This window comes from Verrucosispora sp. WMMA2121, from assembly GCF_027460185.1.
GTDB lineage: Bacteria > Actinomycetota > Actinomycetes > Mycobacteriales > Micromonosporaceae > Micromonospora > Micromonospora palythoicola.
The window spans coordinates 2588740-2819425 of sequence record NZ_JAPZBH010000006.1; the positions used below are offsets into that span (position 1 = coordinate 2588740).

Below are 230686 nucleotides of genomic sequence, written 5' to 3' on the forward strand. Positions count from 1 at the left end.
CCACCGGTCGGATGCCCCAGATCAGGCTCGCGGCAAACGCCGCGATCGCCCTTACATCCATTCCGCTCTACGCCCGCAGCATCCACCGCGCGGACGGATCCGATCATGCCTCATTCCTGGTCCAGGCGGCGACGACGTTGGCCCGATCCAGCCAAGACCCGCGTGTGGCCGACGCCGTGCTTTGGTTCCTCGCCCTCCAGTCCACCTTGAACTACACAATCTCGGGCTGGGCCAAGATGGTGAGTCCCACATGGCGGTCGGGCCAGTCGCTTCCTGGCGTACTACGCACTGTGACGTACGGCGACAAGGACGCCTGGTCGCCTGCCGCCCGTCATCCGCGCCTTAGTCGAGTAGTCGGCAACTCCGTGCTGGGCCTGGAATGCGCATTTTCGCTCACCTTCGCCTGGACACTACCCGGGCACCCGCCGGCCGGCACACGCTGTGGACGTATGCGCATGCCCCACGGTTCGAACACCGACGCCAGCGGAGCGGTCGTCGCGCAGATCAAACGGTTCGCTCCGGGCTTCCGCGAGGTGATCATGGCAAAGAATGTCATCCGCGCAAGCTCGCAGCGTAGTCACAACGCCAACTACATCGGTGGTGATATCACCGGTGGCGCGATGACGATGTGGCAGACCGTCATGCGGCCGGTGCCGCGATGGAACCCGTACCGGACACCGGTCCCCGGGGTGTATCTGTGCTCGGCGTCGACACCGCCCGGCCCTGGTGTACACGGGATGGCCGGTCTGGCTGTCGCCGCCCAGGTTTTGCGGCGCGAATTCGGGATAGCTGCGGATCCGCTGCAACTACAGCGCTAATCCAGTGCCCAATCGGATTCATGACCAAAGGAGATTGTCTCATGTCCCAGCGTCCAACTGCGGTGTCCTTTCTCGTCGTGTGCCTGACCGCCCTTGTCGCGCTCGTTGTGGGCACGCCCGGGCCTGCTAGCGCGGCGATCACGACACCGTCTCCGTGGTCTGCTGAGTACGGCGATGCGACAGCTAGCGGCACCTTCACCCGCACCGTACGCACTGTCACGGACCTCTTAACCATTACGACGGTGCAGGTAGAGGGCGAGTTGATCAATCGGTCGAGTACCTGCTACACGTTTCAGTGGCAGCTTAGCGGCCTCAACCCCGGGTGGAGCGACGGCCCCACGCTGTGCGGATCCGGTCAGACGCCTATCTTCGTCTCAGGGAGCGCCACGGGCTTCGGCACGGCACAACTTCAGTTCCGCATTTGCCGATCGGACGGGCCGTGCGGACACGCGACGCGGTACTGAATCCCGCGATGATCGATCGTCTGGATGGACTAGTGCCTCGTCATGCGGCCTTGAACGGGTAATCCGGGTGGCGGATCTTGGATCCGGGGGCAAATCCGGATTTCGGTCGGGCGCGTTGGTTGCGCCAGCTGATGTAGTCACCGATGACGGTGTCCTGTTCGATGTGGCTGCGGTGGTCGGTGCCGTTGAGGTCGAAGTCCCGCACCGCGGCGAACTCGGCCTCGATCCAGTTCAGCCGACGCGTGGGTCGTAGGAACGCCAGGTCGACGTGGGGGTTGCAGGTTCAACGGCCACTGAACCTGCAACCCCGTCCCGGCCGGGCCTGGCGACCTCACCGACAGCCGGTGCAGCTAAGGGCCACTTACACCCGTGACCAGGGTGTACGGCACATGATCGCCGCCCTGGATCTGACCACCGGCCGCCTGCACTACCGCATCCGGGACCGCAAACGCTGGCGCGAGTTGCTCGACTTCCTCAAGACCTGCGCCGTCGATGGCCCGCCCAACGCCTCTACCTGATCGTGGACAACTTCTCCCCGCACAAGCACCCCGAGGTCCGCGCCTGGTGCACTGCCAACCAGGTGGAGCTGGTGTTCCTGCCGACCTACGCGTCGTGGCTGAACTGGATCGAAGCCGAGTTAGCCGCAGTGCGGTACTTCGCTCTCAACGGCACCGACCACCGCAGCCACGCCGAACAGGATGCCGCCATCGGCCACTACATCCGCTGGCGCAACCAGCGCGCCAAACCAAAATCCGGATTCTCCGCCCCTTCCAAGATCCGCCATCCGGATCACCCGTTCAAGGCTGCATGACGGGGCACTAGTTGTAGTGCGCAGGTGCGTTGTTGACGCGGCTGATGGGTGGTTTGCCGTCAAGTGAGGTGTTGGTTGCGATGGTAGTTGTAGCCAACGGCCTGCGCTGCTCATTCCCTCAGATCGAGGATGTGCAGCCGGTAGGCTTTTACTACTGCATGTGTGCGGTTTCGGGCGGACAGCTTTCGCAACAAGCTTAGAACATGCGTGTTTACCGTGGCCCGCGTAATTAGAAGGCGTTCTGCGATTTCCTGGTTGGACAGCCCTTCCGCAAGCAGGCGGAGAATATCATTTTCGCGCTCCGTTATTGATGCTTTTCCCCCGTCGGAAATCATCTCCCTTTATACCACGATATTGTACGTTCGTCGACCCGAGTCGATGAACCTATTCTGACCGGTCGCGGCTCGGGTCTTAGAGGGTGTTTGAGAAGTTCTCGTGATGGATGGCGTGTCGCGCCGTCGGTTACTGTAGGGTGTTGCGACGACCGGTTGAAACCGCCTTCGCTGCCACTGTCGCTTTGGAAGATCACCCCTTGACGGCGCCGCAGCGGGTGACGGCGGCCATGTTCAGCGCGGCGACGATCAGCCCGGCGTCGTGGTGCACGCCCATGGCGTAGCCGAGGATGCGCCGGGAGTACAGGTCGATGACGGTGGCCAGGTAGAGCTTGCCTCAATGAGCCGTCCGGCCCCCCGGCGTGGCGCGACCTGCCCAACTACCACCTCGTCGCGATGCAGGACCGCAACATCCCCGCCGAAGCTTCTGACGTTCATGGCCGAGCGCGCGCCAACGGCACCGCGGTGCAGGCGCCGGGCGCCTCCCACGCCGTACTCGTCTCACAACCCGACACCACCGCCGACCTCATCGTCCGCGCCGCGACGGAGACGACCCGGTAGGGCCGGATCGCCCTGGCCGCAGCGGCCGTCACACACCGGGATGGCGACCGCCCGCACCATGATGGCCGGCTATCGCGTGCCGGTCCCGCGGCTGAACAGGAGGCGGTGGAACCAGGTGGAGCGGAAGCCGGTCGGCTGGTAGGGCAGCTCGACCGCCTCGGTGAAGGCGCCCCGTGCGGTACGCACCGTCACCAGCGCGGCGTAGTCAGGATGGATGCCGTCCATGCTCAACGTCCGTGAGAAGTCGACCTCCACAATGTCGCCGTGTGCCACCTCGACGGGTACGGCGAAGATCGGCACGTACACCGGGATCCACGTGGTCTCCCGCGTCAGGGTGTCGACCGGCGGGGCGCCCGGATAGGTCCACAGCCGCAGCCAGAGCAGCAGGCCGTCGATACGTGCGTCGTCGGCGACCACCAGCACCACCGCCTCGTTGCCCTCGGTGCGGGTACCGGATGCGAAGTCCAGGTCCTCCACGATGCCGGTCGAGCTGACCAGATGCCGGTACGTGACACCGCTCAGGCACATCCGCGCGTCGAACGGCGTGTCCCGGAGCCGGAAAAGCTCGTCCAGGTAGGGCGGAGCCAGCGGGGAGAGCCGCATCCCTGGGGCGATGTCCCGGGCACAGACCGCCGAGGCCATGGTGCACGCACGGACCGGGATCATGGCGGCGCCGGGCCGGGTCAACCGGCTGCGGGCGTCATTGAGGATGGCGGCCGCGCCCGCGGATCCGGCGATGGCGCCGATGGTCGTGGAGACGCACACGTCGGCGGGCTCCCGTAGCAGCAGGTCGGTCGACTGGCCGTCGAAGCGGGCGATCCGGTCCCGCCCGGGATGCCGGCGTGGTGCGAGCCGGGACGGGGGACCACCCGTGACGGCCACGACGGAGGAGGCGCCACGGTCTGCGGCGTACCGGGCCCAGATGGCGTCCCGACTGGTGTCGATCTCCAGAACGCGACGGCCGCGGGCGACCTGGTCGAGTGCGGTCCGGAACGCGCCGGTGCGGATCCGGTCGGTGGCGCGTACGGCGTGGGCGAACTCGTCGATCACCGGATATTCGCTGATGGACGGGAAGAACACCGGCTCGGTACGCCGACCGCGCTCCACCCGTCCCTCGATGTCCGGCCACGACGGCAGGGCCAGCCCTCCGGGATCCATCGCGATCCCCATCAGCGCGCCGGCGCAGCCGGCCACCCCCTGTGCCCGGGCGAGTCGCCGCAGGGCCGTCATGACTGTCCACACTGGCGCGGGTCTCCTTCGGTTCTCGGCCGGGCGGTAACGGCGCGGTGGGTAGGTCAGACGGCGGTGCCGGGCCCGCAGGTGACGACCCCGCCGTGCGCCGGCCGGCACGGGCGGGTGCGGAAGTTCGTCGGGTCCCGGCTGCCCGGGGCGCTGCCGACGAGGGAGGTGGCCGCCGTGCCGCTGTAATGGGCCAGCGTGACGAGGTGGACGGCCAGGTCCCTGGTTGACGACGCGCTGCACCCGGTGGCACTGCCCGGCGTGCGAGCCGGACACCTCGCCGGCAACGGTGACTTGTTTCGTGAACAGAGTCGGATGGCTGCACTGCGAAGTGCCGGAGACGCCGGGTACCCCCGGGGGTGGTGGAGGTGGCGACGGCGCCGCCGCGGCCTCATCCGAAGTGCTCCACGTCGTGGCCGGCGGGCCGTGAGGTGAGTGGCGAGTGTGCCGGCCGTCGCCACCAGCAGGCCGACCCGAAGCACTCTGAACACGTTATGGGTTCGCATGGTTCTCCTCTTTAAATTGATGTGAACACGGTGTTGAGAAATGGCGGAACCAGCTCAACCGCATGTCAACGGGACCCAACCATGACTAACTGACCGCGGGTATTCGATCATGAGCCCGACGTGAGAATCGTTCGAAAGTAGGATTTCGGCCCGGACGTTTCCGACCCTCCCGGGGTCGCCCGCTGGGCGGCGGGTCCGGCGGGACGCCGTCGCCGACGCCGGGAAGAGAGCGCACGCCGAGCCAATACGCCCACTATGGACAGTATTGCGCAAGGCCTTGCCGATGATCCGCGTCGCTTCGGCGTCGACCCTCTCCCCGGAACCGCACTTGCGCCCAGATCGACGTTTTGTTGTCATCCAAGTCGAGATCGTGGCTGCTGACGGAGCGGCAGGAAGCTAGGCGTCGGCATTGACGTTCGTTATACTCGGCGCGGCGCATAACGGTCATTCGTGAAGCGTGGGCATCTACGACCGGAGCGCGGTACTTCTGGTAAGAGGCAACACGGGGGAGTGCGTTGTTAATCGACAAATCTCGTATCACGTCGGCCGCGGCGATCCCGCGCCCGGCAGTTCATCCGACCATTGCACCCGGCGCCCGGCAGGAGCGCGCCAAGCAGAGTTACGAACGGGTGCCCATCGGGAGCCTGCTGCCCGCCGACTCGCCCCGGCTCGACGGCGAGAACGAGGAACACATCCGCCGGCTCGCCGAGTGTGCCGAGCCGCTGCCACCCATCGTGGTCGACCGCCGCACCATGAAAATCGTCGACGGCATGCACCGTTATCGCAGCGCCCAGCTCACGGGCGCTGAGCAGGTGACCGTCCGCTACTTCGACGGCAGCGTGGACGACGCCTTCGTACTGACCGTCAGCCTCAACACCAAGCACGGCCTTCCGCTGACCCGGCAGGACCGGCTGGCGGCCACCGCCCGGATCCTGCGGACGCATGCCCATCTGTCGGACGCCGCGCTGGCCGGCATCTGCGGTGTCTCGGACAAGACGGTGGCCAAGATCCGTCGTCAGCTGTTCGACCCCGAAAAGTCCGGGGTCGAACAACGGGTCGGCCGGGACGGACGCCGGCGGGCGGTCGAGTCCGGCGCCGCGCGGGTGCGGGCGGCCGAGATCATACGGCGTAACCCGGTGGCGAGCCTACGTCAGGTCGCCGCCGCCGTGCGGCTCTCGCCCAGCACGGTCAAGGACGTCCGGGACCGACTCGCCCGGGGCGAACCACCGGTGCCGGGCCGGGTCGCCGGTCCGGCACCGGCCCCGGAGCAGGTACGGCCTGCCGACGAGGCATTGGTCCGAGCCTGCCTGGCGAACCTGCAGAGCGACCCGCGCGTGCAGCAGAACCACGTCGGCCGATTCCTCCTGCGACTGATCCGCGGCAACGCCATAGACCCCACCCGGTGGGAGGAACTGGCCGACACCGTGCCGCGGCAATGGGCCCGTCCGCTGTCCGAGGTCGCCGGGATTTATGCCGCGGCGTGGACCCGGTTCTCCAGGCGGCTGGCCGCCCGCAGCGCGGATCCGGTCTCCCGCTCGTCACTCTGACAGATTGGCCGTCGGCCGATCGCCCTACTTCGGAGCCCAAATGAAACTCTGTCCTGCCGGTGTCGGGGCGGCCCTGGTGCTGGCGCTCACGGCGCCGGTCATCCCCGCGTCCCCCGCCACGGCCACTGCCGTGTCCGGGGTCGCCTGGACCGCCTGCGATCCCGAGGTCCTCCATCCGGTACCGGTTTCCGAACGCGCCTCGTTGAGCTGCGGATCGGTCGCGGTGCCGGTCGATCACGACGTGCCGTCCGCCGGCACCCTTCCGCTCGCTCTGATGCGGCGCCGAGCCGGCGATCCGAATCAGCGGATCGGCACCCTCTTCGTCAACATCGGCGGTCCCGGCGGGTCCGGTTTCCTCTACACCCGTCTGGTCCACGAACGCTTCGCGCCGTCCGTGCTGGCCCGCTTCGACATCGTCGGCTTCGATCCGCGCGGTGTCGGCCGCAGCGGCCCGGTGCGCTGCTTCACCTCCCAGGAGCAGGTGTACGGTCTGCTGTCGCGCAGCTTCGCCGCTCCGGTCCAACCGGCGGAGATCGCCTCCAGCATCGACGCGGCCGACGAGTACTCGCGGCTGTGCGCCGCCAACGCGGGCCCGCTGCTCGAGCACCTGTCCACCCGGGACGTGGCGCGTGACCTCGACCTGCTGCGTGCGGCGGTGGGTGACGACAGGCTGAGCTACGTCGGCCTCTCCTACGGCACGTTGCTCGGCGCGACCTACGCCGCGCTCTTCCCCCAGCGGGTGCGCTCGATCGTGCTGGACGGAAGCGTCGATCCGCAGCTGCGTACCGCCGACGGCGCGCAGTATGTCTACCAGCGCTCGCAGGGCTTCGAACTGGCGCTGAACGCGATGCTGACCCAATGCGAGGGCAGCGGGACCCGCTGTGCCCTCGCGCCCGGCGCCCGTGCCAAGTTCACCGCGCTGCGGGAGCATCTGCGCACGTCCTCGTTGAAGCGCGCGGACGGCTCGACCGTGACGTTCAGTTCGTTCGTCAGCGAGCTGGTGTCGCTGCTCCAGCAACCCGCCCTCTTCGACGAGCTGGCCGCCTCGCTGCAGGCGGACTACGAGGTGATGCGTACCGGCAAGGCCCGGAGCCCCGCAACCACCGGGACGGCCGGGGAGACGGCGTACCACGGGGACGACTCCTATTTTGGGGTCAACTGCACCGACATGCCGTTCCCCGACGCGCTCGACCCGGCCGCCACGGCGACCGCCTGGGAGAAGGTGTCGCCGACCTTCGGCCGGTATCACGCCTTCCTCGAGCCGGCTCAGTGCCCGAGCTGGCCGTCCACCGGCGCCGATCGCTACAGCGGGCCGTGGGCCAACAGGTCCGGCCGCACGATCCTGGTGTACGGCAATGTCTTCGACCCGGCCACCCAGTACCGCTTCGCCCAGCGGATGGTGAGCCAGCTGGGCGACGCCCGCCTGGTGACGGTCGGCGCCTTCGGTCACACCATCCTGGGTGACTCCGCCTGCACCGACCAGATCACCGCGGCCTACCTGGTCGACGGCCAGGTCCCGCCGGCTGGGCGAATCTGTCAGCCGGACCTGACCCCGTTCAGCTGAGCGGCTCACCCACGGTTCGGTGTCACGGCCGTGGACACCCTGTGCAGCAGCCATTCCAGGGGTCCACGGCCGATGAACCGGCGCCAGAGCGGGAGCGCCAGCAGCGTCACCGCCACCGTGACAGCCAGGGGCACCGAGGAGCCGGCCAGGATCGCCGAGCTGAAGCCCGGTGCGAACCCGAGCTGGAGCGCCGCGATCAGCACGATGTGCCCGGCGTACGCCGTGAGCGGCAGCGCACCCACCGACGCCAGCGGATAGAGCAGCACGGGTACGCCGCGGGCGAGGACCAGGCAGAGACCGATCACCGCGAGGGCCAGACCGGTGACCGCGAAGATCTCCATCGGGGAACCGCTGTGCCCGGCCGTGTCGAGCAGCATCAGCGGGTGCCCGGTGGACACCGCGCCCAGCCCGGTCGCATTGAGCGTCCGCGCCTCGCCGACTGGGATCCCCATGCTCGCCGATACCGCGCGCCATCCGCCGAGCGGCTCCATCACCGTCCACGACAGCGCGTATGCGCCCGCCGCCAGCGCGGCGCCGCCGCCCAGCAACGCGTACTGCACGCGGCCGGCACCGAGGTCGAGCCGCCCGACCGCCATCCCGGCGAGCACTAACGGCAGCCAGGTCAGCACCGGGTAGGGCCCGGTGATCAGGATTCCCTCCAGCGCGGCCGCCCAGCCGTCCGCCGATACCAGGGTGGCCGCCTGCGGCACGTGACCGCCCTCGTAACCGTTCAGCACGGTGGAGCGCAGGAGGAAGGACAGCAGCGGCCCGGTGATCGCGAGATTCGCGGCGAGGACCGCCAGGGTGCCGGCCGGCAGTTTGACGAGTGGGATCGCGACGAGGAACAGCACCGCGTAGACGGTCAGGATCTCCTTGATCGTGGTGCCGAGCAGCGTCAGCCCGAGGCCGAGCAGGAAGAGCAGCGCGGCGCGGACCGCCAGCTGCACGCACCGCAGTGCCAGCGGCCCCCCGGTGCGGGGCTGGGAGCCACCGGTGACGAGCGCGACCGAGACGCCGGCCAGGAGCGCGAACAGCCCGGCGGCCCGTCCGTTGAAGGCCTGGTACGTCCAACCGGTGGCGGTTTGCGGCCCCAGGTGGGTGGCGAACATGCCTAGGACCGCGCATCCACGGGCCACATCGATGCCGATGTGCCGGGCCGCCCGACGGACGGACGTGAGCGATTCACCAGGTGGGAAGCCCGCGACCTCCGGCGGCTTGTCGGAGACTCTGAGTGATGAGTCGGTTGCCCCGTGTGCAACGTCCATGAGGCAAGTATGTGGAAAGTACGGAACTTCCGACTCCTACGTGAGACGGAGAGCGGGGATGAGATTCCTGGTCGTCCCCGCCGTCGATGTCCGCGCCTTCCTTCCTTCGGAGGATTTTCGGGGGCCGGAGGTCGCGGATGAGGCCCCCGAGGTGGCCCGGCGGTCTCTTCGCCGCAGGTCGACAGGGATCATCGTCGTGTCAATGCGGGGCTGGAAGAAATTTCGCGGGTGGCCTCGAACATGAGAGACCGGGTAGCTTCACTTTCGACGTACCGGCCACGCTATTCGGCCGTCACACTCATTCGCCGACGACGATAATCATGCGCCCTCTGGCGGCGGAGAGGGAATGTCACTGCAGTCATGGGGGATTCGTTGTGACGTCCAATTTTGTTGAGCAACCCACCTTCGCCGTGGTTCCGGGCGTTCAGGTGCGGGCGGTGATCGAGGGAAGCGCCTCCACCGTCATTTCGATAATCGAGGATGCCTACCGGGCGCACGGAGGCGGCCGGACCGTCAATCCCGATTCCTACTTCCTGCGGTTCCCGGACCGTCCGGAATCGCGCATCATCGCACTGCCGGCCTCCCTCGGCGGCGACACCGGTGCGGTGGACGGCATCAAATGGATCTCCAGTTTCCCCGGCAACATCGCCTCCGGCCTTCCGCGGGCCTCGGCCGTGCTGGTGCTCAACGACCCGGCGACCGGATACCCGTACGCGTGCCTGGAATCCTCCATCATCAGCGCGGCCCGCACCGCAGGGTCGGCCGCCCTGGCCGCCCGGGAGCTCAGCCGGGACCGCGGCCGACCGGTCCGGCTCGGCATCGTCGGCACCGGCCTGATCGCCCGGCACGTCTATCACCACCTGCGCGCCCTCGACTGGGACTTCGACCAGGTCGAGCTGTTCGACCTGGTCGGCGGCTACGCGGCCGCGCTCGCTGAGCACATCGACAAGGCGGCCGGCCGTGCGGTCGCGAGGGTTCGGGACTCCGCCGAGGGCGTGATCCGCGACAGTGACCTGGTCGTGCTGACCACCACCGCAGGTGAGCCGCACCTGACCGAGCCCGGCTGGTTCGATCACCACCCGCTGGTGCTGCACCTGTCGCTGCGCGACCTGTCACCCGAGGTGATCGCCGGCGTGGTCAACGTGGTGGACGACGTCAACCATTGCCTGAAGGCCAACACCTCGGTGCACCTGCTGGAGCAGCGGACCCACAGCCGGGACTTCATCGCCGGAACGCTCTGCGACGTGCTCACCGGCAAGCTCGCGGTGCCGGCCGACCGTACCGTCGTGTTCTCGCCGTTCGGCCTCGGAGTCCTAGATCTGGCAGTCGGCCGGCATGTCTACGCGGAAATCGCCAAAGCCGGTCAGCTCATTGATGTCGAAGGATTCTTTGCGGAGCTGGACCGCCACGCCTGACCGTCGGCCGGCGACTTCGATTTACAGCAAGAGGGGGTAGGATGCCCATTATCGCTCGCGCTGACGAGTTCAATACCAGCGACCTTTTCGTCGACCTCGCCGAAGGCTTCGGAATTCCTCTCTACCTCAAGTGCGAGGGTTTCAACTTCGCGGGATCGATCAAGCTGAAGGCTGCGCAGGAGATGGTGGAATCGGCCGAGCGTCGCGGCCTGCTCCGGCCCGGCGACACCATCGTCGAATCATCGTCGGGAAATGTCGGTGTCGCGCTGAGCACCATCGCGGCAGGCCGTGGATACCGTTTCGTCTGCATCATCGACCCGCACTGCAACGAGACCATCCGACGGCAGATGATCGCCCTCGGCGCCGAGGTGCACCTGGTCACCGAGCCGGACGGCCCGCGCGGGCTGGTGGGTGCCCGGATCGCCCACGCCCGGGCCCTGTGCGCGCGACACGACGACTACGTCTGGCTCAACCAGTACGACAACCCGGACAACTGGGCGGCGCACGCGCAGTCCACCGGCCCGGAGATCGTCAAACAGTTCCCGGACGTGGACGTCCTGTTCATCGGCGCTGGCACCACCGGCACCGTGATGGGGTGCGCGCGCTATTTCCGCGAGTACCGGCCGCAGACGCGGATCGTGGCGGTGGACGCGGCGGGGTCCTCACTCTTCGGCGGCGAGCCCAAACTGCGCCGCATTCCCGGGCTGGGCAACCGCATCAAGCCGGGCATCCTCGACACCTCGTTCATCGACGAGGTGGTCGTGGTGGAGGAGGCGGAGACGGTACGGATGTGCCGCCGTCTCGCCCGGCGCGGCTTCCTGCTCGGCGGCTCCACCGGAACGGTGGTCAGCGGCGCCGCGCGTTGGCTCGCCGGATACGTCGGCGGCCCGCTGATCTCGGTGGCGGTGTCCCCCGACCTCGGCAGCCACTACCTCGAAACGATCTATCGCGACGAATGGGTGCACCAGTACTTCGCCTGAAGAGGAACGGGAGCCGTAGGATGCTCGTTGACGAACGTGACCAGGAGATCCCCCTGGCCCGGGTCACCGCGCGGTGTCACGACCTGGTCGCGGAACTGCGGCACTGTGGGGTGACCGAGAACGACCGTGTCGTCTTCTCCGCCGCCAATTCGGCCGAGTTCGTTGTCGGCCTGTTCGCGCTGATGGAACTGGGCGTGTCGATCGCCCTGGTGGACCGCGGCGCCACCCAGTCCGACTGCGCCGCCCTGGTCGGTGAGTCGGGCGCACGCTGGTTCCTCTCCGACCACCCGTCGCTGGACGCGGCGTTCGATCGGGTCCGGGTCGGCTGGCTGCAACTGGGCGAGCTGACCGCCGAGCGGGTCGAGCCGGTCGCCACGGGCACGTCCGGCCTGTCCTTCGACCGCTGGCGCAACCGCCGGGACGCGTTGATCGTCTGGACGTCCGGCAGTTCCGGGGCGCCTAAGGGCATCGTCCGCTCCGGCGCGTCGGTGCTCGACAACGTCGAGCGCACCCAGGCCCGGATGGGCTACCACGCCGACGACGTGCTGCTGCCCCTGCTGCCCTTCACCCACCAGTACGGGCTGTCCATGCTGCTGCTGTGGCGGCAGGTCGGCGCCACCCTCACCGTGCTTCCCAGCACCCGGGTCGATCGGGCGCTCGAGGTCATCGAGCGCCGGAACGTGACAGCGGTGGACGCCGTCCCGGCCGCATACCGGGCGATGCTGCGTCTGACCGACGGGAACCGGCTCGCCGGTCGCCGATTCTCCTCGGTCCGGCTGTGGTGCGTCGGCGGTGAGCCGCTGCGCGACGACCTGCGCCGGCAGTTCGCGGAATGGGCCGGACAGCCGCTGCTCGACGGGTACGGCAGCAGCGAGGCCGGCAACATCGCGCTGGCCACCGTCGAGCTACCGGAGCACAGCGGGCCGCCCCTGGACGGGGTCACCGTGGAGATCCTCGACGAGGCCGGCGCCCGGGTCGAGCCCGGCACCGTCGGCGAGGTCGTCGTGCGCACCCCGGACATCATGGTGGGCCTGCTCGAACCGGGCGGGCGGGTCCGGCCGGTGCATCGGCCGGCGCACCACACCCAGGACGTCGGCTTCGTCGACGAGAGGGGCAACATCCGGGTCCTCGGGCGCAAGTCCGCGGTGCACCGCTTCGGGCACACCCTCTATCCCGACGTCATCGCCGACAAGGTCAGCGATTGTGGCGTACCGGTCCGGGTCGTGCCTGTGGAGGACCCGGCGCGCGACACCCAGCTGGTCTTCGTCGTCGCCGACACCGAGGGCCGCCCGGCGGCGCACTGGCGGCGGGTGCTCGGTCGCCGCCTGGCCGAGTACGAACGGCCCAACCGGGTGGTCGTGCTGGACGCCTTCCCGCTTCTGAACAACGGGAAGGTCGACGCCCAGGCCCTCACCGACGTCGCGGCCTCGGCGGTCGCCCTCAACGGCGTCAAGGGCGTGCTGCCGGTCGGCCACCCGAACGAGGCCGCGACCGACGTGTCCACCATCCCGTTTCCCGATCGCGCCGCCCGGCTGGCCGATCTGGCCGCGATGCTGCGCCGCCGCCGCTCCGAGGTGATCGACCTGCTCACCGAGGTCAGCAACTACAAGACCGCGTACGGCGAGGTGGACGCGGCGATCGCAGCGCTGGAGGGCGCGGTCGACGAGGTGACCCGGTACGCGCCCGGCCCGGTCAAGCAGATCGGCGTGCTCATGCCGTCGAACATCCCGCTCTACAGCTACATCCTCTACCTGGTCATTCCGTCGCTCTACAGCGAGCGGGTGGTCTTCCGGCCGTCCCGACGGATCGAGGACCAGGTCCGCAAGCTGCACTCGATGATGGCCGACGAGCACCGGCTGCCGATCGTGCTGGACGAGGCCGACCAGCGGGAGTTCCTCGAGAACGAGGGCGGCCGCTCGGACGTGCTGGTGTTCACCGGCACCTACAACAACGCCGAGAAAATCCGCTCCGGCCTGCGTAAGGACCAGCTCTTCCTCTACTTCGGCCAGGGCGTCAACCCGTTCATCGTCGGCCCGGACGCGAACATCCCGGAGGCGGTCGACGGTCTGCTACGGGTGCGGATGCTCAACTCGGGGCAGGACTGCTTCGGGCCCGACGTGGTCTTCGTGCACACGTCGATCAGCGCGCAGTTCTGCAACCTGCTGTGCCGCCGGGTGTCCGCGCTGCGGTTCGGCCGCTACGACGACCCCACCGCCGAGTACGGCGCGATGTTCTACCCGGACGCGTTCGACGCCTCGCTGTCGTACCTGCTCAAGAACCGGGAGTACCTGGCCGCCGGCGGCCAGGTGAACCTGGCCGACAACCACCTGCACGCGACGGTGCTGATCCGGCCCGCCGACACCGCCCTGAACCCGCCGGAGTTGTTCGCCCCGATCTTCAGCGTGGTGCCGTTCACCTCCGCCGACTGGCTGCACAAGGCCATCGACCACCCCTACTTCGAGGAGCGTGCGATGGCAGCCACGGTCTACGGATCGATGCCGGAGACGGTGGAGATCCTGCGGCGCCGGCACACGGTGAGCGTCAATGAGACGCTCATCGAGGTCGACAACGGCAACGCTCCGTTCGGCGGCACCGGCATCCGGGCCAACTACGCCGCGATCGGCAGGAAGCGCACCGCCGAACCGCTGCTGCTCAGCAAGGCCGTCGCCGACCACCTGGGCGGCCGTGACCGGCGAGGTGACGTGTGAGCGCGGAATCGGTCACCGGCTGCTGGCAGGCCGCGGTCCAGACCCTCGCCGCCGCCGGAGTGGAGACGGTGTTCGGCCTGCCCGGTGACGACCTGGAGGCGCTGGCCGCGGTCACCGCCGCCGGGCTGGGGTTCACCCTCTGCCGGGACCAGCGCAACGCGGCCTTCATGGCCACCGGGTACGCGCTCCAGTCCGGCCGGCCCGGCGTCGCCGTCGTCGGCAAGGGCCCGGCCGTGACCAACACCGTCACCGGTCTGCTGGAGGCCCGGTCGTCCGCGGCACCGGTACTGCTGCTGGCCGGCGGGACCGCGCTGGAGCAGCGGACCGCCGGGGCGTTCCAGGAGCTGGACCAGCTCAGCGTGGTGCGGCCGCTGGTCAAGTGGGCCGAGCGCGTCGACCACCCGGACCGGCTGGCGCCGCTGCTGCGTCGGGCACTGTTCACCGCGGTGGACGGCGTTCCCGGTCCGGTCTACCTGGAGCTGCCGGACCACCTGCTCACCACGGACTTCACCCTGCCCGCGCCGGCGGTGACCGCTCCGGAACAGACCGCAGGGCTGGTCGTCCGTCCCGACTCCGCGACGCTCACTGCGGTGCGTGCCGCGCGGCGCCCGATCATCCTGGTCGGCGGCGGCATGCGGCACCGCAACGCCGACCGCCGGGTGGAACGCCTGGCCGAGGCGCTGGGGGCTGCGGTGGCCGTCACCGCCAGCGGCCGTGGGGCGGTCGACGAGTCGACCCCACTGTTCGCCGGCGTGGCCGGCCTCTACACACCGGAAGCCGCCAGAGTCCTGTGGGCGGACACCGACTGCGTCGTCAGCCTCGGCAGCCGGCTGGAGGAGACGGTCCGGTTCGGGTGGCCGGACGCGCTCGGCGTCACGGTGCCGGTGATCCAGGTCAACGTGAGTGCCGCCGAACTGCGTACCGAGCTCGCCGGTCCCGCCGTGATCGCCGACGCCGGCGCGCTGCTCGACGCGTGGCTGGAGCGGCTCGCCGGGCACACGCCCGCCGCCGACTGGGCGGGCCGGGTCGCCGAGGTGCACACCAGCCTGCGGTCCGCGCCCCGGGCCGCCGCCGGCAGCGGGCCGGAACCGCGGATCGCCGACGTGCTCGACGCCCTGACCCGGGTACTTCCCGGCGACCTGGTCCTGGTGCAGGAGAACGGCCTACAGGACATGTGGTCGTACCTGTTCCCGCTCTACGCCTGCGACGGCGGTGCCGGCTCCATCGTGCCGTCCGAGCAGACCAGCCTCGGCTTCGGCGCGGCCGCGGCGGTCGGCGTACGTCGCGCCGCCCCGGACCGCGCGGTGGTCGCGCTCGTCGGGGACGGTGCGTTCGACCTCTTCGCCGCCGACCTGCCGACCGCCGTGGCGGAGGGCGGCATCCTCTACGTGGTCCTGCGCAACGGCGGCTACGGCTGGCTGCAGACCCAGCTCGACCAGCGCACCGCACCGATCCCCGGCCGTGCCTTCGTCGATCCCGGCGCCGTCGGCATGCGGGCGCCGGACGTACCCGGCCTGCACCAGATCACCGTGACCGGCCGGGACGCCCTCGACGGCAACGTGACCGAGGCGTGGAAACGCTGCCAGGCCGGCCAGGTGGTGGTGCTCAACGTCCCGGTGAGCCTGACTGACGCCCTGTTCGCCGGGCACACGGCCGGCGGCGACTTCCCCGAACCGCCCGAGAGGAGCTGAGGATGCCCGACACCGTGCAAGGCCGCCGGAGAGTGGTGGTGACCGGGTGGGGCGCCGTCACCCCGCTCGCCCTCACCGTCGACGAGACCTGGCAGGCGATGCTGGCCGGCCGCAGCGGAATCGGCCCGATCACCTGCATCGACGCCTCCGACCTGCCGACCAGCATCGCCGGTGAGGTGACCGGGTTCGACCCGAAGGCCTACCTTGATCACCGGCGGGTTCGCCGGATGGATCCCTACTCGCAGTACGCCTACGCCGCCGCCGTCCAGGCCGCGCAGATGGCGAAACTCGACACCGACGGCGACCTCGGCCCGCGCGCCGGGGTGCTGATCGGCAGCGGGTACGGCCCGATGACCTCGCTGGCCGAGCACGTCGTCGCGATGGGCGAGCGGGGCCCGCGCGCGGTCAGCCCGTTCGCCCCGGTCACCGGCGCCATCGACAGCGCGGCGGGGGAGATCAGCCTGGCCTTCGGCGCGCAGGGCCCGAGCCGGGCGATGAGCAGTGCCTGCGCCTCCGGTACCGACGCCATCGGCGAGGCCGCCCGGTGGATCCGGCACGGGGTGGCCGATGTGGTGGTCGCCGGCGGTGCGGAGAACATCCTCACGCGGGTCGACATGGCGGGCAGCGGCAACGCCAAGGCGCTGTCCACCCGGGTCGACACGCCCAGCGAGGCGTCCCGGCCGTTCGACGCCGACCGGGACGGATTCGTGATGAGCGCCGGCGCCGGGGTGCTGATCATGGAGTCGGAGGAGCACGCGCTGGCCCGTGGCGCCCCGATCCTGACCGAGGTCGCCGGGCACGCGTCCACGTCGGACGCCTACCACTGGACCGCGCCGCATCCGGAGGGGCGCGGGGTCCGCGCGGCGATGTCCGGCGCGCTGGCCGACGCCGGGCTGACCCCGAACCAGGTCGACTACATCAACGCGCACGGCACCAGCACGCTGCTCAACGACGTGGCCGAACTCGCCTCGATCCGGGCGGTCTTCGGCGACCGGGCCGAACAGATCCCGATCAGTTCCACCAAGTCGATGACCGGCCACATGATCGGTGCGGCCGGCGCGTTCGAGGCGATCGTCTCGGCGCTGGCCATCAACACCGGCGTGGTGCCGCCGACGATCAACTGCCATCGGCCGATCGATTCGAGGATCAACTTCGTCGCCCACACCGCCCAGGAGCACGTCGTTGACGTCGCGATGAGCAACTCGTTCGGGTTCGGCGGCCACAACGCCGTCGTCGTACTGCGCCGCTGGCAGCCCTGACCCGGGCACGGACCAGCTACGAAGCTCCAAGGAAACGGGGACCCCATGCAGGAAGCCGCCATCCGCCGCCGGCCGCTGTCGGTGGCGCAGCAGGGGATTTGGTACGCCCAGCAGCTCAACCCGGACAACGTCTCGGTGATGTCGGAGTACCTGGAGATCCACGGTGCGATCGACGTCGACCTGTTCCGCGAGGCGCTGCGGCGTACCGTCGCCGAGGCCGAAACCGTCCAGGTGCGGTTCGAGACCGACGAAAGCGGCGTCTGGCAGTACCCGCTGCCCGAGGTCACGCTGCGGTTCATCGACCTGGCGGACCGGCCGGACCCGCTTGCCGCCGCCGAGGAGTGGATGCGTGGCGACCTGCACAGCGGGTTCGACCTGCACGGCGGCACCCTGTCGGTGGACGTGCTGTTCCGGGTCGGCGCCGACAAGTTCCTCTACTACCAGCGCAACCATCACCTGATCGCGGACGGGGTCAGCGGCCGGCTGTTCACCGACCGGCTCGCCGAGATCTACACCGCCCTGGTGGCCGGCACCGAGTACCGCCCCGCGTACTTCGGCACGCTCGACGACTGCCTCGCCGACGAGGAGGCGTACCGCTCCTCGCCGGCGTTCCAGCGGGACCGGGACTACTGGACCCGGCGGCTGGCTGCCCGGCCCGCGCCGGTCGGCCTGACCGCGAAGACCGCCCCGGCCAGTGCCCGGCCAGTCCGGCGGACGGTCATCGTCGACCCGACGGTGATGGACCGGCTGCGTGCGGTGGCCCGCCGGAACAGGAGCACCTGGACCGTCGGGCTGCCGGCCGCGGTGGCCGTCTACCTGCACTTGACCACCGGCGCGCGCACGGTGCCGATCGGTCTGCCGGTGGCCGCCCGGCGCACCAAGGTGATGCGGGAGACGCCGGTGATGGCGAGCAACATCCTCGCGCTGATCATCGACATCGACCCGGCCATGACCTTCACCGAGGTGCTGCGCCGCACCACTGAGGAGATGCGCGACGTCATCAAGCACCAGCGGTACCGGCAGGAGGACATCCGGCGCGACCTCAAGCTCGGTGGCGCCGGCCAGCTGGCCGATGTGGTCATGAACATCATGCCGTTCGACTACGACGTCACCTTCGCCGGTCACCCGGTGACGGCGCACAACCTGTCCAACGGGGTGATCGACGACATCGAGATCACCGCCTACGACCGGCTGGACGGCGGGCCGGTGCGGCTCGACGTCGACGGCAACCACGAGCTGTACTCGGCTGACGAGGTGGCATACCACCAGGACACGCTGTTGCGGCTGCTGAAGCGCCTGGTCGAGACGCCGGACGTGCCGTTGGCCAGGATCGATCTGATCACCGACGAGGAACGGGAACGCGTCCTGGTCGAGTGGAACCGCACCGCTGACGACGAGGAGCGGACCGGAGTCGTGGAGCGGGTGCGGTCCTTCGCCCGCGACACCCCCGACGCGGTCGCGGTTCAGGACGACGAGCACCTTCTGACGTACGCCGCACTCGCGGGCCGTGCCGGCGCCCTGACCACCCGCCTCCGAGCCGCCGGCATCGGCCCCGGCGACCTGGTGGCGTTGCCCACCGACTCCGGTGCCGGATTCGTCACCGCGGTGCTCGGCGTGCTCGGGGCCGGCGCCGCCTACGTGCCGCTCGACCTGGACGCGCCGGTCGCCCGGAACGCCGGGGTGCTGCGCGACTGCGCCGCCCGCCTGCTGGTCTGCCGGCCGGCGCTGGCCGGTCCGGCCCTCGAACTGATCGACGCCGCCGGAGTCCCGGCCGAGGTCCTCGCGCTCGACGACAGGGTCGAGGCCGTCGACGACCTGACCGGGCCGTACGGCACCGAACTGGACCTCGCATACGTCCTGTTCACCTCCGGCTCCACCGGCAAACCCAAGGGTGCCATGGTGCACCGCCGCGGCATGGTCAACCACCTGCTCGCCAAGGTCGCCGACTGCGGCCTGGACGCGGACACCACGGTCGTCCAGAACGCCCCGCTAACGTTCGACATCTCGATCTGGCAGATGCTCGCGCCGCTGATGGCCGGTGGCCGTACCCGGATCGTGCGCCGGGACACCGCCACCGACCCGGCCGCCCTGTTCGGACTGATCGAGCGGGAGCGGATCGGGGTGCTCGAGGTGGTGCCGTCGCTGCTGCGCACCGCGCTGGACTCCTGGCAGGAGCAGCCCGCTACGGCGCCCCAGCTCAGCACCCTGCGGTGGCTGCTGGTCACCGGCGAGGCCCTGCCCGCCGACGTGGGTGCCCGATGGCTCGAACGGTATCCGGCCGTGCCGCTGATGAACGCGTACGGCCCGACCGAGTGCTCCGACGATGTCACGCACGCGGTGCTGCGGACCGCGGCAGACCTCGGCGACGGACCGGTGCCGATCGGATCCGCGCTGCGTAACACCACCCTCTACGTCCTGGACGACCGGTTGCGGCCGGTGCCCGTCGGCCGGCCGGGAGAGCTCTACGTCGGCGGTCTCGGGGTCGGCCGCGGCTACCTGAACGACTCCCGGCGCACCGCCGCCGTCTTCGTCGCCGATCCGTACACGCCCGGTCCCGGCGCCCGGATGTACCGCACCGGCGACTACGTACGGTCCCGGCCGGACGGCAGCCTGGTCTTCCTGGAGCGCCGCGATCACCAGGTGAAGGTCCGCGGCCACCGGATCGAACTGGGCGAGATCGAGACGGTGCTGAGCCGGCACCCCGGCGTCGGGCCGCTGGCCGTGGTGGTGCGCGAGGACCGGCCGGGGGACCGCCGGCTGGTGGGATACGTGGTGCCCGCCGCCGGCGCCGGAGCGGTGGACCTGCGCGCCTACGCCGAGGCGGAACTGCCCGCGTACATGGTGCCGGCCGCGTTCGTGGAGCTGGACGCGCTGCCGCTGACCGTCAACGGCAAGCTCGACCGGCACCGGCTACCGGCACCCGAGTACACCACCGGGTACGAGACGCCGTGCACGATCACCGAGGAGCGGGTGGCGGCCATCTTCGCCGACGTCCTCGGGGTCGGCCGGGTGGGTGCCGGCGACGACTTCTTCGAACTGGGCGGCGACTCGCTGCTCGCCACCCGGCTGGTCGGCCGGGTACGTTCCGTGCTCGGTGTCGAGCTGACCATCCGCTCGGTGTTCGAGTCGCCGACGGTCGCGGCGCTGGCCCGGGTGGTGGACACCGCCGGGCGGGCCCGTCGTGCGATCACGCCCCGCGAGCGTCCCGAGATCGTGCCGCTGTCGTACGCCCAGCAGCGCCTGTGGTTCCTCAACAAGCTGGGGGAGTCCGGCGGCCTCTACAACATCCCGCTTCCGCTGCGGCTCACCGGGCCGCTGGACAAGGCCGCCGTGATCGCCGCCCTCGGTGACGTGGTGCTCCGGCACGAGCCGCTGCGCACCGTGTTCGCCGAGGTGGACGGCGAGCCCCGACAGCGGCTGCTGGACGAGGCCGAGACCGCGGCCCAGATCGCCGGCGCGTTCGAGGTTCGGCCGGTGACCGCGGCCGAGTTGCCGGCCCGGCTGACCGAGGCGAGTGGGCACCACTTCGACCTGGAGTCCGCTATCCCGATCCGGGCGTCGCTGTTCGAGCTGGGCCCGGAAGAGCATGTGCTGCTTGTGGTGGTGCATCACGTGGCGGGTGATGGGTGGTCGTTGGGTCCGTTGTTCAGGGATTTTGGGGTGGCTTATCGGGCTCGGGTTGTGGGTGTGGTGCCGGTGTTTGGTGTGTTGCCGGTGTCGTATGTGGATTTTGGGTTGTGGCAGCGGGAGTTGTTGGCGTCTGTGGGTGGGCGTCAGGTGGAGTTTTGGCGTGAGGCGTTGGCGGGTGCGCCGGTGGTGGTGGATTTGCCGGTGGATCGGGTGCGTCCGGTGGTGGCGTCGTATGTGGGTGCTCGGGTGGATGTGGTGTTGCCGGTGGGGGTGCATGCGCGTGTGGTGGAGGTGGCCCGGGCGCGTGGGGTGAGTGTGTTCATGGTGTTGCAGGCGGCGGTGTCGGTGTTGTTGGCGCGGTTGGGTGCGGGCACGGATGTGGTGGTGGGCACGGCGGTGGCGGGGCGTGTCGATGAGGTGGTGGAGGACCTTGTCGGGTTTTTCGTGAACACGTTGGCGTTGCGGGTGGATGTGTCGGGGGATCCGTCGTTCGCGCAGTTGTTGGAGCGGGTTCGTAGGGCGGATGTGGCGGCGTTCGGGCATCAGGATGTGCCGTTCGAGCGGTTGGTGGAGGAGTTGAATCCGCAGCGGTCGTTGGGTTGGCATCCGTTGTTTCAGGTGATGTTGGTGTTGCAGAACACTCCGCAACCGGATCTGGACCTGCCCGGCATCGAGGTCGCGGTGGAGCGGATTCCGACCACCACCGCCAAGTTCGACCTGCTCTTCGACCTGGAGGAGACCTTCGACCCGGACGGCCAGCCGGCGGGGATCGTCGGGGGTATCGACTACGCCACCGATCTGTTCGACCACGCCAGCGTGGCTTCGTTCGCCGAGCGGTTCCAGCTTCTCCTGGATGCCCTGCTCGCCGACCCGGAGCGACGCGTGGGCGAAGCCAGCCTGCTGAGCCCCACCGAACGGCACCGCGTCCTCGAGTCCTGGAACGACACGGATCTGCCGTTGGACGAGACGTCACTGATCGAAGTCCTGGAGTCGGCGGGGCGGCGGTTTGGCGATCGGGTTGCGGTGGTGTGTGGGTCGGAGTCGGTGACGTATGGGGAGTTGCACGAGCGGGCGGGTCGTTTGGCTGGTGTTTTGGTCGGGCGGGGTGTGGGTTCGGAGTCGGTGGTGGCGGTGGCGTTGCCGCGGTCGGTGGATGCGGTGGTGGCGTTGTTGGCGGTGTGGAAGGCCGGTGGTGCGTATTTGCCGGTGGATGTGTCGCTTCCGGTGGAGCGTATTCGTTTCATGGTTGCTGACGCGGGTGTGGTGTGTGCGATTGCTGATGATTCTTTGGCGGGTGTGTTTCCGCGGGTGGTGGGGGTTGGTGAGCGGGCGGATGAGGTGTTGTCCGGGGTGGTGGTTCCGGATGATTCTTTGGCTTATGTGATTTACACGTCGGGGTCGACGGGGCGTCCGAAGGGTGTGGCGGTGGCCCGGTCCGGGGTGGTGAATTTGCTGCGTTGGGCGGGGGACTTTTTCGGTGTTGATGGTTTGTCGTCGGTGTTGTTGTCGACGTCGTTGAGTTTCGATGTGTCGGTGTTCGAGTTGTTCGCGCCGTTGGCGGTTGGTGGTCGGGTGGAGGTGGTGCGGGATTTGACGGTGTTGGTGGAGCGGGGTGGGTGGTCGGGCAGTTTGGTTTCGGGTGTGCCGTCGGTGTTCGCGCAGATCGTGGCTTCGGGTGTGGATTTGGATGTGGCGCGGGTGGTGTTGGCCGGTGAGGGGTTGCCGGCGTCGGTGTTCAACGCGATCGACGCGCCGGAGATCGTGAATATTTATGGTCCGACTGAGGCGACGGTGTATTGCCTGGCGTGGCGTTCGGCGGGTGGGCGGGTGTTGTCGCGGCCGGCGTTGACCGGGCGTCCGGTGGCGAACACGCGGGTGTATGTGTTGGACGCCGGGTTGAATCCGGTGCCGCCGGGTGTGGCTGGTGAGTTGTATGTCGCGGGTGCTGGTGTCGCGCGTGGTTATCTCGGGCGGGCGGGGCTGAGCGCGCAGCGGTTCGTCGCTGATCGGTTTGGTCCGCCTGGTGCGCGGATGTATCGCACGGGGGATCTGGTGCGGTGGACCGCTGGTGGGGACATCGACTATCTGGGCCGGGTCGACAACCAGGTGAAGGTCCGGGGGTTCCGGATCGAGTTGGGTGAGGTCGAGGCGGTTCTGGCTGGTGTTGACGGGGTCGAGTCGGCGGTGGTCGTGGCCCGTGGTGATCATCTGGCCGGGTATGTGACCGGTGGGGTGGACGCGGCGGTGGTGCGTGAGCAGGCGGTGCGGGTGCTGCCGGGTTACATGGTGCCGTCGGTGATCACCGTGTTGGACGCGATGCCGATGAACGCCAACGGCAAGTTGGACCGGGCGGCTCTGCCGGATCCGGTGTTCACCGCCGGCGGTGGTGCTCGGGCTGCCGGGTCTGTCACCGAGGAGCTTTTGTGTGAGGTGTTCGCCGAGGTTCTGCGCGTGGAGTCGGTCGGTGTCGATGACGTGTTCTTCGACCTGGGTGGGCATTCGCTGTTGGCGACTCGGCTGGTGTCACGGGCGCGGGCGGTTCTCGGGGTGGAGTTACCGATCCGTGCCGTGTTCGAGGCACCCACCCCGGCCGGGTTGGCGGTGCTCGCCGCGGACGCCCCGCCGGCCCGGCCCGCGATCACGGTGCGTCCGCGTCCGGCGCGGTTGCCGTTGTCGTTCGCCCAGCAGCGGTTGTGGTTCCTCAACCGGCTCGACACCGGCGGTCTCTACAACATCCCGATCGCGATCCGTCTCACCGGTGACCTCGACACTCAAGCGCTGATCACCGCGATCGGCGCGGTCGTGACCCGACACGAAACCCTGCGCACCATCTTCCCCGACCAGGACGGACAACCCCGCCAGGAAATCCTCACCCCAACCGAAGCCCAAGCCCGGCTCCGGGTGAGCACCAGGGCCGTCGACCTGCGCGAGGCGGCGAACGTGACGTTCGACCTCGCCACCGACCTGCCGATCAAGGTGTCGCTCAGCACCCGGGCGCCCGGCGAGCACCTCCTGGTGATCGTGCTGCACCACATCGCCGGGGACGGTTGGTCGCTGGCGCCACTGCTGCGGGACCTCGCCGACGCGTATCGAAGCCCCGGAACCCCGCTGCCGGAACTGCCGATCGGCTACGCCGACTACGCCCTCTGGGAGCAGGAGCAGAGCGGCGCGCACGCCCGGCACCTGAACTTCTGGCGGCGATACCTGGAGGGCGCACCGGACGTCGTGGAGATCCCCGGCGACCTGCCGCGTCCGGCCGTGTCGACGCATCGGGCCGGGGTCGTCGAGTACCGCCTGGACGCGGACCTGCACCGGCGACTCACCATCCTGGCCCGCGAGCACAACGCCAGCCTCTTCATGGTGCTGCACACCGCGCTCAGCGCCCTGCTCACCCGCCTCGGCGCCGGCACCGACATCGTCATCGGCACCCCCGTCGCCGGCCGCACCGACACCGCCCTCGACGACCTCGTCGGCCTCTTCGTCAACACCCTCGTACTACGCACCGACACCAGCGCCAACCCCACCTACACCGACCTGCTCCACCAGGTACGCCACACCAACCTGGCCGCGCTCGCCCACCAGGACCTGCCCTTCGACCGCCTGGTCGACGACCTCAAACCCGAACGCTCACTATCCCGACACCCCCTCTTCCAAATCATGTTCGCCCTGCAGAACAACACCGACCCCGACCTACCACTCGACGACATCCACGTCGAAGCAGTCGACCTCGGCACCGGCCCAGCCAAATTCGACCTCACCATCGAGGTCAAGGAAACCTTCGACGGCGACGGTGCCCCGGCCGGTCTGACCGGGCATTTCGTGTACGCCGAGGATCTCTACCAGCACGGCACGGCCGAGCGCCTCGCGCGGCAGTTCACCAGGATCCTCGAGGTCCTGACCGAACGACCCGGCGAGCGCATCGGCGACGCCGTGCTGCTCGACGATGGCGACTGGCTCACCGCGGGCAGCCCGGTCGAGCACCCGGCGCTGCTCGATCGGTTCGCGGCCCGGACCGAAGCGACCCCGGACTCGACCGCGCTTGTCACGGCGACCGAGCGGCTCACCTACCGGCAGCTCGACGACCGGGCGGACCGGCTCGCTCATCGACTGCTCGCCGCGGGCGCCGGCGCGGAACAGGTTGTCGCGGTCGCCCTGCCGCGCACCGCCGACCTCGTCACCGCCGTGCTGGCGGTGCTCAAGGCGGGCGCGGTGCTGCTGCCGATCGATCCCGACCTGCCGGCCGAGCGGATCGCCTTCCTCGTCCGCGACGCCGGGGCCGGCCTCTTCGTAACCGCGGGCGGCACATCCGTGCCCGAGGGGGTACGGGTCATCGACACCCGCGACGAATCCGGCGCGGTGCCGGACGGCCCGGCCGACGTACGGGTGGACCCGCGGGCCGCCGCCTACCTGATCTACACCTCGGGCTCCACCGGACAGCCCAAGGGTGTCGTGGTTCCCTACCGGGGTCTCGCGGCCCTCGCCGCGGAGCACGCCGACCGGTGGGCCGTGAGCGCCGGGCGCCTACGGGTGGGTCTGACCGCCGTGTTCTCCTTCGACACCGCCTGGGAGGGCACGCTGCTGATGGCCGCCGGCCACGAGTTGCACCTGGTCGACGAGCAGACCCGGCTCGACGCGGAGGCCTTCGTCGCCCTGGTCGACCGGGAGCGGCTCGATTTCCTCAACGTCACGCCCACCCATCTGCGGGCGCTGATGGCCGCCGGGCTGTTCGGCGCCGACCGGCATCACCCGCGCGTCCTCGTGGTCGGTGGTGAGGCGATCGACCGGGGCCTGTGGGCGGACATCGCGGCGCTGCCAGGCACCTCCGGCGTCAACTTCTACGGCCCCACCGAGACCACGGTGGACGCCTTCGGCCAGGACATCGTCGCGGGCACCGAACCGGCGATCGGTCGGCCGCTCACGGGAATGGCCGGGTACGTGCTCGACGAGCGGCTGCGGCTCGCGGTGCCCGGTGCGGTCGGTGAGCTCTACCTGGCCGGCCCGCAGCTCGCCCGGGGCTATCTGGGCCGGCCCGGACTCACCGCGGAACGGTTCGTCGCCGACCCGTTCGGTGCTCCCGGCGAGCGCATGTACCGCACCGGTGACCTGGTGCGGCTGCGGCACGACCGTGTCCTGGTCTTCCACGGGCGATCCGACGGCCAGCTCAAGATCCGTGGGTTCCGCATCGAACCGGGGGAGATCGAGGCGGCGCTGACGGCGCTCCCGGGGGTGGCGCAGGCGGCGGTCGTGGCCCGTACCGACGCGCGTGGTCATCAGCGGCTCGTCGGGTACGTCCGCCCGGAGACCGGCACCGCCGCGGCACCGGAGGCCCTCCGGTCCGCCCTGCGCGCCACCCTGCCGGACTACCTGGTGCCGGCCGCGATCGTCGCGGTCGACGGGTTCACCAGGACCGCGAACGGCAAGCTCGATCACCGCGGCCTGCCGGAACCGGACTTCGGTGCCATCGCCAGCACCGCCGCGATGCCCCGTGACCAGCGTGAGAAGGTGCTGTGCGGGATCTTCGCCGAGGCGCTGGGCCTGCCCGGTGTCGGTGTCGAGGACAGCTTCTTCGATCTGGGTGGCGACAGCATCGTCTCGATCCAGGTCGTCAGCCGGGCCCGCAAGGCCGGACTGGTGATCACCGCCAGGGACGTGTTCGTGCACAAGACGGTCGCCGGACTGGCCGCGGTCGCCACTGAGACCGACGGCTTCGCCGTGGCCGCCGACGACGGGGTCGGCGAGGTGCCGCTCACCCCGGTGATGCGTGCGCTGACCGCCAGCGGCGGCTCGTTCACCACCTTCAACCAGACCGAACTGATCGTCGTGCCAGCCGGGCTGGAGTGGTCCGAGCTGACCGGTGCCGTGCAGGCCGTGCTGGACCGGCACGACATGCTGCGGGCGGCGTACCGGCCGGAGGACGACGGATCGCTGGTCGTGCCGCCGCCGGGCACGGTGGCCGCGGCGGCCCTGATCCGTCGGGTGGACCTGGCCGAGGCGGGCGACCCCCGCGCCGTCATCGCCGCCGAGGCCGACGCCGCCCGCCGCCGGCTGTCGCCCGAAGCCGGCCGGATGATCGACCTGGTGTGGTGCGATGCCGGCGACACCACGCCCGGCCGGCTCATCGTCGCCGTCCACCACCTGGTGATCGACGGAGTGTCCTGGCGGATCCTGCTCAGCGACCTGGCCGAGGCGTGGCAGGCCGTCGCGGACGGTGGCACCCCGCGGCTCGCTCCGGTCTGGACGTCGTTCCGCGCCTGGTCGCGCCGGCTCGCTCAGGCAGCCCGCGAGCGGATGACGGAGTTCGAGCACTGGCAGACCGTCCTCGACGGTGCCGACCCGATCCTCGGGAGGCGCAAGCTGGACCCGGCCACCGACACCATCGGCAACGCGGTCACCCGCCGAATCGGGCTGGCGGTCGCGACCACCCGGGCCCTGCTGACCGAGGTGCCCGCCGCCTTCCACGCCGGTGTCGACGACGTGCTGCTCACCGGCCTGGCCCGGGCGGTCAACCGGTGGCGGCAGCGACGCGGGCTGAACAGCGACAGTTCCGTGCTGATCGACCTGGAGGGGCACGGCCGGGACGAACTCGTGCCGGGCGCCGACCTGTCCCGCACGGTCGGATGGTTCACCAGGGTCTACCCGGTACGCCTGGATCCCGGTGACCCGCGGCGGCCCCTCGACGAATCCGTCAAGTCGGTCAAGGAGCAGCTGCGGGCGGTCCCCGGCGGGGGACTCGGGCACGGGCTGCTGCGACACCTGCATCCGGAGACCGCCGACCGGCTCGCCGCCCTGGGCGATCCGCAACTGGCCTTCAACTACCTGGGCCGCTTCCGGACGTCCGCGCCGGACTCCACTGCGGAGCCGTGGACCCTGGTGACCGGCGCGGAGCAGCTGACCGCGGTCGGTGACGACGACCTGCCGTTCGCCCACGCCATCGAGATCAACGCGGTGGCCGAGGACGGCCCGGACGGGCCCCGGCTGACCGCGACACTGGCCTGGCCGCGGGGGCTGTTCACCGACGCCGAGATGGGTGACCTCGCCGAGGACTGGCTGCGCGAGCTGGATGCGCTCGCAGCACTGGCCGACGACCCGATGGCGGGCGGCCTCACACCGTCCGATCTGGAGCTCCTGCCCCTGAGTCAGGACGACATCGACCTGCTCGAGGACGACGAGACCGACTGAGCGCAGCCGAGCGCGAGAGAGGTACGCACGTATGAAGAAGTCCGCCGTCGAGAACATCCTGCCGCTGACGTCGTTGCAGGAGGGATTTCTCTTCCACGCGCTGTACGACCGTGAGGGCCTGGACGTCTACACCGCGCAGATGGCCATCGAGCTGACCGGCGAGCTGAACGCCAGCGCACTGCGGGCAGCCGGCGAGACGATCGTGCGGAGGCACGCCAACCTGCGGGTCGCGTTCCGCTACCGCGGTCTGGACCGGCCGGTGCAGGTCGTCCGGCGCGAGGTGCGTACCCCGTGGCGGGAGGTCGATCTCAGCAACGCCGAGACACCGGAGGACGCGTACGCCGAACTGCTCGACGCCGAACGGGCCCGCCGCTTCGACATGGGCCGGGCCCCGCTGCTACGGTTCGTCCTGGTCACGCTGCCGGACAAGACCCACCGACTGGTCCTGACCATGCACCACATCCTGATCGACGGCTGGTCGGTCCCGGTGCTGCTGGACGAGCTGTTCGCGCTCTACGAGTCGCACGGCGACCCGGCCGGGCTGCCCCGGGTGGCGCCCTACCAGGACTATCTGGCCTGGCTGAACCGCCAGGACCGGCCGGCCGCGCAGACCGCCTTCGCCGAGGCGCTCGCCGGCCTCGTCGAACCCACGCTGGTGTCGGGAGCGGAACGGGGTGACGCGGTCGCCCCGGAGAGCGTCCTGGTCGAGCTGTCCAAGGACCTGACCGACCGGCTCACCGCGACCGCGCGCAGCCGCGACCTGACCCTCAACACGTTCCTCCAGGCGGCGTGGGGCATCGTGCTCGGCCGCTACCTGGGCCGTACCGACGTCGTGTTCGGCGGGACGGTCTCGGGCCGCCCGCCCGAACTGCCCGGAGTCGAGCACATGGTCGGGCTTCTGATCAACACCCTGCCGGTCCGGGTCCGGTGGTCCGACCGGGACTCGCTCGCCGACGTGCTGACCTCGTTGCAGCGCCGACAGGCCGAGCTGATGCCGCACCAGCACGCCGGGCTCACCGAGGTGCAGCAGGCCGCCGGGCTGGGCGAGCTGTTCGACACGGCCACCGTCTTCGAGAACTATCCGGTCGATGTGGACAGCACGCCCGCGCTGTCCGACGGGGTACGGATCACCGATTTCCAGGCCCGGGACGCCACCCACTTCGCGGTCAGCGTGGTCGGTATGCCCGGCGAGCGGCTGTCGTACCGGCTGGACTTCCGGCCGGACGTCTTCGACGCGGCCACGGTGACCCGGTTCGCCGAGGGGATGCGGAGGCTCCTCGAGACCGTGGCCACCGACCCGGATCTGCCGGTCGCGGCCGTCGACCTGCTTACCGCGGACGAGCGCACCCGCATCCTGGAGACCTGGAACGACACCGGCCGCCCGGTCGACCGGGTGACCCTCACCGAACTGCTGGATCGGCAGGCCGCCCGGACGCCGGACGTGATCGCCGTGACCGGCGGTGGCACCGAACTGACCTACCGGACCCTGCACGCCGAGGCGAACCGGCTGGCCCGGGTGCTGATCGCCCGCGGCGCCGGCCCGGAACGGCTGATCGCGATCGCCCTGCCGCGCCAGCCGATGCTCCTCGCCGCCCTGCTCGCCGCGCTCAAGAGCGGCGCCGGATACCTGCCCGTCGACCCGGACCAGCCGGCCGATCGGCTCACCGGCATGCTCGCCGAGACCCGGCCGGTGTGCCTGGTGACCACGGCCGCCATCGCGGGCGGGATGCCCGACACCGGTGTGCCGGTCGTGTTGCTCGACGACAACGACCTGCGTACGGAGATCGCCGCCCAGCCCGACAACGACGTGTCCGACTCCGACCGGCTCGCTCCGCTGACGACGGCACACCCGGCGTACGTCATCTACACCTCCGGATCGACCGGTAAGCCCAAGGGCGCGCTGATCGAGCACCGGGCCGCGGTGAACTACCTGGCCTGGGCGGTCGACACCTATCCGGCGGTGGGTGACAGTGTGCTGCTGCACTCGCCGATCTCGTTCGACCTGACCGTCACCGGGCTCTACGCCCCGCTGATCTGCGGTGGCCGGGTGCAACTGGGAACCCTGACCGAAGACGATCACCCGGACACCCGGTTCGCCTACCTCAAGGCCACCCCGAGCCACCTTCAGCTGCTCAACGTGCTGCCCGCCGAGTTCTCCCCGACCGCCGAACTGGTGCTGGGCGGTGAGCCCCTGCCCGGCCGGCAGCTCGACGTGTGGCGTGTCGCCCACCCCCGGGCGCGGGTCATCAACGAGTACGGGCCGACCGAGACCACCGTCGGCTGCACGTGGCTGACGATCGAGCCGGGCGACGCCATCGACGCCGAGGTGCTGTCCATCGGCCGGCCCATCTGGAACACCCGGGCGTACGTGCTGGACGCCGCCCTGGCACCGGTCGCTCCGGGGGTCGTCGGCGAGCTGTACATCGCCGGAGACAACCTGGCCCGCGGCTACATCGCCCGGCCCGGCCTCACCGCCGGCCGGTTCGTCGCCGACCCGCTCGGCGAGCCCGGTGCCCGGATGTACCGCACCGGCGACCTGGCCCGCTGGTCCGAGGACGGGTTGCTGTGGTTCGCCGGGCGCTCCGACGACCAGGTGAAGATCCGCGGCTACCGGGTCGAGCTGGGCGAGATCGAGTCGGTGCTGTCCACTCACCCGGACACCGGACCGCTGGCCGTCCTGGTGCACGAGGAGGCGGGTGACAAACGGCTGGTGGCGTACGTGGTATCCGCCGCCGGCACCCGACTTGACGTCGCCGCACTACGGGCGCACGTGGCCGCGGAACTGCCCGCGTACATGGTGCCGGCCGCGTTCGTGGAGCTGGACGCGCTGCCGCTGACCGTCAACGGCAAGCTGGACAAGCGCGCCCTGCCGGCCCCGGTCTTCGGCGAGGGCACCGCCCCGGCGGCCACCGGGCGGTTCCGGTCGCCCACCGAGGAACTTCTCGCCGGTGTCTTCGCCGACGTGCTCGGGGTCGCCTCGGTCGGCCGCGACGACAGCTTCTTCGACCTCGGCGGGCACTCGCTGCTCGCCACCCGGCTGGTCGGCAAGGCCCGTTCCGTGCTCGACGTCGAGCTGACCATCCGCTCGGTGTTCGAGTCGCCGACGGTCGCGGCGCTGGCCCGGGTGGTGGAGACCGCACAGGGCGCCCGCCCCGCGGTCCGGCCGATGCCGCGCCCCGACGTCGTGCCCCTGTCGTACGCCCAGCAGCGCCTGTGGTTCCTCAACACCCTGGAGGAGAGCGCGGCCGCCTACCACCTGCCGCTTGCCGTCCGGCTCACCGGTGAACTGGACCGGGAGGCGCTCGTCGCCGCGCTGGGTGACGTGCTGGACCGGCACGAGGCGCTGCGCACCGTGTTCCCGCAGGCCGACGGACAACCCCGGCAGGAGGTGCTGGCCCCGCCCGAGGCGCGTACCCGACTGACCGCCGCCGTCGAACGGTGCGAGACCGACGAGGACCGGCTGCCCGGCCGGCTCGCCGAGATCGTCGCCCGACGGTTCGACCTGAGCACCGACCTGCCCGTGCGCGTCGCCCTGCTCGACCTCGCCGACGACGAGTGCGTGCTGCTTGTGGTGGTGCATCACGTGGCGGGTGATGGGTGGTCGTTGGGTCCGTTGTTCAGGGATTTTGGGGTGGCTTATCGGGCTCGGGTTGTGGGTGTGGTGCCGGTGTTTGGTGTGTTGCCGGTGTCGTATGTGGATTTTGGGTTGTGGCAGCGGGAGTTGTTGGCGTCTGTGGGTGGGCGTCAGGTGGAGTTTTGGCGTGAGGCGTTGGCGGGTGCGCCGGTGGTGGTGGATTTGCCGGTGGATCGGGTGCGTCCGGTGGTGGCGTCGTATGTGGGTGCTCGGGTGGATGTGGTGTTGCCGGTGGGGGTGCATGCGCGTGTGGTGGAGGTGGCCCGGGCGCGTGGGGTGAGTGTGTTCATGGTGTTGCAGGCGGCGGTGTCGGTGTTGTTGGCGCGGTTGGGTGCGGGCACGGATGTGGTGGTGGGCACGGCGGTGGCGGGGCGTGTCGATGAGGTGGTGGAGGACCTTGTCGGGTTTTTCGTGAACACGTTGGCGTTGCGGGTGGATGTGTCGGGGGATCCGTCGTTCGCGCAGTTGTTGGAGCGGGTTCGTAGGGCGGATGTGGCGGCGTTCGGGCATCAGGATGTGCCGTTCGAGCGGTTGGTGGAGGAGTTGAATCCGCAGCGGTCGTTGGGTTGGCATCCGTTGTTTCAGGTGATGTTGGTGTTGCAGAACACTCCGCAACCGGATCTGGACCTGCCCGGCATCGAGGTCGCGGTGGAGGAAGTCTCCTCGCCGGTCGCGAAGTTCGACCTCATGTTCGACCTGGAGGAAACCTTCGACCGGGACGGCCGTCCGGCGGGGATCGTCGGTGGCATCGACTACGCGACCGATCTGTTCGACCACGCCACGGTGGAGGGCTTCGCCGCCCGTTTCCGCCGACTGACCGAAGGGCTGCTCGCCGACCCGAGGGCGCGGATCAGTGCGGCCGATGTGCTCGCACCGGCTGAGCGCCGCCGGGTGCTGGAGTCGTGGAACGACACCGCGGTGCGGTGGGACGACAGCTCCCTGATCGAAGTCCTGGAGTCGGCGGGGCGGCGGTTTGGCGATCGGGTTGCGGTGGTGTGTGGGTCGGAGTCGGTGACGTATGGGGAGTTGCACGAGCGGGCGGGTCGTTTGGCTGGTGTTTTGGTCGGGCGGGGTGTGGGTTCGGAGTCGGTGGTGGCGGTGGCGTTGCCGCGGTCGGTGGATGCGGTGGTGGCGTTGTTGGCGGTGTGGAAGGCCGGTGGTGCGTATTTGCCGGTGGATGTGTCGCTTCCGGTGGAGCGTATTCGTTTCATGGTTGCTGACGCGGGTGTGGTGTGTGCGATTGCTGATGATTCTTTGGCGGGTGTGTTTCCGCGGGTGGTGGGGGTTGGTGAGCGGGCGGATGAGGTGTTGTCCGGGGTGGTGGTTCCGGATGATTCTTTGGCTTATGTGATTTACACGTCGGGGTCGACGGGGCGTCCGAAGGGTGTGGCGGTGGCCCGGTCCGGGGTGGTGAATTTGCTGCGTTGGGCGGGGGACTTTTTCGGTGTTGATGGTTTGTCGTCGGTGTTGTTGTCGACGTCGTTGAGTTTCGATGTGTCGGTGTTCGAGTTGTTCGCGCCGTTGGCGGTTGGTGGTCGGGTGGAGGTGGTGCGGGATTTGACGGTGTTGGTGGAGCGGGGTGGGTGGTCGGGCAGTTTGGTTTCGGGTGTGCCGTCGGTGTTCGCGCAGATCGTGGCTTCGGGTGTGGATTTGGATGTGGCGCGGGTGGTGTTGGCCGGTGAGGGGTTGCCGGCGTCGGTGTTCAACGCGATCGACGCGCCGGAGATCGTGAATATTTATGGTCCGACTGAGGCGACGGTGTATTGCCTGGCGTGGCGTTCGGCGGGTGGGCGGGTGTTGTCGCGGCCGGCGTTGACCGGGCGTCCGGTGGCGAACACGCGGGTGTATGTGTTGGACGCCGGGTTGAATCCGGTGCCGCCGGGTGTGGCTGGTGAGTTGTATGTCGCGGGTGCTGGTGTCGCGCGTGGTTATCTCGGGCGGGCGGGGCTGAGCGCGCAGCGGTTCGTCGCTGATCGGTTTGGTCCGCCTGGTGCGCGGATGTATCGCACGGGGGATCTGGTGCGGTGGACCGCTGGTGGGGACATCGACTATCTGGGCCGGGTCGACAACCAGGTGAAGGTCCGGGGGTTCCGGATCGAGTTGGGTGAGGTCGAGGCGGTTCTGGCTGGTGTTGACGGGGTCGAGTCGGCGGTGGTCGTGGCCCGTGGTGATCATCTGGCCGGGTATGTGACCGGTGGGGTGGACGCGGCGGTGGTGCGTGAGCAGGCGGTGCGGGTGCTGCCGGGTTACATGGTGCCGTCGGTGATCACCGTGTTGGACGCGATGCCGATGAACGCCAACGGCAAGTTGGACCGGGCGGCTCTGCCGGATCCGGTGTTCACCGCCGGCGGTGGTGCTCGGGCTGCCGGGTCTGTCACCGAGGAGCTTTTGTGTGAGGTGTTCGCCGAGGTTCTGCGCGTGGAGTCGGTCGGTGTCGATGACGTGTTCTTCGACCTGGGTGGGCATTCGCTGTTGGCGACTCGGCTGGTGTCACGGGCGCGGGCGGTTCTCGGGGTGGAGTTACCGATCCGTGCCGTGTTCGAGGCACCCACCCCGGCCGGGTTGGCGGTGCTCGCCGCGGACGCCCCGCCGGCCCGGCCCGCGATCACGGTGCGTCCGCGTCCGGCGCGGTTGCCGTTGTCGTTCGCCCAGCAGCGGTTGTGGTTCCTCAACCGGCTCGACACCGGCGGTCTCTACAACATCCCGATCGCGATCCGTCTCACCGGTGACCTCGACACTCAAGCGCTGATCACCGCGATCGGCGCGGTCGTGACCCGACACGAAACCCTGCGCACCATCTTCCCCGACCAGGACGGACAACCCCGCCAGGAAATCCTCACCCCAACCGAAGCCCAAGCCCGGCTGGAGCATGCGGTCACCGTCACCACCTGTCCGCCCGGCGATCTGACCGCCCGGCTGCAGCACGCCGCGAACACCCGCTTCGACCTCGCCACCGACCTGCCGCTGCGGGCCTGGCTGTTCACCGGGGAGCCCGGTGAGTACGTCCTGTTGCTCCTGCTGCACCACATCGCCGGGGACGGTTGGTCGCTGGCGCCACTGCTGCGGGACCTCGCCGAGGCCTACCGGAACCCGCGAACCCCGCTACCGCAACTGGCGATCGGCTACGCCGACTACGCCCTCTGGGAGCAGGAGCAGCAGGGCGGCATGCTGGCCCGGCAGCTCGAATACTGGCGCGGGCAGCTGGCCAGCCTGCCGGACGCGGTCGAACTGCCCACCGACCTGCCGCGTCCGGCCGCGTCGACGCATCGGGCCGGGGTCGTCGAGTACCGCCTGGACGCGGACCTGCACCGGCGACTCACCATCCTGGCCCGCGAGCACAACGCCAGCCTCTTCATGGTGCTGCACACCGCGCTCAGCGCCCTGCTCACCCGCCTCGGCGCCGGCACCGACATCGTCATCGGCACCCCCGTCGCCGGCCGCACCGACACCGCCCTCGACGACCTCGTCGGCCTCTTCGTCAACACCCTCGTACTACGCACCGACACCAGCGCCAACCCCACCTACACCGACCTGCTCCACCAGGTACGCCACACCAACCTGGCCGCGCTCGCCCACCAGGACCTGCCCTTCGACCGCCTGGTCGACGACCTCAAACCCGAACGCTCACTATCCCGACACCCCCTCTTCCAAATCATGTTCGCCCTGCAGAACAACACCGACCCCGACCTACCACTCGACGACATCCACGTCGAAGCAGTCGACCTCGGCACCGGCCCAGCCAAATTCGACCTCACCATCGAGGTCAAGGAAACCTTCGACGGCGACGGTGCCCCGGCCGGTCTGACCGGGCATTTCGTGTACGCCCGGGACCTGTACCACCACACCACCATCGAGAGCCTCGGCCAGCGTCTCACCCGGGTACTGACCGCCCTGGTCACCGACCCGGGGCGGGGCATCCACGACACCGATCTGCTCACCGCGTCCGAACGCGATCACGAGCTGCGGATCTGGAACGACACCGTGAGCCACCCGGCCGGCACGACGATCGTCGGTCAGTTCGAGGAGTGGGCGGCGCGCGTGCCGGACGCCCCCGCGATCGTCTCCGACGAGGGCACGCTGACCTACCGGGAACTCGACCGCCGGGCCAACGCCTGGGCCAACCGGCTGCTCGCCACCGGGGTGCGGCTGGAGGACCGGATCGCGACGCTGCTCGGCCGCTCACCCGACCTGGTGGTCGCCGTGCTCGGTATCCTCAAGGCTGGATGCGTCTACGTGCCGCTGCACGACTCCTATCCGCTGGAGCGGCTCAACTTCATCCTCGATGATGTCGCGGCGCCGCTGTTGCTCACCGACCGGGAGACGCTGCCGGACGGCCTGCGGGTCACCGCCTCGGTGCTGCGGGTCGACCAGCCGGCCGGCGCCGCCGACCACGCTCCCGACGTCAGCATCGGGCTCGACCAGGCCGCCTACATTATGTACACGTCGGGCTCCACCGGTGTGCCGAAGGGCGTCGCGGTGACCCACGTGAACGTCGTCGAACTGGCCACCTGCGTGGAGTTCTACGGCGACGCGCACCGCCGGGTCCTGATGCACTCGTCGCACGCCTTCGACGCCAACACGTACGAGCAGTGGGTGCCGCTGCTCACCGGCGGCACCATCGTGCTCGCTCCGGACGGCGAACTCGAGATCGAGACGCTGCGGCGGCTGGCCCGGCACCATGACGTCACCACGGTCTTCCTCACCACCGGACTGTTCCGGCTGTTCGCCGAGGAGGCGCCGGACAGCTTCGCCGGCATCCGGGAGCTGTGGACCGGCGGCGAGGCTGCGCCCACCGACGCCGTGGCGCGGGTACGGCGTGCCTGCCCCGACCTGACCGTGGTGAACGTCTACGGGCCCACCGAGGGGACGGCCTACGCCACCCGGCACCCGATCGCGCCGGGGGACGACCTGCCTCGGACCGTGCCGATCGGGCTGCCGATGGACAACTCGTTCGCGTACGTCCTGGATCCCTACCTCGGCCTGGTGCCGCCGGGCACGGTCGGTGAGCTCTACATCGCCGGCGCCGGGCTGGCCCGCGGCTATCACGGACGGGCCGCCCTGACCGCCGAACGGTTCGTCGCCGATCCGTACGGGCTGCCCGGGGAGCGGATGTACCGGACCGGCGACCTGGTGCGCCGCGTCGCCGGTGGGGCGCTGGAGTTCGCCGGACGCGCCGACGACCAGGTGAAACTTCGCGGCTTCCGGATCGAACTGGGCGAGATCGAGGCGGTCCTGGAACGGCATCCGGCCGTCACCCAGGCGGTGGCGATGGTCCGCCAGGACCGGCCGGGCGAGCGGCGCCTCGTCGCCTACCTGATCGCCGGCACCGACCTGGACCTGGCCGAGGTCAACCGGCTCGCGACCGCGGCGATGCCGGAGTACATGGTGCCGGCGGCATACGTGATCCTGGACGCGCTGCCGCTCGCCGGCTCGGGCAAGGTGAACCGCAAACTCCTGCCGGTGCCGGAACGCGAGACCGGCGGGCTCGGTGGATCGCCGGAGACCGCTGCGGAGCGTGCCCTGGCCGGGGTCTTCGCCGAGGTTCTCGGCCGGTCCGAGCCGGGAGCCGAGGACGACTTCTTCGAACTCGGCGGGGACAGCATCCTCTCCATCCAGGTGGTCAGCCGGGCCCGCAAGGCCGGCCTGGTGCTCACGGCACGCGAGGTGTTCGAACACCGGACGGTGCGCCGGCTCGCGGCCCTCGCCCGGCGCCCGGTCGACCCGCTGGGGAGCACCGACGACGGCACCGGCCCGGTCCAGCTCACCCCGGTGATGCACTGGCTGCGGGCCGGCGGCGGCACGATTGACGGCTTCAACCAGTCCTACCTGGTCACCGCGCCGGCCGGGCTGACCGAGGAGACGCTCACCGGGGCCGTGCAGACGCTGCTCGACCACCACGACGCGCTGCGGGCGCGACTGGAGTCCCGGGAACTGCTGATTCCGCCACCCGGCTCGGTCGCGGCCGGTGACGTGGTGGTTCGGATCGACGCGCGGAACGCCCCGGACGGGTTGGTGGAACGGGAGACCGAGGCCGCCCGGCGGCGGCTGGACCCGTACCGCGGCGTCATGCTGCAGGTCGTCTGGTTCGACACGGGTGACGGGCCCGGCCGGCTGCTCGTGCTGGCCCACCACCTGGTGGTCGACGAGGTGTCGTGGCGGATCCTGCTGCCCGACCTGGCCGAGGCCTGCACCGCTCCGGGCACGACCACCCCGCAACCGGTACGGACCTCGCTACGCCGGTGGTCCACCGAGCTCACCGAGGCCGCCACCGGCAGCCGCTGGACCGGTCAGCTGCCCTACTGGCTGGACGTCGTCGGCGGCGAGAGCCCCCGGTTCGGCGCCGACCGACTGACCGCCGGGCGGGACACCCTGGCCACCGCCCGCTCGTACCTGTTCGAGCTGGACGTGACCCGGACCCGGGAGCTGCTCGGCCCGGTGCCGGCCGCGTACCGCCTGACCGCGCACGAGGTGCTGCTGACCGGGTTCGGGCTGGCGGTCCGCGAGTTCTCGGCCCGGCGTCACGGCGCGGCGGTTCGTACCCCGCTGATCGATCTGGAAAGCCACGGCCGGCACGAGGACGTCATCGACCCCACCCTCGACCTGTCTCGGACGGTCGGCTGGTTCACCGCGATCCATCCGATCCGACTGGACGTCCCTCCGCTGTCCTGGGACGCCCTGACCGCGGCCGGCGCCGAGACCGGAGCGGCCGTCAAACGGGTCAAGGAGTCATTGCGGTCGGTGCCCGACCGCGGGCTCGGCTGGGGCCTGCTGCGGTATCTCAACCCGGCCACCGCCGAGCGGTTGGCCGGGGCGGACCCCGCCCCGATCGGCTTCAACTATCTGGGCCGGCTGGCCGGCGGTGAGGACGCCGGGCCGGGCGGCGCCATCGGTGACCCGACCCTGGCGTTCGGCCACGTACTCGAGGTCAACGCCTTCGTCCGGGAGACCGCCGGAGGAGCCCGGCTGGTGGCCGACCTGACCTGGCCGGCCGCGCTCCTGACGCCGGACGAGGTGGCGGAGATCGCCGGGCTGTGGGGGGACGCGCTGGACGCCCTCGCCCGGCACGCCGCCACCCCGGACGCCGGCGGCCTGACCCCGTCCGACCTGTCCATGGTGTCGCTGTCGCAGCAGAACATCGATCTGCTCGAGGCGAAGCTGAACAAGGCTGCGAGGAAGTCGTGACCACCGCGATCGAGGATGTCCTGCCGCTCTCCCCGCTGCAACAGGGCCTGCTGTTCCACACCCTGTACGACCCGCACGGCCTCGACCTCTACACGGTGCAGCTCTACGCCGAGCTGGACGGGCCGGTGCACGAGGATCGGTTGCGCACGGCGGCGCGGACCCTGGTGGCCCGGCACGCCAACCTACGCGCCGTCTTCATGCACGAGGGCCTCGACGAGCCGGTCCAGGTGATCCGCCGCACGGTCGAGGTGCCCTGGGAGGTCGTCGACGTCGCCGGCGAGGAGGACTTCGCCGCGCACTACGAGAAGGAACGGGGCCGCCGGTTCACCCTCGACGAGGACGTGCTCCTGCGGTTCACTCTCTACCGACTGCCCGGCCGGCACCGGATCGCGATCACCCTGCACCACATCCTGCTCGACGGGTGGTCCATACCGTTGCTGCTGGAGGAGTTCTTCGTCGGGTACGAGGCCGGCGACCTGCCCCCGGTCGCCCCCTACCGGGACTACCTCGCCTGGCTGTCCCGGCAGGACGGTGCGGCCGCGCTGGCCGCCTGGCGTGCCGTGGTCGACGAAACCCTCGAACCGGCGCTGGCCGGCGTCACTTCGGAACCGGGGCTGCCGCGACTGCCGCACAGGCACACCGTGGAACTGTCCGAGGAGCACACCGCGCTGCTCAGCGCCGTGGCCCGCGGGCGCGGCTGGACACTGAACACCGTCGTCCAGGTCGCCTGGGGGCTGGCGCTCGGCCGGCTCCTGGGCCGCCGTGATGTCGTGTTCGGCGGCACCGTCGCCGGGCGGCCGGCCGACCTGCCCGGTGTGGAACGCATGATCGGGCTGTTCATCAACACCCTGCCGGTACGGGTCACCTGGTCACCCGGCACCACCCTGGCAGACCTGCTGACCAGCGTGCAGCGCGGGCAGACCGATCTCATGCCGCACCAGTTCGCGCCACTCGCCGAGATCCAGCGCCAGGCCGGCCGCGGACAGCTGTTCGACACCACCCTGGTCTTCGAGAACTATCCGGCCGACCCGATCGGGTCCGGTGACCCGGTGCCGCTCGGAGATGGCGTACGGGTCACCGACATGGAGGCGCGCGACTCCACCCACTACGCCGTCACCGTGATCGGCATTCCCGGCCGACGCCTGTCGCTCCGCCTCGACCACCGGCCCGACCTGGTCGGCGACGAGACCGCGGCCCGGCTCGGCCGGTGGCTCGTGCGGCTGCTCACGGCCGTTACCACCAACCCCGACCGCCCGGTCTCCGACGTGGCCCTGATCGAGCCGGGCGAGCGCGACAGCGTGCTGCGCGACTGGAACGCCACCGACCACCCGGTGCCCGCCCGAACCCTGGACGTGCTGCTGGAGGAGCAGGCGGCCGGCACCCCGGACGCGGTCGCCGTGGTGGCCGGCGACGAGGCGGTCACCTACGCCGTACTGCACGAGCGAGCCGGCCGGGTGGCCCGGCACCTGATCGAGCGGGGCGTCGGGCCGGGCACCGTGGTCGCGGTGGCGCTGCCCCGCTCGGTGAACCTCGTCGTGGCGCTGCTGGCCGTGCTCAAGGCGGGCGCCGCCTACCTGCCGATCGACCCGGACCTGCCGACCGAACGGGTGGCGGTCATGCGCGCCGACGCTGCGGCGGTCCTGGTGCTGGACGACGAGGCGGTCGTGGCGGACTGGTCGGCGCGGGGTGAGGCGGTCACCGCCGCCGACCGCCGGCCGACCCACCCCGACGACCTCGCCTATGTCATCTACACCTCCGGTTCGACCGGGGTGCCGAAGGGCGTCGGGGTGCCGCACCGGGGGATCGTCAACCGGCTCGCCTGGACCCAGGCCGAGTACGGCCTGACCACGGCCGACCGGGTGCTGCAGAAGACCTCGGTCGGTTTCGACGTCTCGGTGTGGGAGTTCTTCTGGCCGCTGACGGCCGGGGCCGGCCTGGTGATGGCCCGGCCCGGCGGGCACCGCGACCCGGCCTACCTTGCCCGGGAGATTCAGCGGCACCGCGTCACCGCCGTCCACTTCGTGCCCTCGATGCTCGAGGTGTTCCTCGCCGAGCCGGCCGCGGCGGGCTGCCGGGGCACGCTGCGGCGCGTCCTCTGCAGCGGCGAGGCGCTCCCGGTCGCGGCAAAGGACGACTGCCTCGACCTGATCGGCGCCGAGGTGCACAACCTGTACGGCCCGACCGAGGCCTCGGTGGATGTCACCGCCTGGCCGTGCGCCCGCGACGAGACCACCGTGCCGATCGGCCGGCCGGTCTGGAACACCAGCACCTACGTCCTCGACGACCGCCTCGCCCCGGTTCCGCCGGGCGTGCCGGGGGAGCTCTACCTGGCCGGCCGGCAACTCGCCCGCGGCTATCTGGGGCAGCCCGGCCGCACCGCGGAACGGTTCGTCGCCGACCCGTACGGTCCGCCCGGCACCCGGATGTACCGCACCGGGGACCTGGCCCGGTGGTCCGGCGACGGGCACCTGCTCTACCTGGGCCGCGTCGACGACCAGGTGAAGATCCGCGGCCAGCGCATCGAACTGGGCGAGATCCAGTCGGTGCTCAGCCGGCACCCGAGTGTCCGACAGTGCGCCGTGCTGGTCACCGACGGGCTGCTCGTCGCCTACGTGGTGGCCGAGGACGGCATCGCGCCGCGGGACGCGGACCTCGCCGCCCACCTGTCCGCCTCGCTACCGTCGGTCATGGTGCCCGCTGCGTTCGTCCACCTGGACCGGCTGCCGGTGACCGCCAGCGGCAAACTGGACCGGCGCGCGCTGCCCGCCCCCGACCGCGGCAGCCGAGGCGGCCGGGCCGCCGCCTCACTCACCGAGAGCCGGCTGTGCGCGGCCTTCGCCGAGGTGCTCGGCCTCGACACGGTCAGCCCCGAGGACGACTTCTTCGCGCTCGGCGGCCACTCGTTGCTGGCGGCGCGGTTGGTCGGCGCGGTGCGTACGGCGCTGGGCGTCGAGGTGCCACTGCGTGCCGTCTTCGAGGCGCGGACCCCGGCGGCTCTCGTACACCACATCGGCGCCGGCGGTGACGGTGTCCTGCCGCTGCGTCCCGGCGGCGACCGGCCTCCGCTTTTCTGTCTGCCGCCCGCGGCCGGATTGAGCTCCTGTTACGCCGGGATGCTCGATGAGCTCGACGACGACCTGCCGGTCTTCGGGCTGAACGCGCCGGACCCCTCGGGGTACGAGACGATCGGCAGCCTCGCCGAGCACTATGCCGAGCGCATCCGGGCCGTGCGCCCGCACGGTCCGTACCGGCTGCTCGGCTGGTCGGCCGGCGGCCACCTGGCGCACGAGGTCGCTGTCGTGCTCGGCGGCGAGACCGAGCTGCTCGTTCTGCTGGACGCGTATCCGCCCGAGCGGACCGGGCCGGTCAGCCGGGCCGAGGTCTTCGACAGCGCGTTCGGCGGCACCGGCCTCACCGTCGCCGACATCGACCGGCCGGACGGTCGGGCACGGGTGCTCGGCCTGGTACGCCGGGAACTCGGCCTCGACGAAGCGGTCGCCGCGGACGTGGCCCGCGGGGTGCTGGAGACCTTCCTCGCCACCACCCGGGCAGTGCTGGAGCACACCCCCGGCGTGTACCCCGGTGATCTGCTCTTCTTCCAGGCCAGGGACGCGGCACACGGCCCGGAGCACACGCCCGACCGCTGGCTGCCCTACGTGACCGGGGACATCGACGTCCGCACGGTCGACTTCGCGCACGCCGACATGACCCGCCGGGAGGTACTCGGCGCGGTCGCCGTGGCCGTCAACAAGGCCACGGCCCACGACAAGGAGGACCAGCGATGACCAACCCCTTCGACAACGCCGAGAACACCTTCCTGGTGCTTGTCAACCACGAGGGTCAGCACTCACTGTGGCCCGATTTCGTCGAGGTGCCCGCCGGCTGGCAGATCACCTTCGGCCCCGGCACCCGCGAGTCCTGCCTCGCCTACGTCGAGGAGAACTGGACCGACATGCGGCCGAACAGCCTGATCGCGGCGAGCGCTCCGAACTGACGACCGACACTCTTCGAACGGGGAGACGGAGAACATGCGTTACGAGAACAACGACGGCCCCCTGACCGTGGCGATTCTGGAATCCAAGGAGAACCGGGAGTTCGGCAGTCTGTGCCGGAAGGTTCGGGCTCTACACGACGGCGACATCGACTCGCCGGAGTGGGTGGCGTCGGCTCGGACCGCCTGGGAGGACGCGCCGGCCGGGTTGCGCCGGACGCTGCGTGAGTTCCGCCGCGACTCGGGGCCCGGCGGCGCGCTGCTGCTGCGCAACCTCCCGCTGGACGAGAACCTGCCGGCCACCCCGACCGAGGACAACTCGGTGCTGCGCAAGGCAACCGTGTCGGCGACCGCGCTGATGTTGGTCGCGCACGGTCTGGGCGATCCGGCGGCGTTCCGTCCGGAGAAGGCCGGCGCGCTGGTGCAGAACGTCGTCCCGGTACCCGGCCGGGAGGACGTGCAGGGCAACGCTGGCTCAGTGCACCTGACCTTCCACACCGAGAACGCCTTCCACCCCCACCGGCCGGACTTCGTCAAGCTGCTGTGCGTCCGGTCGGACCACGAGAAGATCGCAGAACTCCGCCTGGTCTGCTCCCGGCAGCTACTGCCGAAGCTCAGCGAGGAGGCGCTGGAGGTGCTGCGCTCGCCGCGGTTCGTCACGGCGGCGCCGCCGTCGTTCGGCGGGGCGTCCGGGGCCGCGGAGCCGCACGCGGTGCTCTCCGGTGATCCCGCCGACCCGGATCTGCGGATCGACGAGGCGGCGACCGTGCCGCTCGACGGCGACGCCGAGGCGGCGTTGCGAGAGCTCTCCAAGTGGTTCGAGGACCTGCACATGGCGATCCGGTTGCGTCCCGGCGACCTGGCCATCGTCGACAACCGGGTCACCGTGCACGGCCGGTCGGCGTTCACCCCGCGCTACGACGGCCGTGACCGCTGGCTCCAGCGCACCTTCGTGCTGGCGGATCTCCGGCGCTCCCGGTCGCACCGGGCCGGCGACGGCTACGTCGTCTCGGCCTAGGTGGGTGCCGGACGCGGCGGCCCGCCCTCCGGGGCCGCCGCGTCCGGTCGTCCGTCACCACCGATACACCGCGCGACGAGGGATGACGAATGAACCAAGCGGACATGGACGAGCCGGCCATCGAGGCCCGTGGCCTCGTCAAGGACTTCGGCGGGCACCGCGCACTGGACGGCATCGACGTGGTCCTGCCCCGGGGTGCGGTGCTGGCCCTGCTCGGGCCGAACGGTGCCGGCAAGACCACGACGGTACGGATCCTGACCACGCTGCTGGAAGCCGACGCCGGCTGGGCCCGGGTCGCCGGACACGACCTTGTCTCGGACGTCGCCGGGGTGCGCCGCTCGATCGGCGTGTCCGGCCAGTACGCGGCGGTCGACAAGAATCTCACCGGCTTCGAGAACCTCTACCTGGTCGGCCGGCTCTACGGGCTGAGCCGGCGGGCCGCCCGGGACCGGGCGGACGAACTGGTGCACCGGTTCCGGCTCGAATCGGCCCGTGACCGGGTGTCGAAGACCTACTCCGGCGGGATGCGGCGCCGGCTGGATCTGGCTGGCGCCCTGGTCGCCCGGCCGGCGGTGGTGGTGCTCGACGAGCCGACCACCGGGCTGGACCCGCGATCCCGGCTGGACACCTGGGACATGGTCCGCGAATTGGTGGACGACGGCACCTCGGTGCTGTTGACCACCCAGTACCTCGAGGAGGCCGACCAACTGGCGAACGAGATCACGGTGATCGACCGGGGGCGGGTGGTGGAGCACGGCACCGCCGATGAGCTGAAGGCGAAGGTCGGCGGCGAGCGCTTGGACGTGGTGGTCGCCGACCCGGCGGGAGTCGAGCCGCTGGCCGAGATCCTCGCCGAACTCGGCGCGGGGGAGCCGGTCGTCGAAGCCCGGATGCGCCGCGTTCACGTACTCGTCGTCGGCGGGACGAAGGTCGTGGTCGAGGTCCTCGATCGGCTCGAGGCCCGCGCCGTCAAGGTCGTCGAGGTGTCGTTGCACCGGCCGCGGCTGGACGACGTCTTCCTCATGCTCACCGAGCATGATGTCGCAGACACGCCGAATCCGGCCGGCCCCCACCGGAAGCGATGGTTCCGCCGATGACCGTGCTGACCAAAGGCCTGACCGACGCGTCCATGGTGGCCTGGCGCAACCTGCTCAACGTACGGCGTACCCAGGATTGGATCTTCGCCGCGGTCCTTCAGCCGATCATGTTCGTGGCCCTGTTCGGCTTCCTCTTCGGCGGGCTCCTCGGCGGGCCGGCCTACCGAGAGTTCCTGCTGGCCGGAATCCTCGCGCAGACGTTGGCCTTCAACTCCGCCTTCACCGTCGTGGGTCTGGCCTCCGACCTGAACAGCGGCATGATCGACCGGTTCCGTTCACTGCCCATCTCGCCGAGTGCGGTGCTGATCGGACGGACCAGTTCGGATCTGGCGGTCAGCGTGGTGGCGCTGGTGGTGATGACGCTCTGTGGCGCGGCGATCGGCTGGCGCGTCCGCGGCAGCCTGCTGGACGTCCTGTTCGCCTATCTGCTGCTGCTGCTCTTCGCGCTGGCGATGTCCTGGATCGGCGCGCTGGTCGGGCTGCTCTCACCCAACCCGGAAGTGGCGCAGAGTGCCGGGCTGATCTGGTTGAGCCCGCTCACCTTCGTGTCCAGTGCCTTCGTTCCGGAGCGCTCGATGCCGCCATTGTTGCGAATCCTCGCGGAATGGAACCCGGTTACGGCTGTCATCAATGCCTCGCGTGATCTCTTCGGGAATGCGAACCCGGTCGGCGTGGAGCGGATGACGGGTTGGCCGGCCGAGAATGCGGCGCTCTACTCGGTGCTGTGCTCGGGGGTCATCATCGCGGTCTTCGTGCCGCTGAGCCTCCGGGCCTTCCGCCGTGCGGCCGCGCGGTGAGGCGGCGGGGCAGTGAGTACGGGGAGGTGCCGGCGATCCCGGCGTCACGGCACGTGAGCCGAACGCAAGAAGCAGGCGTCACGGAGACGCCTGCTTCCTGCGCCTGCTCCCAGACGGGGGGCTGGGGCGGGGCGTTCAGTGCCGTTGTTGACCGGCGCTCTTCATACTGCGGTACGCCACGGTGATGACCAGGAACAGGAATCCGCCGAGCGTAAGGGTGAGCAGACCGTTCAGCAGGACTGGCAGGTCTGGGACCAGAAGTGACTTCACAAAGGAGCCTCCGGCGATGACGGCAACGTAGAGCCACCACGGCGCCCATTTGTTGTCGTCCCGCTTCTCCGAGTTCATGGAATGACTCCTCTCGGTATAGGCGTGCGGATTTTCAAGGTCCGGCAAGTGTTCCGCAGATTTCCGGGCAGGCCATCCGCAGGCGGAATGAGATCGTCTCATCAATTAGTAGGATGTGAGTTCCGTTAATGCGTGCTAACGTCGCTTTCGTGTATTCGGGGACTTACTGTGGCCGTGCCGGCCGGCGCTCCGTGGCCGTCCGGTCCCCGGTGACGAGCGGGGTCCCGGCGTGATGCGCCTGGGCACCCTGCGGGCGGAAGACCGTGACCTGCTGATCGTCGTAGGTTCGATCGCGACGGGCGCGCTGCTCTACATCGCCGACCTCTACCCGCTCTACGTGAGCGGCTCCACCGACCCCGCTCCGATGTGGATGCGGGTCGGTCTGTTCATCGCCATCTGCGCCACCGAGCTGCTGCGGCGCAAGGCTCCGGTGGTCGCGCTCGTCCTGGGCGCGGTGATCGTGACTGCCGACACCATCCACGGCCCGAGCATCCCGGTGCTGCTGGTCTTCGCCGATCTGCTCTACGCCGCCACGCTCTACGGCCCGGCCCGGCTGCACCGCGACATGGCGCCGATCGCGGCGGGCGGCCTGCTCGTCGTGGTCGTGGCCTCGTTCCTGATGCAGCAGGACTGGCGGCAGCCGCTGATGGGCTCGGTCACCGCCCTGCCGTTCATCGTCATACCGATCTGGTGGGCGACGAACGTGCGGCAGCATCGCAACATCGCCGAGGTGGAGCGTGCCAACGCACGCCAGCTCGCGAAGATCGCGCGGCTCGACCGTTCGGCGGCCATCGCGGCCGAACGCGCCCGGATGGCCCGCGACCTCCACGACATCATCGCCGGGCACCTCTCCTCGATCGCGATCCAGTCCGAGGCCGTGCTCTCCATGAACGGAGAGGATCCGGTGATCGTGCGCCGGGTGCTGGCGTCGGTGCGGCAGAACAGCGTCCAAGCGCTCGAAGAGATGGGCTCCATGATCCGTCTACTTCGGGCGGACGGGACGGGTGCCGACGAGACCGAGGCACCGACCGGGCTCTCCGACCTGCCGCGGATGGTGGAGTCGGTGCGGGCCAGCGGCATGCAGCTCGAGGTTGACTGTCAACTGGACGATGACGCACCGTTACCTGCGGCCGTCGACCTGACCGCGTACCGCGTCACCCAGGAGGCGCTGATCAACGTGTTGAAACACGCTCCGCAGGCAAAGGCCCGGGTCGACATCCGGCACGAGACCGACAAGCTGATCGTGGAAGTGACCAACGATCTCCCCGGGCGCCTGCCCGCCGCGGCCCCGGTTCCCGAGATCGGGCACAACGGGCTGCTGAACATGCGGGAACGGGCCACCGTCGTGGGTGGCACCTTCTCGGCCGGTCCCCGAGGGGGGTCCTGGCTGGTGCGCGCCGTCCTGCCGGCCACCGGGAGCGAGTCGTGACGATCAAGGTGGTGGTCGCCGACGACCACGGCTCGGTGCGGGCCGGCATCGCGCTGATCCTCGGCAACGCGCCGGGCATCGAGGTGGTGGGCGAGGCGGCCGACGGGGCGGAAGCGATCGCGCAGGCCCGGTCCTGCCGACCCGACGTGATGCTGATGGACATCCGGATGCCGGGGATGAACGGCATCACAGCCACCCGGACCGTGATCGCGGAAAGCCTGTGCGAGGTCCTCATCCTCACCACCTTCGATCTGGACGAGTACGTCTACGGCGCGCTGCGGGCCGGCGCGGCCGGGTTCCTGCTGAAGTCGGTCGAGGCCGGCCCCCTGATCGACGCGGTCCGGGTGGTGGCGGCCGGCGACGGCGTGCTGGCCCCGGAGATCACCCGCAAACTGATCTCCACCTTCGCGTCGAGTGGCGGGCCGCTGCCGCCGGCCAAGCCCGCCGTCAACCTCGACGAGCTCACCAACCGTGAGCGGGAGGTGCTGATCTGCCTGGGGCGGGGGCTGTCCAACGCGCAGATCGGCGCCCAGCTCTTCATCGGCGAGACCACGGTCAAGTCGCACGTGTCCAAAGTGCTCACCAAGCTGAATCTGCGGTCCCGGGTCCAGGCCGCGATCCTGGTCCAGGAAATGGACCTCACGGACCTGAACGACCAGCAGTCGTCACCGCACCAGGAGGTGGATTCGTGTCCCGATGGATACGCACCCGGACTCGCCAGGAACCGGCCGACCTCGATCTGATCTGCTTTCCGCACGCCGGCGGCTCGGCCAGCTTCTTCCGGCTCTGGCCTGACCTCCTGCCGACGCGCATCCGGCTGCACACCGTGCAGTACCCCGGCCGGGAGGAGCGGCTCACCGAGCCGTGCGTCACCAGCATGGCGGAGATGGCCGACGCCGTCGCCGCGGCGGTCCTACCGGTGGTCACCGGGCCGGTGATGCTGTTCGGGCACAGTATGGGCGCCGCCCTCGGCTACGAGACGACCGTCCGTCTCGAGCGGGCCGGCGTGGTGGGGGAGGGGCTCGTCGTCTCCGGGCAGCCGGCGCCGCACCGCCGGAAACCCAAGTCCCTGCACCTGGCAGCCGACGAAGAACTGCTCGCCGACATCGACCGGATCGGCGCCGCGGGCAGCAGCCTGCTGCGTGCCGACGCGGATCTGCGTGACCTGCTGCTGCCGATGATCCGTGCGGACTACCGGGTCATCGAGACCTACCAGTCGCCGGCCGGCCAGCGGCTGCGGACGCCGATCACGGTCTTCCGTAGTGACGGCGATGAGGACGTCACCGCCGAGGAAGCGGCGGCCTGGGCCGACCGGACGCTGCACTACCGGGGCGAGCGAGTGTTTCCGGGCGGCCATTTCTATCTGCAGGAGCGGTGCGCGGAGGTGGTCGGCGCGCTCGTCGACGAGGCGATGGCCGGTGAGCGCTGGGACGGGATCGGCCAGCCGGTTCCCTGACCTCTCCCGTCCCACGCCATCGATCAGCGGGAATTGCCGTTGCTTCTCTTCCGGGCCTTCCGGATAAGGCTGCTCATGAACAGCAGAGCCAGTCCTGCCACGCCCAGAGCAATGCTGGCGAACGGCTGCAGCTCAGGCACTTTGTTGACGATGAAGAAGCTTTCCTCGGTGTTCTGCCCGAATAGTCTCTGGGCCAGCGATCCGAAACCTTGCAGGAGGAGGAAGACGGCTACCACATCGAGCAGAATCATGATTCGGTTCCTCTCTGGACGGTTGTCCGGAGAGTACCTCAGGGCAATTGGCGAAGGCATCATTCCAAAGGCGGGGGTAATGGGAATTCTCGACGGGAAGAACATTCTGGTGACCGGCGTCATAGCGCCGAACTCCATCGCCTATCAGGTGGCCCGGACGGCTCAGGAACAGGGCGCGACAGTCGTTCTGTCGGCCTTCGGGCGGGTCGGTCTGGTGGAGCGTCTGGCCCGGCGGCTGCCGGCCCCGGCGCCGGTGGTCGAGCTCGACGTCACCAACGAGGAACACCTCGACACGCTGGCCGCCCGGCTCGGTGAACACGTCGGGGCCGTACACGGTGTCCTGCACTCCGTGGCACACGCGCCGGCCGGCGCACTGGGCGGCTCGTTCCTGCGGACCAGGTGGGCGGACGTGGCCGCGGCGGTGCACGTGTCGGCGTACTCGCTGCAGGCGGTGACCCGGGCGGTGCTGCCGCTGATGGGGCCGGGCGGCTCCATCGTCGGCCTGGACTTCGACGCGAGCCGGGCCTGGAGCCAGTACGACTGGATGGGCGTCGCGAAGGCCGGCCTCGAGTCGTGCTCCCGGTACCTGGCCTCCTACCTGGGCGGCCAGGGCATCCGGGTGAACCTGGTGGCGGCCGGGCCGCTGCGCACCATGGCGGCCGTGGGCATCGGCGCGGACGGAGTCGACGGCTTCACCCGGCAGGCGCAGGGCTGGCACGAGCAGGCGCCGCTGGGCTGGGACCCGACCGACTTCGAACCGGTGGCCAGGAGCTGCGTGACCCTGCTGTCCGACTGGCTGCCGGCTACCACGGGGGAGATCATCCACGTCGACGGCGGGGTGCACGCGATCGGTGACGTGCCCGGTGGGCGCGCCGCGGCGGATACCCAGCGCCCGGAGGAGGTCTGGGTCCGATGATCGTCGCCATCATCGTCGCGTGTGAGATCGGCTTCTGGGCCATCCTCGCCGCCGGCCTCTTCGCCCGGTACGTGCTGCGCCTCAAGCGGCTTGGTGGATTCCTGCTGTTCTGCGTACCGGTCACCGACCTGATCCTGATCACGGCGTCGGTCATCGACCTGCGCAATGGCTCTCCGATCGACGCCACGCACGGGCTGGCCGCGCTCTACCTGGGGTTCAGCGTCGCGTTCGGGCCGGATCTGGTCCGCCGGGCGGACGGCTGGTTCGTCCATCGGTTCGCCGGTGGCCCGCGGCCCGTCAAGCCGCCGAAGTACGGCGCGGCCCGGGTACGGTACGAATGGCGCGCGTGGCTCCGTTGCTTCCTGGCCTGGATCATCACCTGCGCGGTGACCGCGCTGCTCGCGGTGGTGTCCGGCCATGGTTTGGACGACCTGGTGACGGGTCTGCGGGCGCTGACCTCCGGGGGGCAGCCACCGAACCTGGCGATCTACGGCTACACGGTCCAGGCCACTGTCGTCACCCTGGTCTGGTTCATCGGCTGGCCGCTGCGGATGACCTTCTCCCCGCCGCGGCCGCCGTCGACGTCCGACGCGCCGGAACTCGTACCCGATCGGCGTCGACGGTGACGTCGGCGCCGGCCGGGGCGGTCAGCCGATCAATCCGCCGTTCACCTGGATCACCTGCCCGGTGATGTAGGAAGCCCGGTCGGAGGCGAGGAAAGCCACCAGCTCGGCGACGTCCTCGGGTCGGCCGAAGCGACCGAGCGGCACCGCGGCCAGCGCGTCCCGACGGATGCTGTCGTCGAGGCCGGCAGTCATGTCGGTCTCCACGAAGCCCGGCGCCACCGCGTTGACCCGGATCTTATGGCGTCCGAGCTCCTTGGCGAGGGCCAGGCTCATCCCGTTGATCCCGGCCTTGGCGGCGCTGTAGTTCGCCTGGGCGGCCGCCCCGTACACGCCGGCGGTCGACGAGATGTTGACGATCGAGCCGGCCTTGCGGCGGATGAGGTCGCGCACCACGGCGCGGCACACGTTGTACGCGCCGTTCAGGTTCGTGTCCAGCACCGCGTCCCACTGCTCGTCGGCCATCAGGGCGAGGTACGTGTCCCGGATGATCCCGGCCGAGTTCACGATCACGGTGGGCGGCCCCAGCGTGGTGCGTACGTTCGCCACGAAGTCACCCACCGCCGCCCGGTCGGTCACGTCGCACGGCCGGTGCAGGACGCGTACGCCCCGTTCCCGCACCTCGGCGGCCGTCTTCTCGGCGGCGGCGCCGGCCGACTGGTAACAGAAGCCCACGTCGTAGCCGTCCTCGGCGAGCCGCACGGCGATCGCCCGGCCGATCCCGCGCGCCCCGCCGGTGATCAGAGCGATGCGGCTCTCCACTCTTTCCTCCCCGATTCGGTGTTCATGAGTGAGGAACGGTAACTGCCCCGGACCAACGAGGGAAGAGGGGATGGTGTCGAAGAATCTCGCGAACCTGCCCCAGCCCGCATCGATCGGTGACGAACAAGTCGTGTCGGCCATCCAATAATTCCGAATTGGGCGTCACCCAAAGTGATCACAGTTGCGGCAGGTCATCAGAAATGCTGGCGAAGTTTCCGTCCTGGGGGCAGACATGGCAATGTTCGAGGTGGAGGCGGAAAGGCCCGTAAGGGCCCTCGTGGCCTTGGAGAACGAGGTGCTGCGGGCCGGCATCGCAGCGCACGCTGCGGGCGGAGAGCCGGAACATGTGGTCGCAGGCAGCGTCAACGACGGCCGGATGTGCGTCCACCGCGACAACCCGGCCGCAGGTCATCATTCGGGCCATTCCGCCGCAGCCGATGTCGACCGCGAGCCGGTCACCGGGGGCGACCAGCTCGCGGGCGGTCATCAGGTACCAGGCCCGGTCCCGCCGTGCGGCGTCAGCCAGTTGTGGCGCCAGCTTGGCCCAGTCGACCTGGCGGTCGGTGCTCATCTGCCCTGTGGTCCGCGGCGGGCGTACTTGTTGCGGAACTTCTCGACACGGCCTTCGGTGTCGAGCAGGCGCTGCTTGCCGGTCCAGAAGGGGTGACTGGCGGCGGAGATCTCCACGTCGATGACGGGGTAGGTGTTGCCGTCGGTCCATTCGACGGTCTGGTCGCTGGTGGCGGTGGAGCGGGTGAGGAAGGCGTAGTCGGCGCTCTTGTCGCGGTAGACGACGGGCCGGTATTCGGGGTGGATGCCGGGCTTCATGCGGGTCGCGCTCCTTCGGTGTCGGCCAGCTCCTCCGCCCCGAGGGGGAAGCAGCCGGCGAACGGGTCGGGGTAGGTGCGCCAGGTTTCTTCGCCGTCGGCGAGTTCGGCGTCGGTGAGCAGGCAGTTGGCGAGGGTGCGGTGCAGGTCGACGGGGTCGGTGTCGAGGCCGATGAAGACCAGGTGCTGGTGGCGGTCGCCGTAGTAGGGGTCCCAGTCGAGGGCGGCGGCGAGGCGGCGCTGGTCCTCGACGTATTCCCAGCGGTCTTCGGGCAGGCTCACCAGCCAGTGTCCGAGGGATCCCATCGCCAGGCCGCCGCCGGCGAACTCCCAGGCCACCACGGTGTCGGGCTGACTGGCCAGCCAGAGGTGACCCCGAGAGCGGATCATCTCGGCGTTCACGTCTTCCAGGACGTCGTGCAGGCGCTGGGGGTGGAACGGGCGGCGGGCGCGGAAGACGGCGGAGACGACTCCGCAGTCGGGCTCGGGCTCGTGTGCGCCGAGGGTGTAGCCCTGCAGACCGCGGGCGAGCATGCCGGGAGTTTCCGGCCGGTGTCGGTGGGTGTGGCGCAGTTGGCGGGTCAGCGCGCTGGCGTCGACGAGGTCGCCGTCGACGCGCAGGTGGGTCGCCCAGGGCGCCATCCGGTGCAGGAGGACGGCCATCCGGCCGGTGTCGAACTCCCCGTCGCAGGACTGTCCCCAGAGGACGAGGGTGTCCGCGTACTCGATCTGCCGGACGATGACATCGGCGAGCGCGCGGTGGTCGTCGTCGGCGGCCTGGATGCCGAGCGCGATGAGGTCGTCGGTACTGGCCAAGCCGTCGAGCAGGTGCTCGGCGTCGAGGACGGTGACGTAGGAGTCGACCCGGATCAGGTCGGTGATCGGTGCGCCGTCGACGAGGCAGTGAGCGCAGGCGGCGGCGACGGCTTCCGGTTCGACCACCTCGGGCAGCATCAGCACCAGGTCCTGGCCGGGGTGCGTGCGGGTGAGCCGGACGAGGGTGGGCAGCACGTCTTCGCGCAGGGTGCAGGAGGCGCAGCCGTGTCGCAGCGTGACCTGCTCGTCTTCGACGAGGCCGGCGCCGGTGCGGACCACCCGCCGGACGACGCCGTCGCGGATGCCGGTGAGGTCGTGCCGCACCAGCAGCAGCGAGGTGTCGGCGGCGAGCAGCGCCCGGGCGACGGCGAAGGTCGCCGCTGGCCAGAACCCGGACAGCACGGTCAGTGACGGGCGGGTGTCGGAGTCCGCTGTCCTGGCACGGGTCGGGGCCTGTGGTGACGACGACATGAGCTTCCTCTCGACACAATTGAAAACGATTGTCATTATAAGCGCATGCGGGTCGTCGAAGTGAACAGGGGTGTGCCGGTGGGTGCGGCAGGGGCGGAGCGGGGCGGTGACGTCCTTACCGTCACGATCCACTTCACGCTCGACCCGGGCGGCAGTGCTGAGGGCGTCGATCGGCTCGCTGCTCTGCTGGCTTTCCTGGGTGGCGATTCGGGACCGGTGTCGCCGCCGGTGCGAGGGTCGGGCCTTCATCTGCGCATCGATCCGCGAGCGCGGGCGGTCTACCGCGACCGCACCGCGATCGTGTTGACCCGTCGGGAGTACGACCTGCTGCTCTGTCTGGCTCAACATCCACGTCAGGTATTCACCCGACAGCAACTGCTCGACCAGGCGTGGGGGCAGCCGTACACGGGGCCGCGAAGCGTGGACGTCCACATCCGGCGGCTGCGCGCCAAGATCGGCACCGACGTGCCGGTGGTGACGACGCTGCGCGGTGTCGGCTACCGCCTGGGCACTGACTGTGCCGTCGAAGTCGTCGAGGACCCGGCGCGGATGTGGCCGAACGACTGATGTAAGACTGAAAACCGTTTTCGTTACCATCATCGTGTTGTGTGAGGAGTCATCACTGTGTCCAGACGTTGCGACGTCACCGGTGCGAAGCCGAGTTTCGGCAACGCCGTGTCCCACTCCCACCGGCGCACCCGCCGCCGGTGGAATCCGAACCTGCAGAACCACCGTTACTGGCTGCCGTCGGAGCGGCGGTGGGTCAGCCTCACCCTGACGGCGAAGGCGTTGAAGGCCGTGGACCGTAAGGGCATCGAGAAGGTCGTCGCCGAGCTGCGTAGCCGGGGAGTGAAGCTCTGATGGCCCGCCAGACCGATGTCCGTCCGATCGTGCGGCTGCGCAGCACCGCCGGCACCGGCTACACGTACGTGACCCGCAAGAACCGCCGCAACGACCCCGACCGGCTGACCCTGCGCAAGTACGACCCGATCGTGCGCCGGCACGTCGAGTTCCGCGAGGCACGCTGATGGCCAAGAAGAGCCTGGTCAACCGGCAGGCCCGCCGGGAGGAACTGGTCGCCCGGCACGCCGAGGCGCGGACCGGGATGAAGCGGCTGATCGCCCACCCGGACACCGACCCGGAGGTACGCGCCGACGCCGTCCGCCGACTCGGCCGGCTGCCGCGTGACTCCAGCCCGGTGCGACTGCGCGTACGCGACCAGATCGATGGCCGCCCACGTGGGGTGTTGAGCCGGTTCGGACTGTCCCGGGTCCGGTTCCGCGAGTTGGCCCTGCGCGGCGAGCTGCCCGGGGTTCGCAAAGCGTCCTGGTGATCTCACGGGCGCCCGCATCGCCCGAAGCAACCGCAGCACCGGCCAACCCGTCCCCCGATCACTGATCGCCTACGACCATTGAGCAGGGGTCAGGACTTACTAGGCGAAGTCTGGGGTCACTGAACCTGTGGACATGATCTGCTTCACGGCGGTGACTAGAAGCGCTAATCCTGGTCTCAGCTTGATCTTGGACAATAGGCAGCCAGGCATCGACTAAAAGGGGGGCGGGTCGGCGTGCGGATCATGATCGCGGATGATGACGCGGCCATCCGTGAGTCGCTGGAGCGGGTGCTCCAGGTCGAGGGTTACGAGACCACCAGCGTCACCAACGGTCTCGCCGTGCTCGACGGGGTTGGCGGGGCCGGCGGTGACTCGCTGGACCTGCTGATCCTCGATGTGATGATGCCCCGCCTCGGCGGGTTGGAGACCTGCCGGCGGTTGCGGGCCGCGGGTCAGGATCTGCCGGTGCTGATGCTGACCGCCCGTGACCAGGTTTCCGACCGGGTCGCGGGGCTGGACGCGGGTGCCGATGACTACCTGCCCAAGCCGTTCGCCACCGAGGAGTTGCTGGCCCGGGTGCGGGCTCTGCTGCGGCGGCGCACGCCGGGCGACGGGGAGTCGCAGATCCTGTCGTTCGCCGATGTGCGGGTCGATCCCGACAGGTTCGAGGCGTGGCGAGGCGAGCGGCCGCTGCGGCTGACCCGGACCGAGTTCTCCCTCCTGGAGGTCCTTGTGCGCAACGCGACCCGGGTGTTGACCCGCGACGCGCTCTTCGAGGCGATCTGGGGCTTCGACATGAGCGCCACCGCCAACAACCTTCAGGTGTACGTGAGCTACCTGCGCCGCAAGCTGGAGGCCGAGGGTGAGCCGCGATTGATCTACACGCTGCGCGGCCTGGGATACACGTTGCGGGAGACTCCTCCGTGAGCAGGCCCGCCGGCCGGGAACCGCGCCGGCTGACCCGATGGTGGCGCCGGCGGTCCCTGCGAACCAGGCTGACGGTGATCGCGGCGACGGCCATCGCGGTCAGTGTGTTCGTGTCCTTCCAGGTGGCCAGCGAGCTGCTGGACTGGCAGCTGCGGGAGAGCGTCGAGAATCAGCTGCGCGCCGACGCCCGCGTCCTGGCGACGGACACGGGACGCGGCGGTCTGGCGCAGGTTCCGCTACCGCCGTATTCCGGATCCGGTCGGCTGGTGCGGGTCATCCTGCCGGACGGCTCGACCCGGACACCGGCCGGCCAACCCGCGCTGCCCCCGGTCAGCGAGCACGCCGGGCGCGTGGCGCAGGGCGCGTCGGCCGACCTGATGGAGTCGAACGACAGCGACGAGGACGGTTACCTCATCTACACGTTGCGGGCGGGCGAAGGCGCGGTCCAGGTGGCCCGCGTCGTCGACGACAGCCCGGTCAACCAGTTCGGGTTTGGCATGTTGGTGATCGGGCTGCTCTGCGTGGCCGGCGGCGCCCTTGTCGGGCGGACCGTGGCGCGGACCGGGCTGGCACCGATCGACCGGCTGACCGCCGCCGCGGTACGTGTCGCGCACACCCGGGATCTCGACGCCGACATCCCGGACGAGGGCGGTGGGGAGATCCGGCGGCTGATCCAGTCGATCAACGACATGCTCGCCGCGCTCCGGGACTCCCGGCGGGCCCAGCGGCTGCTCGCCGAGGATGCCGCCCACGAGCTCAAGACCCCGCTCACCAGCCTGCGCCTCAACATCGAGCTGCTGATCCGGCTCGACCGGCGCGGCACCCTCGACACCGCCCTCTCGGCGGAGAGCCGGACCCGGCTGCTCAACGATCTCGGCGCCCAGGTGGCCGAGTTGAGCACCCTTGCCGCCGAGCTGACCGACCTGGCACGCGGTGACGTCAGCGACGAAAACACCGAGCTGCTCGACCTTGCCGACGTGGTGATGGCCGCCGCGGCCCAGGCGCGTTCCCGCGTGCCGGACATCGAGATCGCCCTCGACCTCACCTCCGTGTGGGTGAGCGGGCGTCCCGCCGCGCTCCACCGGGCGGTGCTCAACCTCATCGACAACGCCGGGAAGTGGTCCCCCGCGGACCAGCCGGTCCAGGTCCGGCTCGGCGCCGAGGGCGCGTCGGCGAGGCTCGAGGTCGACGACGCCGGTCCGGGCATCGACGCCGCCGACGCCCCTCGGGTTTTCGACCGTTTCTACCGTGCCGAGAGTGCCCGGGCGTTGCCCGGATCCGGGCTTGGGCTGTCGATCGTGCAGCGGGTCGTCAACGCCCACGGCGGCCGGGCCACCGTCGCCCGCTCCGCACGCGGTGGCGCGCTGCTCCGGGTCGACCTTCCGACCGCGGCCCCGCCCGCCCGGATAGCGCCCCGCACCGCCGGGTAGGACGGCGCGGTGCGCTGAGCGCCGAAGGCGACCAGGAACCCGCCGCCCGGCGGCGGCGCGACACGTGGCGGACGAGTTCGCCGAGCGCGGTGATGGACAGGGCGAGACCGAGGCCGACCGCCAGGCCCAGCGTCGAGTTGGATTCGAAGGCGACGCCGCCGAGGTAGCCGATCAGGCCGGAATAGCCGGCCCAGGTGACGGCGGCGATGGCGGTGAAGAAAGTGAAGCGGGTAAGCGGGTAGCCGGTGGCACCGCTGGCGGTCACGATCGCGGTGCGGCCGCCGGGGACGAACCGGCCTGCGACGATCAGGGCACCGCCCCGGCGGTGCAGGTGCGGGGCGATCCTGTCGGCGGCGCGGATCAGGCGGCCGCCCGGACGGCGCTCGCGCAGCAGGCGCCCGATGAGGTAGCCGATGTGATCACCGACGAAGGCGCCCAGCGCGGCGAGCACGATGATCAGCGGAAGCGACGGGATGCCCGACACGGCGAAGACCGCCGCCGCGATGACGACCGACTCCGACGGCAGGAACGGTAGGAACGCGTCGAGGGTCGCCAGCGCGAGGATCGCCAGATAGATGACCGGAGAGGTCATCGCGTTCTCGATCATGGCCATCAGGTCCATCAGGACCGCTCCTCCCCTTCGAGCACCCAGGCGCAGAGCCCGACTACGACGAGCACGAGCGCCAGCAGAACCCGCTCGGCCAGGCCCGCGAACGGGAGGAGGCCCTGGCCGAGCAGCATCGCCGGCCCGTTCACCGCCGCGAACGCGACGCACGCGGCGAACGCGGACCAGCCGGCCGCGCGCAGCCAGCGGACCCGGGCCGGGTCGGCCCCGCGCCCGGCACGCTTGGCGATGAGCAGGGCGAAGAGCGGTGGCAGCGCCGCCATCAGCGCCGCGCCGAGGCGATGCAGCCCGGCGGCGACGCCCGGTTCGGTTCCCGGCAGGTTCGTGGGGAACACCACCACCGCGAGCAGGGACACGCACCACACCGACAGCAGCACGGTGAGGGGCCAGGCCGGTGACAGCACGCGCCGGGCGCCGGCCAGGAGCCACGCGCCGGCTGCCGCGAGCCCGCACGCCGCCAGGGCCAGCAGGACGGCGCCCGGCACGGTCCGGATCGATTGACTGACCATCTGGTCCACCGGGTCGACGTCGCCGACCAGCAGCAGACCCGCTCCGGCCGTCGCGCCCAAGCCCAGGCTCAGCTGGACGTTGCGGTACCAGCGGGAGGTGCGCGCCCGGACGACCGTCGCTGTCATGCGGCGACCCCGGCCGGCGCGGGGGCGGGCGCCTCACGAGCCGGCCGGATCCGGTAGAGCTGCTCGAACGCGGACACCGTGTGGGCCTGGTCATGCTGCTCGGCCACGGCACGAGCCCGGTGCCCCAGCTCCTCCGCGTGCTTCGGGTCGCTGAGCACGGTGAGCAGTCGCTCGGCGAGCGCGACAACGTCGCCGGGCGGGAACAGGTAGCCGGTCTCCTCGTCCCGTACGAGGTGGGGCAGGGCCGCGGCGTCGGCACCGATCACGGGCCTTCCGCTGGCCATCGCCTCGAGCGTGACCAGGCTCTGCAGCTCGGCGGTGCCCGCGTTGACGAAGACCGTCGACGCCGCGTACGCGGAGGGAAGATCCTCGTCAGGGATGAAGCCGGTGAACGTGACATGCTCGGCGACGCCCAGTTCCCCGGCGAGCGACCGCAGCGTCCGGTCCTCGGACCCGGTGCCGACCAGCAGCAACTGGACATCGAGCGACCGCCGCACCAGCGCGAACGCCCGAATCACGACGTCGAGGTGCTTCTCGGCGTCGAGCCGGCCCACGTACGTGATGGTGGGCTTGCGCGCGAGGCCGTAGGCCCACCGGAACTCGACCGCGGGCACCTGCTCGCGGAAGCGGGCGAGGTCGATGCCGCACGAGATGGGCAGAACCGGCCCGGACACACCGGAGACGACGGCGAGCGCGGCGGCGTACGGGGTCGGGGCCGTGACGATGTCTGCCTTGGCGAACACCCGGGCGGCGTCGCGCCATGCCCACGCGTGCGCCCTCGCCCGGCCACCGTCGCCGATGGGCAGGTAGTGGATCAGGTTCTCGGGCATGAAGTGGTTGGTGGCGATGATGAACAGGCCGCGCTCGTGCGCCGCGTCGACCAGCGCCCGGCACAGCGGGAAGTGGCTCTGCACGTGCACCACGTCGGGCTGAACCTCGTCGAGGATCCGGCGCGCTGCCGCGCGCAGTCCCAGTGGTGGGCAGAAACGGAAAGGTGAGCGGCCCGGCACCGGCATGGACCGCACGCGGTGCTCGACGACGCCGTCGCTGGACATGCCGGCCTGGCTGCGGGTGTCCGTCGACGGCGCGATCACGTGCACCTCGTGCCGGGCGGTCAGTGCCACGGCCAGGCGCTGGGCGAAGTAGGACGCCCCGTTGACGTGCGGGGCGTAGGTGTCGGCACCGATGAGGATGCGCATGGCACAACTACCTTTCGTAGGCGGTGTCGCTTTTCCTAGGTGGTGTCGCTTCATGACGAGGTGGAAGAGAGCGACCGGCACAGCGACGGTCGCGGTGAGCAGGAAGATGCCGCCGGGCAGTGCGAGCAGACCGGACAGTTGCCTGCCGAGGAGAGCGCCGAGACCGATCAGCACCAGGCCGCGTACGGCGGCGGTGGCACCCACCCAGGCGGCGAATCTCCGGTACGGGAGCCCGGCGAGCCCCGCCGACACGAACGCCGGGAGGGCGAAGACGTCGACGAGCTTGGCGGTGATCACCAGCCGAGGCAGTGACATCGTGGCCAGCCGGTCGAGCAGCGACGTCGCCTTGAGCCGGCTCAGCAGGTAGGCCACCCAGGGCCGCCGGGCCGACCGCCCGGCGAGGTAGAGCAGGCTGTCGCCCACCACCTCGGCCAGCGCGACGATCACCCAGATCGGCCAGAACGCCGCAGCGCCGGCGCCGACCAGGGTGCCGGCGGTGATCGTCGCGGCCGGCCCCTCGATGAGCACGAAGAGACCGAGCACCAGGTAGGGGTGCTCGAGGACGGCCTGTGTCAGATCCATGCCGAGACGCTTCGGCCGCAGGTTCCGCACCGCTCGTTCCTCCGCGGGGCCGACCGGGGTAGCTCCGTGGTAGGGGATCCGATCACCGACCACGGCACCCACCGGCCTGCCAACCGACCGGCCGGCGCGTCTCCGGGCGGCGCTGCGTCGACTGCCATCACTAGCCCCCTACATGCGGGTTACGTCGCTTGTCTGAGGCCCAGTGATACGGAGCGAATCTGAGGCGACCGTTAATGCGGCGCTCAGGCTCCGTCAGGTCGGAGAACATCTCCGACAGCGCCCTCGCCTGCGGGGCGGGTCGCCCGAGGGCGAGCTGGGCACGGGTGCTCTGCAGCAGACACGCCTCGTGCCCGTTCGGTCGATCCCGCCGGTCCTGATGTCTCAGGTGACGAAGCGCAGCGTCACGTACGGACCTCGGCCGGCGCCGGCCGCGCGTTCGGCCGTAGCACCCACCACAGCAGGCCGACCCAGAGCGCGGTCAGGATCGCGGCGCCGAGCAGGTCGGTCGGGTGGTGCATGCCGCGGTACATCCGGGACAGCGCGACACCGGCCGGCATGACCACCGCGAGCGCCACGGCGAACCAGCGCCACCGGCCGCTCAACCGGTCCATGACCAAAACGGCGATCGCCACCCAGATGCACATCGTCGCGGCGATGTGCCCCGACGGGAACGACGACGTGGACATCGGGCTGTCGAGCTGCGGCACCGGCGGGCGGTCCCGCTGGACGCTGGCCGCGGTGCACAGGAACAGGGTGAGCTGGCCGACCATGGTGAGCACCACGAACACCACCGGTCGCCACTGCCGCCACACGGCCGACGCGATCGAGCAGAACACCAGCGAGACGGCCAGGATGGCAGGGGTGTCGCCGGCCGTGCTCCACACCCGGCTCACGTCGTCCAGGGTGGGCGTGCGCAACGTCTGCAGCCACCGGACCACGCCGTCGTCGAAACGTCCCAGCCAGGTGCCCTCGGTGTGGTTCGTCAACAGGTAGCCGACGACGTACAGGATGCCGAACGTGAACCCCCAGCCGGTCAGGATCTCGGTGGCCTTGACCCACCGGTGCGGGATCGGACGGCCGCTGTCCGGCGCCGGTCTGATCGCCTCGGCGGCCTCCGGCTCCAGCCCGTCGTCGCGCGGCGCCACCGGGTGCGTCGCCGCGCGTCGCCACAGCCCGAACGCGTACGCCGTGACGCCCAGCCACAGCGCGCCGAGCAGCCAGCCGGCCAGCACGTCGGTCAGGTAGTGCACGCCGAGCGCGATCCGGGTCACCCCGATCGCGACCACGAGCAGCGCGACGGCCGCCGTGAACAGCTTCCGGTAGCGCACCGCGGGCAGGAACACGAGCAGCAGCGCGCCATAGACCACCATCGACCCGAGCGCGTGCCCGCTCGGGAAGCTGTTGCCGGGCGCGATCGCCACCGGTGCCTCGACCACCGGGCGCATCCGGCCGACCAGCGACTTCACCGACGGGTCGAGCAGCAGCGCGCCGGTGGTGGTGGCCAGCAGGTAGCCGGCGAGGCGGACCCGCCGGCGCACCAGCAGCAGCAGCGCGGCGACGCCGACCAGCCAGAGCATGACCGGCCGCCCGCCCAGCCGGGTTGTCTCGTGGAGCGCGTTCACCAGGTACGGCCGGGGCGACACGACCTCGTTGAGCTCCCGAACGACATCGCCGTCGACGTCGGTCACCGGCTCCAGGCGCAACCGGACGAGGAGCACCAGCAGCCCGAACCCGAGCCCGATCGCGACGACCAGCAGCGGCACCCACCGGCCGACCAGCCGACCGGGCGGCGCTTCCCCGGACGGTGCCGCGTCGACTGCCATCAATGGCCTCCCGGTACGAGCTACATCGCTTATCCGATGCCGGCTTGGTACCGAGCGAATCTGAGACGACGATTAAGGGACGTGCGGGCGGCGCGGGTGAAATGGCACCGTGGTACCGCCGCTCGGCCGAGAAGGACGACCGTGGTACGACGAGACGGGCCGAAATCGGGCCTAGCGTTCGGGCTATGACGAAGCTTGACAGTCCACTGCGGAGGCCCGGGGCGGCCACCATGGCGCTGGCGACGGCATTTCCCTCCGCCACCGGCATGACCTGGCGGCTCTGTGTCGCCTGGGCATTGTCTGTCGGGTAGCACCTCGACGCCACCCACGCTGGTGCGTGTGCTGGGCGCCTGGTTCGACCACCCGGCCTGAGCGCCGCATTAACGGTCGCCTCAGGTTCGCTCGGTATCAGTAGACCTCAGACAAGCGACGTAACCCGCACGTAGGGGGCTGGTGATGGCAGTCAACGCAGCACCCACCGGTCGGTTGGCAGACCGGTGGGTGCGTGGTGTGCGCACATCGAATCCGGTCGGGGCGACGACGACAAAGCGGTGAGGCACACCGGTTCATGGAGCACCGCGTGAATCCTGACCAGCCATCTTTCGGAATCCCTTACAGAACGTTCAACCACTTATCGGAGGTCTCGTGTCCTCACGTCAAGATTCCATGGTCGTCGACCGGCAGTTCGGGAGCGCGCTGTCAGCCGACGCTGACGACGCTGCGGCCATGCTCGTCGGTGCAGTGAAGCGATACGGTGTCGGCCAGTCAGCCGTCGTGGCGCTCGACGACGTCACCATCGCGTTCCCGGCGGGAAAGTTCACGGCTGTGATGGGCCCGTCGGGTTCGGGAAAGTCGACGATGATGCACTGCGCCGCCGGGCTGGATCAATTGACGTCGGGCCGCGCATTCGTCGGCAACACCGATCTGTCGGGTCTCAATGACCGCGAGTTGACCAGGCTGCGTCGAGAACGGATCGGGTTCGTGTTCCAGGCGTTCAATCTCGTGGCGACGCTCACGGCCGAGGAGAACATCTGCCTGCCGTTGACGTTGTCGGGGCGCCGGCCGAGCGCCGCAGTGCTCGACCAGGTCGTGGCGCTGCTGCGCCTCGGTGACCGCATGCATCATCGGCCGACGGAGCTGTCGGGTGGCCAACAACAGCGAGTCGCCGTCGCCCGGGCGCTGGTCGCCCAGCCGCAGGTGGTTTTCGCCGACGAGCCCACCGGCAATCTCGACACCCGGTCCGGACAGGAGATCCTCGGATTCCTGCGATCAGCGGTCGATCTGCAGCACCAGTCGATCGTGATGGTCACGCACGATCCCAACGCCGCCGCCTGGGCGGACCACGTCGTGTTCGTCGTCGACGGCCGAGTGCACGACGTGATGGATCACCCGTCGGCCGATTCGGTGATCGACGTGATGAAGGGCCTGGGGCGATGAGCCAGATGATGCGGAGTGCGGCTCGAAGCGTGCTCGCGAGTCGGGGTCGGTTCGCGCTGACGGGCGCGGCGATCACGCTGTCGGTGGCGTTCCTCGTCGCGACGCTGGTGCTGTCCGACTCGATGCGTGGCCGAGCGGCCGGTGACATCGCCGAAGCGTTGGCCGGGACGGACGCCGTGGTGCAGGGCGTCGTGCTCGGCGAGCCCGGGGGAGGGCCGGGAGATCCGGAAAGGTCGGTTCGGCGGTCACTGGATCCCGACATCACCGAGCGCGTGGCCACGGTCGATGGCGTCGACGGGGCCGCCTCGCAATGGGTCGGCTTCGCGAAGCTGGTCGTCGATGGATCATCAGTCGGAACCGGCACGGCGAGCGACGTCGGTCGCAACTGGGTCGCCGACCCGGTGCTCAATCCGTTCCGGCTCGCGAGCGGGCGACCACCAACCGAGGTCGGCGAGATCGTGATCGACCGATCGCTCGCCGATGACGCAGGCCTGGCTCCGGGTGACGTCGTACAGGTGCTGACCACGACGGGCTTGTACGACGCGACCATCACCGGTGTCGCGACGTTCGCGTCGGCGGACGCGGCACCGCTGCAGCGAACGGTGCTGTTGCCCGACGGAGCGGTGTCCGCCTGGCTCGACACCCCGGCGCCGACGGAGGTGCTCGTCGACATCGCGGAGGGCGCTGACCGCGCCGAGGTGCTCGGTCGATTGTCGGGGCTGACTGACGCCGAGGTCGTCGACGGGCCCGACCACATCCGGAGGATGCAGGACGCCGCGACGTCACCGCTGCAGTTCCTGACCGTGTTCCTCCTGGCCTTCGCCGTGGTCGCGGTGTTGATCGGTGTGACGATCATCTTCAACACGTTCGCGCTCACCGTCGCCCGCCGCCGGCGGGAGTCGGGTCTGTTGCGTGCGATCGGTGCGGAAAGACGCCAGGTGCTCGGCGGAGTGGTGATCGAGGCGGCGCTCGTCGGGACCGTCGCCACGCTCGTCGGCCTCGGGTGTGGGGTCGCGGGAGTGGGCGCGCTGCGCTGGCTCGTCGGACTCGCCGGGATCACGTTGCTCACCGGACCGTCGATCGTGAGCGCGACCTCGATCGCGGTCGCCGCGACCGTCGGCATCGGCGCAACGATCCTCTCGGCGTGGATCCCGGCTCGCCGGGCGGCGGCGACACCGCCGATCGAGGCGCTACGCGAGAGCGCGGCGGAACCCCGGGTCGTGAGCCCGGCGCGAACCGTGACCGGGCTCGTGCTCGCCGCGGCGGCGATCGCTGGAGCAGGTGTGGCTGTGGTGGTCTCGAGCGCGACGTGGGTCGTGCTCGTCGTTGCCATCGTGCCGGCGCTCGTGTTGTGCGGCCCGGCGCTCGTGACCGCCGCAGCGCGTGGGAGCGCACAGTTGGCTCGCCGCGCCGCCGGTGTGGGTGGCGCGATCGCGACGCGCAACCTGGCTGCGAGCCCCCGTCGATCGGCGTCGACGGCGCTCGCGCTCATGCTCGGCACCGCGATGGTGACGATGTTCGCGATCTTCGCGAGCTCGCTGACGAGCGCGGTCGGGACGGACGTTCGTGAAGGACTACAGGCGGACCTGGTGGTCACGTCGGCGACCGCCGATCTACCGACGATCGACCCCACCCTGGCCGGCCGGATCGCAGCCCTGCCCGACGTCGACGCGGTCGCCGCGCTGTCGGTCGCCGAAGGGATCGTGGCAGGCAAAGCCGAGGCGATCGGCGGCATCGACCCGACGGCGCTGCCCACCACGTTCGACCTCGACCCGATCGCCGGCGACCTCGCCGACCTGGGCGAGGGGGGCGTGGCCGTGGTCGGCGACGACCCGACGCTGCTCGGCGGCACCCTCGCGATCGAGTTCGAACGCTCGACACTCGAAGCGCCGATCGTCGCCGTGGTCGGGCGGAGCACCGGAGGTTTCGAAGCCCCGCTGTACTTCCTCGACCGTGCGATACTCGATGCCGTGGTCGGTCGTCTGCTCGACGCTCTGTTGTTCGTCGACCTCGCCGACGGAGCGGCCGCGGACGCCGAGGGAGACGTGCGGGCGCTGGTCCGAGCCACGCCCGGGTCGTTCTTCGAGACTCGGGCGGAACACGTCGCCAACAGCGGGAGCGAGATCGCGGCGTTCCGGAACTTCATCGACGGGATGCTTGTCCTCGCGAGTTTCATCGCGCTCCTCGGAGTCGCCAACACCACGGCGCTCGCGATCAAGGAACGCTCTGGAGAGCTCGGCCTGCTGCGAGCGGTCGGCACGACTCGCCGAGAGCTGCGTCGAATCGTGCGGCTCGAGGTGGCACTGCTGTCGTTCGTGGCAGCATCGATCGGTATCGCCGTCGCAGTCGGGTTCGGCTGGGCGCTGATCACCGTCACCGGTGGCGCGGAGATCCCATCCGTCGTCGTACCGTGGTCTCGCCTCGCGGTGACGCTCGTCGTGGCGGTCGCAGCCGGCGTCGTCGCCGCAGCGTGGCCCGCGTTCCGGGTCTCCCGGGTGCCCGTGCTCGAGCTGGCGGCCCGGGACCGCTGAGGCGCAGGTCCTGCGCCTGGACCTGGCGGTCGTCACATGCCCCCGGTCGACGGCTTCGCGTTCACAGGATGCCGATTTGGACAGGGGCTCGGTGTGCTAGGCCAGCAGCGTCTCCCGCATCCGCGCGCCCAGGTTGATGCCGCCGACCACGTGAGGGCCGGTTGGATCGTGGACGGCGAGGGTGTTGTTGCGGCGCATCACCTCGCGGACCGGAGGCGGCAGCCGGGGCGGGTCGTCGATGGCCGCGAGCACCTGCCCGGCGGTCGAGATCAGTCGGTCGGCCAGAGCCGCGGCGTCGGTGTCCACCCGGACCTGGCCGTACTCGCAGCCGATGACGGTGAGGTCGAGCACCTCGAACACTCGGGTCAGGAGCGGGGCCGGGTCGGTCACCCGGCCGAGCCGGGGCGCGTGGCTGCCGACCACTGCGACGGCGGCGGTCACCTGCGCGTACGGGTGGAGGCCGCTCGGCAGCGCGATCAGTGGCCACCGCAGCGCCGCACCGGCCTCCTTCCACAGCGGCCGGTAGTTGCGGCGGTGCACGAGGAGTCGCCGACCCGTGCGTCGATGCACGTCGTGGGCCTGGGCCTGCAGGTCCGTGTGCGCCTCGTCGGCGGCCTCGCACACCATCCGGGCGGCCACCATCAGGCCATCGTCGTCGTCGAGCATCCGGGTGATGGCTTCGACCTGCTCCGGAAACCGGACCGGCGAGCCGGCGCCGTAGCGGTGCCGGACATCGCGCAGCAGTGCCTGCTGCCGCTCTGGATCGAGCTGGACCCGCTTGCTACCCAGCAACCGCCGGAGCCAACGCATCTCGCCTCGTTTCAGCCGCCGTAGACCGCAGCAATGCTAGTGCGCCGTACGTCCCTCGTACCGCGTGGGGTGTTGAGCCTTCTTCCTCACGAGCGATGCGCGAGGCTCAACTGCCTGGAGAGTCGGCGTCATCGGCGCGAACTGCGGCGATCCCCGGTAGGCAACCGGGAAAGCGGCGATGGCGGACTGCAGGTCGGTCAAGGGTCCGCCGTCGATCGGCGTGCGGGCCACCAGTAACTGCGCGGTGCCACGCCAGACCGCCATCGCGTACTCAGCCACGGAGGCATGGCACAACAGCCTGCCGGCGGACGTGCTCAGCTGCAGGTCATCGCGGCGGGTACACACACGCCGGATGGCGTGGGCTGGACGGGATCGAGCGGTTCCGGGTGCACCTCTGGCCGGAATGAGGGCGGCGAGGCGGAGGCCGGTGCCACCCTCCTTCGGGAGGGCTGGTCAATGGGTGTCCGCCGTCGGGGGCGGCGCCTTTTCGGCCAACTGGGCGTGGCAGACGGACAAGAGTTGCCGCAGTCGGGTCAGCCGTGTGATGTGCCCGTCGATGATCTCCAGCCGGCGGCGGAACATCTCGCTCGCCTGTGGTAGCCGGATGCGGTCGGGCACGGTGTGTTCGGGCAGAGTGTCGCCGTCGAGCAGATGAAGATGGTCGCTGAGCGTGGCGATGTCGTCGACGGTGAGGCCGAGCGACAGCAACTCGCGGATGATCTTCACTCGGGCCACGTCGGCATTGCGGTAGGTCCGGTGCCCGGTGCGGGTGCGTATCGGTGGCGGCAGCAGTCCTCGCTGTTCGTAGAAGCGCAACGCCCGCGGTGTGGTTCCCGCTGCCGCCGCCGCGTCACCGATCCGCATCGTGCCTCCCGACCGTCAGAGTTCCACGAGGACGGCGCCGACATGCCGTCCCTCGACGACCTCCTGGAACGCTTGGGCGGCCCGGTCGATTCCATGGATGCGGGTATGCGGGAACCGGATGCTGCCGGTCTGCAGCCAGGCGCCGAAGCGCTGCGTCCATTCGGTGAGCGCGTCGGGGTGGTCGGCGGCGTTGAACCCGCGCAGACTGATTCGCTTCAGCACGATGGGCACGAGGTCCAGTTCCAGCGTGGCGGTCGTGCCGGTGCCCTCGGCGGCGAGTTGCGCCGACAGCGCGCCGATCAGCACGATGCGGGCGTGGGGCCGGGCGGCCTGCACCGCCGCCTGAAGTTGTTCGCCGCCGACGGTGTCGAGCGCCACGTCGACGCCGTCCGGGGCGGCGTTGGCGAGCTGTGAGCTGATCGGTTCCGCTCCGCGTACGACGACCGCGTCGTAACCGAGTTCGGTGGTCAGGAAGTGGGCCTTCGCCGGTGAGCCGGTGGTGCCGATGACTCTGGCCGCGCCGAGACGACGGGCGATCTGGCCGGCGAGGGAACCGACCGCGCCGGCGGCGCCGGTGATCAGCACCGTGTCGCCGGTACGGACGGCGGCGGCGCGGGTCAGCGCCGCGTACCCGGTCCAGCCCTGCGACAAGTGAGCCAGCGGATCCGGTAGCGGGTCTCCGAGCCGACGACACCGGTCGACCGGGACGACCGCGTACTCGCGCCAGCCGAGGTCGTGCCCGACCAGCTCGCCCCGACGCAGGCCGCTGGAGTCGGGGGCGGCGACGACCTCGCCGATCGCGGCGCCGGGCAGCGGATCGCCGGGTCGTGGGCCGGGCAGTCCCGCCGCGGCCGCGCCGATGAGGGTCCGGAGCAGGGCCGCGGAGACCAGGAAGGCACGGTTGCGGACCAGGACCTCGCCGGACGCGCGGGGCGGCACCGGGACCTCGACGATGGTGAAGTCTTCCGGGCGCGGCAGGCCGTCCGGAGTCGTGAGCAACTGAACCTGACGATGGACGGAAGGCAGGGGAGGCACGGAACGCTCCTTGTTCGGTCGGTGGAGCGCGACCGTAAACCCTGACCCATGCGTCAACTGCAAGACTCGGCGTCGATGCCGGGCAGCCCCGGGGCGCGGACCTCTGGCCCAGGTTCGTGCCGTTCGGCGGATTTGCCGGACGAGATCCCGGCACCCACGGACTGGTACAGCAGGCTGTACTTTCTGGGCCGCGACACGTCGGGGCCGACCTTGCGTCGCTATCGTCTCTGCCGGGAGGTACAGATGCCGCGCAGGGACGCCGCTGAGGCTTCGGCCGCTGCGGGCCAACTGGACCCGCAGCGTTGGCGGGCGGCGCGGCGGTACCTGCGTCGCCGCCTACGAATGTCTGTCGACGCCATCGAAAACCTCGTCGGCGGCCTCGGCACGTCGATCCTGGCGCTGGCGGCCGTACTGCTCCTGCTCCTGGTGGCGCTCGCCAGCCTGGTCGGCGTCGGCCTGGCGATGGTGCCGTCGACAGCGAAGGCGGTCCGGCTCGCCGCCAACCGGGAGCGGGCCCGACTGTCCCGGTGGGACCGCGACCTGCCCCTGCCGCCGGCGGTCCCCACCAGCCTGCGCGACGTCCTGCGCGACCCGTGGGTTCGGCGCGAGTGCGGGTTCGTGGCCGTCCACGGCACCGTCGGGTTCGGGCTGGGGGTGCTCGGGCTGTCCCTGCCGATCTCCGCCGTGCAGAACCTGCTGTTCCCGCTCTACTACTGGGTGCTGCCGCCGGAGGCGGGCGGCCCGGGCTTCATCGACTGGCGGATCGACGGGTTGCCCGACGCGTTGCTGGTGGGGCTGATCGGGGTCGGCTGGCTCGCCGCGACCGTGGTGCTCAACCCGCCGTTGGCCGGGCTGCAGGCGCTGCCGGGGCGACGGTTGCTGGCACCCCCGCGCGATGTCGACATGTCGCTGCGGATCGCCGAGCTGACCGCCACCCGGGCGGCCGCGCTGGACGCGCACGCCGTCGAGCTGCGTCGCATCGAGCGGTCCCTGCACGACGGGGCGCAGAACCGACTGGTCGCGGTCACCGTACTGCTGGGGGCCGCGCGGCGGGCGATGCTCCGGGATCCGGCGCGGGCGGCGGAGATCCTGGACCGCGCGCACGAGTCGGCCGAACTGGCCCTCGCGGAGCTGCGCAGCGTCGTACGCGGGATTCTGCCCCCGGTGCTCGACGACCGGGGGCTCGCCGCCGCGATCGACGGGCTGGCCGCCGGCTGCGCGGTACCGTGCGTGGTGGAGGTCGGCGTCCCGGGCCGATGCGCCGCGTCGGTCGAGGCGACGGCGTATTTCGTGGTCGCGGAGGCGCTTACCAACGTCGCCCGGCACAGTGGCGCCGCCTCGGCGGCGGTCACCGTGCGGCGCAGCGTCGACCGGCTCTACGTGTCGATCGTCGACGACGGCCGGGGCGGTGCCGACGAGGGCCTCGGCTCGGGCCTCGGCGGCATCCGGCGGCGGGTGCAGGGCCACGACGGCCGGTTCACATTGACCAGCCCACCAGGTGGGCCGACGACCCTACTCGTGGAGCTGCCGTGCGGATCGTGATCGCCGAGGACGACGCCCTGCTGCGGGAAGGTCTGTCGCTGCTGCTGCGGGCCGAAGGGCTCGACGTGGTCGCCACCACCGACTCACCGACGACCTTCCTGGCCGCCGTGGACGAGTTCCGGCCGGATGTCGCGATCGTCGACGTCCGGATGCCGCCCACCCACACCGACGAGGGCATCGTGGCCGCCGTCGAGGCCCGGCGTCGTCGACCCGACCTCGCGGTGCTGGTCCTGTCGGCGTATGTCGAGCAGGCGTTCGCCACCGATCTGCTCGCCGGCGGCGCGGTCCGGCTCGGCTACCTGCTGAAGGAACGGGTCGGCCGGGTCGAGGAGTTCCTCACCGCGCTGCACCGGGTCGCCGACGGCGGTACGGCGATCGACCCGGAGGTGGTCGGCCAGTTGTTCGCCCGCAGCCGTCCCGACAGCACCCTGAGCCGGCTCAGCGGCCGGGAACGCGACGTGCTCGCCCTGATGGCTGAAGGGCTCGGCAACGGGGCGATCGCGCAGCGGCTGTTCGTCACCGACGGGGCCGTGCACAAGCACATCCGCAGCATCTTCGCCAAACTCGGTCTCGCCCCGGACGACCGCGCCGACCGGCGGGTGACGGCGGTGCTGCGCTATCTCGAGGACGCCCAGCGCCGCGTTCGGTGATGCCGGCGGCGCGCGACTGGTACAGCCTGCTGTACCCCGGTTGGCCAGTACGCTGGATCGTCCGACAGCCCGTCTGACCATAGCGTTTCTCCATGTCATCGTCCTTCGACGACAGGGAGAGGTTGGTCCAGATGTCCGTCCGCGTTGGACGCCCCGCCGACCCGGCGGTCCGCGTGATACAGCTCGCCCGTACGTATGGTTCCGGACCGCAGGCGGTCACCGCGCTCGCCGGTGTCGACGCGGAGTTCCACCGCGGCACGTTCACGGCGGTGATGGGGCCGTCCGGTTCCGGCAAGAGCACCCTGCTGCAGACCGCGGCCGGCCTGGACCGGCCCTCCTCCGGGCAGGTGTGGATCGGCGGCCAGGATCTGTCGCGGCTGTCGGAGACGAAGCTGACCAAACTCCGGCGCAACCGGATCGGCTTCGTCTTCCAGGCCTTCAATCTGATCGGCGCGCTGACCGTCGAGGAGAACATCCACCTGCCGCTGCGGCTGTCCGGGGTACGCCCGGACGCCGTCTGGCTGCGCCAGGTGGTCGAGCGGGTCGGGCTCGGTGACCGGTTGCACCACCGCCCGGCCGAGTTGTCCGGCGGGCAGCAGCAGCGGGTGGCGATCGCCCGGGCGCTGGCGATGCGCCCCGAGGTGATCTTCTGTGACGAGCCGACCGGCGCGCTGGACACCCAGACCGCCGCCGACGTGCTGGCCCTGCTGCGATCGGTGGTCGACGACGCGCAGCAGACGGTGATCATGGTGACCCACGATCCGGTGGCGGCCTCGTACGCCGACCGGGTGATGGTCCTGGCCGACGGTCGGATCGTGCGGGACATGCCCCAGCCGGGTGCGGAGCAGATCGCCGAGCAGTTGGCGTGGCTCGGCCGCCGCCAGCTCGTCACCCAGGAGAGCTGAGCCATGCTGATGCTCGCTCTCCGGATGCTGCGCCACCGCATCGGCAGCGCGGTCGCCACCCTCGTCGCGCTCACCTGCGGCGTCATGATCCTCATGTCGATGGGCGTGATGGTCGAGTCCGGGATGCGATTCACCCCGGCACCGCAGCGGTACGGCGCCGCCGACATCCTGGTCGCGGAGCGCGACCTGACCATCGAGACCACCGAGTTCGGTGAGACGTCCACGGTCACCGTGGACCTGCCCACCGGCGGAAGCGTGCCGGTCACCCTCGCCGACCGCATCGGGCAGCTGCCCGGCGTGGCGGTCGCCGCCGCCGACCGCTCGATCCAGGCGGTCGTGCCGATCGACGACACCGCGCAGGGGGCGGTCGCGCACGGTTGGAGCAGCGCCGCGCTCACCCCGTACCGGATCGTCGACGGCAACCAGCCGGACACCACCGACGAGGTCGCCATCGACGTCCGGCTCGCCTCGGCGGCCGGTACCCGACTGCGGCCCGGCGACCGGATCGCGGTCCTCGCCGGCGGCTCGGTCAACCAGTACCGGATCAGCGGCATCGTGGACCGAACCGCCGCCGGTGACACCCCGTCCGCGCTGTTCTTCACCGACGACCACGCCGCGGCGCTCAGCGGCAGCCCGGACCGGGCCGACGTGATCGGGATCGTCCTGGCCCATGGTGCGGACCCGGCGGCCGTGACGGCCGAGGTCGACCGGCTGGCCGCCGAGACCGGCGCGACGGTCCACACCGGCCCCGAACGGGCCGGAGTCGAACAGTCCGAGGCGCTCATGGCGGCCGACATGCTGATCCAACTCGGTTCCGCGCTCGGTGGCTACATCGCCGGGCTCGTCATGTTCGTCGTCGCCGGAACGATCGGCCTGGCGGTCCGCCACCGCCGCCGCGACCTGGCCCTGTTGCGCGCCGTCGCGGCGACCCCGGGACAGGTACGGCTGCTGGTCGTCGCCGAGGTCGCGCAGTTGGCCATCATCGCGGTGGTGCTCGGCGTCCCCGCCGGACTGTGGGTCAGCGACTGGGTGCACCGGCAGCTCATGGACCGGGGCTTCATCCCGCACGGCTTCCCGTTCGCCGGCGGAGTGCTCACCGCGGTGGCGGTCAGCGTGGCGACCGTGCTGGTGGCGGTGTCGGCGGCGCTGATCGCGGCCCGCCGTACGGTGCGGATCCGGCCGACCGAGGCGCTCGGTGAGATCGCCGTGGAGCCGGCCCGCAGCAGCCGCCTCCGGCTCCTCGCGGGTCTGATCGCACTCGGCGGCGGGGTCACGTTGACCGTGTTCACCACCGCCCTGCGTGGCCAGGCCGGACTCGGCGCGGCGCTGGGCATGCTGTTCGTCTTCGTGCTCGCCGCCGCTCTGCTCGCCCCGTGGATAAACCGGTACGCGGCACAGGTGCTCGGTCCGGTGCTGCGCGCCGTCTGGGGCGACAGCGGATACCTGGCGGCGGCCAACCTGCGGGCGAACGCACGGGGCATGGCGACCGTGCTCACCGCGTTGGTGCTGTCGGTCGGCTTCGGCGGCTCGATCTGGTTCCTGCAGGACAACCTGGATCGGGAGGCCATCGCCCAGACTCGCGACGGCACACTGGCCCAGCACACGCTGGTGTCGGCGGTCGGGCTCCCGGCGAGCGCCGCAGCGGACGCCCGCGAGCTGCCCGGCGTCGTTGCCGCCACACCGATCCGGCGTACCTCGGTGATCCTGCCGGTGCTGGGGGGCGCCGAACCCTTCGGTGCCCAGGCGATCGAACCAGCCGGGGCCGACCGGACCATGGACCTGTCGGTCACCGAGGGCAGCCTCGCCGACCTGCGCGGCGACACCGTGGCACTGTCCGATCTGCAAGCGTCCACGCTGGGAGCGGAGCTCGGCGACCAGGTCGAGTTCTGGCTCGGTGACGGCACCCCGGTGACGTTGCGGCTGGTCGCCATCTACGAACGCGGGCTCGCCTTCGGGGACGTGACCCTCAATCGGGAGACGGTCGATGGCCACACCCCGACCAACCTCGACGACGAGATCCTGATCCGCACCGAACCGGGCGACGCCGAGGCCGTCGCCGGGCTTGCCGGCCTGGTCGAGCGGTACCCGGGTAGCGGCCTGATCGACACCGGGGCCGTCGGCGCCCAGCTCGCCACCGACCTGGCGCTCAGCGCCTGGATGAACAAGCTGGTCATCGGTGTCATGGTCGGCTACGCCGCCCTCGCTGCCGCCAACACCATGATCATGGCGGCGCTGGCCCGGGGCCGTGAACTGGCCCTGCTGCGGCTGGTCGGTGTCACGGCCGGTCAGGTCAAGCGGATGGTGCACGCCGAACAGGTCGGCCTGCTCGGCACGTCGCTGCTCATCGGTGGTGCCATCGCCGCCGTCACGTTGGTCTCGGTGGTCCGGATGATGACCGGACAGCTGGTCCCCTACGTCCCGCCGCTCGGCTGGATCTCGATCATCGGCGGCACCACGCTGCTCGCGCTGGTCACCACCATCGCTCCCATCAGCGCACTCCTGCGGACGCCACCGGTCAACAGCATCGGCGTCAAGGAATGACCGTCAAGCCGGTCCGCCGCAGGCACCGACGAACCGTCGTCGGCTCCGTGGACCGGCGCACGGGGCGACCGATCCGAACACTCACCAGGAGGTTCCATGTCACCGCAACCCACCGACAGCTCCGGTAAGGCGATCACCAACGACGGCACCGCGACGCCGCGTAAGCGGTTCGGTGCCGGCCGCCGCACCGGCGCCGCCCTGTCGCTCGTCGCACTGGTCGGGATCGCCGGCGTCGGACTCCAGTACGCCGACGCCGCGCAGGCCCACCGCCCGAAGAAGGACACCGTCCAGAAAAGCCTGGACGAGCTGGTCAGGGCCGGCGTCGCCCCCGGGGCGCTGGCCTCGGTACGGGACAGCACGGGTCGCGTCACCAACTACACCGCCGGGGTCAACGATCCGCGGACCAGGGCGAAGGTGCCCACCGACGGGTACGTACGGATGGCGAGCAACACCAAGATGTACACCGCAGTCACCGTCCTCCAGCTCGTCGACGAGGGCAAGGTGAAGCTGGACGAGCCGGTCGAGACGTACCTGCCGGGGCTGGTCCGTGGGGAGGGCTTCGACGGACACACCATCACGGTCCGCCACCTGCTGAGCATGACCAGTGGCCTGCCGGAGTACGACCTGCCGGACGTCTCCGTGTGGGGCAAGAGGTACTACGAGCCGCGCGACATGCTCGACTCGGCGTTCTCCAAGCCGGCACACGCGCCGGCCCCCGGCGGGCAGGTGCAGTACCGCAACGCCAACTACATCGTGGCCGGTCTGCTGGTGCAGAAGGTCACCGGTCGCCCGATCAGCGAAGTGATCACCAACAAGATCCTGAAGCCGGTCGGGCTGCACGAGACGTACTGGCCGGAGGTCGGTGACAAGACCGTCCGCCTGCCGCACGCCAAGGGTTACCTGCCGGACCCGGAGACGATGAAGTGGGTGGACACCACCCAGGTGGACCCCTCCATCGCCTGGGCGGCCGGCCAGATGATCTCGACTCCGAGTGACCTCAACAAGTTCCTGGTGGCGCTGCAGACCGGGAAGCTGATCTCACCGGCGACCCTGGCCGAGATGCGTGACAGCAAGGTCTTCCTTCCCGGTGGCGAGGCCTTCCCGGACCTGGTGTGGCACTACGGCCTCGGCACCACCGGGTACGACCTCTCCTGCGGCGGTCGCGCCTGGGGGCACGGCGGCGACATCGACGGGTACTCCAGCCGTACCGCCATCACCGCCGACGGTCGCGCCGTGACCGTCGTGGTGACCGCCGCCACCAGCCCGGTCCCCGACGGCATCTTCCAGGTCCTGGACGCATTCGACGCGGCCCTGTGCGCCGGCAGGTAGCCGTCGCCGGTCAACTGACCCGATCCCTTCGCCCGAACAGCCACTGACGGAGCGACCGCCGTCCGTGCCGGAACGCCTGGCGTACCCGGCCCGGGCGGCGGCCCGACCGCCATCCGTACCCAGTCAAGGAGCCTGCCGTGCCCACCCAACTCACTCGACTCCGCCGGCCCACCCGGTCGCGTCGCCGGGTCGTCGCCATGGCCACGACCGCGGTGATCGCGGCGGGCGGTCTCAGCGCCGCCGGCCCGGCCGGCACCGCCCGGGCCGGGACCCGTCCCGACGCCATCGGCCAACGCATCGAGAAGCTCGTCGGTACCGACCGGCATCCGGGCGCGCTGGCCGCCGTCCGGGACCGGCGCGGCCGGACCCGGCACTACACGGCCGGGGTCGGCGACCTGCGCACCGGCGCGAAGGTGCCGATGAACGGCCGGGTACGCGTCGGCAGCGCCAGCAAGATGTTCGCCTCCGTCGTCGTGCTGCAGCTCGTCGGCGAGGGCACCGTGGACCTCGACGAGTCGGTCGAGACGTACCTGCCGGGTCTGGTGCGCAGCCCCGGTGTGGACGCCGACGCGATCACGGTCCGTCAACTGCTGCAGCACACCAGCGGCCTGCCCGACTACACCGACACGATGTTCCCGGAAATGATCGACATCCCGCCGTACCAGCACGTGTACCTCGAGCCCCGGGATCTGCTCGACATGGCCAATGCCAGGGAAGGCAGGCAGGCCGGCGACTGGGCCTACAGCAACACCAACTACCTGCTGGCCGGCCTGATCGCCCAACGGGTCACCGGCCGGCCGTTCAACGAGCTGGTCACCACCCGGGTCATCGAGCGGACCGGCCTGCGCGACACCTACGCGCCCGGCGTCGGTGAGGAAGGTATCCGCGGCCGGCATCCCAAGGGTTACCAGCTCGATGAAGCCACCGGGGAACTGCTCGACTTCACCCGGATGGACCCGAGCTGGGGATGGGCCGCCGGCCAGCTGGTCTCCACTCCGGCCGATCTCAACGCGTTCCTGCGGGCCCTGCTGGCCGGCAAACTGCTCAGACCCGCGCAGCTGGCCGAGATGCGGACCACCGTCGCGGTGCATCCGCAATCGGGCGTGGGGTACGGGCTCGGCCTCTTCCGCACCCCGTTGAGCTGCGGCGGGGTGGCCTGGGGCCACGGCGGTGACATCCCCGGTTACTCGACCGTCAACGGCGCCACCGACGACGGTCGCGCGGCGACCCTGGTGGTCACCTCGCTCAACGGGTCGGTAACGGACGGCTCTGTCGCCGCCGACCGGGCCGCCCTCGTCGACGCCGCGCTCTGCGCGAAGTGACCGGCACGGCACGAGTCGCGACACGTGTGGATCCGCCACTGACGCTCGGCCGTCCGCTAGCGTTCGATGTTAACCCGGCGGTCGATTCGCTTAGGGGCCCACCGCGGATTCTCGGAGACACCAATCGGAGGTTGCTTTGGCGATCTTGCTGGCCAGCATCGACGCCACGCCCACCCCCGGCCGGCGAATGATGACGATCATCGGCGGCGACTTCGACTCCTTCGGTCACCCCGAAACCAACGCCGCCGTCCTCTGCTGGGCAGGCACCGAACAGATCCAGCTGTTCAGCGAGATCAGCGATGGCCACCGCCCACATGTGACGGTGGAGGCCTGGGACGGGCCGGCACCGACCGACACCGGCGAATGGGAGACCCACGGGCACGCCGAACTGCATTCCACCAGTGGCACGCTGGGTATCAGCATCTTCGACGAGAAGATGCTCACCCCGTTCATGCCCATCGGAGCGCCGGGAACCTACCTCGTCGACGTGCATGCCGCCGGCAGGCGTCAGATCCGTGGGTTGTACGGGAAACCCGCGTGGTTCGCCGACGAACTACCCACCGGCATCGAACGTTTCCTGGTCCGTGTCTGGCCCAAGCACAGCGCCACCAGCACCTCACCCGACAGGCCGCACGGTACAGCCACCAACCCGCGACCGCCGGGTGGTCCGCTGGTGGCACCGGATCACGGGTAGGGCCGGCACAGGCCGCGGTGGTGGCTGGACCGTGACACGGACCGGTCGACCTCGATCGTGCGTCGGGTCAGCTCGCCGGTCAATGACCTACGGGCTCGGGTCTGCGGGTCAGCCCCTGCTTCTTGACATGCTCGATCAGCGCCACGAGGACCTCTTTGGACGACTGCCGTTCCCGCGCGTCACACATCATGACTGGCACGTCCGGGTCGAGGTCCAGGGCCAGGCGAACTTCGTCGAGGCTGTACTGGCGCGCGTTCTCGAAGCAGTTGACGGCAACGATGAACGGCAGCCTCGCGCGTTCGAAGTAGTCGACGGACGGGAAGCAGTCGGCGAGCCGCCTGGTGTCCGCCAGGACCACGGCACCCAGGGCGCCGATGGTGAGTTCGTCCCAGACGAACCAGAAGCGGTCCTGGCCCGGCGTGCCGAACAGATAGAGGACGAGTTCCTCGCTGATGGTGATCCGGCCGAAGTCCATCGCCACAGTCGTGGTCGATTTCGCCTCGACACCGGAGATGTCGTCGACTCCCACGCCCTGCTCGGAGAGGACCTCTTCGGTCCGCAGGGGCTTGGTTTCGCTGACGGATCCCACGAGGGTGGTCTTGCCTACGCCGAAGCCACCCGCGATGAGGATTTTTATGGCGGTGGGAAGGGTCGCTTGGCCCGTCCGCTCAGAGTTGACGTAGTCCATTGATGAGCGCCTCGAATACGCTGTCGTCGGGAAGGGTGGCGGCTTGGCGAGGGTCGTTCACCTGAACGAATCCCTGAGCGATCAGTCCGTCGAGCAGCACTCGGACGGTGCCAAGGGGCAGGCTGAGATGCGCGGCCACTTCTGCGAGTGCCAGCGGCCGTTGGCACAGGTGAATGATCCTGGCCTGCTCTGGTGCTATCCCCACCTCCGACGGCGGGACCGATCGGGTCGAGAGGACCAGAGCGACCACGTTGAAGCTGTTGGCTGGCTTGGCCCGCCCGCCGGTGACGGCGTACGGCCGGACCACCGGCCCGGCTGCGTCATCTAACCAGACCGGTTCTTCGTCGGGCATCGTCATGGCGGCCCCTAGTTGTTGGTGTGCTGACTCGGCCTGGTCGGGGAGGCGAGGAACTTGCCGGCTCGCGCGACGACCATCGCCATTTCGTACGCGACAAGTCCGACGTCGGTGTCTTCGGCCGCGAGGACGGCCAGGCAGGCGTTGCTCCCGGCCGCGGTGACGAAAAGGAACGACGACCTCATCTCGATGATGGTCTGTTGAACGGGTCCGCCGCCGAACCGCTTGCTGGCGCCCTTCGCGAGGCTCTGGATCCCCGATGCCATCGCGGCCAGGTGTTCCGCGTCGTCCCGGCTGAGCTGGGCGGAGGATGCCATGAGCAGCCCGTCAGCGGAGAGCACGATGGCATGCTCAGCCTGCTTGACCCGCCCGACCAGGTCGTCGAGCAGCCAGGCCAGATCGCCCGTGGAATTCTGCTGCACTTGCCCGTTCCTCTTTCTCACCGGTCGGTTTCGGCCGCGGACGTGTTGTCGGCGGCGTCGGGTTGCTCGTCGTCGGCGGCGTCGACGAGACGTGCGGCGTCATCGCGGCCGCGGCGGGTGCCGGATTGGTAGGAACTCATCATCCTTCGGATGTCGTCGGGGGATCGCCCCGCCTCGTCGTCCGGTGGCTGTGTCTGGCCTGGGGACGATTCGCGCAGTTGTCGCGCGATGTTGGCCTGGCGGACCCTCATCGGCAGGCCGTGCTCGGTGTGCTCGGTGTGTCCGGCAGCAGGTCCGGGCCGCTGTTTGACGCTGGGCGTGCTCTTGACCGGCTCCTCGGTGACCGTGGCGGCGGCGTCAGCGGCGGCACGCAGTGGACGCACCGCTGGCAGTTCCATCGTTTCGCCGTGCACGGGTGCGGGCTCGGCAACGGCGAGCGAGGTCTGCCGCGCCGTGGTGACCCGCTGGGCCTCGCCTGCGGCAGCCGGGTCCCTGGTCACGCCCGCGGTCGGAGCGGGACCGGCGCCGATCGGGTCGGCGGTCGCCACCAGGTCCTTGGGGATGAGGACAACCGCCGTCGTTCCGCCGTAGGGCGACGGCTTCAACCGGACCGCGAGGTGGTGCTTGGCGGCCAGCCGACTGACGACGAAGAGTCCCAGCTTCTTGGCGTCGGCGAGGTTGAACTCGGCGGCGACGGCGAGGTCCGCGTTCGCAGCGGCCAGATCGTCCTCGGCCATGCCGAGACCTCTGTCCTCGATCTCGATGGCGAAGCCGTTGGCCACGAGCTGCCCGCGCACCTCGACGGGGGTGCTCTTCGGCGAGAAGGTCAGGGCGTTCTCGATCAGCTCGGCGAGCAGGTGGATGATGTCGCCGGCGGCCCGGCCGGCGAGCGCGACCGACCCGAACGGCATCACCTTCACCCGGGTGTAGTCCTCCACCTCCTGCACGGCAGCGCGGGCCACGTCGACCATCGGCACGTTGCGGCGCCAGCCACGGCCGGGCGTCGCACCCGACAGGACGATGAGGTTCTCGGCGTTGCGCCGCATCCGGGTGGCGAGGTGGTCGACGCGGAAGAGGTCCTCGAGTTCGTCGGCATCCTCCTGCCGGCGCTCCATCTCGTCGAGGAGGGTCACCTGGCGGTGGACGAGGGCCTGGGTGCGTCGGGCCAGGTTCAGGAACACATCGCGTACGTTGCGGCGTAGTTCTGCCTGCTCCACGGCCGTACGCACAGCGGTCTCCTGGACGGCGTTGAACGCCTGGCCGACCTGCCCGATCTCGTCCGAGCCGAAGTCGAGGGGCGGTGCCTCGACGGCGACGTCCACCTTCTCGCCGCGCTGCAGCCGCTCGACCACGGCGGGCAACCGCTCGTCAGCGAGTTGGTGAGCCGCGTCCCGCAGCCGCTGCAACTGCGCCACCAGAGCGCGCGCCGTCGTGATCGACAGCACGATCGACGCGGCAACGGCGATCGTGCCGAGACCCGCCGCGAGAAGCAGCCGGATGATGACCCAGACGGCGACGCCCACGGCACCGGACACGATTCCGTTGCCACCGGCGGTGACGACTTCCTGCAGCTCGGACTGAGCGTCGTCAACCACACTGCGCCACTCGGCGGCCTCGACGGGCAGGCTGGACCGGGTGCGGCTGGTCTGTGCGACGCTGTCTTCGATCGCCCGAAGACGGCGGAACGTGTCGCCAGCAAGCAACTGCTCATATCGAGCGCGGTCGGCGGGTGACAGCTGGATCGAGGTTTCCGAGCCCGCGAACCGTTGGGCGCCCACGAGCTGCGCGAACTGCGCCTGCTCAGCGGCGGTGATTCGACCGCTGGCGAGGACGCCACTCAAGAGCGCGTCCTCTTGCGAGATCAGCTCCCCCATGCGGTTCAGCTGGATGAGCGCGGCAGCGTAACCCGCGATCGTCTTGTCGTCCAGGCTCGCCGTGGCGTGGTAGATGCCGAAGATCGAGTCGATCGAGTCGCCGAAGGCCTTCGCTGCGCTCGAGCGGTCGATGGTGCGTGCGTCGACCTGCTTCCTGATACCGCCCAGGGCGTCCAGACTGACGTAGGCGGCGTCGAGTCGTTGGGCCAACGTGGCGCTGCCCGCCAGATCCGTCTGCCAACTCCGTGCTGACTCGGTGAACGTCGCGGCGAACTGCTCGGTCTGCCGGCGCTGCGTGTCCAAGGACGCTCGCGCTTGACTGTCGTCGGAGCCACCCAGGTAGGCCAGCGTGAGTCGGCGTTCGCTCTGCAAGGCGGTCAGCAGGGGCGCGCTCGGCTCGTACACCTTGCTGTTCAGCGTATTGACCCAGAGCAGGTTGAGACCGTCCCGGAGGGTCACCCACGCCGCGAACGCCCACAGGGCAGTGAGCGACAACAACATCGCGACCACTTTGGTGCGGATATTGGTACTGCGAAAGCGCATCACACCGTCCCAGTCGGCCGTTGCACCTGGCTAAGTCCTCGGTGAATTTCTGACGCCTGCGCGTCCCACATCAACGGCGCGCGACAACGGGAGCACGCTAGCAGCGTCCAAGAAGGTCCTCAAGCGTCCCTGATCACCGGCTTGCTGGCTGCCTGCCGCGGTTTGGGGGCAGTTGTCGTGACGGTCGCCGCAGTTATCTCGTGCCGTTGCCGCACAAGGTGCAATGCGGCGAGCACCGCAGCGCGGACAATCGCCAGCGGGTGGTAGAGCTCCTTGCCGTACCACAGGGGAGGGGCAGGCTCCCGGCCCGCCGTCTCACAGAGGTACGCGTAGCCACGCCTCGTGGCCGCCTGGACCTCATCGGCCCTCGGGCGTGCTGCCAGGATCACCTGCAACGCGTACGCGGTCTCCTCAGCGGTGCCGTCCCACCGTCCCCACGACCCGTCGACCCGCTGCGTGGACAGGACCCAGTCGACCGCCCTCGCCACCGCGTCGACCGCGGTGGGCCCGCGGCCGAAGTCCTGAAGAGCGAGGGCACAGCACATCGTGGCGTAGTACGGCGAGGCATGCCATCGGTCGCGCCACTGCCCGTCCGGCTGCTGGCGCTCCCGCAGCGCCACCGTCAACCGATCGATGGCGGCCAGGTACCGCGGCTCCGGATCGACTCCGCTGGACACGTGCTGACCGAAAGCGTCCAGGACGTGAGCGTTGGTGGTGACCGACCACCCGTCCTCACCAGGCCAGGTGCAGAATCCGTCCGCAGTTTCGTATGCCCAGAGAGGGCCGGGGTCCACAGGCTGGCCGAGATGTCCGAGCGCACACAGCGCCACGGCCGTGGTGTCTGCGTCGGCGGGCAGCCCCGGCCCGGTCGGAGTGCCCAGCGGGCTCAGCGCGGCGCGCAGGGTTTCCACGATGCGCGGCGGCACCTCGACTCGAATGCCGGCCCGTGCCAGTCCGCTCACCACCCACGCCGCTTCGAAGACAGTGATGGGCAACGGACACGGCACCGGGCCGTCGCCAGCGACAGTCGCCAGATGAGCCAAGGCTTGGTTGCTGGAGGGGCCCGATTCGGTGTTGCCGATCCAGGCGGCGGTTGCCGCCGGTGAGGCGCCGACGGTCCCGGGCCCCGCCGGTCGAATGCCTGCGGCGCGAGCTGCGGGACCCAGGACCTCCAGGAAGTGCACCAGTTTGCCCGGCAGTTCGACTCCGGCGGCAAGAGCTTGTCGGACCTTGACGAGACGGCCGTCGTCCATCCCCGTTGGCAGGCCTAACCGCCCGCCGTACCAGGGTTCGAGGCGCGGCACCGCCATGTGCTCAAGCCGGGCGAGATGCTGGTTGATGCCCGCCACGAGGGACGGCACGATGAGATCCGCACCTGGCGTGTCCGGCACCAGCAGATCAGCCTGTAGCCAGGTAGTGAGCGCCTGCAGGCTGCGGGCGACGGCAGGGGCCAGGCGCGCCGCCACGTGGTCCCGATGTGCGCTCGGTCCCGTGGAGCGGAGGGTCGCGAGCAGCGCGTCGGTGGCGCTGAGGGTGGGAACCAGCGCATACCCCTGCGGTGGACCCCACCCTCCGTCCGCCCGCTGCGTCCGCAGCAGGAATGCGATGCGCTCGGCATGCCCCCCCAGCCGCGGCGACAGCGACACGAGCCGAGCGGTCTCGTAAACCGATGGGGCGACCTGACCGTGCGGCTCCGCCTCCAGCCCGGCGATCAGATCAGCTACGGCACCGGCAATGTCGCCGTTCAATGTATGGACGGGGATGGCCGGGCGGCTCACAGGCTGCCCCAGAAGTCCGACACCTGGTAGAAGCCGGCGGTGAACGAGATCTGGCGTCGCAGAAACGCGGCCTGTCGGGGACACGTTTTCTCCAGTGGCTCGATCAGTTCGTGGCAGCTCTGGATGATCGCGTTGAGCCTGGCGGTCACTTCGGTTCTGCTCACGAGCATGAGCGCGTTGAGATCTCCCCACTGGAGGTCGCGCTTACTTGTGCCCAGGTCGTTGATCAACCGGATGGCGCGCTGCACCTCGCGGCTGGCAGCCAACAGGTCGTCGACGTGGTCCAAGCAGTCCTGGTCGCCGAGATGGGCCCAGTGCGTCACGCTGACCAGCACGACAGCGGCGTTGTCCGCGTTGGCGAGGTACTCGTCGAGAGTCAGCGCAGTACGCCGCGAGGCCGGTGGCGCCTGGCACGCGATCTTCCATCGCCACTCCTGCGCCATCGCTGCGACCATGCGTCCGATCTCGTCCCGCCACATCGGGCCCATGGCCGCGAACGCCGGCGCCGACACCAACTCGTTCCGTATCTCGGCCAGCAGCAGTGCCAGCGGGTGTCCACCGTCGACGCACGGATCGCCGTTGGCGGCTGTGACGCAGCTGGCGACGAGCGCCTGGACATCGTCGTCCGTCTGCGCGAGGTGGTCGAACTGCCAGTCCGCCGCAAACACCCACAGCACGGTCCGAGCTGTCAGCCTCAGTTGGTCGCCTGGGTACTCGGGGGCGGTGAACGCTACTGACATCGCGATGCCGCTGATGAGCGCCGCGTCGAAGGGCCGCGCCGCGAACAGGTCCTGATGGCGCGTCACGACCTCGTGCAGGTCGCGATCGAGAGTGACGGCCAGCGCGCAGACTCGTGCCTGCTCTTCAACAGTGAGCGCGTCGCCCGTGGCGACCGGGACATGCGGGCTGGGCGTCACGAGACTGAGGAGTGGTCGTGCCGCGGCAGCAGTGTGAGGGTGTTCGGCCGGGGCCGCAGTGAGGCACCGAGCCGCGCTTTGAGGTCGGCCGGCTCCCCGAGTTGGAACCGGTACCGACTCAGCAGCGTGGCGATGATGATCGGGGCCTCAAGGAGGAAGAGGTGCTGGCCGACGCACTGGTGCGGGCCTCCTCCGAAGGGAAAGTAGCTGTAGCGGTGCTCCCGCCTCGGGCGGTCGGGGGCGAACCTCTCCGGGTCGAATGCCTCAGGGTGATCCCAGAACTGTTCCATCCGCTGGGTCGCGTACGGGCTGACCAGGATGGTTGCTCCGGCCTCGATCCGGACCCGACCAAGGACCTGCTCCTCGACCGCTGTTCGTGGGATGTTCCAGCCGGCTGGCCAGAGGCGCAGCATCTCATCCAGGACCATCCGGGTGTAGCCCATCCGTGGGATGTGTGCCCGCTGTACCGGCCCACGCCCGACCACCTCGTCGACTTCGGCGTACAGCCGGTCGGCAACCTCGGGGTACTTCTCGAGGACCGGCCACAGCCAGGACAGGACACCGATCGTGGTCTCGGTGGCCGTACTGAACATGGCGACCACGTCGCTGCGGACCTGCTCCTCGCTGACCTGAAGTCCGTTGGCCCTTGGGCGGCACAGCGTGGCGATGATGTCGTCGCCGTCGCCCGGGTTCGCGCGCTCCGCGCGGATGATCGGTAGGACCAGCGCGTCGATGGCCGCGACCGCCTTGCGGAACGCCCGGTCACCGGGCAGGGGAATCCAGTAGGGCACGCCGGGCGCGAGCAGACGAACCACCATCGTCCGGGTGATCGTCCCCAGGTGACCGAAAATCTCCAGCGCGTCGCCTACGGGGATCTTTCGCCCGAAGAGTACGCGGGTTGTGGCTTGACACACGATCCGCGACATCAGGGTCATGGCGTCCACAGCCGCACCCTGTCGAGCCGGCTCACCCAGCGCGTCAATCGCCTCGGCGATGGCGACCGCCATCTGGTCGACCAGCCGCTCGACACGCTGTTTGGTGAACAGCGGTTGCAGGGTGTCCCGGCTGGACTCCCACACCTCTCCCTCGGTGACGAGGATCGCCTCCCCGACCACCCGGCGGATCGAACGCCAGAGCATGCTCTCGCCGTCGCGGATGTAGGTGGTCCTGTCACGCAGGATCTGCTGTAGGTGCTCGGGGTGGGTGACCAGGTAGGGGCGCATGGTGCCCAGGTTGAGACGTACGACCTCACCGCCGGATTCGCGTCCGAAGTGGACAAGAGCCGCGAGCGGGTCCCGGAGCACACGCGGCAGTGTGTCGCGCAGGGGAATGGTCCTGGCGCGGCCGGCGGGTTTCGCCTCAGGCATGAGCACCTCCACGAGCTGTTGTCCTCCGAGCGTATGGCCAGGCAGGCCCCCGCAGCAGGGGCACTGCATGATCAACTTTCGCGTTCTATCGATAACTCCGGATTTGTCTGAGGTGGACGGCGGTCCGGTGGATGCGGCTCTGCGAGACGAGGTGATCATCGGTAACATCCCGGACTCGGCTCAGAGGGTGGGTGGAGGTGAATCCGTTGCTGCCGTGCGAGGTGCTCGACACGTCCGTGCTTCCACCGAGTGACCGTTTCGAGCGCTGGTACGAGGTCATTGCCCGCGAAGCCGCTCCGACCTACGTCAAGAGCCCGCATCTTGCCGACTTCAAGGCATTGGCCAAGCGAGTATCCCTGGGAACTGTCCTGCTGGCTGAGTTGCGCTACCCAACCCTGGACACCATCCGTTCGCCACGGCTGGTCAGGCGGTCGCAGCCCGACACCTACCAACTGGTGCTGATGACCACGGGAGAAAGCGTTGCGCACCAGGAGCGCACCCAGTCCTCCGTGCCGCAGGCGTCGTTCACCCTGCTGGACAACAGCAAGCCGTTCACTGGCACCCACTACGCGTCGGGGCCGACGCTTGCGAGCTCCATCTCACTTGTCATCCCCCACCAGGCGTTGCCGCTGCATCCAGACAAGGTGCGCGGGCTCCTCGCAAGCTCAATCAGTTCTGACACAGGCATGGCGGCTCTGCTTGCTCAATTCGTCCGCCGGGTGGCAGCGCGCCCCGAAGAATTCGCCCCGAGCCAGGCGGCGACGCTGGGCGCGATAGCGCTCGACCTCGCGGCCAGCACCCTGGCGCAGCGCTTGGCTGTTCAAGAGCTGCTGCCGGTCGAGGTCCGGGAACGTACGTTGCGTACCGAGATCGAAGCCTTCATCGAGAACAACCTTGGCCGCACTGATCTGACCCCTCGTTCCGTCGCCGCCGCGCACCACATTTCGCTGCGAATGCTCCACCGGCTCTTCGCGTCCGAGCAGCACACCGTGGCGGAGCTGATTCGGCACCGGCGACTGGCTCGGTGCCAGCGGGATTTGCTCAATCCGTTGCTCGCCGATCGACCGGTCCACAGAATCGCGGCTCGTTGGGGATTTCCGGCCTACGCGCATTTCAGTCGGCTTTTCAAGCACACTTTCGGCATGTCGCCGCAGCAGTACCGCGACCTGCACCGTTAGTTCCCGGCCGACCGTGGCTCCGCGCTGCCCGGCGGAGAGTTTCGAGTCCGGTGCGTCCTTGACGGGCGCGGCTGCTGAGCTGCGAACGCGCCACGGGCCGTACAAGACGGCACAGAAGTGCAACCTTCTGGCACCAGCGGTCAACATCCCAACTGTTCGTTGATCGCAAACTGGAGCAGCGAGCGGGACCCGGGCGATAGGGCGGGGGCTACCAACGGGGGTGCCTCTTTCGTTCGGGACGCTGCACCGTAGGCCACACCTCGGTGTCACATCGCCACCGCTTCCCACCGCCCGCACCGCCCCTCGGGGGGTGGGAAGCGGCGCTTGCGACTGCGCGTACGCGACCAGATCGACGGTCGCCCACGTGGTGTGTTGGCCCGGTTCGGATCGTCCCGGGTTCGGTTCCGCGAGTTGGCCCTGCGCGGCGAGTTGCCCGGGGTCCGCAAGCGTAGCGGTGACGACACCACCCAACGTGCCCTAGGTGGGCGAGGTGTGCAGGGGGATCGGGGCTGACAGGGCCGGTGACCCCGGCGGAGGTGTCCGGGGCCACCGGCGGCCAGATCGCGGGGTCGGTGCAGCTGCGATGTGCGGCGCCGCCGGCCGGGCCGTCTCCCTCGTGCCGGTGGCATCTCGGGGGCGGACGCGCAGCCAACGCGGTTCGCACATCCCCCGTGCTGCGGCCAGGCCGCGTCTGGCGATCGATACCCGACCGTGATGCAGTCTCCACCTGTCGGGGACGTCAAGCCGGGATAGTCCGTCACTATCGTTGTCCACTGCGGTGCTACGGCCACCAGAGTGGTCGGGTGTCGCTAGTGAAGCATGGTCGATCCGCACCTGCAACTATTGTGGATCGCAAATCCCGCTTCATCACCATTGTGGCGCGCTGGGATGGGAGGACGGTCATGGCGGACGGTGGCGCAGGCGAAGGTGGACCCTCCTTCGCCGCGCGGCTCAGACACCTGATCGACACGCACGTCAGGCCAGGTACCGGCGAGCCGTACTCCCCGGACGATGTCGCCAGGGGGACGGGCCTGTCGACCAGCTACGTGAACTATCTGCTCAGCGGCGAGCGGGACAATCCCTCGCGCTCGGCGATCCAGCAGTTGGCGAACTTCTTCCGGGTGCAGCCCAACTACTTCTTCGATCCGGTGGCGGAGTCCGAACCCGACGAGCTTGACGTCGATCCCGACCTGGCGACCATCACGGTGCTGGCGCGCGGGCTGCCACCGGGAGTCCCGCGCGCCAGCCTGCGCAGGATCGTGGAGCAGGTCGCCGCTCTGGAGGCTCGCAACAAGTCGGTGCGCCGGGGCCGGCCGACGCGCTAGCCGGACGTTTCCCAGCCCTGGCGAGCCAGGGCCTAGCCGATCAGCAGGAACGTCGGCACCGTCACGATGAGACCCACCGCGGTCCCGGCGATCACCTGACCGACGGTGTGCTCGCCAAGCTCCACTCGCGACCAAGTTACGAGGACGACCCCGGCGGCGGCGAGAAGCAGAGCCGGTCCGAAGACGATGACCAGGACAGCGGCCGAGCCGGCGGCGACCGCCGCGTGGATGCTCAACTTCCACACCAGGTTGACCAGGGTGACGGCCAGACCCAGCGCGAACATCACGACGACCATGGCGATCACCGGCCGGGGTGCCCGGAAGCCGACCAGGAGGGCCAAGCCGACCAGCACCGAGACGAGCCCGTACACCAGTGGCGTGCGCCGCTGCTCGCGTACCCGGATGTGATGGTCGCTGAGGCGCCCTCGGCGCACCCCCCACCAGATGAGGCTGTTGGGGATCACCGAGCAGAACAGCGCGCCCACCAGCGCCCAGCCGAGGCCCGGCCCGACGGCCGGCGCGCTGGTCCGCAGGGCGACGACGAACGGCATGACCGCGGCCAGGAGCGCTGGCGCGAACACCTCGGTAACCACCCGAGCGATTCGGGTGGAGGGGCTACGGCTGGCGGAGTCGCGGGCATCGAGCACCTGACGCATTCTGCCGCTTGCGGTACCGCCCGGGACGGGCCACCAGTGGGACCGTTGCCGCCGCCGTGCTCCAGGCCCTGAGAGTCGGCCGGCTTGGCTATGCTGCCTGTCTGCGACCGCCACCATCGTGGCTGAGGCGTGCGCTGAACGCCGACATCGGCGGCCGGAGGGATGCAGGAGCGAAGGGCTGTTTCGGGCACCGTCCGCAGAAGGGTCAGAACAGACGATGTGGCACCAGAAGCGCCGGGCACACCGGCTGCTGCGTCGGCTCGATGTCGCCCTGCCGGTGCCGATGACCGTTCCGGCGTTGGTGTCGGCGCTCGAGGAGGAACGCGGTCGGCCGATCCATCTCGTCGCGATGACCGTCGACGAGCCGGCCGGGCCGTGCGGGCTGTGGGTGGCGACGGCCGAGGCCGACTATGTCCTCTTCGACCGCGACTCGCCGCCCGTGTTGCAGGTCCAGACAACGTTGCACGAGCTGATGCACATCGCGCTGAAGCACACCGGCACGACGGTTGTCGCCGGTGCCGACCCTGTCGAGACGGTACTGGCCAGATCGTCGTCGTCCTTCGACCAGCAGCAGGAGATGGACGCCGAGCTGCTGGCGACCTACCTGGGAGCTCGGTTGGACCGGGTCGAGGAGGTAGGCGCCTTCGAAGACCTGCACGAGGACACCGCAGCGGTGATGTACCGCATCGCCGCGGCGCTGACCCACTAGACGGGAATGGCAGATGTTTGTCGCTGTCGGCCATGTGGTCGCCGCGCTCGTAGCCGTTGCGGCGCTCGTCGTCAAGCTGGGCGCCCTGCTGCGAGACCCGAAGGACCAGAAGATCTGGGCGAGCGTGGCGATCTGCCTGGGCTGTGGTCTCGCCGTCACACTCGGCTGGGCGCCGGTCCACAGCACCGTCGACCAGTTCACCCGCGTACCGAACCTGGCGAAACTCGCCGAGCACGGCTCGGCGCTGCTGACGGCCACCGCCATCCAGTTCCTCTTCCTGCACCTCGGTGACCCGCAGCGGGCACGGCGGCAGATGCGTCGGCGGTTGGTGCTGCTGGCCGGGGTGTTCACGGTGATGGCGACGATGTTCTGGGCGGCGGACTTCCCGACCTCCGAGCCACTGCGCTTCGCCGACCGGTACGGGGACCTTCCCGAAGTCGGCGTCTACATGCTGGCGTTCCTGCTGTACCTTGCCGTCTCCGTGGCCGACATCCTGCGCATGTCCCTCGGCTACGCAAGGTACGCCGGCACCCGACTGAAAGTCGTCATGCGCCTGCTCAGCGCGGGAGCCGCGTTCGGCGGCGTCTACGTCGGCCACAAGGCATTCTTCATCGCTCTGAAGCTGGGCGATGTCAGCGCGCCGTGGTCGGAACCGGTCGTCTCACAGACCCTTGTCACCCTGTCGGTGTCGTTCACCTGTTCGAGCTTCGTGCTGTCGACGATCTGGAAGCGCGTCGACGACCTGCGTGCCTGGCCGCGCAGGAGCGAGGCGTACCGGCAGCTGCACGAGCTGTGGTACCTGCTGTATCGGGCGTTCCCGACGATCGCGCTGCAGACGCCGCGTCGACCTGAACGTGCCCGCGGCGTCGCGTGGGGCGTCGGCCAGCGACTGTACCGGCGATGCGTGGAGATCGGTGATGGACTGCAAGCCACCGGCCAACTGGACCCACGCCTGAAGGCGGTGGCCCGGCACCGTGCCATCGAGGCGGGCTGGGACCGGGACCGGGCAGCCGCGGCCGGCGAAGCGGCGGCCATCCTGTCGGCGGTGCGCCGCCAGCGGCAGGTACGACTCGCTCGCCCTGAGGCTGGTGCCGGACTGGAGCAGCGGTCGCCGATGATCGAGCGGATGGACGTGGACGCGGAGGCGCGGCGGCTAGGGATGATCTCCGCCGCGTTGCGGGAACCCTTCGTACGCGCCGCCGCAGCCGACGCCGCCGACTCTGGCCCCGAGGTACACCAGAGCCGGGCGACCTCAGCGGGTGGCGGCGGTCGGCGTGACCCTGGTCTGCCGGGTGTCGCCGCCGCGCAGGTAGGTCATCGAGACGGGCTGGCCGGGCTCGACCGACCGCAACGCGCCGATGAACGCCTCAAGCGTGTCGATGCGCTCACCGGCCACCTGCGTGACGATGTCCCCGGGCCGCAGACCGGCGGCGGCCGACGGACCGTTTTCGTCGACGTCGCGGACCAGGACCCCTCGGTCGGTGCCGGCATTCAGCGACCGGGCGATCTGGGGGGTCAGGCGCGCCACGGCCACCCCGAGGTACGGCTGGGTGACCCGGCCGTCGTCGAGGAGGTCGTCGGCGATGTCCAGGGCGGTGGCGGCGGGGATCGCGAAGCCGATTGACACCGCGCCGGTCTGCGGCGGCAGGTAGGCGTCGTTGATGCCGATGACCCGGCCGGAGTAGTCGGCGAGCGCGCCGCCCGAGTTGCCGGGTGAGATCGCCGCGTCGGTCTGGATCAGGTCGACCAGGGCGTTGCCCTGACCCGCCGAACCGGGGATCTCCCGACCGACGCCGGAGACGATGCCGGCGGTGACGCTGTTGAGGAAGCCCAGTGGGCTGCCGAGCGCGAGGACCGGCTCACCCGGTGGCGGAAGCTCGGTGTGGAACGGTGCGGGCGGCAGGTCGGCGCGCTCCGCGCGGAGCACGGCGAGATCGGTGACGGCGTCGGCGGCGACCACCCGGGCCGGTACGCGGGTGCCGTCGGCGAGGGCGACCTCCACGTTCTCCTCGTCACCAACGACGTGCTCGTTGGTGAGGATCAGCCCACCCTCCCGGAACACGACCCCGGAGCCGAGACCCTGACCGACCCGAACGGTGACGACCGAGGGCTGCAGTCGGGCGACGATCTGTGGCAGATCGGCTGCGGCCGGTGCGGGCGCGGCCGACGACGCGGCGGTCGGCGCCGCAGCCGCTCCTTCGTCGTCGGCGGCCGTGCAGCCGGCGGTGGCGATCAGCATCGCTCCGCCAGCCAACAGTGCCACCCAGCGCGATCGGACCGTCACGGTGTAGTCCTCCCGGTGGTAGTACAGCGGTCGGGTGCCCTGGCTGGCCCGCTACCCGAACCTCCCGACAGCAAACCCCGCGGCTGCCCGCGAGGTCGGAACGTCACGGTGCCGGGCAGCAACCGTCATCCGTTCGTCGCACTACCCTGCGGCCGGACCGAGCGGCGCGGTCCGTATCGAGATGGAACGGGCGGGCTCGGCGTGATGCCGGGCCCGCCCGTCTCGATCATGATCTTCAGGGTCTTCGGGTGCCGCCGCACGGATCGGTGGACCTGATCGCCCTCGCCCCCGTGGTGGTCGTTATGCGAGGGGTGCGAGGCGGAATTGTTGGTTGGGTTGTCCGTGGCAGTCGTAGAGCTGGATCTGGGCTCCGTTGTTGCTGCTCCAGACGTCGAGGCAGCGTCCGGACTGGACGCCGGTGATGGTGCCGTTGGAGTTGACGTTCCATTGTTGGTTGGTGCCGCTGTGGCAGGTGTAGATCTGGATGGCGGCGCCGTTGCCGGAGCCTGCGGCGTCGAGGCACATGTTGTCGTAGACGCGTAGTTGCCTGTTTGAGGTGTAGGTCCAGGACTGGTTGGTCTGCTTGTTGCAGTCGTAGAGCTGGACGCGGGTGCCGTTGTTGCGGGAGGCGTTGGGTACGTCGACGCAGCGGCCGGACTGGGTGCCGATGATCTCGTTGGCCGAGCCGGAGGGCGGTGGGGTGGTCGGTGTCGGCGTGGGGGTGGGCGTCGGGGTCGGGGTAGGCGTGCCGGTCGGTGGCGGCGTCGTACTGGGTGGGGTCGACCGGTCCAGGCCGAAGAACTGGATGGCGACCCGGGCCATACCGCTGGACGGCAGGCTGTGCCCGGCGCCCTGGATGGCGTAGGCCTCGACCTGGGTGCCGAAGCGGCGGCGGTTCCAGTTTGCCTGCGGGGTGTCCGTGGACGTCGGCGTCTGGCTCAGCCCGTGCACATTGGTCCACTGCTCGATCGACTCCTGCAGCAGTGAGTACGGCACCAGCGTGTCGTTGGTGCCGTGCCACAGCTGGATCGGCGGGCGCGGGCCGGTGTAGCCGGGGTACGCCGCCCGTACCGCGTCGCCCCACTGCTGCGGGGTCCGGTTCATCGAGCCGTTGGTGCAGGGACCACCGGGCGGGTAGGCCGCCGCATTGGCGAAGCAGTTGAACGGTACGCCCATGAAGGACGCACCCGCCTTGTACAGGTCGGGGTAGACCGCGAGCAGGTGCTGGGTCATCATGCCGCCGGACGAGCTGCCCGTGGCGTAGACCCGGTTGATGTCACCACCGTGCTGCGTCCGCACGTAGTTCACCATCGACTCGATGGAGACCGGGTCGCTGCCGCCACCTCGGCGCTTGGACGCGTCGGACCAGGTGTCGAAGCACTTGCCGAAGCCGGCCTCCTGCATGGCGCTCGGGTAGATGACGATGAACCCGTACTGGTTCGACAGCGAGGCGAACTCGCTGCCCGAGTAGAAGCCCGGCCCCGACCCGCCGCAGCCGTGCATGGCGACCACGATGGCGGGATTCGCGGGGCGGTTGTCCGGCACGTAGAGGTGCATCCGCATGCCGCCCGGGTTGTTGCCGAAGTTCGTCACCTCGACCAGCGAGGCGGCGGAAGCCGGCGAGGACAGTACGACAAGACCCAAGCTGAGGAGCAGGAAGCTGGCCAACCCGGCCAACGCCGCCCTGGTTCGTCTCATGGTGCCTCCATTGATGGTGGTGGATACCCAACATTAGGCACTTTCCTGACGACCGTCAATGAAGCACCTAATGTCGTCCGGGCAGGAGGATCGATGGAGGGGCCTGCGCGGCGCGGGCGGGCTCGGCTGATGCCGAGCCCGCCCGGTCTCTGGTCGGACTTGCTACCTGCGCCCTACAGCCGGTGAGCCTGCCCGGCCTCGGATGGACTGTTCATCGGCGAGGCCGTGGCTGTCAGGCGAGGGGTGCGAGGCGGAATTGTTGGTTGGGTTGTCCGTGGCAGTCGTAGAGCTGGATCTGGGCTCCGTTGTTGCTGCTCCAGACGTCGAGGCAGCGTCCGGACTGGACGCCGGTGATGGTGCCGTTGGAGTTGACGTTCCATTGTTGGTTGGTGCCGCTGTGGCAGGTGTAGATCTGGATGGCGGCGCCGTTGCCGGAGCCTGCGGCGTCGAGGCACATGTTGTCGTAGACGCGTAGTTGCCTGTTTGAGGTGTAGGTCCAGGACTGGTTGGTCTGCTTGTTGCAGTCGTAGAGCTGGACGCGGGTGCCGTTGTTGCGGGAGGCGTTGGGTACGTCGACGCAGCGGCCGGACTGGGTGCCGATGATCTCGTTGGCCGAGCCGGAGGGCGGTGGGGTGGTCGGCGTCGGCGTTGGGCTGCCGGTCGGCGGCGTGGTCGGGTCCGTCGGCAGCAACGGGCAGGTGCTGCGGTAGGTGACCACTCCGCTGCTGTCCAGCAGCGGGCAGAGGAACTGGCTGTACCGCGAGTCGTTGTCGACGAACATCTTCAGGAACGGCAGCATGGTCCGGATCAACACCGGGTTGGACCGGCCGACCATGAACCCGTGGTCCCCACCGGCGACCTCGAGGTAGACGCTCTCCGTCGAGGCCGGAAGGCTGTTGTACAGGTTGAGGGCGTAGGACGGGGTGACCACGGTGTCCGCCTGCCCCGAGATGACCATCGTGGGCACCCGGTCGTTGGCCAGGTTCTGCGACGGCGAGTACGGCGTGATGCCGACCGCCGCCTTCAACGACGAGCGCCGGATGGCCGCGCTGAGCGCTCCACCGCCGCCCATCGAGTGACCGGAGACGGCCAACCGGTTCGGGTCGACCCGGTCGCGTACCGGGCTCTGCTGCGTCAGGTAGTCGAGCGCGGCGAGCAACTGGGTGCCTCGGGCGGTGTCGAAGTCGTTACGGCTGTTGGTCTCGATGCCGATCACGACGAAGCCGTGCGAGGCCAGCCACGGGCCCATCCAGGCCAACTCGGCGGAGAACAACGCCGTGTAACCAGGCGAGATCGCGATGGCACCGAAGGTGCCCTGGCTGGTGTCGGTCGGGTAGTAGATCCTGCCGCCGTTGAAGCCGTACCCGGTCGGGACGCTTACCGACGTGTTGGCGAACGGGCCGTTGACGGCCGCGACGCTGGCCCGGGTGGGGTCCGGGCCCCGCTGGTACGGGTTGTCGGCGGCCGATGCGGACCCGGTCGCCACCGTCACGGTGAACATCCCGACGGCGGCCGCGAGCCCCGCCGTGGCGAGCTTGAGCAGCCGACGCCGAATGCCGGGGGACACTCGGCCGGCATGATCTTCCCTCGCGAGCGGGGGGTGATGTGCGTGTCCTCGCACTGTCGATACCTCCTGGTGGTGGGGTGTGTGAGGGATGGGCGGGCCCGGACTGCGCCGAGCCCGCCCGATCCGGCTGTGCCCGAGCCGGATCCGTCGCCGTCAGCGCTGCAGGGTCAGCACTCCCGGGCGGTACGGCAGCAGGCCGTAGTCGCCGCCGGAGTTGGGGGAACGGCCCTGGTAGAGCATCTGCAGGTTGCAGGGGTCGATGGTCATGGTCTGGTCGGCGTTGGTCCGGATCAACTCACCGTGGCTGATGTCGTTGGTCCAGGTGGCGCCGCTGTTGGCCTTACCGGCGAACGGGTTGCTCTCGGTGGCCGCCTGCGGCGTCCAACTGCCGCCCAGGCTGGTCGCGGTGAACGACCGGAAGTACCGGCCCTGCGAACCGATCGCCTCGACGATCATCAGGTACCGCTGCTGACCCTGCAGCTTGTACACCTGGACACCTTCGAACAGGTTGTTCGTGGTGTCGGTCATGATCGTGGTGTAGTTCGACCCGAAGCTGCCCGGGAAGTTCCCGATCGGCATGCTCGCCCGGTAGATGCGGCCGTTGTCACCGGCGAAGAACAGGTACATGTTCTGGTCGTCACCGATGAGCGCCTGGTCGATCGGGCCAGTGCTGGAGTTCGAGATCGACCCGGTGAACAGCGTCTGGTGCGCCGACCAGCTGTTCACGTTCGTCGGGTCGGTCGAGGTCCGGTACGAGAACGCCGGTCCACCCCACTGGTAGGCCAGGACCCAGATGTTGCGGGGTGCGAAGTAGAACAGTGAGGGGGCGACCGCCGCGAACGGCATCGCGTTCTGGCTGGCCGAACCCATCTGGTTCCAGTTCGAGAACAGGCCGAAGTTCATCGACCCCCAGGTGGTGCCGGTGTCGTGGGTGGTCCCGTACACCAGGTGCTGACCGTTGTACGGCGCGTGGGTGAAGTCCTTCAGCGAGACCCAACCCGACCTGGGCTGCGCCAGGGCGCCGGTCGACGACCACCGGTAGCTCGACGGCAGGTTGCAGGTACCGGTCGGCGGCGGGGTGGTGGTCGGCGGCGTGGTGGTCGGCGGGGTCGTGGGACCGCCGAGCGGGTTGAGGCGGAACTGCTGGTTGGGCTGCCCGTGGCAGTCGTAGAGCTGGACCTGCGCTCCGTTGCTGGTGCTCCAGACGTCCAGGCAACGCCCGGACTGGACGCCGCTGATGGTGCCGTTGGAGTTGACGTTCCACTGCTGGTTGGTGCCGCTGTGACAGCTGTAGATCTGGATCGCGGCGCCGTTTCCGGAGCCGCCGGCGTCGAGGCACATGTCGCCGTAGACGCGTAGCTGCTTGTTCGAGGTGTAGGTCCAGGACTGGTTGGTCTGCTTGTTGCAGTCGTAGAGCTGCACCCGGGTGCCGTTGTCACGAGAGGCGTTGGGTACGTCGACGCAGCGGCCCGACTGGCTGCCGACGATCTCGTTGGCCGAACCGGACGGCGGTGGGGTGGTCGGCGTCGGCGTGGGGGTGGGCCCCGGCGTGGTGGGCGTGGGAGTCGGCCCGGGGTCGGCGCTGTTCAGCGCGTCCAGCGTGGCCGTGTACGCCTGCTTCTTGTTGCCGTTGTTGTCGAACAGCAGCGGGGTGCCGTACGAGCGCCACGAGTCGCTGTCCCGGATGCCCCACACGGTGATGCCGTTGCAGCGGGGCACCGCGAGGCAGTCGTTGACCACGTTGCGGTAGGTGTTGGCCTGGGTGGTGCCGGAGCCTTCGATGTCCAGCTCGGTGATCTGCACGTCCACGCCGAGCGCGGCGAAGCTGGACAGCGTGGTGCGGTAGTTGCTGTTGTACGCCGACTGCGCGTTGAAGTGCGACTGGAACCCGACGCAGTCGATCGGCACGCCGCGCTGCTTGAAGTCCTGCACCATCCGGTAGACGGCCTGGGTCTTGGCCCAGGTCCAGTTGTCGGTGTTGTAGTCGTTGTAGCAGAGCTTGGCCTCCGGGTCGGCGGCCCGCGCGGCCCGGAACGCGGCCTCGATCCAGTCGTTGCCGGTGCGCTGCAGGTTCGAGTCACGCCGCGCGCCGCTGTTGCCGTCCTCGAACGCCTCGTTCACCACGTCCCACGAGTCGATCTTGCCGCGGTAGTAGGAGGCGACCCGGGTGACGTGGTTGAGCATCGCGTTACGCAGCGCGGTGCCCGACATGTTCTGCATCCAGCCGGGCTGCTGCGAGTGCCAGGCCAGGGTGTGGCCCCGCACCTTCCAGCCCCGGGACAGGGCGTGGTTGACGATCCGGTCCGCGTTGCCGAACGTGAAGTTGTTCTGCTGCGGCTCGGTCGCGTCGATCTTCATTTCGTTCTCGGGCGTGACCGAGTTGAACTCGCGGTTCAGGATCGTCGTGTACGCACCGTCGTTGAGCTTGTTCGCCGCTACCGCGGCACCGAAGTACCGGCCGGACTGGCCGGCAGCCGCGGCGAGGGTGGTCTCGGCGGCGTGGGCGAGACTGGGTAGCAACGACACGACGAGGGCCGCAACTATCGCGGCAGTTCCGGAGACGGAGAGCGTTCGAAGTCGACGCCCGGAGGGACGGGTCCGGGAGATCATGCTGATCCTCCAGTGGTGGGATTAGGACAAACGCGGTCGCTGTTCGGTGGAAGATTCCGCTCGGGATCGGCGGAGTCCCACGATGTCGAGCCCGCCGGTCGATGCGGGACCCACATCTGGCGCACCCGGTCGGAAGTCGGCTCCGGCCACTGACCAGCAGGTGAAGGGTTGCGATGAGTGGCCAGGTCGCCCGCCGGGAGGTGGTTGCGGCGTGAGGTGGTGGTGGACGTGGTGACCTGGGATGGTGGTGGGGCCTGGTGCTCGGGTGCGGCGCCTCCAGCGACTGGAAGTGATGTTAACGATCACATCGATCGATGGCTCTCAGGCTGGCAGATAAATCCATTGTTTTCAACCGGTAGTTTCGGGCAGCAACCGAAAGTTTTTCGGACGATGCTCGGTGCTGCTGGTCATGGTGCGTCCGGCGGTGCCACATGTCCGTCCGTTCAGGTCGCACTGGTATGGCCGCACGGCGGCGGCGATGTCGTCTCCTCCGTCGCTCACGCGGGTTGGGCGAGGCGGGGCCAGGGGTAGCCGGCGGCCTCGGCTTCGGCGAGAGCCGCGCGGACGGCGTTCCGCCAGTCCTCGCGGGGGGTGTACCCGAGGGTGCGGGCGGCGTGGTCGGAGGGGCAGTCCCAGTCTTCGGAGACATGCACCAGAGACCGGGTCAGGAAGGGCTCGGAGCCGGGCAGGAAGGGGTGCAACTTCTCCATCAGCCAGGCGAAGGCGTACCCAACGCTGTACGGGACGCTGAACCAGGGCCGCGGGGAACCGGTCTCGTCGGCGATGAACTCGATGACGTCGCGGGCGGCGGGCGAGGTCGGGCCGCAGATGTTGAACGACTCGTAGTCGTCGAGCCGGTCGGCGGTCGCGGCCAGCGCGAACGCCTCACCCAGGTCGCCACCGCCCACGAGTGCGAGTCGAGCGCGTCCGCCGGCCAGCCAGGGCACGAGGCGGGTGCGTAGTCGGGGTACGAGTGCCGGCACCATGCCGAGGGCGTTGCCGGCCCCGACAAAGTGCCCGAGGCGCATGGTGACCATCTGGGTGCCGCGATCGCTGCGACGGCGCATGTAATCGTCGAGGTCGATGAGCCGGTCGAGGTGGGGCCAGAAGCCGGTGCGGCGGGTCGGGGCGAAGTCGTCTATCGGGCCGCCGTCGGCGGGGCGCGCGGCGATCGCGATCGTGCTGGTCTGGACGAACCGGCGGACACCCCGGTCGATCGCCTGGTCGATGAGGTCCCGATTGGGCTCGAAGAACTGACGGCGCTCCAGTTCGGCGTGGCCCCAGAAGGCACCCCAGGTGCCGGCGTGGCAGACGACGTCCACGGCATCGACGACGGCGTTGCGGTACCCGGGGTCGCGCAGGTCGCCGACCCGGGTTTCGCCAGCGAACTCGGCCGGAAGTCGGTCGGGCGTGCGGCAGGCGGCGATGGCGGTGACGTCTTGCCGGGTGGCCAACGCGGCGAGGATGTTGCGGCCGAGGAAGCCGGTGGCACCGGTGACCAGAACTCGGGTGGTGCGTGGTCGTCCGCTCATGCCGTCGCCTCGGTCGGGCTACCGGCGGCAGAGGACGGAGCGGACAGTAGGACGATCACGGTTGCTCCTTGCTGTCGCTGGGCGGACTACAGGGTTCGGATCCAGCCGATCAGCCGGGTGGTCTCCCGGTCGACGTACGCGGGGTCGTCGAGGCTGTGCGCGATCAGCGACACGCCCTGGAGCGCGGACAGCAGGTGCAGGGCCAGGTCGGCGGCGTCGGCGTCACGTCCGAGCGCGCGGAACTGCTCCTCCAACCAGCCGAGCAACTCGGTGAAGATGGCGCCTGTCTGCTCGGCCAGTGGACCGCCGGCCTTGTGCAGCTCGGCACACAGGGTGCCGACCGGGCACCCGCTGCGGGCCAGTGCCGCGCGGTTGTCGGCCGTCATCTGTACGAACGCCGCCAGTCGCGACCGGGCATCACCACTCTGATTCCACTGTCCACGGAGCGTGGCGTAACGCCCGGCGTGTTGTGCGACGAGCGCTTCGCCGATGGCCTCCTTCGTCTTGAAGTAGTAGTAGACGTTGCCCAGCGGCACCCCGGCCGCGCCGGCGATGTCCGCGAGCGTGGTGCGGGCGAATCCCTGCTCATGCACCAGCCGAACGGCGGCGTCGACCAGGCGGCTGCGTTTGTCGGGATGGCGGTTCAACATGCCCCCTCGGCACTCAGTTAGTTAGCCAACTTACTGACCGGGGGTGCGGTGGTCAACCCGTGCTGATCGCGGTAGCCCTGCTGAGGCTGCCGCCGGTTTCACCTCTGTCTGGCGGGTATTCAGCCGGACCGCCGAGGCCGGCGGTGACATCTGCACGCAGTGAGGGAGCGCAGCGTCATGCCTGACTCGCAGCCCACCATCGTTCTCGTGCACGGCGCGTTCGCCGAGTCGGCGAGCTGGAACGGTGTGATCGAACGGCTGGCCCCCGCGTACGACGTGGTGGCCGCCGCCAACCCGTTGCGGGACGTCGCGGGTGACGCGGCGTACGTGCGAGACGTGATGCGCGGGATCGGCGGTCCGGTCGTCCTCGTCGGCCACTCGTACGGGGGAATGGTCATCACGCAGGCTGCCGCCGGCGATCCGTCGGTACGGGCGCTCGTGTACGTCAACGCCCTCGCCCCGGACACCGGTGAAACGGCGTTGTCGCTGTCCGGAAAATTCCCCGGCAGCACGCTCGCTGACACACTGGTGAAGTATCCGTTGTCCACCGGCGGTAACGAGGTGGCGATCGGCCAGGACGCCTACCACGCGCAGTTCGCCGCCGACGTGCCGGCCGACCTTGCCGCGCTGATGGCCCGGACCCAGCGGCCGATCACCGAACGTGCCCTGGGCGACGAACTCTCCGGGGCCCCCGCCTGGCGGTCGCTGCCCAGCTGGTTCATCTTCGGGGACGCGGACCGGAACATTCCGGTCGCCGCGCACCGGTTCATGGCCGAGCGGGCCGAACCACGTGGCCAGCGGGAGATCGTCGGCGGCTCGCACGCGATGGCGGTGGCCCAGCCGAGCGAGATCGCCGAGACGATAAGCGAGGCGGTCCGCGGGTCGTGAGCCGCAGTGGCGGCCGGCTGTCGGGTGCCGGCGATCCCGGTGCCGGTGCGTACCGCGCGCGGCCGTGGGTACCCAGTGCCCATGGCGCGGTACACGAAGCCTGAGCTGCGCGAACAGCTCAAGGAAGAGATCAAGGCGTCCGACCGGGGTGGCCGTCCGGGACAGTGGTCGGCGCGCAAGTCGCAGCTGCTCACCAAGGAGTACCAGAAGCGCGGTGGCGGCTATCAGGGCCCGAAGGACGAGCGGCAGAAGTCCCTGCAGCAGTGGGGCGACCAGAAGTGGCGGACCAGGCAGGGCGGCACCCGGGCGCGACACGACGGCGAGACCGACCGTTACCTGCCCGATCAGGCGTGGAAGCAGCTCTCCGCCGAACAGCGGCAGGCGACCGACGCCAAGAAGCGGAAGGCGTCGAAGTCCGGGAAGCAGTACGTCGCCAACACCGGTCCGGCCAAACGCGCCCGGCGGAACGCCGTCTCGTCCGTGTCGCTCACCGATCTGCCGGTAGCCGAAGCGGCCCGACACGTCCGCGACCTCGACACCGGCCAGCTCCGGGCGGCACTGCGGGAGGAACGCGCGGGAAAGGGCCGCAAGACGCTCATCCAGCGCCTGGAGTCGGCACTCAGCCGCCGCTGACCGGCGCCGGGAGGCCGGACCGCGCCGGGGAGTAGGAGGCGCCGGCACGGGTACGCCGGGGTACGGTGTCGCCACCTGGACCAGACGTGCCTGGGCGAGCGCACCGAGCGCGGAGTGGATGTCGAGAAAGGTTTCCCTGGCCCGTTGGCGAGGCCATGGCCGGGGCAGCAGATGATGGGGCAGATCCGGATCGGTGTCCGGGAACCTGCGCCAGGAATCCATGGCGGAGGTCCGGGCGACCAGCGCACTGGCCGCGTCCACCTCGCCGTTGCGGGCGGCTACCCGCAGGTCGGCGTACTGCTCGATGAAGGCCGTGTAGGCGGCGGAGAGTGCGGTCAGATCGTACGCCGAGGCCGGACCGTGTGGCCCCGACTCATCGTCGAAGCGCACCTGCATGATCGACCAACGAGCGCCCTCGACGCGGTGCAGCAGTTCGTCAAGCGCCTCCCGCACCGGCGCGGTCTCGCGTCCTGGTCGGATCCACACGCTGTCGTACAGACCCACGAACCGTAGCGCGCTCAACGACCTGCGCACCCCGTGGCGAACCGCCTGGCCGGAGCTGGGGATCGAGAAGGAGACCATCACCCATTCGCCGGTCCACCGCGGTGGTTGGGCACCGAAGTTCAGAAAGTGCCGCATCCGGGAGCGGTGCTTGGCGATCGCCTGCGAGGTGAGGTGATAGACCGGCGGTCGTCTGGTGCCGCGCGTCGCGATGAGACCACGCTTGACCAGTCGGGACAACGCCGCACGGGCACTGGACTCGCTCACCCCGAACTCGCCCAGTATCGCGATGACCGCCGTGGACGGCAGATCGGCCTGCGAGGAGTCGAGATATTCGCCGAGCAGGGTCGTCAACAGGTGTTGCGGGCTGGAACCGATCTGGGCCCGGGGAATGCGGACCTCGTCGGCGGGCTCCTGGGCGTTCACCTCAACAGCCTGCATCACCACCTGGCGCGTCAGCTCGCCGGCCGACCGGTGCACCTCGGGCAGGACGGGCCGGACAGTTACGCGCCCTGGCCCTGGTTCTGCATCAGGCCGCCGTCCATGAAATACGTCGACCCGGTGACGTAGTCGGCGTCGTCGCTGGCCAGGAAGACGGCGAGCTTGGCGATCTCCTCCGGCTGCGCGGCCCGCTTCCACGGAATCGACTGCACCTGCTCCTCCAGGAACTTCGGGTCGTCGATCGCCTGCTGGTTGAACGGGGTGAGCACCATGCCGGGGCCGATGTTGTTCACGTTCATGCGCATCGGAGCGACCTCCAGGGCGATGCTCTTGGCCAGCTCGAGCATGCCGCCCTTGCTGGCGTCGTAGTCGGAGCCGCCCGCCCGGGCCACCTCCTGGTGAATCGAGGTGATGTTGATTATCTTGCCGTGTCCGCCCTGGTCACGGCGGTGCTGGATGAACCGCCGACAGCAGAAGAACATCCCGTACAGGTTGGTCCGGATCGACCGGTCCCAGGTCTCGGTGTCCAGGTCGGCCACCGGGATGCCGGAGGCGTCCACGCCCGCGTCGTTCATCAGGATGTCGAGCCGGTCGAACTCCGCGAGGGCCTCGTCGAACATCGCCTCGACCTGATGCTCGACGCTGATGTCGCCCTGCACCACAACGGCGCGCCGACCGGCCTTCTCGATCTCGGCCTTCGTGTGGTTCGCGCCCGCGTGGTCGTGCAGGTAGTGCACCACCACGTCGGCTCCCTCCCGGCCGAACTCGATCGCGGTGGCCTGCCCGATTCCCGAGTCGGAGCCGGTGATCAGAGCGGTCCTGCCCGCCAGCCGTCCGGTCATCACGGCCTCCTTCGTCGACGCCGGGCGGCCGATTACCCGCCTGCCCCGGTCCTAACCGAACGGGATCGGACGCCGGCCTCCGCCTGGTCGATGACCCAGGCGGCGTTGATGAGGCCGATGTGGGACAGCGCCTGGGGGAAGTTGCCGATCTGGCTGCCGTCGCTGCGGTCGATCTCCTCCGAGAGCAGGCCGAGATCGTTCGCCCGGGCGGTCACGCTGTCGAAGATCTGCCGGGCCGCGTCGATCCGCCCGGCCAGGGCCAGTGCCTCGGCCAACCAGTACGAGCAGGTGATGAAGGCGCCCTCGTCGCCCGCGCCCGTCCAACGCTGCACCAGACCGTCCCGGGTCAGGTCGCGTTCGATGGCTCGCACCGTGGCGAGGACCCGCTCGTCGTCGCCGGGCAGGAACCCGAGGATCGGCATGCCGAGCACGCTGGCATCGAGGTGGTCGGAGCCGAACGCGCCGGTGAACGCCTCGCTCGACGGGTTCCACCCCTCGTTCAGGATCGCCGCTCGTACCTCGTCTCGGGCCTTCGACCACCGTGGCACCGCCGCCTCGGCGTCGAGATCGCGCGCCAGCTTGACGGCCCGGTCCAGCGCCACCCAGCACGCCAGCTTCGAGGTCAGGTAGTGCCGCTCGCCCTCGCGTCCCTCCCAGATGCCGGCGTCCGGCTGGCGCCACGTGTCGGCGGCCCGGTCGGCCAGCGATCGAAGCAGTTCCGCGGCCGCGGGCGACAGGTCCGCCATCTGGTCCCGCAGCACCCACGCGCACTCCAGCACCTCGCCGAGGACGTCGAGCTGCTTCTGCTGCCAGGCGTCGTTCCCGATCCGGACAGGTCGGCTGCCGCGGTGGCCCTCCAGGTGCTCCAGAGGGTGCTCGGTCAGGTCACGCTCACCGGCAGCGCCGAACATGATCGGCACGTGGTCCGCCCCCCGCACCGATCCCATCGACGCGGCGATCCAGTCGAAGAACCTGCGCGCCTCGTCCGGACAGGCGGCAACCCAGAGCGCCTTCAGGGTGAAGCTGCCGTCGCGGAGCCAGGCGAACCGGTAGTCCCAGTTCGCCGCGCCACCTACCACTTCCGGCAGCGAGGTGGTGGCCGCGGCGATCACCGCGCCGGTCGGCTGGTAGGTCAACGCCTGCAACACCAGTGCGCTGCGCCGGACCTGCTCCCGGTAGGGCCCCTGGTAGCCCTGGTGGATGCGATCCCACGACTGCCAGGCGGCGATGGTGTCGCGCAGTACGGCACGCCCGTCCAGCGGCCCGATCTGCTGGTCCGCGGCCCGGCGATGATGCAGCGCGAGCACCGCGCTGTCACCCTCGGTGAGCGTGAATCGTCCGGTCACCACCGGACCGTCAACTGTCAGACCACGGTCGCTGGTCAGCACCAGCCGGTCGGTACCGCCGGATATCTCGATTCCCAGCGGTGTCTCGGCGATCGATGGACTTGTTCGTCCGTATTCCGGCCGGGCCACGACCTCGATCGCCACCTCCACCGTGCCGGCGACCGCGTCGACCTGCCGCAGCAGCACGTGCGGCGACCCGAAGCCGATCCCGTGCCCGCGTTCACCGAAGCCGAGGCCGAGGGCATCCGTCAGACGCAGTACGCCGCTCGGGGTGTGGAACTCCGTACAGAGCACCATGGTCCCGTCGAGGTAGCGCCGGGTGGTCGTGTGCGGCCCCGGTGGCCGGATCGACCAGTGGCCGCCGGTGGTGCCCAGGAGCCGTGCGAAGACGCTCGGCGCGTCGAATCTGGGTGGACACCACCAGTCCACGGACCCGTCCGAGGAGACCAGTGCGGCACCCTGACGTCGCCGAGAAGCGCGTAGTCGCTGATCACCGCCACACTGGCCGGACGCCGCCTCGTGGATCACCCATTTCCAGGCCTCACGCGACCCCGCCCGGCCGGAGCCGATCGGCGGGAGCACCGCAGCCACCCCGCGGGCCGACGGCGGTCCGAGCCCTCGGTAGCCGAGCGATACATTGACACTTTTCGTTGCGGGAGTGATAGTAACTGCACACAGCTCCCATCGGATCGCCTGTGGGGACCGCGGCCGGGCGGTCCGCAGCACCGACCTGACCCGTGGCCAGCGTTGGCCGCCGTGGTCGGGGTGCGATTGAACCACCGCCACCGCACCGCAGGGAGCGCCGTCCCGAATCCGCTGGAGGGTGCATGAGCAGGAGATCGAAGATCTACGCGGCCCTGGTGGCCGCGATCGTCCCGGCCACTGCCGTGATCGTGACGCTCGGCGCGTCACCGGCCGGCGCGGCGGTCGGTGGTTCCGGTCCATACCCCGCCGACCACGAGACCTCGGCGAGCCTGGCCAATCACACCATCTTCCGGCCCCAGACACTGCCGGCCGAGCGCCTTCCCATCCTGGCCTGGGGCAACGGCGGCTGCTCGGCCAACGGTTTGTCGCAGGGCAACTTCCTCCGCGAGATCGCCTCCCACGGGTTCCTCGCCATCGCCAACGGCGCCCCGAACGGATCCGGCTCCACCAACGCCCAGATGCTCACCCAGTCCATCGACTGGGCCGTCGCGGAGAACTCCCGGCAGGGCAGCAAGTACTACGGCAAGCTCGACACGTCCAAGATCGCGGTCGCCGGCTTCTCCTGCGGGGGCCTGGAGGCCTACGCCGTCTCGAACGACCCCCGCGTCACCACGACCGGGATCTTCAGCAGCGGCCTGTTGAACGATGCCGACGACTACCAGCTCCGGAGACTGACCAAGCCGATCGCGTACTTCATCGGCGGGCCCAGTGACATCGCGTACCCGAACGCCATCGACGACTGGGGCAAGCTGCCGGCCGGACTGCCCGCCTTCATGGGCAACCTGAACGTCGGGCACGGCGGGACCTACGACCAGCCGAACGGAGGCGAGTTCGGCCGGGTGGCGGTGCTCTACCTCAAATGGCGACTGAAGGGGGACACCACCGCCGGCACCAACTTCGTCGGCGCCAACTGCGGCCTGTGCCGCAGCCAGTGGAGTGTCCAGCAGAAGAACCTGACCCTCGACGGCGATCCGCCGCCCACCACCCCGCCGCCCACGACTCCGCCGACCACCCCGCCCAGCACTCCGCCGACCACGCCGCCGAGCGGGACCCCCGCCTGCACCGCCGTCTACTCGGTGCAGGACCAGTGGAACAGTGGTTTCGTCGCCAACGTCAGCGTCACGGCCGGCAGCACCGCGCTCACCGGCTGGCGGGTCACCCTCAACCTGCCGAACGGCGCGTCGGTCAGCTCGATGTGGAACGGTGTGCACACCGGTACCAGTGGCACCGTCACCGTCACGAACCAGAGCTACAACGGACGGCTGGCCCCCGGTCAGACCACCAGCTTCGGATTCCAGGGCACCGGCAACGGCAGCGGAGCCACCGTCACCTGCACGGGCACCTGAGCCAGCCCGACGAGTCAGACCCCGGGACGGGCCGGGTACCGTGCCCGTCCCGGGGCAGCCCTCGGTGTGCGCGCGGCGCACCCCGCGCCGCGCCGGTCAGGGCAGCCAGCCGGGACGGACCAGACCGGCCTCGTAAGCGAACACCACCAGCTGGGCGCGGTCCCGGGCACCGAGCTTGACCATCGCCCGGGACACGTGCGTCTTGGCGGTGGCCGGACTCACCACCAGCCGCGTAGCGATCTCGTCATTGGACAGCCCGGTGCCGACCAGGGCCACCACCTCCCGTTCCCGCTCGGTCAGCTCGGCCAACCGCCGGGGCGCGGCCGGTGTGGCGGTGCCGGCGGCGAACCGTTCGATCACCCGCCGGGTCACACTCGGCGACAGCAGCCCGTCGCCGGCCGCCACCACCCGCACCCCCTGGATCAGGTCGGCCGGTTGGGTGTTCTTCACCAGGAAGCCGGCAGCACCCGCGCGCAACGCCTCACCGACGTACTCGTCCAACTCGAACGTGGTGAGCACGACGATCCGCACGCCGGACAGCTCGGGGTCGGCGGTGATCTGCCGGGTGGCGGCCAGCCCGTCCACGCCGGGCATCCGGATGTCCATCAGGACCACGTCGGGAACGGTCTGCCGGGCCAGCCGGACCGCCTGGGCGCCGTCGCCCGCCTCGCCGACGACGGTGATGTCCGGCTCGCTGTCCAGCAGCGCGCGGAAGCCGGCCCGGACCAGCGCCTGGTCGTCGACGAGCAGTACCCGGATCACGCGGTCGCCTCCCGTGTCTCGTCGCTGCCCAGCGGCAGGGTGGCGCGGACCCGCCAGCCGCCGCTGCCGTCCGGCGCGGGGCCGGCGCTCAGTTCGCCGCCCAGCGCGGCGGCCCGCTCCCGCATCCCCGTGATGCCGTTCCCCGCCGGTGGAACAGGACCCGGCTCCGGTGGCGGCGCGCCGCCACCGTCGTCGTCGACCTCGACGACCAACGCCTCCGGTCGGTACCCGATGGTGACGGTGGCGGCGGCACCCGGCCCGGCGTGCCGGCGGATGTTGGTGAGCGCCTCCTGCACGATCCGGTACGCGGCCCGATCCACCGCGGCGGGCAGTTGTCGGCTCGTCCCGTCGATCACGGTCCGGGTCGGCAGTGCGGCGTCCCCGGTCAGCTCGGCGAGCCGGTCCAGTCCCGGCGCGGGCGTACGCGGAGCGGCCCCGCCGGCCGGGTAGAGCGTGTTCAGCACGGCCTGGACCTCGCGCAGCGCCTCCGCGCTGGACTGCGCGATCGCGTCGAGCGCCGCCCGCGCCTGCTCCGGGTCGCGGTCCATCAGGTGCAGACCGACACCCGCCCGCATGTTGATCAGCGACAGGTGGTGGCCGAGCACGTCGTGCAGCTCGGCGGCGATCATCAACCGCTGCTCGCTGGCCCGGCGGCGTTGCCGCTCCTCGGACAGCCGGCGCTGCTCCGCTATGCCGTTGCGGACCTCGGCGGCGACCAGGATGCCGATCTCGGTGACCAGGCCGGCACCGGCGATCAGCGCCAACGCCGCCAGTGCCTGGTTCAGCGTGGCACCGCTGACCAGCACCCAGAAGGCGTACGACCCGGCGGTTGTCGCCGCCACCAGCCACCGGTGCCCGGCGGCCATGACCGCCGCCGCACCGATCATCGGCGCCAGCAGTGTCACCCCGACCGGCCGGCCGAGCAGGTGGTACGCCAGGGTCACGGCGACCACGATCAGGAAGTTCCGCCTCGGGAACCGGTGCCGGTCGGCAAGCGCCAGCCCACTGAACACCAGCAGCACGTACCCGACAATCCCGACGCTGGCGTGCTGCCAACCGGCGACGATCGCGGTTCCGACCGGCTGCGCGAGCGCGGTCAGCACCGCCAGCCCCGGCCCGGGCCGCGACGTGGGCGGTTCGTCGGGGGATGCCACGTCGGCACCGGGGCTCGACCGGCTCATGCCCGCACTGTAGGCCGATCGGAGTCGCCTGCGGCAGCCCGGACGGGAGCAACCCGGCGTACCCCCGGCGGAGTAGGCCGCTGCTGCCGCTGCCGCGCGGGGAGTAGCAGCGGTGCCGCCGTCGCGCCGACGCGTCGACCGGTCATCGCCGGCAGGCTCGGTCGTATGGCAATCGACATCTCTCGACGAGGAGTTTCCCGATGAAGGCGATCGTGCAGGACCGGTACGGCTCTCCCGACGTCCTGCGGCTGCGCGAGGTGGACGTCCCGACACCCGGCGACGACGAGGTGCTGGTCCGGGTACTGGCAAGCTCGGTCAACGCCTACGACTGGCACGCGATGCGGGGCGACCCGTATCTGTCCCGACTGTCGTTCGGGCTCCGCCGGCCCACCGCGCCGGTCCGGGGCCAGGACTTCGCCGGCCGGGTCGAGGCGGTCGGTCGGGCGGTGACCCGCTTCCGGCCCGGCGACGAGGTGTACGGCGAGGCCGGCCCCGCCGGGGGTGCGTTCGCCGAGTACGTGTGCGTGGCCGAGAAGTTGGTCGAGGCGAAACCGGCGAACCTGAGCTTCGAGCAGGCGGCGGCGATCCCGCTGGCCGCCACCACCGCTCTGGTCTGCCTACAAGACGGCGCCCGACTCCAGGCGGGGCAGCACGTGCTGATCAACGGGGCGTCCGGCGGGGTGGGCACCTTCGCGGTGCAGTTGGCCAAGGCGTACGGCGCACAGGTGACCGCGGTGTGCCGGACCCGCAACGTCGACCTGGTCCGGTCGCTCGGCGCGGATCATGTCGTCGACTACACCAGGGAGGATTTCGCCCGTACCGACGCGGTCCGTGCCGGCCGCCGCTACGAGGTGTTGCTCGACCTGGTCGGCAACCGGTCGTTGACCGACTGTCGGCGGGTGCTCACCCCGGACGGGACACTGCTGCTGTCCGGCGGCGGCGTGTTCACCGGCGGCAGCGTCTTCGGGCCGATGAGCCTGCTGCTCCGGGGGCCGCTGGTGGGCCGTCTCGTCCGGCACCGCATCGTCGCGCCGTTCGCGGCGGGTGGCCGGGGGCACCTCGCGACGCTGCGGGAGTTGGCCGAGTCGGGCGGGCTCACCCCGGTCATCGACCGGACCTACCGGCTGGACGAGGTGCCCGACGCGATCCGGTACGTCGAGACCGAGCATGCCCGCGCCAAGGTGGTGGTGAGCCTTCTACCCGACAACTGACGGTGATACAGCCCTCGTTTCACCACCTAGCCGTGGTGTTGCTGCAACGATGCAAGACGTGGGAACTGCGAAGACTACGACGCCCGCCATCTCGCCGCTTACCGGCGAGCCGATCAAGCCTGCCGATGCCGAGCGGCTCGCGGGAGTGCTGAAGGCATTCGCCGATCCGGCCCGGTTGCGACTGCTCAGTCTGATCCAGTCGTCTCCGACGGGAGAGGCATCCGTCAGCGACCTCACCGCGCCGCTCGGGCTTTCCCAGCCGACGGTGAGTCATCACCTGCGGATCCTCACCGAGGCCGGTCTGCTCGAGCGGGACAAGCGCGGTGTCTGGGCGTACTACCGTCTGGTGCCGTCGGCGATCGCCGCGATCGCCGACCTGTTGACGCCGCCGCGCAAGCGAGCGGCGAAGAAGAGCCGCTGACCGGGAGCGTCGACGGCCGGCACCTGTGCCGGCCGACCCGGCACCTGGCCTGCACGACGACGCCGAGCCGATGGCCGTTCTCCTGGCCATCGGTCCGTCGGCGGTTGCGGCCGACATCGCGTGTACTGGCCACATTGTGGGCGATTCACCGGTAATTCATCGACGTTCATCTATACTCGGCGAAGCGTGGATCCCGTCCCATCCATCTGAGTCAGGACAGAGCCATGAAACGCATCCCGCTGAGAGCCACTGTGCCCGTCGGGCTGGCGATCGCATTGATCGCCGGCCCGCTGGGGACACCGGCCACCGCGCAGGCGACCGTACCCATCACCCTAACCGGCGCCAGCGCCAGCAGTCCCAGCGCTGACGTCACCATCGCCGGGCGGGCCGTGACGATCACCGCGCCGGGCACCTACGAGATCAGCGGCACCCTCAACGACGGCTATCTGAGCGTCGACACCGCGGCCTCGGGTGCCGTGAATCTGATTCTCAACGGTGCCACGATCAGCAACTCCAGCAACGCGCCGCTGCAGGTCGCCGACGCCGACGAGGTCGTGATCACGCTCGCCGCCGGCACCACCAGCCAGCTCTCCGACGCGACCCGTTACGTCTACCCGGACCCGAGCACGGACGAGCCGAACGCCGCCCTGTTCAGCACCGCCGACCTGCGGATCAACGGGACCGGCGCGCTGACCGTGCGGGGCAACGCGTACGACGGCATCACCAGCAAGGACGGCCTGGTCATCGAGTCCGGCACGATCACGGTGAACGCGGTCGACGACGGCATCCGGGGTAAGGACTTCCTCGACATCACCGGAGGCAGCCTCGACGTCACCGCGGGCGGCGACGGCATCAAGTCCGACGACACCGAGGCGGACCGCGGCCGACTCGCCATCACCAACGGCACCGTGCGGGTGAACGCCGGTGACGACGCCATCAAGGGAGAGAACACCGTCGCCATCTCCGGCGGCACGGTCACCGTCACCAACTCCTACGAGGCGATCGAGAGCCGGCAGGTCACCATCAGCGGCGGCAACGTCAACGTCACCGCCCGCGACGACGCGATTAACGCGGTCGAGGACGGGTACGGCGACTTCGACGTGGCACCGAACGCGTTCGTCCGGTTCACCGGCGGGACCACCCTGGTCAACTCCAGCATCGACGGCATCGACTCCAACGGCTCGGTGACCTTCGCGGCCGGCACCGTCGTGGTCAGCGGACCGAGCACCGGCAGCCCCGGCGAGGGCGCGATCGACTCGAACGGCCCGGTCCACTTCACCGGCGGCACGATGCTCGGGGCGGGCTCGACCTCGATGGCGGTGCTGAGCCTGCCGCCGACCTCCGGCCAGGGCTGGGTGGCTCCCCAACTGTCCAGCAGCCAGCCGGCCGGCACCCTGCTCCACCTGGTCTCCGGCGGCCAGGTGCTCGCCTCCTACCGGTCCCCCAAGAACTTCCGCGAGGTGGTCTTCTCCTCCAACCGGATCCAGCACGGGCAGACCTACGAGGTCTACCGGGGCGGTAGCCTCTCCGGCACGACGATCGGCGGCATGGCCACCAGCGGCGGCAGCATCGCGGGAGCCACCAGGCTGATGACCGTCACCGCCGGCCAGTACCGTGGCGGCCTGGTCGGCTGGCCGCCCGGCGGTCCGGGTTGGCCGCCGCCGACGACTCCGCCGCCCACCACCCCGCCGCCGAACCCGACCACTCCGCCGCCGAACCCGACGACCCCGCCGCCGAGCGCTGGCGGCTGTACGGCGACCTACAGCGTCGCCGGCCAGTGGCAGGGCGGCTTCCAGGGCGAGGTGCGGGTCACCGCCGGCTCGTCCGCGATCAACGGTTGGCGGGTGACCTGGACGTTTGCCAACGGCCAGACGATCAGCCAGGTGTGGAACGCGACAGTCAGCGCCAGCGGCTCGGCGGTGACGGCGACAAACGTCTCCTTCAACGGTTCGCTCGGCGCCGGCGCGAGCACCACCTTCGGGTTCCTCGGTAGCTGGAACGGCAGCAACTCGGTACCGACCCTGACCTGCACCGCGACCTGATCGGTAAGCACCGCCCGATCAGGGAGCCCGGCACCGGCTGGTGCCGGGCTCCCTGGCCACGGGCTGACAGACTGCTCGCATGCTGCCCCCGCGCTGTCACGTCTGCCATCTCGAACCCGCTCGACCACCGCTCGGCGACACGCGCAGCGACTTCGTTCTGGTGCACTTCGCCGACGCCGTCAACCCGCCACCCGGCTGGGTGGGGCACCCACCAGGCGCGGTGTGGTTCTGCGGGGAGCACGCGCCACTCGGTGCGGATCGGGAACATCTCGGCAGCGAAAGCGCACTACGCGACATCGACATCAAGCTCGGTCGGTTGCCCAGGCCACTGCCGAAGGTCGACTGTTAGCGAACTCCGGCGTCGGTCAGGGCCGGGAAGCTCCGTACGGCAGGTGTTCGACTGAACGACCACCGAGCTTGGTGGCATCGTCAAGTAGAGACATGTTCATGTTTGCTCATGAGTGGACATCATCCCCACCACTGCCACCACGATCACCGATCCACCGACGAGGTGCCGTACGGTCAGGTGAACGTCGCCCCGGCACTCGGCCGGCGGGCGCTGCTGGCCGGTGCCGGCGGCGCGCTGATGCTGGCCGCGCTGCCGACCTCGGCCCGGGCGGCCAGCACGACGATGGCCAACGCCCCAACCACGACCGCGGCGGCCGGCGCCGCCCGGACCTCCCTGGTCACCCAGGGCACGATGCTGGTGCACGCCGACATGCACAACCACACCGTCGCCTCGGACGGCGACGGGAGCCCTGAGGCCGCGTTCGCCTCGATGCGTGAGGCCGGTCTCGACGTCGCCGCGCTGACCGACCACGCCACGCTCTTCGCCATCGACGGGCTCAGCTCGTCGGAGTGGCGGACCACCGGTGACCTCGCCAACGCCGCGAACGACCCGGGCCAGTTCACCGCGATCCGCGGATTCGAGTGGTCCCATCCGTTGCAGGGGCACATCAACGTGTGGAACACCTCCGACTTCGCCGACCTGTGGCGGGCCGGCAGCACCGGCAGCCTGTACCGCTGGCTGATCGGACGGCCGGGTGGCCTGGCCAGCTTCAACCACCCCGGACGTGAGGTGGGCCGGTTCGACAACTTCTCCTTCAACGCCTCGGCCCGCGACCAACTGGTGGGATTGGAGATGTTCAACCGCACCGACGACTACCTGTTCGAGGGCTGGTCGTCCGGGATGACCTCGCCGCTGGTGGCCTGCCTCAACGCGGGCTGGCGGCCGGGCCTCACCGGCGTCACCGACGAACACGGCACCACCTGGGGCTTCCACGAGGGCAAGGGCCGCAGCGGCCTGTGGGTCACGGAGAACACCCGGGCTGCGGTGTTCGAGGCGATGGCGGCCCGCCGTTCCTTCGCCACCCGGGTCTCCGGCCTGCGGGTGGACGCCACGGCCAACGGCGTACGCATGGGTGGCGTGCTGAACGTGACGTCCGGCGACGTCCGGTTCCTGCTCGACCTCGACCGCGGCCCGGCCTGGGACGGCAAGCCGCTGCGCATCCAGGTCCTGCGCCCCGGTACGTCCGCGCCGACCGTCGTCGACGTCATCGACACGGTAAACGGTCGGGTCACCGACTTCACGGTGCCGCTCGACATCGCCGACGGCGACTGGGTGGTGCTCCGGGTCTCCGACCCGTCCCTGCCCAACGGCACGCCCGGCCCGGCTGGTCACCCGTGCAACGACTTCGGCGTGGCGTACACCAGCCCGTGGTGGCTGCGCCCCTGAGCCGGACCGTCACGTCCGGCACGGATCGGCGCGGCGCCAGCAGGTCGTCGAGGTGGCCGGCCCGGGACCGGATCGCCAGTGGGCCGACGACGGCACGTCGTCGGCCCACCATGTGCCTGTTGGTTACCGGACCCGAAGCCGCTGGTGGACAGCGGCAGCGGGCGCGTAGTTCCGGTCACCGGAGTAGGCGACGTGGACCGGGTACACCCCGGCCTCCAATTCGGCGGTTGGCAGCTTCACCACGGCCTTGCCGCCGGCCAGCGGCACCACCTGGGTGGCACCACCGAAGGTGACGGTGATCTCACCTGTCACCTTCGGTGCCTTCTTGTGGCGGGCCTGGGCCCGCACGTCGACGTGCAGCTTGAAGATGTCGCCACGGACGATCGACGCCGGCGTGGCCTTTGCCTTGATCACGGTCCGTGCCGTGCCCACGGTGTCGACTTCCGACCACAGGTGGTCGCGGGCGAAGATGGTGAACAGTTGGCTCGCCGTCATGCCGTCGTGCGCGCCGGGGACCTGGGCCGTCTCGGCGGCGTACCCCCGGGCCCGGAAGTTGTCCGCGATGGCGTTCTGCGCGTTGAGGCTGCCCTCGAAGACGCCGTTGCCGAGGAACACGAAGAGGTCGTCGTCCCCGACCGCGGCCGCGACGTTGTCGTAGTCCTGAGTGGACAGGGACGGGTTGCCGGAGAAGTGCCCGTAGTAGGCGAACGTGGTCGGGTAGCCCCTGATGACGTGGGCGCCCGTCATGCCGCCGTAGGAGAATCCGGCGTAGGCGCGGCCCTCCCGCTCGGTCGAGACGTTGTACTTCTCCTCGATGAGCGGAAGGATCGTCTGGACCAGGTTGTTGGCGGCGTTGGTCTGGTTGTAGGAGCCGAAGCCGAGGCTGGTGCCGGTGAAGTGGTTGCCCATGGTGACCACCACCGTGGGCTCGATCTCGCCCTTGGCCGTCATGTTGTCCAGGATGTTGGGGACGTTCGCCGGGACCATGAAGTCGGTCTCGTCACCGAAGATGCCGTGGGCGAGGTACACCACCTTGTACGGCTCCGCCCGCTTGGGGTTGTAGTCGGCTGGCAGGTAGACACCGAGGTAGTGGCCGCTGTCGCCCAGGATCGTGGTGTAGGGGATGTACGAGACGGTGCCCCGCTTCCTGCGGTCCGCGATCGGAAGTTCGTACTCGGCACGCTCCTTCAGCACCGGGTCGTTCTGCTTCCTGCTGTACGGCACGTAGACGGCGTCGAGGACGTCGTTGTTCCGGACCCGGAAGGAGGCATCACCCGGAGGTCGGGGATGTGTCGAGGCGGGATCCCAGATGCGCTTGTTCTCCCAACCCTGGGTCGGGTCCCAGACCCGGTACCAGTAGCTGATCCCGCCGGCGTGCAGGGGCAGCGAGACCGACCAGTAGCCCTTCGAGTCCCTGGTCATGTCCCTGAGGAACTCGGTGCCGCCGGAGTGGTACCGCCCCGGCTGCCACTCCTCCGGCTGGTAGCGGGTGTTGCCGGTGTCGACGTCGAGCAGAGTCAGATCCCCGGCAAGGCGGACCTGCGTAGCGCTGGGATTGTGGTAGACGAAAGTGACGGTGTATCCGGTCGGTGAGCCGCGATCCGGCTTGACGGTCGCACCCTCCACCACCGGGCGCTTTCCTCCTCCGGCGGCGGCTGGTGCGGAGATGGTGGCGCTGGCACCAACACCGAGCGTCATGATCGTGAGCAACGAGATCGCACGGCTGAGCCGGCGTCCGATCGGTCTCCTCATCTGGGACTACTCCTCTATGGTCTGGTGCGGCCTCATCGAGATCTACGGCTTCTTCCGGACATCGACCACCGAGGGACGTTCCGCCTCACCTCCAACCGACGTCCTGCGGGGGCGCGGTCAGCCCCAAGGCCAACCCGTGCACGTCCTATGCCGTTCCGATGGTCTGCTAAATCGAATTAGCCTCGGTAGTGTGGCCGGGGTCACCTTCAAGTGTCAAGGGTGTTGCGGCAGTGTTGCGCGATCTGTCGCTCCTGCGTACGGCCCGACGGGGCCGTGGGCGAACGCGGCGAGCGCCGTCACTGAGTTCGATCCCGTCGACCGTCGACCGCTCCGAGCCGCGGATCGACATCCGGTGTCCGCGACCACCCGAACGGGTGGCGACGTGAAAAGCGCGTTAAGAAACGCCGGTTCCCCGTGATGGTCGCGTTATAGCCCCTGTCGTCGGGGGGCGAGTGGCGTTGTGATTGCGCGGCGCGGCCGGATGGGGCCGCGCGGAACCTGGTCCGGAATGAGGAGTCAGACGTGTCTGACGTGCTGTTCGTGCTGTTGACGGTGGCGCTGTTCGCGGCGCTCGCCCTGGTGGTGAGGGGCGTGGAGAAGCTGTGAGCGCCGTCAACGCCATCGGTCTGGTGCTGGCGATCGGCCTGGCCGTGTTCCTGGTGGTCGCCCTGCTGTTTCCGGAGCGGTTCTGATGACCGTGACGACAGCCGGTGTGCTGTTCATCCTCTCGCTCGTGGTGGCGTTGGTCGCCGTCCACCGCCCGTTCGGTGACTACCTGTACCGGGTGGTCTCCGGGGCCAGGCAGTCGCGTGTGGAACGGGGCGTCTACCGCCTGGTCGGGGTCGACCCGGCCGCCGAGCAGACCTGGGGCGTGTACGCCCGCAGCGTGCTGGCCTTCTCGGCCGTGTCGATCCTGTTCCTGTACGGGTTCATGCGGTTGCAGAACCACCTGTGGCTGTCGCTGGGCTTCGACCCGGTGATGACACATGGCGCGTGGAACACCGCGGTGTCGTTCGTGACGAACACGAACTGGCAGTGGTACTCGGGTGAGTCGACCATGGGTCACCTGGTGCAGATGGCCGGCCTGGCGGTGCAGAACTTCGTCTCCGCCGCCGTCGGCATCGCGGTCGCCGTCGCGCTGGTCCGGGGCTTCGCCCGCAGCCGGACCGGCGAACTGGGCAACTTCTGGGTCGACCTGACCCGGATCACCTTGCGGATCCTGCTACCGATCTCGGTCCTCGGCGCCCTTGCCCTGATGATCGGCGGTGCGGTGCAGAATCTGTCCGCCGGCACCGAGATCACCACCCTGACCGGGGGCAACCAGACCATCACCGGTGGCCCGGTGGCCAGCCAGGAGGTCATCAAGGAGCTGGGCACCAACGGCGGCGGCTTCTACAACGTCAACAGTGCCCACCCGTTCGAGAACCCGACCACCTGGACGAACTGGCTGGAGATCTTCCTGCTCCTGCTGATCCCGTTCAGCCTGCCCCGGGTCTTCGGCCGGATGGTGGGTCAGGTGCGGCAGGGCTACGCGATCGTCGCGGTGATGGCCGTCCTGGCGATCGCGAGCATCACCCTGACCAACGTCTTCGAGCTGACCGGCGACGGCACGGTGCCGCAGGCGGTCGGGGCGGCCCTCGAAGGTAAGGAGGTCCGGTTCGACGTGTCGAACTCGGCGACCTTCGCGGCCGCCACCACGCTCACCTCCACCGGTGCGGTGAACTCGTTCCACGACTCGTACACCGCCCTGGGCGGCATGATGCCGCTGGTCAACATGATGCTCGGCGAGGTCGCCCCCGGCGGTGTCGGTGCCGGCCTGTACGGCCTGCTGATCCTGGCGGTGATCACCGTGTTCGTCGCCGGCCTGATGGTCGGCCGGACGCCGGAGTACGTCGGGAAGAAGATCGGTGCGCGGGAGATCAAGCTCGCGTCGCTGTACTTTCTGATCACCCCTGCTCTGGTGCTGATCGGCGCGGCGGCGGCGTTCGCCACCGGCAACAACTCGACCGCGCTCAACGTCGGGCCGCACGGGCTGTCCGAGGTGCTCTACGCGTTCACCTCGGCGAGCAACAACAACGGCTCCGCGTTCGCCGGCATCACCGTGAGCACGCCGTGGTGGAACACCGCGCTGGGGCTGTGCATGCTGCTCGGCCGGTTCCTGCCGATCATCCTCGTGCTCGCCCTGGCCGGTTCCCTCGCACGCCAGCAACCCACCCCCGCCTCCGAGGGCACCCTGCCCACCCACCGGCCGCTGTTCGTCGGGATGGTCGTCGGCGTCACGGTGATCCTCGTCGCGTTGACCTTCCTGCCCGCCCTCGCGCTCGGCCCCCTGGCTGAAGGGCTGTGACCATCATGAAAGAGAAGGACATGACCACCTCCACGCCGGCACCGCACGGCACCGCCGACGCGGCGACCGCCGGCACACCGGCCGTCCAGGGCAACCGGGCCGGCGGCGGCCTGCTCGACCCGAAGCAGCTGCTCACGTCGTTGCCGGACGCGCTGCGCAAGCTCGACCCGCGCACCCTCTGGCGCAACCCGGTCATGCTGATCGTCGAGATCGGAGCGCTCTTCACCACCGTCCTCGCGGTGGCGGACCCGTCGGTGTTCGCGGTGGCGATCACCGTCTGGCTGTGGCTCACGGTCGTCTTCGCGAACCTGGCCGAAGCCGTGGCCGAGGGCCGGGGCAAGGCACAGGCCGCCGCCCTGCGCCGGGCGAAGACGGACACCGTCGCCACCCGCGCCCTGGGCTGGACCGCGGGCGCCGCTCCCGGCGCCTACCGCACCGAGTCGGTGCCCGCCCCACAGTTGAAGCAGGGCGATGTGGTCGTCGTCGAGGCCGGCGAGATCATCCCCGGCGACGGGGACGTGGTGGAGGGCATCGCCAGCGTCGACGAGTCGGCGATCACCGGCGAGTCGGCGCCGGTGATCCGGGAGTCCGGTGGTGACCGGAGCGCGGTCACCGGCGGCACGAAGGTGCTCTCCGATCGGATCGTCGTGATGATCACGCAGAAGCCGGGCGAGAGCTTCATCGACCGGATGATCAACCTGGTCGAGGGGGCCAACCGGCAGAAGACCCCGAACGAGATCGCGCTGAACATCCTGCTCGCCGCGCTGACGATCGTCTTCCTGCTGGCCGTCGTCACTCTTCAGCCGCTGGCCATCTTCTCGAAGGACTACCAGGGCGCGGCACCAGACACCCAGGCGATCACCGACGCCGGCGTCAGCGGGATCGTGCTGGTGTCACTGCTGGTCTGCCTCATCCCGACCACCATCGGGGCGCTGCTGTCCGCGATCGGCATCGCCGGCATGGACCGCCTGGTGCAGCGCAACGTCCTGGCGATGAGCGGCCGGGCCGTAGAGGCCGCCGGCGACGTGAACACGCTGCTGCTGGACAAGACCGGCACCATCACCCTGGGCAACCGGCAGGCCGCCGAGTTCGTTGCGGTCGACGGGGTCGACGTGACCACGGTGGCCGACGCGGCGCAGTTGTCCAGCCTCGCCGACGAGACCCCCGAGGGCCGGTCGATCGTGGTGCTCGCCAAGAACGAGTTCGGGTTGCGCGAACGCGAGGCCGGCCTGATCCCGCACGCGACCTTCGTGCCGTTCACCGCGCAGACCAGGATGAGCGGTGTCGACCTGACCCCGGACGGCACCGTCGACGCCGGCGCCGCCGGAGCGACGCGCCGGATCCGCAAGGGTGCGGCCACCGCGGTTATGAAGTGGGTACGGGAGAACGGCGGTCACCCGACCGAGCAGGTCGGGCAGCTCGTGGACGAGATCAGCGGCCTCGGCGGCACCCCGCTTGTCGTCGCCGAGCACGCCGATGGCGAGCCGGCCCGCGCGCTGGGTGTCATCCACCTCAAGGACGTGGTGAAGGCCGGCATGCGGGAGCGGTTCGACGAGATGCGCGCGATGGGCATCCGGACCGTGATGATCACCGGCGACAACCCGCGTACCGCCAAGGCCATCGCCGACGAGGCAGGGGTCGACGACTTCCTCGCCGAGGCCACCCCGGAGGACAAGCTCGCCCTGATCCGCAAGGAGCAGGAGGGCGGCCGCCTCGTCGCGATGACCGGCGACGGCACCAACGACGCCCCGGCGCTCGCCCAGGCCGACGTCGGCGTCGCCATGAACACCGGCACGTCGGCCGCCAAGGAGGCCGGCAACATGGTCGACCTCGACTCCGACCCGACCAAGCTGATCGAGATCGTGGAGATCGGCAAACAGTTGCTGATCACCCGGGGTGCGCTGACCACGTTCAGCATCTCCAACGACATCGCGAAGTACTTCGCGATCATCCCGGCCATGTTCGCCGGCATCTACCCCAGCCTGGATGCCCTCAACATCATGCGACTCGCCAGCCCGGAGTCGGCGATCCTCGCGGCGGTCATCTTCAACGCGATCATCATCGTCGCGTTGATCCCACTCGCGTTGCGGGGGGTGCGTTACCGGCCCGCCGCCGCGTCGAAGCTGCTCAGCCGCAACCTGCTGGTCTACGGCCTCGGCGGCATCGTGGTGCCGTTCGTCGGCATCAAACTCATCGACCTGCTTCTCCAGCTCATCCCAGGGATCTCGTGATGCGCCTACCCAACTGGCTCGCCCGGCACCTCGCGGCGCTACGCGCGCTGCTCGTCTTCACCGTGCTGCTCGGCCTCGCCTACCCACTCGCGCTGGTGGCCGCGGGTCGGATTCCCGGCCTCGCGGAAAAGGCGGACGGATCACCGCTGACCGTCGACGGGCGGACCGTCGGCAGTTCGCTGATCGGCCAGTCCTTCACCGACGCGGACGGCAACCCGGTCCCGCGTTACTTCCAGTCCCGCCCCTCCGCCGCCGGGGACGGCTACGACCCGACCGCCACCGCCGCCAGCAACCTGGGCCCGGAAAGCGTGGTCGACACCATCGCCATCGACCCGGAGGAGTCGACGCCGAGCCTGCTCACCCAGGTCTGCGCGCGTAGCAGGGCCGTCGGCGAACTCGACGGCGTGGACGGCCGCCGACCGTACTGCACCGCGGACGGGGTCGGCGCGGTGCTCGCGGTGTTCCGCGCCGACGGCCTGACCGGGGCGGTGACCCGGGTGGTGAGTGTCAACCAGGTCGCACCGGCCACGCCGTTCGTCACCAGCTACGAGGGTGTACCGGTGGAACTGGCCCGGCCCGGCGAGGACTATGTCGCCGCCGGCGGCCTGGTCACCCCGATCCGGGGTGACGCACCGGCCGACCCCGCGGTACCCGCCGACGCCGTCACCGCCAGCGGCAGTGGACTCGACCCGCACATCTCCCCGGCGTACGCCGAGCTACAGGTGAACCGGGTCGCACGGGAGCGCGACGCGGACCCCACGGCGGTCCGTCGTCTGGTCGAGGAGCACACCGCCGGTCGGTCGCTCGGCTTCATGGGTGAGCCCGGGGTCAACGTGCTGGAACTCAACCTGGCGCTCGACCGGGAGTTTCCCGCCGGCTGAGAGGTTCGGAAGGGCCCCTTGCGGTACACATGGCGATGACAAGGGGCCCTTTCCGTCGTCGAGAAGGGGAGGGGTGCGATGGCGCGCGGGGAGCTGCGCATCTATCTCGGCGCCGCACCCGGCGTCGGGAAGACGTACGCGATGCTGGAGGAGGCGCACCGGCGGGCCGAGCGCGGCACCGACGTGGTGATCGGGTTCGTCGAGACCCACGGTCGTGCGCACACCGCCGCGATGATCGGCGACCTGGAGCAGGTGCCCCGCCGCACGATGACCTACCGGGGCGTCGAGTTCACCGAGATGGCTCTCGACGCGGTGCTCGCCCGGCGACCCGAGGTGGCCGTCGTCGACGAGCTGGCCCACACCAACGTGCCCGGCTCCCGCAACGACAAGCGCTGGCAGGACATCCAGGAGCTGCTGGACGCCGGGATCACCGTGCTCACCACGGTCAACGTCCAACACCTGGAGTCGCTCAACGACGTCGTCGCCCAGATCACCGGCACCACCCAGCGGGAAACCGTGCCCGACGCCGTCGTCCGCGCCGCCGAACAGGTCGAACTCGTCGACATGACTCCCGAGGCGCTACGCCGACGGATGGCCCACGGCAACATCTACCGCCCCGACAAGATCGACGCAGCGCTCGGCAACTACTTCCGGGTCGGCAACCTCACCGCCCTGCGCGAACTGGCGCTGCTCTGGCTCGCCGACAAGGTCGACGAGCAACTCGACGCGTACCGCGCCCAGCAGGGCATCTCCGCCACCTGGGAGGCCCGCGAACGGGTTGTCGTCGCACTGACCGGCGGGCCGGAGGGGGAGACGCTGATCCGCCGCGCGGCCCGCGTCGCCGCCCGCAGCAAGGGCGCCGACCTGCTCGCCGTGCACATCGCCCGCAGTGATGGGCTCGTCGGCGCCGACCCCGCGCAACTGGCGCGGCAACGGGTCCTGGTGGAGAGCCTCGGCGGCACGTACCACCAGGTCCTCGGCACCGACATCCCCGCCGCGCTGTTGGACTTCGCCCAGGGCGTCAACGCCACCCAACTGGTGCTCGGTGCCAGTCGACGCGGGCGCTTCGCGCAACTGTTCTCCCGGGGCGTCGGGGTCACCACCACGGCACTGTCCGGTCCCATCGACGTACACCTGGTCACCCACGCCGAGGCTGGTCGCGGTCGGCGCGGTCCGGCGGTGCCCGCCGCGCTGTCCCGGCGGCGCCGGCGGTACGGGTTCGCGCTCACCGTCGTGGGTATGCCCGCCCTGACCGCGCTGCTCAAGGCGTTGCCCGACCTCACCCTGACCAACGACATTCTGATCTTCCTCGCCGCCGTCGTCGGCGTCGCGCTCGTCGGCGGGCTCTGGCCGGCGCTGCTCGCGGCCCTCGGCGGATCTCTGTTGCTGAACTGGTTCTTCACCCCGCCCTATTACACGCTGACCATCGCCGAGGCGGACAATCTCCTCGCCCTGGGCGTTTTCGTCGGCGTCGCCGTGGCGGTGAGCTGGGTGGTCGACGTGGCGGCCCGGCGGACTCGGGAGGCGGCTCGGGCCTCCGCCGACGCGCAGACCCTGGCCACCGTCGCCGGCAGCGTCCTGCGCGGGCAGCGGCCCCTGCCGGCGTTGCTGGAGCGGCTCCGGGAGACCTTCGCGCTGCGCGCGGTCAGCGTGCTGGAACAGACCGGCGAGGCGACCGGCCGGCCCGACCGGGACCGGGAGACGCAGGCCTGGCGGGTCGTGGCCAGCGTCGGCGAGTCGCCGGCCGGCACCCCGAGTGCCGGTGAGACGGCTGTACCCGTCGACGACCGGTTGACCGTCGTGCTCTGCGGCCGACGGCTGGAGGCCGCCGATCGGCGCATCGTCGAGGCGTTCGCCGCGCAGGCCGCCGTCGCGCTCCGGCAGGAGCGCCTCGCCGAGGAGGCCGCCGCCGCCCGGCCGCTGGCCGAGGCCGACCGGATGCGCACCGCACTGCTCGCCGCCGTCAGCCACGACCTACGTACCCCGCTGGCCTCGGCGAAGGCCGCCGTGTCCAGCCTGCGCAGCCCGGACGTGGAGTTCGACCCCGAGGACCGGGACGAGCTGCTGGTGACTGCGGACGAGTCCCTCGACCGGCTCGGCCGGCTGGTGGCCAACCTGCTCGACATGAGCCGCCTGCAGGCCGGAGCACTCGGCATCACCGTCGCATCGATCGGTCTGGAGGACGTCGTGCCCCGCGCCCTGGACGAACTCGGCCCAGAGGCCGCCGACGTCAGCACCGACATTCCGACCGATCTCCCCGCGGTCACCGCCGACCCGGGTCTGCTGGAGCGGGTGCTGGTCAACCTCGTCGCGAACGCCCTGCGGCACAGCCCACCCGGACAGCCACCCACCATCACCGCAAGCGCCCACTCCGGCCGGGTCGAACTCCGCGTCATCGACACCGGCCCCGGCATCCCCGAGGACCAGTGGGACCACGTGTTCCTGCCGTTCCAACGCCTTGGCGACCGGGACACCACCACGGGCGTCGGCCTCGGCCTGGCCCTGTCCCGCGGGCTCGCCGAGGCGATGGGCGGCAGCATCAACCCCGAGACCACGCCTGGAGGAGGACTCACCATGGTGTTGCGACTACCCGCCGCGACCGCGGCCACGGAGGGTGCGCCGGAATGACCCGGATCCTCGTCGTCGACGACGAACCCCAGATCCTGCGCGCCCTGCGCATCAACCTGCGCGCACGGGGCTACGACGTCGACGTCGCCGGCACCGGAACCGCCGCGCTGAAGGCCGCCGGTAGCCACCCACCCGATCTCGTCGTGCTCGATCTCGGCCTACCCGACCTCGACGGCGTCGACGTCATCCGTGGGCTCCGTGGCTGGACCGCCGTACCCATCATCGTGCTGTCCGGCCGCGCCGGCAGCGACGACAAGGTCACCGCCCTCGACGCGGGTGCCGACGACTACGTCACCAAGCCCTTCGGTGTCGACGAACTCCTGGCCCGCATCCGGGCCGCCACCCGCCGGCACACCACCGGAGCGGACGCGGCCAGCCGCACCGCGCGGCTCGGCCGGCACACCGTCGACCTCGCCACCCGCACCGTCGTCCGCGACGACGGCACCGACGTCAAACTGACCCCCACCCAGTGGGCGGTGCTCGAAACGCTGCTCCGCAACCCGGGCAAGCTGATCAGCCAGCGCCAACTGCTCCACGAGGTGTGGGGACCGGGATACGAGACCGAGACCGGCTACCTGCGCCAGTACCTGGCCCAGCTACGCCGCAAGCTCGAATCCGACCCCGCCCGACCCCGGCACCTCATCACCGAACCCGGCATGGGCTACCGCTACCAGCCATGAGTCGGACAGCGGCCGCCAGGACAGCCGTCCGAGACGGTGATGTCGGCAGGCGGGCCACCGACACCACACGTAGTGCGGGCACCTCAGGTGCTCAGCCCTCCTCGTCCCCGCTCTCGTCATCGCCGAAGGCGTCGAAGACCTCGTCGGCGACCATGCCGCCGGCGAAACCCAGTGCCGCCCCGCCGACCACTCCGGCGGCGACGGCACCCATTCCCGGGCCGCCGTGCCGCTCCTGGTGGTGCTCCTGCTGGTAGTGCCCTCCGGGATGGCCATATGCGGCGTGTCCGTAGCCGGGCTGACCGTAGCCCTGGACGGGCGGGGTGTAGCCGTGACCGGCGTGCAGGTTCTGGTAGCCGTCTAGGGCCTGCCGGATCCACGTGTCGACCTGGGTGGCCCAGTCGAGGTTATCGGCGTCGGCGTGCGCGGCGTGGTAGCGGCCGAAGCTGTCATGGCCACCAGCGAACAGACCGCCGCGTTTGTCGAACTCCAGCACGATGTCCACGCCGTGCTCGTTGGCGATGAAGGTCAGCTCAACCTCGTTGACGCCGTGGGCGTACTGCGGCGCGCTGTAGTACTCGATCTCCTGGTAGAACGGCAGCGTCTGGTGTACCCCGGCGATGTGGCCGCGCTCGAGATCGGCCGCCTTGAACTGGAAGCCGAGCCGGCCGAAGGCGTCGAGGACGCGCTCCTGCACCGGCAGCGGGTGGACGTACACCGGGTCGAGGTCGCCCTTGTCCACCGCACCGCGGACGGCCACCTCGGTGCGTAGACCCATGGTCATCCCGTGCAGGTGCTGCCCGTACAGGTCGGTCACCGGGGTCTCCCACGGCATCATCAGCTGGAACGGCAGCGACAACTGCTGGCCCTCCCGCAGGACCAGGCTACTGGCGACGCCGACACGGTGGAACTCGACGAGGGCGTCACCCTCTTCCGCTCCGTCTTGTTCCACCCGAGTGACCAGGCCGACCGTGATGTGGTCGATCTCCACATCGTGGCTGCCGCCGGTCAGGTTGACCTGCCCGCCCAGCACCAGACCTGGGCGGGTATTCGGACTGGACAGGACCGTGTCGACACTCGGGCCGCCCACCCCGAACGCGCCAAGCATCTTCTTGAACACTACGAACTCTCCCTCAGTGACCGGCGACCGGGCGGCATCTGGCTCGCGTGGAACTTTCCCGCGAAAGCCTTCTGCTGCAACAGGATCAATGACGTCCATAGTGGATGTCGTTGCGGCGGGAACCTACCAACGCAACCTGAGAGATAGCTGAGTGTGTCCCCTCGACTACTGAGGGGTGTTCATGGTTTTCGACATCTTCCGGCAACCCGAAGATGTCAATTTCCGGTCAGGCGGCCTCGTGCGCGCCGATACCTGGCGGCGCGCTGCGCAGCCGCACCCGGGCGATGGCTCGGCCGGACACCTCGGTCACCTCCGCCGTCAGGCCTGGCAACTCGACCACCTCGCCCGGTGCCTTCGGGATGTGGCCGAGATGGGCCAGCACCAGGCCGGCCACGGTGGTGTAGTCGCCCGCCTCGAGCAGATCGTCGGGAAGGTCGACGCCCACGTCCGGCAGGTCGTGCAGCGGGAAGCCGCCGGGCATCAGCAGTGCGCCGTCAGGCTCTCGAATCACCGACTGGACGTCCCTGTCGGTCTCGTCGTAGATCTCCCCGACGATCTCCTCGACCAGGTCCTCCATCGTGACGATCCCGTCGATCGCACCGCGCTCGTCGACCACGAGAGCGAACTGCTGCCGCTGCTGACGCATCTCCCGGATCGCCTCGGTGACCTTCAACGTCTCCGGCAGGTACAACGGCGGGCTGACGTATGCGGCAACCGGCCCCTCCTGGTCGAGCAGGTCCCGCATGTGCACCAGGCCGACCGTGTCGTCCAGACCGCCCCGCCCCACCACGGGGGCGCGGGTCTGCCCCGACGCGCCCAACTCCCGCAGTGCCTGCGGTGCGGACAGTGAATCGCTGAGGGTGACGACATCGCGACGAGGGACCAAGATCTCTCGCAGGACCCGCTCGGCGACCTCGAACGCCCCTGAAATGATCATCCGGTGCTCGGGGGTGAGGTTACGCTGCGCGGCCACCATGTCCCGCAACTCCTCGGTGGTGACCTCCTCCCGCCGCGCCCCCGGATCGCCGCCGGTCATCCGGACGACCGCGTCGCTGGCGGCGCTCAACAGCCACACGGCCGGCCGGGAGACCGTCGACAGCGCGTCCAGCGGGCGGGCGACGAGCAGCGCCCATCCCTCGGCGCGCTGCATCGCGATGCGTTTGGGCGCCAACTCGCCCAGGACCAGGGTGACGAACGTCAGCAGTATGGTCACCACGACGATGGACGCCGGCTCGGCGGCGCCACCGAGGAATCCCAGGGGTTCGACGAGTGGCTGGGCCAGGGACACCGCCGCCGCTGCCGACGCCAGGAAGCCCGCCAGGGTGATACCGATCTGGATCGTGGCCAGAAACCGGTTCGGGTCCCGTGCCAACCTGGCGAGCACCCGTCCCCCTCGGGAGGTTCGCTCAAGGCGCTCCAGTTGGCTCTCCCGTAGCGACACCAGAGCCATCTCGCTGCCCGCAAACACCGCGTTCACCAGTACCAACACCAGCACCAGCGTGACCTGCACGCCATAGCCACCCACGGCCTGTTCGACGCCTCCCATGCCCGGCCCACCCGGAGCATCAACCGTAGCGATGGTGGGAAGGGAACGACGGGGCACCCGACAACCTGGCATACGGACGGATGAGTGCGGACAGCGGCCACCCGCGCTGGGTGGGCGTTCGACGGGTCGCCTTCGGGTGTCGGGCACACAGCAACGACTCAGGATGCCTGCCTACGCTGGCTGGCATGTCCGACGACGGTGAGCCTCCCAGTTCTGCGAAACCCGTGGGCCGAGCGAGGTTCTGCCGGTGACCGAGTGGCTGCTGCTGGCCGTGGCGGTGCTGCTGATCGCGGCGAACGCGGTGTTCGTGGCCGCGGAGTTCGCCTTCGTGACGGTCGACCGGGCGACGGTCGAGCGCGGGGCGGAGGCCGGTGACCGCCGGTCCGCCGGCCTGCTCAAGGGGCTGCGGACGTTGTCCACCCAGCTGTCCGGAGCTCAGTTGGGCATCACCGTCACCAGTCTGGTGGTCGGCTTTCTGGCCGAACCGTCACTGGCCGCGCTGTTGCGTGGCCCGCTCGGAATGACCGGGCTGTCCGACTCGGCGGTCACCGCCCTGTCGGTGACGCTGGCGCTGGCGCTGGCGACCGGCTTCCAGATGGTCTTCGGTGAACTCGTACCGAAGAACTGGGCGATAGCGGAACCGCTGCGCGTCGGCCGCGCCGTGGCGGGAGCACAGCGTGGCTTCACGACCGCCGCCGGTCCGCTGATCCGGTTCCTCAACGGTACGGCGAACCGGATTCTGCGCCTGATGGGCATCGAACCGACCGAGGAGTTGGCCTCGGCTCGCTCTCCGCAGGAACTCGCGTCGCTGGTCACCCGGTCCGGGCATGAGGGCACGCTCGACGCGCGGACGGCGGAACTCGTCGCGCGCTCGATCGATTTTGGCGAGCGTACGGCGGCCGACGTCATGACGCCGCGTAATCGGGTTCAGTTCGTCTCCGCCGACGCGCCCGCAGGGCAGGTGCTCAGCCTCGCCGCCGGCAGCGGTCACGCCCGATTCCCGGTCACCGGTGCCGGCGTGGACGACGTCATCGGCGTAGTGCACTTCAAGCACGTCCTGGCGGTGCCCACCGCACAGCGGACCACCCGTCCGATCCGGGCGATCATGGTGGATCTTCCGGAGGTGCCCGAGACCATGCCGCTCGACCCGCTGCTGGCGGTCCTGCGCGGGCACGGGTTGCAGGTGGCGGTAGTCGTCGACGAGTACGGCGGCACCGCCGGCGTCGTGACCCTGGAAGACCTCGTCGAGGAGATCGTCGGTGAGATCGCGGACGAGCAGGACGCTCCCCACCGCCGCCACCACCGCAGCGCCGACGGTACCTGGACCCTGTCCGGCCTGCTTCGTCCCGACGAGGCGTCCCGGCTGATCGGCCTCGACCTTCCGGAGGCACGGGACTCAGACACCCTCGGCGGGCTGGTGACCGAGCGCCTCGGCCGTTTCCCGCAGGTCGGTGACACCATCACCGTGTCCGTCGCCGACCGGAACCACCCCGACGCCGATGGTCTACCCACCTCTGCCCGGGCGGAACTCGCGGTCATTCGGCTCGACGGCCGCCGGGTCGACCGGCTCGCCCTGCGTCCCTGCGTCGACAACCAGCCCAGCAAGGAAACCTCGTCATGAGTGACGCCACCGCGATCCTGTTGGCCGTCGTGCTGCTGGCCGGCAATGCCTTCTTCGTCGGGGCGGAGTTCGCGCTGATCTCCGCCCGGCGTACGCAGATCGAACCGCGTGCGGCGGCCGGCTCGTCCATCGCCCGTGTCACGCTGCGGGCGATGGAGAACGTCTCCCTGATGATGGCCGGCGCGCAACTCGGCATCACGGTCTGCTCCCTCGGCCTGGGTGCGATCGGCGAACCTGCCGTGGCGCATCTGCTGGAGAAGCCCTTCGCCGCCGTCGGCGTGCCCGAGGCGCTACTGCACCCGATCGCGTTCACCATCGCTCTGGCCGTCGTCGTGTTCCTGCACATGGTGCTCGGCGAGATGGTGCCCAAGAACATCGCCCTCGCGGGTCCGGAGCGCTCCGCGCTGATCCTGGGCCCGGTGCTATACGGCATCGTCACTGTTCTCCGCCCGCTGATCTGGCTGCTCAACCAGATCGCCAACGCGGTTCTACGTCTTCTCCGGGTCACGCCGAGGGACGAAGTCGCCTCCACCTTCACGAACGAGGAGATCGCCGGCTTCATCGCCCAGTCCCGGCAGGAAGGACTTATCGACCAGCACGAGCACGACCTGCTCACCGGAGCGCTGGCCTTCAACGATCAACCCGCCGCCGCCGTGGCGCTTCCGCTGGCCGCACTGGTCACGCTGCCTCAGGACACCCCCGTGGCGGAGCTTGAACGCCAGTGCGCGGCGACCGGATACTCACGTTTTCCGCTCACCGATCCGCAGGGCAGCCTCACCGGATACGTTCACGTCAAGGACATCCTTGGACTGCCAGCGGAACAGCACGAGGAGCCGCTCGACCCGGCACTGATCCGCCCGCTCGTCACCCTGGATGCCGCCCGGCCGCTGCGCGACGCCCTCACCGTCATGCAACAGCGGGGTGCCCATCTCGCCACCATCGTCGACTCGACCGGTGAGCTTCTCGGCCTGGCCGCCCTGGAGGACGTGGTGGAGAAGCTCGTCGGCGAGGTCCGCGATGCGACCCAGCGTGTCCCCGACCATGCCGGGGTCCACTGAGACGCTTCGCCATCGGCGCGCGACTCGCCGCCGAGCCGGTGATCGCGGCAATTTTCGATCTTTTTAATGCGCCTTTCTCCCGGATATTCGAGGTGGAGTGGTGGCGCGTAGATCAAGACGACGGTGGCGAAATCCGAACAACCGATATCAATAGACGATCATTGATATCTTGTCCGATTGGTGTGATACTCGCTGGAAGCGCTCCCAAACCCGTCCCGGTGAGCGTCTCAGAAATGGAGGATGCACCGTGAGTTCACACCATCCCCACCGATCCGGCCGGCGATCCCGGCCGACCGTCCGGGCGCTGGTCCTGGCCCTCGCCGTGGTGGCCGCCCTGCTGCCCTGGACGGGTGCCGCCCAGGCCCACGGCACCGTGATCAACCCGGCGACCCGCGCGTACCAGTGCTGGCAGAACTGGGGCCACCGGCACATGGATCCGGCGATGCAGACGCAGGACCCGATGTGCCACCGGGCGTTCCAGGCCAACCCGGACACCATGTGGAACTGGATGAGCCAGCTGCGGGACGGCCTCGGCGGGCAGTACCAGGCCCGTACGCCCGACGGGCAGCTCTGCAGCAACGCCCTCTCCCGGAACGACGCCCTGAACCAGCCGGGCGCCTGGAAGGCGACGAACGTCAGCCGCAACTTCACGCTGCGGTTCTACGACCAGGCCAGCCACGGCGCTGACTTCTTCCGGGTCTACGTCACCCGGCAGGGTTTCAATCCGAACTCGCAGCGCGTCGGTTGGGGAAACATCGACCAGATCCTGCAGACCGGGCGCTACGCGCCGACGCAGAACATCTCGTTCAACGTCTCGATCCCGTCCGGGCGTAGCGGCCAGCACGTCCTCTTCGTGATCTGGAAGGCGTCACACATGGACCAGACCTACATGTGGTGCAGCGACATCAACGTCACCTGATCCACCCGACCGTCAGGCACAACTCGGCTCCGGCCCGGCACGACCGGGTCGGAGCCGAGGCGTCTCGGCGGTCGTGACCGGGTGCGTCCGGTTCTCCGGTGGCCTGCTCGTACGCCGCAGCATCGGCAGGCGGCGAGGTAGCCTCGGGCGGGTGCGGATCATCGCGTTCCTGGCCGTCTCCGTGGTTGTGCTGGCCGCCGTCCTGCTGGTTTCCGCGGTTCTGACCGGCGGCGCCCGACGCCGACGTCACGCCGCGCAGGCGTCCGCCCGCTGGGCGGTGCGGCACTACGCCATACCCGGGCGTGGGCACACCGTCGTCGGGGTCACCCTGACCGACGCGGACGGGCGGGTGCACGGTGAGCACGTGGTGGCGCGGATCCCGGACGATGCCCAGGACTGGCAGCGCGACTTCGTCGCGGCGCGTCAGGAGGCGGAGGAGCGCGCCTTCCATCTCAACATCGACCGTCCACCGATCGAGGGCTGACAGGGGCGGACCGGCGTTCGTCGGCCTGGCGGCTACCGTCCCTCGTCGCGCACATCGACGAGGGTACTGCCGTCGCCGAGCTGCTCGCGGGTGATGATGCTCAGGCTGCCGTCGGTCTCCAGCACCACGGCGGCAAGGTTGTGCAGGTCGCCCGCGCCCTGGCTGCGAGCGGCCTGCCGGATCTCGCTCTCCGCCACCCGGGTCGACCGCAACGTCTCGGTTCGTAGCCGCCCGTCCCGTAGCAGCATGGTGGGCCGGGCCTTGAGCACCTTCTGCGACGGCGGCCAGCGGACGGCGAGCAGCGCGACCACGTACTGCAACGCCACCAGCAGGATCAGGGCGAGGATTCCCTCCACCAGCGACACGTCCCGCGACAGCAGGATCGTCGCCAGCGTCGAGCCCAGCGCGACCGTGACCACGAAGTCGAAGGCGTTCAGCTTGGACAGCGTCCGCTTGCCGGAAACCCGCAGGACCACCACGAGCGCCGGGTAGACGACCAACGCGATCACGAGCAGGCGTACCAGGTCGGCAGGATTGTTCAGCACCATCGTGGTGATGTACCCCAACCCGGGGCCCGCAAAGAGCCCCGCCGGTCAGGTCACCCGTCCAGGTGCCGGAGCCGGTTGCTGACATCGTGCACTCCCGGCGTGCGCCAGGCGAGAGCATGCGCCTCGGCGCTCAGCCCGGCCGTGCTGACCGTGCCCTCGAGCACCACCACCCGGTTCTGCACCTCGATGCAGATGCGCTCGTGACGCAGTCGCGGATCCTGCTGCATGCGCGTGAGCAACCGACAGGCCAGTCGGGTGTCCGCGGTGGTGGGCTCGGCGTAGAACAGCGGGGGCAGGTCATGGGGAAAGAACCACGGGTGGGTCATGGCTGACTCCTTCAGGGGACGGGGTCTGCTAGGACTGCCCTACCCGGCGGCCACGGCGGACAACACGACGAACCGATGACGGTCTCTGCCCGTGACTGTGACGGTCGGCGTAGTTCGGCGCTCGACGTTTGCGGTCGGTGATCTCGGGTAGCGCACTGCCAGGCGGCCGACCACGGCTCTGCCGCACGACCGCCAGGAGGACATCACCGTGACCCGCCCAACGCTCCCGGAGGACACCAGGAGCGAGCGCGGGTGGACGGGGTACCGGTGAACCGGCCGGCGCGGCGATGAGCCGGCCCACCGACGGTGAGCGGACGCCCGAGGACGCGGTACTGCACGGCGTCGCCCGGCGGCTCGACAAACCGATGGGTGCCCTCGGTGTGCTCTTCGTCCTGGTCGTCCTCGGGCAGGCGCTCGCCGGACATCCCACGCTGTCCACCGCTCTGACCGTCCTGGGCTGGGTGCTGTGGGCGGTGTTCGTGGCCGAATTCGCCCTGCGCGCCTGGCTGGCCCGCCATGACGCCCGCCGGTTCTGGCGACGCAACTGGTGGCAGATCATCTTCCTCGCCGTGCCGTTTCTCCGCTTCGCCCGGGCCGCCTCCGCGCTGCGCGCCGCCCGAGCCGGCGGTGTCATCACCGCGGCGGTACGCGGCTCGCGCTCCGCCGGCCGGCTGCTGACCGACCGGATCGCGTGGCTGGCGATCATCACGACGACGGTCGTCCTCAGCGTGGGCCAACTGCTCGTCGTCACCGGTTCCTACCGGTCGTACGGACCGGCGCTGCACGACGTCGCCCTGGCCACCATCACGGGTGAACCACTCGGTGCGGACGATCCGTTCGCCCAGGTCGTCGAACTGGTGCTCGCGATCTACTCGGTGGTCGTGTTCGGCACCCTTGCCGGTGCGTTCGGCGCCTTCTTCCTCAGCGCCGAGCGGGAGCGAAAGGCTACGGCGACATGAGGCGGCCCCGGACCGGCGCCGCCCGGCTCGCCGAGATACGGCAGAGTTTCTGGCTCATTCCGGCACTCTTCGCGGCGAGTGCGGTCGTGCTGGCCATCGGCCTGTCGGTGCTGGAACTGCGGCTGCGGCTGCCGGTGGAGAGCATTCTGCCCAGCGGCCCTCCCGGTGCCCGATCCCTGTTGTCGTCGATCATCACGGCGATGATCTCGTTCACCGCGCTGGTCTTCTCCATCACGGTCGTGGCGCTGCAACTGGCCAGCAGCCAGTACTCCCCACGGGTACTGCGTACGTTCCTGCAGGACCGGGTCATCCAGTCCACGCTCGGGACGTTCGTGGCGACGTTCCTCTTCGCGATGGTGGTACTCGCCGCGCTGCCGGCCCGCGACAGCGACCGGCTGCCCGAACTCTCCCTCGCCGTGTCGATGTCGCTCGTGCTGGCCAGCACCGCGATGTTCATCTACTACCTGCACCACATCACCACCGTGATGCGGGTGTCGCACATCATCGTCGCCATCGGCGCACAGACCCGCCGGACGATCGACCGGCACGTGCCGGAGCACGAGGAGCCGGCCGAGATCATCGGCGAGGTGGTGCAGGTCGTGCCGGCCACGGCGGCGGGACTGGTCACCAGCGTCGACCTCGCCCTGCTCGCCCGGCTGGCGCGGGAACACGACTGCGCGATCACCGTCGTACCGGCGCCGGGAGACTTCGTGGTCGCCGGTGCGCCGTTGCTGCACTGCCACCGGCTGCCCGGCGTCGGGCCGCGTCCACTGCCCGACGAACGCGTCGCCAACTCGGTCACCATCGACGTCGAGCGCACACCGGGCCAGGACGTGGGGTTCGGCCTCCGTCAGCTGGGGGACATCGCCACGCGTGCGCTGTCCCCCGCCTCCAACGACGTCACCACCGCCGTACGCGCCGTCCAGGAGGCACACGACCTGCTCCGTCGGCTCGCGACCCGGCCCGATCCGGTCGGGATCGTACGCGACGACGACGGCACGGTACGGGTCCTGGCGAACCGCCCCACCTACGACACCTACCTGGCGATGATCGTCGACGAGCTGCGCAACACCGCCGACGGAGAACCACGGATCAGCCGGCTGCTCGACGCCGTCGTCGCCGACCTGGACTCCGTCGCGCTCCCTGCCCACCGGCCGGCGATCCGGCGGCGGCTGCCGACGAGCTGACGACCTGGCCCGAGGTTTCCGCAGCACTGCTGCTCGTCGCCCCGGCCAGGGTCAGGTCGCCCGACCGAAGGGCGGCCCGGCCTCGGCCAGGAATGCCGGCAAGGTTCGCGCGGGTCGTCCGGTCACCCGCTCGACGGCCTCGGTGACCTCCGCGAAGCTACCCGCCCGTACGCGCTCGAAGGTCAGCGCGAAGAGTTCCCGTTCGAACCCGGTGGTCCCGTCGACGGCCTCGTCGACGGTCATCTCGTGCAGGGCAACGGGACGTCCTGCCGCGGCGGCGAGCAGCTCCGCGGTGCGCGGCAGTGTGAGTGACTCCGGGCCGGTGAGTTCGTACACCTGGCCGGCGTGCTTCTCGTCCAGCAGCGCCCGCTCGGCCACGGCGGCGATGTCGCGGGCATCGATCCAGGCCAGGCTGGCGCCGCCGCTGGAGAACGGCAGCTTCCCGTCGGCGATCTGATCACGGTAGAACCGCGGGTCGGTGAAAACCTGCATGAACCAGCTGGGCCGCAGGATCGTCCAGGCGTGCCCACTGTCGCGAACCGCCCGCTCGGCGCGCGGTGCCCATCCGTCGGCACCCATGTAGTCGGCGTCCTGCTCGGACAGCAGGACGATCCGGGCCTGAGCGGGCGTCTCATCGAGCAGCGCGCCGATGAGGTCCGGCGCGTCCGCCCGATCCGGTCGGACGAGGTACACGGCGTCGACGCCGTCGGTCGCCGCTTTCCACCCGGAGGGGACGTCCCAGGAGAAGGCGGTCGGTCGCACGCCATCCAGGTCGACCGAGGCCGGGTTGCTGCTGCCGCCGAGCACCTCGACGTCCTCGTCCTTGACAAGCAGCCTGGCCAGCGGTGACCCGGTCTTGCCACGGACTCCGGTAATCAGCACGCGGGGCGTACCGGCCCGCACCGAGCTCGGACTCTTCACGTCGAACCCCCATGTTGTTGAGTCACTAAAGTTCCTTGCTCAACCTAAACGGCATTACCTGAGAGAGTCAACTAATCTGGGGCCGTGACCGAGTTGGCCGACACCCTCACCCGGCAGTTGTGGGACTTCGTCTTCGCGTACGACGCGGCCTACGACCGTGCCGCGCAGGTCGCGGGGCTCAGCGCCGCACAGGCGTGTCTGCTCGAACACCTGCCCGAGGACAGTCGCCCGATGGGAGAGCTCGCTCTGGAGTTGCGGTGCGACGCCTCGAACGTCACCCAGCTCGTCTCTCGACTGGAGGCCCGTGGCCTGGTGGCCCGGGTGCCCGATCCGGACGACCGGCGAATCAAGCGCGTGTTGATCACTTCGGCGGGAGCTGACGTGCGTCGTGCCGTCCGGGGGGCGTTCGAGTTTCCGTCCGAGCGGTTGGCATCGCTCACCGACCAGGAGCAGCGCCAGCTTTCCGGCCTGTTGGCAAAGGTGTTGGGTCCGGCCTCGTAGGACCGTGCCGGCGGGCGGCTCCGGACCGCGACCCGGCCGGAAAGGTCCCGTCCGTGCTGCGGCCGGGTGACTATTGGTAAGCATCGATGTTAGCGTAACCATGACTCTCTGTTGTCGTTGCTCGCCGTGAGTTCCGACTGCCGCCTGGGGCGACGATGTCGCAGGTGGTCAAAGGAGGCGCGTGTAGGTCGCCCTGCGGAGGATGTCCGATATCTCCGTAACGTCGTAGCTCGTGATTCCGGGAACATTACGGCTTGACGAACGGCATGTTATCGCCCACAGTCGATGGGCAAGGACGGCGATGCCTACGGCTTACCGGGCGAGCCTGCTTCGTCGGGCCCATGGGCCAGGCGTGTGCGGGGACACGCGGACATCCATGTTAGCGCTAACAGAAGCGCCGCAGGTGCTGAGCGGTGCGCCCGTCCTCGGGTGAACCGGCCGGCTCTCGGTCATTGAAGGAGGAACATGTCTGCCCTTGGTAGGTCTCCATCTCTCCCGCCGCCCTCGCGGCCACGTAGGTGGTTGTTGCGGGCCGCCGCGGCGGGTGTCACGGCGGTCGTCGCCGGTAGTGCCGCCGCCGTGGCGGTGTCGACACCGGCCGCCGCCGCGACGGTCGACACGAACGCGTGGTACGTGTTGGTCAACCGCAACAGCGGCAAGGCCCTCGACGTGTACAACCTGGCCACGAACGACGGCGCCCGGATCACCCAGTGGTCGCGGAACAACGGCAACCAGCAGCAGTGGCAGTTCGTGGACTCGGGCGGTGGCTACTACCGGCTGAAGTCGCGGCTGTCCAACAAGGTGCTGGACGTCTACAACTGGTCGACCGCCAACGGCGCCGCCATCGTGCAGTGGTCCGACCACAACGGGTCGAACCAGCAGTTCCGGTTGGCCGACTCCGACGGGGGCTACGTCCGGTTGATCAACCGGAACAGCAACAAGGTGATGGAGGTCCAGGGCGCCTCGACCGCCGACGGCGGAAACATCGTCCAGTACGACGACTGGAACGGCGCCAACCAGCAGTGGCAGCTCGTCCGGGTCGACGGTGGCGGGAACCCGACGCCGACGACGCCGCCGCCGTCGGGTACGTGCAATCTGCCGTCGTCGTACCGGTGGTCGTCGACCGGGCCGTTGGCGCAGCCGCGGTCGGGTTGGGTGTCGTTGAAGGACTTCACCCACGCGCCGTACAACGGTCAGCACCTGGTGTACGGGACCACGCATGACAACGGCACGTCGTGGGGTTCGATGAACTTCGGGTTGTTCTCGAACTGGAACCAGATGGGTTCGGCCAGCCAGAACGCGATGCCGTTCTCGGCGGTCGCGCCGTCGTTGTTCTACTTCGCGCCGCGTAACGTCTGGGTGCTGGCCTACCAGTGGGGTGGGCCGGCGTTCTCGTACCGGACGTCGACGAACCCGACGAACGTGAACAGCTGGTCGGCGCACCAGACGTTGTTCACGGGTTCGATCTCGAATTCGGGTACGGGCCCGATCGACCAGGCGCTCATCGGTGACGACCAGAACATGTACCTGTTCTTCGCCGGCGACAACGGCCGCATCTACCGGGCCAGCATGCCGATCGGCAACTTCCCGGGCAGCTTCGGGTCGAACTACACCACGATCATGACCGACACCACGAACAACCTGTTCGAGGCGGTGCAGGTGTACAAGCTGCAGGGCCAGCAGCGGTACCTGATGATCGTCGAGGCGATCGGTTCGCAGGGCCGCTACTTCCGGTCGTTCACCGCGACCAGCCTGGGCGGCAGTTGGACGCCGCAGGCGGCCACCGAGAGCAACCCGTTCGCCGGTAAGGCCAACAGCGGCGCCACCTGGACCAACGACATCAGCCACGGTGAGTTGATCCGGACCAACGCCGACCAGACCATGACCGTCGACCCGTGCAACCTGCAACTGCTCTACCAGGGCCGTGACCCCAGCTCCGGCGGCGACTACGGTCGCCTGCCGTACCGTCCCGGCCTGCTCACCCTGCAACGCTGACCACACCACAGATTCGGCTCCGAGATGCCTGATGTCTCCGAAGGAGGGCACTCGCCGTATCGGATGAGCGGAGGCACACTCCGCGCCCGAATCGGGTAGAGCCGGACCGGGCGGGCTCGGTGCATACCGAGCCCGCCCGGTCGTCGGTGCCCGTTTGCCGGATCCGTGGCCGGGAAGTCCCGCGAGTGCGGCGGCGCTGACCGTCGCCGGCGGGAGGGGATGCCGACGATGACGAACCATCCGTCCACCGCATCACCCCTGAGTGCCGTGGACGTGCCAGCGCGCCTGACGATCGGGGTGGAGGAGGAGTTCCTGCTGCTGGACCCGGACACCGGGGAGAGCCTGCCGGTCGCCGACCGGGTACTGACATCCCTGCTCGGAAGGGCTCGCAAGCAGAGTCGGCAGGAGTTTCGGCACAGCATGGTGGAAATGGTCACCCCGGTCTGTGCCGACCTGACCGACCTCCGGACACACCTGATCACCCTGCGGCGTGCCGCGGCGGAGGCCGCGCGGTCCGCGGGAGCGCGGTTGGTCGCGGTGGGTGCCACTCCGGTACACGAGCCGCACCGGACAGTTCCGGACGAACCCCGCTACCACGCCATGTCCCGCCGTTTCGGCCCGGTCGCGCACGATCCGGCCGTGTGCGGCTGCCATGTGCACGTCGGTCTGCCGGACCGGGAACTGGCGGTGCAGGTCTGCAACCATCTGCGTCCGTGGCTGCCGGTGGTGCAGGCGCTCACCGCCAACTCGCCGCTGCACGACGGCGCGGACACCGGACACGCGAGTTGGCGTTCCATGCAGCTGGAGCGCTGGCCGAGCATCGGTCCCACCCCGTACTTCGCCTCGGTCGCCGACTACGACGCCACGGTGGCGGAACTGGTCGATGCGGGAGTCATGCTCGACGCGGCGATGGTCTACTGGTACGCCCGACCATCGGCCAGCTATCCCACCGTGGAGGTCCGGGTGGGCGACGTCTGCCCGGGGGTGGACGACACGGTGCTGGTCGCGGCCCTGGTGCGAGCGCTGGTCGCCACCATGGTCGACCAGGTACGAGCCGGCGTTCCGGCACCCCACCTGCGTAGCTGTCTGCTCGCGGCGGCCCACTGGCGAGCCGCGCACGACGGGTTGGACGGTCAACTCGTCGACCTGCGTGGTGGCGGTGCCCGTCCGGCGTGGGACCTGGTGGAGGAGCTGTTCAGCACGGTGACGCCCGCGCTGGTCCGGCACGGCGACCTGGCCTACGTGCTGGAACAGTTGGCCCGGCTGCGCCGCGACGGCACCGGCGCGGCCCGGCAGCGGCGGGTCATCGCGCGTACCGGTGGGAACGTGCGGGCGGTCCTCGACCACCTCGCCGCCGAGACCACCGCCGGCTGAACCGGCAGCCGGCACGCTCAGCGGATGTGGTGGGTCTGGAGCCAGAGTTCGAGCAGGCCCAGCTGCCACAGTTTGTTGCTGCCCGCAGCGGCCTGCGCCTGGTCGGGGTCGGTGAGCAGCGCGTCCACGTACGCCGGCCGGAACAGCCCACGCTCGCGCGCTGCCGGCGCCCGCAGCGCCGCCACCACGAGGTCGCGGACCGGGCCGTCGACGTTGCGTAGCGCGGGCACCGGAAAGTAGCCCTTCGGCCGGTCGATCACCTCCGCGGGCAGCACCTCGCGGGCAACCTCCTTGAGCACGCCCTTGCCGCCCTGGGCAACCTTGTGCTGCGGCGGGCAGGCTGCCGCGAGGGCGACCAGATCCTGGTCGAGGAACGGGGTGCGTACCTCCAGTCCCCACGCCATGCTCATGCTGTCCACCCGTTTGACCGGATCGTCGGGAAGCATCAGGTGGGTGTCCAGGCGCAGCACCGCGTCCAGGGCGGTCTCCGCGCCCGGCGCCTCCAGCTCCGCCAACACCAGGTCCCGGCTGGCATCGACGTCGACGGCGTGTGCCGGACCGACCACGCGGATCAACTCGGCGTGGTCCCGGTCGAAGAAGGCGGCGATGAAGGTCCGCGCCGCCTCCGCACGAGGCACCCCGGTCAGCGGCTGGTGATAGCCGTACCCGGCGAACACCTCGTCGGCGCCCTGCCCGGACTGTGCCACCTTCACGTGTGCGGCGACCTGCTCGGAGAGCAGATGGAAGGCGACCACGTCGTGGCTGCCCATCGGCTCGGTCATCGCCTCCACCGTGCGGCGGACGGCCGGCACCAGGTCGTCGTTGGCGAGCTGGATGCGGACGTGGTCGGTGCCGTACGCGCGGGCGACCAGATCGGAGTAGTGGAACTCGTCGCCGGCCTCGCCGTGCCGGCTGTCGAAGCCGATGCTGAAGGTGCGCAGGTGCTGCTGCCCGGCCTCGGCGAGCAGAGCCACGATGAGACTCGAGTCGAGACCGCCGGAGAGCAGCACGCCCACCGGCACGTCGGCGACGAGCCGCCGTCGTACGGCGGTGCGCAGCGCGTCGCCGATCGCGGCCCGCCAGTCCCGGTCGTCCCAGCCGGCGTGGACGGGATCCCGGACGTAGTCGGGTTGCCAGTAGCGGCGATCGCGGCTGCGTCCGTCGGCCTCGACGACCCGCACGGTCGCCGGGGGCAGCTTTCGGACACCGCGCAGGATGGTGCGGGGCGCGGGCACGATCGAGTGCCACGACAGGTAGTGGTGCAGCGCCACCGGATCCACGTCGGTGTTGACCTCGCCCGCCTTGAGCAGCGCCGGCAGCGTCGAGGCGAACCGCAGCCGTCCCGGCGTCTCGGCGAGGTAGAGGGGCTTGATGCCGAGTCGGTCCCGGGCCAGGACGAGCCGACGCCGGACGCGGTCGACCAGGCCCACGGCGAACATGCCGACCAGGTGGTCGACGAACTCCTCACCCCACTGGGCGTACGCCACCAGGATCACCTCGGTGTCGCTGGTGGAGTGGAAGGTGTGTCCGGCAGCGCGTAGCTCCGCACGCAGTTCCGGATAGTTGTAGACGCAACCGTTGAAGACCAGGGCGAGACCGAGATCCTCGCGCACCATGGGCTGGCCGCCCGCGTCGGACAGGTCGATGACGGTCAGCCGACGGTGCCCGAGGGTCACCCAGCCATCGCTCCACAGGCCCTCGCCGTCCGGGCCCCGGGACCGCATCGCCTCGGTCATCCGGGTTACCGCGGCGACGTCGGGCGTGCTGCCGTTGAACCTCGCCTCACCGCTGATGCCGCACATCACGTTCCGCTGTCATGCCCTCTTCCTCACGTCTGTCCGGGTGCCGGAAGATGACACCCGAGGCGAACCTCCTACGACTGGTGGTCCTGGTTACCGGTCCAGCGACCGCCCGTGGTGGCGCCGTCGGTCCGGATGACGGTCTGGTTGCCGTCGAGGTCGTTCTCCACGACCCGGCAGTTGACGCAGTCGGCCCGGTCGGTGACCCAGATCCCGTGGGTCTGGGTGGCCGAGCCGCTGTCCCGGATCAGGTTGCCGCGGATCGTGACCGAGTCGGCGATGGCGTTGACGGTGATGCCGGCCCGGGTGAGGGGCGCGGGGGGCAGCTCGTACGGCGTGCCGGGCGCCGGGGTGTCGGCGCTCCAGCTGCTGGCGTCGTCGGGACGGATGGGAGCGAGGGTGAGGGTGGTGGCGTCGTTGGCGGCCACCACGGCGTACCGGTGGCCGACGCGGAGCACCTTGCCGCGGTGACCGTCGGCCGGCCAGTCCGCGCGCTGGTCGACGAGGGTGTTGCGGGTGTAACGGACGGACTCGCCGCCACCCGAGGCGGCGGGGGCGCACTGACGGCCGTTGTTGCGGATCCGGTTGTTGATGATGACGGCGTCGCGCAGTGGCCGATCGAAGCGGATACCGTCGCGACTGTTGCCCCAGATGTCGTTGCTCTCGATGACGATCTCCTCGGCGGCGGCCCGGCCTCCGTCACCGAGATCCTGGTGGTGATAGCCGTACCGGCCGTTCCCGGTGATCCGGTTACCCCGCACCGTGTAGGGGCCGGAAGTGTTGCCGATGTTCACCCCGTCGCGCAGGTTGCCGTCGATGACGCAGTTGGTGAGCAGGCCGCCCTTGCCGGGGACGCCGGTGGTGCCCTTCGCCGAGACCTGGAAGCCGGCCTCCAGGTTTCCCATCATCATGCATTCGGTGACGATGAGCCCGTCGGCACCCCAGTCGGAGATGCCGAACCGGTTGCTCTCGGCGTGGCAGCCGCTGATCCGGATGCCGCGCGGCTGAGGTCGGTCGGGATACTGCATCTCCAGGAAGATGCCGTTCGTCGCGTTGCCGACCGCGACGCAGTTGGTGATGGCCAGCCGTTCGATCGGGCCCCAGCCGCCGATGCCGATGCCGATTCCTGCCCCGCCCATCTCCAGCCCGTTGTCCATCCGGCCGCATTTCAGCACTCGGACCGCCTCCACCAGGGTGTCCTGGAGGAAGTCGCAGCCAAAGCCGGTGCCGGCCGTGTGGTGGATGAAGAGGTTCCGGAAAAGAGCGCCGCTGACGTACTGCAACCCGAGCCCTTTCGCCAGCGGGTTGTACTGCGCCGACGCCACGCCCTTACCGTCGATCTCGAAGTCGGCGAACGTGCAGTAGGCCAGGGGGCGGTCCGGACCGGCACCGTGCAGTTGAGCGGTGTAGAAGGCGAGCGGCACCGCCTGGGACCGGTTGCCCTCGTTGCTCAGGACGAAGCGGGTGGCACCCGGCCCGGCACCCTTCAGGGACACCCCACTGCGCCAGACGGTGCCGGCGTCCCGGATCGCGTACACCCCGGGTGGGCAGTAGATCACGCGTGCCCGCCCGTCGGCGGCGAATGCGTCACCGAGCCGGTCGACGAGTGCGGCCAGCGCCGGCTGGTCGTTGGTGGTGCCGTCGCCGGACAACCCGTGTTCCCGGGCGTTGCAGAGCAACGGTGCTCCCGCCACGGCGTACGGCCGCACGCCGGACCGAGCGGCTGTCACCTGACCTGACACAGGACATCACCCTCCCCGTGACGGCAGGTCGACCGGAAGCCGGCCGCCGTCAGACCCTCGGGGCTGTGCGGCGGCGGGCCTGCCTCGACGGTACGTGGGTGACGTCCTCGGCGAGGACGGATCCCGGAAGAGGGCGAAGTTCACCGCCACCGCGTGCGTCCGGGCGACGGCTACGCAGGTGCGCGTGAGGGGTGGCGCTGGTCCGCGCCACCCCTCACGCCGCTGCTGTCAGCGGGCGGTACAGGACAGGGTGGGTGTGCCGTTGGTGCCGTTCCAGGAGCCGTTGAATCCGAAGGTGGCGCTGCTGTTGGCGCTCAACGACCCGTTGTGGCCGACGTTCGAGGCGGTGACCGACGAGCCGCTCGAGGTGATCGACGCGTTCCAGGAGTTGGTGATGCTCTGGCCGTTGGGCCAGGTCCAGTTGACGGTCCAGCCGGAGATGGCGGCGTTGCCGGCACGGACGGTGACCTCGCCACCGAAGCCACCGGGCCACTCGTTGGTCTTGCGGTAGGTGGCGGTGCAGGCGCCGTTACCGGTCGGCGGCGGAGTGGTCGGCGGCGGGTTCGAGGGCGGCGGGGTGGTCGGCGGCGGGTTCGTCGGCGGCGGCGTGGTCGGCGGCGGGTTGCTGCCCCCACCGAAGGTCACGTCGCTGCAGATGTAGTACGGCTGGTCGAGGTGGGACGCCTGCCAGATCGTGTACACGACGTGCCGGCCGGTACGGTTACCCGCGTTCACCTGTGCCTCGTAGAGCCCGGTGGTGGGGTACGAGCCGGTGCGGAGCACCAGTTCCAGACTGTTCCAGGTGAGGGGCTGCGTGGTCGGATCGAAGCCCTGCTTGGTGATGTAGATGAGCATGTAGTCGGCACCGTGCCGGGCGCCGTCGGTGAGCGTCAGGGTGAAGTTGTTGGGCATCGGCTTGGCGGTCCAGGCACCGACCGCGTCGAGGGAGGCGTACAGCCCGCCCTGGGTACGGCCGCCGCTGCACAACTGCCCGTCCGGGATGACGGCCTGGTGGTTGCCGCCGACGTTCTCGCGGAACAGGCCGTTCCAGTTCCACATCGTGTTCGGGTTGGCCTGAAAGGCCTGCCAGCACATCGGGTCGCTCTGGGCCATGGCCGGGTTGAGGTGGTCGTCACCCCAGCGCTCCCAGCATCCGTAGTTGCGGGACGGCGGGTTGGTGACCGACCCGTGCGCCGAGGCCGGGCCGGGCTGATTGACCACGACCATGGTGAACGCGGCGACGAGGACGGAGGCCGCGCCGAGTCCTAGGCGACGTGCTGTTCGTGCGAGTTTCATTGATGCTCCAGTTGATCCGCCGACGCCGGTGTCACCCGCCGGGGTGCCCAAACCCCGGGAGGAATGCGTCGATCGACATGACGATCTCAAGGGGCAGGCGTGCGAAACGCGCTGCCTGCGACGGCCTGGCGGCTCCCAACCGCGATAGTACCCATCATATCCACTCACGTGAATCTTTTCCGGAAGGGGCCGGGCACTCGCCTAGCCGTCGAGGGCGTCCTGGCAGGCCCGGGCGAGCCGTCGCTGGCGGGTCAGCCTTCGCCACAGGCCGAGCGGCGGCGCGAGGGCGGTACGCGCCGGCGCCGCCGTCACGGCCAGGACGCCGTCGGCCAGCTCGCCCCGGATCGTCCACGGGGTCCACCGTTCGAGGTCGGGGGCGGAGAAGTCGTGCCCCAGCAGCACCGCCGGACCGTCGGCGGGTAGCCGGCCGGCGAGGCTCCGTACGCGGACCGACTCGCCCACCTGGCCGTCGGCCCGCGTCACCGAGTCCACGTACAGCCGCCGGTCATCACAGGCGACCGCCAGCACCTCGCCGGTGCCGTCGGGCCGGGCACCGATCGTGGTGGCGGTGTCGACGTCCAGCACCACGATCAGCCGGGGCAGGTACCACCAGTGCTCCCGGCGCAGCAGCGGTGAGTCGATCAGCGCGCGTGCCGGCGGGTACTTGCGCAGTTCCTGGTCGAGCAACCGGTCCGTGAACAGCGCGCCGTCGCGATCCTCGGTCAGTCGGGGCCGGCCGGTCACCGCGACCGGCCGCCAGCCGCGCCCGGTGAGCCGGTCGTCGGAGACGACAAGTGCCGCGACCTGCGCGGCGGCCAGCCGGCGGGCCAGGGTGACCTCGGCGTACGGGAAGGCGACGGCGGGCCGGTCGCCGAGCAGCAGCGGCGTGACCGGACGGGCCTGTGGTAGGCCGTCCGGGTCGATCCAGGCCAGCTCGCCGACCGTGGCGGCCTGGATCGCGCGGCGAACATGTGCACCCTCGTCCATGTGATCCGAGCCGTTCGGTTGACCTTGGAATGTGATCCCCGTTACATTACCGGCAGGTTTCGGGATCTGCACACGAGCGCCCGCCCCCACGGGCCGCAAGGAGGCAGCCGTATGCCCGCCATCGTCGTCGTCATCGCGGTCATGGCGATGTTCGCCCTCGGCTACCGGTACTACTCGCGTTACCTCGCCGACCGGGTGTACGGGTTGGACCCGGCCTACGTCACCCCGGCGCACCGGTTCGCCGACGGAGTCGACTTCGTCCCCACGAACAAGCATGTCCTCTTCGGCCACCACTTCACCTCGATCGCCGGAGCCGCCCCGATCGTCGGCCCGGCGATCGCGGTCTTCTGGGGGTGGGGACCGGCGCTGGCCTGGGTCGTGCTCGGCACCATCTTCGCGGCTGGCGTGCACGACTTCGGGGCGCTCGCGGTCTCGGTGCGGCACCGGGCGCGCAACATCGGCACCCTCGCCGCGGACGTGATCAGCAAGCGGGCCCGTACGCTCTTCCTGTTGATCATCTTCTTCCTGCTCACCCTGGTGAACGCGGTCTTCGCGGTGGTGATCGGCAACCTGCTCGTGGCGTACCCGGGCGCGGTCATCCCGATCTTCGTGGAGATTCCCCTGGCCATCGCGATCGGTCAGTACATCTACCGCACCCGCAGCGCGGCGCTGGTGCCGTCGCTCATCGGCGTGGTCGCGCTCTACTTCCTGATCTGGGTGGGCAACCTCTACCCCGTCGAGATCACCGGGCTGGCCGACGCGCTGGGCTTCGATCGGACGCGCGACCTCTGGGTGGTCATCCTCTTCGTCTACGCGTTCATCGCTTCGCGGCTGCCGGTCTGGTTGCTGTTGCAGCCGCGCGACTACATCAACTCCCACCAGCTGTTCATCGCCATCGCGGTGATCTTCGCCGGGGTGCTGGTCGGGATGGACCGGATCGTGGCGCCGATGTTCAACGACGTGCCGGCCGGCTCACCGAGCATCTTCCCGTTCCTGTTCATCACCGTGGCCTGCGGAGCGATATCCGGGTTCCACTCGCTGGTGGCCTCCGGCACCACCTCCAAACAGCTCGACAAGGAGACCGACGCCAGGTACGTGGGCTACGCCGGGGCGATCGGCGAGGGCAGCCTCGCCCTCGGGTCGATCATCGCGGTCACGGCCGGGGTCGCCGCCACGCGCGCCGAGTGGGAGGGGTTGTACGCCAGCTACGCCGACGCGTCGGGCGGCGCCACCCGCAACTTCGTGAACGGCATCGCCAGCTTCGCCACCAACCTCGGCATCGAGTTCCAGCTCGCGACCGTCTTCGCGGCGGTGGTGGTGATCTCGTTCGCGGCCACCACAATGGACACCGGCGTCCGGTTGCAGCGCTACATCGTGCAGGAGATCGCCGAGTTGGTCGGATGGCGGCGGCTGTCCCGCCACCTGACCCTGGCCGGGCTGCTGGCGATCGCCGCACCATTGACCCTCGCCCTGCTGCCGGGCGGCGGGGACGCCGGCTACACCTTCGGGGTGCTGTGGCGACTCTTCGGCACCACCAACCAGCTCACCGCCGGGCTCGCCCTGGCCGTCATCGCGGTCTGGGTGCTGCGCCGTCGGCGCAACCCGGTCGCGGTCATCGTGCCGCTGGTCTTCCTGCTGGTGATGACGACCTGGGCACTGATCGTGCAGTTGCGCGAGTTCGTGGCGGCCGACGAGTGGGTGCTGGCACCGCTGGACGCCATCATCTTCGTCCTCGCGCTCTGGCTGATCGTGGAGGCGGTGCTCGCCCTGCGTCGCGCCAGTGGTCAGCCCGTCGAGCCGGATTCCGGGCCGGGCCCGGACAGCGGCGGTGCGGGTGCCGACGACTCCGAGCCGGCCGACGAGTCGCGGCGAGCGGTCGGTGCCGAGTCGGCAGCCGGTGCCGGTGCCACCGACGATCGCCGCTGATGGCCCGGCACCGGGTCCTGCTGATCCGGCCGTGGGATGCGCCCGGGGCCGGCTCCGGCTGCTGCACCGGGGCGGCCGACAGCTGTGTCGAAGGCCGGCACGAGGATCCCGCGTCGGCGCGGCAACGGGCCGGCCAGCGGCCGTTGGCCGAGGTCTACCGGACGGTACGTGCCGGTCTGCCAGCCGAGATCGCGGTGGAGATCGTCGACCCGCGGAACACGCTGTTCCTGTTGCCGGCGATCGTGCACGATGGTCGCCGGCAGCGACGGCCCTGGCGGGCCCTGCTGCGAGACCTGATCCGCAGTACCGGGTACGCGGCGATAATCGTGGACGGCCGGGTGGTCAGCGAGTCCGGCCTACCCGGGGCGGAACAGGCCCTGCACCTCATCCGCCAGGCACTCGACCCGTCGGCCACCCTCAGCCGCCGCAACAGCCGCCCGACCGGTCGGTAGCCGGCTCGTCGGTGCCGACCAGATTCAGCGGTGCGGCGAGCAGACCGCCACTGATCCCGGTGGCCAGGCCCTTGCCGGTCGATTCGACGGCGGGGCCACAGCAGTCGTCACCGGTGACCGACTCCGCGGGGTTGCTGCGGCAGACGCCGGTTTCGGGCAGTTCAAGCCGTACGTCGCGGGCCGCCTGCCAGTCGCCGGCGAGGGCGGCGACCACGGATCGGGTCTGTTCGTAGCCGGTGGCCATGAGGAAGGTGGGCGCACGGCCGTAGCTCTTCATGCCGACGGCGTAGTAGCCGGGCTCCGGGTGGGCGAGTTCGTCGACGCCGTGCGGCGGCACGGTGCCGCACGAGTGCTCGTTGGGGTCGATGAGGGGAGCCAGGGCGCGGGTGGCCCCCATGATCGGATCGAGGTCCAGGCGCAGCTCGGCGGCGATCGTGTGGTCGGGCCGGAAGCCGGTGGCGGCCACGATCCGGTCCACCGTGACCTGCTCCCGGGCCTCGCCGCGTCGGACGGTCACCGCGACCCGACCGGCGGTGGGAGTGATCGCGTGGACGGAGAAGCCGGTCAGCAGGCGGATCCGACCGGCGTCGACGTGCGACCGCAGCCTGGAGCCGAGCGCACCGCGAGCGGGGAGCGCGTCGGCGTCACCGCCGCCGTAGGTGCGGGTCGGTGACGGTGCTCGGATGGCCCACGTCACCTTGGTGCCGGGTGCGGTCGCGGCCAGCTCGGCGAGTGAGAGCAGGGTGTTGGCGGCGGAGTGTCCGGCACCGACGACAAGCGTGTGCCGACCGGCGAAGCGGGCCCGGTCGGTGCCGAGGACGTCCGGCAGGGCGTGCTCCAGGTGAGCGGCGGCTTCGGTCTCGCCCAGGGCGGGCAGCCCGGACGCGCCCAGCACGTTCGGGCTGCCCCAGGTGCCGGAGGCGTCGATGACGGCCCGCGCGAGGATCTCCCGGCCGTCGGTGAGGCGGATCAGAAAGGGAGCGGACTCCCGGCCGGTGGTACGCAGCCGGTCGTAGCCGAGTCGGCTGATCGCGGTCACCCGCGCGCCGTACCGCAGATGTGGCTTGAGCTGCGGCAGGTTCGCGAGCGGCTGAAGGTAGTGCTCGACCAGGTCGGCGCCGGTCGGCAGGGCGTCCGGGTCGGGTGTCACCCAGCCGGCCTCGTCCAGCAGGCGGCGGGCGGCCGAATCGATGTTGTACCGCCAGGGCGAGAAGACGCGGACGTGGGCCCATTGCCGCACGGCGGCGCCGGCGCCGTCGCCCGCCTCCAGAACGATGTACGGCAGCCCGCGCTCGTGCAGGTGGGCGGCGGCGGCGAGGCCGACCGGCCCGGCACCGATGACGGCGACGGGCAGTTGGTCCAGGTCGCTCATCAGCTACTCCTCGTGTTCGATGGTTGTCGAAACAGGCGGGCGGTCCGGCCCGTCGTGTCGCACGGGCGGCATCCGCCTTCTGTCTCGATGTTCTTCGAAACAGAGATTTGCACGTTGATTAGACTGATGTCAACCTAGGGGTATGTCGAAGCGGGCGGTGCCACTCTCCCTCGATCTCACCGCCGCCCCGTGCTGCCCGCCGCTGGCGCAGCAGCGGGTGTCAGGTGAGACCGCCGTGGTGCTGGCACCCGCGTTCAAGGCCCTCGGTGATCCGGTACGACTGCAACTGATGTCGATGATCGCCTCGGCCGAGGGCGGCGAGGTGTGTGTCTGCGACCTGACGCCGGCCTTCGACCTGACCGGCCCGACGATCTCGCATCATCTGCGGACGCTGCGAGAGGCGGGTCTGGTCGATTCCGAACGCCGGGGCACCTGGGTCTACTACCGGGCCCGGCCCCAGGTGCTGCGGCAGTTGGCCGCCCTGCTGGCCGTCGAACCGACACCTCCGTCCGACCGGTAGGTCGGGTGACCGGCCCTCGATCGACCGCCACCGGTCAGGGAATCCCACCGTCGCGCTCGGCGTTGCCTCCGGCGTACGGCGTGAGACCCGAGCCGAGGAGAAAACGGACATGAAGGTACGGACATCCCTCCGGTCGCTGAAGCGGAAGCCGGGTTCGACGGTGGTGCGCCGACGTGGCCGGGTGGTCGTGGTGAACCGGCTCAACCCGCAGTGGAAGAGCCGCCAGGGCTGAGCTGGTCACCAGACGATCGGCGCCGGCCGACCGGCACCGCGGCCGACGCCGTTTCGTCGGTGCCTCGGTGCGATGGCTGGTCGTCGTCGGGCGGCTGCGGCGGTGCGATCCAGGCGACCAGCACCACCGAAATGATCATCAAGAGGAACCACGATGTCAGCTTCGTCAGTGACACCGGATGCCAACCGTCCGCCTGGCTCGGGTAGAGCCAGGCGTTCGACCAGGTGGCGATGTTCTCGGCCAGCCAGATGAAGAAGGCGACGAGGACGAAGGCCAGCAGCAACGGCATGCGTAACCGGGCCCGGAAGATCCGGAAGTGCATGACGCAGGGACCGAACACCAGCGCCACGGCCGCGACGAGCGCCCACCGCACGTCCGGCAGGTAGTGGTTGGTGAAGAAGTTGACGTAGATCGCGGTCGCCACCAGGGCCGTCAACCAGCGTCTCGGATAGCGCGTGAAGCGCAGGTCGAACAGCCGGTTCACCCGGACCAGGTAGGAGCCGACCGCGGCGTACATGAAGCCGCTGAACAGGGGCACCCCACCGAGGCGGAGCACCCCTTCGGGCTCGTACGTCCACGAGCCGACGTGGGTCTTGAACAGCTCCATCACCGTGCCGACGAGATGGAACAGGACGATCACCCGCAGTTCGCGCCGGCTCTCCAGCCGTCCCGCGACCATGGCGACCTGGATGGCGACCGCGGCGACGGTGAGGGCGTCGTTGCGGGCGAACGCGGCGTCGTCCGGGTACCAGAGGTGCGCGGCACAGATGATCGCCAGCATGGCGGCACCGAACACGCACGCCCAGGCCTGCTTGAGCCCGAAGACCACGAACTCGGTGAGCCACCCGGCCGGCCCCTGACGCGGTAGCCGGGCCAGCGCCGCGCGGAAGCGGGCATCGATCGCGCGTTCGGCCGTGGTCAGCGCGGCCCGGCCGTCGGGGGTGTGCTGCATCGCCCCGAGGCTAGCGCGTGTGGAGCCCGTGCCATCCGGCGCGGACCGGCCCCCCGTGAGGACTCCGCGCTGGGTGTTGATCTCGCTGTTCGGCGTCGCAGCGGGACCGTTCGGTGGTACGACTGAGGCGCGATCCCCGGCGACGCGCGGAGGGCGACGATGTCCAGTGGGCTGCCGGCGCGGCTGTTGCGGCGGCGCGAGATCTCCCGGCGGGCGTCGTTCCTGGAACTCTTCTTCGACCTGGCCTTCATCCTCGCGCTGAACCGGTTGTCCCGTGCTCTCGAGGAAGACCTCAGCCTCGGCGGGGCGTTCCGCACGGCGCTGCTGCTCGCCGCCATCTGGTGGGTCTGGTTCGTGACCGCCTGGTCGACCGACTGGTTCGAGCCGCGTACGCCACTGATCAGCGGGCTGCTGCTCTGGGTGATGTTCGGCGGGATGCTGATGGCCGCCGCGGCACCGACCGCGTACGCCGGACACGCGCTGGTGTTCGCCGGTGCCTACGTGGCGATCCATCTGGGTCGGGCGGCCATGTTGCTACCGGCCCTGCACGGGCATCCGCTGCAACTGCGGACCCTGCGGGTGGCGATCTGGTTCGCCGTCTCCGGGGTGCTGTGGCTGACGGGGGCGTTCGTCGGGCCGGCCCAGGTGGCCCTCTGGACGGCGGCGGTGGTGCTGGACTACTCGATGGCGCGACTGCGCTGGCCGACACCGGGGCTCGGACGCAGCAGTTGGGAGAACCTTCAGATCATCGGGGAGCATCTGTCCGAGCGGTACCAGCAGATCTTCATCATCGCCCTGGGTGAGTTGATCCTGACCGCTGGCATCACGTACAGCCAACGCGGGTTCGACCTGGGTCGCACTCTGGCGTTCGCCCTGATGTTCATCAACGCGGTCAGTCTCGGCCGGCTCTACCTCGTGCCCGGCGGGATGCGGCTCGGCGCCGCGATCGAGGCCATGGGACCGCCCGGTAGCAGGCTGGGCCTGCTCGCCGGCTACCTGCACCTGGTGATGGTCGCCGGCGTCCTGGCGACCGGGGTCGGCTCGCGACTGATGATCATGGAACCGTTCTCCCATGATCTGGCCGCCGTGGTGACGATGGCGGCCGGCCCGGCGCTCTTCCTCACCGGCTGGATCCTGTTGGCGCTGGCCGTGCACAATCGGCTCTCCTGGCAACGGCTGATCGGAATGGTGGCCATTCTCGTCGCCGCCGCAGCGGGCCACGAACAGTCGATGCTGGTCAACTCCGCGATCATCACCGGTCTGCTGATCCTGATCGCGCACAGCGACACGCTTGTCGCCGGGGTACGTCGACGCCGACGGCCGTGACCGAAGGCACCTGGCAGCGCATCCGCGGAAGATGAGACCCTCCGGTTGTCCGGAAGCCGGCTCCGCCGTTCGTCATGTCGGTGGAACCAACCCTCCTGACGATTCGAAAGGCACTCACGTGAAGTACATGATGCTGGTCTGCACCGATCCCGAGCCGGACCCGGAGCCGAGCAACCACCCGGACGTCGAGGTGTGGGTGGCCGACAACGACGCGGCCGGCCGACGCCTGCAGGGTGCCCAACTGGCTCCGGCCTCGGCCGCCACCACGGTCCGGGTCCGCAATGGCCAACTGCTGGTCTCCGACGGGCCGTTCGCCGAGGTCAAGGAGATGATCGTCGGCTTCGACCTGCTGGAGTGCGCCGATCTGGACGAGGCGATCGAAGTTGCCCGGGCGCATCCGATGGCCTGGGCCGGGCGGATCGAACTCCGTCCGTTCGCCGACTTCGAGCAGTGACGGACCCGGCCGCCGGGAACGCGGTGCCGCGGACGTCGACCGCCGACGACGGCGCGGCGGCGCGGCGACGTGCCGGGAACGGGGGCACGGCGGCCGATCGGGCCGCGGCGGCGCGAGCCGTCGCGGCCACCGCCGTCGAGGCGTACCCGCGGATCGTGGCGGCCCTGATCCGGATCACCGGAGACTGGACGCTGGCCGAGGACTGTACGCAGGAGGCTCTGGCCCGGGCACTGGATCGTTGGCCGGTGGACGGGGTGCCGGCCAACCCGGCGGGCTGGTTGATGGCCGTTGCCCGGAACCGGCTGCTCGACGTGCTGCGGCGGGCCTCGGTCGAGCGGCGCAAGCTGCGCGAGGTGGCGGTGCTGGCGCTGACGGCCGCCACCGCGGAACCGGTACCGGACGAGGAGGTGGTGGACGACCGGCTGCGGCTCATCTTCACCTGCTGCCATCCGGCACTCGCGCCGCAGGCACGGGTCGCGCTGACCCTCCGGACGATCTGCGCGGTACCGACCGCCGACATCGCCCGGGCCTTCCTGGTCAGCGAGTCCACCATGACGCGGCGGCTCACCCGGGCCAAGACGAGGATCGCCGAGGCGGGTATCCCGTACCGGGTGCCGCGTGGCCGTGCCCTGACCGAACGGCTGCCCGGGGTGCTGGGCGTGCTCTACCTGCTGTTCACCCAGGGCTACGACGCGGACGGCGAGCCGGCCTTCGCCGAGGAGGCGATCCGGTTGGCCCGGTTGCTGGTCCGGCTCATGCCGGAACAGCAGGAGGCGACGGCCCTGCTGGCGCTGTTCCTGCTGCAGCACTCCCGCCGGACCGCCCGAAGGGACACCGACGGCAACCTGATTCCGCTCGATCGACAGGACCGGTCCCGGTGGGACCATGCGGCGATCGCCGAGGCCGACCGCCTGCTCGTCCGGTTGACCGAGTCCGGCCCGTACGCGTGGCAGGCCCGGATCGCGGCGTGCCACGCCACCGCGCCCAGCGCCGAAGCCACTGACTGGCGACGGATCGCCGACTGCTACGACCAGCTCTTCCAGGCGCAGCCGACTCCGGTGGTGGCGTTGAACCGAGCCGTCGCGCACGGGTACGCGTACGGGCCGGAGGTCGGGCTGGCTCTGCTCACCGAGGCGCGTGCCGGCGGCGGACTCGACGGCTATCCGTTGACGCTGGCGGTGGAGGCGGACCTCGTCGCCCGGCAGGGTGACCGGGAGCGGGCAGCGGCGCTGTTCCGCGCGGCGGCGGACCGGGTGCCCGGCGATGCCGAGCGGCGGGCGCTGCTCGATCGGGCGCGGAGGACCTCCGGAACCGGTTGGTGAGGAGCGAGATCCGGGACAACGGGCCGGACGAGGGCTGCGCCGATGACGGCGCCGTTCGATACTGCGCGTATGGTGCGGTGGACTTGGGGGTGTGTCGGCGTTCTGCTCGCGTTGAGCCTGGCGGCCTGTGACGATCCGTCGCCGGACGCCGCGCCGGTGTCGCCGGCACCGGCGGCGACGTCCGCGGGATGGACGGCACCGCCACTCCAGCTGCCCACCGTCGGGCCTGGCGACCCCTGCCCGGTCACCGAGCCCCGGCCCTGGTCTGACAGCGATCTGGCGCACCGGGTGCTCGGCCCCGGCCCGCTGTACCCGGTGGCCGACTACTTCGCCGACGGTGCCCTGCAACTGCGCGACGAGGACCGGGCACCGGACGGCACGTATACGAAGAAGGTCCGGTGGGTCGGCTCCGGCTACACCGGCCCGGTGCTGGTACGGGCAGCACGGATCGACGCGCCGGGCAGCGCGGGTGTCCGGTTCTCCTACACCGGTGAGTCCCGCGACGACGGGTACTACGCCGTGCTCAGCCAGCCGGACAGCGACCTGCCGGCCACCACGACGGTCAGCGGACCGGGTTGCTACGCCTACCAGGTCGACGGGGCATCGTTCGGCGTGACTGTCGTCTTTCGCGCCGTCCCGGCTACCAGCCCGCCATCTTGATCGCCGGGTGTGACCGAAACACGGGCGTGGTTTCATGGGCCCATGGCGAACCCGGTCATCCTCTCCGTCGACGACGACCCGGCGGTCTCCCGGGCGGTCGCACGGGACATCCGGCGCCGCTACGGCGACCGGTACCGAGTGGTCCGTGCCACCTCGGGGCCGGAGGCGTTGGAGGCGCTGCGCGAGGTCAAGCTGCGTGGCGACCAGGTGGCGTTGCTGCTGGCCGACTACCGGATGCCGGAGATGAACGGCATCGAGTTCCTGGAAGCCGCGATGGATCTGTTCCCGGCCGCGCGCCGGGTGTTGCTGACCGCGTACGCCGACACCGGTGCGGCGATCGACGCGATCAACCTGGTCGACCTCGACCACTACCTGCTCAAGCCGTGGCACCCGCCGGAGGAGAAGCTCTACCCGGTGGTCGACTCGCTGCTGGAGGCGTGGGCGGCCAGCCCGGCCGCCGGGGAGAGCGAGATACGGGTGGTCGGGCACCGCTGGTCTGCCGAGTCGTTCACGGTGCGGGACTTCCTCGCCCGCAACCTGGTCCCGTACCGGTGGTTGCTGACCGACGACCCCGAGGGCGGCCGGCTGCTCGCGGCGGCCGGGGTCACCCCGGCCGACGTCCCGCTGGTGGTCACCACCGACGGCAAGGCGCTGGTGGCACCCTCGGAGGCGGAACTGGCCGGGCTGGTGGGACTGGAGGTCACCCCCACGGCGGACTTCTACGACCTGGTGGTGATCGGCGGCGGGCCGGCCGGCCTGGGGGCCGCCGTGTACGGGGCCTCGGAAGGGTTGCGCACCGTCCTGGTGGAGCGGCTGGCCACCGGTGGACAGGCCGGGCAGAGCAGCCGGATCGAGAACTACCTCGGCTTTCCCGACGGGGTCTCCGGGGCGCAGCTCACCGAGCGGGCCCGCCGGCAGGCGTTGAAGTTCGGCGCGGAACTGCTCAGCACCCGGGAGGTGGTGGGCCTGGCGGAAGCCGGGTCGGCGCGGCTGCTGCGGTTCAGCGACGGGCAGACACTCGCCGCCCACTCGGTGGTGCTGGCGACCGGCGTGTCGTACCGGATGCTCGACGCGCCCGGCCTGGCCGACTTCAACGGCCGGGGCGTCTTCTACGGTTCGGCGGCCAGCGAGGCGCCGAGCTGCGTGGGAGAGGACGTCTACATCGTGGGCGGTGCCAACTCGGCGGGGCAGGCGGCCGTCTACTTCTCCCGCTACGCGGAGCGGGTGCACCTGCTGATCCGGGGCGCGGACCTGAGCACGTCGATGTCCCGGTACCTCATCGACCAACTGGGCCGCATCGACCAGGTAACCGTGCACCCGCACACCGAGGTGGCGGGCGCTGCCGGTGACGAACACCTGCAACGGCTGACCCTGCGGGACACCCGGACCGGCGAGCAGCGGGAGGTGGCGACGTCCTGGCTGTTCGTCTTCATCGGTGCCGAGCCCCGGACCGGTTGGTTGGACGGCACGCTGGTCCGCGACGAACGGGGTTTCGTGGTCACCGGACCGGACCTGGTCGCCGGGGGACGTCGACCGGCGGGCTGGTCGCTGCCACGCGAGCCGTACCATCTCGAATCGAGCGTGCCCGGTGTGTTCGCCGCCGGTGACGTCCGCGCGGCCTCGGTGAAGCGGGTGGCCTCCGCCGTCGGTGAGGGCGCGATGGCCGTGTCGCTCGTGCACCGGTACCTGGAGGCACAGTGACCAACGGGGATCCTGGCGTCGGCCCGGGCCGGCTGACCCCCGACGACCTGCGGACGCTGTTCCTCTTCGAGTCGCTCGACGACACCCAGTTGAGCTGGTTGGCCGAGCAGGGCCGGGTCGAGCGGCGGGGCGAAGGTGACCTGGTCTACGCCGAGGGTGATCCGGCGGAGTGCTTCTTCGTCCTGCTCGACGGCACGGTGCGGCTCTGCCGCACGGTGCACGGCGACCAGGTGGAGATCAGCCGTACCGCGCAGCGCGGGGTGTACGGCGGAGCCACCCAGGCGTACCTGGGTGACGACCGGCAGTACCGCAACAGCATGTGGGCGCTCACCGACGCCGAGTTCTTCGTGCTGCCGGCGGAGCAGTTCGCCCACGCGGTGCGCACCTGGTTCCCGATGGCGATGCACCTGCTGGAGGGGATGTTCATCGGGATGCGGGACACCCAGACGCTGATCGGCGAGCGCGAGCGGCTGCTGGCCCTGGGTTCCCTGTCGGCCGGCCTGACCCACGAGCTGAACAATCCGGCGAGCGCGGCGGTGCGGGCCACCACCAGTCTGCGGGAGCGGATCGCCGGCATGCGGCACAAGCTCGCCATGATCGCCGATGGCCGGCTCGACGGTCGGCGGCTGCACTCCCTGGTGGGTCTCCAGGAGGAGGCGGTCGAGCGGGTGGCCAAGGCGCCGACCCTCTCGCCGCTGGCGACAAGTGACGCCGAGGACGAGTTGACCGACTGGCTGGACGACCGGGGCCTGACCGCCGGGTGGGAGCTGGCGTCGACGCTCGTCGGCGGCGGGCTGGACGTCGACTGGTTGGAACGGGTCCGCGCGTCGGTCGGCGAGGAGGACCTGGAGGCGGCGGTCCGCTGGCTGGCCTACACGGTCGAGACCGAACTGCTCATGCGAGAGATCGCCGACGCCGCCACCCGGATCTCCACCCTGGTCGGTGCCGCCAAGCAGTACTCCCAGCTCGACCGGGCACCGTACCAGGTGGTGGACGTGCACGAACTGCTCGACGCCACGCTTGTGATGTTCAAGGGCAAGATCGCCGCCGGGGTCCGGCTGGTTCGGGAGTACGACCGGGACCTGCCATCGATCCCGGCGTACGCCGCCGAGCTGAACCAGGTGTGGAGCAACCTGATCGACAACGCGCTCGGCGCGATCGGTGGCGACGGGGTGCTGACCGTCCGCACTCTCCGGCAGGACGACTGGTTGATCGTCGAGATCGCCGACACCGGGCCGGGCATCCCCGACGACATCCGCCCCCGGATCTTCGAGCCGTTCTTCACCACGAAGCCGGTCGGCGAGGGTACCGGCCTCGGTCTGGACATCTCCTACCGGATCGTGGTCAACAAGCACCACGGTGACATCCGGGTGACCAGCACGCCCGGCAGCACCCTGTTCCGCGTCCTGCTGCCGATCAGTCCGCCGGAACCGCCGGCCGGCTGACTCGCCGCCGGCCCCGGTCGAGATCACCCGCCGGCGGTCAGGCGCTGCGGTCCAGCCGTACGCCGGCCGCCTCGGCGTGGTCGAAGCGGTCGTTGACGAGCACCACGTCCCGGCCGGCGTTGGCCAGCAGGGAGGCGGCGAGGGCGGCCCGGTAGCCGGACCCGCAGTGCACCCAGACGGTGCCCGCCGGGATCTCGGCCAGTCGGCGGGGCAGCTCGGGCAGCGGCACGTGCACGGCGTCCTCGACGTGGCCGTCGCGCCATTCGTTGCCCAGCCGCACGTCGAGGACGACCTGCGGGGCGGGCAGCCCGGCCGGTGCGTTCCCGGCCTGCGCGGCGGCCAGCGCCGGGAAGTCCGCGAGGGGCAGCTCGCGCAGCTCGGCGGGCTCGTCGACCCACTGCCGGGGGTCGCCGGTCGCCTGGGCGGCGGGCCGGTCGATGCCGATCCGGACCAGCTCGCGCTGGGCGTCGGCGACCTGCTCGGGTGTCTCGGCCAGCAGGGTGACCGGGGTGCCCCAGTCGATCAGCCAGCCGAGCCAGGTCGACATGGGGCCGTCGAGGCCGAGGCTCACCGTGCCGGCCAGGTGCGAGACCGCGTACGCCTTGCGGTGCCGCAGGTCGACCACCCACTCCCCGGCGGCGATGCGCTCCCGCAAGCGTGCCGCGTCGGCTCGCGCCACCGGGGTGAGGTCCACGGGTGCCGGGCCGGCGGTGTTGGCCACCCCCATGTGTGCGTAGTACGCCGGATACGCGTCCAGACCGGCCAGGGTCTCGGTGACGAACTCGGTCGCGGCCAGCCGGAACACCGGGTTCACCTGCTTCTCCCGGCCGATGGTCGAATCCGGGGCGTCGGCCTGGCTCGCCGAGCAGAAGCTGCCGAAGCCGTGGGTGGGCCACACCTGAGCCCCGTCCGGTAGCAGGTCGGCGAGCCGCCGCGCCGAGGTGTGCTGACGCTCGGCCAACTCGTGCGCGTGCTCCGCGCCGAGCAGGTCGGTGCGGCCGGTGGTGCCGAACAGCAGCGATCCTCCGGTGAAGACGCCGGTCGTGGTCCAGCCGCCCTCGGTGGCCTCGTCGAGCACGTACGACAGGTGGTGGAAGGTGTGACCAGGGGTGGCCACGGCGCGCAGCCGCAGCGTCTCCGACACCTCGACGACGTCGCCGTCGCCGACGGGTACCCGGGCGAAACCAACCTCGTCCGCGGCGGCGACCAGGTACCGTGCCCCGGTCAGCCGGGCCAGGTCCAGCCCGCCGGAGACGTAGTCGTTGTGCAGGTGCGTCTCGACCACGTGGGTGATCCGCACGCCGGCCGCGCCGGCGAGGTAGAGCACCCGGTCGATGTCCCGCTGCGGGTCCACGACGACCGCGACCCGGCCGTCGGTGGCCAGGTAGCTGCGGTCGCCGAGGGACGACGTCGTGATGACCGACACCTGCACCGTCATGCCAACTCCTCGGTTGTTCGTCTCCAGCGAGTGCTTACCCGGCGGGGGTGCGGAGATGCCGCCCCGATCGGGTAACCGATCCGAATATACCCCAGGGGGTATGCATCGGCCACTCGGGCGGGCCGGAACGAACCGGGCGCCGGTCCGCGGTCGAAGCAACTCCGACCGCGGACCGGCGTTGTCACCTACCGGTCACAGGCGTGCGCACTGACCCCAGGCCGGGCCCCGCACCGTGTTCGCCCGACCCTCGTTCACCGGGGCCGGAGTGTTGCCCAAGCAGGCCAGCGGGCCGCTGACGGTGTTCGCGGCGACGACCACCGGCTGGCTGCCGGAGTTGCCGGTCACGCCCACCGGGCCGCTGACGGTGACTCCGTCGACCCGCACCCCACCGAGGTTGGCCACCAGCGCCAACGGTCCATTGATCCGAGCCTTGCTGATCTTCAGGTCGCCGGTGGCGCCGATCACCATGACCGGACCGGAGACCTTCGTCCCGGACAGCTCGAACAGTACCGGCCGAATGGCGGACACCGGGCCGTTGATGGTGCCGCCGGTCACCCGCAGCGAGGCCCCCGCGGCGACCGACACCGGGCCGGCGATCGTGGCGTTCTCCACGCAGGTCAGACCGGTGGTCACGAGCAGCGGCCTGGCGTGCCTGCCGGTGATCGTGGTGGTGCACTCCGGCTCGCCCTGACCGACCGACGACCGTGGCTCGGTGTCCGCGGTCACCGGCGAGTTGGCGGCGAAGTAGTTGACCAACATGGTGAGGTCGTTGTCGCCGGTGGTCACCGGGTCGGTGCCGCCGCCGAGGGTGGTGAAGTTGTCCCCGCCGGCGGCGAGGAACGAGTTCACCGTCACCCGGTAGCTGCCCGCCGGGTCGATCGGCGTGCCGTTCAGCTTCATCGAGGTGATCCGCGAACCCTGGGCGGCCTGCGGGTCGTAGGTGTAGCTGAAGCCCTCCGACACGCCGAGCCACAACACCGGGCGGGACGCGCCCGCCGGCTGCCACTGCTGCTCCAACACCTGCTTGATCTCGGCACCGGTGTAGGTCTTGGTGACCACGTCGTTGGCGAACGGCTGGACGGCGAAGGCCTCGGCGTAGGTCACCGTGCCGTCCTCGCCGTACAGCAGGTCGGCCCGCAGACCGCCCGGGTTCATGAACGCGATCTGCGCCCCGCCCCGGCCGGCGTCGCGGGTACCGGCGAGCTGCACGTCGGCGATGAAGTTGCCAAGCGCCGACTCCTTGCCCCGATCCTCGTTGCCGTCGGTGTACGCCCGCCGGATGTCGGCGGTGATCTCACCGAGCTTGCGCTGACCCAGCTCCTGCGCCCGGACCTTCGCGGCGGCCACGATCTCCGCCACCGCCGGATCCTGCGGTGCGCCGACGACGTCCACCAGGGACGCGTCGGCGGCGGTGATGGCACCCGCCTCCGGGTCGAAGGTCAGCGTGACCTTGCCCAGCCGCTTGCCGTAATCCTCGGCCTGCACGATCGGCCGCAGCTTGTCGGTGCCGGGAACCGGCACCTCGAAGGCGTACGGCTGGTGGGTGTGCCCGCTGAAGATGACGTCGACGGTGGCGTCGGCGCGGGTGAACTCGCCGAAGACCGGGTCGTTCGCCAACGCCTCGGGGGAGTCGATGTTCTCCGTAGCGGCGCCCTCGTGCGCGAGCAGCACCACCACGTCGGCCTCGCCGTTGTCCGGGTTGCCGTCCTTGAGCTGGCCGGCGACCAGGTTGGCCTCGGCCACCGGGTCGCGGAAGGTGATGCCGGCGATGCCGTCCGGGCTGACCAGCGAGGCGGTCTGTTCGGTGACCACGCCGATGAAGCCGACCCGGACGCCACCGATGGTGTCCACCGCGTACGCCGGCAGCGCCCGGGTGTCACCCCGGTACACGTTGGCACCCAGGTACGGGAAGTCGGCCCGGTCGGTGACCCGACCGGTCAGGTCCGACATGCCCTTGTCGAACTCGTGGTTGCCGACCGCCGAGACGAGCAGGCCGGCCTGGTTCAACGCGTCGATCGTCGGGTTGTCGTCGTCGATCGCCGAGATGAAGGTGGAGGCACCGATGTTGTCACCGGCGGAGACGAACGCGGTGTTCGGGTTCTGCTCCCGCAACTGGTTCACCAGACCGGCGACCTGAGCCGCACCGCCGACCGGCTGACCCCCCACGGTGGCCGGCGACTCCAGTCGGCCGTGGAAGTCGTTGATGCTCAACAACTGGAGGTCCACCGGACCGGTGTCGGCCCCGGTGTCGATGCCCACGATCAGCGGATTGTGGTCGCTGGCCCGGTACGGGTCGGGTGCGTAGAACGCGGCCAGGCCGTCGTACTGGAAGGCGTACGACTCGACCGCGTTGATCTGCCAGACGTCGACACCGGTGACCCGCGACGCCAGCGACGGCGAGGCGAGCGCGTGGTCGAGCGAGCCGGACTCACCGTTGAAGACGTAGCTGGTCTTCCCGGTGTCGTTGAGGTTGCGGTACTCCTCGTCGTAGAGGACCTGCATCGGATCCTCCTGGGTGTATGCGTTGAAGTCACCCAGCAGCAGCACGTCCTCGGTACCGCTGTCCGCCTTGACCTGGTCCACGAAGGCGGCCAGCGCCCCGGCCTGCCGGACCCGGTCACCGTTCCAACCGCCCTGACCGTCCCCGGCATCGGCGTTGTCACCGGTGCCGGCGCCGCTCTTGGACTTGAAGTGGTTGGCCACCACGACGAAGTCCACCGAGCCGGCGGTGAACGTCTGCGCGATCGGTTCGCGGGCGTTGGACCACACCGTCTCGTCGTTCACCGACCGCGACGGGCCCTTCGGCTGCGCCTTGGCCGGCTTGAAGATGATCGCCGTGGTGATGACGTCCTGCTCGGCCGCGCTCGGCAGCTCGGCCGGAGTGCGTACGTAGTCCCAGGTGCCCGCGCCGTCCTCGCTGTTCAGGGCGGCGACCAGGCGCTTGAGCGCCTGCTGCGGATCCTCGGCGTCGAACCGGACCGAGTTCTCGATCTCCTCCAGCGCCACCACGTCGGCGTCCAGTGCGGAGATCGCCGAAACGATCTTCGCCTCCTGCTTGGCCAGCGCCGCCTCGTCGGCGGCACCCCGGGCGTCGCCGCCGAAGTGGACGAAGTAGTTCAACACGTTGAAGCTGGCCACCCGCAGGTCGCCGCCGACATCGACGGGTCCGGCGGTACGCGGGTTGGTGCTCTTGAACGTGGTGCGGGCCGCCGGCGCGGTGTCCGCGTCGACCGGGCGGGTCGGCTGCAGGCGCCACTCGTTGAAGCCGTACGACAGCACCGACGGGCCGAACGCCTCCACCTGGTCACCGACCCGCAACGGGCTGGCCGGCGAGACGTACGGCGGCAGCAGCCCGGCGGTGGCCAGGTTGGTCGTCCGGCCGTCGTCGACCAGCAGGCGACGCAGCTTGTTCTCGGCGGCCAGGGCCTGCGCGGTGTCCGAGCCGGGGCGGGCCACGTCGGTAGGCGTCCGGGCCGGCTGGTCACCGGCGGTGAGCGCCACCTCGCCGTACCGGTTGGTGTTGTACACCTCCGAGACGGCGTACGCGCCGACCGGCGTGACCAGCATCGACTCGACCGACTCGCGGGCGGCCTCGTCGAGCGGCAGCTCGACCGGGACCGGTGCCGGCAGCGGCGCACCCTGCGCGCACACCTGCACGTCGGTCCGGGCCGCGACGGTGAGCTGGGTGAGGCCGTTGAACTCGCTCGCCGTGCCGCTGACCCGGACCCGGTCGCCGATGGCGACCGCCGGGTGGTTCGCGGTGTTGCTGGTGAGGTACACGAAGATGCCGTCCGAGGCGGTGCCGGCGGCGACCGGGCGCTCGGCACCGCTGCCCGCCGTCTGCACGTACACCCCGTTGTAGCCACCGGTGCGGTGGTCGGCGGTGACGACGCCCTCCACGGTCACCCGGCTGCCGGCCAGCGGCGTGGCCGTACCGGTGCCCTGTACCTCGGCGATGGTGTGGTCGACGGTGACGGTGCAGCCGGTCGGGTCCGGATCGGGATCCGGGTCCGGCGCGGCGTTGCGGACCCCGAAGGTGTTCGCCGCCGGCGCCTGCCAGGTTCCGTCGATCTTCTGGAGTGAGTGGCCCGCCGGGGTCGACGCGGTCTCCTGCACCCCGATGTCCACCCCGGTCCGGCCGCTCGCCGGTCCGCCGACCGCGGCGAAGGTGCCCTCGTAGGTCAGGAACTCGGCGACGTCACCGCCGGGCGCGACGAGCGCGACGCCGTCGGGGGCGCCGTTCTGGATGCCGTCCGCCGGGTACGACTCGACGACCACACCCGAGGCCGGCACCGCGCCGCCCAACGTCCGGGTTCCGTACGCCGCGCCGTTGGCACCGTTGTAGAGGACGATCTGCCAGCCGGTCAGGTCGAAGCCGACCGGCCCCTCGATCTCGATCGCCTCGCCGGTGTCCGCGCCGACGTTGTCGTAGTGGATCTCACTGATGAACGGCACGGTGGGCGCCGGGTCTGCGGCGGCTGCGGTGCCACTGGAGAGGATGAGCGTGGTGGCGGTGACCAGTACGCCCGGGATTGTGAGTAGTCGGGTACTTCTTGTGCGCTGCATGTAAGCGGCCTCCGAAGGGAGTAGACCGTCGGAGGATAAGCGGCACCGGTGTCCATGCGGGAGCCGCCGGGTGTACCAATGCGGCAAAGACCGTGACGCCGGTCCTCGGTCAGCCCGCCCGGGCGACGGGGCCGATCAGCTGACGCTCGGTGCCGGTCATGCTGAGCATCACCCACTGCACCTTGCCCCTGGTGATCAAACCGACCATCTCCGGATGCAACTGGGTGAACCAGCTCTGCACGCTGGCCAGACCGAGAGCGTTCGCGGCGGTGGCGGCCTCGGCCTCGGTGAGCCGCTGAAGCACCACGATGTCGCTGCGTACCAGGACCTCGACGTCCCAGCCGGCCAGGTCGTCGCGGACCACCAGGGTGGCCCGCCAGGGCGCGCTGAGATTGGTGTCCGGCCCGGTCACCGGCCCGGTGTCGATCACCACGAGCTGCGGTTCGGTGGGTGTGGCCGGCACCGGAGGAGCGACACCGGGCGGCAGGAACGAGGCGATCTCCCGGCCGATGACGCAACGCCGCAGCAGGGCGTCCCACTCCTGCTCCCGCGCGGTCTGGATGAACAGCCGGGCGCCGAGCGCCAGGGACCGGAAGGCGAGCAGCTCGGCCGCGCGTACCCCGCCGGTGAGCATCAGCCGGGTCGGCTCGGCCCGGAACACCCGCAGTCCCACCGGCTCCTGCTGACGGTTACGGCCGACGACCAGCCCACCGCCACCGGCGACCAGCCGTAGCCCGGCGACGGCGGCACCGTCCGCGACGTGCAGCCCCATCCGGCTGCCGGGAAACGCGACGCCATTCATCGCAGGAAGCCTCCCAACGGCAGGGTGGCGGCCACGCCGTGGGCGTGCTCACCGTCGAGTCTCTGCAGCCGACCACCGTGATCGCGGATCGCCCGGTCGAGCGCTTTGTCGGCGGCGGCCAGCGCGGCCGGGTCGGCGCCGATGAGCCGGAACGCCACCTCCACCAGAGCGTCGTCGTCACCGGGTCGGTCATTCTCCCGAGCCACCGAGACCGACACCACGCCGGCCGCGGCGGGCAGCCCACGCAGCAGCGGGTCCAGTTCCCACCCCCGGCCGGGCCAGGCGAGCAGTCGATGACAGCTCTGCGGGACACCCTGCACCGACCAGTTCCGCCAGCCTTCCCGGGCCAACGGTCGGTCCGTACCTACCGCACCGCCGGTGAGATGGGTCAGTTGGGCGACCGCGGCGAGCACCTCGTCCCGGTTCAGCAGCCGGGCCGTCGCCCGCTCCTGCCGCAGCTGACGGCGGGTCCGCCGGATCGCCGCGGTGAGCGCCGGCCGCAGGTCGCGGTTGGCATGGAAATCGGGGGTCCGCGGTGCATGCAACACCACCCATGCCTGCCGGCTGGCCGGGACGCCACCGTTCGTCAGCTCGCGGTACGCCCGGTCGACCGCCGCCGCCCGGGCACGGGGTGCCGGCGTCACCTGGATCAGCACCTGGACCGTCACCACCGGCGTTGCCGGGTCGGCGGCGGGCAGCAGGGCCACCGGCGACGGCAGGGCCTGTGGCGCGCCCATGAGCAGCGCACCCTCGGTCGGATCGACCTCCAGCACCGCGCTGAGCCCGCCCCGGTGGGTCAGCAGCACGGCCGGCTGATCGTCGATCTCGACCTGATCAAGCTCGACGGTGCTCTCCAGGTGGCGCAGCAACTGCCAGGGGCCGTCGGACCCGGCGTCGACCACCTGTCGACTGCGCCCCCGGTACGCCCACCACACCGCCAGCCACTGGTGGAGCCATCGGCCCCGGCGGCGCACCATCGTCGGAGCGAGCAGCAGTACGGCTACGGCGGCCACGGCGATGGTCAGCGGCAGGCCGTGCGGCGTGGCCGCCAGCACCGCCGCCGCGCCGGCCTGCCAGGCCACGAGCTGAGCCACGTGGATCCCGCCGACGCGCGGCTGCCGTCGGTGTGGGCGTACCACCGGGACCGGCGCGGCGTCCTCGGCGGCGACCCCCGCGACGGGCTGTCCCGTCGCGGCGGCCGCGGCCTGCGGTGCGACCCGGCTCTCCGGTGACCGGGCGGCGGGCGCGGCGACGGCGGCCGGTGCCGCAGCGGCGGCCCGACTGGTGTACGCGGTGCCCACGGTGGCCCGGCCCGGCCCGCGCTGGGCCGCCCAGTTGTGTCCGGGCCCGGTGCCGCCGAGCGTCGGTGCCGGCACCGCGCCCGGCTGGGGCAGGCGTTGCTGCGGCGGCGGTGCCGCCGCCCCCGGGTGATGCTGCCAACCCGGCTCGCCCGGCTGCGCCGCACCCGGATGCGTCACCGCGCGTCCCTCCCTGCCCGGCGCCGCATCGTCATCGCCCGATCGCGACGCGCACGTCGGCCACGGTCACGGTCCGCAACTCGTCGAGGCTCGGTCGCTGGCCGGACTGCCGCAACCGCTGGGCCTGCGCCTTCCGGACACCCTCGAAGAGCTTGCGCGCCTCCCGGGCATTGCCGAAGTTCTGGTCCCGCTCGATGGTGCCGAAGTGCTCGCGGAGCACCTCGGAGACGCCGTCGGCGAGCAGGTACTCGTCGCCGCCGGCCATTCGTTCCACGATGACGACCAACTGTTCCGGGGAGTAGTTGCCGAACTCCACGGTCTTGGCGAAGCGGGAGGCCAGACCGGGGTTGGCATCGAGGAACTGCAGCATCTCACCGGTGTAGCCGGCCGCGATCACGGCGATCTCGTCGCGGTGATCCTCCATCAGCTTGACGAGCGTGTCGATGGCCTCCTGCCCGAAGTCGCCGCCGGTGCCCGACGACCGGGACAGGGTGTAGGCCTCATCGATGAAGAGCACACCGCCACGCGCCAGTTCGAATGCGGCGGCGGTCTTCTCGGCCGTGTGGCCGATGTACTGGCCGACCAGGTCACGTCGGGAGACTTCCCGGAAGGCGCCGCCGGGCAGTGCGCCCAACGCCGCCAGCAGGTCACCGTAGATGCGCGCCACGGTGGTCTTACCGGTGCCGGGGGCGCCGGCGAAGATCAGGTGATGGCTGACCGCACCGACGGGCAGCCCGGCACTGCGCCGCCACTCGTTGACCTGAATCTCGTCGATGAGAGCGCGTACCTCCTCCTTCACCGACTCCAGGCCGACCATCGCCGCCAGTTCGGCCAGCAGCTTCTCCACCCGGGCGGCGTCCTGACCGGTGGTCGCGCGGGCGGCGTCGGCGCCGAAGGCGGCCTTCCGGTTCACGGTGCCCTCGACGACGGTCGGCTCGGCTCCCTCGGCGATCTCGATCGCCGGCTGGCCGGTGTTCTCCGTGGTGCACTCCTCGACGGTGCCGCGGCAACCCCGGGCGAAGGAGACCGCCGGCCCGCGGGTGTCGCGGATCCGGCAGCGACGAAGCGCCGGGGCGCTCTGATGGACCACCGCCACACCGGCCTGTCCGGTCTGGGAGATGTCGCAGGTCTCGATGGTGGGCCGGCCGTACTGGTAGATGTAGATGCCCCGGTTGCCGCAGCGGGTCACCGTGCTGGTGCGGATGGTCGGGGCCGCGCCGATCCGCACGATGATGCCGTCCTCGCTGAGATCGGTGAACTCGCAGCCTTCGACGCTACCGTCGGAATCCTCCACCACCAGGCCGTACCGTCCGCCGGTCACCCGGCAACGGTCGAGGGTGAACTCGGACCGGCCGGCCACCTGGATCGCCGCGCCGAAGCCGGCGCTCAGCTCGCACCCGGTCATGGTGAGCCTCGCCCGGTCGGCCACCACGACCGGCGCGTCACCCGCCTTCAGGACCAGGTCGCGCAGCTCCAACCGACCCGAGTTGCAGGAGACCGTCGGGTAAGCCCCGGCGGACGCGTCGATGGTGACCGTGCCCGGGCCCTGCGCCGCGACCACGGTGACGGCACGATCGTTGACGAACAGGGCCTCGTGGTAGGTGCCGGGGCTGACCGAGACGACCGCGTCGTCGGTGGCCACCGCCAGTGCCTCCCCGATGGACGGGTAGGCACCGGGCTGGTCCGGGGAGACGAGAAGGGTGCGCGTCATGGCTCCGGCTCTGGACGGCGAGGAGGGGGCTGGACCGACGATATCCCAGGCGGTCGACGCGGTGTGAGCCCCTCGATGCCAGTGGTGCCCGGACACCACCCCCGTCGGGCACCCGGTGACGGTTAGGCTCGCTGGCGGGCCGGGCGAAACCTCGCCGGGAATCCCCTGTCGACAACCGGGAGGACGGGATGGCGCAGCCACGAATGCTGCCGCTGGCGGCCGGCGCGCTGTTGGCCGACGGCACCGTCCACACGCACACCTCGGTACGCGGCGATCTCGCCCCCGACCTGCATCCGGTGGTCCGGCGTTTCCTGCACGGGCTGCCCGTCGAGCAACGCGAGCGCTATACCGGCTGGTGCGCCGAGGCGGTGCTGATCTCCGACCGGCTCTACGCGGCCGAGGCCGGCGGCCCACCGCTCGACGCGGCCCGAGCCCGCGCGCTGCTGTGGGGCGCGAAGATCCGGGTGACCCGGGTACGGGAGGAGGGTGACCCGCACCACGGCCAGGTGCAGCCGCCCTGCCGTTCCTGCGCCGCGCTGCTGGACTGGTTCGGTGTGGAGGCGCTGACATGACTGAACGTTTTCCGCCCCTGGTGGCACAGACCCTCGCCGCCGCCGGCTGGTCGCCCGACCGGTGCGACCAGAGCCGAGGCCGCGAGTGGGGGCTGCGGATCGCCGCCCACGCCACCCCCGGTGGTCGTCAGCACACCGTCACGGATCGGGCGATCGAGGCGTACGCCGAGTTCGGTGGCCTGCGGGTAAGCCCGCAGGGCGAAGGTGAACAGGTCGCGCCGAGCGACGTCCACCTCGACCCGTTCCTGGTGCGGCACTCGGTGGAGACCCTAGCCGAGCTCGCCGAGGCGATCGGCGCGCCGTTGAGCCCACTGGGTGAGGAGGGCGACGGCAGCGGAATCCTGGCTCTCGACGAGCACGGCCGGGTGTTCGTGCTGGACCACACCGGGGACTGGTTCCTCGGCGCGAATCTCGACGAGGCGCTCACCACGCTCGTGCTCGGTCATCGCCCCCAGCGGGTACGGGCGGACGGCACCTGGTGACCGGCTGGCAGCCGACCACCGCCGCCGAGCGCGCGCTGTTGGCCGCCGCGGAGGCCGACGACCGGGAAGGCTTCCTGACCGAACTCGTCGCCGGTCCGCTGCTGCTGCCCGTGTCGCCGGCTGCGGCGGCCGGCCGGGAAACGGTGGCCTGGGCGACCGGCCAGCACGACGGCGTCACGCACGTGCTCGCGTACACCTCACCGGCGGCAATCGCCGCCGGGCTGCCCGGCCGGTCGGTGAGCTACCGGGTGTCGGGCCTGGTCGACCTCGCCGTCGACTGGCCCGACGACGAATGGATGTTGGCGATCGACGCCGGGTTGCCGATCGGCGTCCGGCTGGCCGCTGACGAACTCAGGGCCCTGGCCGAGCCGGTAGTGGAGGCCGAGCGACCGCTGCGCGAGGCGGTCCGCCGGCAGGACCCGAACGCCCTGATGGCCGCACTGCTCCGAGCCGAACTGGTGCTGCCGGTGGACCCGGACGGACCGGCGACCCGCGACCTGTCCGATCCCGAGTTTCCGTGGTGGACCCTGCCCGACGAGCAGGGCCGGGTCAGCCTGCCCGTGTTCAGCTCGGAAGCCCGGCTGCGACAGGTCCTGGGCGAGCGTGACCTCGTGCTGGTCAGCAGCCTCCAGCTCACCGACCACTGGCCGGACCTCTCCTGGCAGTTGCTGCTGAATCCGGAGACGCCGCTGGCCGCGGCGCTACCCGGCGAGGCGCTGCTGACGTTGCGCGACTGGCTCGGCGAGTTGCGACAGGTGATCGACGAGGCAGCCAAGCAGGAACAGGCGCGCCGCGACACGGCCAGATACGCCGATCCGTCGGCGGTGGGGGTGCCGGTGCCCCGTCCGGCACCCGAAGCCGATGATGACGATCCCGACCCTGCCGCACCGCTGCTGCTGCAACTTGTCATTCCGCACCGATACCTGACGTCCTACCTGGACGGCGGATACGACCGGGCGGCTGGACTGGTGCACGCCTGGCACGGACCGGGACGGGACACACCGACCCGGCTGTACCGACGGCTCGGGCTGCTCGGTGAGGGCTCTCCGTTCGAGGAGTCCGACGAGTGGGTGGCGGTGCTGCGCTGGCCGCCCGGCGAGGCCACGCCCGACGAGTGGGGTCAGGGCCAACCGCGGATGGAGTCGATTGTCGTACCGGACGGCACCGAGCTGCGCTGCCTGCACGCGGACGGCCGGGACGAACTGTTGGCCCGCTTCGACGCCGCCGCCCGCCGCTGGTCCCCGGCCTAGCTGCTAGCCACCGCGGCTGGCGAACCAGGCCCGCGCCGGTGGACTCTTGATCAGGACGAGCGACACGCCGGCAAGCCCGCCCACCACCAGCGGCGTGACCATCGTCGGCTGATAGCTGAGCTTGCCCTGCGCCAGCAGCGTCACGATGACGACGACGAAGAGCCCGAAGGTGAACCCGGCCGGCACGGCCAGCCCGGCGGGATTGTCGCCGGTCCAGGCCATGAAGATCCCCATGGCCGCGAGCAGCACCACAAGCAACGCGATCGCGAGTACGCCGGCACCGATGCCCACCACCAGGATCTTGCCCAGCCCGTCGCCTTCGGCGCGCAGCATCGCCCGGAAGAAGGCGAACCCGGCGATCAGCCAGGTGACGATCGAGGGCAGCATCAGCAGGGCGGCGATGGTGACGACTACCGGCCGCCGGCCGGGCACGGGTGCGAGGCCGACCCCGGGTGGGGGCGATGGAGTGATCTGCATTCGTCCGCCCCCGCTCGTCATTCGGACGGGCGGCGCCAGGCGGCGTCGCCGGTGTGGGGGGAGCGAGCCGGGAGATCGGTCGGGCCACCAGGTGCGCCCGGAGCCGGTGGTGCCGCGATCCCGCCGCCGGCGAGCGCCGGCTCCGGGGCGGCCCTCGCCTCACGACGCCGCCGTGCGCGGCGACGGAGCTTGACGATGGCCACCACCCCGCCGACGAGCAGGGCGAGGAAGACCACCCAGACCAGCACAACGATCACGATTTCCTCGTAGTCGGGACCGTCGCTTCCGGCTGCCCGCGCGGCGGCGAGCGGGTCGTCGATCTCCGGCTCGCTGGCTGGCGCGGTACGGCTACCGCGCCCGTCGGGCTCTCCGGTCAATGCCTCCCGCAGGTCGAGTACGCCCCAACCGTAGTAAAAATCGCGCCCCGGCTCGCCGGCGTCCAAGGTGGTCTCGAGCAGTCGCGCGAACAGTTGATACGCGTTCAAGTCCGGGTACTTGGCCTTGATCAGGGCCATGGCACCGGAGACGATGGCGGTGGCGCTGCTGCTGCCGGTGGTGGTCTGGTAGCGGCCGCCGGGTACGGCCTGCACGATGTCCTGGCCCGGTGCGGCGATGCTGACCTGGTTGTCCAGGGTGCCCGCCACGGAGGCTTCCTTGCTGATGGCCCCCTTGCTGTCGACCCCGTTGACGGCGAGGCTGCCGGGATGCGCGGCCGGGTGGCCGACGAGGATGTCGGTGTCGTTGCCGGCGGCGGCGACCACGATCACGTTGCTCTGATAGGCGCGCTCGACCGCCCGGTTCAACTCGTCGTTGAAGCTGCTGGACAGCGACACGTTGATCACGTCGGCACCGGCGTCGATCGCCCAGTTGATGCCGGCGGCGAGCGCTGTCGGTGCGATCAGCGGTGCGCCGTCCTTCTTGATGGTCACCGGAAGGATCTTGGCCTTCGGTGCGACGCCGAGGACCCCGTCGCGGCCCCCGGCCCCGTGCCCGTGACCGGCGATCAGCGAGGCCATGCCGGTGCCGTGTCCCTGGCGGTCGACGCGACCTTTGGTGCGGTCGTCGTAGAGATCCAGGCCAGGCAGGACGTTGCCGCGCAGGTCCGGATGGTTCGCGTCCACCCCGGTGTCGATGACCGCGACGGTGACGCCCTCGCCCTGGGTGATCTTGTGAAGTTCGGCCAGTTCGAGGGACTTGACGTGCCACGAGTCGTCGCGCACTGAGTCCGCCGCCGCAGGTGCGGCGGGCAGAACGAGGGCAGCCAGGACACTCGCGCTGGCGAGCGCGGCGGCTGCCGATCGGGTGAGGACACGCATGCCCGTCAGCCTTCCTTAGTGGGCCGCCGTGCCGGACGACCTGGATTGGACGGTCACCGCATGGTACGGGCCGGGCACCCAGAGTTGGGTGACCGGCCCGCCCCCGGTCAGCTCTGGCCGAGCGCCCTGCCCTGCTCGCCGGGCCGGTGTTCGACCGGCGCCTCGACCACACCGACTGCGGATGACTCGGTGACCCACAATTCGTCGTCGCCCTCGCCGTACGCCCCGGTCTCGTGGTCTCCATCGCGTGGCGCACCCTTGCGCGGGGCGGCGGCGGACGGCCCGCCGCGTCGGCCACCCAGCGACGGTGCCGGGCCGGTGCTGGGCGCGGGCCGAGCGCCGCCCGCACCGGCGCGTCCGCTCAGATCGGGCCGCGCACCGCCGGTACCTCCGCCGGTGGCGGGCTTGCCGACCGGTGGCTGGCCCGCCGTGGGCTTTCCGGCCGCCGGCTTTGCCGGCCTGCCGCTCAACGGGGAGCCGGTGCTGGCCGGGCGGCCCGACGTGGCACCCCGCTGCCCGCCGAGGCTCGGCGGGGGTGCGGCGGGGCGCCCCGGGCCGGCGCCGAGCTGGCCGGGGCGGGCGGTGGATCCTGGCAGCCGCGGGCTCGACGGCGGCGGTGCGGCCGGAGTACCCGGCCGGCCGCCCAGGCCCGACCGACCGCGACCACCACCGGGGGCGCCGGTTCCGGTGTTGCCCGGCAGGGTCGGTCGGTTCGGCGCGGTGCCCCGCCGGCCAGCGGGCGGTGCGCCCGATCCACCGCCCGGGCCGCCGGCGCCGGGCAGCGTCGGACGGTTGGGTCCCGGCCCTCGGCCGCCGGGTGCGCCTGCACCACCGGCACCCGGCAGGGTGGTTCGCGGGGTGTTCGGTCTCGCCGCCGAGTTCGGTGCGGTCAGGCCGGGATTCACCGGTCGCGGCCCGACCGGCGGTACCACTGCCGGGCCGGGTGCCACGGGGGTGGTCGGCGCGGTGGTCACCGGCGGGGCGGTCGGCGGTGGCGCGACGGGCGCGGCGGTACCGCCGGCGAGGCCGACGCCCGCCGGCAGGTTGGCCGGCGGCGGGGCGGCCGGCCCGGTCGGCCCTTCCCCCAGTTGCGGATTCGTCGGCATGTCCGGCCGGTTGGGCATGTCCGGCCGGTTCGGCGCGGCACCGGTCACGGGCGCGCCGGGCGGGGGTGCTCCCGGGACACCGGGCCCAGGAATCTGGGACGGGTTCTTGATGACCGCGTCCATCGGGCCCTTGAACTTCCCGCCCCGGGAGATGTTGGAGATGTAGACGTCGATGTAGAGGTCCGCCAGCGGCTTGGTGATGTTCTTGGCGCGCTGGTGGTACTCGTTCTGCACGTCCTCGTACGACTTGGCGTCGTTGCCTGTGACACCGGGGACCCATTCGACGAGGTCGACAGCCTGGAGGCCCTCGTCGTTGGTCCGGCGCTCCCCCTGCCGGATCTGCTCGGCCCGGTACTCCTCCCAGAGCGTCTTCATCTCCCGCTGGGCAGTCCCGATCTTGCTGGCGAGTTGGTCGAGGCCGGTGGCGTTGTTGCTGGCCACCTCCTTCCACTCGTCGAGCGAGTGCAGCGTGGCACCCACGCGGGACATGAAGACCCGTGCCGCGGGTGACTGCCAGCGGGCGTCCAGGGAGTCGGCGTGGCGCTTGAGATTGTCCCGAGTGGTCTGCAGCAGGCTGGCCGCTCGCCGCCACATGTCGGCGAGTGCCGTCGTCCGCTCGTCACTCTCCTTGCGGACGTACTCCCACATCTGCTCGATGTTCACCGAGTCCCAGGCCGTGGGCTCGTACGGCGTGGCCCCGGCGGCTCGCTCGGCGGCGTAGTCGTCCGACACGCCGGAGTACATCGGATAGCTGACCGGCTGCCAGCCGTAGTAGTCGTCGCTCATCCCCGCTCCTCAGGCCTCGCCCCTGACACCGTCACCGGAGATCCGACTGGTTCAGCTGGAGATCGTCGCCATGCATGCGCTCGCTGTCACCGTGGATCAGATACGTGCCCGAGCCCTCACCGACGACCTCCGCCCGCGCCCACTCCGGGGTCTCCTCGCTCTGCTCCCCGGTGGGGCAGGCGTCGAGGCCGTAGTAGGGATTCATCGGCTCCGGGTTCAGCGCCGCCTCCGGCACCGCGTCGGCCGGGTTCTCCGCGCCCTCCTGCCATCGGCCGCTGAGCGTGTCCTGACCGTCGACGGCGGAGAACGCGTTGTAGACGTCGTCGTTGGTGGCCTGGGCCAGCGCGTCCCCGGTCAGATACTCCGCCGAGATGGACATCGCGGCCATGCTGAGCGCGGTCAGGCCCTTCATCACGTCGGCCATCAGGTGGGAGATGGACATCCGGCTCTCGTCGTGTCGGCCCCGGAGGAACGCGGCTTCCTTCATCCCGCCGCCACCGAACGGTGCCTGCACCGTGAGCATGGGGCGCAGGCCGTTGTCGAAGCTGGGCTGGAAGTTGGTCTCCATCTCCCGCTGGATAGCCAGCGCGAAGTCCTTCAGCTGCTGGATGTCGACGTCGATCTGTTCGTCGACGAGCCATTCGTCGCCCATGTCCCCTCCCCCGTTCGCTCACACGATGCCGGCGCGGTTGCTTCCATCTCCGACTGGTCGGGGGTCAGGCAGCCGCGCTCTGTAAGTCCACTCTGGCCGACAGTAGCCCGATCGGGCAACCCCGTACCGGGCTCAGGAGCGCGGCGGAAGGTGCACCAGCTGCACCAACCGGGTACCGCCGCGCCGGGACACCAGCCAACCCCGGCCCGGCGGCAGCGGCCCCGGCCGGACGGTGCCGAGCAGCACCCCCTCGTCCCGGTTGCCCGACATCACGATGCCGGGCGTGCTGATCTCCCGGAGCCGCATCAGCACCGGTTCGTACAGCGCCCGGCTGGCACCGCCGGTACGCCGGGCGATGACCACGTGCAGGCCGATGTCGCGGGCCTGCGGCAGGAACTCCAGCAACGGGGTCAACGGGTTGCTCCCGGCGCCGGCCACCAGGTCGTAGTCGTCGACGAGCACGTACAGGTCGGGACCCTTCCACCAGTCGCGGGCCCGCAGCCGCTCGGCGTTGATGTCCGGCGGTGGTAGCCGGTCGCGCATCACCGTGGCCACCTCGGTGACGATGCTCTCGGTGACCTGGGCGGTCGAGCCGTACCCGATCAGGTGCGGCGTGTCGATGTCGCCGAGCAGGCTTCGCCGGTAATCGACGATGACCAGCCGAGCCTCGGTCAGCTCGTTGCGGTCGACGATCGTCTGCGCCAGCGCCCGCAGGAAGGTGCTCTTACCCGACTCGCCGTCACCGAACAGGATGAAGTGCGGATCGGCGGCGAAGTCCACGTGCACCGGCTGAAGGTCCACCTCGGCGATACCGATCGGGATCCCCGGCCGGCCGGTGTTGGGCAGGCTGCCGTACGGCACCACGGGTGGCAGCAACCGGATCGGCGGCGCCCCCGGCCCCTGCCAGGCGACGGCCAGATCGGTGACCAGCTTCCGTGCGCCCTCGGGCAGGCTCTCCGCTTCCTGCGCGCTGTCCGCTCGCGGCAACGCCGCCAGGAACTGCTGCCCGTCCGGCGTGATACCCCGGCCCGGTGACTTCTCCGGCACGTTCATCGCCGCCCGCCGGTCCAGGTTGGAGTCGCTGGCGTCGGCCAGCCGCAACTCCAGCCGGGTGCCGAAGACGTCCCGGACGGCCGGTCGCAGGTCCATCCACCGACTGGCGGTCACGATCAGATGGATGCCGAAGGAGAGACCCCGGTTGGCGATGTCGTTGATCGTCGGTTCCAGGTCCTCGAATTCCGTGCGCAGGGTGGCCCAACCATCGATGACGAGGAAGACGTCGCCGAACGGGTCGTCGTCGTGCTGGCCGTGCCGTCGGGCCCGCCGGTACTCGGCCATCGAGTCCACCCCGCGCTCGGCGAACCGCCGCTCCCGCTCACCCATCAGCAGCTGCAGCTCGGCGACGGTACGCCGGACCAGGCCGGCGTCGAGGCGGGTCGCCACCGAGCCGACGTGCGGCAGGTCGCGCAGCGAAGACAGCGCACTGCTGCCCAGGTCGAGGCAGTAGACCTGGGTCTCCCGTGGCGTGTGGGTCAGTGCCAGGGCGGTGACGACCGTCCGCAGCAGGGTGCTCTTGCCGCTCTGCGGGCCGCCGACGATCACCGCATGGCCGGCCGAACCCGCCAGGTCGAACCAGAGCACGTCGCGGCGCTGATCGAACGGCTTGTCGACAATGCCGACCGCGACCTGCAACTCGCCGAGCAGGCCGGCGTGCGCGACGGTGATGCCACGAGCGGGATCGGCCGTCATCGGAGGCAGCAGCTGGTCCAGCGTCGGCGGCTCGGCCAGCGGGGGAAGCCACACCTGGTGCGCGGGCTTGCCCCGACCGGCGAGCCGACCGACCAGGATGTCCAGCACACTCTCGCCCATCCCGTCGGCCGGCTCCGGCGCAACTTCCTCCCGGGGAGTGCGGGTCACCGGGGGTGCCACGTAGCTGGTGGTGTACTCCCGGACCCGGTCCTCGCCGTCGCCGGCGGCGACCGCCGCCGCCGTCTTGCTGCGGTAGGTGCCGGAGACGTACGCGGCCTTGAACCGGATCAGCGGCTCGGTGCCGAACCTCAGGTATCCGTGCCCCGGCGACCTGGGCAGCTCGTACGCGTCGGTGGCCCCCAGCACCACCCGCGACTCCATCGCCGAGAAGGTCCGCAGACCGATCCGGTACGACAGGTGCGTGTCCAGTCCCCGCAGCCGACCCTCCTCCAGCCGTTGGCTCGCCAGCAGCAGGTGCACCCCGAGGGAGCGACCGACCCGACCGATCTGCACGAACATGTCGATGAAGTCCGGCTTCGCGGTCAGCAGTTCGGAGAACTCGTCGCAGATGATGAGCAGGCTCGGCAGCGGCGACAGCGGTGCGCCCGCCGTCCGGGCTTTCTCGTAGTCCCGCTGTGAGGCGTAGTTGCCGGCCGCGCGGAGCAGCTCCTGCCGACGGACCAGCTCGCCGTTGATGGAGTCGGTCATCCGATCCACCAACGGCAACTCGTCGGCCAGGTTGGTGATCACCGCGCTGGTGTGGGGTAGGCCGTCCAGCCGGGTGAAGGTGGCACCACCCTTGAAGTCGACGAGCACGAAGTTGAGGCTCTCCGAGGAGTGGGTGGCCGCCAACGCGAGCACCAACGTGCGCAGCAGCTCGGACTTGCCGGAACCGGTCGCGCCGATCAGCAGCCCGTGCGGCCCCATGCCGTCCTGTGCCGACTCCTTGAGGTCCAGCTCCACCGGCCCACCGTCAGCACCCACCCCGATCGGCACCCGCAACTTGTCGCGGTTGGGGCGCGGCTGCCACGCCCGATCCACGTCGAACTCGTACGGATCGCCGATGTCGAGCAGCTCGGCCAGGCCCAGCTCGGTGGTGAGCGGAGTGTCGCCCCCGCCCCGCGAGGCGGCGGAGAGGCGGAGCGGAGCCAGTTGCATGGCCAACGCCTCGAGCTCGGCCACCCGGCACTCGTCGGCCCGGCCGATCTCGGCCGGACCGTCCACGGTGATGCTGTGCAACCCGCGGTCCGCCGCCACCTCCAGCACCAGCCGGGCCCGATCGAGCAGGCGAGGCGCCGGCGTGGACAGGTCGAGCAGGGTGACGCCCTCCACCCCACCCTCGGTCATCAGATGATCCGAACCGGCGGTGTCGCCACCGTCGATGACCACCAGCACGTGCGGCCCGGCGACCTGGGGCGTACCGCCACTGGCGTTGAACCGGGGCCGGCTGGCCAGCACGTCGTCGAGCATCGCCTCCAGGCCGGTGACCGACGGTGCCACCAGGCGCAACTGGCCGAGCGCGTCGGTGCGGGACGGGTGCAGCGCGTGCGGCAGCCACTTCGTCCATTCCCAGTCCGCCCGCCGGTCCGGCGCCACACAGATCGCGACGAGCATGTCGTCGGGCGCATGGAACGCGGTGGCCTGGGCGAGCACCGCCCGGACCATGCCCCGGGCGGCGTCGGTGTCACCGCGCAGGTGCACCCGGGCGAATCCGTTGAGTGCCATGGTCACCGGCAGGTCGGGCACCTCGCCGTAGGTGGTGAGGAACCGGCGTAGCGCGAGGGCACACATCGGTTCCAGCTTCTCCAGCGACGTGGCCGGCGGCGGCACCAGCGGAGTAGCCAGCTCCTGCGGCCCCAGGCCGATGCGTACGGTGGCGAAATCCACGTCGCCACGACGACGCTCCCACAGCCGGGGGCCCAGCGGCAGGGACCAGAGGATGTCCGGGTCGGGGTGCCGGTAGAACGCCGCTTCCCGCTGCTTGCGGATCGTCTTGAGCACCCGGCGCCGCTGACGGGACAGATGTGTCATGTACTCGCGGCGCTTCTGCAGCATCTCCTGCTTGCCCGGTCCGCCGGAGTTGTTCGTCAACTGTGACCCGAGCATCCCGATGGCGGAGAGTCCGAACAGGCCACCGGTGACGTACCCGAGGGTCGATCCGCCCCGGCCGGCGAACATCAGGGCCATCGCGAACGAGCCGGCGAGCATCGGCAGCAGCATGAGCATCTGCCCCCACGCCTTGCCGCTCGGCGCGGGCACCTCGGGCGGCGCGTCCAGCAGCACCTCGCCAGAGGGATACTCCGGCTCCGGCTGGCGGGCAGGTCGCTTGACGACCACCGTGCTCACGTGACAGACCTCCGTCGCCTCGGTGCGGCGCGGTGAACCGCCCCCGCGTCACCGGCACATGGTAGGTAGCCTTTGCCCGTCAGGACAGCCGCGGGCCGCCGGCCCGCTCCTCGTACCGAGGGGTCGATAGTGGTCACCCAGGCCGGAACCGGACTCGCGCGCATCGCCGTCGTCGCCCCCAACCGCCGGTTGGATCTCGCCCTGCCCGAGCACCTGCCGCTCGTCGGGTTGCTGCCCGCGGTGCTCCGACAGGCCGACGAGGAGCCGTCGGACGGCACCAGTCACGGAGGCTGGATGCTGCGACGTGGCGACGGCAGTCCGGTCGACCTGGCCCGTACGCTCGCCGCGCAGAACGTTCGCGACGGCGAGACGCTGCACCTGGTGCCGCGGCGCACCGAGTGGCCGGAGCTGGCGTACGACGACCTGATGGAAGCCGTCGCGGACGGTGCCCGACGGCGCGGGGTGGCCTGGAGTCCCTTCGCGACCCGGCTGACCGGCCTGATCGTGGCCGGCGTGCTGCTCCTGCTCGGCCTCGTCGTGATCGTGACGTCCGAGGAGCCCGGCTGGCTCGGCGGTGCGGTGGCCCTCGGCGCGGCCGGCCTGCTGCTGGTCTGCGGGATCGTGCTGTCCCGGGCGATGGCCGACTCGCTCGCCGGTGCGGTCGTCGCCGCCGCCGGGCTGCCGTACGCCTTCGTCGGCGGTGTGCTGGTGATCGGCACCGGTGAGTCGGTCTGGGCGCTGGGTGCCCCGCACGTGCTGCTCGGCTCCGCTGTGCTGCTGCTGTCCGGGCTGCTCGGTCTGCTCGGCGTGGGCGACGCGACGAGGGTCTTCGTGGCCGCCGTCTTCGTCGGCTTCTGGGGCATGGTCGGCGGGTTGATCGCGCTCGGCTCGATGGACGCCGCACAGGGCAGTGCGATCGTCGTCGGTGCGGTGGTGTTGCTGCTGCCGGCCATGCCGCTGCTCTCGGTACGGCTCGGCAAGATGCCGATGCCGGCGCTGCCGCGTACCGCCGCGGACCTGCTGCGCGACGAGCCGCAGCCGAAGCGGGAAGTGATCTACCAGGCCACCGCCCGAGCGGACGAGGTCTTCACCGGCATGATCTTCGGGGCGTTCGTCGTCACCATCGCCGGCCTGATCGTCCTCACCGCGACCGGCACGCTCTCCGCCCTGCTGCTCGCTGGCGTCATCTCGCTGGGCTACCTGCTGCGCGCCCGACTGGTGTCGACGGTCCGACACCGGGTGCCGATGCTGGCCGTCGGTCTGGTGGGCCTGGGCCTGCTGCCCCTGATCGGTGCGGCCGACGCGTCGACCGGGGAGCGGGTGCTGGCCGTGCTGCCCATCGCCCTGGTCGCGGCCGGACTGTCGGCCGCCGCCGGGCTCGCCTACAGCCGGCGTGCTCCATCGCCCCGACTGGCCCGACTCGGCGATGTGTTCGACATCCTGCTCCAGTTGGCGGTGGTTCCGGTCGCGTGCAGCGTGCTGGGCCTGTACGCGTTCATGCGGGCGATCAACGGCTGACGCCTCCGTCACCAGTCGCGATCGTGGGCCTCGGCCATGGGGCCGCCGCGGATCAGTTTGACGATTGCGGAGTCGAGGTCCGGACCGACGAAGAAGTCGTCGGCCCAGTGCAGCATGAAGACCTTCCCCTGAGCGTCAGCGACCAGTTCGGACGGCCCGTCCTCGTTGTTCCCGATCGGATAGACGGGGTTGTCGAACTCGTCGGCGAAGGCCCGGGCCGCCACCGTTACCACCCCGCCTTCCGTTGGGTGGATGTAACTGGTGAAGCCGCCGCCCAAGCGGCCACTTCGCACGTCAGGTGGAAAGCGTCCCTCGGCGGCTCGGCGCTGCGTGTACCGCTCGGCGATGGTCTGCCACGGCAGCGAGGACCACTGGGAAACCTCGCCGGTCTCCCGGTCGATGACCAAGCGTGGGTACCCGGTGGACGGCGGCGGCAGCGGCGGACCGCCAGTCGCGACGGCTACGGGTTCTACCAGGCAGACGACATATCCGAGATCGAACTCGAACAGGTTCACATCGAACGCCGTCTGCTCGTTGGCCCAGTCGCGGGCGATGGCCAGGGCCTCGTCACGGCTGATCATCGAACTCCTCGGGCTGCCCTGTCCCTCGACGACGGCCAAGGGTAATCCGCGGCCAGGTCGGGCTCACCAGTCGCGGTCGCTGGCCTCGGACATCTCGGTACCTCGGATCAGGTTGACGATGGCGGTGTCGATGTCCGGGCCGACGAAGAAGTCGTCGGCCCAGTGCAGCATGAAGACCCGCCCCTGCGCATCGACGACAAGCTCAGAGGGTCCGTCCTCGTTGTTGCCGAGCGGAAAGACGGGATTCTCGAAATCCTCGGAGAACGCATGCGCCTTATCGGTCACCACACCACCCACTGTGGGATGGATGAAACTCATGTAACCGCCGCCCGGCTCACCATGACCACCGAACTGCGGCAACTGGAGACCACCGAACTCGACCAGCGCGGCTCGGGCGACGGGTGAGCACTCGAGCCCGGCCAGCTCGTCGGCGAAGCGGGCCATCCAGTGGTTCACCGCCGAGGTCACGTCTCGGCCGGGATACCAGCCTGCCTTGTCCAACACGTACCGCACGTCGGGCGGAAAACGTCCCTCGGCGGCCCGGTGCTGCGTGTACTCCTCGGCAACCAGCGACGGCGGCAGGGAACGCCAGCTGGACACTTCACCGGTCTCCCGATCGACGACGGCTAGGGGATACCCGGTGGCAGAGGGCGGCGCGGGTGGCCCTTCAGTGGGGGGCGCGGCCGGGAGAACGCGCCAGGCGACGTAGCCGAGGTCGAACTCGTACAGATCGACTTCGGGCGCGGGTCCCGGCTTGCCCGCACTGGCCCATTCACGGGCGATGGCCAGGGCCTCGTCGCGGCTGATCATCGAAGGACTCCTCGGGCTGCCGTCGTCGGTTCCGCCGGCCGACGCCGGATGCGGGCACCGGGCGGCTCGACGCCGTGCCTATGGTAGGCACCGCGGTCCGGCGCTCGTGACCGTGCGGGCGTACGCCAGGGGAGGCTGCCATGCCGTCGCGGCGGGACCAGGTCCAGTCGTACCAGTTCTTCGTTCAGCGGATGACCTCAGCGCTGGTGGCGCGCGAGCCCGATCCGGAGGCGGCGCCGTTCCGCCGACTGGGTGGCGCCGGCTTCGCCAGCGTCATGGTGGCCGTGCTCTGTCTGGCCGCGGTGGGGGTGTACGGCCTGTTGCGGCCGGGCGGTGCGACCAAGTGGAAGGAGGGCGGCGCGGTCATCCTGGAGAAGGAGACCGGCACCCGCTACCTGTACCGGGAGGGCCGGCTGCACCCGGTGCTCAACTACGCCTCCGCGCTGCTGGCGATGGAGACCGCGGCACCGACCGTCTCGGTCTCCCGCAACTCGCTCGTCGGCACCCCGCGGGGCCCGCGCATCGGCATTCCGTTCGCCCCGGACGCGCTGCCCCCGGCCAACCGCATCCTGGACGGGCCCTGGACTCTCTGCACCCAGCCGGCGCGTAACGCGGCCGGCGGTGTCGTCGCGACCACCGTGCTCACCGTCGGGCGGGCGCCCGGCGGTGGACGGGATCCGGGTGACAGCGCCCTGCTGGTACGCGACCGCAAGACGGACCGGCTGCACCTGGTCTGGCACGACCACCGGTACGAGATCCGCAGCGAGAAGATCGTGTTGGAGGGTCTCACCTTGAGCGCCGAGCCGGTGGTGGAGGTGGGCGGTGCGTGGCTGAACGCCTTGCCGGCCGGTGAGCCGATCGCGCCTCGACGGGTGGCCGACCGGGGAGCATCCTCGACCGCGTTGCCGGACGCCCGGGTCGGCCAGGTCTTCGTGGTGGAGAGTCAGGGCGGCAGCCGCCAGTACTACCTCGCCGAGCGGACGCGCCTGGTGCCGATCACCCCGCTTCAGGCGGATGTGGTGATGGCCGACACGGAGACCCAGCTGGCCTACCCGGGCGAGGCCAGGCCCTACCCGATCGAACTGGCTGCCGGTACCGCCGCGGCGGCGCCCAAGGCGGACGCGCCGGCGCAGGGCCGGCATCGCGCGCCGGAGCAGCGGCCGGAGATCGCCCGGCTGGCCGGCGACCAGCCGGCGATCTGCGCCGCCTACCAACCGGGCGCGGACGAGCCGACGCTGCTGCTCGACGCGCAGGTGCAAGCGGTGCGGGAGCCGGTGCGCACCGGTGAGCAGACCGGTGACGGCATTCCACTCGCCGACCGGGTCGTCATCGAGCCGGGTCACGGCGTCCTGGTTGCCGCGGTCTCCTCCCCGGACCAGGAGCCGGGCACCCTCAACCTGGTCACCGACCTGGGTCACCGCTACCCGCTCGCTTCCGAGGGGGTGCCCGCCATCCTCGGCTACTCGGAGGTGCAACCGGTCCGGCTGCCCGCCAGCCTGGTGGTCCGGCTGCCAGCAGGTCCCGTACTCGATCCCACGACGGCGAAACTCGCGCTCGACCCGGAGTGATCTGACCAGCCACAATGGAGAACCGGAACGAGTCACGGTCTAGCGCGGGCTGGACACGACCCGTTACCGTTCGTATGACGATGGTGCGTGAGCACCGACTGACCGGGCGCCCCGATGGATCGGGGCGATCAACTGAGGACGGGGGTGACTTCCGCCATGTCGATGAACACCGACACCGGCTTGATGCTGAAGACCGAGGGTGACGTCGATGCCGTCGCCGATCGGCTCACCAGCAATCTCAACTCGCTGATGGACCAGCTCGCGCCGCTGTACGACCAGTGGAGGGGCGCGGGTGCCGGTTCCTTCCAGCAGGTGCGGGAGCGGTTCGACCAGGACATGGCCCGCCTCAACGTCGCGCTGCGGGCGATCGCCGAAGCGGTCGGGTCTGCCGGTAAGGACTACGACGTCAGCGACGAGGAGATCCGGGCCGACATGGACAGCGCGGGTGCCACCGCCGGCCAGATCACCGCTGCGCTGAAGCTCTGACGGGGGAGAAGACTCATGACGGAGATTCGGTACAACTTCGCCGGGTTGAACGCCGCGGCGGACAGTTGCAGTGGAGCGGTCCGGAACCTGACCGGAGAACTGGACGGGCTCAAGTCCGGCATCGCTCCGCTGCTCGCCACCTGGGACGGTGACGCCCGCGAGGCGTACTTCCAGCGGCAGACGGAGTGGGAGTCGGCCGCCAACGACCTCCGTGACCTGCTTGGTCGGATCGAGAAGGCGCTGCGCGAGTCGGCCGGGAAGATGCAGGCCCGCGAGGCGGCCAACCGCGCGAAGTTCGGCGGCTGAGAACCCGCACCACAGCACCCGATGGCCCGGCCCGCGCCGGGCCATCGCCCTTTGCGCGGGTAGCGCGTGGCCACCGTCCGACGACCAGCACGACCGCGTCAGCCGCGCGGCATCGAACTCGGTACCCGGAAGAAGACCTCCTCCGGCTCGTCGATCTCGGGCTCCGTCGGGGCAGAGGCCGATGGACGGGTGGGTCGCCACCGCGTACGGCGGCCACGCGGCAGCAGTGCGGCCAGCACCGCGACTCCTACCGCAACCGTGGCCAGCGCGAGGCCGATCCAGAGCGCCAGTCGACCGAACACCGCCCAGCGCTCCGCGCGAGCCTGCGCCGCCGCGTCGTACGGCACATCGGGCAGTGGAGGTTGGGCCACCGGTTCCCCGGTGGTGAGCCGTTCGGTGACCGCCCGGTACGGGTTGACCACCCCGCTGCCGTAGCCGCGTGCGGCGTCTCCCCGGGCCGGGTCGGCGGTGGCAAGTATCCGCTTGGCGACGTCGCGGGCCGACAGGTTCGGCTCCGCAGCGCGGATCAGGGCGGCGGTCGCACTCACCATCGGTGCGGCGAAGCTGGTCCCGTCGAAGGTGTTGTGCCCAACCAGCCGGGTGGCGGCGACCACCGCACCACCCGGGGCGGTGATGTCCACGTAGGGCCCGATCTGGGACTGCCGGATCCGTGCACCGTACTGGTCGATGGCGCCTACACCGATCACACCGTCGTAGGCCGCCGGGTAGGGCAGCGGATCCGGGCGGGCGCCGTCCTGATGCTGGTTGCCGGCGGCGGCGACCAGCACCACGTCCTTCTCCAACGCGTAGCGCACGGCCTGCTCCACGTCCGGGTCCGGCTGGTACAGCGTCACCGACAGGTTGATGACGTCGGCACCGTCGTCCACTGCGCGCCGGATGGCCTGCCCGAAGACAGCCCCGGTCACGGTGTCGCCGCCCGCGCCCGGGCCCTCGTTGGCGTTGCGTTCGCTGACCCGGATCGGCACGATCGTGACATCCGGCGCCAGACCGTGGAAGCCGACCCCGTCCTGCTGCCGGGCGGCGATGATGCTGGCCACGGCGGTGCCGTGGGATACGCAGTCCACATCGCCGCCGGGGGTGCCGCGTAGGGCGTCGAAGCCGGTGGCCACCCGGCCGGCCAGTTGAGGGTGGCTGCTGTCGGTGCCGGAGTCGACAACGGCGACCCGCACTCCCGCTCCGGTGCTGAACGGCCACACCCGCTGCGGGGCGAGCCACCGTTGATGCCAGGGCGTCTCGGTGTTGACCTCTCCCGGATCGCTCGGATTGTCGCAAATCGCCGGTGCGGCAGCCGCCGGGCTCGCCATGGGAACCGTCAGCGTCGCGGCCAACATGGCTCCCAGCAGCGTGGACGTCGCCACAGGACGGTGCCGGAACATGTCTGTACGCCTCCCGTCAACCGGTCCCGCAGCATCCTAGCGGCGGGCGGCAGCCGAACCGGGCACACCGATGTCGTGCCCATTCAGTATGGTCGAGTTGTCACGCCCCGGTCTGGATGGCGGATGGGACCTGCGCGGGGAGGAACGCCATGGACGTACAGGCGCTGCGCGCTCGGGCCGACGAGCTGATGGCGCAGTTCGAGCGGATGCGCTCGGGTGTCGGCGATCTCCAGCAACAGCTCAAGACGGTGAAGGCCACCGTCACCTCCGAAGACGGCCTGGTCACCGTCACGGTCGGTCCCCGTGGCCAGGTGACGAAGGTCGAGTTCGATCCGCGGATCTACCGCCGGCCCAACTCGAAGGAGCTCTCCGCCACGGTCACCGAGACGATCCGGCGGGCGACCGAGCAGGCCATGGCCGAGGTCGAGAAGCTGGTTCGACCGTTCGTACCGGACAGCCAATTTCAGGCGTACATCGATCACGATCTCGACGGCATCTTCCGTCAGCTCGACAGCGAACTGCCCGGGGAGGAACGGCGATGAGCGAGCTACGCGAGACCTTCGTCAAGCCCGACGCTGCCCTGGAGGGTGCCAACGAACTCGGCGCGGCCGGTGCCCGGCTCGCCATGACCTGGCAGAACCTCGCCGCGACCATCACGACGCTCAACGGCGACCGTCCGTGGGGTGACGACGAGCCGGGCACCGAGTTCAACAAGACCTACCTCGGTGGCGACGATCAGCCGGCGCAGCGGGTCCTCGACCTCGCCGCGGATCTGGTGCCGCTGGTCGAGGTGCTCGGGCCCACCGTCAAGGGCGCGGTCGAGGGCACGGTCGACACCGACGACATGGTCAAGACGCTGTTCGGCGGCGACGACAAGTAGCAGCTCACCCGCTACGGGTCGACATCGGACAGAGGGGCTTTCCGGGTGGCGATACCCAATCCCAGGAACTCGCTGGGCGAGTACGCGTGGGTCTGGGACGCCATTGCCTGGGTGAGCGCCGGCGAGGCCTGGCCCAGCGGCGACGAGGACCGCATGCGGGAGTTGGCCGACGCGTGGCAGGCGCTGGCCGACACGGTCAGCGAGACGCTCGGCCAGGCCGATCCGGCGGTCATGAAGATCCTGCAGAGCTGGGGCGGTGGTGCCGGCGAGGCGTTCGGCGGCTTGTGGAACCAGATCGGTGTGGACCCGAACACCGGCCTGCCGCTGATCCAGGAGATCTCCGCCGCGTACGCCGCCGGCTGCGACCAGGCCGCTCTGGAGATCGAGTACGCGAAGCTGACCGTGCTGATCGCGGTCATCATCACCGTCATCGCGGTATTCGTCGCGCTCCTGATGGCCTGGCTGGGCGGGGTGTCCGCGGGTGCCATCCCGGGCATCCTCGCCGGTGGCCGGCAGGCGGTGACTATCGCCTTCCGCCGGTTGATCGCCCAGATGGGTCGGCAACTGCTGACCCGGGCGGGGATGCGGGCCGCGCTGCGGCTGGCCGGCACCCGGCTCGGCCAGATGGCTACCAGCCAAGGCCTACGGCGGGGCCTCAATCGCCTCGGTCGTGAGTTGGTGGAGGAGATCGGCGAGGAGCTGATCATCGACGTCGGCGCCCAGGCGTACCAGATGCACACCGGTACCCGGCGAGAGTGGGATGGCAACCGGACCCTCACCGCCGGCGTGGGTGGCGCGTACGGCGCGGTGCTCGGCACCGGCATGAACTGGGCCGGTCGGCGAGCGGCGCCCCGCATGCCGTTCTCGTTCAGCCCGTCGCAGCTCTCCTTCCGCGGCAGCGGCCTGGTGCGGTGGGGCAGCACGAGCCTCACCTCCGGCGCCCAGAACGCCGTCATCTCGCCGGCGGCCAGCGTGCTCGCCAACGGCACGGTCAACGGACAGTGGGCGATGCCGGGAGCGGACGCCTTCCTGGGCGGCTTCACCAGTGGTGCCGGCCGCACCGGCGCGACCCTCGCTGGTGGCGCCACCGGCAACCTGATGGCGCGGGGCACGAACGCACTCCTCGGCAGGCTGGGGGTCGACGTCGCGCCGAATGTCGGGCCTGCCGGCGGGACCGACCCCGGCCTCGGCGTCGGAGGGGCGAACGGCCTCGGCGACCTCGGCGGCGGTGCCAACGGCGCCGGGGCCGGGTCGACCGGGGCAGGCGCCACGTCGGGTGCCGGTGCGACCGGGGGAGGTGCCACGTCGGGTGCCGGTGCGACCGGTGGTGGCACGGGCTCGGCCGCGGACGGCGGCTCGGCTGCCTCCGGCGGCGGCTCCGCGGCGGGCGTCGGCGGATCCGGTTCGGATGGTGCTGGCAGCTCCAGCGGAGCGGGCGGTAGCTCCGGCGCCGGGACGACCGACACGGGCGGCGGCACGGTCCAGAACGGCACCGGTACGGTCCCCGAGAGCGGAGCGGGCTCGATCAGTCTCGCACCCCCCTCCACGGACGGTTCGGTGGCACCGACGACCGATGGCTCAGCCGCACCGGCGGCGGATGGCGGGCCGGCGACCGGAGACACGGCCACGACCGCCGACCCGTCGCACGTCGGCGGCAACACCGGCAACCCGGTGGCCGCCCCCGCCGATGTGACGGCCACGGCGCCGGACGGCACTCCGGCCGTCAGTGACGGCGGTACCACCGCCAACGACCAGGGCGGCGCACCGGATGGCCGGAGCACGCCGGTCACCGAATCACCCGGCACGGACCGGACCAGCACCGATACGAACACCGACACCGCCGTCAGCGACCGGACGACGAGCGAGGCGACGGTTCAGACCGACGGTGGGCTGGTCACTGCCCCGCCGCCGGAGGTGACCGCCGCCCCGACCGGCGACGGCTCGACCGGGTCCGGCCGGACGATGACCGGCAGCCCGGTGTCCGACGTCACCGACGTCGACACAGCAGGCTCCTCCGTCGCCGGGGACATGCCGGCCACCGTGCTACCGGGTACGGCGACCGCATCCCCGGTGACGGCACCCGCCGCTCCAACGGTCGGGACACCTCCTGCCACGGTCACGCCAACGGGCCCGACCGCCGTAACGACCCCGGCGTCCCCCACTGGTGCACCTGCCGCAGCCGGCCCGCAGGTGGCGAACACCCCCAACAGCTCGACGCCGACCACGAGCGGTACCCAGACCGCAGGCACCCAGCAGCCCTCCGGAAACACCGCCACGCAACCGACCCCCGGCCGGGGTGCGCCGGTCGGACCGACCGTCAACCCGACAGCGGCGAACACGGCCGGCTCGATCTCCCTCGCGCCCGCAACGGGCCCGACCACGACGAACCCCACGCAGCCCACCGCATCCACGCAACAGGTCGGGCCCACCCAACAGCCGGGCACGCCGGCCCAACAGGCCACTCCGACCCAACCGGGACAGTCGAGGCCGGACGCGCCGACACCCGTGCCGGCCGACCAGCTCGGCCCGACGGTGCCGGCACACACGGCGGGTGTCGAGCCGGCGACGCCGTCTCTGGACGCGGCTCCGACCGCCGACACGGAAACGGACCCGAACTCCGAGCCCACCGATCCGGCCCAGCAGCGCACCGACGGGCCGGTCGTGATCCCGGTGCCCACCAGCAGCGGCACCGTCCAGAGCGGGCCGACGAACCCCGGCACCGAGACGGCGACCGGTCCGGTCGACCCGCAGACCCTCAGGCGGTCGCAGGGACCGACCGGACGCGGCACCCACAGCTGGCAGCTGGAGCCGACGTCGGTGGACGGCGACCCCAACGGTCCCGAAGCGGAGCAGGCCCTGATCGAGGCGTCCCGGACGCTGGCCGAGACCGTCCGGCGGGAGGTGAAGGCCGGAACGATATCCAAGGGCAAGCAGCCCGGCATGGCCGGCGCACTGCTGATGCCCGACGGCAGCATCACCACGCACACCAGCATGACCGCCGACAAGAGCACCAACCCGGCCACCCAACCCGCAGTACATCCGCTCGCACAGGCGGCGCTTGATCGTGCAGCAACGGCGCTGCGTACGGCGAAGGGCGGTGGACATGGCAAGTGCGCCGAGGTTGCCCTGATTTCCGACCAGCTCTACCTACTGGAACAGCAATGGCGGAACGCTGGGGAGCCGGGGAACTTCGAACAATATGCCCTGGACGCTCTCCGAGGCGCGAAGATCGTGACACATCAGATCGCCACCGCTCGGTCCGGTGGCGTCACATACGAGCTCGGGCACTATCGGCCGCCGTGCCGCTCGTGTGCGCACTTCCTGCCGGAGTTCAATGTCGAGCCGATCACCGACCCCGAGCGAGACGTCACCGTCTACCAACCGCCGGTACCCGGGGTGGTGGGCAATGGGCTGCCACTGAGCGACGGCCGGCCGTACGGGCAGCCGGAGGGTCTGCTGCCGCCGGACCAAGCCGATCAGGATGCGCTCGACGCGGCCGTTATTCGGGATCCGGCGACGGGACGACCTGCCGTGCACCCGGATCCACGGCTCGGTTCGTGGGCCGACCTGCTAAACGATGGCGGGCCGACCGTTCCAGGACGCGCAACGAACTGCGCCGATGTTGGGCTGTCCGTCCTGTCGGCCTGGTACGGACGTCCCGAGGTAGCGGCGCCGACAGTCCCGTCAGCCGAGGTGGAACGGGGCAGCACCACCCGGCAGGAGCAGGCACTGGGCTCCACCTTCGGACACCACGGCAGTGGCGCTCGCGGGTTGGATGCGGTCGCTGACGCTCTCCGCGCGGCTGGTCCCGGGGCCGCTGCCCTCATCATCGGCCAGTGGCCGGGCCCTGATGGCCGCGCCCACACCTGGAACGCCGTGAACCACAACGGCACGATCATCTGGGTTGACGGGCAGCGTGGTGTGGTCTCCGACATCGCCCCGCTCTACGCCGGTGAGGTGGACGGCGTCTGGTCGATCGTGCTGGACGCCGAAGGTGATCCGGTCGGCCCGGCCAGGCCCGAAGCCAAGACACCGGCACCGGTGCCACCGGACTCGACTGCGGATCTGCCGGCGGGTGGGCGGGACCAGAACTCCATCCCGGCCGGCCGCCCCGGCAACGTCGACCCGAACCAGCCGGACGGGGCAGTGGAGGTGCAGCCCGCCCATGCCGATGAGCAGGGAGGAAGCCCGGCAACTGATGACCAGGTTGCTGGGGACGGACAACCCGGTGGCGGTGTTCCCGTTCGAGTTCGGCTGGGCGGCCCAGGAGACGCTCTCCCCGCAGCAGCGGGCGCAGGGCCGGCAGCTGGGCCAGGGGGTCTTCATCATCGACCAGACGGGGGTGGTGACCGTGCATCCCAGCCTGCCGCCGCTGTTGATCATGAGACGGTACGCGGCGGCCCGCCGGGAGGGTCGGATCACCGGCCGGCAGGTCTGGCCGGCCCCGGATCCGACGGACTGAACGACTCCGACGCCACACCTGACAGTCGCTTCCTGGACGGGCTGCCGGACACCGACCGGGCCACCATGCTCGACGCCCTGGCCGAGGCGCGGACCGAGGCCGGTCAGATCCTGACCGATCCGCACGGCATCAACGCCGAGGTGGACGCGCGCGGAGTGGCCCTGTCCGACCTGCCGGGTCTGGACCCTGACCTGATGGGGGGCGCGCATGGCAGCGCTGACGTTCGGTTACTTCCTCCTGCGCAGACCGGAGGATCCGGACGGCCCGCCGGTCAACCTGATCGCGGAGGCGGACAGCGCCGGGCCGACCCAGGCGGTGATCTGGGACCGACCGAAGCGGGCGTGGACGTTCCGCCCGGACGTGGCGGCGGCGATCCTGTGGGCGAATCCGGAACGCCACGAGATCCAGCAGGTCGACCGGGCGACGGCCGAGCGCCAGGTGGCGCACTTCGCGACGGTGCCGTTGCCGACGGAGGACGAGCTGACGCAGATCTGCCGCTCGGCGATCTGACCGCGGACGGCACAGGTGCTCCGGCTCAGCCAGGCGAGTCGGACCAGGCCGGCCCGGGTTCGCCGGTCACGGCCGGAATCCCGTCGGTACCGCTCGACACCGACCATGGTCTGGCGCAGACCCGGCGCCTCGGGCCGGGTGAGCTGGCACCGTTGGAGGATCCCGGCTACCAGTGGGAGGTCGAGCAGAGCCTGCGTACGCCGGGCGGCTATCTCTTGTTCGCCGATCCGTCCACCCACCCGTACGGTCAGCTCGTCAACGACGGCGGCCCGGGTCAGCCGGGTCGCGCCAACAACTGTATGGACTCCGCGCTCTCGGCGCTGTCGAGCTTCTTCGGAGACCCCCGGGTGTCCTTCCCCCGCTGGCTGGACATCCGGCCGGACGGTTCGATCGAGACGGTGACCGGCGAGGCGAGTGGGCTCGACCGGGCCGAGGAGTGGCTCGGCGTCGAGTGGTCCGGCGGATCGGAGGGGCTGCCGACGACTCCGGCCGAGCACGCCGCGGCCGTCGCCGAGCAGTACGCGCAGCTTCATCAGCGTGTCGCGGCGGCCGGTCCGGGTTCGGCGGCCCTCGTCGTGGCCGAATGGGTCCGGACGGATCCCCTCAGCGGCGATCTCGTCCTCGACCGGGGGCACGTGCAGGTCCAGGACTCGCACGCCTTCGTCCTGGTGTATCCGGAGGGTGCCGACGGGCCGGTCTGGTGGGATCCGCAACGAGGGACGACGTGGCCGCAGCCCCCGGCCGCGTACCTGGCACAGACGTATGCGCTGTGGTCGATGGAGACCATGGCGGAAAGGGTTACCGATGACAGAGGACGAGGCGCAGACGCTGATCAGGCGCCTGCTCGGCACGGCGAACGAGATCGAGCTGCACCCGTTCGAGTTCGGCTGGCTGGCGAAGGAACAGCTGTCCCCACAAGAACGGGCGGAGGGCAGGCAACTGGGCCACGGGAGCTACATCATCGACCGGACGGGAGTGATCACAGTTCAGATGAGTCTGCCGGTACCGCTGCTGATCGCGGAGTACACGCAGGCCCGCCGGGAGGGCCGGATGACGGGTCGGCAGGTCTGGCCGACGGAGGAACCGACGGCCTGACGCCGCCGGCCGAACCGGCCGGGGAGGTCGGGCCATCGTCCGTCGACCCGCCGCCGGGCGACCCCGGGCCCGCAGCCGACCCGGACGGCCCCGACCTGCGGCAGGCGGCAGCCGGTACGACCTTCGGTGGTGCGCTGCTCGACGCCGACCCCGCGCGTACCACGATCGCCGTCGAGGCGGCCCTGACCACCGGGCCACTACCCGACGGGGCGAGCGCCGACCCCGCCACCGCCACAGTCGCCCTGGCCACCCTCGACGGTCCCTATCCGGTACGCGTCGAGCCGACCCCGGCTGCGGCGGACGCGGCGGTCGCACCAGTGGCCGCCATCCGCTACACCGCCGACGGGGCCGTCGTGCAGGTGTCCACGAGCGCCCACCCGGACCACGTCCGGCGGGCGGTGGCGGCGGCTCTCGCCGAAGTGGACGCGATCGCCCAGCAACGGGCCGAGGGGCTGCGGTTCGACGCGACCACCGCACTCGCCGAGGGCGCCCGGCCGGAGGGCGACGGCACCCGCGTGCTGACCGCACGCGACCTCGGCCACCTCGCCGAGCTGCGGGTGGTGCTCGCCGACAGCGCCACCGCCGCCGATCCGGGCACCGCCGGTCAACTCCGTGCCGAGGCACTGAGTCTGCTCGTCGCCTCCGGTCTCCTCGAACAGGAACCGGCGCACGTCGTGCACGGGCTCGGTGGCAACACACCGGTGGTCGGGCCGGAAGCGGCCCAGGCCCGCCTCGACCTGATCCACCATCTCCTCGGTCCGCTCGCCACCGAGGTGGAGGCCCTGATCGGGCTCGCGCACGGTGGTGGTCAACAGCTCGTAACCGACATCCGGGCGGCCCAGTCGGCGATCCGTGCCGAGGCGCGGGCCTGGGCGCAGCAGGCCACCGCCCTGCGCGACGCGGCCGATCTGGCGTTGACCGCCAGGGTGGACGCCACCCTGGGCGTGACGCCCGACCACGTCTTCGACCGGCTCGTCATCGGTGGCGGTTGGGCCGCGACCGCCGACTTCGTCACCCTGGGTGCCGCGGCGGACGCCGGCCACGGCCTGCCGTCGGTGCTCTGCGTGTCCCAGGGACACGACCCGTGGGCGGAGCGCCAGGCGCTGCTGATGGGGCAGGTCCCCTCCGAGCTGGAACTTCCCGGTCTACCGTTCCAGCCGGCCGACCTGGCCGAGGAGGGCACCCAGTTCACCCCGTCGGACGTCTTCGCCGACGCGGTGGGCGCGGCGCGCGCGCTCTCCGGCATGCCGACCTACCAGGGCACCGCCACCTCGATCACCCCTCGACCGGCCGACGCCACGGGCTGGCCCGACGGCGCCAACTTCCGGGTGACCGTCAACGGCCGGGACATCTACACCACCTCCGTCGACATCGCCAGCGGGCCGGGACCGTCCCGGGTACCCAGCGTCCCGACGAACGCCACCGGCGCATACGTCGACCCGGACACCGGGTACCGCGTCGACCGCTCCGGCGGCACGCCGCTGTTCCAGGACCCGGACGGCAACCAGATCGCACCGGAGAGCCTGCCGCCGCAGGTACGAGCGGTCCTCGGCGGCCCGGGCACCAGCCGGGGTGATCTGCCGCTGCTCGCCGACCTGACCGGGCGGCCCACCGATCCGCTGGTGGTCGACCCGATGTCCGGGTACGCGGTGGACGTCACCACCGGCCAGGTTGTCGACTCCGGCGGCTCGCCGGTGCACACCGGTGCCGTGCCCACCGAGGTCGCGGCTCGGCTGGGCTTCGCTCCGGACGGGTCCTTCACTGATCCTCGGCCGGCCGCGCCACCTGTCGACTTCGGTGGGCAGAACCTCGCCGACGCGTACCGTCCCGGTGACCGGGTGCTCGTCTTCGGCGCGGGCGCCTCCGGCGCGTGGGACATCGAGCAGGCAGTGGCGTCGCCCGCCGCGAGCGTCGACTGGTCGGCCCGCGCCGTGGACCCGCCGCCCGGCCAGCTCACCGGTGACCCGGACCAGGACGCCGAGGCGCGTCTGCGGCACAGCTTCGGCGGCGGCTACAACCGGCGGAACACGCTGCCCGACGTCGGTGCCTACGCCGACACGGTGCGGAGCCAGGTCGACCTGTCGCTCCGGGAGATCGTCAGCCTCCGGCACACCGTCGACGGCGGCTTCCTGGTGGAGTTCACCGACGGCAGCCGCCAGGCGTACGACCGGGTGGTGCTCTCGATCGGCCAGGCGGCCGACTTCCCGGGGGGTGTCGCCAACCTGGTATCCGGGCTCGGGCTGGAGCCGCTGGACGGACCTGTGGCAGTGCCGGACGCCGAAACCGACGTGCTGGGCCTTCGTGATGCCTCAGGGCGGCTCCGCGTCCTGGGTGCGGCGAGCGTCGCTCCGGGTGTGGTCGCCGAGACGTCCAACCCGTCGGACGTCCGTGCCCTCCTGACCGCCCAGGCCAACGCGTTGCCCGACGACTCCCGCGGCATCCAGCCCAGCATCCGGTTCCATGCCCAGCGCATCGCCGAGGCCAATCGACCCGCACCGCCGAGCGCACCGGGTGACAGCCAGGCCGTACCCGGTGCCCCGTCCGGGCCGGACAACCTAGACGTCGTGGTACCTCGGGGGGCCCTCCCAGGCCCAGCGGACGTCGAGCCAGGGCAGCGGTCCGAACCGGTCGAGAAGTCGCTGCCCGAGGGCGGGCACCTCGACGTCGATCGGTCTGCCGTCGATGTCCTGACCGACGCCGTACGGCAGGATCTCGACCCGGTTGCGGTCGAACTGGACGTAGCGCAGGCGGGGGAGGTTGCGGCTGGCGGCCAACGCCTCGGCCCCGTCGGCACCGACATCGCAACGGGACAGACCGAGCCAGCGCAGCCGGCCCAGGCAGCCCGATCCAGCGAGGTGCCGCACGCCGGTGTCGCCGATGGGGTTTCCGCCCAGGTCCAGCCCGACCAGTTGTCCCAGCAGGGGCGACGCGGCGATGTCGGCGATGCGTCCGGAGACATCGGTAAGCACCAGGTGCCGAACGGGAACGCTTCGCCAGACCTCGGTTCCGTGGTCGAGGAAGGCGTCGGCACGCATGGTCACCGACTCGACGAATCCGCGCCGCAGCCGCCAGTCGTCGACCAGCCGCTCGACGGGGCGGGCGAGTCGCGGTCCGATCCTGCGCCCGAGCAGCAGACGTCGGGGGGTACTCCCGCCGTCGAGGTCGAGGCGGATCAGCTCGGCGTGCTCGGGGTCGGTGGTCTCGATGGCGTCGGCGTAGCGTCGCCGCAGGTCGAGGTCGTCGGGGTCGGCGAGGATGGTGGCGTAGAGGTCGGCGGTCATGGCCATGACGGCAGCGTATCGACGGACGGCGCGAGCACCGCCCCTCGTGGCCTGTCGTTGCCGGAGAGCCGACGGTTCGGGCCGGGTGAACTGGCTCCGCTCGAAGATCCACGTTTCCAGGACGATCTCGCGGCGAGCCTCGCCACCGGGCAGGGGTACGCGGTCTTCGCGGATCCGTCGACCCATCCGTACGGGCTGCTGGTGAATGACGGTGGACCAGAACAGCCCGGTCGCGGCAACAACTGCCTCGACTCGTCGCTGGCGGCGCTGGCCAGCTTCCACGGCGAGCCGCAGGTGTCCGTACCGCGCTGGGCGGATCGCTTCGTCGACGGCTCGATCGATCGCGTCACCGGCGAGCGGGGCGGACTGGAGCGCGCCGAGGCGTGGATCGGCGGCGAATGGATCGGTGGTTCCGGCAACCTGCCGATGGACCTGTCCGCCCGTACGGATGCGGTCACCGCCCAGTACGCGGACCTCTACCGGCAGGTGGCGGACGCCGGCCCCGGGGCGTCGGCGCTGGTGGTGGCCGACTGGCTGTTGCTCGACGCGGCCGGGAACGTGGTCCTCGACGAGGCTGGCCGACCTGAGGTCGACAGCTCGCACGCCTTCGTGATCGTCTTTCCGGCGGGCGCCGACGCGCCGGTGTGGTGGGATCCGCAGACCGGGACGACGTCGGCGGAGATGCCCGCCGCCGATGTGCGGGAAACCCACGCGCTCTGGGCGATGATGGTGCCTGACGGAGAGGGGCGAGTTGACCGAGGACGAGGCGCTGACGCTGATCAGCCGACTGCTGCGGACTGGGAATCCGATCCTGCTACGGGAGTTCGAGTTCGGCTGGCTGGCCCGGGAGAGACTCTCGGAGCAGGAGCGGGCCTCGGGGATGCACGTGGGCCAGGGCAGCTACATCATCGACCGCTCGGGAGTGGTCACAGCACACACCAGCCTGCCGCCGCGTCGGGTGATGGAGGAGTACGCGCAGGCGCGACGGGAGGGCAGGATCAAGGGTCGCCAGGTGTGGCCCGAGGCGGAGCCGACAGTCTGACCCGGACCGACGGCTCGATGCCGTCGGACGACCCGACCGGGAGCACCGGACCTACCGGCCCCGGTGGCCCTCCGGGGCCGGGCATCGACTCCGCGATCGACGCTGAGGGGCCCGATCTCCGCCGGGCCGCCGCCGGTACGACCTTCGGTGGTGCGCTGCTCGACGCCGATCCGGCCCGGACCGGGGAGGCCATCCAGGCCGCGGTGGACGGCGGGGCACTGCCCGACCGTGCCCGCGTCGACCCGGCCACCGGCACCGTAACCCTGGACACGCTTGACGGCCCGTACCGGGTACGCATCGAGCTGACCGATCCGGCGGCGAACGTGCCGCTCGTCCCCGTTGCCACCGTGCAGTACCACCCCGACGGCGCGGTGGTGCGGGTGTCGACCGGGGCGCATCCGGACCACGTCCACCGTGCCGTGGCCGCGGCCCTTGCCGAGGTGGACACCGTCGCTCAGGATCGGGCCGCGGGGCTGCGCGTCGACGCCACCACGGCGCTCGCCGAGGGCGCTCGAACGGCGGGCAACGGTTCCCGGCCTCTCACCGCCCGAGACATGGGCCGCCTCGCCGAACTGCGGGTCGTACTCGCGGAAAGCGCCGCCACGTCCGAGCCGGGCCGAGCCGGTCAACTACGAGCCGAGGCGCTGAGTCTGCTCGTCTCCTCCGGGCTGCTGGAGCAGGAGCCTGCCGCGCCCGTTCACGGACACGCTGCCAACGTGCCGATGGTCGGCCCGAAAGCGGCCCAGGCGCGCCTGGATCTGATCCGGAACCATCTCGGCACCCTCGCCCCGGAGGTCGAGAACCTGCTCGGGCTCGCCCAGAGCGACGGGCAGCAACTCCTCGCGCAGCTGCGCGCCGCTCAATCGGCGGTCCGTGCTGAGGCCCGAGCCTGGGCGCAGCAGGCGACCGCCCTACGCAACGAGGCCGACCTCGCGTTGACCGCCCGGGTGGACTCCGCGCTGGATGCGGCACCCGACCACGTCTTCGGCCGGTTGGTGATCGGTGGGGGTTGGGCCGCCACCGCTGACTTCGTCACGCTTGGCGCTCCCGCCGACTCGGGGGCCGGCCTCCCAGCGGTGCTCTGCGTCTCCCAGGGGCACGACCCGTGGGCGGAGCGGCAGACGCTGCTGATGGGGCAGGTCCCCTCCGAGCTGGAACTTCCCGGGCTGCCGTTCCAACCGTCCGACCTGGCCGAGGAGGGGACCGGGTTCACTCCGTCCGATGTGTTCGCCGACGCGGTGGGCGCGGCCCGTGCGCTCAACGGCATGCCCACCTACCAGGGACTGGCCACCTCGGTCACGCCGCGCCCAGCTGACGCCACCGGATGGCCCGACGGTGCGAACTTCCGGGTGACCATCGGCGGCCGGGAGGTCTTCACGGCGGCACTGGACATCGCAACCGGCCCCGGCCCTTCCCGGGTGCCCACCGCGCCGACCGGTACCGCCGGCGACTACGTCGACCCCGCCACCGGTTACCGCGTGAGCCGCTCCGGGACCACGCCGGTGTTCCGCGACCCCGCCGGTGCGGTCATCGGTCTGGAAAGCCTCCCCCCGCACGTACGAGCCGTCCTCGGCGGTACGGGTGTCTTGGACCTTCCGCTGCTCACCGATCTCAGCGGTCAACTGACCGATCCGTTGGTGATCGACCCGTCCAGCGGCCACGCGGTGAACATCCTGACCGGGCAGGTGCACGACCCGGCGGGCGACCCGGTGGACGTACGGGCACTGCCCGAGGAGGTTGCGGCCCGTCTCGGCCATGCCCGGGACGGCTCGTTCACCGATCCCCGCCCGGCCGCGCCGCCGGTCGACTTCGGCGGACAGAACCTGGCCGACACCTACCAGCCGGGCGACCGGGTACTGGTCTACGGGGCGGGACCGTCCGGGGCGTGGGACATCGAGCAGGCCGCTGCCTCCGCAGCCGGGCGCATCGACTGGTCGGCCCAGGCCAGGCCGCTACCGGCCGACCGGGTGACGGGTGATCCCGTCGTCGACGCCCGAGCCCAACTGGAGTTCAGTTTCAGCGGCGGTGACAACCGGCGTAACAACCTGCCCGGCCTCGGTGCGTACTCAGACGCTGCCCAGGCCCGCGTGTCGGACAGGTCGATGCGCAGCATTGTCGGCATCCGACACACGGTCGACGGAGCGTTCGTCGTCGGGTTCAGCGACGGTACCGAGCAGGTCTACGACCGAGTGGTGCTCTCGATCGGGCAGGAGCCCCGGCTTCCCGGTGGCGTGCACACCCTGCTGTCCGAGATCGAGTTGGCAACACTTGAAGGACCGTCCATCCGAACGAAGGACCCGGTCCCTGACCTGCTGGGGCTACGTGACCGCAGTGGTCAGCTCAGGGTCCTCGGCGGTGCCAGCGTGGCCGGGGCACTCCTGGCCAGGGTCGACGAGGGCCTGACGGAGGTCGTCCTGCGTCAGGCAGCGGCACTGCCGGACGACTCGCAGGGCATCCCGCCCAGCATCCGGTTCCACGCCCAGCGAATCGCCGAGGCGAACCGCGGTGTCCCGCCGGTGTCGCCGCTGGTCGGCGGCGCCGCGCCGCCGGATCCTCCTTCAGACCTCGTCCCAGAGGGCGATGCTGTACAACCTCCAGCCCCATTGGATGTCGAGCCAGGGCAGCGGGCCGTACCGGGCGATCAATTCCTGCCCGAGCGGAGGCATCTCGACCCAGACGGGCGATCCGTCGATGTGCTGCCCGTGGCCCTGAGCGGTGACCTCGACGGGGTTGCGCCGCAGGTCGACGTAGCGCAGGGCGGGCAGATTGCGGGTGGCGGCGAGGGTCTCGGCTCCGGCCGGGCCGATGCCGCAGCGCGCCAGGCCCAGCCAGCGGATCCGGCGCAGGTGCGGGGAGTCGACGAGGGTGGCGAGTCCGTCGTCGCCGATCGGGTTCCCGCGCAGGTCGAGGGCGACCAGGCGGTCGAGGCAGGCGACCTGGGCGATGTCGGTCATGAGTCCGGCGGCTTCGGTCAGGACCAGGTGGCGGACGGGGTGGTGGGCCCAGACCTCGTCGCCGTGGTCGATGAGGGTACGCGCGGTCATGGTGACCGATTCGATCAGTCCGTTGCGGATTCGCCAGTCGACGAGCAGGTGAGCGACGGGATCGGCGAGGCGCGGGTGGATCCGCCGGTGCAGGAACAGCATCTCCCGGGTGCCGTCGGCCCCTTCCAGGTCGAGGCGGATCAGCTCGGCCCGCTCGGGATCGGTGGTCTCGATGGCGTCGGCGTAGCGTCGCCGCAGGTCGAGGTCGTCGGGGTCGGCGAGGATGGCGGCGTACAGCTCGGCGGGCGTGGCCATGACGCCAGCGTATCGACGGGCGACTCGATCACCGCCGGTGCCGTTCCGGGCTCCACCTTCCACGGTCTGGGTCGCCCGGTCGCCGACCCGGCGGCGGTGCTGGATCTGGCCCGGTCCGCGCTGCCGCAGATCGCGCAGTACGCCCAGGTGGACGCGGTGGCCCCGGTCGGGCCGGACCTGTTCGAGATCCACTCTGCCGGGCAGCAACCGCTTACCGTACGGCTCGCCAGTGCTCCGTTGCCCGACGGCCTGGTGGCCCGATCGACCCGCGACCCGGACGGCGTCCTCACCGTCACGGTGTCCGAGCGGGCCGCCGATCCGGTGGTGGCGCGGGCGTTGGCGCACGAGGTCGCCGAGTTGGCAGCGCTGCACGAGGCCGGCCGGGCGCTTGTCGGTCCGCTGGACCCGGGCAACATCCAGGGCCCCATCGACCCGGCGGGGCTCACCGCCCACGACCGAGGTCGAATGGCGGAGATCCGGCTGCTCGCCGCCACGTACGCCGCCGCCGACCTGGCCGCCCGACCCGCCGTGCGCGCCGAGATCGACGCCCTCGCCGGTCACCTCGGCCTGCGGGTCGGTGACCCGGACGTCCGGTCGCGGTGGGCGGTGCTACCTCGGGACGTGCTGGCGCACCTCATGCGGCTCAGCGTGCCGTCGATCACGACCGACGCGGTCTCCACCGTGCTGGCCGGTGCCGCCACCCTCACCGAGGTCGAGCGGATCAGGATGATCGACTACCGGGCCAGACTGGCTCCGGACTTCCAGGTGCCCCAGCAGGCGGACCTGGACGCCCGGCTGCGGGACCTGGCGACCGAGGCTGAACACGCGCAGGCCGGCATGCCACGGATGTCCGCCTTCGCCGGACAGATCGTCGGTGTCCCGCAGGCACAACTCAACCGGATCCGGGCGGTGGATCCGCAACTCGCCGACCGGCTCGCCACCGAGGGCATCTACGTCGACCTGACCGGCCGCTACGACCTGCGCCCCTACATGGTGCCGGACGTGCCCGCCGTCGACCTCGGCGCCGCACGCCCGGCATTCGACCTGACCACCGAGGACGGGCGGCGCGCCCAACTGCACGAGGACCGACAACGCGCCCGCGCGGCGCTGCGTGGTCTCCACGGTGACCAGGCAGCCGCCCTGCTCACCGGACACGAATTCCACTACCAGGGCACCGCGAGGTGGATGGGACTGGTGCCGGACGTCCTGACCGACGTCCTGCGCAGCATCACCCCCGCGCCGACGGCCACCGGCGCGACCGTGGAGAACTCCGCGACGCAGGAGACAGCGGCCGAGATCCGGGTCTCGGCCGACCGGGTGACTCTGCCACCGGAATCGGCCAACCAGCCCGGTCCGGTCTACGGGTCGGCACTGGACGCCCGCAGCGGGCAACCTCCGCCGCTGTTCGACGGGCCGCCGAAGCGGGAGGACGTACAGCAGGGGGCGCTCGGCGACTGCGGCATGATCGCCGTGATCGGCTCGGTCGCCGGTCGACTTTCGGACAGCGTCGCGCAGATGTTCCACCCGAACCCGGACGGCTCGGTCGACGTGGTGCTGCACGAGACAAGTGGGCCCGACCGTGCGATCACGCCCACCGGTCGACAGCTGCGGGTCACCGTCTTCCCGGACGTGCCGTTGCACCCCAACTCGAACGGCCACAGCGTCTACGCCGACCAGTCTGTGGTCGGATCGGCCTGGGCGTCGCTGCTGGAGAAGGCGATCGCGGCGATCGACCGTACCTGGACCCAGCAGCGTCACGACCAGTGGCAGCAGCAGTGGACCGCCCGGCCGGGTGTGGACGCCACCCAGGCGGCCCCGCTCGGCTACGCCCGGCTGGACAACGGCAGCAGCCGCCTGGTGCAGGCCGAGTTGCTCAGCCAGCTCACCGGCCTGCCGACCGGGGTCAGTGAACTGGACCCGACACCGGGCCGGGAAGCCGACGTCGAGGCACGACTGGCAGCCCTGTTGGCCGCCGGCAGCCCGATGATCACCGGCACCCGGCCGGCCGACGCCTATGCTGCCCAACCGGGCGGCACGCCACCGTACGGACTGGTCGCGGGGCACGCGTACGAGATCGTGTCGGTCACGAACGGCGAGGTGCAGCTGCGTAACCCGTGGAACGCGCAGCATCCGGCCCCGATGCCGCTGCGCGCCTTCCTCGACCTGATGAGCCCCTGGTACGCCCACGTCGAGTTGGCTCGGAGCACCGTCGCGGCGCTGCCCGGCTCGGCGTTCCACGGTCAGGGCCGACCCGCCGCCGACGCCCCGGCCGTGGTGGACCGGGCCCGGCTGGTGCTACCCACCCTGGCTGAGCAGGTCGGCGCGGACCAGATCGTGGCGGTCGGCCCGGACGCCTTCGAGCTGCGCGCGTCCGGTGTGGCGCCGCTGCGAGTCCGGGTCACCGCCGCCCCGCTGGCCGACGGCGTCGTGGCACAGACCATCCGCAACCTGGACGGCACCTTCACCCTCACCGTCGCCGACCGTGCCGGAGACATGGCGGTCGACCGTGCGGTGGCGCACGAGGCCGCCGAACTACTGGCCCGGCACGAGACTGGTACCGCCCACGTCGGGCTCTTCGACCAGGGCGCGGCGGAGGGGCCGATAGATCCCGCCGGCGTCTCGGTCCGGGACCGGGGTCGGGTGGCCGAACTGCGCCTCATGGCCGCCTGGTACGCACAGGCCGATCCCGCCGCCCGGCTCGCCCTGCGAGCCGAGATCGACACCCTGGTCGACCGCTTGGGCCTCCGCTGGGGTACGCCCGACGCGGCCGCCCGCCTCGCCGCCCTGCCTGCCGACGTGTGGACCCACGTGATGCAGCTGAGCCTGCCGGTGATCACACCGGAGGCGGTGGCCGACGCCCTGGCGTTCAACCCCAACCAGACGATGGTCGAGCGGTTCCGCGCCATCGACTACCGAGGCCGGCTGGCTCCCGACTTCCAGCCGCCGCCCGCCGCCGAGCTGACCGCGAAGTTGCGGGAGTTGGCCGTGCACGGGGAGCAGAGCCAGTCCTCGCTACCCCGGATGCCCGCCCTCGCCGGGCAGCTCATCGGCCTGCCGCCGAACCTGCTGGACCAGGTCCGCCGGCACGACCCACGGTTGGCCGATCGGCTCGCCACCGAGGGCATCTACGTCGACCTGACCGGCCGCTTCGACCTGCGCCCGTACACCCTCGAAGGTGCCCCGGAGTTCAACCTGGAGAGGTCCGTACCCGCGTACGACCTGAACACCCCAGCCGGCCGCAACGCGCTGCTGACCGAGGACCGATCGCGAACCTATGCGGCCTTCAACGTCGAGTACGGGTCGAATCCCGCCGCCATGGCGGTACTCGCCACGCACAGCTTCCACTACCAGTCCGACGCGCGGCGGATGGGGCTGGTACCAACGGCGCTGACCGAGGCCCTGCGGGCGATGATGCCGTCCGAGTCGGAGGTCGAGGTCGAGGTCATCCCGACGGTTACCCCCGGCGAGGCCGCCGTGGCCGCCGACCGGGTAACGCTGCCCGACCCAGATGCCGAGTATCCGATCGAATACGGTCGTTCACTGTTCCCGGCAACGGGCCAGCCGGCACCGCTTTTCGACGGCCCGCCCGGACGGACACAGGTGCAGCAGGGCATATTGGGTGACTGCGGGATGCTGGCCACGATGGCGGCCCTCGCCGGGCATCGGCCGCAGAGCATTCCACAGCTGTTCGAGCCGCAACCGGATGGCACGGTGGACGTCCTGCTGCACGAAACTGTGTTGCGTGGCAACGGTGCGGCGGCGACCGGGCGGCGCATCCGGATTAACGTGCGGCCCGACGTCCCGGTGCATGCCGGCAGTTCGTGGGCCGCGTATGCCGACCAGTCGGAAGTCGGCGTCGGGTGGGCGGCGGTGCTGGAGAAGGCGCTCGCCGCGGTGGACCGCACCTGGACCATGGAGCGGCACGAGCAGTGGCAGCGCGAGTGGCGTGCGTGGGAGAGCAAAGATGACCCGCACCGTGCCGCCCCGCTGGGCTACGCGCGGCTCCACGTCGGCAGCACCACCCTGATGCAGGCCGAGCTGCTCACCCAACTCACCGGCCTGCCGGCCCGGCAGACGCTCCTCGATACCACGCCGGGACGGGAGGCGGCGGTCGAGCGACACCTGACGGCCCTGCTCGCCGCCGGCAGCCCGATCACCATCGCGACGTGGTCGATGGAGAGGTACCCCGGGCTTACCACCTTGCCCTACGGGCTTGAGGATGAGCACGTCTACGAGATCCTCGCGGTACGGGACGGCCAGGTACAGCTCCGTAACCCCTGGAACAAGGAGCATCCGTCGCCAATGTCGGTGCGGGCGATGCTGGACCTGATGGTGCCTTGGTGCGCGCACCTGGAGCAGTCACCGGTTGCCGCTCCACCGTCGCCTTCGGTGTACGGCGGCCCGGTAGCGAACGTCCAGCCACTTTTGCCGTCGCACCGATCGTCCGCCGAGCAGATCGTTGACCGCCCGCTGGCCGTTCCCAGCGCGGGTGCTCCGCTGATCGATCAGCCCGGCCCGATGGCCAAGCCCGCCTCGCCACCGCGCACCCTCGGTCGCACCTATCTAGATGACGATAGGTACGCGATCAACTACTTCACGTTGCTCGCCGCCGACGGTAGCGTGGCGGGCCTGATGGTGTCCGAGGTCGGCGGCTCGGGACGCTCGCTGCACTGGACGGTCGGTGGCGTGGTGCCGGGGCAGGCGACGCCGGCACCTGTCGAACGTGCGGAGGCCGAACGGATCGCCCGCGACGTGCTCGGTTTCGTGCTTCCCGCCGAGCCGACGTTGTACGACATGCTGGACACCTGATCGTGCCTGAGGGAACCGGGAGAGAGCTGGTGCGCTCGTTTACTCATGTGGCCGCCGTCCGCAACAACACGACGACGCCTGTCGGGCCGGCCCGCTTCGGGGTGCGCTGGGTCGATGTCGGGCCGCCGGTGCGTGCCGAGATCATTGTCATGCCGTTCCAGCGCGACGAGAGCTTCGCCTACGAGGTAACGCTCGGTGAGACCTTCCCGGTGGGCGAGGAAGTGTGGCGCTTCGCTGACCTCGACATGTCCAGCGCCCACGACTGGAAGGTCACCGTCCGCCGGGTGGACGAGGGTGAGGTGATGGAGCCGCCGACCGGGCGGTTGTGGAAGCGGGCTCGGTTGCGGCCGTACGGCCAGCTCGACGAGACCCAGCTCCAGTCCTTGGAGGTCGCGCTCGGGGCCCAGCTGCCTCGCGGCTACCGCGACTGGCTCAGTCGGAACAACGGTGCGCACCCTGAGGTGATGCACCACATACCGGGGATGCCGATCGTCCTGTTTCCGACGGGTCCGCTGTTCGGCGTCCACCCCGAGTACCCTCCGTTCGACCTGGTGCACGCCCAGCGTCGACACCGCGACCCCTGGCTGTCGCGAGCCTGGCTGGTGATCGCGAGTACGGCCAGTGGGCTGTTGGTCGTCTCGGCGGAGTTGGGCAACGAGAGCGTCTATTTTGTCAGCGAGCTCGACCTGGTCGGCCCACCTTCCCCGGCCGCGGCGGCCGCCCGGGAGCGGAAGCTGCGGGCGGTGGCCTGGTCGATGTACGAGTTCATCGGCCGGCTGACCCCGATGGAGATGGACCACTTTCCCCCCGTCGAGATCCACCCGCCCGGGACGTTTACGGATCCCGCCAACTACGAGCACGGGCAGCCATGAGAGCGGCACGGGTGGACGGCACAGCCGCCGATTCGCTGAGCTACCCGATCGTTGCGCAGTGCGCGGAGCCGGCCGCGCCAGCCGGCCCACGGCGAGGGCGAATGAACGCCTCGCACGCGATGTGCCTGCCCGCGCGTCGAGCCGGCGCCGAACGACATGCTGGACCTGATCGTGCCTGAGGAAACTGGGAGGGCAGGGCCCTTGCGCTCGTTCACTCACGTAGCCGCCGTGCCGAGCAACGCGACGGCGAGCGTCGGACCAGCACGGTTCGGGGTGCGCTGGGTCGACGTGGGGCCGCCGGTGCGTGCCGAGATCATCGTCATGCCGTTCCAGCGCGACGAGAGTTTCGCCCACGAGGTCACGCTCGGTGAGACCTTCCCGGTGGGCGAGGAGACCTGGCGTTTCGCGGATCTCGACATGTCCAGCGCGGACGACTGGGAGGTCACCGTCCGCAGGGTGGACGAGAACGAGGTGATGGAACCGCCGACCGGTCGGTTGTGGAAGCGAGCGCGGTTGCGTCCGTACGGCCAACTGGACGAAACCCAACTCCAGTCGCTGGAGGCTGCGCTCGGGGTTCGACTTCCAGTGAGCTACCGCCGCTGGCTCGGCCAGACCAACGGTGCCGAGCCCGAGACCGAACACCACGTTCCGGGTAAACCGTTCTCCCTGTTGCCGGAGCGCCCGCTGTTCGGCGTGCATCCCGATCACCCACCGATCGACCTGGTGCATGCTCAGCGCGTGCACCGCGACCCTTGGCTGTCGCCGGACTGGTTGGTGATCGCCAATCCGTCCGGTGGACTGCTCGTGGTCTCGGTCGGGAAGGCAGGTGATGAGATGGTCTACTTCGTGCACGAGCTTGACCTTGTCGGCCCATCCGGACCAGCAGCCTCACCCACTCGGGAACGGAAGCTCCGCGCGGTCGCCTGGTCGATGTGGGAGTTGATCGGCCGGCTGACCCCGGTGGAATTGGACGACCTGCCGCCGGCTCAGCTGCTGCCGCCGGGAACCTTCACCGACCCTCGCAACTACGAGGCCGGGCCGAGGTAGCCGCGGCGGCGGTGCGTCAGACGAGCCGCGCGAGCATCCCGGCGTACGCGTCGCGGACGGCGGTGAGTCGGTCCCGCCGGAACCGTCCGGGCTCGCGCTGGTACAGCTGCCGGCCGCGGTCGCTGGTGAAGGCGTCCGCCGGGACAACGGCCCCGTCCGGTGGGATGAACTTGGCGACCTCGTCGAGGGCGGCCACGGCTCGGGTCAGCGCTGCTCGGGCTCGCTGCCCCGCCTCGCCGGCACCGGGGTCGGCCGGCACCTGTCCGGCGTACGCGTCGGAGACCCACAGCCACTCTCCTGGGTCGAGCAGCTGTGAGGGTTCGTCACCGCCGTAGCGGAATCCGCCGCCGGCGGAAGTGGCCGTCGGTGGGAGCCGGAAGAGGAACTCCCGTTCCTGGCCGCAGCCGGCGCAGGCACCCGTGTACCGGCTGGCCAGGTCGCCGTCGTCGAGGACCACGACCGCACTATCTCGCGGGAAACGCGTCTCCCCGCAGGTGCAGGGGTGCAGATCCAGGTAGAGATGCGCCTCCGCGTTGGTGCGGCTCAGCAGCGGACTCATGCGGCCCACCGTACCGATCGGAGGCTTTCGCCGATGTCCCGGTCCAGCCGCTGGCATACTCGCCGACCATGGTGCTGTCACGCGGCTGGGCAGTGTTCCTCGCCGGAGTGGGGATCTGGACCTGGGTGATCTGGCCGAGGTTCGCGGTGGCCATCTGGAACGACCCGAGGTCGTGGGCGAGCGGGGTCGTCGGGGACTGGCCGGCGACGGGCTTCCTCTGGGTGCACGCACTGCTCATCGCGGCGTCGTTGGCTATCGGTACGGCCGTGGGTCTGCTGGGCCTGCGGGGGTGGCGGGCACACCGACGCGGTACGGGGTGAGTCACGGTCGGTCGGCCCGGCCGTGCTCCACCTTCCAGGGCCGGAGCAGCCGCGTCAGGCTCAGGTGTTCAGTGTGACGGGGGCCGCGCCCAGCCGATTTGACGATCAATCCGCCGGACGCGTAACTTTCTCTCTGCCAGCGCGGAAGGGGCAAACAGGGCGAAAGCTCTGAGAGTGACAATCCGCCAGGTGCACCGGGTCCACCGGGGATCTCCTCTGTGGACACGGCCGGGTGGGGCTCTGCCGGGCCGCCTAGGGGCGGATTTGGTGGGGCGGAACCGACCGGGTAAGGTTTACGACCGGCAGGGAACCGGGCGAGCCTGCGGGCAACCGCAGCGGCCGGCCTGCCAAATCCGATGACCGAGTCAAGCGGGCAACCGCTGCGCTCGTTCGCGGGCGCCGAACGGCCTGAAGCGTGACGGACCGGGACAAGCCGGTTTGACTCGCCGCAGAGGGTGAGGTAACGTAGTAAAAGTGCCCGGTGCGGTTGTGGGTCGGGTGTGGTGCCCCGGATGGGATCCACGGTGTGGGTTTCGGATGGTGTGTGGTTGTTCTTTGAGAACTCAACAGGGTGCTTGATAAGCCAGTGCCAAGTTTTGTTTGATTCCCGGGCTGGCCAGTTTTTCTGGTTGGTTTGGATTCCTTTGGCAACAATTTGGTTTGTTGCTGGGATGGATTTTCCAGGTTTTTGTTGGAGAGTTTGATCCTGGCTCAGGACGAACGCTGGCGGCGTGCTTAACACATGCAAGTCGAGCGGAAAGGCCCTTCGGGGTACTCGAGCGGCGAACGGGTGAGTAACACGTGAGCAACCTGCCCTAGGCTTTGGGATAACCCCGGGAAACCGGGGCTAATACCGAATATTCACTTGCGGACGCATGTTTGTGGGTGGAAAGTTTTTCGGCTTGGGATGGGCTCGCGGCCTATCAGCTTGTTGGTGGGGTGATGGCCTACCAAGGCGACGACGGGTAGCCGGCCTGAGAGGGCGACCGGCCACACTGGGACTGAGACACGGCCCAGACTCCTACGGGAGGCAGCAGTGGGGAATATTGCACAATGGGCGGAAGCCTGATGCAGCGACGCCGCGTGAGGGATGACGGCCTTCGGGTTGTAAACCTCTTTCAGCAGGGACGAAGCGCAAGTGACGGTACCTGCAGAAGAAGCGCCGGCCAACTACGTGCCAGCAGCCGCGGTAAGACGTAGGGCGCGAGCGTTGTCCGGATTTATTGGGCGTAAAGAGCTCGTAGGCGGCTTGTCGCGTCGACTGTGAAAACCCGTGGCTCAACTGCGGGCCTGCAGTCGATACGGGCAGGCTAGAGTTCGGTAGGGGAGACTGGAATTCCTGGTGTAGCGGTGAAATGCGCAGATATCAGGAGGAACACCGGTGGCGAAGGCGGGTCTCTGGGCCGATACTGACGCTGAGGAGCGAAAGCGTGGGGAGCGAACAGGATTAGATACCCTGGTAGTCCACGCTGTAAACGTTGGGCGCTAGGTGTGGGGGGCCTCTCCGGTTCTCTGTGCCGCAGCTAACGCATTAAGCGCCCCGCCTGGGGAGTACGGCCGCAAGGCTAAAACTCAAAGGAATTGACGGGGGCCCGCACAAGCGGCGGAGCATGCGGATTAATTCGATGCAACGCGAAGAACCTTACCTGGGTTTGACATCGCCGGAAATCTCACAGAGATGTGGGGTCCTTCGGGGCCGGTGACAGGTGGTGCATGGCTGTCGTCAGCTCGTGTCGTGAGATGTTGGGTTAAGTCCCGCAACGAGCGCAACCCTCGTCCCATGTTGCCAGCAATTCGGTTGGGGACTCATGGGAGACTGCCGGGGTCAACTCGGAGGAAGGTGGGGATGACGTCAAGTCATCATGCCCCTTATGTCCAGGGCTTCACGCATGCTACAATGGCCGGTACAATGGGCTGCGATACCGTGAGGTGGAGCGAATCCCAAAAAGCCGGTCTCAGTTCGGATCGGGGTCTGCAACTCGACCCCGTGAAGTCGGAGTCGCTAGTAATCGCAGATCAGCAACGCTGCGGTGAATACGTTCCCGGGCCTTGTACACACCGCCCGTCACGTCACGAAAGTCGGCAACACCCGAAGCCGGTGGCCCAACCCTTGTGGAGGGAGCCGTCGAAGGTGGGGCTGGCGATTGGGACGAAGTCGTAACAAGGTAGCCGTACCGGAAGGTGCGGCTGGATCACCTCCTTTCTAAGGAGCACCATCCCGCGAAGGCGGGTATGGAGCCCGCGCTGTCCGAGTGTGATGGTGGGGTGCTCATTGGCGGAGACACTGGTGAGTCGGTGCCGGCAACGGCCATGATCTTCTTAGTACAGCCACTGTGGTGGTGGGAACGGGGTTGTGGTGCGGCTGGTGGTCGACGGATGGCACCCTGTTGGGTCCTGAAGGAACAACCCGTGTGGTTGGTCTTTCAGAGGCTGTGAGCGGCGTTCCCGTGGTGGGGATGGCCGCCGGCTGCCAGGCATGGCCTGGCCTCGCATACCGGATGTTGCCCTTGTTGTGGGGTGGTGTTGCTGGTGCGGGGTGGTGGGTTGTGGGTTGGTTGTTTGTTGAGAATTGCACAGTGGACGCGAGCATCTTTGTGGTCAAGTTGTCAAGGGCGGACGGTGGATGCCTTGGCACCAGGAGCCGATGAAGGACGTGGGAGGCCGCGATAGGCCTGGGGGAGCTGTCAACCGAGCTGTGATCCCAGGGTGTCCGAATGGGGTAACCCGGCATCAGTCATGTGATGTCACCTGCACCTGAACTCATAGGGTGTGTGGAGGGAACGCGGGGAAGTGAAACATCTCAGTACCCGTAGGAAGAGAAAACAATAGTGATTCCGTGAGTAGTGGCGAGCGAAAGCGGATTGAGGCTAAACCGGTTGCGTGTGATACCTGTCAGGGGTTGCGTGGTCGGGGTTGTGGGACCCTGCTACACGAGCTGACACTCGTGTGAGGAGTGATAAAGCCAGTTGTTAGCTGAATGGTCTGGAAAGGCTGACCGTAGACGGTGATAGTCCGGTAGGTTAAAGCAGCTGGTCTTCTGTGGGTGTTCCCGAGTAGCGGCGGACTCCTGAAATCTGCCGTGAATCTGCCAGGACCACCTGGTAAGCCTAAATACTTCCTGGTGACCGATAGCGGACGAGTACCGTGAGGGAATGGTGAAAAGTACCCCGGGAGGGGAGTGAAATAGTACCTGAAACCGTTCGCCTACAATCCGTCGGAGCCTTGCGGGGTGACGGCGTGCCTTTTGAAGAATGAGCCTGCGAGTTAGTGGCATGTGGCGAGGTTAACCCGTGTGGGGGAGCCGTAGCGAAAGCGAGTCTGAAGAGGGCGTTTGAGTCGCATGTTCTAGACCCGAAGCGGAGTGATCTAGCCATGGGCAGGCTGAAGCGCGGGTAAGACCGTGTGGAGGGCCGAACCCACCAACGTTGAAAAGTTGGGGGATGACCTGTGGTTAGGGGTGAAAGGCCAATCAAACTCCGTGATAGCTGGTTCTCCCCGAAATGCATTTAGGTGCAGCGTCGTGTGTTTCTTGCCGGAGGTAGAGCACTGGATGGTCTAGGGGGCCTACAAGCTTACCGAAATCAGCCAAACTCCGAATGCCGGTAAGTGAGAGCGCGGCAGTGAGACTGCGGGGGATAAGCTTCGTAGTCGAGAGGGAAACAGCCCAGATCACCAGCTAAGGCCCCTAAGCGTGTGCTAAGTGGAAAAGGATGTGGGGTCGCATAGACAACCAGGAGGTTGGCTTAGAAGCAGCCACCCTTTAAAGAGTGCGTAATAGCTCACTGGTCAAGTGGTTCCGCGCCGACAATGTAGCGGGGCTCAAGCACACCGCCGAAGCTGTGGCACTCACACAATGACTTCGCATCACTCTTCGGGGTGGTGTGCAGGTGTGTGGGTGGGTAGGGGAGCGTCGTGCCGGGGGTGAAGCAGCCGAGTGATCGAGTTGTGGACGCGGCACGAGTGAGAATGCAGGCATGAGTAGCGAAAGAAGGGTGAGAAACCCTTCCGCCGGATGACCAAGGGTTCCAGGGCCAGGTTAATCCGCCCTGGGTGAGTCGGGACCTAAGGCGAGGCCGAGAGGCGTAGTCGATGGACAACGGGTTGATATTCCCGTACCCGCGAAGGAGCGTCCCTGACGAACCTCGTTGTGCTAACCACCCGAACCAGCCGAGACCTTCGGGTCGAGGTTGGGGAGCGTGGGAACCTGGCGGGTAGTAGTCAAGCGATGGGGTGACGCAGGAAGGTAGCTGAGCCCGGCCGGTGGTTGTGCCGGGGTAAGCGTGTAGACCGCATCATAGGCAAATCCGTGGTGCATGAAGGTTGAGACGTGATGCCGAGCCGATTCAGGTGAAGTCAGTGATCCTATGCTGCCGAGAAAAGCCTCTAGCGAGTTTCGAGCGGCCCGTACCCCAAACCGACACAGGTGGTCAGGTAGAGAATACCGAGGCGATCGGGCGAACTGTGGTTAAGGAACTCGGCAAATTGCCCCCGTAACTTAGGGAGAAGGGGGGCCGGAGACGTGAAGCCCCGCGCGGGTGGAGCGTTGTATGGCCGCAGAGAGCAGGGGGAAGCGACTGTTTACTAAAAACACAGGTCCATGCGAAGAAGTAATTCGATGTATATGGACTGACGCCTGCCCGGTGCTGGAACGTTAAGGGGACCTGTTAGCTCTTCGGGGCGAAGCGGAGAACTTAAGCGCCAGTAAACGGCGGTGGTAACTATAACCATCCTAAGGTAGCGAAATTCCTTGTCGGGTAAGTTCCGACCTGCACGAATGGCGTAACGACTTCCCCACTGTCTCAACCACAGGCCCGGCGAAATTGCAGTACGAGTAAAGATGCTCGTTACGCGCGGCAGGACGGAAAGACCCCGGGACCTTTACTATAGCTTGACATTGGTATTTGAGTCGGCTTGTGTAGGATAGGTGGGAGCCGGTGAAGCTCATACGCCAGTATGGGTGGAGGCAATCTTGAAATACCACTCTGGTTGATTCGGGTATCTAACTTCGGACCGTTATCCGGTTCAGGGACAGTGTCTGGTGGGTAGTTTAACTGGGGCGGTTGCCTCCTAAAGGGTAACGGAGGCGCCCAAAGGTTCCCTCAGCCTGGTTGGCAATCAGGTGTTGAGTGCAAGTGCACAAGGGAGCTTGACTGTGAGACTGACGGGTCGAGCAGGGACGAAAGTCGGGACTAGTGATCCGGCACTTGCGTGTGGAAGCGGTGTCGCTCAACGGATAAAAGGTACCCCGGGGATAACAGGCTGATCTTCCCCAAGAGTCCATATCGACGGGATGGTTTGGCACCTCGATGTCGGCTCGTCGCATCCTGGGGCTGTAGCAGGTCCCAAGGGTTGGGCTGTTCGCCCATTAAAGCGGTACGCGAGCTGGGTTTAGAACGTCGTGAGACAGTTCGGTCCCTATCCGCCGTGCGCGTAGGATACTTGAGAAGGGCTGTCCCTAGTACGAGAGGACCGGGACGGACGAACCTCTGGTGTGCCAGTTGTCCCGCCAGGGGCACGGCTGGTTAGCTACGTTCGGAAGGGATAACCGCTGAAAGCATCTAAGCGGGAAGCCTGCTTCAAGATGAGGTATCCCACCACCTTCGGGTGGGTAAGGCCCCCAGCTAGACGACTGGGTTGATAGGCCGGAAATGTAAGCCCGGTAACGGGTTCAGTTGACCGGTACTAATAGGCCGAGGACTTGACTACAACGATCGCTCGCGTCCACTGTGTAACTCACAACAAACAAACACACACCCCTGACACGATAGTGTCAGCAAATTGGTGTTGTTTGACATGTTGATAAGGTTACGGCGGTCATGGCGGAGGGGAAACGCCCGGTCACATTCCGAACCCGGAAGCTAAGCCCTCCAGCGCCGATGGTACTGCACCCGGGAGGGTGTGGGAGAGTAGGACACCGCCGGACACACGTCACAGTCGAGGGCCACCCGGAATCGGGTCGGCCCTCGACTGCGTTGCGTCGTTGATACGGCGTACTCAGGAAGGATGTACCTGTGAGTTCAGCACCTCAGGGCGGGGACCGCCCCCGGGGTTACCAGGGTCGACCGGCGGATCGGGACGGCGGACCTCGCCGCGACGACCGCCCGTCGCGCCAGGACCGGGGAGAGGAACGAGGTTCTCGCGACGACCGCGGGTACGGCAGCGACCGCTCCCGGTCCGGCGGCTTCCGTCGAGACGGTGACCGCCGTGAGGGCGGCTTCCGGGACAGTGGCCGCTCGGGCGGTGGCTACCGGGGCGAGCGCAGCGACCGTGGCTTCGGCGGGCGCGACGGCTCCGGCGACCGGGCCCGTGGAACTGGCGGCTTCCGTGGCGGCGAACGCCGCGACTCCGACCGCCGTGAGGGTGGGTTCCGGCGCGACGATGGCGAGCGCTCCGGTTTCCGCGGCGGCGACCGGACAACCGGCGGATTCCGTAGCGAACGCCGTGACGGCGGCGGCTTCCGTCGAGACGGTGACCGCCGTGAGGGCGGCTTCCGGGGCAACGAGCGCGGCGGCAGCGAACGCCGCGAGGGTGGTTTCCGTGGCGGTGACCGTCGTGAGGGTGGTTTCCGCGACGGTGAGCGCCGTGAGGGTGGCTTCCGTGGCGGCGACCGTCGTGAGGGCGGGTTCCGTGGCGGCGACCGTCGTGAGGGTGGCTTCCGTGGCGGCGACCGTCGTGAGGGTGGCTTCCGTGGCGGCGAACGTCGTGAGGGTGGCTTCCGTGGCGGCGACCGTCGTGAGGGTGGCTTCCGTGGCGGCGACCGTCGTGAGGGCGGGTTCCGTGGCGGCGAACGTCGGGACGGCGGGTTCCGTGGGGGCGACCGTCGTGAGGGTGGCTTCCGGGACGGTGAGCGCCGTGAGGGTGGCTTCCGTGGCGGCGACCGCCGCGAGGGTGGCTTCCGGGACGGTGAGCGCCGTGAGGGTGGCTTCCGTGGCGGCGAACGTCGTGAGGGCGGGTTCCGTGGCGGCGACCGTCGTGAGGGTGGTTTCCGCGACGGTGAGCGCCGTGAGGGTGGCTTCCGTGGGGGCGAACGTCGTGAGGGCGGGTTCCGTGGCGGCGACCGTCGTGAGGGTGGTTTCCGCGACGGTGAGCGCCGTGAGGGTGGCTTCCGGGGCGGTGACCGTCGTGAGGGCGGGTTCCGTGGCGGCGACCGTCGGGACGGCGGGTTCCGGGGTGAGCGCCGCGAGGGTGGCTTCCAGGGCCGGGACGGCGCTCGCGGAGCGGGCGGCTTCGCCGATCGCCGCGACGGTGGATTCCGTCGTGGCGCGGATGAGCGTGGCGGCGACCGCCGTGGCGGCGGATTCCGGGACGACCGGGACGGTGAGCGTCGCTTTGGACGGCGTGCGGATGCACCCGGCTCGGCCGATGAGGGGCGTACGGAGGCGCCGGCGCTGCCTGACGAGATCGTCGCGACCGACCTGGACAAGGACGTCCGGGCCGAGCTGCTGTCGCTGGCGAAGCCGGTCGCGGATACCGTCGCCCGGCATCTGGTGGCGACCGGGCAGCTGATCGACGAGGATCCGACCGAGGCGCTCGCCCACGCACTTGCCGCTCGACGGCTCGCATCACGGATCGCCGCGGTACGGGAAGCTGTGGGCTTGGCCGCGTACCACGCGGGGGAGTGGCAGTCGGCAATCGCCGAGCTGCGGACGTACCACCGGATGAGCGGTGCGCAGAGCCACCTTGCGGTGATCGCGGACAGCGAGCGGGCACTGGGCCGGCCCGAGCGTGCCATCGACCTGTTCCGTGGCGCCGACCAGGAGAAGCTCGATCCGGCCGTCGCCGTCGAACTGCTGATCGTCGCTGCCGGCGCCCGTGGCGATCTCGGCCAGCGGGACGCCGCCGTGGCGATGCTCCAGGTCCCCGAGCTGACCACCGATGCCGTGCAGCCGTGGACGGCACGACTGCGGTACGCGTACGCCGACGCTCTGTTGGCCGTGGGACGGCGGACCGAGGCGCGGGAGTGGTTCTCCCGTGCGGCGGAGGTGGACGCCGAGGCGGAGACCGACGCCGCCGAGCGGCTGCTCGAACTCGACGGTGTGGTCATCGAGGGCGACGACGAGGACGAGGTGGCCGAGGAACTGGCTGCCGGTCCGGGTGCCCCTGGTGCGGTGCCGGCCCGTCCGGACGCCGGCTCGTCGAGCGTGACGGTCGACAGCGACCAGGATGACCCGGCCGGGGACGACCTCGGGTCGGACGAGCCGATGGTCGAGGCGACGGTCGACGCGGACCCCACGGCCCAGGACCTGGCGGCCGACCCGCCGGACACTGACGATGAGGGGAACGCGGACGCGGAGCCGGCCGGCGGGACCACCCGCGAGGCGGAGGGGACCGAGGAACCGGAGGCACGGCAGCGATGAGCGGGGACCGGCTGGTCGACGGTTACGCCCTGGTCGTCTTCGACCTGGACGGGGTGATCTACCTGATCGACCAGCCGATTCCCGGCGCGGTCGAGACGGTCGCGCGGCTGCACGGTGAGGGCCGCGCGGTCGCGTACGCGACGAACAACGCCTCGCGTCGCGCCGCCGACGTGGCCGACCTGCTCACCGGGATGGGTGTGCCGGCCCGACCGGAGGAGGTTCTCACCAGCGCCGCCGCGGCCGCCCAACTGCTGGGTAAGCGCCTACCGGCCGGTGCGCCGGTGCTGGTGGTGGGAGCCGACGCGCTCCGAGCGGAAATCAGCGAGGCCGGCCTCAAGCCGGTCGCCACCGCCGACGAGGCCCCGGTCGTGGTCGTCCAGGGGTACGGCCCACAGGTCGGCTGGGCCGATCTCGCCGAGGCGGCGGTGGCGGTACGGGCCGGCGCGACCTGGGTGGCCACGAACACCGACCGCACCCTGCCCAGCGGACGTGGCCCGTTGCCCGGCAACGGCGCTCTGGTGGCCGCGCTGGCCACCGCGCTCGGCCGGGACCCGGACGAGATCGTCGGCAAGCCCGCACCGGAGCTGTTCGCCACCGCCGCCCGGCGGGCGGACGGCGCTGCGGCGGTGGTCGTGGGCGACCGGCTGGACACCGACATCGAGGGCGCGAACCGGGCCGGCCTGGACAGCCTGCTGGTCCTCACCGGGGTCAGTGACGCCGCCGAGCTGCTCGCCGCGCCCGCCGAGCGACGGCCGACGTACGTCTCGTGGGATCTGACCGGGCTCTTCGACGCCGATGGTGTGGTGCGGGTGCCGGCACCGGACGCCGACCACGGCGGCTGGCAGGTGAGCACCGGAACCGACGAGTGGCGGCTGTCCGGGGCGGGACGTGAGCTGGACGCGCTCGCCGCACTTTGTGCGGCTGCCTGGCGCGGCCACCGGGTCGGCCCGGTCCGGCCGGAGTCGCCGGCTGCGGGCCAGGCGTTGGCGCGGCTCGGCCTGGTCTCCTGACCGGCTCAGAGCAGCTTGCGCAGCTTCATCAGGTCGAACGGGTTGGCCTTGATCGACACGCGGCGGTTGGCGACCGCGCGGGTGACGTCGAGGTCACCGCGCACCAGGGCCACCAGATCGTCACTGGTGGTGCTCATGGCGATCTTCGCCTTCGGGTCGTCGCCGTCGGCGAGCTCTACCAGCCGGCCGCCGGTGATCCGACCGTGGAAGGCGGTCTCCAGGTCGGTGATCCGGCAGGCCAGGGTGCGATCCAGGTCCACGCGATCACGGACGGTCTCCGCGTTGCGTTCGAGCCGGGCGGCCAGATCCTGCAACGCCTGCCGACACTCGTCCACCGTGGCCACCGATCGCCTCCTCGCCACACCACGTCGTCTCCCGGCACCGTACCGCACGGGACGGTTCCGACGGCCCGGTAGCGTGACACGTGCACAGCCGCCGGGCGAAAGGACTCAGGCATGCAGGACGCGTGGCGCGCCTACCTCGAACTGGCCATGGGCCTGACGGAGGCGCCCCGGAAGAAGGCACAGGACGCGGTACGCCGGGCGATGGGGTCAACCGGTGCCACGGCCGCTCAGCTGCAGACCCTGGCCGAGGAGTTGCGGTCGACCGGTGCGGCCAACCGCGAGGCCCTGACCAAGCTGGTGCGGTTCGAGGTCGAGCGGGCGCTCGGTGTGGTGGGCCTGGCCACCGCTGAGGAGGTCGCCGAACTGGACCGCCGGGTGCGCGAGCTGGAACGCCAACTCCGGGCTACCGGCGGGTCTCCCACCGGCGGCACCGCGCCCGGCCCCGTGACGACCGCCGGCACCGCCGACAGCCCCTCGGTGGGCACCCCGCCGACCGCAGCCGCGGCCCCACCGGCGAAGACGGTCGCGAAGAAGGCGGTCGCGAAGAAGGCGGTGGCGAAGAAGACCGTGGCCACGAAGGGAGGCGGCACGGTCGTGCGTACCGCCGATGGTGAGCCGGCGCCGCGACCGGCCAAGGCCGCGCCGCCGCGCCCGCCGCGCCCGGACGGTGTCGCGTGACCGGGCGCCCCGTCGGGGCCGCACGCGGCGACACGGCCCCCGGCCACCGTGCCGGGCCGGCCCCGCGCGAGGTGGCGGCATGACCGCGCCGCTGCCAGGTCCGACCGGTCCGCGCCCCGGCCCACCGCCGCAGCGCTGGACCGGCGAGAACGGGCAGGACGACGCTCATCCGGCGGTCGACGCCGCCGTGCGGGCGATCGCCAACGCCGCGACGCTGGGCCCCGCCGACCAGATCGCTCAGTACGAGGCCGCGTACCAGACGCTGCGGGAGACGCTGGCCACCATCGACCAGGCCTGAGGAGGCGCGTCCGTCCATGGCACGGCGTAACCGGTTGGACGCCGAACTCGTCCGTCGCGGTCTGGCCCGCTCCCGCGAGCAGGCGGTCGCGCTGGTGGAGGCCGGCCGCGTGCAGCTGCGTGGGGTGCCGGCCCGCAAGGCCGCCGCCATGGTCGATCCCGCCGATCCGCTGCTGGTCAGCGGTGCCGACCCGACCTCGGAGTACGTCTCCCGGGGTGGGCACAAGCTGGCCGGCGCGCTCGCCGCCTTCGCCCCCGCCGGGCTGGTGGTGGCCGGTCGACGCTGCCTCGACGCCGGCGCGTCCACCGGCGGTTTCACCGACGTGCTGCTGCGCGCCGACGCTGCCGAGGTGGTCGCGGTGGACGTCGGTTACGGCCAACTGGCCTGGTCGCTGCGGAATGACTCCCGGGTGCGGGTTCACGAACGCACGAACGTGCGGACGCTGACTCCCGAGTCGATCGATGGCCCGGTCGACCTGACCGTCGCCGACCTGTCGTTCATCTCGTTGCGGCTGGTGCTGCCGGCCCTGGCGGCGTGCACCCGGGCCGACGGTGACCTGGCCCTGATGGTCAAACCGCAGTTCGAGGTGGGTCGCGAGCGGGTCGGCGCCGGTGGGGTGGTGCGCGATCCGGAGCTTCGGGCGCAAGCGGTGCTGGATGTCGCCGCGGCGGCCGCGACGCTGCGGTTGGGGCTGGCGGACCTGGCGGCCAGCCCGCTGCCCGGGCCGAGCGGCAACGTCGAGTTCTTCGTATGGTTACGCCGGGATGCGCCACCGGCCGACCCGGACCGGGTACGGACCGTGGTGACGGCCGGGCCACGCGGCCCGGTGCCGTCCGGCGACCGGCCGGACGAGGCGACGGAGGAGGTGGCCACGTGAGCGAGCGAAGCGAGCGAACCATTTGGCGCAGCAGCGCGGGGGCTCGCGTCGCCGGCGCGCGGAGCGGGGCGGCGACGTGAGCGAGCGAAGCGAGCGAACCGTCTGGCGCGGCAGCGTGGCGGCGCGCGCCGCCGGTGAGCGGAGCGGGGCGGCCGCGTGAGCCGGTGCCAGCGAGTTGACCATCGGCGCGGTGTTCCCGGGCAGGAGTCACGGTGACCCGCACCGCCCTGTTGGTGACGCACACCGGCCGACGGCGCAGCACCGAGCATGCCCGTACGGTCGCCGCGGACCTGATCGCCGCCGGATTCGAGGTGCGGGTGGTGGCCGAGGAGGCCGAGGACCTCGACCTGCCGGGCACGGTACCGGTGGCCGGGCCGGAGGCGGCCGAGGGAGCCGAGATCGTCTTCGCGCTCGGCGGGGACGGCACGTTCCTGCGCGCCGCGGAGCTGGCCCGGCCGGCGAAGGTGCCGTTGCTCGGCATCAACCTCGGCAAGGTCGGGTTTCTCGCCGAGGCGGAGATCGACGATCTCGACGTGGCGGTACGTGACGTGGTCAGCCGTAACTACAGCGTCGACGAACGACTGACCCTCGACGTGACGGCCGAATTCGACGGCGGGCCGACCATCGAGTCGTGGGCCCTCAACGAGATCAGCGTCGAGAAGGGCGAGCGGGCCCAGATGCTGGAACTGCTGGTGGACGTCGACGGGCGGCCGCTGTCCCGGTACGGCTGCGACGGCGTGGTCTGCGCCACGCCCACCGGCTCCACCGCGTACGCCTTCTCCGGCGGGGGGCCGGTGGTCTGGCCCGAGGTGGAGGCGTTGCTGCTGGTGCCGATCAGCGCGCACGCCTTGTTCAGCCGGCCGCTGGTGACGGCACCCACCTCCACCATGACGATAACCGTCGACCCGTTCACCACGCTGGCTGTGCTCTGCTGCGACGGGCGGCGGGTCTACGACCTGCCTCCCGGCGCCCGGGTCACGGTGCGGCGGGGCGCCCTGCCGGTACGCGTCGTCCGGCTGCGGGACCGGTCGTTCACCGCGCGTCTGGTGGCCAAGTTCGACCTTCCGGTGCACGGCTGGCGGGGCAACCGTCGCTGACGTCGGCGGCCGCGCCGGCTGGTCAAGTGTCGGGCCACGCGTCTACTGTCGGTTGCTGTGCTGGAGGAGCTACGCATCACCGGACTGGGTGTCATCGAGGACACGACGTTGCCGCTGACCGGCGGCATGAACGTCATCACCGGCGAGACCGGTGCCGGCAAGACGATGGTGGTGACCGGGCTCGGCCTGCTCTTCGGTGGTCGGGCCGACGCCGGCCGGGTGCGTGCCGAACCTGGCCGCGCCGTCGTCGAGGGCCGGCTGCGTCTGGGTGGCCGGGTGGCCGAGACGGTGCACGCCCGGATCACCGACGCCGGAGGCGAACCCGACGAGGACGGCTGCCTGCTGCTGAGCCGTACGGTCACGGTGGAGGGTCGGTCCCGGGCCCACCTGGGTGGTCGCGGGATGCCGGTGTCGATGCTCGGCGAGGTCGGTGAGCAGGCCGTCGCGGTCCACGGCCAGTCCGACCAGCTGCGGTTGCTGCGCCCGGCGGAGCAGCGGGCCGCGTTGGACCGGTTCGCCGGTCCCGAGCACGAGAAGCTGCTCGACGCGACGCGGGACGCGTTCACCCGCTGGCGTCGGGTGGTCGACGACCTGGCCGACCGGCGACGCAACGCGCGGGAACGCCACCAGGAGACCGACCTGCTGCGGCTGGGCCTCGACGAGATCACCCGGGTTGATCCGCAGCCGGGTGAGGACGACGAGCTGAAGGCGGAGGCGCAACGACTGGAGCACGCCGAAGGTCTGCGTACCGCGGCTCAGCTGGCCCACCAGTGCGTGGCCGGCGGGTTGGAGGCCACCGACGACACGCCGGACGCCTCGACGCTGCTCGGCACCGCCCGGCGCACGCTCGAGGCGCAGGCCGGCACCGATCCGGCGCTCGGTGAACTGGCCGTGCGCCTGGAGGAGGCGGCCACGCTCGTCGCCGACGTGTCGGTGGAGCTGTCCACGTACCTCGCCGGCCTGGACGCCGATCCGGCCCGGCTGCAGGCCCTCTACGAGCGACGGGCCGCGTTGCGCGCGTTGACCCGCAAGTACGCCGACGACGTCGACGGTGTGATCGCCTGGGCGGAGCGGGCCCGGACCCGACTGTCCGAGCTGGACAACTCCGACGAGCTGCTCGACGAGCTGGATCGGGAGGCGTCCCGGTTGGCCGGTGAGGTGGCCGAGCTGGCCGGCCGGCTGTCGGTGTCCCGGCAGGAGGCGGCGGCGCGCTTCGCCGAGCAGGTCACCGTCGAGCTGGCCGGGTTGGCGATGCCGCACGCCCGGATCGAGGTGGCGGTGCTGCCCCGACCCGCCGGTCGGGCCGAACCGACGTTGCCGGTCAACGGGGTCGAGGTCGGCGTCGGACCCGACGGCGGCGACGAGGTCGAGCTGCGGCTGCTGGCCCATCCCGGCGCACCGTCCCTGCCCCTGCAACGGGGTGCCTCCGGCGGCGAGCTGTCCCGGGTGATGCTCGCCATCGAGGTGGTCTTCGCCGGTTCCGGCGGCCCACCGACGCTGGTCTTCGACGAGGTCGACGCGGGCGTGGGCGGCCAGGCGGCGGTGGAGATCGGCCGCCGGCTGGCCCGGCTGGCCCGCAGCCACCAGGTCCTGGTGGTGACCCACCTGCCGCAGGTCGCCGCCTTCGCCGACCGGCACCTGGTGGTGGCCAAGGACACCGGCGGCGCGGTCACCACCAGCGGCGTCCGGGTGGTGGAGGACACCGAGCGGGCCCGGGAACTCGCCCGGATGCTCGCGGGTTTGCCGGATTCGGATCTGGGTATCGCCCACGCCGAGGAACTCCTGGCCGTGGCGGCCAGGGAACGGCGGTCCTGAGACCGCGATTGTGAGCGGAGGCACACCGGCCTTCGCCCATGTGTGCTTCCCTGGGTAGGCGGCCCTGCTCAGGCATGTCGCGACAGATTCCCCTGCCTCACATGCCAGGATGGTCACGATGCGTCTACCCACGTTGCGCCGGGCCCGGAACGCGGAACCGGGACAGATCCTCGGCACCGCGCGCCTGGACCGCCGTACGAAACGGCTGGTCGGCCGGCTCCGCCCCGGCGACATCGCGGTCATCGACCACGTCGACCTGGACCGGGTCGCCGCCGACTCGCTCGTCGCGGTCGGTGTCGGTGCGGTGCTCAACGCCAAGCCGTCGGTCTCCGGCCGTTACCCCAACCTCGGGCCGGAGGTGCTGATCTCGGCGGGCATCCCGCTGCTCGACGACCTCGGCGAGGGCGTCTTCGAGCGGATCCGTGAGGGCGACACGGTGCGCATCGAGGGCAACACCGTCTACCTGGACGACGATCCGGTGGCACACGGCAGCCTCCAGGACGCCGAGAGCGTGGCCAAGGCGATGACCGACGCCCGGGAGGGCCTGTCGGTGCAGTTGGAGGCGTTCGCCGCCAACACGATGGACTACCTCAAGCAGGAGCGCGACCTGCTGCTCGACGGTGTCGGAGTGCCCGAGATCGCCACCGAGGTGCAGGGCCGGCACTGTCTGATCGTGGTCCGGGGCTACGACTACAAGGCCGACCTGGACGTGCTGCGCCCGTACATCCGGGAGTTCAAGCCGGTGCTGATCGGCGTCGACGGGGGCGCCGACGCCCTGGTCGAGGCGGGCTACACCCCCGATATGATCATCGGTGACATGGATTCGGTCACCGACGACGTGCTGCGCTGCGGCGCCGAGGTCATCGTGCACGCGTACCCGGACGGGCGGGCGCCGGGACTGCCCCGCGTCAACGGCCTCGGTGTGCCGGCGGTGACCTTCCCCGCCGCCGCCACCAGCGAGGATCTCGCCATGCTGCTGGCCGACGAGAAGGGCGCCTCGCTGATCGTCGCGGTGGGGACCCATGCCACGCTCGTCGAGTTCCTCGACAAGGGGCGCGGCGGCATGGCGTCGACGTTCCTCACCCGCCTCAAGGTCGGTGGCAAGCTGGTCGACGCCAAGGGCGTCAGCCGGCTGTACCGGCAGAGCATCTCGGGGTCGTCCCTGCTGCTGCTGGTCCTGTCGGCGCTGGCCGCCATGGCGTCGGCGGTGGCCGTCTCCACCGTCGGCAAGGCGTACCTGGGCGTGGTCTCCGAGTGGTGGGACAATTTCGTGTTCCAGCTCGGCCAGCTCTTCTAGCTCCCGACCGATCAAGAGGCTTCAAGCGTGATCAACTTCCGGTACCACGTGGTGTCCCTGACCGCGGTCTTCCTCGCCCTGGCGATCGGCCTGGTGGTGGGTACCGCCGCGCTCAACGGTCCGGTCGCGGACTCGCTCCGGGAGACCGTCAACGAACTGCGCAAGGACAACCAGCAGATGCGCCAGGCGGTCCAGAACATGCAACGGGAACTGGAGCTGGAGGAGGAGTTCGCCGCCGAGATGGCCCAGGTGATGCTGCCGGGCACGCTCAGCGGCAAGCGGGTGCTGGTGCTCAGCCTGCCCACCGGTCGCGAGCACACCGACGGGGTGCTCAACATGCTCCAGCTGGCCGGTGCCGACGTCACCGGGCGGGTCGACCTGCAGGACAAGTTCATCAACCCGGAGAACAACAACGACCTGCTCGAACTGGCGGTCACCGCGGCCCGGCCGACCGACGCGCCGACCGCGGGGCTACCCGGCAACGGTCACGGCGTCGAGACCTCCAGCGCCCTGCTGGCCACCGTGCTGCTGGACCAGCCCGCCGGCGCCGAGCCGGTCACCGAGGCCGACCGGCGGGCGGTGCTGGCCGCGTACGGCAACGCCAACTACCTGACCACCGGCGACCGGATCACCGCACCGGCGGAGGCCGTCGTGGTGGTCAGCGGGCAGCCGTACGTGGACAAGGACTCCGCCAAGAAGGACGAGTCCGTGGTCAAGATCGCCGAGCAGTTCGACCGGACCGGGGCGATCGTGGTGGCCGGCAACGGCTCGGCCGGCGGGAACCTGGTGGCCTTCGTCCGGGGTGACGCGGTGCTCGCCCAGACCATCTCGACGATCGACAACGCCAACACCGTCCAGGGGCAGCTGGTCACCACCCTGGCGCTGGTGCAGCAGCTCGCCGACCGTAAGGCCGGTCACTTCGGCGTCGGTGACAGCGCTGCCTCGCTGGTGCCTAGACTGCCCCAGTGAACCCTTCCGCCCTTTGCGGGGGCGGACCTGTCGACGGGTCGCCGGAGGTGCGCCCACGCCGAGCGGGGCGGGTTGACGGGGGTTCAGTTGCCTGACGGGCGCCAGGTGCCCGATCCGACGATCTCCGCCGGCCGGCGGGAGGGGATGGCGTGAGTGAGCGGGACGGTGACGTGACGGTCTTCGGTCGACTCCTGGTGGCCGGGGCCGGGGCGGTCGCCGCCCGGTACGCGCTCCGCGTGATCCGCACCGCACCGCCCGCGCCGGCCCTGGAACGGACCAACTTCCGGGGACGCACCGTGACCCTCGCCGGCGGGCCGGCCCTCGCATTGGCGGCCTCGGGCGCCGCGGCCTGCGGAGCGGCGAGCACGCCGGCTGCGGCGGCCACCCTGGTCGCCGGGCTCGGCGCCGGCGCCGTGGGCCTCTACGACGACGTCGTCGGTGCCCGCCCGGAGCAGAAGGCGGCCAAGGGTTTCGCCGGGCACCTGGCCGCGTTGCGACAGGGCCGGGTCACCGCCGGCCTCGTCAAGATCGTCGGAGTGGGTGCGGCCGGTCTGGGGGCGGCGGTCCTGCTCGCCGCCGATCGCGACGTGGCGGGGCATCCCCGTCGGCGCCGACCGGGCGCGGTGGGGCGGGGCGTCGACGTGCTGCTCGGCGCCGGGGTGGTGGCCGGCACGGCGAACCTGGTCAACCTGCTCGACCTGCGTCCGGGACGGGCGTTGAAGTCGGGTCTGCTGCTCGGTGCCCCGCTGAGCGGCGGCCGCCACGGCGGGATCGCCTCGGGCGCGGCCGGTGCCGCCGCCGGGCTGCTCCCCGCCGACCTCGCCGAGGACGTGATGCTCGGCGACAGCGGCGCGAACGCCCTCGGTGCGGTGCTCGGGGTGGCGCTGGCCGCCCGGACCGGCCCGGTCGGCCGGGCCGGGCTGCTGGCCGTCCTCGCCGGGCTCACCGCCGCCAGCGAGAAGGTGAGCTTCACGAAGGTCATCGCGAGCACGCCGGGGCTGCGTGAACTCGACGCGCTGGGCCGACGCGCCGACTGACGTGACCAGACCGGCCCCCCTCGTCGGCGCCGGCCGGGTGGCCGGAGCGGCCGCCCTCATCGCCGCGCTCACCGTGCTCAGCAGGCTGGCCGGATTCGGGCGTACCGCCGTGTTCACCTGGGTGGTGCAGGGCAGCGACCTGGGCGCGATGTACCTGCTCGCGAACACCATCCCGAACATCATCTTCGAGATCGTCGCCGGTGGGGCGTTGGCCAGCCTGGTCGTACCGCTGCTCGCCGGAGCGGTCGCGGCGGGGGACCGGCGGACGGTCGCGGCCACCACCGGCGCGCTGCTCACCTGGACGGTGACGCTGCTCGTGCCGCTCGCGGCGCTGGTGGCGCTGGGCGCCGGGCCGATCATCAACGCGCTCGGCGACGGCCGGTCACCGCAGGAGTTGGCGGCCGCCGCCCGGATGCTGCGGGTGTTCGCGCCGCAACTGCCGCTGTACGGCGTCGGCATCGTGCTCACCGGCGTGCTCCAGGCGCACCGCCGGTTCGCCTGGCCGGTGATCGCCCCGCTGTTGTCCAGCCTCACGGTCGTCGTGGTCTACCTGGTCTTCGCCGGGGTCGCCGGTACCGGAGCCAGCGTGGCGCAGGCGGGCCGCAGCGGTGAGCTGGTCCTGTCGGTGGGCACCACCCTCGGCGTGGTGGTGCTGTCGCTGTCGCTGCTGATCCCGCTGCGTCGGCTGCGGCTGCCGCTGCGCCCCGGGTACGCGTTGCCGGCCGACGCCCGGGTCCGGGTCCGCGGGCTGGCGGTGGCCGGCGTGGTGACGGTCACCGCCCAGCAGGTCGCGCTGGCGGTGATCCTCTATCGGCTCTCCAGCGGTCGGACCGAGGCGTTCCAGGTGTTCAATCTGGCGCAGACGTTCTACCTGCTGCCCTGGGCGGTGCTGGCGGTGCCGCTGGCCACCGCCGCGTACCCGGCCCTGGCCACGGCGGCAGGCGCGGACGAGCCGACCTACCGGAAGGTGCTGTCGGCGACGCTGCGTGGGGTGCTGTTGTGCAGCTTCCTCGGTGCCGCGGCGCTGGTCGGTGCGGCCGGTCCGATCGGTCGGTTCTTCCCGCTCGACAGCGCCGCGACCGCCGCCGCGATCGCCGGCTACGCGCCGGGGCTGCTCGGGTACGGGCTGTTCGCGGTGTTGTCGCGCGCGTTGTACGCCCGAGGTGCGACGCGGGCGGCGACCGTCACCATCACCGCCGGCTGGCTGGCGGTCCCGCTGGTGTTGCTTCCGCTGTCGGCGCTGCTCCCGGTGGCCGATCGGGTGCTGGCGGTGGCGTTGGCCAACTCGGCGGGAATGCTGCTGCTCGGGGCGCTGCTGCTGGTCGCGGTCGCCCGGTCGGCCGGACGGGAGGCGCTCGCCGGTGCCGGCCGGGCCGCCGGTGCCGGTCTGCTGGCCGGCGGTACGGCCGCCGTCGTGGCCGTGGCGACGCTGCGGCTGCTGGACGCCGGGGGCGACCCCCCGGCGCGGTGGACGGCACTGATGCAGGGCATGCTGTCCGGAGTCCTGGTCGCTGTCGTGTTCCTCGCCGTGGTGTGGCTGGTCGACCGGCAGGACCTGCGGCCACTGCTGACCGGCCTGGGTCGACGCCTGCGCCGGGCCCGGCCAGCCGACCGGAAGGAGGAGGCGTCCCGGTGAGCGCGAGGAGTGAGCTTGCGAGCCCCGCAGTCGCGAACGGAAGGCTGGTTCGGTGAGCGCGAGGAGTGAGCTTGCGAGCCCCGCAGTCGCGAACGGAAGGCTGGTTCGGTGAGCGCGAGGAGTGAGCTTGCGAGCCCCGCAGTCGCGAACGAAGGGTCGGTCCGGTGAGTGCGTCGAACGGGTCGGCGGCCGTCGCGGGTCGGCCGGGGACGGTGGTGCTGCTGCTGGCGTCCAGCACCGGCGGGGTCGGCCAGCATGTCCGATCGGTGGCGCGGGGGTTGGTCGCGGCCGGGCGGCCGGTGCTGGTCTGCGGGCCGGCGGCGACCCAGGAGCAGTTCGACTTCGTGGGTGCCGGTGCCCGGTTCCGGCCGGTGGAGATCCCGGCGAGTCCCACGCCGGCTGACGCCCGGGCGGTGGGCACCCTGCGCCGGCTGCTCGCCGCCGAGCCGGCCGACGTGGTGCACGCGCACGGGCTGCGCGCCGGGCTGGTGGCGGTGCTGGCCCGGCCGGTGGCTCCACTCGTGGTCACCTGGCACAACGCCGTGCTGGCCGGCGGGGTACGCGGTGCCCTGTCCCGGCTGGTGGAGCGGATCGTGGCGCGGGGTGCCCGGGTGACCCTCGGTGCCTCCGCCGACCTGGTGGCGCGGGCCGTCGCGTTGGGCGCCCAGGACGCCCGGCTCGCCCCGGTCGCCGCTCCGGAACTGCCCGCGCCGCGTCGTCGCCGGGCCGCCGTGCGGGCCGAGTTCGCCGTCGCCGCCGACCAGCCGTTGATCCTGTCGGTCGGCCGGCTGCATCCGCAGAAGCGGTACGACGTGCTGGTGGATGCCGCCGCCCGCTGGCGCGAGCGCACCCCGCCGCCGGTGGTCGTGATCGCCGGCAGCGGACCGGCCTACCTGCCGCTGGCCGCGCGGATCAGCGCCGCCCGGGCGCCGGTCACCCTGCTGGGGCACCGCACCGACGTGGCTGACCTGCTCACCGGTGCCGACCTGGCGGTGGTCACCAGCGACTGGGAGGCCCGTCAACTGTTCGCGCAGGAGGCGTTGCGGGCCGGCGTACCGCTGGTGGCGACCGCGGTGGGTGGGCTGCCGGAACTGGTCGGCGACGCGGCGGTGCTGGTGTCCCCGGGCGATGTGGACGCGGTCGACGCGGCGGTGCGGGGCCTGCTCGACGACGAGGCCGGCCGCGCCGAGCTGGCGCGGCGCGGTGCCGCGCGGGCGTCGACCTGGCCGACCGAGACGCAGACTCTCGCCCAACTGCTGGCGCTCTACGCCGAGCTGGTGCCCGGCCCGGCCGGGCCGGCGACGCCGGGCGCCGACACCCCGTCGACGGGACGCCGGTGATGCTGCGCCGCATCGCGCCGATCCTGCTCACCGTGCTGGTGGTGGCGCTCGGGGTCACCGCGCTGGCCGCCCGCCCGCAGAGTCCACCGTCTCGACCGAGCGCCGACTACGTGGTCCTCGTCGGGGTGGCCGGGCTGCGCTGGGACGACGTGGACCCGGAGCGTACGCCGACGTTGTGGCGGCTGGCCCGGGAAGGCTCGATCGGGTCACTGTCGGTGCGTTCGGCGCACCGGCCCACCTGTCCCGTGGACGGCTGGCTGACCCTCGGCGCGGGCAGCTTCGCCGCCTGGCCCGGCAACCGGGACGGGGACGGGCAGTGCGCGCCCGTCGACGTGACGGTGGACCAGCCGGACGGCATCGGTGCGAACCTGCCGGAGCAGGAGAGCGTGGTCCTGCACAACCAGGAGCGGCTGCCGTGGGGCACGGTGCCCGGTGCGCTGTCGGAGTCGGTGCGGTGCTCGGTGGCGGTCGGACCGGGCGCGGCGGTGGCCGCCGCCCGCCCGTTCGGCCGGGTCGACCGGTACGCGCCGACGCTGCCCGAGGAACCGGCCGGACTGCTTGGTTCGTGTGTGCTCAGCATCGTCGACCTCGGCACGGTGGCGGGCGAGGATCCGGCGGTGCGGGCGGCGGCGGCCGAATCCGCCGACGCCGAACTGGCCCGGGTGCTGGCCGGTCGACCGCCACGTTCACTGGTGATCGTCGCCGGGGTCAGCGACACCGAGCGGCCGTCCCGGCTGCACGTGGCCGTCGCCCACGGTCCCGGCTGGGAGGAGGGCTGGCTGACCTCGCCCAGCACGGACCGCCGTGGCTATCTGCAACTGATCGACCTGGCCCCGACCGCGCTGGCCGCCCTGGGCCGCCCGATGCCGGACCGGCCCTTCCTCGGCCGGCCCGCCGAGTCGGTCGGTGACCGGCCCGCCGACCTGTCCGCCGCGATCGCCGAGCCGGCGGACGCGGATCGGGAGGCCGCCGCCCAGCGGGAGGTGGCCGGCGGGTTCTTCGTCCTGCTGGCCGTCGTTCAGGTGGCGCTCGCGGTGGCGGTGCTGCCGCTGCTGCGCCGGGCCCGCCGGCACGCCGGACCGTACGGGCCGAAACCGGTGCCGCGTGCGGTGGTGGCGACGGTGGAGGTGCTGCTGGTCGCCGCCGCCCTCGCGATACCGGCGGCGCTGGTCGCCGAGGCCGCTCCGTGGTGGCGTTTCGCCCATCCGGCGGCCTCGTTCGCCGGGCTGACCGCCGTGCTGCTGGCGGCCACGACGCTGCTGGTACGGCTCGCCCCCGGCTACCGCAGCACCCTGGGTCCGCTCGGCGCGGTGGCCGGGTTGACCACGTTGGCCGTCGGCCTGGACGTCGTCACCGGTGCCCGGTTGCAGCTCAACGGGGTGGTGGGCTACTCCGCGTTGGAGGGTGGCCGTTACGCGGGTCTGGGCACCGTCGGACTCGGCGTGTTCGTCGCCGCCGCCCTGCTCAGCGCCGGCTGGCTCGCCCAGCGGGTACGTCGTGGCTGGCGACCGACCGTCATGGTGATCGTGGGCGGGGCCGCCGTGGTGATCGTCGGTAGCCCGTACCTGGGTGCCGACTCGATCGGCGCGATCGCGCTGACCGCCGGAGTGAGCGTGGCGGCGGCGATCAGCGCGGGTGGCTGGCTGACGCTGACCCGGCTGGCCTGGGCGACCATGGCCGGGCTGGCCCTGACGGTCGGGTTCGCGGTGGTGGATCTGGGTCGGGACCCGGCGGAGCGGGGCAGCCTCGGCCGGTTCCTGGCCGCGCTCGGCGACGGCACCGGCGGATTGACCGTGCAGCGGTCCAGCGCCGCCAGCTTCGAGACGCTCGTCAACAGCCCGCTGACGGTGCTGGCGCTGGCGGGGGCGCTGCTGGTCTGGTTCGCGCTGTTGCAGCCCTGGGGCGGGCTCATGCGGCTGTTCGGCATCTACCCGGCGATCCGGGCGGCGATGGCGGGCACCGCGGTGGCGGCGGTGATCGGCGGTCTGCTGGGTGCCGCGGCGCTGGACGTGGCGGGGGCCGCGGCGGCCGTCGTGGTGCCGATGGCGGCACTGTCGGCGCTGCGGGTGCTCGACCACTCGGCGGACCGGACCAGGCCGGGGCTGGACCGCCCGGCTGACGGCGGGCCGTCCGCTGGCGGTCCGGGCGCTCCGGGCCCGTCCGACGGCGGCCCGTCCGACGGCGGCCCGTCCGACGGCGGGCCGTCCGGTGGCGTTGCGGACGGTGGTGGTTCGGGCGGGCGGTCGTCGGCCGAGGTCGCGACCGGGTGACTCGGCGGCGGTACCCGGGTGCGCCACCGGAGGGCCGTCGGGGAGGTGTTACCGTGGAATCCCGTGGATCGCGTGATCACTTCGCTGATCGGCTCGGCGGTCTGCACGACCGCGACGGACGACACGGGAGCAGGCCTTGGCCCCTTCAGCACGGACGACCAGGCACATATTCGTCACCGGAGGCGTCGCCTCCTCGCTGGGTAAGGGGCTCACCGCCTCCAGCCTCGGCAACCTGCTGACCGCACGCGGCCTGCGTGTGGTGATGCAGAAGCTCGACCCGTACCTCAACGTCGACCCGGGCACGATGAACCCGTTCCAGCACGGTGAGGTCTTCGTGACCGAGGACGGCGCCGAGACGGATCTCGACGTCGGCCACTACGAGCGTTTCCTGGACCGGGCGCTGTCCGGCAAGGCCAACGTCACCACCGGCCAGATCTACTCCGAGGTGATCGCCAAGGAGCGGCGCGGCGAGTACCTGGGCGACACGGTCCAGGTGATCCCGCACATCACCAACGAGATCAAGTCCCGGATCCTGGCCATGGCCGACCCGGACGACGACGGCCGCACCCCGGACGTGGTGATCACCGAGGTCGGCGGCACGGTCGGCGACATCGAGTCGCTGCCGTTCCTGGAGGCGATCCGCCAGGTCCGCCACGACCTGGGCCGGGACAACTGCTTCTACCTGCACGTCTCGCTGGTGCCCTACCTCGCCCCCTCCGGTGAGCTGAAGACGAAGCCCACCCAGCACTCGGTGGCGCAGCTGCGCAGCATCGGTATCCAGCCCGACGCCATCGTCTGCCGTTCGGACCGGGACATTCC

Annotated in this window: 163 protein-coding genes, 3 rRNA genes and 8 pseudogenes (2 of these 174 running past the window's edge); 108 read left to right on the forward strand and 66 right to left on the reverse strand. The window is 70.4% G+C overall.

Annotated features, from left to right (window positions below):
* On the forward strand, positions 1 to 818 hold the 3' portion of the coding sequence (locus O7605_RS20745; RefSeq protein ID WP_269740697.1) for a hypothetical protein. Its footprint begins 298 nt before the window's first position; only the last 818 of its 1116 coding nucleotides appear in the window; its start codon lies off the left edge, out of view; its stop codon occupies positions 816 to 818.
* Between the two features lie 504 nt (positions 819 to 1322).
* Here the strand turns inward: O7605_RS20745 and O7605_RS20750 are convergent.
* Positions 1323 to 1487, reverse strand: a complete 165-nt coding sequence (locus O7605_RS20750) for a hypothetical protein (protein WP_269740698.1) — start codon at positions 1485 to 1487, stop codon at positions 1323 to 1325.
* A gap of 184 nt (positions 1488 to 1671) precedes the next feature.
* Here O7605_RS20750 and O7605_RS20755 point away from each other — a divergent pair, with 184 nt between their 5' ends.
* Both O7605_RS20755 and O7605_RS20760 read left to right on the forward strand, forming a co-directional pair.
* Positions 1672 to 1800 (forward strand): hypothetical protein, encoded by a 129-nt coding sequence (locus tag O7605_RS20755; protein WP_269740699.1) that lies wholly within the window; start codon positions 1672 to 1674, stop codon positions 1798 to 1800.
* A 2-nt stretch (positions 1801 to 1802) separates the two neighbouring features.
* Positions 1803 to 2093 carry a transposase gene (locus O7605_RS20760; protein WP_269740700.1) on the forward strand — a complete coding sequence of 97 codons (291 nt, stop codon included), beginning with the start codon at positions 1803 to 1805 and terminating at the stop codon, positions 2091 to 2093.
* Positions 2094 to 2203: 110 nt separating this feature from the next.
* Here O7605_RS20760 and O7605_RS32175 read toward each other — a convergent pair whose 3' ends face one another.
* The gene (locus O7605_RS32175) at positions 2204 to 2428 is read right to left on the reverse strand and encodes a helix-turn-helix domain-containing protein (RefSeq protein ID WP_443083952.1); all 225 of its coding nucleotides are present in this window, start codon (positions 2426 to 2428) and stop codon (positions 2204 to 2206) included.
* Between the two features lie 351 nt (positions 2429 to 2779).
* Here O7605_RS32175 and O7605_RS32180 point away from each other — a divergent pair.
* Positions 2780 to 2986, forward strand: a pseudogene (locus tag O7605_RS32180) (alpha/beta hydrolase); the annotation flags it as partial.
* Positions 2987 to 3055: 69 nt separating this feature from the next.
* Here the strand turns inward: O7605_RS32180 and O7605_RS20765 are convergent.
* A complete protein-coding gene (locus O7605_RS20765; RefSeq protein ID WP_269740701.1) occupies positions 3056 to 4216 on the reverse strand; it encodes a hypothetical protein in 1161 nt (386 codons plus the stop codon).
* 1144 nt (positions 4217 to 5360) lie between these two features.
* Between O7605_RS20765 and O7605_RS20770 the strand changes: the two genes are divergently transcribed.
* Entirely contained in the window at positions 5361 to 6278 is a 918-nt protein-coding gene (locus tag O7605_RS20770) for a ParB/RepB/Spo0J family partition protein (protein ID WP_269740702.1), read from the forward strand.
* 40 nt (positions 6279 to 6318) lie between these two features.
* Positions 6319 to 7842, forward strand: coding sequence for an alpha/beta fold hydrolase (locus O7605_RS20775; protein WP_269740703.1), 1524 nt, complete (start codon positions 6319 to 6321; stop codon positions 7840 to 7842).
* A gap of 5 nt (positions 7843 to 7847) precedes the next feature.
* Here the strand turns inward: O7605_RS20775 and O7605_RS20780 are convergent, their stop codons facing one another.
* On the reverse strand, positions 7848 to 9107 hold the full coding sequence (locus tag O7605_RS20780; RefSeq protein ID WP_269740704.1) for a DUF418 domain-containing protein: 1260 nt from the start codon (positions 9105 to 9107) through the stop codon (positions 7848 to 7850).
* Between the two features lie 410 nt (positions 9108 to 9517).
* Here O7605_RS20780 and sbnB point away from each other — a divergent pair, with 410 nt between their 5' ends.
* From sbnB to O7605_RS20840, 12 genes are all read left to right on the forward strand, one after another.
* Positions 9518 to 10522, forward strand: coding sequence for a 2,3-diaminopropionate biosynthesis protein SbnB (gene sbnB / locus O7605_RS20785; protein WP_269742709.1), 1005 nt, complete (start codon positions 9518 to 9520; stop codon positions 10520 to 10522).
* Between the two features lie 41 nt (positions 10523 to 10563).
* A complete protein-coding gene (gene sbnA, locus O7605_RS20790; protein ID WP_269740705.1) occupies positions 10564 to 11502 on the forward strand; it encodes a 2,3-diaminopropionate biosynthesis protein SbnA in 939 nt (312 codons plus the stop codon).
* On the forward strand, positions 11478 to 14210 hold the full coding sequence (locus tag O7605_RS20795) for an aldehyde dehydrogenase family protein (RefSeq protein WP_269740706.1): 2733 nt from the start codon (positions 11478 to 11480) through the stop codon (positions 14208 to 14210). The genes sbnA and O7605_RS20795 overlap by 25 nt, the downstream gene beginning before the upstream one ends.
* Complete coding sequence (locus O7605_RS20800; protein ID WP_269740707.1) at positions 14207 to 15901, forward strand: thiamine pyrophosphate-binding protein; 1695 nt, start codon at positions 14207 to 14209, stop codon at positions 15899 to 15901. The genes O7605_RS20795 and O7605_RS20800 overlap by 4 nt, the downstream gene beginning before the upstream one ends.
* A gap of 2 nt (positions 15902 to 15903) precedes the next feature.
* Complete coding sequence (gene fabF / locus O7605_RS20805) at positions 15904 to 17160, forward strand: beta-ketoacyl-ACP synthase II (RefSeq protein ID WP_269740708.1); 1257 nt, start codon at positions 15904 to 15906, stop codon at positions 17158 to 17160.
* Between the two features lie 45 nt (positions 17161 to 17205).
* Entirely contained in the window at positions 17206 to 27969 is a 10764-nt protein-coding gene (locus tag O7605_RS20810; RefSeq protein ID WP_269740709.1) for a non-ribosomal peptide synthetase, read from the forward strand.
* Between the two features lie 31 nt (positions 27970 to 28000).
* On the forward strand, positions 28001 to 38785 hold the full coding sequence (locus O7605_RS20815; RefSeq protein WP_269740710.1) for a non-ribosomal peptide synthetase: 10785 nt from the start codon (positions 28001 to 28003) through the stop codon (positions 38783 to 38785).
* Positions 38782 to 42570, forward strand: coding sequence for an amino acid adenylation domain-containing protein (locus tag O7605_RS20820; RefSeq protein WP_269740711.1), 3789 nt, complete (start codon positions 38782 to 38784; stop codon positions 42568 to 42570). Before O7605_RS20815 ends, O7605_RS20820 begins: the two co-directional genes overlap by 4 nt.
* A complete protein-coding gene (locus O7605_RS20825; protein ID WP_269740712.1) occupies positions 42567 to 42779 on the forward strand; it encodes an MbtH family protein in 213 nt (70 codons plus the stop codon). The genes O7605_RS20820 and O7605_RS20825 overlap by 4 nt, the downstream gene beginning before the upstream one ends.
* A gap of 34 nt (positions 42780 to 42813) precedes the next feature.
* Positions 42814 to 43794, forward strand: a complete 981-nt coding sequence (locus tag O7605_RS20830; protein WP_269740713.1) for a TauD/TfdA family dioxygenase — start codon at positions 42814 to 42816, stop codon at positions 43792 to 43794.
* Between the two features lie 89 nt (positions 43795 to 43883).
* Positions 43884 to 44891, forward strand: a complete 1008-nt coding sequence (locus O7605_RS20835; RefSeq protein WP_269740714.1) for an ATP-binding cassette domain-containing protein — start codon at positions 43884 to 43886, stop codon at positions 44889 to 44891.
* Positions 44888 to 45688, forward strand: coding sequence for an ABC transporter permease (locus O7605_RS20840; RefSeq protein WP_269740715.1), 801 nt, complete (start codon positions 44888 to 44890; stop codon positions 45686 to 45688). The genes O7605_RS20835 and O7605_RS20840 overlap by 4 nt, the downstream gene beginning before the upstream one ends.
* 135 nt (positions 45689 to 45823) lie before the next feature.
* Here the strand turns inward: O7605_RS20840 and O7605_RS20845 are convergent, their stop codons facing one another.
* Positions 45824 to 46036 (reverse strand): hypothetical protein, encoded by a 213-nt coding sequence (locus tag O7605_RS20845; protein WP_269740716.1) that lies wholly within the window; start codon positions 46034 to 46036, stop codon positions 45824 to 45826.
* Positions 46037 to 46268: 232 nt separating this feature from the next.
* On the opposite strand from O7605_RS20845, the gene O7605_RS20850 reads away from it, so the two are divergent.
* Genes O7605_RS20850 through O7605_RS20860 form a run of 3 tightly spaced genes read left to right on the forward strand, consistent with a single transcriptional unit; the run spans position 46269 to position 48921 of the window.
* Positions 46269 to 47465: a sensor histidine kinase gene (locus tag O7605_RS20850; protein WP_269742710.1), complete on the forward strand. Its 1197-nt coding sequence runs from the start codon at positions 46269 to 46271 to the stop codon at positions 47463 to 47465.
* On the forward strand, positions 47462 to 48208 hold the full coding sequence (locus O7605_RS20855; protein WP_269740717.1) for a response regulator: 747 nt from the start codon (positions 47462 to 47464) through the stop codon (positions 48206 to 48208). The genes O7605_RS20850 and O7605_RS20855 overlap by 4 nt, the downstream gene beginning before the upstream one ends.
* On the forward strand, positions 48154 to 48921 hold the full coding sequence (locus tag O7605_RS20860) for a thioesterase II family protein (RefSeq protein ID WP_269740718.1): 768 nt from the start codon (positions 48154 to 48156) through the stop codon (positions 48919 to 48921). The genes O7605_RS20855 and O7605_RS20860 overlap by 55 nt, the downstream gene beginning before the upstream one ends.
* Positions 48922 to 48944: 23 nt before the next feature.
* Here the strand turns inward: O7605_RS20860 and O7605_RS20865 are convergent, their stop codons facing one another.
* Positions 48945 to 49172, reverse strand: a complete 228-nt coding sequence (locus tag O7605_RS20865; protein ID WP_269740719.1) for a hypothetical protein — start codon at positions 49170 to 49172, stop codon at positions 48945 to 48947.
* A 79-nt stretch (positions 49173 to 49251) separates the two neighbouring features.
* On the opposite strand from O7605_RS20865, the pseudogene fabI reads away from it, so the two are divergent.
* Positions 49252 to 50025, forward strand: a pseudogene (fabI, locus tag O7605_RS20870) (enoyl-ACP reductase FabI); the annotation flags it as partial.
* Positions 50026 to 50084: 59 nt separating this feature from the next.
* Positions 50085 to 50714 carry a hypothetical protein gene (locus tag O7605_RS20875; RefSeq protein ID WP_269740720.1) on the forward strand — a complete coding sequence of 210 codons (630 nt, stop codon included), beginning with the start codon at positions 50085 to 50087 and terminating at the stop codon, positions 50712 to 50714.
* Positions 50715 to 50735: 21 nt separating this feature from the next.
* On the opposite strand, the gene fabG is transcribed toward O7605_RS20875, so the two are convergent.
* The 4 genes from fabG to O7605_RS20895 all read right to left on the reverse strand — a co-directional run bounded on the left by fabG (position 50736) and on the right by O7605_RS20895 (position 53587).
* Entirely contained in the window at positions 50736 to 51473 is a 738-nt protein-coding gene (gene fabG / locus O7605_RS20880; protein ID WP_269740721.1) for a 3-oxoacyl-[acyl-carrier-protein] reductase, read from the reverse strand.
* Positions 51474 to 51648: 175 nt separating this feature from the next.
* On the reverse strand, positions 51649 to 52044 hold the full coding sequence (locus tag O7605_RS20885; protein WP_269740722.1) for a hypothetical protein: 396 nt from the start codon (positions 52042 to 52044) through the stop codon (positions 51649 to 51651).
* Positions 52041 to 52301: a type B 50S ribosomal protein L31 gene (locus tag O7605_RS20890; RefSeq protein ID WP_269740723.1), complete on the reverse strand. Its 261-nt coding sequence runs from the start codon at positions 52299 to 52301 to the stop codon at positions 52041 to 52043. The genes O7605_RS20885 and O7605_RS20890 overlap by 4 nt, the downstream gene beginning before the upstream one ends.
* Complete coding sequence (locus tag O7605_RS20895) at positions 52298 to 53587, reverse strand: CobW family GTP-binding protein (RefSeq protein WP_269740724.1); 1290 nt, start codon at positions 53585 to 53587, stop codon at positions 52298 to 52300. The genes O7605_RS20890 and O7605_RS20895 overlap by 4 nt, the downstream gene beginning before the upstream one ends.
* A 45-nt stretch (positions 53588 to 53632) precedes the next feature.
* Between O7605_RS20895 and O7605_RS20900 the strand changes: the two genes are divergently transcribed.
* From O7605_RS20900 to O7605_RS20925, 6 genes are all read left to right on the forward strand, one after another.
* Entirely contained in the window at positions 53633 to 54154 is a 522-nt protein-coding gene (locus O7605_RS20900) for a winged helix-turn-helix domain-containing protein (protein ID WP_269740725.1), read from the forward strand.
* Positions 54155 to 54211: 57 nt separating this feature from the next.
* A complete protein-coding gene (gene rpmB, locus O7605_RS20905) occupies positions 54212 to 54448 on the forward strand; it encodes a 50S ribosomal protein L28 (RefSeq protein WP_269737955.1) in 237 nt (78 codons plus the stop codon).
* Positions 54448 to 54615, forward strand: a complete 168-nt coding sequence (gene rpmG / locus O7605_RS20910) for a 50S ribosomal protein L33 (protein ID WP_093410686.1) — start codon at positions 54448 to 54450, stop codon at positions 54613 to 54615. The genes rpmB and rpmG overlap by 1 nt, the downstream gene beginning before the upstream one ends.
* Positions 54615 to 54920 (forward strand): 30S ribosomal protein S14, encoded by a 306-nt coding sequence (gene rpsN, locus O7605_RS20915; RefSeq protein WP_269740726.1) that lies wholly within the window; start codon positions 54615 to 54617, stop codon positions 54918 to 54920. Before rpmG ends, rpsN begins: the two co-directional genes overlap by 1 nt.
* Positions 54921 to 55163: 243 nt before the next feature.
* A complete protein-coding gene (locus tag O7605_RS20920; RefSeq protein ID WP_269740727.1) occupies positions 55164 to 55847 on the forward strand; it encodes a response regulator transcription factor in 684 nt (227 codons plus the stop codon).
* Positions 55844 to 57277: a HAMP domain-containing sensor histidine kinase gene (locus O7605_RS20925; RefSeq protein ID WP_269740728.1), complete on the forward strand. Its 1434-nt coding sequence runs from the start codon at positions 55844 to 55846 to the stop codon at positions 57275 to 57277. The genes O7605_RS20920 and O7605_RS20925 overlap by 4 nt, the downstream gene beginning before the upstream one ends.
* On the opposite strand, the gene O7605_RS20930 is transcribed toward O7605_RS20925, so the two are convergent.
* From O7605_RS20930 to O7605_RS20945, 4 genes are all read right to left on the reverse strand, one after another.
* Positions 57159 to 57899 (reverse strand): DedA family protein, encoded by a 741-nt coding sequence (locus O7605_RS20930; RefSeq protein ID WP_269740729.1) that lies wholly within the window; start codon positions 57897 to 57899, stop codon positions 57159 to 57161. The two genes, O7605_RS20925 and O7605_RS20930, sit on opposite strands and share 119 nt — an antisense overlap.
* Positions 57899 to 58537 carry a DUF998 domain-containing protein gene (locus O7605_RS20935; RefSeq protein WP_269740730.1) on the reverse strand — a complete coding sequence of 213 codons (639 nt, stop codon included), beginning with the start codon at positions 58535 to 58537 and terminating at the stop codon, positions 57899 to 57901. Before O7605_RS20935 ends, O7605_RS20930 begins: the two co-directional genes overlap by 1 nt.
* Positions 58534 to 60318 (reverse strand): glycosyltransferase, encoded by a 1785-nt coding sequence (locus tag O7605_RS20940; protein ID WP_269740731.1) that lies wholly within the window; start codon positions 60316 to 60318, stop codon positions 58534 to 58536. Before O7605_RS20940 ends, O7605_RS20935 begins: the two co-directional genes overlap by 4 nt.
* 401 nt (positions 60319 to 60719) lie before the next feature.
* Positions 60720 to 62141, reverse strand: a complete 1422-nt coding sequence (locus O7605_RS20945; protein WP_269740732.1) for a phosphatase PAP2 family protein — start codon at positions 62139 to 62141, stop codon at positions 60720 to 60722.
* Positions 62142 to 62326: 185 nt separating this feature from the next.
* Here O7605_RS20945 and O7605_RS20950 point away from each other — a divergent pair, with 185 nt between their 5' ends.
* From O7605_RS20950 to O7605_RS20960, 3 genes are all read left to right on the forward strand, one after another.
* Positions 62327 to 62452 carry a hypothetical protein gene (locus O7605_RS20950; RefSeq protein ID WP_269740733.1) on the forward strand — a complete coding sequence of 42 codons (126 nt, stop codon included), beginning with the start codon at positions 62327 to 62329 and terminating at the stop codon, positions 62450 to 62452.
* A 355-nt stretch (positions 62453 to 62807) separates the two neighbouring features.
* Positions 62808 to 63578 (forward strand): ABC transporter ATP-binding protein, encoded by a 771-nt coding sequence (locus O7605_RS20955; protein WP_443083953.1) that lies wholly within the window; start codon positions 62808 to 62810, stop codon positions 63576 to 63578.
* Positions 63575 to 66109, forward strand: coding sequence for an FtsX-like permease family protein (locus O7605_RS20960; protein WP_269740734.1), 2535 nt, complete (start codon positions 63575 to 63577; stop codon positions 66107 to 66109). The genes O7605_RS20955 and O7605_RS20960 overlap by 4 nt, the downstream gene beginning before the upstream one ends.
* A gap of 96 nt (positions 66110 to 66205) precedes the next feature.
* Here the strand turns inward: O7605_RS20960 and O7605_RS20965 are convergent, their stop codons facing one another.
* From O7605_RS20965 to O7605_RS20980, 4 genes are all read right to left on the reverse strand, one after another.
* A complete protein-coding gene (locus tag O7605_RS20965; RefSeq protein WP_269740735.1) occupies positions 66206 to 66919 on the reverse strand; it encodes a hypothetical protein in 714 nt (237 codons plus the stop codon).
* A 36-nt stretch (positions 66920 to 66955) separates the two neighbouring features.
* A complete protein-coding gene (locus O7605_RS20970) occupies positions 66956 to 67198 on the reverse strand; it encodes a hypothetical protein (protein ID WP_269740736.1) in 243 nt (80 codons plus the stop codon).
* Positions 67199 to 67372: 174 nt separating this feature from the next.
* Positions 67373 to 67783, reverse strand: coding sequence for a MerR family transcriptional regulator (locus O7605_RS20975; RefSeq protein ID WP_269740737.1), 411 nt, complete (start codon positions 67781 to 67783; stop codon positions 67373 to 67375).
* A gap of 15 nt (positions 67784 to 67798) precedes the next feature.
* On the reverse strand, positions 67799 to 68818 hold the full coding sequence (locus O7605_RS20980; RefSeq protein ID WP_269740738.1) for an MDR family NADP-dependent oxidoreductase: 1020 nt from the start codon (positions 68816 to 68818) through the stop codon (positions 67799 to 67801).
* A 243-nt stretch (positions 68819 to 69061) separates the two neighbouring features.
* Between O7605_RS20980 and O7605_RS20985 the strand changes: the two genes are divergently transcribed.
* The 7 genes from O7605_RS20985 (at position 69062) to O7605_RS21015 (ending at position 77801) form a co-directional block, all read left to right on the forward strand.
* Positions 69062 to 70360: a sensor histidine kinase gene (locus O7605_RS20985; RefSeq protein ID WP_269740739.1), complete on the forward strand. Its 1299-nt coding sequence runs from the start codon at positions 69062 to 69064 to the stop codon at positions 70358 to 70360.
* On the forward strand, positions 70348 to 71010 hold the full coding sequence (locus O7605_RS20990) for a response regulator transcription factor (RefSeq protein ID WP_269740740.1): 663 nt from the start codon (positions 70348 to 70350) through the stop codon (positions 71008 to 71010). The genes O7605_RS20985 and O7605_RS20990 overlap by 13 nt, the downstream gene beginning before the upstream one ends.
* Before the next feature lie 131 nt (positions 71011 to 71141).
* On the forward strand, positions 71142 to 71915 hold the full coding sequence (locus O7605_RS20995; RefSeq protein WP_269740741.1) for an ABC transporter ATP-binding protein: 774 nt from the start codon (positions 71142 to 71144) through the stop codon (positions 71913 to 71915).
* A gap of 3 nt (positions 71916 to 71918) precedes the next feature.
* Positions 71919 to 74456 (forward strand): ABC transporter permease, encoded by a 2538-nt coding sequence (locus tag O7605_RS21000; RefSeq protein ID WP_269740742.1) that lies wholly within the window; start codon positions 71919 to 71921, stop codon positions 74454 to 74456.
* A gap of 96 nt (positions 74457 to 74552) precedes the next feature.
* Positions 74553 to 75785: a serine hydrolase domain-containing protein gene (locus O7605_RS21005; protein WP_269740743.1), complete on the forward strand. Its 1233-nt coding sequence runs from the start codon at positions 74553 to 74555 to the stop codon at positions 75783 to 75785.
* A 197-nt stretch (positions 75786 to 75982) separates the two neighbouring features.
* Positions 75983 to 77107 carry a serine hydrolase domain-containing protein gene (locus O7605_RS21010; protein ID WP_443083996.1) on the forward strand — a complete coding sequence of 375 codons (1125 nt, stop codon included), beginning with the start codon at positions 75983 to 75985 and terminating at the stop codon, positions 77105 to 77107.
* A 136-nt stretch (positions 77108 to 77243) separates the two neighbouring features.
* The gene (locus O7605_RS21015) at positions 77244 to 77801 is read left to right on the forward strand and encodes a hypothetical protein (protein WP_269740745.1); all 558 of its coding nucleotides are present in this window, start codon (positions 77244 to 77246) and stop codon (positions 77799 to 77801) included.
* Between the two features lie 79 nt (positions 77802 to 77880).
* Here the strand turns inward: O7605_RS21015 and O7605_RS21020 are convergent, their stop codons facing one another.
* The 7 genes from O7605_RS21020 to O7605_RS21050 all read right to left on the reverse strand — a co-directional run bounded on the left by O7605_RS21020 (position 77881) and on the right by O7605_RS21050 (position 85709).
* On the reverse strand, positions 77881 to 78489 hold the full coding sequence (locus O7605_RS21020; protein WP_269740746.1) for a GTP-binding protein: 609 nt from the start codon (positions 78487 to 78489) through the stop codon (positions 77881 to 77883).
* A complete protein-coding gene (locus O7605_RS21025; RefSeq protein ID WP_269740747.1) occupies positions 78470 to 78847 on the reverse strand; it encodes a DUF742 domain-containing protein in 378 nt (125 codons plus the stop codon). Before O7605_RS21025 ends, O7605_RS21020 begins: the two co-directional genes overlap by 20 nt.
* An 8-nt stretch (positions 78848 to 78855) precedes the next feature.
* Positions 78856 to 79266: a roadblock/LC7 domain-containing protein gene (locus tag O7605_RS21030; RefSeq protein ID WP_269740748.1), complete on the reverse strand. Its 411-nt coding sequence runs from the start codon at positions 79264 to 79266 to the stop codon at positions 78856 to 78858.
* A gap of 17 nt (positions 79267 to 79283) precedes the next feature.
* A complete protein-coding gene (locus O7605_RS21035) occupies positions 79284 to 81683 on the reverse strand; it encodes a nitrate- and nitrite sensing domain-containing protein (RefSeq protein WP_443083954.1) in 2400 nt (799 codons plus the stop codon).
* Positions 81684 to 81802: 119 nt separating this feature from the next.
* Positions 81803 to 83431: a prenyltransferase/squalene oxidase repeat-containing protein gene (locus tag O7605_RS21040; RefSeq protein ID WP_269740750.1), complete on the reverse strand. Its 1629-nt coding sequence runs from the start codon at positions 83429 to 83431 to the stop codon at positions 81803 to 81805.
* Between the two features lie 26 nt (positions 83432 to 83457).
* On the reverse strand, positions 83458 to 84378 hold the full coding sequence (locus O7605_RS21045) for a terpene synthase family protein (RefSeq protein WP_269740751.1): 921 nt from the start codon (positions 84376 to 84378) through the stop codon (positions 83458 to 83460).
* Positions 84375 to 85709 carry a cytochrome P450 gene (locus O7605_RS21050; RefSeq protein WP_443083997.1) on the reverse strand — a complete coding sequence of 445 codons (1335 nt, stop codon included), beginning with the start codon at positions 85707 to 85709 and terminating at the stop codon, positions 84375 to 84377. Before O7605_RS21050 ends, O7605_RS21045 begins: the two co-directional genes overlap by 4 nt.
* A 233-nt stretch (positions 85710 to 85942) precedes the next feature.
* Between O7605_RS21050 and O7605_RS21055 the strand changes: the two genes are divergently transcribed.
* From O7605_RS21055 to O7605_RS21065, 3 genes and pseudogenes are all read left to right on the forward strand, one after another.
* Entirely contained in the window at positions 85943 to 86923 is a 981-nt protein-coding gene (locus O7605_RS21055; RefSeq protein ID WP_269740753.1) for a helix-turn-helix domain-containing protein, read from the forward strand.
* Between the two features lie 321 nt (positions 86924 to 87244).
* A pseudogene (locus O7605_RS21060) lies at positions 87245 to 87436 on the forward strand (hypothetical protein); the annotation flags it as partial.
* A gap of 290 nt (positions 87437 to 87726) precedes the next feature.
* Positions 87727 to 88248 (forward strand): helix-turn-helix domain-containing protein, encoded by a 522-nt coding sequence (locus tag O7605_RS21065; protein WP_269740754.1) that lies wholly within the window; start codon positions 87727 to 87729, stop codon positions 88246 to 88248.
* Positions 88249 to 88280: 32 nt separating this feature from the next.
* On the opposite strand, the gene O7605_RS21070 is transcribed toward O7605_RS21065, so the two are convergent.
* Entirely contained in the window at positions 88281 to 88895 is a 615-nt protein-coding gene (locus O7605_RS21070; RefSeq protein WP_443083955.1) for a phosphoesterase PA-phosphatase, read from the reverse strand.
* A 226-nt stretch (positions 88896 to 89121) separates the two neighbouring features.
* Here O7605_RS21070 and O7605_RS21075 point away from each other — a divergent pair, with 226 nt between their 5' ends.
* Positions 89122 to 89613, forward strand: a complete 492-nt coding sequence (locus tag O7605_RS21075) for a hypothetical protein (protein ID WP_269740756.1) — start codon at positions 89122 to 89124, stop codon at positions 89611 to 89613.
* Positions 89614 to 89626: 13 nt separating this feature from the next.
* A pseudogene (locus O7605_RS31960) lies at positions 89627 to 90781 on the forward strand (MAB_1171c family putative transporter); the annotation flags it as partial.
* An 84-nt stretch (positions 90782 to 90865) separates the two neighbouring features.
* Here the strand turns inward: O7605_RS31960 and O7605_RS21080 are convergent.
* The 6 genes from O7605_RS21080 to O7605_RS21105 all read right to left on the reverse strand — a co-directional run bounded on the left by O7605_RS21080 (position 90866) and on the right by O7605_RS21105 (position 99954).
* A complete protein-coding gene (locus O7605_RS21080; RefSeq protein ID WP_269740757.1) occupies positions 90866 to 91897 on the reverse strand; it encodes a S1C family serine protease in 1032 nt (343 codons plus the stop codon).
* Between the two features lie 300 nt (positions 91898 to 92197).
* Positions 92198 to 93595: an extracellular catalytic domain type 1 short-chain-length polyhydroxyalkanoate depolymerase gene (locus O7605_RS21085; RefSeq protein WP_269740758.1), complete on the reverse strand. Its 1398-nt coding sequence runs from the start codon at positions 93593 to 93595 to the stop codon at positions 92198 to 92200.
* A 232-nt stretch (positions 93596 to 93827) separates the two neighbouring features.
* Entirely contained in the window at positions 93828 to 95216 is a 1389-nt protein-coding gene (locus O7605_RS21090) for a poly(ethylene terephthalate) hydrolase family protein (protein WP_269740759.1), read from the reverse strand.
* Positions 95217 to 95315: 99 nt separating this feature from the next.
* Positions 95316 to 97772: a non-reducing end alpha-L-arabinofuranosidase family hydrolase gene (locus O7605_RS21095; RefSeq protein ID WP_443083956.1), complete on the reverse strand. Its 2457-nt coding sequence runs from the start codon at positions 97770 to 97772 to the stop codon at positions 95316 to 95318.
* Positions 97773 to 98269: 497 nt separating this feature from the next.
* Positions 98270 to 99304, reverse strand: a complete 1035-nt coding sequence (locus O7605_RS21100; RefSeq protein WP_269740760.1) for an NAD-dependent epimerase/dehydratase family protein — start codon at positions 99302 to 99304, stop codon at positions 98270 to 98272.
* A gap of 86 nt (positions 99305 to 99390) precedes the next feature.
* Positions 99391 to 99954, reverse strand: a complete 564-nt coding sequence (locus O7605_RS21105; RefSeq protein ID WP_269740762.1) for a TetR/AcrR family transcriptional regulator — start codon at positions 99952 to 99954, stop codon at positions 99391 to 99393.
* A gap of 177 nt (positions 99955 to 100131) precedes the next feature.
* Between O7605_RS21105 and O7605_RS21110 the strand changes: the two genes are divergently transcribed.
* Positions 100132 to 100842 carry an alpha/beta fold hydrolase gene (locus O7605_RS21110; RefSeq protein ID WP_269740763.1) on the forward strand — a complete coding sequence of 237 codons (711 nt, stop codon included), beginning with the start codon at positions 100132 to 100134 and terminating at the stop codon, positions 100840 to 100842.
* Between the two features lie 81 nt (positions 100843 to 100923).
* Complete coding sequence (locus tag O7605_RS21115; protein WP_269740764.1) at positions 100924 to 101475, forward strand: hypothetical protein; 552 nt, start codon at positions 100924 to 100926, stop codon at positions 101473 to 101475.
* Positions 101476 to 101574: 99 nt separating this feature from the next.
* On the opposite strand, the pseudogene O7605_RS21120 reads toward O7605_RS21115, so the two are convergent.
* The 3 genes and pseudogenes from O7605_RS21120 to O7605_RS21130 all read right to left on the reverse strand — a co-directional run.
* Positions 101575 to 102417: pseudogene (locus tag O7605_RS21120) on the reverse strand (PaaX family transcriptional regulator); the annotation flags it as partial.
* Positions 102418 to 102479: 62 nt separating this feature from the next.
* A complete protein-coding gene (locus tag O7605_RS21125; RefSeq protein WP_269740765.1) occupies positions 102480 to 103259 on the reverse strand; it encodes an SDR family oxidoreductase in 780 nt (259 codons plus the stop codon).
* 32 nt (positions 103260 to 103291) lie between these two features.
* Positions 103292 to 105105: pseudogene (locus O7605_RS21130) on the reverse strand (glycoside hydrolase family 15 protein).
* Positions 105106 to 105432: 327 nt separating this feature from the next.
* Here O7605_RS21130 and O7605_RS21135 point away from each other — a divergent pair.
* Positions 105433 to 106656, forward strand: coding sequence for a cellulose binding domain-containing protein (locus O7605_RS21135; RefSeq protein WP_269740766.1), 1224 nt, complete (start codon positions 105433 to 105435; stop codon positions 106654 to 106656).
* 96 nt (positions 106657 to 106752) lie between these two features.
* Here O7605_RS21135 and O7605_RS21140 read toward each other — a convergent pair whose 3' ends face one another.
* Positions 106753 to 107418, reverse strand: a complete 666-nt coding sequence (locus O7605_RS21140) for a response regulator transcription factor (RefSeq protein ID WP_269740767.1) — start codon at positions 107416 to 107418, stop codon at positions 106753 to 106755.
* A complete protein-coding gene (locus O7605_RS21145) occupies positions 107415 to 108599 on the reverse strand; it encodes a sensor histidine kinase (RefSeq protein ID WP_269740768.1) in 1185 nt (394 codons plus the stop codon). Before O7605_RS21145 ends, O7605_RS21140 begins: the two co-directional genes overlap by 4 nt.
* A gap of 200 nt (positions 108600 to 108799) precedes the next feature.
* Here O7605_RS21145 and O7605_RS21150 point away from each other — a divergent pair, with 200 nt between their 5' ends.
* The 5 genes from O7605_RS21150 (at position 108800) to O7605_RS21170 (ending at position 114008) form a co-directional block, all read left to right on the forward strand.
* On the forward strand, positions 108800 to 109810 hold the full coding sequence (locus tag O7605_RS21150) for an NAD(P)-dependent alcohol dehydrogenase (protein WP_269740769.1): 1011 nt from the start codon (positions 108800 to 108802) through the stop codon (positions 109808 to 109810).
* 49 nt (positions 109811 to 109859) lie between these two features.
* Positions 109860 to 110231 carry an ArsR/SmtB family transcription factor gene (locus tag O7605_RS21155; protein ID WP_210830450.1) on the forward strand — a complete coding sequence of 124 codons (372 nt, stop codon included), beginning with the start codon at positions 109860 to 109862 and terminating at the stop codon, positions 110229 to 110231.
* Positions 110232 to 110455: 224 nt separating this feature from the next.
* Positions 110456 to 112273, forward strand: a complete 1818-nt coding sequence (locus O7605_RS21160) for a carbohydrate-binding domain-containing protein (protein WP_269740770.1) — start codon at positions 110456 to 110458, stop codon at positions 112271 to 112273.
* Positions 112274 to 112352: 79 nt separating this feature from the next.
* Entirely contained in the window at positions 112353 to 112622 is a 270-nt protein-coding gene (locus O7605_RS21165; RefSeq protein ID WP_269740771.1) for a hypothetical protein, read from the forward strand.
* A gap of 108 nt (positions 112623 to 112730) precedes the next feature.
* Positions 112731 to 114008 carry a CehA/McbA family metallohydrolase gene (locus O7605_RS21170; protein WP_269740772.1) on the forward strand — a complete coding sequence of 426 codons (1278 nt, stop codon included), beginning with the start codon at positions 112731 to 112733 and terminating at the stop codon, positions 114006 to 114008.
* A 123-nt stretch (positions 114009 to 114131) separates the two neighbouring features.
* Here the strand turns inward: O7605_RS21170 and O7605_RS21175 are convergent, their stop codons facing one another.
* On the reverse strand, positions 114132 to 115760 hold the full coding sequence (locus tag O7605_RS21175) for an alpha/beta hydrolase-fold protein (protein WP_269740773.1): 1629 nt from the start codon (positions 115758 to 115760) through the stop codon (positions 114132 to 114134).
* Between the two features lie 602 nt (positions 115761 to 116362).
* Here O7605_RS21175 and kdpF point away from each other — a divergent pair.
* The 6 genes from kdpF to O7605_RS21205 all read left to right on the forward strand — a co-directional run bounded on the left by kdpF (position 116363) and on the right by O7605_RS21205 (position 124527).
* On the forward strand, positions 116363 to 116452 hold the full coding sequence (gene kdpF / locus O7605_RS21180; RefSeq protein WP_091080931.1) for a K(+)-transporting ATPase subunit F: 90 nt from the start codon (positions 116363 to 116365) through the stop codon (positions 116450 to 116452).
* Positions 116452 to 118107 carry a potassium-transporting ATPase subunit KdpA gene (gene kdpA, locus O7605_RS21185; RefSeq protein WP_269740774.1) on the forward strand — a complete coding sequence of 552 codons (1656 nt, stop codon included), beginning with the start codon at positions 116452 to 116454 and terminating at the stop codon, positions 118105 to 118107. The genes kdpF and kdpA overlap by 1 nt, the downstream gene beginning before the upstream one ends.
* 20 nt (positions 118108 to 118127) lie before the next feature.
* Complete coding sequence (gene kdpB, locus O7605_RS21190; protein WP_269740775.1) at positions 118128 to 120338, forward strand: potassium-transporting ATPase subunit KdpB; 2211 nt, start codon at positions 118128 to 118130, stop codon at positions 120336 to 120338.
* Positions 120338 to 121219 (forward strand): potassium-transporting ATPase subunit C, encoded by an 882-nt coding sequence (locus tag O7605_RS21195; RefSeq protein WP_269740776.1) that lies wholly within the window; start codon positions 120338 to 120340, stop codon positions 121217 to 121219. The genes kdpB and O7605_RS21195 overlap by 1 nt, the downstream gene beginning before the upstream one ends.
* A gap of 78 nt (positions 121220 to 121297) precedes the next feature.
* A complete protein-coding gene (locus O7605_RS21200) occupies positions 121298 to 123847 on the forward strand; it encodes a sensor histidine kinase (RefSeq protein WP_269740777.1) in 2550 nt (849 codons plus the stop codon).
* A complete protein-coding gene (locus O7605_RS21205) occupies positions 123844 to 124527 on the forward strand; it encodes a response regulator (RefSeq protein ID WP_269740778.1) in 684 nt (227 codons plus the stop codon). Before O7605_RS21200 ends, O7605_RS21205 begins: the two co-directional genes overlap by 4 nt.
* Positions 124528 to 124618: 91 nt before the next feature.
* Here the strand turns inward: O7605_RS21205 and O7605_RS21210 are convergent, their stop codons facing one another.
* Both O7605_RS21210 and O7605_RS21215 read right to left on the reverse strand, forming a co-directional pair.
* A complete protein-coding gene (locus O7605_RS21210; RefSeq protein WP_269742713.1) occupies positions 124619 to 125632 on the reverse strand; it encodes a sporulation protein in 1014 nt (337 codons plus the stop codon).
* A 238-nt stretch (positions 125633 to 125870) separates the two neighbouring features.
* Positions 125871 to 127190, reverse strand: a complete 1320-nt coding sequence (locus O7605_RS21215) for a hemolysin family protein (RefSeq protein WP_269740779.1) — start codon at positions 127188 to 127190, stop codon at positions 125871 to 125873.
* Positions 127191 to 127437: 247 nt separating this feature from the next.
* On the opposite strand from O7605_RS21215, the gene O7605_RS21220 reads away from it, so the two are divergent.
* The 4 genes from O7605_RS21220 to O7605_RS21235 all read left to right on the forward strand — a co-directional run bounded on the left by O7605_RS21220 (position 127438) and on the right by O7605_RS21235 (position 131272).
* The gene (locus O7605_RS21220; RefSeq protein ID WP_269740780.1) at positions 127438 to 128811 is read left to right on the forward strand and encodes a hemolysin family protein; all 1374 of its coding nucleotides are present in this window, start codon (positions 127438 to 127440) and stop codon (positions 128809 to 128811) included.
* Positions 128808 to 129869, forward strand: coding sequence for a hemolysin family protein (locus tag O7605_RS21225; protein WP_269740781.1), 1062 nt, complete (start codon positions 128808 to 128810; stop codon positions 129867 to 129869). The genes O7605_RS21220 and O7605_RS21225 overlap by 4 nt, the downstream gene beginning before the upstream one ends.
* 247 nt (positions 129870 to 130116) lie before the next feature.
* The gene (locus tag O7605_RS21230; protein WP_269740782.1) at positions 130117 to 130788 is read left to right on the forward strand and encodes a lytic polysaccharide monooxygenase auxiliary activity family 9 protein; all 672 of its coding nucleotides are present in this window, start codon (positions 130117 to 130119) and stop codon (positions 130786 to 130788) included.
* Between the two features lie 151 nt (positions 130789 to 130939).
* A complete protein-coding gene (locus O7605_RS21235) occupies positions 130940 to 131272 on the forward strand; it encodes a hypothetical protein (RefSeq protein ID WP_269740783.1) in 333 nt (110 codons plus the stop codon).
* A gap of 32 nt (positions 131273 to 131304) precedes the next feature.
* On the opposite strand, the gene O7605_RS21240 is transcribed toward O7605_RS21235, so the two are convergent.
* Together O7605_RS21240 and O7605_RS21245 are read right to left on the reverse strand one after the other, a co-directional pair.
* Complete coding sequence (locus O7605_RS21240; RefSeq protein ID WP_269740784.1) at positions 131305 to 131820, reverse strand: DUF421 domain-containing protein; 516 nt, start codon at positions 131818 to 131820, stop codon at positions 131305 to 131307.
* A gap of 50 nt (positions 131821 to 131870) precedes the next feature.
* Positions 131871 to 132146, reverse strand: coding sequence for a BON domain-containing protein (locus tag O7605_RS21245; RefSeq protein ID WP_269740785.1), 276 nt, complete (start codon positions 132144 to 132146; stop codon positions 131871 to 131873).
* A 287-nt stretch (positions 132147 to 132433) separates the two neighbouring features.
* Between O7605_RS21245 and O7605_RS21250 the strand changes: the two genes are divergently transcribed.
* Positions 132434 to 133105: a hypothetical protein gene (locus O7605_RS21250; RefSeq protein ID WP_269740786.1), complete on the forward strand. Its 672-nt coding sequence runs from the start codon at positions 132434 to 132436 to the stop codon at positions 133103 to 133105.
* Positions 133102 to 134292, forward strand: a complete 1191-nt coding sequence (locus tag O7605_RS21255) for a DUF2254 domain-containing protein (protein ID WP_269740787.1) — start codon at positions 133102 to 133104, stop codon at positions 134290 to 134292. Before O7605_RS21250 ends, O7605_RS21255 begins: the two co-directional genes overlap by 4 nt.
* A gap of 51 nt (positions 134293 to 134343) precedes the next feature.
* On the opposite strand, the gene O7605_RS21260 is transcribed toward O7605_RS21255, so the two are convergent.
* Positions 134344 to 135213 (reverse strand): NAD(P)H-binding protein, encoded by an 870-nt coding sequence (locus tag O7605_RS21260; RefSeq protein WP_269740788.1) that lies wholly within the window; start codon positions 135211 to 135213, stop codon positions 134344 to 134346.
* A gap of 84 nt (positions 135214 to 135297) precedes the next feature.
* Between O7605_RS21260 and O7605_RS21265 the strand changes: the two genes are divergently transcribed.
* The 3 genes from O7605_RS21265 (at position 135298) to O7605_RS21275 (ending at position 139083) form a co-directional block, all read left to right on the forward strand.
* A complete protein-coding gene (locus O7605_RS21265; RefSeq protein WP_269740789.1) occupies positions 135298 to 135714 on the forward strand; it encodes a MarR family winged helix-turn-helix transcriptional regulator in 417 nt (138 codons plus the stop codon).
* A 465-nt stretch (positions 135715 to 136179) separates the two neighbouring features.
* Positions 136180 to 137709 carry a non-reducing end alpha-L-arabinofuranosidase family hydrolase gene (locus O7605_RS21270; RefSeq protein ID WP_269740790.1) on the forward strand — a complete coding sequence of 510 codons (1530 nt, stop codon included), beginning with the start codon at positions 136180 to 136182 and terminating at the stop codon, positions 137707 to 137709.
* A 228-nt stretch (positions 137710 to 137937) separates the two neighbouring features.
* Complete coding sequence (locus tag O7605_RS21275; protein WP_269740791.1) at positions 137938 to 139083, forward strand: carboxylate-amine ligase; 1146 nt, start codon at positions 137938 to 137940, stop codon at positions 139081 to 139083.
* A gap of 17 nt (positions 139084 to 139100) precedes the next feature.
* Here O7605_RS21275 and O7605_RS21280 read toward each other — a convergent pair whose 3' ends face one another.
* The 4 genes from O7605_RS21280 to O7605_RS21295 all read right to left on the reverse strand — a co-directional run bounded on the left by O7605_RS21280 (position 139101) and on the right by O7605_RS21295 (position 144907).
* The gene (locus O7605_RS21280; RefSeq protein ID WP_269740792.1) at positions 139101 to 140885 is read right to left on the reverse strand and encodes an N-acetylglutaminylglutamine amidotransferase; all 1785 of its coding nucleotides are present in this window, start codon (positions 140883 to 140885) and stop codon (positions 139101 to 139103) included.
* Positions 140886 to 140956: 71 nt separating this feature from the next.
* A complete protein-coding gene (locus tag O7605_RS21285; protein WP_443083957.1) occupies positions 140957 to 142624 on the reverse strand; it encodes a right-handed parallel beta-helix repeat-containing protein in 1668 nt (555 codons plus the stop codon).
* A gap of 228 nt (positions 142625 to 142852) precedes the next feature.
* The gene (locus tag O7605_RS21290) at positions 142853 to 143920 is read right to left on the reverse strand and encodes a lytic polysaccharide monooxygenase auxiliary activity family 9 protein (RefSeq protein WP_269740794.1); all 1068 of its coding nucleotides are present in this window, start codon (positions 143918 to 143920) and stop codon (positions 142853 to 142855) included.
* Positions 143921 to 144121: 201 nt separating this feature from the next.
* A complete protein-coding gene (locus O7605_RS21295; protein WP_269740795.1) occupies positions 144122 to 144907 on the reverse strand; it encodes a pyridoxamine 5'-phosphate oxidase family protein in 786 nt (261 codons plus the stop codon).
* Between the two features lie 111 nt (positions 144908 to 145018).
* On the opposite strand from O7605_RS21295, the gene O7605_RS21300 reads away from it, so the two are divergent.
* Positions 145019 to 146833 (forward strand): carbon starvation CstA family protein, encoded by a 1815-nt coding sequence (locus O7605_RS21300; RefSeq protein ID WP_269740796.1) that lies wholly within the window; start codon positions 145019 to 145021, stop codon positions 146831 to 146833.
* Entirely contained in the window at positions 146833 to 147285 is a 453-nt protein-coding gene (locus O7605_RS21305; RefSeq protein WP_269740797.1) for a hypothetical protein, read from the forward strand. Before O7605_RS21300 ends, O7605_RS21305 begins: the two co-directional genes overlap by 1 nt.
* Here the strand turns inward: O7605_RS21305 and O7605_RS21310 are convergent.
* Complete coding sequence (locus O7605_RS21310; RefSeq protein WP_269740798.1) at positions 147251 to 148657, reverse strand: NAD(P)-binding domain-containing protein; 1407 nt, start codon at positions 148655 to 148657, stop codon at positions 147251 to 147253. The two genes, O7605_RS21305 and O7605_RS21310, sit on opposite strands and share 35 nt — an antisense overlap.
* Before the next feature lie 142 nt (positions 148658 to 148799).
* Between O7605_RS21310 and O7605_RS21315 the strand changes: the two genes are divergently transcribed.
* Together O7605_RS21315 and O7605_RS21320 are read left to right on the forward strand one after the other, a co-directional pair.
* The gene (locus O7605_RS21315; RefSeq protein WP_269740799.1) at positions 148800 to 149177 is read left to right on the forward strand and encodes an ArsR/SmtB family transcription factor; all 378 of its coding nucleotides are present in this window, start codon (positions 148800 to 148802) and stop codon (positions 149175 to 149177) included.
* Between the two features lie 109 nt (positions 149178 to 149286).
* Positions 149287 to 149409, forward strand: a complete 123-nt coding sequence (locus O7605_RS21320) for a 50S ribosomal protein L36 (RefSeq protein WP_269740800.1) — start codon at positions 149287 to 149289, stop codon at positions 149407 to 149409.
* On the opposite strand, the gene O7605_RS21325 is transcribed toward O7605_RS21320, so the two are convergent.
* Positions 149378 to 150361, reverse strand: a complete 984-nt coding sequence (locus O7605_RS21325; protein WP_332317142.1) for a DUF817 domain-containing protein — start codon at positions 150359 to 150361, stop codon at positions 149378 to 149380. The genes O7605_RS21320 and O7605_RS21325 overlap by 32 nt on opposite strands.
* A 159-nt stretch (positions 150362 to 150520) precedes the next feature.
* On the opposite strand from O7605_RS21325, the gene O7605_RS21330 reads away from it, so the two are divergent.
* The 6 genes from O7605_RS21330 (at position 150521) to O7605_RS21355 (ending at position 157269) form a co-directional block, all read left to right on the forward strand.
* Positions 150521 to 151687: a low temperature requirement protein A gene (locus O7605_RS21330; RefSeq protein ID WP_269740801.1), complete on the forward strand. Its 1167-nt coding sequence runs from the start codon at positions 150521 to 150523 to the stop codon at positions 151685 to 151687.
* Between the two features lie 118 nt (positions 151688 to 151805).
* The gene (locus O7605_RS21335; RefSeq protein ID WP_269740802.1) at positions 151806 to 152141 is read left to right on the forward strand and encodes a YciI family protein; all 336 of its coding nucleotides are present in this window, start codon (positions 151806 to 151808) and stop codon (positions 152139 to 152141) included.
* Positions 152138 to 153463: an RNA polymerase sigma factor gene (locus O7605_RS21340; protein ID WP_269740803.1), complete on the forward strand. Its 1326-nt coding sequence runs from the start codon at positions 152138 to 152140 to the stop codon at positions 153461 to 153463. Before O7605_RS21335 ends, O7605_RS21340 begins: the two co-directional genes overlap by 4 nt.
* 69 nt (positions 153464 to 153532) lie before the next feature.
* Positions 153533 to 154123: a hypothetical protein gene (locus O7605_RS21345; RefSeq protein WP_269740804.1), complete on the forward strand. Its 591-nt coding sequence runs from the start codon at positions 153533 to 153535 to the stop codon at positions 154121 to 154123.
* 42 nt (positions 154124 to 154165) lie between these two features.
* Positions 154166 to 155824 carry an FAD-dependent oxidoreductase gene (locus O7605_RS21350; protein WP_269740805.1) on the forward strand — a complete coding sequence of 553 codons (1659 nt, stop codon included), beginning with the start codon at positions 154166 to 154168 and terminating at the stop codon, positions 155822 to 155824.
* Positions 155821 to 157269 carry an ATP-binding protein gene (locus O7605_RS21355; protein ID WP_269740806.1) on the forward strand — a complete coding sequence of 483 codons (1449 nt, stop codon included), beginning with the start codon at positions 155821 to 155823 and terminating at the stop codon, positions 157267 to 157269. The genes O7605_RS21350 and O7605_RS21355 overlap by 4 nt, the downstream gene beginning before the upstream one ends.
* Before the next feature lie 37 nt (positions 157270 to 157306).
* On the opposite strand, the gene O7605_RS21360 is transcribed toward O7605_RS21355, so the two are convergent.
* From O7605_RS21360 to O7605_RS21380, 5 genes are all read right to left on the reverse strand, one after another.
* Positions 157307 to 158707 carry an MBL fold metallo-hydrolase gene (locus O7605_RS21360; RefSeq protein WP_269740807.1) on the reverse strand — a complete coding sequence of 467 codons (1401 nt, stop codon included), beginning with the start codon at positions 158705 to 158707 and terminating at the stop codon, positions 157307 to 157309.
* Between the two features lie 192 nt (positions 158708 to 158899).
* The gene (locus O7605_RS21365; protein WP_269740808.1) at positions 158900 to 163273 is read right to left on the reverse strand and encodes an ExeM/NucH family extracellular endonuclease; all 4374 of its coding nucleotides are present in this window, start codon (positions 163271 to 163273) and stop codon (positions 158900 to 158902) included.
* A gap of 109 nt (positions 163274 to 163382) precedes the next feature.
* On the reverse strand, positions 163383 to 164075 hold the full coding sequence (locus O7605_RS21370) for a hypothetical protein (protein WP_269740809.1): 693 nt from the start codon (positions 164073 to 164075) through the stop codon (positions 163383 to 163385).
* Complete coding sequence (gene eccE, locus O7605_RS21375) at positions 164072 to 165553, reverse strand: type VII secretion protein EccE (RefSeq protein WP_269740810.1); 1482 nt, start codon at positions 165551 to 165553, stop codon at positions 164072 to 164074. The genes O7605_RS21370 and eccE overlap by 4 nt, the downstream gene beginning before the upstream one ends.
* 31 nt (positions 165554 to 165584) lie before the next feature.
* Entirely contained in the window at positions 165585 to 167264 is a 1680-nt protein-coding gene (locus tag O7605_RS21380; protein ID WP_269740811.1) for a right-handed parallel beta-helix repeat-containing protein, read from the reverse strand.
* 188 nt (positions 167265 to 167452) lie between these two features.
* On the opposite strand from O7605_RS21380, the gene O7605_RS21385 reads away from it, so the two are divergent.
* From O7605_RS21385 to O7605_RS21395, 3 genes are read left to right on the forward strand one after another with little or no spacing between them, the layout of a single operon-like run.
* Complete coding sequence (locus tag O7605_RS21385) at positions 167453 to 167836, forward strand: YwqJ-related putative deaminase (RefSeq protein ID WP_269740812.1); 384 nt, start codon at positions 167453 to 167455, stop codon at positions 167834 to 167836.
* Positions 167833 to 168318: an SUKH-3 domain-containing protein gene (locus O7605_RS21390; RefSeq protein WP_269740813.1), complete on the forward strand. Its 486-nt coding sequence runs from the start codon at positions 167833 to 167835 to the stop codon at positions 168316 to 168318. Before O7605_RS21385 ends, O7605_RS21390 begins: the two co-directional genes overlap by 4 nt.
* Entirely contained in the window at positions 168312 to 169568 is a 1257-nt protein-coding gene (locus tag O7605_RS21395) for an SseB family protein (protein WP_332317184.1), read from the forward strand. The genes O7605_RS21390 and O7605_RS21395 overlap by 7 nt, the downstream gene beginning before the upstream one ends.
* A gap of 3 nt (positions 169569 to 169571) precedes the next feature.
* On the opposite strand, the gene O7605_RS21400 is transcribed toward O7605_RS21395, so the two are convergent.
* The 5 genes from O7605_RS21400 to eccCa all read right to left on the reverse strand — a co-directional run bounded on the left by O7605_RS21400 (position 169572) and on the right by eccCa (position 178000).
* Positions 169572 to 170045 (reverse strand): hypothetical protein, encoded by a 474-nt coding sequence (locus O7605_RS21400; RefSeq protein WP_269740815.1) that lies wholly within the window; start codon positions 170043 to 170045, stop codon positions 169572 to 169574.
* Positions 170046 to 170062: 17 nt separating this feature from the next.
* The gene (gene mycP / locus O7605_RS21405) at positions 170063 to 171361 is read right to left on the reverse strand and encodes a type VII secretion-associated serine protease mycosin (RefSeq protein ID WP_269740816.1); all 1299 of its coding nucleotides are present in this window, start codon (positions 171359 to 171361) and stop codon (positions 170063 to 170065) included.
* 107 nt (positions 171362 to 171468) lie between these two features.
* Entirely contained in the window at positions 171469 to 173253 is a 1785-nt protein-coding gene (locus tag O7605_RS21410) for a WXG100 family type VII secretion target (protein ID WP_269740817.1), read from the reverse strand.
* Positions 173254 to 173284: 31 nt separating this feature from the next.
* A complete protein-coding gene (locus O7605_RS21415) occupies positions 173285 to 173905 on the reverse strand; it encodes a hypothetical protein (protein WP_269740818.1) in 621 nt (206 codons plus the stop codon).
* A gap of 132 nt (positions 173906 to 174037) precedes the next feature.
* Positions 174038 to 178000 carry a type VII secretion protein EccCa gene (gene eccCa / locus O7605_RS21420; RefSeq protein WP_269740819.1) on the reverse strand — a complete coding sequence of 1321 codons (3963 nt, stop codon included), beginning with the start codon at positions 177998 to 178000 and terminating at the stop codon, positions 174038 to 174040.
* Between the two features lie 129 nt (positions 178001 to 178129).
* On the opposite strand from eccCa, the gene eccD reads away from it, so the two are divergent.
* A complete protein-coding gene (eccD, locus tag O7605_RS21425) occupies positions 178130 to 179518 on the forward strand; it encodes a type VII secretion integral membrane protein EccD (protein ID WP_269740820.1) in 1389 nt (462 codons plus the stop codon).
* Between the two features lie 8 nt (positions 179519 to 179526).
* Here the strand turns inward: eccD and O7605_RS21430 are convergent, their stop codons facing one another.
* Both O7605_RS21430 and O7605_RS21435 read right to left on the reverse strand, forming a co-directional pair.
* On the reverse strand, positions 179527 to 180099 hold the full coding sequence (locus O7605_RS21430; protein ID WP_269742714.1) for an SUKH-3 domain-containing protein: 573 nt from the start codon (positions 180097 to 180099) through the stop codon (positions 179527 to 179529).
* Positions 180100 to 180162: 63 nt separating this feature from the next.
* The gene (locus O7605_RS21435; RefSeq protein WP_269740821.1) at positions 180163 to 180909 is read right to left on the reverse strand and encodes an SUKH-3 domain-containing protein; all 747 of its coding nucleotides are present in this window, start codon (positions 180907 to 180909) and stop codon (positions 180163 to 180165) included.
* A 140-nt stretch (positions 180910 to 181049) separates the two neighbouring features.
* Between O7605_RS21435 and eccB the strand changes: the two genes are divergently transcribed.
* The 3 genes from eccB (at position 181050) to O7605_RS21450 (ending at position 183269) form a co-directional block, all read left to right on the forward strand.
* A complete protein-coding gene (gene eccB, locus O7605_RS21440) occupies positions 181050 to 182477 on the forward strand; it encodes a type VII secretion protein EccB (protein WP_269740822.1) in 1428 nt (475 codons plus the stop codon).
* Between the two features lie 156 nt (positions 182478 to 182633).
* Positions 182634 to 182963, forward strand: coding sequence for a WXG100 family type VII secretion target (locus O7605_RS21445; protein ID WP_164449591.1), 330 nt, complete (start codon positions 182634 to 182636; stop codon positions 182961 to 182963).
* 15 nt (positions 182964 to 182978) lie between these two features.
* A complete protein-coding gene (locus tag O7605_RS21450; protein WP_164449590.1) occupies positions 182979 to 183269 on the forward strand; it encodes a WXG100 family type VII secretion target in 291 nt (96 codons plus the stop codon).
* 98 nt (positions 183270 to 183367) lie between these two features.
* Here O7605_RS21450 and mycP (O7605_RS21455) read toward each other — a convergent pair whose 3' ends face one another.
* Complete coding sequence (gene mycP / locus O7605_RS21455) at positions 183368 to 184666, reverse strand: type VII secretion-associated serine protease mycosin (protein ID WP_269740823.1); 1299 nt, start codon at positions 184664 to 184666, stop codon at positions 183368 to 183370.
* A 149-nt stretch (positions 184667 to 184815) separates the two neighbouring features.
* Here mycP (O7605_RS21455) and O7605_RS21460 point away from each other — a divergent pair, with 149 nt between their 5' ends.
* The 3 genes and pseudogenes from O7605_RS21460 to O7605_RS32185 form a co-directional block, all read left to right on the forward strand.
* On the forward strand, positions 184816 to 185208 hold the full coding sequence (locus tag O7605_RS21460; RefSeq protein WP_099852692.1) for a YbaB/EbfC family nucleoid-associated protein: 393 nt from the start codon (positions 184816 to 184818) through the stop codon (positions 185206 to 185208).
* Positions 185205 to 185546 (forward strand): hypothetical protein, encoded by a 342-nt coding sequence (locus tag O7605_RS21465; RefSeq protein WP_269740824.1) that lies wholly within the window; start codon positions 185205 to 185207, stop codon positions 185544 to 185546. The genes O7605_RS21460 and O7605_RS21465 overlap by 4 nt, the downstream gene beginning before the upstream one ends.
* Before the next feature lie 45 nt (positions 185547 to 185591).
* Positions 185592 to 195548: pseudogene (locus tag O7605_RS32185) on the forward strand (toxin glutamine deamidase domain-containing protein); the annotation flags it as partial.
* Positions 195549 to 198494: 2946 nt separating this feature from the next.
* On the opposite strand, the gene O7605_RS32190 reads toward O7605_RS32185, so the two are convergent.
* The gene (locus O7605_RS32190) at positions 198495 to 199235 is read right to left on the reverse strand and encodes a hypothetical protein (protein WP_443083998.1); all 741 of its coding nucleotides are present in this window, start codon (positions 199233 to 199235) and stop codon (positions 198495 to 198497) included.
* A 1416-nt stretch (positions 199236 to 200651) separates the two neighbouring features.
* On the opposite strand from O7605_RS32190, the pseudogene O7605_RS32195 reads away from it, so the two are divergent.
* The 3 genes and pseudogenes from O7605_RS32195 to O7605_RS21480 form a co-directional block, all read left to right on the forward strand.
* Positions 200652 to 204044: pseudogene (locus O7605_RS32195) on the forward strand (C2 family cysteine protease); the annotation flags it as partial.
* Between the two features lie 29 nt (positions 204045 to 204073).
* The gene (locus O7605_RS21475; RefSeq protein ID WP_269737382.1) at positions 204074 to 204916 is read left to right on the forward strand and encodes a DUF6406 domain-containing protein; all 843 of its coding nucleotides are present in this window, start codon (positions 204074 to 204076) and stop codon (positions 204914 to 204916) included.
* 156 nt (positions 204917 to 205072) lie between these two features.
* Positions 205073 to 205963, forward strand: a complete 891-nt coding sequence (locus tag O7605_RS21480; protein WP_269737381.1) for a DUF6406 domain-containing protein — start codon at positions 205073 to 205075, stop codon at positions 205961 to 205963.
* A 16-nt stretch (positions 205964 to 205979) separates the two neighbouring features.
* Here O7605_RS21480 and O7605_RS21485 read toward each other — a convergent pair whose 3' ends face one another.
* Positions 205980 to 206522 carry a hypothetical protein gene (locus O7605_RS21485; protein ID WP_269737380.1) on the reverse strand — a complete coding sequence of 181 codons (543 nt, stop codon included), beginning with the start codon at positions 206520 to 206522 and terminating at the stop codon, positions 205980 to 205982.
* A 68-nt stretch (positions 206523 to 206590) separates the two neighbouring features.
* Between O7605_RS21485 and O7605_RS21490 the strand changes: the two genes are divergently transcribed.
* From O7605_RS21490 to rrf, 4 genes are all read left to right on the forward strand, one after another.
* On the forward strand, positions 206591 to 206842 hold the full coding sequence (locus tag O7605_RS21490; protein WP_269737379.1) for an SCO4848 family membrane protein: 252 nt from the start codon (positions 206591 to 206593) through the stop codon (positions 206840 to 206842).
* 688 nt (positions 206843 to 207530) lie between these two features.
* Positions 207531 to 209045, forward strand: a 16S ribosomal RNA gene (locus O7605_RS21495).
* A 393-nt stretch (positions 209046 to 209438) separates the two neighbouring features.
* Positions 209439 to 212548: ribosomal RNA gene (locus tag O7605_RS21500) — 23S ribosomal RNA — on the forward strand.
* Between the two features lie 100 nt (positions 212549 to 212648).
* Positions 212649 to 212765: ribosomal RNA gene (gene rrf / locus O7605_RS21505) — 5S ribosomal RNA — on the forward strand.
* The 16S, 23S and 5S rRNA genes sit together here, the layout of an rRNA operon.
* Before the next feature lie 94 nt (positions 212766 to 212859).
* On the opposite strand, the gene O7605_RS21510 is transcribed toward rrf, so the two are convergent.
* Positions 212860 to 214326: a hypothetical protein gene (locus O7605_RS21510; RefSeq protein ID WP_269737406.1), complete on the reverse strand. Its 1467-nt coding sequence runs from the start codon at positions 214324 to 214326 to the stop codon at positions 212860 to 212862.
* On the opposite strand from O7605_RS21510, the gene O7605_RS21515 reads away from it, so the two are divergent.
* Both O7605_RS21515 and O7605_RS21520 read left to right on the forward strand, forming a co-directional pair.
* Positions 214285 to 215199, forward strand: coding sequence for a tetratricopeptide repeat protein (locus tag O7605_RS21515; protein WP_443083852.1), 915 nt, complete (start codon positions 214285 to 214287; stop codon positions 215197 to 215199). The two genes, O7605_RS21510 and O7605_RS21515, sit on opposite strands and share 42 nt — an antisense overlap.
* The gene (locus O7605_RS21520; RefSeq protein ID WP_269737393.1) at positions 215196 to 216209 is read left to right on the forward strand and encodes an HAD-IIA family hydrolase; all 1014 of its coding nucleotides are present in this window, start codon (positions 215196 to 215198) and stop codon (positions 216207 to 216209) included. Before O7605_RS21515 ends, O7605_RS21520 begins: the two co-directional genes overlap by 4 nt.
* A gap of 5 nt (positions 216210 to 216214) precedes the next feature.
* On the opposite strand, the gene O7605_RS21525 is transcribed toward O7605_RS21520, so the two are convergent.
* Positions 216215 to 216553, reverse strand: a complete 339-nt coding sequence (locus tag O7605_RS21525; protein ID WP_164450069.1) for an SCP2 sterol-binding domain-containing protein — start codon at positions 216551 to 216553, stop codon at positions 216215 to 216217.
* A gap of 111 nt (positions 216554 to 216664) precedes the next feature.
* Here O7605_RS21525 and O7605_RS21530 point away from each other — a divergent pair, with 111 nt between their 5' ends.
* The 12 genes from O7605_RS21530 to O7605_RS21585 form a co-directional block, all read left to right on the forward strand.
* Complete coding sequence (locus O7605_RS21530; RefSeq protein ID WP_269737394.1) at positions 216665 to 217231, forward strand: phasin family protein; 567 nt, start codon at positions 216665 to 216667, stop codon at positions 217229 to 217231.
* Between the two features lie 79 nt (positions 217232 to 217310).
* Positions 217311 to 217529, forward strand: a complete 219-nt coding sequence (locus O7605_RS21535) for a hypothetical protein (protein WP_269737395.1) — start codon at positions 217311 to 217313, stop codon at positions 217527 to 217529.
* Between the two features lie 16 nt (positions 217530 to 217545).
* Positions 217546 to 218406 (forward strand): TlyA family RNA methyltransferase, encoded by an 861-nt coding sequence (locus O7605_RS21540; RefSeq protein WP_269737396.1) that lies wholly within the window; start codon positions 217546 to 217548, stop codon positions 218404 to 218406.
* Between the two features lie 212 nt (positions 218407 to 218618).
* Positions 218619 to 219503, forward strand: a complete 885-nt coding sequence (locus tag O7605_RS21545; RefSeq protein ID WP_269737397.1) for an NAD kinase — start codon at positions 218619 to 218621, stop codon at positions 219501 to 219503.
* A 57-nt stretch (positions 219504 to 219560) separates the two neighbouring features.
* Positions 219561 to 221318 (forward strand): DNA repair protein RecN, encoded by a 1758-nt coding sequence (recN, locus tag O7605_RS21550; RefSeq protein ID WP_269737398.1) that lies wholly within the window; start codon positions 219561 to 219563, stop codon positions 221316 to 221318.
* A gap of 118 nt (positions 221319 to 221436) precedes the next feature.
* Positions 221437 to 222615 carry a putative cytokinetic ring protein SteA gene (gene steA, locus O7605_RS21555; RefSeq protein WP_269737399.1) on the forward strand — a complete coding sequence of 393 codons (1179 nt, stop codon included), beginning with the start codon at positions 221437 to 221439 and terminating at the stop codon, positions 222613 to 222615.
* Positions 222616 to 222642: 27 nt separating this feature from the next.
* Entirely contained in the window at positions 222643 to 223584 is a 942-nt protein-coding gene (locus tag O7605_RS21560; RefSeq protein ID WP_269737400.1) for a copper transporter, read from the forward strand.
* A gap of 170 nt (positions 223585 to 223754) precedes the next feature.
* Entirely contained in the window at positions 223755 to 224621 is an 867-nt protein-coding gene (locus O7605_RS21565; RefSeq protein WP_269737405.1) for a hypothetical protein, read from the forward strand.
* A 1-nt stretch (position 224622) separates the two neighbouring features.
* Positions 224623 to 226257, forward strand: a complete 1635-nt coding sequence (murJ, locus tag O7605_RS21570) for a murein biosynthesis integral membrane protein MurJ (RefSeq protein ID WP_269737401.1) — start codon at positions 224623 to 224625, stop codon at positions 226255 to 226257.
* A gap of 164 nt (positions 226258 to 226421) precedes the next feature.
* Positions 226422 to 227597 carry a glycosyltransferase family 4 protein gene (locus O7605_RS21575; RefSeq protein WP_269737402.1) on the forward strand — a complete coding sequence of 392 codons (1176 nt, stop codon included), beginning with the start codon at positions 226422 to 226424 and terminating at the stop codon, positions 227595 to 227597.
* Positions 227597 to 229867, forward strand: a complete 2271-nt coding sequence (locus O7605_RS21580; RefSeq protein ID WP_443083958.1) for a hypothetical protein — start codon at positions 227597 to 227599, stop codon at positions 229865 to 229867. Before O7605_RS21575 ends, O7605_RS21580 begins: the two co-directional genes overlap by 1 nt.
* A gap of 136 nt (positions 229868 to 230003) precedes the next feature.
* Positions 230004 to 230686 carry the 5' portion of a CTP synthase gene (locus O7605_RS21585; RefSeq protein WP_164450078.1) on the forward strand. The gene runs 1057 nt beyond the window's last position, so the window shows 683 of its 1740 coding nt (coding positions 1-683); its start codon is at positions 230004 to 230006; its stop codon lies beyond the right edge, outside the window.

Bases quoted from the DNA above. Each gene is read 5' to 3' on its own strand.
- O7605_RS21530 (WP_269737394.1), top strand. From the start codon at position 216,665: ATGCAGGACGCGTGGCGCGCCTACCTCGAACTGGCCATGGGCCTGACG.
- mycP (WP_269740816.1), bottom strand. From the start codon at position 171,361: ATGCGTGTCCTCACCCGATCGGCAGCCGCCGCGCTCGCCAGCGCGAGT.
- O7605_RS21215 (WP_269740779.1), bottom strand. From the start codon at position 127,190: ATGGGAGGCGTCGAACAGGCCGTGGGTGGCTATGGCGTGCAGGTCACG.
- O7605_RS20950 (WP_269740733.1), top strand. From the start codon at position 62,327: ATGACGAAGCTTGACAGTCCACTGCGGAGGCCCGGGGCGGCCACCATG.
- O7605_RS21010 (WP_443083996.1), top strand. From the start codon at position 75,983: ATGGCCACGACCGCGGTGATCGCGGCGGGCGGTCTCAGCGCCGCCGGC.
- O7605_RS21145 (WP_269740768.1), bottom strand. From the start codon at position 108,599: ATGAGCCGGTCGAGCCCCGGTGCCGACGTGGCATCCCCCGACGAACCG.
- sbnA (WP_269740705.1), top strand. From the start codon at position 10,564: ATGCCCATTATCGCTCGCGCTGACGAGTTCAATACCAGCGACCTTTTC.
- O7605_RS20895 (WP_269740724.1), bottom strand. From the start codon at position 53,587: ATGTCGTCGTCACCACAGGCCCCGACCCGTGCCAGGACAGCGGACTCC.
- O7605_RS20840 (WP_269740715.1), top strand. From the start codon at position 44,888: ATGACCGTGCTGACCAAAGGCCTGACCGACGCGTCCATGGTGGCCTGG.
- O7605_RS20815 (WP_269740710.1), top strand. From the start codon at position 28,001: ATGAAGAAGTCCGCCGTCGAGAACATCCTGCCGCTGACGTCGTTGCAG.
- O7605_RS21535 (WP_269737395.1), top strand. From the start codon at position 217,311: ATGACCGCGCCGCTGCCAGGTCCGACCGGTCCGCGCCCCGGCCCACCG.
- O7605_RS21105 (WP_269740762.1), bottom strand. From the start codon at position 99,954: ATGTTGAACCGCCATCCCGACAAACGCAGCCGCCTGGTCGACGCCGCC.
- O7605_RS20775 (WP_269740703.1), top strand. From the start codon at position 6,319: ATGAAACTCTGTCCTGCCGGTGTCGGGGCGGCCCTGGTGCTGGCGCTC.
- O7605_RS21275 (WP_269740791.1), top strand. From the start codon at position 137,938: ATGACGAACCATCCGTCCACCGCATCACCCCTGAGTGCCGTGGACGTG.
- O7605_RS21390 (WP_269740813.1), top strand. From the start codon at position 167,833: ATGACTGAACGTTTTCCGCCCCTGGTGGCACAGACCCTCGCCGCCGCC.
- O7605_RS20835 (WP_269740714.1), top strand. From the start codon at position 43,884: ATGAACCAAGCGGACATGGACGAGCCGGCCATCGAGGCCCGTGGCCTC.
- O7605_RS21315 (WP_269740799.1), top strand. From the start codon at position 148,800: ATGTCGAAGCGGGCGGTGCCACTCTCCCTCGATCTCACCGCCGCCCCG.
- O7605_RS21200 (WP_269740777.1), top strand. From the start codon at position 121,298: ATGGCGCGCGGGGAGCTGCGCATCTATCTCGGCGCCGCACCCGGCGTC.
- O7605_RS20900 (WP_269740725.1), top strand. From the start codon at position 53,633: ATGCGGGTCGTCGAAGTGAACAGGGGTGTGCCGGTGGGTGCGGCAGGG.
- O7605_RS21210 (WP_269742713.1), bottom strand. From the start codon at position 125,632: ATGCTTGGCGCGTTCGGGGTGGGCGGCCCGAGTGTCGACACGGTCCTG.
- O7605_RS21580 (WP_443083958.1), top strand. From the start codon at position 227,597: ATGCTGCGCCGCATCGCGCCGATCCTGCTCACCGTGCTGGTGGTGGCG.
- O7605_RS21510 (WP_269737406.1), bottom strand. From the start codon at position 214,326: ATGCCGGGCGACGGTATCCGCGACCGGCTTCGCCAGCGACAGCAGCTC.
- fabF (WP_269740708.1), top strand. From the start codon at position 15,904: ATGCCCGACACCGTGCAAGGCCGCCGGAGAGTGGTGGTGACCGGGTGG.
- O7605_RS20810 (WP_269740709.1), top strand. From the start codon at position 17,206: ATGCAGGAAGCCGCCATCCGCCGCCGGCCGCTGTCGGTGGCGCAGCAG.
- O7605_RS21330 (WP_269740801.1), top strand. From the start codon at position 150,521: ATGTCCAGTGGGCTGCCGGCGCGGCTGTTGCGGCGGCGCGAGATCTCC.
- O7605_RS21125 (WP_269740765.1), bottom strand. From the start codon at position 103,259: ATGACCGGACGGCTGGCGGGCAGGACCGCTCTGATCACCGGCTCCGAC.
- O7605_RS21160 (WP_269740770.1), top strand. From the start codon at position 110,456: ATGAAACGCATCCCGCTGAGAGCCACTGTGCCCGTCGGGCTGGCGATC.
- O7605_RS21305 (WP_269740797.1), top strand. From the start codon at position 146,833: ATGGCCCGGCACCGGGTCCTGCTGATCCGGCCGTGGGATGCGCCCGGG.
- O7605_RS20885 (WP_269740722.1), bottom strand. From the start codon at position 52,044: ATGAGCACCGACCGCCAGGTCGACTGGGCCAAGCTGGCGCCACAACTG.
- O7605_RS21480 (WP_269737381.1), top strand. From the start codon at position 205,073: ATGCTGGACCTGATCGTGCCTGAGGAAACTGGGAGGGCAGGGCCCTTG.
- O7605_RS21270 (WP_269740790.1), top strand. From the start codon at position 136,180: ATGTCTGCCCTTGGTAGGTCTCCATCTCTCCCGCCGCCCTCGCGGCCA.
- O7605_RS20955 (WP_443083953.1), top strand. From the start codon at position 62,808: ATGGTCGTCGACCGGCAGTTCGGGAGCGCGCTGTCAGCCGACGCTGAC.
- O7605_RS21415 (WP_269740818.1), bottom strand. From the start codon at position 173,905: ATGGGCGACGAATGGCTCGTCGACGAACAGATCGACGTCGACATCCAG.
- O7605_RS21435 (WP_269740821.1), bottom strand. From the start codon at position 180,909: ATGATCAGCCGCGACGAGGCCCTGGCCATCGCCCGTGAATGGGCCAGT.
- O7605_RS21430 (WP_269742714.1), bottom strand. From the start codon at position 180,099: ATGATCAGCCGTGACGAGGCCCTGGCCATCGCCCGCGACTGGGCCAAC.
- O7605_RS20795 (WP_269740706.1), top strand. From the start codon at position 11,478: ATGGGTGCACCAGTACTTCGCCTGAAGAGGAACGGGAGCCGTAGGATG.
- O7605_RS32175 (WP_443083952.1), bottom strand. From the start codon at position 2,428: ATGATTTCCGACGGGGGAAAAGCATCAATAACGGAGCGCGAAAATGAT.
- O7605_RS21410 (WP_269740817.1), bottom strand. From the start codon at position 173,253: ATGAGCGACGACTACTACGGCTGGCAGCCGGTCAGCTATCCGATGTAC.
- O7605_RS21075 (WP_269740756.1), top strand. From the start codon at position 89,122: ATGTGGCACCAGAAGCGCCGGGCACACCGGCTGCTGCGTCGGCTCGAT.
- O7605_RS21100 (WP_269740760.1), bottom strand. From the start codon at position 99,304: ATGAGCGGACGACCACGCACCACCCGAGTTCTGGTCACCGGTGCCACC.
- O7605_RS20920 (WP_269740727.1), top strand. From the start codon at position 55,164: ATGATCGCGGATGATGACGCGGCCATCCGTGAGTCGCTGGAGCGGGTG.
- O7605_RS21485 (WP_269737380.1), bottom strand. From the start codon at position 206,522: ATGAGTCCGCTGCTGAGCCGCACCAACGCGGAGGCGCATCTCTACCTG.
- kdpB (WP_269740775.1), top strand. From the start codon at position 118,128: ATGACCACCTCCACGCCGGCACCGCACGGCACCGCCGACGCGGCGACC.
- O7605_RS20940 (WP_269740731.1), bottom strand. From the start codon at position 60,318: ATGGATCTGACACAGGCCGTCCTCGAGCACCCCTACCTGGTGCTCGGT.
- O7605_RS20850 (WP_269742710.1), top strand. From the start codon at position 46,269: ATGCGCCTGGGCACCCTGCGGGCGGAAGACCGTGACCTGCTGATCGTC.
- O7605_RS20830 (WP_269740713.1), top strand. From the start codon at position 42,814: ATGCGTTACGAGAACAACGACGGCCCCCTGACCGTGGCGATTCTGGAA.
- O7605_RS20825 (WP_269740712.1), top strand. From the start codon at position 42,567: ATGACCAACCCCTTCGACAACGCCGAGAACACCTTCCTGGTGCTTGTC.
- O7605_RS20755 (WP_269740699.1), top strand. From the start codon at position 1,672: ATGATCGCCGCCCTGGATCTGACCACCGGCCGCCTGCACTACCGCATC.
- O7605_RS21205 (WP_269740778.1), top strand. From the start codon at position 123,844: ATGACCCGGATCCTCGTCGTCGACGACGAACCCCAGATCCTGCGCGCC.
- O7605_RS21365 (WP_269740808.1), bottom strand. From the start codon at position 163,273: ATGCAGCGCACAAGAAGTACCCGACTACTCACAATCCCGGGCGTACTG.
- O7605_RS21320 (WP_269740800.1), top strand. From the start codon at position 149,287: ATGAAGGTACGGACATCCCTCCGGTCGCTGAAGCGGAAGCCGGGTTCG.
- steA (WP_269737399.1), top strand. From the start codon at position 221,437: ATGCGTCTACCCACGTTGCGCCGGGCCCGGAACGCGGAACCGGGACAG.
- O7605_RS21165 (WP_269740771.1), top strand. From the start codon at position 112,353: ATGCTGCCCCCGCGCTGTCACGTCTGCCATCTCGAACCCGCTCGACCA.
- eccB (WP_269740822.1), top strand. From the start codon at position 181,050: ATGCCGTCGCGGCGGGACCAGGTCCAGTCGTACCAGTTCTTCGTTCAG.
- O7605_RS21175 (WP_269740773.1), bottom strand. From the start codon at position 115,760: ATGAGGAGACCGATCGGACGCCGGCTCAGCCGTGCGATCTCGTTGCTC.
- O7605_RS20930 (WP_269740729.1), bottom strand. From the start codon at position 57,899: ATGGACCTGATGGCCATGATCGAGAACGCGATGACCTCTCCGGTCATC.
- O7605_RS21170 (WP_269740772.1), top strand. From the start codon at position 112,731: ATGAGTGGACATCATCCCCACCACTGCCACCACGATCACCGATCCACC.
- O7605_RS21345 (WP_269740804.1), top strand. From the start codon at position 153,533: ATGGTGCGGTGGACTTGGGGGTGTGTCGGCGTTCTGCTCGCGTTGAGC.
- O7605_RS21085 (WP_269740758.1), bottom strand. From the start codon at position 93,595: ATGAGACGAACCAGGGCGGCGTTGGCCGGGTTGGCCAGCTTCCTGCTC.
- O7605_RS21135 (WP_269740766.1), top strand. From the start codon at position 105,433: ATGAGCAGGAGATCGAAGATCTACGCGGCCCTGGTGGCCGCGATCGTC.
- O7605_RS20875 (WP_269740720.1), top strand. From the start codon at position 50,085: ATGATCGTCGCCATCATCGTCGCGTGTGAGATCGGCTTCTGGGCCATC.
- O7605_RS21280 (WP_269740792.1), bottom strand. From the start codon at position 140,885: ATGTGCGGCATCAGCGGTGAGGCGAGGTTCAACGGCAGCACGCCCGAC.
- rpmG (WP_093410686.1), top strand. From the start codon at position 54,448: ATGGCCCGCCAGACCGATGTCCGTCCGATCGTGCGGCTGCGCAGCACC.
- mycP (WP_269740823.1), bottom strand. From the start codon at position 184,666: ATGTTCCGGCACCGTCCTGTGGCGACGTCCACGCTGCTGGGAGCCATG.
- O7605_RS21360 (WP_269740807.1), bottom strand. From the start codon at position 158,707: ATGACGGTGCAGGTGTCGGTCATCACGACGTCGTCCCTCGGCGACCGC.
- O7605_RS20765 (WP_269740701.1), bottom strand. From the start codon at position 4,216: ATGACGGCCCTGCGGCGACTCGCCCGGGCACAGGGGGTGGCCGGCTGC.
- O7605_RS21380 (WP_269740811.1), bottom strand. From the start codon at position 167,264: ATGACGCGCACCCTTCTCGTCTCCCCGGACCAGCCCGGTGCCTACCCG.
- O7605_RS32190 (WP_443083998.1), bottom strand. From the start codon at position 199,235: ATGGCCACGCCCGCCGAGCTGTACGCCGCCATCCTCGCCGACCCCGAC.
- rpsN (WP_269740726.1), top strand. From the start codon at position 54,615: ATGGCCAAGAAGAGCCTGGTCAACCGGCAGGCCCGCCGGGAGGAACTG.
- O7605_RS21035 (WP_443083954.1), bottom strand. From the start codon at position 81,683: ATGCGCTTTCGCAGTACCAATATCCGCACCAAAGTGGTCGCGATGTTG.
- O7605_RS20780 (WP_269740704.1), bottom strand. From the start codon at position 9,107: ATGGACGTTGCACACGGGGCAACCGACTCATCACTCAGAGTCTCCGAC.
- O7605_RS20890 (WP_269740723.1), bottom strand. From the start codon at position 52,301: ATGAAGCCCGGCATCCACCCCGAATACCGGCCCGTCGTCTACCGCGAC.
- O7605_RS21295 (WP_269740795.1), bottom strand. From the start codon at position 144,907: ATGGACGAGGGTGCACATGTTCGCCGCGCGATCCAGGCCGCCACGGTC.
- O7605_RS21300 (WP_269740796.1), top strand. From the start codon at position 145,019: ATGCCCGCCATCGTCGTCGTCATCGCGGTCATGGCGATGTTCGCCCTC.
- O7605_RS21370 (WP_269740809.1), bottom strand. From the start codon at position 164,075: ATGAATGGCGTCGCGTTTCCCGGCAGCCGGATGGGGCTGCACGTCGCG.
- O7605_RS20865 (WP_269740719.1), bottom strand. From the start codon at position 49,172: ATGATTCTGCTCGATGTGGTAGCCGTCTTCCTCCTCCTGCAAGGTTTC.
- O7605_RS21240 (WP_269740784.1), bottom strand. From the start codon at position 131,820: ATGGTGCTGAACAATCCTGCCGACCTGGTACGCCTGCTCGTGATCGCG.
- O7605_RS21400 (WP_269740815.1), bottom strand. From the start codon at position 170,045: ATGCAGATCACTCCATCGCCCCCACCCGGGGTCGGCCTCGCACCCGTG.
- O7605_RS21150 (WP_269740769.1), top strand. From the start codon at position 108,800: ATGAAGGCGATCGTGCAGGACCGGTACGGCTCTCCCGACGTCCTGCGG.
- O7605_RS20985 (WP_269740739.1), top strand. From the start codon at position 69,062: ATGCCGCGCAGGGACGCCGCTGAGGCTTCGGCCGCTGCGGGCCAACTG.
- O7605_RS20960 (WP_269740734.1), top strand. From the start codon at position 63,575: ATGAGCCAGATGATGCGGAGTGCGGCTCGAAGCGTGCTCGCGAGTCGG.
- O7605_RS21310 (WP_269740798.1), bottom strand. From the start codon at position 148,657: ATGAGCGACCTGGACCAACTGCCCGTCGCCGTCATCGGTGCCGGGCCG.
- O7605_RS21000 (WP_269740742.1), top strand. From the start codon at position 71,919: ATGCTGATGCTCGCTCTCCGGATGCTGCGCCACCGCATCGGCAGCGCG.
- O7605_RS21255 (WP_269740787.1), top strand. From the start codon at position 133,102: ATGAGGCGGCCCCGGACCGGCGCCGCCCGGCTCGCCGAGATACGGCAG.
- O7605_RS21025 (WP_269740747.1), bottom strand. From the start codon at position 78,847: ATGACGATGCCCGACGAAGAACCGGTCTGGTTAGATGACGCAGCCGGG.
- O7605_RS21225 (WP_269740781.1), top strand. From the start codon at position 128,808: ATGAGTGACGCCACCGCGATCCTGTTGGCCGTCGTGCTGCTGGCCGGC.
- O7605_RS21460 (WP_099852692.1), top strand. From the start codon at position 184,816: ATGGACGTACAGGCGCTGCGCGCTCGGGCCGACGAGCTGATGGCGCAG.
- O7605_RS21095 (WP_443083956.1), bottom strand. From the start codon at position 97,772: ATGATCTCCCGGACCCGTCCCTCCGGGCGTCGACTTCGAACGCTCTCC.
- O7605_RS21350 (WP_269740805.1), top strand. From the start codon at position 154,166: ATGGCGAACCCGGTCATCCTCTCCGTCGACGACGACCCGGCGGTCTCC.
- O7605_RS21445 (WP_164449591.1), top strand. From the start codon at position 182,634: ATGTCGATGAACACCGACACCGGCTTGATGCTGAAGACCGAGGGTGAC.
- O7605_RS21020 (WP_269740746.1), bottom strand. From the start codon at position 78,489: ATGGACTACGTCAACTCTGAGCGGACGGGCCAAGCGACCCTTCCCACC.
- O7605_RS21385 (WP_269740812.1), top strand. From the start codon at position 167,453: ATGGCGCAGCCACGAATGCTGCCGCTGGCGGCCGGCGCGCTGTTGGCC.
- O7605_RS21450 (WP_164449590.1), top strand. From the start codon at position 182,979: ATGACGGAGATTCGGTACAACTTCGCCGGGTTGAACGCCGCGGCGGAC.
- O7605_RS20845 (WP_269740716.1), bottom strand. From the start codon at position 46,036: ATGAACTCGGAGAAGCGGGACGACAACAAATGGGCGCCGTGGTGGCTC.
- O7605_RS20965 (WP_269740735.1), bottom strand. From the start codon at position 66,919: ATGCGTTGGCTCCGGCGGTTGCTGGGTAGCAAGCGGGTCCAGCTCGAT.
- O7605_RS20975 (WP_269740737.1), bottom strand. From the start codon at position 67,783: ATGCGGATCGGTGACGCGGCGGCGGCAGCGGGAACCACACCGCGGGCG.
- O7605_RS21195 (WP_269740776.1), top strand. From the start codon at position 120,338: ATGCGCCTACCCAACTGGCTCGCCCGGCACCTCGCGGCGCTACGCGCG.
- O7605_RS21490 (WP_269737379.1), top strand. From the start codon at position 206,591: ATGGTGCTGTCACGCGGCTGGGCAGTGTTCCTCGCCGGAGTGGGGATC.
- O7605_RS21465 (WP_269740824.1), top strand. From the start codon at position 185,205: ATGAGCGAGCTACGCGAGACCTTCGTCAAGCCCGACGCTGCCCTGGAG.
- O7605_RS21005 (WP_269740743.1), top strand. From the start codon at position 74,553: ATGTCACCGCAACCCACCGACAGCTCCGGTAAGGCGATCACCAACGAC.
- O7605_RS20945 (WP_269740732.1), bottom strand. From the start codon at position 62,141: ATGGCAGTCGACGCGGCACCGTCCGGGGAAGCGCCGCCCGGTCGGCTG.
- O7605_RS21520 (WP_269737393.1), top strand. From the start codon at position 215,196: ATGAGCGGGGACCGGCTGGTCGACGGTTACGCCCTGGTCGTCTTCGAC.
- O7605_RS21245 (WP_269740785.1), bottom strand. From the start codon at position 132,146: ATGACCCACCCGTGGTTCTTTCCCCATGACCTGCCCCCGCTGTTCTAC.
- O7605_RS21290 (WP_269740794.1), bottom strand. From the start codon at position 143,920: ATGAAACTCGCACGAACAGCACGTCGCCTAGGACTCGGCGCGGCCTCC.
- O7605_RS21115 (WP_269740764.1), top strand. From the start codon at position 100,924: ATGGCGCGGTACACGAAGCCTGAGCTGCGCGAACAGCTCAAGGAAGAG.
- O7605_RS20995 (WP_269740741.1), top strand. From the start codon at position 71,142: ATGTCCGTCCGCGTTGGACGCCCCGCCGACCCGGCGGTCCGCGTGATA.
- O7605_RS21250 (WP_269740786.1), top strand. From the start codon at position 132,434: ATGAGCCGGCCCACCGACGGTGAGCGGACGCCCGAGGACGCGGTACTG.
- O7605_RS21110 (WP_269740763.1), top strand. From the start codon at position 100,132: ATGCCTGACTCGCAGCCCACCATCGTTCTCGTGCACGGCGCGTTCGCC.
- O7605_RS21325 (WP_332317142.1), bottom strand. From the start codon at position 150,361: ATGCAGCACACCCCCGACGGCCGGGCCGCGCTGACCACGGCCGAACGC.
- O7605_RS21540 (WP_269737396.1), top strand. From the start codon at position 217,546: ATGGCACGGCGTAACCGGTTGGACGCCGAACTCGTCCGTCGCGGTCTG.
- O7605_RS21155 (WP_210830450.1), top strand. From the start codon at position 109,860: ATGCAAGACGTGGGAACTGCGAAGACTACGACGCCCGCCATCTCGCCG.
- O7605_RS20935 (WP_269740730.1), bottom strand. From the start codon at position 58,537: ATGACAGCGACGGTCGTCCGGGCGCGCACCTCCCGCTGGTACCGCAAC.
- kdpA (WP_269740774.1), top strand. From the start codon at position 116,452: ATGACCGTGACGACAGCCGGTGTGCTGTTCATCCTCTCGCTCGTGGTG.